General features: G+C 62.1%; 222 protein-coding genes, 1 tRNA gene and 1 pseudogene. 116 read left to right on the forward strand and 108 right to left on the reverse strand.

Annotated elements, in window-relative coordinates:
- On the forward strand, positions 1-834 hold an 834-nt coding region (locus D1223_RS10460; protein ID WP_147372788.1), incomplete at its 5' end, for an NAD(P)H-dependent flavin oxidoreductase.
- A gap of 22 nt (positions 835-856) precedes the next feature.
- On the opposite strand, the gene D1223_RS10465 is transcribed toward D1223_RS10460, so the two are convergent.
- Positions 857-1,465 carry a hypothetical protein gene (locus tag D1223_RS10465; protein WP_147372790.1) on the reverse strand — a complete coding sequence of 203 codons (609 nt, stop codon included), beginning with the start codon at positions 1,463-1,465 and terminating at the stop codon, positions 857-859.
- A gap of 195 nt (positions 1,466-1,660) precedes the next feature.
- On the opposite strand from D1223_RS10465, the gene D1223_RS10470 reads away from it, so the two are divergent.
- Together D1223_RS10470 and D1223_RS10475 are read left to right on the forward strand one after the other, a co-directional pair.
- Positions 1,661-2,098, forward strand: a complete 438-nt coding sequence (locus D1223_RS10470) for a MarR family winged helix-turn-helix transcriptional regulator (protein ID WP_158588453.1) — start codon at positions 1,661-1,663, stop codon at positions 2,096-2,098.
- Positions 2,099-2,145: 47 nt separating this feature from the next.
- Positions 2,146-3,078 (forward strand): NAD(P)-dependent oxidoreductase, encoded by a 933-nt coding sequence (locus tag D1223_RS10475; RefSeq protein ID WP_119376382.1) that lies wholly within the window; start codon positions 2,146-2,148, stop codon positions 3,076-3,078.
- Between the two features lie 9 nt (positions 3,079-3,087).
- Here the strand turns inward: D1223_RS10475 and D1223_RS10480 are convergent, their stop codons facing one another.
- From D1223_RS10480 to D1223_RS10490, 3 genes are all read right to left on the reverse strand, one after another.
- Positions 3,088-3,579: a MarR family winged helix-turn-helix transcriptional regulator gene (locus D1223_RS10480; protein ID WP_119376383.1), complete on the reverse strand. Its 492-nt coding sequence runs from the start codon at positions 3,577-3,579 to the stop codon at positions 3,088-3,090.
- Between the two features lie 3 nt (positions 3,580-3,582).
- The gene (locus D1223_RS10485; protein ID WP_119376384.1) at positions 3,583-5,583 is read right to left on the reverse strand and encodes a tetratricopeptide repeat-containing sulfotransferase family protein; all 2,001 of its coding nucleotides are present in this window, start codon (positions 5,581-5,583) and stop codon (positions 3,583-3,585) included.
- 77 nt (positions 5,584-5,660) lie between these two features.
- The gene (locus D1223_RS10490) at positions 5,661-8,273 is read right to left on the reverse strand and encodes a TonB-dependent receptor (protein ID WP_119376385.1); all 2,613 of its coding nucleotides are present in this window, start codon (positions 8,271-8,273) and stop codon (positions 5,661-5,663) included.
- Positions 8,274-8,622: 349 nt separating this feature from the next.
- Between D1223_RS10490 and D1223_RS10495 the strand changes: the two genes are divergently transcribed.
- Entirely contained in the window at positions 8,623-10,260 is a 1,638-nt protein-coding gene (locus tag D1223_RS10495; protein ID WP_119376386.1) for a BCCT family transporter, read from the forward strand.
- A 20-nt stretch (positions 10,261-10,280) separates the two neighbouring features.
- Here the strand turns inward: D1223_RS10495 and D1223_RS10500 are convergent, their stop codons facing one another.
- On the reverse strand, positions 10,281-11,039 hold the full coding sequence (locus D1223_RS10500; protein WP_119376387.1) for a prepilin peptidase: 759 nt from the start codon (positions 11,037-11,039) through the stop codon (positions 10,281-10,283).
- 317 nt (positions 11,040-11,356) lie between these two features.
- Between D1223_RS10500 and D1223_RS10505 the strand changes: the two genes are divergently transcribed.
- The 6 genes from D1223_RS10505 (at position 11,357) to D1223_RS10530 (ending at position 17,232) form a co-directional block, all read left to right on the forward strand.
- Entirely contained in the window at positions 11,357-11,935 is a 579-nt protein-coding gene (locus tag D1223_RS10505; RefSeq protein ID WP_119376388.1) for a curli assembly protein CsgF, read from the forward strand.
- A gap of 1 nt (position 11,936) precedes the next feature.
- Positions 11,937-13,253: a CsgG/HfaB family protein gene (locus D1223_RS10510; protein ID WP_119376389.1), complete on the forward strand. Its 1,317-nt coding sequence runs from the start codon at positions 11,937-11,939 to the stop codon at positions 13,251-13,253.
- Between the two features lie 107 nt (positions 13,254-13,360).
- Positions 13,361-14,881, forward strand: a complete 1,521-nt coding sequence (locus D1223_RS10515; protein ID WP_119376390.1) for a hypothetical protein — start codon at positions 13,361-13,363, stop codon at positions 14,879-14,881.
- A gap of 192 nt (positions 14,882-15,073) precedes the next feature.
- A complete protein-coding gene (locus tag D1223_RS10520; RefSeq protein ID WP_119376391.1) occupies positions 15,074-15,592 on the forward strand; it encodes a hypothetical protein in 519 nt (172 codons plus the stop codon).
- A 14-nt stretch (positions 15,593-15,606) separates the two neighbouring features.
- Positions 15,607-16,137, forward strand: coding sequence for a hypothetical protein (locus D1223_RS10525; RefSeq protein WP_119376392.1), 531 nt, complete (start codon positions 15,607-15,609; stop codon positions 16,135-16,137).
- Positions 16,138-16,233: 96 nt separating this feature from the next.
- Positions 16,234-17,232, forward strand: coding sequence for an NADPH:quinone oxidoreductase family protein (locus tag D1223_RS10530; protein ID WP_119376393.1), 999 nt, complete (start codon positions 16,234-16,236; stop codon positions 17,230-17,232).
- Here the strand turns inward: D1223_RS10530 and D1223_RS10535 are convergent.
- Positions 17,213-18,409 carry an FAD-dependent monooxygenase gene (locus D1223_RS10535; RefSeq protein WP_119376394.1) on the reverse strand — a complete coding sequence of 399 codons (1,197 nt, stop codon included), beginning with the start codon at positions 18,407-18,409 and terminating at the stop codon, positions 17,213-17,215. The two genes, D1223_RS10530 and D1223_RS10535, sit on opposite strands and share 20 nt — an antisense overlap.
- A gap of 107 nt (positions 18,410-18,516) precedes the next feature.
- On the opposite strand from D1223_RS10535, the gene D1223_RS10540 reads away from it, so the two are divergent.
- Positions 18,517-19,098, forward strand: coding sequence for an NnrU family protein (locus D1223_RS10540; RefSeq protein ID WP_119376395.1), 582 nt, complete (start codon positions 18,517-18,519; stop codon positions 19,096-19,098).
- Here D1223_RS10540 and D1223_RS10545 read toward each other — a convergent pair.
- Positions 19,095-19,499 carry a hypothetical protein gene (locus tag D1223_RS10545; RefSeq protein WP_119376396.1) on the reverse strand — a complete coding sequence of 135 codons (405 nt, stop codon included), beginning with the start codon at positions 19,497-19,499 and terminating at the stop codon, positions 19,095-19,097. The two genes, D1223_RS10540 and D1223_RS10545, sit on opposite strands and share 4 nt — an antisense overlap.
- A 61-nt stretch (positions 19,500-19,560) precedes the next feature.
- Here D1223_RS10545 and panB point away from each other — a divergent pair, with 61 nt between their 5' ends.
- From panB to der, 4 genes are all read left to right on the forward strand, one after another.
- Entirely contained in the window at positions 19,561-20,382 is an 822-nt protein-coding gene (gene panB / locus D1223_RS10550) for a 3-methyl-2-oxobutanoate hydroxymethyltransferase (RefSeq protein WP_119376397.1), read from the forward strand.
- A gap of 88 nt (positions 20,383-20,470) precedes the next feature.
- Positions 20,471-21,205 carry a tetratricopeptide repeat protein gene (locus D1223_RS10555; RefSeq protein WP_158586730.1) on the forward strand — a complete coding sequence of 245 codons (735 nt, stop codon included), beginning with the start codon at positions 20,471-20,473 and terminating at the stop codon, positions 21,203-21,205.
- Positions 21,202-22,548, forward strand: coding sequence for an outer membrane protein assembly factor BamB family protein (locus D1223_RS10560; RefSeq protein ID WP_119376399.1), 1,347 nt, complete (start codon positions 21,202-21,204; stop codon positions 22,546-22,548). The genes D1223_RS10555 and D1223_RS10560 overlap by 4 nt, the downstream gene beginning before the upstream one ends.
- Positions 22,549-22,602: 54 nt before the next feature.
- Entirely contained in the window at positions 22,603-24,141 is a 1,539-nt protein-coding gene (der, locus tag D1223_RS10565; protein ID WP_119376400.1) for a ribosome biogenesis GTPase Der, read from the forward strand.
- A 40-nt stretch (positions 24,142-24,181) separates the two neighbouring features.
- On the opposite strand, the gene D1223_RS10570 is transcribed toward der, so the two are convergent.
- The 4 genes from D1223_RS10570 to radA are packed head-to-tail and all read right to left on the reverse strand — an operon-like array spanning position 24,182 to position 28,306.
- A complete protein-coding gene (locus D1223_RS10570; protein WP_119376401.1) occupies positions 24,182-24,880 on the reverse strand; it encodes an SDR family NAD(P)-dependent oxidoreductase in 699 nt (232 codons plus the stop codon).
- A gap of 27 nt (positions 24,881-24,907) precedes the next feature.
- Positions 24,908-26,347, reverse strand: coding sequence for an amidophosphoribosyltransferase (purF, locus tag D1223_RS10575; protein ID WP_119376402.1), 1,440 nt, complete (start codon positions 26,345-26,347; stop codon positions 24,908-24,910).
- 34 nt (positions 26,348-26,381) lie between these two features.
- Positions 26,382-26,930 carry a CvpA family protein gene (locus D1223_RS10580; RefSeq protein WP_233353124.1) on the reverse strand — a complete coding sequence of 183 codons (549 nt, stop codon included), beginning with the start codon at positions 26,928-26,930 and terminating at the stop codon, positions 26,382-26,384.
- Positions 26,927-28,306, reverse strand: a complete 1,380-nt coding sequence (gene radA / locus D1223_RS10585) for a DNA repair protein RadA (RefSeq protein WP_119376403.1) — start codon at positions 28,304-28,306, stop codon at positions 26,927-26,929. Before radA ends, D1223_RS10580 begins: the two co-directional genes overlap by 4 nt.
- A 162-nt stretch (positions 28,307-28,468) precedes the next feature.
- Here radA and D1223_RS10590 point away from each other — a divergent pair, with 162 nt between their 5' ends.
- The 4 genes from D1223_RS10590 (at position 28,469) to D1223_RS10605 (ending at position 31,879) form a co-directional block, all read left to right on the forward strand.
- Positions 28,469-28,795, forward strand: a complete 327-nt coding sequence (locus D1223_RS10590) for a UrcA family protein (protein ID WP_119376404.1) — start codon at positions 28,469-28,471, stop codon at positions 28,793-28,795.
- Between the two features lie 458 nt (positions 28,796-29,253).
- Positions 29,254-30,315: an alanine racemase gene (alr, locus tag D1223_RS10595; RefSeq protein WP_119376405.1), complete on the forward strand. Its 1,062-nt coding sequence runs from the start codon at positions 29,254-29,256 to the stop codon at positions 30,313-30,315.
- Between the two features lie 22 nt (positions 30,316-30,337).
- Positions 30,338-31,108 (forward strand): MlaE family ABC transporter permease, encoded by a 771-nt coding sequence (locus D1223_RS10600; protein WP_119376406.1) that lies wholly within the window; start codon positions 30,338-30,340, stop codon positions 31,106-31,108.
- A 6-nt stretch (positions 31,109-31,114) separates the two neighbouring features.
- Positions 31,115-31,879, forward strand: a complete 765-nt coding sequence (locus tag D1223_RS10605; RefSeq protein ID WP_119376407.1) for an ABC transporter ATP-binding protein — start codon at positions 31,115-31,117, stop codon at positions 31,877-31,879.
- A 45-nt stretch (positions 31,880-31,924) separates the two neighbouring features.
- Here the strand turns inward: D1223_RS10605 and D1223_RS10610 are convergent, their stop codons facing one another.
- From D1223_RS10610 to rpsF, 4 genes are all read right to left on the reverse strand, one after another.
- Positions 31,925-33,415 (reverse strand): replicative DNA helicase, encoded by a 1,491-nt coding sequence (locus D1223_RS10610; protein ID WP_119376408.1) that lies wholly within the window; start codon positions 33,413-33,415, stop codon positions 31,925-31,927.
- Between the two features lie 217 nt (positions 33,416-33,632).
- On the reverse strand, positions 33,633-34,223 hold the full coding sequence (gene rplI / locus D1223_RS10615) for a 50S ribosomal protein L9 (RefSeq protein WP_119376409.1): 591 nt from the start codon (positions 34,221-34,223) through the stop codon (positions 33,633-33,635).
- A gap of 13 nt (positions 34,224-34,236) precedes the next feature.
- On the reverse strand, positions 34,237-34,509 hold the full coding sequence (gene rpsR, locus D1223_RS10620) for a 30S ribosomal protein S18 (protein ID WP_084393527.1): 273 nt from the start codon (positions 34,507-34,509) through the stop codon (positions 34,237-34,239).
- A 12-nt stretch (positions 34,510-34,521) separates the two neighbouring features.
- Complete coding sequence (gene rpsF, locus D1223_RS10625) at positions 34,522-34,857, reverse strand: 30S ribosomal protein S6 (protein ID WP_119376410.1); 336 nt, start codon at positions 34,855-34,857, stop codon at positions 34,522-34,524.
- A 231-nt stretch (positions 34,858-35,088) separates the two neighbouring features.
- Here rpsF and fabD point away from each other — a divergent pair, with 231 nt between their 5' ends.
- The 7 genes from fabD (at position 35,089) to gmk (ending at position 41,085) form a co-directional block, all read left to right on the forward strand.
- A complete protein-coding gene (gene fabD, locus D1223_RS10630) occupies positions 35,089-36,033 on the forward strand; it encodes an ACP S-malonyltransferase (protein ID WP_119376411.1) in 945 nt (314 codons plus the stop codon).
- Between the two features lie 54 nt (positions 36,034-36,087).
- Positions 36,088-36,825: a 3-oxoacyl-[acyl-carrier-protein] reductase gene (gene fabG, locus D1223_RS10635; protein WP_119376412.1), complete on the forward strand. Its 738-nt coding sequence runs from the start codon at positions 36,088-36,090 to the stop codon at positions 36,823-36,825.
- Positions 36,826-36,935: 110 nt separating this feature from the next.
- The gene (locus D1223_RS10640; RefSeq protein WP_018146954.1) at positions 36,936-37,172 is read left to right on the forward strand and encodes an acyl carrier protein; all 237 of its coding nucleotides are present in this window, start codon (positions 36,936-36,938) and stop codon (positions 37,170-37,172) included.
- 12 nt (positions 37,173-37,184) lie between these two features.
- On the forward strand, positions 37,185-38,468 hold the full coding sequence (gene fabF, locus D1223_RS10645; RefSeq protein ID WP_119376413.1) for a beta-ketoacyl-ACP synthase II: 1,284 nt from the start codon (positions 37,185-37,187) through the stop codon (positions 38,466-38,468).
- Between the two features lie 58 nt (positions 38,469-38,526).
- Positions 38,527-39,552: an endolytic transglycosylase MltG gene (gene mltG / locus D1223_RS10650; RefSeq protein ID WP_119376414.1), complete on the forward strand. Its 1,026-nt coding sequence runs from the start codon at positions 38,527-38,529 to the stop codon at positions 39,550-39,552.
- On the forward strand, positions 39,549-40,442 hold the full coding sequence (locus tag D1223_RS10655; RefSeq protein ID WP_119376415.1) for a YicC/YloC family endoribonuclease: 894 nt from the start codon (positions 39,549-39,551) through the stop codon (positions 40,440-40,442). Before mltG ends, D1223_RS10655 begins: the two co-directional genes overlap by 4 nt.
- Positions 40,432-41,085, forward strand: coding sequence for a guanylate kinase (gene gmk, locus D1223_RS10660; RefSeq protein ID WP_119376416.1), 654 nt, complete (start codon positions 40,432-40,434; stop codon positions 41,083-41,085). The genes D1223_RS10655 and gmk overlap by 11 nt, the downstream gene beginning before the upstream one ends.
- Here the strand turns inward: gmk and rsmA are convergent, their stop codons facing one another.
- The 6 genes from rsmA to plsY form a co-directional block, all read right to left on the reverse strand.
- The gene (rsmA, locus tag D1223_RS10665; protein WP_119376417.1) at positions 41,086-41,928 is read right to left on the reverse strand and encodes a 16S rRNA (adenine(1518)-N(6)/adenine(1519)-N(6))-dimethyltransferase RsmA; all 843 of its coding nucleotides are present in this window, start codon (positions 41,926-41,928) and stop codon (positions 41,086-41,088) included.
- The gene (pdxA, locus tag D1223_RS10670) at positions 41,921-42,928 is read right to left on the reverse strand and encodes a 4-hydroxythreonine-4-phosphate dehydrogenase PdxA (RefSeq protein WP_119376418.1); all 1,008 of its coding nucleotides are present in this window, start codon (positions 42,926-42,928) and stop codon (positions 41,921-41,923) included. The genes rsmA and pdxA overlap by 8 nt, the downstream gene beginning before the upstream one ends.
- A 68-nt stretch (positions 42,929-42,996) precedes the next feature.
- Positions 42,997-44,238 carry a peptidylprolyl isomerase gene (locus D1223_RS10675; RefSeq protein WP_119376419.1) on the reverse strand — a complete coding sequence of 414 codons (1,242 nt, stop codon included), beginning with the start codon at positions 44,236-44,238 and terminating at the stop codon, positions 42,997-42,999.
- Between the two features lie 115 nt (positions 44,239-44,353).
- On the reverse strand, positions 44,354-46,540 hold the full coding sequence (locus D1223_RS10680) for an LPS-assembly protein LptD (RefSeq protein ID WP_119376420.1): 2,187 nt from the start codon (positions 46,538-46,540) through the stop codon (positions 44,354-44,356).
- A 113-nt stretch (positions 46,541-46,653) separates the two neighbouring features.
- Positions 46,654-47,730, reverse strand: a complete 1,077-nt coding sequence (dprA, locus tag D1223_RS10685; protein ID WP_119376421.1) for a DNA-processing protein DprA — start codon at positions 47,728-47,730, stop codon at positions 46,654-46,656.
- A complete protein-coding gene (plsY, locus tag D1223_RS10690; protein WP_119376422.1) occupies positions 47,727-48,338 on the reverse strand; it encodes a glycerol-3-phosphate 1-O-acyltransferase PlsY in 612 nt (203 codons plus the stop codon). The genes dprA and plsY overlap by 4 nt, the downstream gene beginning before the upstream one ends.
- A 592-nt stretch (positions 48,339-48,930) precedes the next feature.
- Between plsY and D1223_RS10695 the strand changes: the two genes are divergently transcribed.
- Positions 48,931-49,512 carry a TetR/AcrR family transcriptional regulator gene (locus D1223_RS10695; RefSeq protein ID WP_119376423.1) on the forward strand — a complete coding sequence of 194 codons (582 nt, stop codon included), beginning with the start codon at positions 48,931-48,933 and terminating at the stop codon, positions 49,510-49,512.
- Here D1223_RS10695 and D1223_RS10700 read toward each other — a convergent pair.
- From D1223_RS10700 to ruvX, 4 genes are read right to left on the reverse strand one after another with little or no spacing between them, the layout of a single operon-like run.
- The gene (locus D1223_RS10700) at positions 49,509-50,783 is read right to left on the reverse strand and encodes a dihydroorotase (protein WP_119376424.1); all 1,275 of its coding nucleotides are present in this window, start codon (positions 50,781-50,783) and stop codon (positions 49,509-49,511) included. The genes D1223_RS10695 and D1223_RS10700 overlap by 4 nt on opposite strands.
- Positions 50,780-51,727, reverse strand: coding sequence for an aspartate carbamoyltransferase catalytic subunit (locus D1223_RS10705; RefSeq protein WP_119376425.1), 948 nt, complete (start codon positions 51,725-51,727; stop codon positions 50,780-50,782). Before D1223_RS10705 ends, D1223_RS10700 begins: the two co-directional genes overlap by 4 nt.
- 55 nt (positions 51,728-51,782) lie before the next feature.
- Positions 51,783-52,709, reverse strand: a complete 927-nt coding sequence (locus D1223_RS10710) for an AEC family transporter (protein ID WP_119376426.1) — start codon at positions 52,707-52,709, stop codon at positions 51,783-51,785.
- Positions 52,706-53,164 carry a Holliday junction resolvase RuvX gene (gene ruvX / locus D1223_RS10715; protein WP_119376427.1) on the reverse strand — a complete coding sequence of 153 codons (459 nt, stop codon included), beginning with the start codon at positions 53,162-53,164 and terminating at the stop codon, positions 52,706-52,708. The genes D1223_RS10710 and ruvX overlap by 4 nt, the downstream gene beginning before the upstream one ends.
- An 83-nt stretch (positions 53,165-53,247) precedes the next feature.
- Here ruvX and gatC point away from each other — a divergent pair, with 83 nt between their 5' ends.
- Positions 53,248-53,535, forward strand: coding sequence for an Asp-tRNA(Asn)/Glu-tRNA(Gln) amidotransferase subunit GatC (gatC, locus tag D1223_RS10720; protein WP_119376428.1), 288 nt, complete (start codon positions 53,248-53,250; stop codon positions 53,533-53,535).
- Between the two features lie 2 nt (positions 53,536-53,537).
- Here the strand turns inward: gatC and D1223_RS10725 are convergent, their stop codons facing one another.
- On the reverse strand, positions 53,538-54,002 hold the full coding sequence (locus tag D1223_RS10725; RefSeq protein ID WP_119405839.1) for a DUF6491 family protein: 465 nt from the start codon (positions 54,000-54,002) through the stop codon (positions 53,538-53,540).
- A 174-nt stretch (positions 54,003-54,176) separates the two neighbouring features.
- On the opposite strand from D1223_RS10725, the gene gatA reads away from it, so the two are divergent.
- The 3 genes from gatA to gatB all read left to right on the forward strand — a co-directional run bounded on the left by gatA (position 54,177) and on the right by gatB (position 57,590).
- Positions 54,177-55,649, forward strand: a complete 1,473-nt coding sequence (gatA, locus tag D1223_RS10730) for an Asp-tRNA(Asn)/Glu-tRNA(Gln) amidotransferase subunit GatA (protein WP_119376430.1) — start codon at positions 54,177-54,179, stop codon at positions 55,647-55,649.
- Between the two features lie 11 nt (positions 55,650-55,660).
- Positions 55,661-55,987, forward strand: coding sequence for a hypothetical protein (locus tag D1223_RS10735; protein ID WP_119376431.1), 327 nt, complete (start codon positions 55,661-55,663; stop codon positions 55,985-55,987).
- 91 nt (positions 55,988-56,078) lie between these two features.
- Positions 56,079-57,590, forward strand: a complete 1,512-nt coding sequence (gene gatB / locus D1223_RS10740) for an Asp-tRNA(Asn)/Glu-tRNA(Gln) amidotransferase subunit GatB (protein WP_119376432.1) — start codon at positions 56,079-56,081, stop codon at positions 57,588-57,590.
- Positions 57,591-57,598: 8 nt separating this feature from the next.
- Here gatB and D1223_RS10745 read toward each other — a convergent pair whose 3' ends face one another.
- The 6 genes from D1223_RS10745 to D1223_RS10770 all read right to left on the reverse strand — a co-directional run bounded on the left by D1223_RS10745 (position 57,599) and on the right by D1223_RS10770 (position 62,375).
- A complete protein-coding gene (locus D1223_RS10745) occupies positions 57,599-57,976 on the reverse strand; it encodes a hypothetical protein (RefSeq protein WP_119376433.1) in 378 nt (125 codons plus the stop codon).
- 216 nt (positions 57,977-58,192) lie between these two features.
- Positions 58,193-58,627, reverse strand: coding sequence for an HIT family protein (locus D1223_RS10750; protein WP_119376434.1), 435 nt, complete (start codon positions 58,625-58,627; stop codon positions 58,193-58,195).
- A gap of 14 nt (positions 58,628-58,641) precedes the next feature.
- Complete coding sequence (locus tag D1223_RS10755; protein WP_119376435.1) at positions 58,642-59,802, reverse strand: GNAT family N-acetyltransferase; 1,161 nt, start codon at positions 59,800-59,802, stop codon at positions 58,642-58,644.
- Positions 59,803-59,823: 21 nt separating this feature from the next.
- The gene (locus tag D1223_RS10760; RefSeq protein WP_119376436.1) at positions 59,824-60,543 is read right to left on the reverse strand and encodes a glycerophosphodiester phosphodiesterase family protein; all 720 of its coding nucleotides are present in this window, start codon (positions 60,541-60,543) and stop codon (positions 59,824-59,826) included.
- 9 nt (positions 60,544-60,552) lie between these two features.
- Positions 60,553-61,014 (reverse strand): RidA family protein, encoded by a 462-nt coding sequence (locus D1223_RS10765; RefSeq protein ID WP_119376437.1) that lies wholly within the window; start codon positions 61,012-61,014, stop codon positions 60,553-60,555.
- Positions 61,015-61,094: 80 nt separating this feature from the next.
- Positions 61,095-62,375 (reverse strand): DNA polymerase IV, encoded by a 1,281-nt coding sequence (locus tag D1223_RS10770; protein WP_119376438.1) that lies wholly within the window; start codon positions 62,373-62,375, stop codon positions 61,095-61,097.
- A 124-nt stretch (positions 62,376-62,499) separates the two neighbouring features.
- On the opposite strand from D1223_RS10770, the gene D1223_RS10775 reads away from it, so the two are divergent.
- Together D1223_RS10775 and D1223_RS10780 are read left to right on the forward strand one after the other, a co-directional pair.
- The gene (locus D1223_RS10775) at positions 62,500-62,892 is read left to right on the forward strand and encodes a response regulator (protein WP_119376439.1); all 393 of its coding nucleotides are present in this window, start codon (positions 62,500-62,502) and stop codon (positions 62,890-62,892) included.
- Positions 62,889-64,259, forward strand: a complete 1,371-nt coding sequence (locus tag D1223_RS10780; RefSeq protein WP_119376440.1) for a PleD family two-component system response regulator — start codon at positions 62,889-62,891, stop codon at positions 64,257-64,259. Before D1223_RS10775 ends, D1223_RS10780 begins: the two co-directional genes overlap by 4 nt.
- Positions 64,260-64,284: 25 nt before the next feature.
- Here D1223_RS10780 and D1223_RS10785 read toward each other — a convergent pair whose 3' ends face one another.
- The 9 genes from D1223_RS10785 to D1223_RS10820 all read right to left on the reverse strand — a co-directional run bounded on the left by D1223_RS10785 (position 64,285) and on the right by D1223_RS10820 (position 73,778).
- Positions 64,285-64,749 (reverse strand): universal stress protein, encoded by a 465-nt coding sequence (locus tag D1223_RS10785; protein ID WP_119376441.1) that lies wholly within the window; start codon positions 64,747-64,749, stop codon positions 64,285-64,287.
- Positions 64,750-64,881: 132 nt separating this feature from the next.
- Positions 64,882-65,049, reverse strand: coding sequence for a 50S ribosomal protein L33 (gene rpmG, locus D1223_RS10790; RefSeq protein ID WP_119376442.1), 168 nt, complete (start codon positions 65,047-65,049; stop codon positions 64,882-64,884).
- Between the two features lie 97 nt (positions 65,050-65,146).
- Positions 65,147-65,875 carry an NUDIX hydrolase gene (locus tag D1223_RS10795; protein ID WP_119376443.1) on the reverse strand — a complete coding sequence of 243 codons (729 nt, stop codon included), beginning with the start codon at positions 65,873-65,875 and terminating at the stop codon, positions 65,147-65,149.
- The gene (rnr, locus tag D1223_RS10800) at positions 65,875-68,121 is read right to left on the reverse strand and encodes a ribonuclease R (RefSeq protein ID WP_119376444.1); all 2,247 of its coding nucleotides are present in this window, start codon (positions 68,119-68,121) and stop codon (positions 65,875-65,877) included. The genes D1223_RS10795 and rnr overlap by 1 nt, the downstream gene beginning before the upstream one ends.
- 63 nt (positions 68,122-68,184) lie before the next feature.
- A complete protein-coding gene (locus D1223_RS19150; protein ID WP_267896312.1) occupies positions 68,185-68,316 on the reverse strand; it encodes a hypothetical protein in 132 nt (43 codons plus the stop codon).
- A gap of 113 nt (positions 68,317-68,429) precedes the next feature.
- Positions 68,430-68,894 (reverse strand): GNAT family N-acetyltransferase, encoded by a 465-nt coding sequence (locus D1223_RS10805; RefSeq protein ID WP_119376445.1) that lies wholly within the window; start codon positions 68,892-68,894, stop codon positions 68,430-68,432.
- A 23-nt stretch (positions 68,895-68,917) separates the two neighbouring features.
- Entirely contained in the window at positions 68,918-71,485 is a 2,568-nt protein-coding gene (gene topA / locus D1223_RS10810; protein ID WP_119376446.1) for a type I DNA topoisomerase, read from the reverse strand.
- A 68-nt stretch (positions 71,486-71,553) separates the two neighbouring features.
- On the reverse strand, positions 71,554-72,672 hold the full coding sequence (locus tag D1223_RS10815) for an LptF/LptG family permease (RefSeq protein ID WP_119376447.1): 1,119 nt from the start codon (positions 72,670-72,672) through the stop codon (positions 71,554-71,556).
- On the reverse strand, positions 72,672-73,778 hold the full coding sequence (locus D1223_RS10820; RefSeq protein ID WP_119376448.1) for an LptF/LptG family permease: 1,107 nt from the start codon (positions 73,776-73,778) through the stop codon (positions 72,672-72,674). Before D1223_RS10820 ends, D1223_RS10815 begins: the two co-directional genes overlap by 1 nt.
- A 95-nt stretch (positions 73,779-73,873) precedes the next feature.
- Here D1223_RS10820 and D1223_RS10825 point away from each other — a divergent pair, with 95 nt between their 5' ends.
- The gene (locus tag D1223_RS10825; RefSeq protein ID WP_119376449.1) at positions 73,874-75,340 is read left to right on the forward strand and encodes a leucyl aminopeptidase; all 1,467 of its coding nucleotides are present in this window, start codon (positions 73,874-73,876) and stop codon (positions 75,338-75,340) included.
- Positions 75,341-75,342: 2 nt separating this feature from the next.
- Positions 75,343-75,813, forward strand: coding sequence for a DNA polymerase III subunit chi (locus D1223_RS10830; RefSeq protein WP_119376450.1), 471 nt, complete (start codon positions 75,343-75,345; stop codon positions 75,811-75,813).
- Here the strand turns inward: D1223_RS10830 and D1223_RS10835 are convergent.
- On the reverse strand, positions 75,810-76,001 hold the full coding sequence (locus D1223_RS10835) for a hypothetical protein (protein ID WP_119376451.1): 192 nt from the start codon (positions 75,999-76,001) through the stop codon (positions 75,810-75,812). The two genes, D1223_RS10830 and D1223_RS10835, sit on opposite strands and share 4 nt — an antisense overlap.
- Before the next feature lie 143 nt (positions 76,002-76,144).
- Here D1223_RS10835 and ndk point away from each other — a divergent pair, with 143 nt between their 5' ends.
- On the forward strand, positions 76,145-76,567 hold the full coding sequence (ndk, locus tag D1223_RS10840) for a nucleoside-diphosphate kinase (RefSeq protein ID WP_119376452.1): 423 nt from the start codon (positions 76,145-76,147) through the stop codon (positions 76,565-76,567).
- Between the two features lie 40 nt (positions 76,568-76,607).
- On the opposite strand, the gene purN is transcribed toward ndk, so the two are convergent.
- Complete coding sequence (purN, locus tag D1223_RS10845) at positions 76,608-77,201, reverse strand: phosphoribosylglycinamide formyltransferase (RefSeq protein WP_119376453.1); 594 nt, start codon at positions 77,199-77,201, stop codon at positions 76,608-76,610.
- Positions 77,198-78,223, reverse strand: coding sequence for a phosphoribosylformylglycinamidine cyclo-ligase (gene purM, locus D1223_RS10850; protein WP_119376454.1), 1,026 nt, complete (start codon positions 78,221-78,223; stop codon positions 77,198-77,200). Before purM ends, purN begins: the two co-directional genes overlap by 4 nt.
- A 109-nt stretch (positions 78,224-78,332) precedes the next feature.
- On the opposite strand from purM, the gene D1223_RS10855 reads away from it, so the two are divergent.
- From D1223_RS10855 to D1223_RS10870, 4 genes are read left to right on the forward strand one after another with little or no spacing between them, the layout of a single operon-like run.
- Positions 78,333-79,361: a hypothetical protein gene (locus D1223_RS10855; protein WP_119376455.1), complete on the forward strand. Its 1,029-nt coding sequence runs from the start codon at positions 78,333-78,335 to the stop codon at positions 79,359-79,361.
- A complete protein-coding gene (locus D1223_RS10860) occupies positions 79,358-80,077 on the forward strand; it encodes an HdaA/DnaA family protein (protein ID WP_119376456.1) in 720 nt (239 codons plus the stop codon). The genes D1223_RS10855 and D1223_RS10860 overlap by 4 nt, the downstream gene beginning before the upstream one ends.
- Entirely contained in the window at positions 80,077-82,296 is a 2,220-nt protein-coding gene (locus D1223_RS10865) for an RNA degradosome polyphosphate kinase (protein ID WP_119376457.1), read from the forward strand. The genes D1223_RS10860 and D1223_RS10865 overlap by 1 nt, the downstream gene beginning before the upstream one ends.
- A 1-nt stretch (position 82,297) precedes the next feature.
- Positions 82,298-83,800, forward strand: a complete 1,503-nt coding sequence (locus D1223_RS10870) for a Ppx/GppA family phosphatase (RefSeq protein WP_119376458.1) — start codon at positions 82,298-82,300, stop codon at positions 83,798-83,800.
- A gap of 21 nt (positions 83,801-83,821) precedes the next feature.
- Here the strand turns inward: D1223_RS10870 and rnd are convergent, their stop codons facing one another.
- A complete protein-coding gene (rnd, locus tag D1223_RS10875) occupies positions 83,822-84,994 on the reverse strand; it encodes a ribonuclease D (RefSeq protein WP_119376459.1) in 1,173 nt (390 codons plus the stop codon).
- 90 nt (positions 84,995-85,084) lie between these two features.
- On the opposite strand from rnd, the gene aspS reads away from it, so the two are divergent.
- The 3 genes and pseudogenes from aspS to D1223_RS19285 form a co-directional block, all read left to right on the forward strand.
- Positions 85,085-86,920 carry an aspartate--tRNA ligase gene (aspS, locus tag D1223_RS10880; RefSeq protein ID WP_119376460.1) on the forward strand — a complete coding sequence of 612 codons (1,836 nt, stop codon included), beginning with the start codon at positions 85,085-85,087 and terminating at the stop codon, positions 86,918-86,920.
- 105 nt (positions 86,921-87,025) lie between these two features.
- Entirely contained in the window at positions 87,026-87,793 is a 768-nt protein-coding gene (locus D1223_RS10885) for an SDR family NAD(P)-dependent oxidoreductase (RefSeq protein ID WP_158588454.1), read from the forward strand.
- Between the two features lie 441 nt (positions 87,794-88,234).
- Positions 88,235-88,321, forward strand: a pseudogene (locus D1223_RS19285) (amino acid--tRNA ligase-related protein); the annotation flags it as partial.
- Between the two features lie 62 nt (positions 88,322-88,383).
- On the opposite strand, the gene D1223_RS10895 reads toward D1223_RS19285, so the two are convergent.
- From D1223_RS10895 to D1223_RS19060, 3 genes are all read right to left on the reverse strand, one after another.
- Positions 88,384-89,070, reverse strand: a complete 687-nt coding sequence (locus D1223_RS10895; RefSeq protein ID WP_158588455.1) for a pentapeptide repeat-containing protein — start codon at positions 89,068-89,070, stop codon at positions 88,384-88,386.
- A 169-nt stretch (positions 89,071-89,239) separates the two neighbouring features.
- Entirely contained in the window at positions 89,240-89,728 is a 489-nt protein-coding gene (locus D1223_RS10900) for a pentapeptide repeat-containing protein (protein WP_119376463.1), read from the reverse strand.
- 68 nt (positions 89,729-89,796) lie between these two features.
- Positions 89,797-92,064 carry a TSCPD domain-containing protein gene (locus D1223_RS19060; RefSeq protein ID WP_233353127.1) on the reverse strand — a complete coding sequence of 756 codons (2,268 nt, stop codon included), beginning with the start codon at positions 92,062-92,064 and terminating at the stop codon, positions 89,797-89,799.
- A gap of 174 nt (positions 92,065-92,238) precedes the next feature.
- Here D1223_RS19060 and D1223_RS10910 point away from each other — a divergent pair, with 174 nt between their 5' ends.
- The 3 genes from D1223_RS10910 to D1223_RS10920 are packed head-to-tail and all read left to right on the forward strand — an operon-like array spanning position 92,239 to position 93,846.
- Entirely contained in the window at positions 92,239-92,628 is a 390-nt protein-coding gene (locus D1223_RS10910; RefSeq protein WP_119376464.1) for an NADH:ubiquinone oxidoreductase subunit NDUFA12, read from the forward strand.
- On the forward strand, positions 92,621-93,193 hold the full coding sequence (locus D1223_RS10915; protein ID WP_119376465.1) for an MlaD family protein: 573 nt from the start codon (positions 92,621-92,623) through the stop codon (positions 93,191-93,193). Before D1223_RS10910 ends, D1223_RS10915 begins: the two co-directional genes overlap by 8 nt.
- 11 nt (positions 93,194-93,204) lie before the next feature.
- A complete protein-coding gene (locus tag D1223_RS10920) occupies positions 93,205-93,846 on the forward strand; it encodes a DUF2155 domain-containing protein (protein WP_119376466.1) in 642 nt (213 codons plus the stop codon).
- On the opposite strand, the gene aat is transcribed toward D1223_RS10920, so the two are convergent.
- Genes aat through D1223_RS10940 form a run of 4 tightly spaced genes read right to left on the reverse strand, consistent with a single transcriptional unit; the run spans position 93,771 to position 96,736 of the window.
- The gene (aat, locus tag D1223_RS10925) at positions 93,771-94,439 is read right to left on the reverse strand and encodes a leucyl/phenylalanyl-tRNA--protein transferase (RefSeq protein ID WP_119376467.1); all 669 of its coding nucleotides are present in this window, start codon (positions 94,437-94,439) and stop codon (positions 93,771-93,773) included. The two genes, D1223_RS10920 and aat, sit on opposite strands and share 76 nt — an antisense overlap.
- Positions 94,440-94,460: 21 nt before the next feature.
- Positions 94,461-95,801 carry an acetyl-CoA carboxylase biotin carboxylase subunit gene (gene accC / locus D1223_RS10930; RefSeq protein ID WP_119376468.1) on the reverse strand — a complete coding sequence of 447 codons (1,341 nt, stop codon included), beginning with the start codon at positions 95,799-95,801 and terminating at the stop codon, positions 94,461-94,463.
- A gap of 10 nt (positions 95,802-95,811) precedes the next feature.
- The gene (accB, locus tag D1223_RS10935) at positions 95,812-96,291 is read right to left on the reverse strand and encodes an acetyl-CoA carboxylase biotin carboxyl carrier protein (protein ID WP_119376469.1); all 480 of its coding nucleotides are present in this window, start codon (positions 96,289-96,291) and stop codon (positions 95,812-95,814) included.
- Between the two features lie 13 nt (positions 96,292-96,304).
- A complete protein-coding gene (locus tag D1223_RS10940; protein WP_119376470.1) occupies positions 96,305-96,736 on the reverse strand; it encodes a type II 3-dehydroquinate dehydratase in 432 nt (143 codons plus the stop codon).
- Between the two features lie 66 nt (positions 96,737-96,802).
- Between D1223_RS10940 and thiS the strand changes: the two genes are divergently transcribed.
- From thiS to D1223_RS10955, 3 genes are all read left to right on the forward strand, one after another.
- Positions 96,803-97,003, forward strand: a complete 201-nt coding sequence (thiS, locus tag D1223_RS10945; protein ID WP_119376471.1) for a sulfur carrier protein ThiS — start codon at positions 96,803-96,805, stop codon at positions 97,001-97,003.
- 92 nt (positions 97,004-97,095) lie between these two features.
- The gene (locus D1223_RS10950) at positions 97,096-97,593 is read left to right on the forward strand and encodes an SRPBCC family protein (RefSeq protein ID WP_119376472.1); all 498 of its coding nucleotides are present in this window, start codon (positions 97,096-97,098) and stop codon (positions 97,591-97,593) included.
- A gap of 65 nt (positions 97,594-97,658) precedes the next feature.
- Positions 97,659-98,432 carry a thiazole synthase gene (locus D1223_RS10955; protein WP_119376473.1) on the forward strand — a complete coding sequence of 258 codons (774 nt, stop codon included), beginning with the start codon at positions 97,659-97,661 and terminating at the stop codon, positions 98,430-98,432.
- 3 nt (positions 98,433-98,435) lie between these two features.
- Here the strand turns inward: D1223_RS10955 and D1223_RS10960 are convergent, their stop codons facing one another.
- The 5 genes from D1223_RS10960 to D1223_RS10980 form a co-directional block, all read right to left on the reverse strand.
- Entirely contained in the window at positions 98,436-99,185 is a 750-nt protein-coding gene (locus D1223_RS10960) for a DsbA family protein (RefSeq protein ID WP_119376474.1), read from the reverse strand.
- Positions 99,186-99,310: 125 nt separating this feature from the next.
- On the reverse strand, positions 99,311-100,672 hold the full coding sequence (locus D1223_RS10965) for a M48 family metalloprotease (RefSeq protein WP_119376475.1): 1,362 nt from the start codon (positions 100,670-100,672) through the stop codon (positions 99,311-99,313).
- Positions 100,673-100,756: 84 nt separating this feature from the next.
- Positions 100,757-101,776, reverse strand: a complete 1,020-nt coding sequence (locus tag D1223_RS10970) for an ABC transporter ATP-binding protein (protein ID WP_119376476.1) — start codon at positions 101,774-101,776, stop codon at positions 100,757-100,759.
- Positions 101,773-103,392 carry an ABC transporter permease gene (locus D1223_RS10975; RefSeq protein ID WP_119376477.1) on the reverse strand — a complete coding sequence of 540 codons (1,620 nt, stop codon included), beginning with the start codon at positions 103,390-103,392 and terminating at the stop codon, positions 101,773-101,775. The genes D1223_RS10970 and D1223_RS10975 overlap by 4 nt, the downstream gene beginning before the upstream one ends.
- A gap of 13 nt (positions 103,393-103,405) precedes the next feature.
- Positions 103,406-104,500 carry an extracellular solute-binding protein gene (locus D1223_RS10980; protein WP_119376478.1) on the reverse strand — a complete coding sequence of 365 codons (1,095 nt, stop codon included), beginning with the start codon at positions 104,498-104,500 and terminating at the stop codon, positions 103,406-103,408.
- Positions 104,501-104,630: 130 nt separating this feature from the next.
- Between D1223_RS10980 and D1223_RS10985 the strand changes: the two genes are divergently transcribed.
- Entirely contained in the window at positions 104,631-105,710 is a 1,080-nt protein-coding gene (locus D1223_RS10985; protein ID WP_119376479.1) for an FAD-dependent oxidoreductase, read from the forward strand.
- Positions 105,711-105,764: 54 nt separating this feature from the next.
- Positions 105,765-106,937, forward strand: a complete 1,173-nt coding sequence (locus D1223_RS10990; RefSeq protein ID WP_233353128.1) for an acyl-CoA dehydrogenase family protein — start codon at positions 105,765-105,767, stop codon at positions 106,935-106,937.
- Between the two features lie 15 nt (positions 106,938-106,952).
- Here the strand turns inward: D1223_RS10990 and D1223_RS10995 are convergent, their stop codons facing one another.
- On the reverse strand, positions 106,953-107,579 hold the full coding sequence (locus D1223_RS10995) for a sulfotransferase family protein (RefSeq protein ID WP_119376480.1): 627 nt from the start codon (positions 107,577-107,579) through the stop codon (positions 106,953-106,955).
- Positions 107,580-107,736: 157 nt separating this feature from the next.
- A complete protein-coding gene (locus D1223_RS11000; RefSeq protein ID WP_119376481.1) occupies positions 107,737-108,165 on the reverse strand; it encodes a PaaI family thioesterase in 429 nt (142 codons plus the stop codon).
- 133 nt (positions 108,166-108,298) lie between these two features.
- Between D1223_RS11000 and D1223_RS11005 the strand changes: the two genes are divergently transcribed.
- Both D1223_RS11005 and D1223_RS11010 read left to right on the forward strand, forming a co-directional pair.
- The gene (locus D1223_RS11005; RefSeq protein WP_119376482.1) at positions 108,299-109,459 is read left to right on the forward strand and encodes an acyl-CoA dehydrogenase family protein; all 1,161 of its coding nucleotides are present in this window, start codon (positions 108,299-108,301) and stop codon (positions 109,457-109,459) included.
- A 25-nt stretch (positions 109,460-109,484) separates the two neighbouring features.
- Positions 109,485-110,720, forward strand: coding sequence for a serine hydrolase domain-containing protein (locus D1223_RS11010; protein ID WP_119376483.1), 1,236 nt, complete (start codon positions 109,485-109,487; stop codon positions 110,718-110,720).
- Between the two features lie 59 nt (positions 110,721-110,779).
- Here the strand turns inward: D1223_RS11010 and D1223_RS11015 are convergent, their stop codons facing one another.
- On the reverse strand, positions 110,780-111,568 hold the full coding sequence (locus D1223_RS11015; protein ID WP_119376484.1) for an enoyl-CoA hydratase/isomerase: 789 nt from the start codon (positions 111,566-111,568) through the stop codon (positions 110,780-110,782).
- Between the two features lie 138 nt (positions 111,569-111,706).
- Between D1223_RS11015 and D1223_RS11020 the strand changes: the two genes are divergently transcribed.
- Entirely contained in the window at positions 111,707-113,143 is a 1,437-nt protein-coding gene (locus tag D1223_RS11020) for a coniferyl aldehyde dehydrogenase (protein WP_119376485.1), read from the forward strand.
- 6 nt (positions 113,144-113,149) lie between these two features.
- Here the strand turns inward: D1223_RS11020 and D1223_RS11025 are convergent, their stop codons facing one another.
- The 3 genes from D1223_RS11025 to D1223_RS11035 form a co-directional block, all read right to left on the reverse strand.
- A complete protein-coding gene (locus D1223_RS11025) occupies positions 113,150-115,135 on the reverse strand; it encodes an alpha/beta hydrolase family protein (protein ID WP_119376486.1) in 1,986 nt (661 codons plus the stop codon).
- Between the two features lie 107 nt (positions 115,136-115,242).
- Entirely contained in the window at positions 115,243-116,892 is a 1,650-nt protein-coding gene (locus tag D1223_RS11030; protein ID WP_119376487.1) for a DEAD/DEAH box helicase, read from the reverse strand.
- A 140-nt stretch (positions 116,893-117,032) separates the two neighbouring features.
- Positions 117,033-117,638, reverse strand: coding sequence for a superoxide dismutase (locus D1223_RS11035; RefSeq protein ID WP_119376488.1), 606 nt, complete (start codon positions 117,636-117,638; stop codon positions 117,033-117,035).
- Positions 117,639-117,703: 65 nt separating this feature from the next.
- Here D1223_RS11035 and D1223_RS11040 point away from each other — a divergent pair, with 65 nt between their 5' ends.
- A complete protein-coding gene (locus tag D1223_RS11040) occupies positions 117,704-118,354 on the forward strand; it encodes a squalene/phytoene synthase family protein (RefSeq protein WP_158588456.1) in 651 nt (216 codons plus the stop codon).
- 33 nt (positions 118,355-118,387) lie between these two features.
- Here D1223_RS11040 and D1223_RS11045 read toward each other — a convergent pair whose 3' ends face one another.
- The 4 genes from D1223_RS11045 to D1223_RS11060 all read right to left on the reverse strand — a co-directional run bounded on the left by D1223_RS11045 (position 118,388) and on the right by D1223_RS11060 (position 123,836).
- Positions 118,388-119,284 (reverse strand): CHAD domain-containing protein, encoded by an 897-nt coding sequence (locus D1223_RS11045; RefSeq protein WP_119376490.1) that lies wholly within the window; start codon positions 119,282-119,284, stop codon positions 118,388-118,390.
- Positions 119,285-119,294: 10 nt separating this feature from the next.
- Positions 119,295-120,977: a DHA2 family efflux MFS transporter permease subunit gene (locus D1223_RS11050; protein ID WP_119376491.1), complete on the reverse strand. Its 1,683-nt coding sequence runs from the start codon at positions 120,975-120,977 to the stop codon at positions 119,295-119,297.
- A gap of 10 nt (positions 120,978-120,987) precedes the next feature.
- The gene (locus tag D1223_RS11055) at positions 120,988-122,181 is read right to left on the reverse strand and encodes an HlyD family secretion protein (RefSeq protein ID WP_233353130.1); all 1,194 of its coding nucleotides are present in this window, start codon (positions 122,179-122,181) and stop codon (positions 120,988-120,990) included.
- 143 nt (positions 122,182-122,324) lie between these two features.
- The gene (locus D1223_RS11060) at positions 122,325-123,836 is read right to left on the reverse strand and encodes a putative bifunctional diguanylate cyclase/phosphodiesterase (RefSeq protein WP_119376492.1); all 1,512 of its coding nucleotides are present in this window, start codon (positions 123,834-123,836) and stop codon (positions 122,325-122,327) included.
- A 471-nt stretch (positions 123,837-124,307) separates the two neighbouring features.
- Between D1223_RS11060 and D1223_RS11065 the strand changes: the two genes are divergently transcribed.
- A complete protein-coding gene (locus tag D1223_RS11065; protein ID WP_119376493.1) occupies positions 124,308-124,700 on the forward strand; it encodes a DUF983 domain-containing protein in 393 nt (130 codons plus the stop codon).
- Here the strand turns inward: D1223_RS11065 and D1223_RS11070 are convergent.
- A complete protein-coding gene (locus D1223_RS11070; protein WP_119376494.1) occupies positions 124,697-125,374 on the reverse strand; it encodes a nitroreductase in 678 nt (225 codons plus the stop codon). The two genes, D1223_RS11065 and D1223_RS11070, sit on opposite strands and share 4 nt — an antisense overlap.
- 77 nt (positions 125,375-125,451) lie before the next feature.
- On the reverse strand, positions 125,452-125,649 hold the full coding sequence (locus D1223_RS11075) for a hypothetical protein (protein WP_119376495.1): 198 nt from the start codon (positions 125,647-125,649) through the stop codon (positions 125,452-125,454).
- 179 nt (positions 125,650-125,828) lie between these two features.
- On the opposite strand from D1223_RS11075, the gene D1223_RS11080 reads away from it, so the two are divergent.
- The gene (locus D1223_RS11080; RefSeq protein ID WP_119376496.1) at positions 125,829-126,230 is read left to right on the forward strand and encodes a DUF983 domain-containing protein; all 402 of its coding nucleotides are present in this window, start codon (positions 125,829-125,831) and stop codon (positions 126,228-126,230) included.
- 31 nt (positions 126,231-126,261) lie between these two features.
- On the opposite strand, the gene D1223_RS11085 is transcribed toward D1223_RS11080, so the two are convergent.
- The 4 genes from D1223_RS11085 to D1223_RS11100 all read right to left on the reverse strand — a co-directional run bounded on the left by D1223_RS11085 (position 126,262) and on the right by D1223_RS11100 (position 128,695).
- On the reverse strand, positions 126,262-126,639 hold the full coding sequence (locus D1223_RS11085; RefSeq protein WP_119376497.1) for a hypothetical protein: 378 nt from the start codon (positions 126,637-126,639) through the stop codon (positions 126,262-126,264).
- Positions 126,640-126,670: 31 nt separating this feature from the next.
- Positions 126,671-127,327 (reverse strand): hypothetical protein, encoded by a 657-nt coding sequence (locus D1223_RS11090; RefSeq protein ID WP_119376498.1) that lies wholly within the window; start codon positions 127,325-127,327, stop codon positions 126,671-126,673.
- A gap of 59 nt (positions 127,328-127,386) precedes the next feature.
- Positions 127,387-127,953 (reverse strand): DUF1287 domain-containing protein, encoded by a 567-nt coding sequence (locus D1223_RS11095; RefSeq protein WP_233353131.1) that lies wholly within the window; start codon positions 127,951-127,953, stop codon positions 127,387-127,389.
- A gap of 70 nt (positions 127,954-128,023) precedes the next feature.
- Positions 128,024-128,695 (reverse strand): nitroreductase, encoded by a 672-nt coding sequence (locus D1223_RS11100; RefSeq protein ID WP_119376500.1) that lies wholly within the window; start codon positions 128,693-128,695, stop codon positions 128,024-128,026.
- Positions 128,696-128,837: 142 nt separating this feature from the next.
- Between D1223_RS11100 and D1223_RS11105 the strand changes: the two genes are divergently transcribed.
- Complete coding sequence (locus D1223_RS11105) at positions 128,838-130,100, forward strand: SulP family inorganic anion transporter (protein ID WP_119376501.1); 1,263 nt, start codon at positions 128,838-128,840, stop codon at positions 130,098-130,100.
- Positions 130,101-130,109: 9 nt separating this feature from the next.
- Here the strand turns inward: D1223_RS11105 and erpA are convergent, their stop codons facing one another.
- A complete protein-coding gene (gene erpA, locus D1223_RS11110) occupies positions 130,110-130,436 on the reverse strand; it encodes an iron-sulfur cluster insertion protein ErpA (protein ID WP_119376502.1) in 327 nt (108 codons plus the stop codon).
- Between erpA and D1223_RS11115 the strand changes: the two genes are divergently transcribed.
- The 11 genes from D1223_RS11115 (at position 130,435) to D1223_RS11165 (ending at position 140,041) form a co-directional block, all read left to right on the forward strand.
- Complete coding sequence (locus tag D1223_RS11115) at positions 130,435-131,637, forward strand: deoxyguanosinetriphosphate triphosphohydrolase (RefSeq protein WP_119376503.1); 1,203 nt, start codon at positions 130,435-130,437, stop codon at positions 131,635-131,637. The genes erpA and D1223_RS11115 overlap by 2 nt on opposite strands.
- Before the next feature lie 98 nt (positions 131,638-131,735).
- On the forward strand, positions 131,736-132,587 hold the full coding sequence (locus tag D1223_RS11120; RefSeq protein ID WP_119376504.1) for an SPOR domain-containing protein: 852 nt from the start codon (positions 131,736-131,738) through the stop codon (positions 132,585-132,587).
- A complete protein-coding gene (nagZ, locus tag D1223_RS11125; protein ID WP_119376505.1) occupies positions 132,584-133,627 on the forward strand; it encodes a beta-N-acetylhexosaminidase in 1,044 nt (347 codons plus the stop codon). Before D1223_RS11120 ends, nagZ begins: the two co-directional genes overlap by 4 nt.
- On the forward strand, positions 133,624-134,442 hold the full coding sequence (locus tag D1223_RS11130; RefSeq protein ID WP_119376506.1) for a segregation and condensation protein A: 819 nt from the start codon (positions 133,624-133,626) through the stop codon (positions 134,440-134,442). The genes nagZ and D1223_RS11130 overlap by 4 nt, the downstream gene beginning before the upstream one ends.
- Positions 134,439-135,233, forward strand: a complete 795-nt coding sequence (scpB, locus tag D1223_RS11135; protein ID WP_119376507.1) for an SMC-Scp complex subunit ScpB — start codon at positions 134,439-134,441, stop codon at positions 135,231-135,233. Before D1223_RS11130 ends, scpB begins: the two co-directional genes overlap by 4 nt.
- Before the next feature lie 75 nt (positions 135,234-135,308).
- A complete protein-coding gene (gene tatA / locus D1223_RS11140; RefSeq protein ID WP_199288211.1) occupies positions 135,309-135,551 on the forward strand; it encodes a twin-arginine translocase TatA/TatE family subunit in 243 nt (80 codons plus the stop codon).
- A gap of 20 nt (positions 135,552-135,571) precedes the next feature.
- Positions 135,572-136,039 carry a Sec-independent protein translocase protein TatB gene (gene tatB / locus D1223_RS11145; RefSeq protein WP_119376508.1) on the forward strand — a complete coding sequence of 156 codons (468 nt, stop codon included), beginning with the start codon at positions 135,572-135,574 and terminating at the stop codon, positions 136,037-136,039.
- Positions 136,036-136,875: a twin-arginine translocase subunit TatC gene (tatC, locus tag D1223_RS11150; protein ID WP_119376509.1), complete on the forward strand. Its 840-nt coding sequence runs from the start codon at positions 136,036-136,038 to the stop codon at positions 136,873-136,875. Before tatB ends, tatC begins: the two co-directional genes overlap by 4 nt.
- Positions 136,876-136,956: 81 nt before the next feature.
- Positions 136,957-138,258: a serine--tRNA ligase gene (serS, locus tag D1223_RS11155; RefSeq protein ID WP_119376510.1), complete on the forward strand. Its 1,302-nt coding sequence runs from the start codon at positions 136,957-136,959 to the stop codon at positions 138,256-138,258.
- 380 nt (positions 138,259-138,638) lie between these two features.
- Positions 138,639-139,400, forward strand: coding sequence for a 5'/3'-nucleotidase SurE (gene surE / locus D1223_RS11160; protein ID WP_119376511.1), 762 nt, complete (start codon positions 138,639-138,641; stop codon positions 139,398-139,400).
- On the forward strand, positions 139,388-140,041 hold the full coding sequence (locus tag D1223_RS11165) for a protein-L-isoaspartate(D-aspartate) O-methyltransferase (RefSeq protein ID WP_119376512.1): 654 nt from the start codon (positions 139,388-139,390) through the stop codon (positions 140,039-140,041). The genes surE and D1223_RS11165 overlap by 13 nt, the downstream gene beginning before the upstream one ends.
- A gap of 18 nt (positions 140,042-140,059) precedes the next feature.
- On the opposite strand, the gene D1223_RS11170 is transcribed toward D1223_RS11165, so the two are convergent.
- On the reverse strand, positions 140,060-140,470 hold the full coding sequence (locus D1223_RS11170) for a Kazal-type serine protease inhibitor domain-containing protein (RefSeq protein ID WP_119376513.1): 411 nt from the start codon (positions 140,468-140,470) through the stop codon (positions 140,060-140,062).
- Between the two features lie 109 nt (positions 140,471-140,579).
- Positions 140,580-141,497: an SDR family NAD(P)-dependent oxidoreductase gene (locus D1223_RS11175; protein ID WP_119376514.1), complete on the reverse strand. Its 918-nt coding sequence runs from the start codon at positions 141,495-141,497 to the stop codon at positions 140,580-140,582.
- Positions 141,498-141,645: 148 nt separating this feature from the next.
- On the opposite strand from D1223_RS11175, the gene D1223_RS11180 reads away from it, so the two are divergent.
- On the forward strand, positions 141,646-142,014 hold the full coding sequence (locus D1223_RS11180; RefSeq protein ID WP_119376515.1) for a VOC family protein: 369 nt from the start codon (positions 141,646-141,648) through the stop codon (positions 142,012-142,014).
- Between the two features lie 81 nt (positions 142,015-142,095).
- On the opposite strand, the gene D1223_RS11185 is transcribed toward D1223_RS11180, so the two are convergent.
- Positions 142,096-142,362: a hypothetical protein gene (locus tag D1223_RS11185; RefSeq protein WP_119376516.1), complete on the reverse strand. Its 267-nt coding sequence runs from the start codon at positions 142,360-142,362 to the stop codon at positions 142,096-142,098.
- Positions 142,363-142,505: 143 nt separating this feature from the next.
- Between D1223_RS11185 and D1223_RS11190 the strand changes: the two genes are divergently transcribed.
- The 3 genes from D1223_RS11190 (at position 142,506) to D1223_RS11200 (ending at position 146,601) form a co-directional block, all read left to right on the forward strand.
- Positions 142,506-143,789: a NupC/NupG family nucleoside CNT transporter gene (locus D1223_RS11190; RefSeq protein WP_119376517.1), complete on the forward strand. Its 1,284-nt coding sequence runs from the start codon at positions 142,506-142,508 to the stop codon at positions 143,787-143,789.
- Between the two features lie 80 nt (positions 143,790-143,869).
- The gene (locus D1223_RS11195) at positions 143,870-145,918 is read left to right on the forward strand and encodes a TonB-dependent receptor (RefSeq protein ID WP_119376518.1); all 2,049 of its coding nucleotides are present in this window, start codon (positions 143,870-143,872) and stop codon (positions 145,916-145,918) included.
- A gap of 74 nt (positions 145,919-145,992) precedes the next feature.
- On the forward strand, positions 145,993-146,601 hold the full coding sequence (locus D1223_RS11200; RefSeq protein WP_119376519.1) for a glutathione S-transferase family protein: 609 nt from the start codon (positions 145,993-145,995) through the stop codon (positions 146,599-146,601).
- Here the strand turns inward: D1223_RS11200 and D1223_RS11205 are convergent.
- Genes D1223_RS11205 through trmFO form a run of 4 tightly spaced genes read right to left on the reverse strand, consistent with a single transcriptional unit; the run spans position 146,598 to position 150,092 of the window.
- Positions 146,598-146,864: a hypothetical protein gene (locus D1223_RS11205; protein ID WP_147372792.1), complete on the reverse strand. Its 267-nt coding sequence runs from the start codon at positions 146,862-146,864 to the stop codon at positions 146,598-146,600. The genes D1223_RS11200 and D1223_RS11205 overlap by 4 nt on opposite strands.
- A gap of 59 nt (positions 146,865-146,923) precedes the next feature.
- Positions 146,924-147,655, reverse strand: coding sequence for a class I SAM-dependent methyltransferase (locus tag D1223_RS11210; RefSeq protein ID WP_119376521.1), 732 nt, complete (start codon positions 147,653-147,655; stop codon positions 146,924-146,926).
- 28 nt (positions 147,656-147,683) lie between these two features.
- Positions 147,684-148,670 (reverse strand): NAD-dependent epimerase/dehydratase family protein, encoded by a 987-nt coding sequence (locus tag D1223_RS11215; protein WP_119376522.1) that lies wholly within the window; start codon positions 148,668-148,670, stop codon positions 147,684-147,686.
- Between the two features lie 9 nt (positions 148,671-148,679).
- A complete protein-coding gene (gene trmFO, locus D1223_RS11220; RefSeq protein WP_119376523.1) occupies positions 148,680-150,092 on the reverse strand; it encodes a methylenetetrahydrofolate--tRNA-(uracil(54)-C(5))-methyltransferase (FADH(2)-oxidizing) TrmFO in 1,413 nt (470 codons plus the stop codon).
- A 123-nt stretch (positions 150,093-150,215) separates the two neighbouring features.
- Here trmFO and D1223_RS11225 point away from each other — a divergent pair, with 123 nt between their 5' ends.
- The 7 genes from D1223_RS11225 (at position 150,216) to D1223_RS11255 (ending at position 158,915) form a co-directional block, all read left to right on the forward strand.
- Entirely contained in the window at positions 150,216-151,583 is a 1,368-nt protein-coding gene (locus tag D1223_RS11225; protein ID WP_147372794.1) for an MATE family efflux transporter, read from the forward strand.
- Positions 151,584-151,626: 43 nt separating this feature from the next.
- On the forward strand, positions 151,627-153,084 hold the full coding sequence (locus D1223_RS11230; protein ID WP_119376525.1) for a pyridoxal phosphate-dependent decarboxylase family protein: 1,458 nt from the start codon (positions 151,627-151,629) through the stop codon (positions 153,082-153,084).
- A gap of 111 nt (positions 153,085-153,195) precedes the next feature.
- Entirely contained in the window at positions 153,196-154,029 is an 834-nt protein-coding gene (locus D1223_RS11235) for a CheR family methyltransferase (RefSeq protein ID WP_119376526.1), read from the forward strand.
- A 78-nt stretch (positions 154,030-154,107) separates the two neighbouring features.
- A complete protein-coding gene (locus D1223_RS11240) occupies positions 154,108-155,457 on the forward strand; it encodes a TldD/PmbA family protein (RefSeq protein WP_119376527.1) in 1,350 nt (449 codons plus the stop codon).
- Positions 155,444-156,562 carry an inositol monophosphatase family protein gene (locus D1223_RS11245; protein ID WP_119376528.1) on the forward strand — a complete coding sequence of 373 codons (1,119 nt, stop codon included), beginning with the start codon at positions 155,444-155,446 and terminating at the stop codon, positions 156,560-156,562. Before D1223_RS11240 ends, D1223_RS11245 begins: the two co-directional genes overlap by 14 nt.
- Positions 156,513-158,324: an ABC transporter ATP-binding protein gene (locus tag D1223_RS11250; protein WP_119376529.1), complete on the forward strand. Its 1,812-nt coding sequence runs from the start codon at positions 156,513-156,515 to the stop codon at positions 158,322-158,324. The genes D1223_RS11245 and D1223_RS11250 overlap by 50 nt, the downstream gene beginning before the upstream one ends.
- Before the next feature lie 216 nt (positions 158,325-158,540).
- A complete protein-coding gene (locus tag D1223_RS11255) occupies positions 158,541-158,915 on the forward strand; it encodes a hypothetical protein (protein ID WP_119376530.1) in 375 nt (124 codons plus the stop codon).
- A 196-nt stretch (positions 158,916-159,111) separates the two neighbouring features.
- Here D1223_RS11255 and D1223_RS11260 read toward each other — a convergent pair whose 3' ends face one another.
- From D1223_RS11260 to D1223_RS11275, 4 genes are read right to left on the reverse strand one after another with little or no spacing between them, the layout of a single operon-like run.
- The gene (locus D1223_RS11260; RefSeq protein ID WP_119377121.1) at positions 159,112-159,780 is read right to left on the reverse strand and encodes a DsbA family oxidoreductase; all 669 of its coding nucleotides are present in this window, start codon (positions 159,778-159,780) and stop codon (positions 159,112-159,114) included.
- A gap of 45 nt (positions 159,781-159,825) precedes the next feature.
- The gene (locus D1223_RS11265) at positions 159,826-160,785 is read right to left on the reverse strand and encodes a fatty acid desaturase family protein (protein ID WP_119376531.1); all 960 of its coding nucleotides are present in this window, start codon (positions 160,783-160,785) and stop codon (positions 159,826-159,828) included.
- Positions 160,786-160,835: 50 nt separating this feature from the next.
- A complete protein-coding gene (locus tag D1223_RS11270) occupies positions 160,836-161,804 on the reverse strand; it encodes a 4-hydroxybenzoate octaprenyltransferase (protein WP_119376532.1) in 969 nt (322 codons plus the stop codon).
- 26 nt (positions 161,805-161,830) lie between these two features.
- Positions 161,831-163,195, reverse strand: a complete 1,365-nt coding sequence (locus D1223_RS11275; RefSeq protein ID WP_119376533.1) for an NAD-dependent succinate-semialdehyde dehydrogenase — start codon at positions 163,193-163,195, stop codon at positions 161,831-161,833.
- A 57-nt stretch (positions 163,196-163,252) separates the two neighbouring features.
- Here D1223_RS11275 and D1223_RS11280 point away from each other — a divergent pair, with 57 nt between their 5' ends.
- The 3 genes from D1223_RS11280 (at position 163,253) to D1223_RS11290 (ending at position 167,344) form a co-directional block, all read left to right on the forward strand.
- Complete coding sequence (locus D1223_RS11280; protein ID WP_119377122.1) at positions 163,253-164,014, forward strand: 16S rRNA (uracil(1498)-N(3))-methyltransferase; 762 nt, start codon at positions 163,253-163,255, stop codon at positions 164,012-164,014.
- Between the two features lie 15 nt (positions 164,015-164,029).
- Positions 164,030-165,409, forward strand: coding sequence for a glutamate--cysteine ligase (locus D1223_RS11285; protein WP_119376534.1), 1,380 nt, complete (start codon positions 164,030-164,032; stop codon positions 165,407-165,409).
- A gap of 126 nt (positions 165,410-165,535) precedes the next feature.
- Positions 165,536-167,344 carry a peptide MFS transporter gene (locus tag D1223_RS11290; RefSeq protein WP_119376535.1) on the forward strand — a complete coding sequence of 603 codons (1,809 nt, stop codon included), beginning with the start codon at positions 165,536-165,538 and terminating at the stop codon, positions 167,342-167,344.
- On the opposite strand, the gene D1223_RS11295 is transcribed toward D1223_RS11290, so the two are convergent.
- Complete coding sequence (locus D1223_RS11295) at positions 167,341-167,766, reverse strand: rhodanese-like domain-containing protein (RefSeq protein ID WP_119376536.1); 426 nt, start codon at positions 167,764-167,766, stop codon at positions 167,341-167,343. The two genes, D1223_RS11290 and D1223_RS11295, sit on opposite strands and share 4 nt — an antisense overlap.
- A gap of 299 nt (positions 167,767-168,065) precedes the next feature.
- Here D1223_RS11295 and D1223_RS19155 point away from each other — a divergent pair, with 299 nt between their 5' ends.
- A complete protein-coding gene (locus tag D1223_RS19155) occupies positions 168,066-168,200 on the forward strand; it encodes a hypothetical protein (RefSeq protein WP_267896313.1) in 135 nt (44 codons plus the stop codon).
- Here D1223_RS19155 and tldD read toward each other — a convergent pair.
- Positions 168,197-169,600 carry a metalloprotease TldD gene (gene tldD / locus D1223_RS11300; protein ID WP_119376537.1) on the reverse strand — a complete coding sequence of 468 codons (1,404 nt, stop codon included), beginning with the start codon at positions 169,598-169,600 and terminating at the stop codon, positions 168,197-168,199. The two genes, D1223_RS19155 and tldD, sit on opposite strands and share 4 nt — an antisense overlap.
- Before the next feature lie 55 nt (positions 169,601-169,655).
- Entirely contained in the window at positions 169,656-170,204 is a 549-nt protein-coding gene (locus tag D1223_RS11305) for a tetratricopeptide repeat protein (RefSeq protein WP_233349914.1), read from the reverse strand.
- 157 nt (positions 170,205-170,361) lie between these two features.
- Here D1223_RS11305 and coxB point away from each other — a divergent pair, with 157 nt between their 5' ends.
- The 10 genes from coxB (at position 170,362) to D1223_RS11350 (ending at position 179,306) form a co-directional block, all read left to right on the forward strand.
- The gene (gene coxB, locus D1223_RS11310) at positions 170,362-171,318 is read left to right on the forward strand and encodes a cytochrome c oxidase subunit II (protein WP_119376539.1); all 957 of its coding nucleotides are present in this window, start codon (positions 170,362-170,364) and stop codon (positions 171,316-171,318) included.
- A 26-nt stretch (positions 171,319-171,344) separates the two neighbouring features.
- Positions 171,345-173,018 carry a cytochrome c oxidase subunit I gene (gene ctaD, locus D1223_RS11315; RefSeq protein ID WP_119376540.1) on the forward strand — a complete coding sequence of 558 codons (1,674 nt, stop codon included), beginning with the start codon at positions 171,345-171,347 and terminating at the stop codon, positions 173,016-173,018.
- A 90-nt stretch (positions 173,019-173,108) separates the two neighbouring features.
- Positions 173,109-174,077 (forward strand): heme o synthase, encoded by a 969-nt coding sequence (cyoE, locus tag D1223_RS11320; protein ID WP_119377123.1) that lies wholly within the window; start codon positions 173,109-173,111, stop codon positions 174,075-174,077.
- Positions 174,074-174,235, forward strand: coding sequence for a hypothetical protein (locus D1223_RS18940; protein ID WP_199288212.1), 162 nt, complete (start codon positions 174,074-174,076; stop codon positions 174,233-174,235). Before cyoE ends, D1223_RS18940 begins: the two co-directional genes overlap by 4 nt.
- Positions 174,235-174,786, forward strand: coding sequence for a cytochrome c oxidase assembly protein (locus D1223_RS11325; RefSeq protein ID WP_119376541.1), 552 nt, complete (start codon positions 174,235-174,237; stop codon positions 174,784-174,786). The genes D1223_RS18940 and D1223_RS11325 overlap by 1 nt, the downstream gene beginning before the upstream one ends.
- A 73-nt stretch (positions 174,787-174,859) precedes the next feature.
- On the forward strand, positions 174,860-175,732 hold the full coding sequence (locus D1223_RS11330; protein WP_119376542.1) for a cytochrome c oxidase subunit 3: 873 nt from the start codon (positions 174,860-174,862) through the stop codon (positions 175,730-175,732).
- A gap of 6 nt (positions 175,733-175,738) precedes the next feature.
- Positions 175,739-176,125 carry a DUF983 domain-containing protein gene (locus D1223_RS11335; RefSeq protein ID WP_119376543.1) on the forward strand — a complete coding sequence of 129 codons (387 nt, stop codon included), beginning with the start codon at positions 175,739-175,741 and terminating at the stop codon, positions 176,123-176,125.
- A complete protein-coding gene (locus D1223_RS11340; protein ID WP_119376544.1) occupies positions 176,122-176,820 on the forward strand; it encodes an SURF1 family cytochrome oxidase biogenesis protein in 699 nt (232 codons plus the stop codon). Before D1223_RS11335 ends, D1223_RS11340 begins: the two co-directional genes overlap by 4 nt.
- A gap of 10 nt (positions 176,821-176,830) precedes the next feature.
- Complete coding sequence (thrC, locus tag D1223_RS11345; RefSeq protein WP_119376545.1) at positions 176,831-178,213, forward strand: threonine synthase; 1,383 nt, start codon at positions 176,831-176,833, stop codon at positions 178,211-178,213.
- Between the two features lie 40 nt (positions 178,214-178,253).
- Positions 178,254-179,306: an EAL domain-containing protein gene (locus D1223_RS11350; protein ID WP_119376546.1), complete on the forward strand. Its 1,053-nt coding sequence runs from the start codon at positions 178,254-178,256 to the stop codon at positions 179,304-179,306.
- On the opposite strand, the gene D1223_RS11355 is transcribed toward D1223_RS11350, so the two are convergent.
- The gene (locus D1223_RS11355) at positions 179,303-179,863 is read right to left on the reverse strand and encodes a YqgE/AlgH family protein (RefSeq protein WP_119376547.1); all 561 of its coding nucleotides are present in this window, start codon (positions 179,861-179,863) and stop codon (positions 179,303-179,305) included. The genes D1223_RS11350 and D1223_RS11355 overlap by 4 nt on opposite strands.
- A 115-nt stretch (positions 179,864-179,978) precedes the next feature.
- On the opposite strand from D1223_RS11355, the gene D1223_RS11360 reads away from it, so the two are divergent.
- From D1223_RS11360 to D1223_RS11370, 3 genes are all read left to right on the forward strand, one after another.
- Positions 179,979-180,461, forward strand: coding sequence for a peroxiredoxin (locus D1223_RS11360; RefSeq protein WP_119376548.1), 483 nt, complete (start codon positions 179,979-179,981; stop codon positions 180,459-180,461).
- Between the two features lie 134 nt (positions 180,462-180,595).
- On the forward strand, positions 180,596-181,558 hold the full coding sequence (locus D1223_RS11365) for an SPFH domain-containing protein (protein ID WP_119376549.1): 963 nt from the start codon (positions 180,596-180,598) through the stop codon (positions 181,556-181,558).
- Positions 181,558-182,034, forward strand: coding sequence for an NfeD family protein (locus D1223_RS11370; protein ID WP_119376550.1), 477 nt, complete (start codon positions 181,558-181,560; stop codon positions 182,032-182,034). The genes D1223_RS11365 and D1223_RS11370 overlap by 1 nt, the downstream gene beginning before the upstream one ends.
- A 131-nt stretch (positions 182,035-182,165) precedes the next feature.
- Here the strand turns inward: D1223_RS11370 and xseA are convergent, their stop codons facing one another.
- The gene (gene xseA / locus D1223_RS11375) at positions 182,166-183,641 is read right to left on the reverse strand and encodes an exodeoxyribonuclease VII large subunit (RefSeq protein ID WP_119376551.1); all 1,476 of its coding nucleotides are present in this window, start codon (positions 183,639-183,641) and stop codon (positions 182,166-182,168) included.
- An 8-nt stretch (positions 183,642-183,649) separates the two neighbouring features.
- Positions 183,650-184,099, reverse strand: coding sequence for a hypothetical protein (locus D1223_RS11380; protein ID WP_119376552.1), 450 nt, complete (start codon positions 184,097-184,099; stop codon positions 183,650-183,652).
- Positions 184,100-184,261: 162 nt separating this feature from the next.
- Between D1223_RS11380 and purD the strand changes: the two genes are divergently transcribed.
- The 3 genes from purD to D1223_RS11395 all read left to right on the forward strand — a co-directional run bounded on the left by purD (position 184,262) and on the right by D1223_RS11395 (position 187,643).
- The gene (gene purD, locus D1223_RS11385; protein WP_119376553.1) at positions 184,262-185,548 is read left to right on the forward strand and encodes a phosphoribosylamine--glycine ligase; all 1,287 of its coding nucleotides are present in this window, start codon (positions 184,262-184,264) and stop codon (positions 185,546-185,548) included.
- A 99-nt stretch (positions 185,549-185,647) separates the two neighbouring features.
- On the forward strand, positions 185,648-186,733 hold the full coding sequence (locus D1223_RS11390; RefSeq protein ID WP_119376554.1) for a phosphotransferase family protein: 1,086 nt from the start codon (positions 185,648-185,650) through the stop codon (positions 186,731-186,733).
- A gap of 4 nt (positions 186,734-186,737) precedes the next feature.
- Complete coding sequence (locus D1223_RS11395) at positions 186,738-187,643, forward strand: hypothetical protein (protein WP_119376555.1); 906 nt, start codon at positions 186,738-186,740, stop codon at positions 187,641-187,643.
- 4 nt (positions 187,644-187,647) lie between these two features.
- Here D1223_RS11395 and D1223_RS11400 read toward each other — a convergent pair whose 3' ends face one another.
- Complete coding sequence (locus D1223_RS11400) at positions 187,648-188,508, reverse strand: hypothetical protein (protein ID WP_119376556.1); 861 nt, start codon at positions 188,506-188,508, stop codon at positions 187,648-187,650.
- Positions 188,509-188,610: 102 nt separating this feature from the next.
- Here D1223_RS11400 and D1223_RS11405 point away from each other — a divergent pair, with 102 nt between their 5' ends.
- The gene (locus D1223_RS11405; RefSeq protein ID WP_158588457.1) at positions 188,611-189,471 is read left to right on the forward strand and encodes an OmpA family protein; all 861 of its coding nucleotides are present in this window, start codon (positions 188,611-188,613) and stop codon (positions 189,469-189,471) included.
- Between the two features lie 8 nt (positions 189,472-189,479).
- On the opposite strand, the gene D1223_RS11410 is transcribed toward D1223_RS11405, so the two are convergent.
- The 8 genes from D1223_RS11410 to D1223_RS11445 all read right to left on the reverse strand — a co-directional run bounded on the left by D1223_RS11410 (position 189,480) and on the right by D1223_RS11445 (position 196,412).
- Positions 189,480-190,814 carry a cytochrome P450 gene (locus tag D1223_RS11410; protein ID WP_119376558.1) on the reverse strand — a complete coding sequence of 445 codons (1,335 nt, stop codon included), beginning with the start codon at positions 190,812-190,814 and terminating at the stop codon, positions 189,480-189,482.
- A 27-nt stretch (positions 190,815-190,841) separates the two neighbouring features.
- Positions 190,842-191,756, reverse strand: a complete 915-nt coding sequence (locus tag D1223_RS11415; protein ID WP_119376559.1) for a pseudouridine synthase — start codon at positions 191,754-191,756, stop codon at positions 190,842-190,844.
- 11 nt (positions 191,757-191,767) lie between these two features.
- Positions 191,768-192,181, reverse strand: coding sequence for a DUF4345 family protein (locus D1223_RS11420; RefSeq protein WP_119376560.1), 414 nt, complete (start codon positions 192,179-192,181; stop codon positions 191,768-191,770).
- A gap of 57 nt (positions 192,182-192,238) precedes the next feature.
- Positions 192,239-193,204 carry a lysophospholipid acyltransferase family protein gene (locus D1223_RS11425; protein ID WP_119376561.1) on the reverse strand — a complete coding sequence of 322 codons (966 nt, stop codon included), beginning with the start codon at positions 193,202-193,204 and terminating at the stop codon, positions 192,239-192,241.
- On the reverse strand, positions 193,201-194,202 hold the full coding sequence (gene lpxK, locus D1223_RS11430) for a tetraacyldisaccharide 4'-kinase (RefSeq protein ID WP_119376562.1): 1,002 nt from the start codon (positions 194,200-194,202) through the stop codon (positions 193,201-193,203). Before lpxK ends, D1223_RS11425 begins: the two co-directional genes overlap by 4 nt.
- Positions 194,202-195,473, reverse strand: a complete 1,272-nt coding sequence (locus D1223_RS11435; RefSeq protein WP_119376563.1) for a 3-deoxy-D-manno-octulosonic acid transferase — start codon at positions 195,471-195,473, stop codon at positions 194,202-194,204. Before D1223_RS11435 ends, lpxK begins: the two co-directional genes overlap by 1 nt.
- 26 nt (positions 195,474-195,499) lie before the next feature.
- Positions 195,500-196,222: a lysophospholipid acyltransferase family protein gene (locus D1223_RS11440; RefSeq protein WP_119376564.1), complete on the reverse strand. Its 723-nt coding sequence runs from the start codon at positions 196,220-196,222 to the stop codon at positions 195,500-195,502.
- A gap of 115 nt (positions 196,223-196,337) precedes the next feature.
- Positions 196,338-196,412 (reverse strand) — tRNA-Val (locus tag D1223_RS11445).
- 499 nt (positions 196,413-196,911) lie between these two features.
- On the opposite strand from D1223_RS11445, the gene D1223_RS11450 reads away from it, so the two are divergent.
- Positions 196,912-197,160, forward strand: coding sequence for a hypothetical protein (locus tag D1223_RS11450; protein WP_119376565.1), 249 nt, complete (start codon positions 196,912-196,914; stop codon positions 197,158-197,160).
- Here the strand turns inward: D1223_RS11450 and D1223_RS11455 are convergent.
- Positions 197,157-197,837, reverse strand: coding sequence for an HAD hydrolase-like protein (locus tag D1223_RS11455; RefSeq protein ID WP_119376566.1), 681 nt, complete (start codon positions 197,835-197,837; stop codon positions 197,157-197,159). The genes D1223_RS11450 and D1223_RS11455 overlap by 4 nt on opposite strands.
- A 78-nt stretch (positions 197,838-197,915) precedes the next feature.
- Between D1223_RS11455 and glmU the strand changes: the two genes are divergently transcribed.
- From glmU to gor, 3 genes are read left to right on the forward strand one after another with little or no spacing between them, the layout of a single operon-like run.
- Complete coding sequence (gene glmU, locus D1223_RS11460) at positions 197,916-199,268, forward strand: bifunctional UDP-N-acetylglucosamine diphosphorylase/glucosamine-1-phosphate N-acetyltransferase GlmU (RefSeq protein ID WP_119376567.1); 1,353 nt, start codon at positions 197,916-197,918, stop codon at positions 199,266-199,268.
- 12 nt (positions 199,269-199,280) lie between these two features.
- Positions 199,281-199,979: a ribose-5-phosphate isomerase RpiA gene (gene rpiA, locus D1223_RS11465; protein WP_119376568.1), complete on the forward strand. Its 699-nt coding sequence runs from the start codon at positions 199,281-199,283 to the stop codon at positions 199,977-199,979.
- Between the two features lie 51 nt (positions 199,980-200,030).
- On the forward strand, positions 200,031-201,428 hold the full coding sequence (gor, locus tag D1223_RS11470; protein ID WP_119376569.1) for a glutathione-disulfide reductase: 1,398 nt from the start codon (positions 200,031-200,033) through the stop codon (positions 201,426-201,428).
- 19 nt (positions 201,429-201,447) lie between these two features.
- On the opposite strand, the gene D1223_RS11475 is transcribed toward gor, so the two are convergent.
- Positions 201,448-202,758, reverse strand: coding sequence for an AAA family ATPase (locus D1223_RS11475; RefSeq protein WP_119376570.1), 1,311 nt, complete (start codon positions 202,756-202,758; stop codon positions 201,448-201,450).
- 140 nt (positions 202,759-202,898) lie between these two features.
- Between D1223_RS11475 and D1223_RS11480 the strand changes: the two genes are divergently transcribed.
- Complete coding sequence (locus D1223_RS11480) at positions 202,899-204,278, forward strand: class II 3-deoxy-7-phosphoheptulonate synthase (RefSeq protein WP_119376571.1); 1,380 nt, start codon at positions 202,899-202,901, stop codon at positions 204,276-204,278.
- A 19-nt stretch (positions 204,279-204,297) separates the two neighbouring features.
- Positions 204,298-205,683 carry an MATE family efflux transporter gene (locus D1223_RS11485; RefSeq protein ID WP_119376572.1) on the forward strand — a complete coding sequence of 462 codons (1,386 nt, stop codon included), beginning with the start codon at positions 204,298-204,300 and terminating at the stop codon, positions 205,681-205,683.
- Between the two features lie 24 nt (positions 205,684-205,707).
- Here the strand turns inward: D1223_RS11485 and D1223_RS11490 are convergent, their stop codons facing one another.
- From D1223_RS11490 to D1223_RS11500, 3 genes are all read right to left on the reverse strand, one after another.
- Entirely contained in the window at positions 205,708-205,974 is a 267-nt protein-coding gene (locus tag D1223_RS11490; protein WP_084393670.1) for an HU family DNA-binding protein, read from the reverse strand.
- Between the two features lie 95 nt (positions 205,975-206,069).
- Positions 206,070-206,981 (reverse strand): hypothetical protein, encoded by a 912-nt coding sequence (locus D1223_RS11495; RefSeq protein WP_119376573.1) that lies wholly within the window; start codon positions 206,979-206,981, stop codon positions 206,070-206,072.
- Positions 206,982-207,009: 28 nt separating this feature from the next.
- Positions 207,010-208,032, reverse strand: coding sequence for an NADP-dependent oxidoreductase (locus D1223_RS11500; protein ID WP_119377124.1), 1,023 nt, complete (start codon positions 208,030-208,032; stop codon positions 207,010-207,012).
- Between the two features lie 164 nt (positions 208,033-208,196).
- Between D1223_RS11500 and D1223_RS11505 the strand changes: the two genes are divergently transcribed.
- From D1223_RS11505 to gltX, 4 genes are read left to right on the forward strand one after another with little or no spacing between them, the layout of a single operon-like run.
- A complete protein-coding gene (locus D1223_RS11505) occupies positions 208,197-209,117 on the forward strand; it encodes a Gfo/Idh/MocA family protein (protein WP_119376574.1) in 921 nt (306 codons plus the stop codon).
- Positions 209,118-209,120: 3 nt separating this feature from the next.
- Complete coding sequence (locus D1223_RS11510) at positions 209,121-210,281, forward strand: DegT/DnrJ/EryC1/StrS family aminotransferase (RefSeq protein ID WP_119376575.1); 1,161 nt, start codon at positions 209,121-209,123, stop codon at positions 210,279-210,281.
- Between the two features lie 22 nt (positions 210,282-210,303).
- On the forward strand, positions 210,304-211,959 hold the full coding sequence (locus D1223_RS11515; protein WP_119376576.1) for an NAD+ synthase: 1,656 nt from the start codon (positions 210,304-210,306) through the stop codon (positions 211,957-211,959).
- Positions 211,959-213,302: a glutamate--tRNA ligase gene (gltX, locus tag D1223_RS11520; protein ID WP_119376577.1), complete on the forward strand. Its 1,344-nt coding sequence runs from the start codon at positions 211,959-211,961 to the stop codon at positions 213,300-213,302. Before D1223_RS11515 ends, gltX begins: the two co-directional genes overlap by 1 nt.
- A gap of 4 nt (positions 213,303-213,306) precedes the next feature.
- Here the strand turns inward: gltX and D1223_RS11525 are convergent, their stop codons facing one another.
- On the reverse strand, positions 213,307-213,870 hold the full coding sequence (locus D1223_RS11525; RefSeq protein WP_119376578.1) for an LOG family protein: 564 nt from the start codon (positions 213,868-213,870) through the stop codon (positions 213,307-213,309).
- A 101-nt stretch (positions 213,871-213,971) separates the two neighbouring features.
- On the opposite strand from D1223_RS11525, the gene D1223_RS11530 reads away from it, so the two are divergent.
- The gene (locus D1223_RS11530; protein WP_233353133.1) at positions 213,972-215,810 is read left to right on the forward strand and encodes an ABCB family ABC transporter ATP-binding protein/permease; all 1,839 of its coding nucleotides are present in this window, start codon (positions 213,972-213,974) and stop codon (positions 215,808-215,810) included.
- A 17-nt stretch (positions 215,811-215,827) separates the two neighbouring features.
- Entirely contained in the window at positions 215,828-216,808 is a 981-nt protein-coding gene (locus D1223_RS11535) for a phosphatidylserine decarboxylase (protein WP_119376580.1), read from the forward strand.
- Here the strand turns inward: D1223_RS11535 and D1223_RS11540 are convergent, their stop codons facing one another.
- Positions 216,809-217,000, reverse strand: coding sequence for a DUF2842 domain-containing protein (locus D1223_RS11540; RefSeq protein WP_158586724.1), 192 nt, complete (start codon positions 216,998-217,000; stop codon positions 216,809-216,811).
- Between the two features lie 85 nt (positions 217,001-217,085).
- On the opposite strand from D1223_RS11540, the gene D1223_RS11545 reads away from it, so the two are divergent.
- Positions 217,086-218,135, forward strand: coding sequence for a COX15/CtaA family protein (locus D1223_RS11545; protein WP_119376582.1), 1,050 nt, complete (start codon positions 217,086-217,088; stop codon positions 218,133-218,135).
- Here the strand turns inward: D1223_RS11545 and D1223_RS11550 are convergent.
- Positions 218,095-219,126: a hypothetical protein gene (locus tag D1223_RS11550; protein ID WP_119376583.1), complete on the reverse strand. Its 1,032-nt coding sequence runs from the start codon at positions 219,124-219,126 to the stop codon at positions 218,095-218,097. The genes D1223_RS11545 and D1223_RS11550 overlap by 41 nt on opposite strands.
- A gap of 36 nt (positions 219,127-219,162) precedes the next feature.
- Between D1223_RS11550 and rplM the strand changes: the two genes are divergently transcribed.
- Together rplM and rpsI are read left to right on the forward strand one after the other, a co-directional pair.
- Entirely contained in the window at positions 219,163-219,627 is a 465-nt protein-coding gene (gene rplM / locus D1223_RS11555; protein WP_119376584.1) for a 50S ribosomal protein L13, read from the forward strand.
- 5 nt (positions 219,628-219,632) lie between these two features.
- Positions 219,633-220,118, forward strand: coding sequence for a 30S ribosomal protein S9 (rpsI, locus tag D1223_RS11560; protein WP_119376585.1), 486 nt, complete (start codon positions 219,633-219,635; stop codon positions 220,116-220,118).
- Positions 220,119-220,196 lie beyond the last annotated feature (78 nt).

The raw sequence follows: 220,196 nt of genomic DNA on the forward strand, positions 1-220,196 counted from the left end.
ACGCCTGAGGACCTCGCCAAGGAAATCGCGCGCACGAAGGAAATGACCGACAAGCCCTTCGGCGTGAACCTGACCATCCTGCCGGCCATCAAGCCGCCGCCCTATGCCGAATACCGCCAGGCCATCATCGAGGGCGGGATCAAGATCGTCGAGACGGCTGGCTACAAGCCGCAGGAGCATATCGACCATTTCAAGGAACATGGCATCAAGGTGATCCATAAATGCACCGCGGTTCGCCACGCGCTGTCGGCCGAACGCATGGGCGCCGATGCGATCTCCATCGATGGGTTCGAGTGCGCCGGCCACCCTGGCGAGGACGATATTCCCGGCCTGATCCTCATCCCGGCGGCTGCCGACAAGGTGAAAGTACCGATGCTGGCCTCCGGTGGCTTTGGCGATGGGCGCGGCCTCGTCGCGGCGCTCGCGCTCGGCGCGGACGGCATCAATATGGGCACCCGTTTCTGCGTCACGAAAGAGGCGCCGATTCATGAGAACTTCAAGAAGCAGATGGTCGAGAATGACGAGCGCGACACCAAGCTCATCTTCCGGACGCTCCACAACACAGCGCGTGTGATGAAGAATGCCGTGAGTGAGGAAGTCGTTGCCATCGAGGCCAAGGGCGGGGCGAAGTTCGAGGATATCCAGCACCTCGTTGCCGGTGTGCGCGGGCGTGCGGCGATGGAGAAGGGCGATGCCGACGACGGCATCTGGTCCGCCGGCATGATCCAGGGCCTCATCCACGATATTCCGACCGTCAAGGAGCTGATCGACCGGATTATCGCGGATGCCGAAAAGATCATGGATGAGCGGCTGGCGAGGATGCGCGTTTCCTGAGGCTTCGCTGCCGCCAGTTCAGCTAGTCATTCACTGAAGCTGCCTGATATTCAGGGGCGACCGTGAAATGGGCCAGTGCGTTCCGTGCCGGAGCGTAGCCGGGCATGATGGCCTGCGCTGTTTTGAAGTCAGCATAGGCCTCATAGACTTGGTCGAGGCGCCAATGGGCGAGACCCCGGTTGAAATAGGCGACATGCTGAAGGTGGTCTGGGAGCGCCTCGATGTCTTCGAGCGTCGCAAGGGCGTCTTCATTGGCGCCAGCACGAAGTTGCGCGGCAGCGATATTCAGGCTGAGGCCCGGCAGGTCATCGTGCAAGCTGGAAGCGCGATTGAACAGGGCGAGAGCGTCGCTGGTTTCGCCGCGCCGCATCAGCACGATCCCGGTGTTGACCATGGAGGCGGCCCGTACCGAGCGCTGCGACGTCGTTGCGTTCATCGCGTCCTCGCAGGTGTGAAGCAAAGCGATTGTCGCAGACTTGCCGGATGCGACGCCATCAGCGCACCGGACAGCCGGTGGTGCATCGGCATAAAGCGTTCTTGACTGAGCCGCTACTGGCTGGGCCATCGCAGCGATCACAGAAGCGGCAAGCATGGTGTGGCGGAAGTGGGAGGAAAGTTGTTGTATATACATTATCTCGTATCCATCAGGGAAAAGAGTGGTCTGGAACCACAGGGCCCCAGACCATGAGTTTCATACGGGAGTAAGCTCTCGTAAAATCAAAATGTATATGCACGATCAATGCGTCAAGTCTTTGATCAACGGGAAATAAAGCTTCCCATGCGTAACAGGTTTGAAATTGTAAGAGAAAAAATGCATATACACGGTATGGATAGAATTTCTCAAACGGCGAAACAAACGGCACAAAGATGCGCGGCTGTTTCGGTGCTGCGGGCGGGCCGGTCGGTCACACGCCTTTTCGACGATGCGCTGCGCCCAGTCGGCCTGACGATCGCGCAGTTCGGCCTGCTGAACGCGATCGCGTCCTACCGCCCAGACTCGATCTCCGCGATTGGCGAGATGCTCGATATCGACCGTACGACCTTGTCGCGCAATCTTGCGCTCCTCCAGCGCGAAGGGCTGATCATGCTCGGAACACCAGGGCCAGACCGCAAGCGCGAAGTGCTTCTCACAGTGAAGGGTGCGGAAAAGATAGAGGAGGCGCTTCCGCTCTGGGAAGCCGCCCAGCGCCGCATCGAGGCCCTGTTCGAGCCGGGTGAGTACGACATGCTGAAGAAGGCCCTTTCGCGAATCCGTCATGTCTGAGCGGGTGGGGCTTGCACGCTGCTGCCGGTACGCCCAAAACAAGCCGGATGAGCTGGACGACTGAAGCGGTATCCGTGCGCATCCTCGACAAGCATGAAGCCGTCATGCGTGATGTGCTGTCGGCGCGGTTTCCATCTGTCCGCTTTGTGGATAGCGCAGCAGAAGCGAGCGGCCTGAAAGTGCTGATGAGCTTTCGTCCGCCGACCGACGAACCGCTTGAAGCCTATGACTGGGTTCACTCGGTTGGGGCTGGTGTTGACCATCTGTGCGAAGCGCTGTCGGGAAGTGGGCCAGCGCCCGTCATCACCCGCACGACCGGTCATATGGGCCAGCAGATTGGCGAATACTGCCTGGGTTATGCGCTGGCACACTTTCAGAAAATGGCGGTCCGGCGCGCCCTTCAGGCAAAGGCCGCATGGGACAAGCAGGACGCCAGTCCGCATTACATGTTCGACGCCTCTGTCGCCGTGGTTGGCACAGGGAGCATTGGGTCGGGCATCGCACGGGCCTTCAAGGCGCTCGGCGCAGATGTGACGGGCTATTCGCGTAGCGGCACGGGCCGGGCCGACTTCGACCGTGTGCTGGCCCTGGATTCATTCGCCGCTGGGCGCTCTCCGGATGTCTTCATCCTTGCCCTCCCGGCGACGGCGGACACGGATGGGCTGATCGACGCTTCCATGTTGCAGGCGCTCGACGGCGCATTGCTGATCAATGTCGGGCGTGGTTCGACACTTGATCATGCAGCCTTGCGCGCGGCCCTGGGCGCCGGACATGTTTCCCACGCGGTCCTCGATGTCTTCGAGGCCGAGCCTTTGCCGCGCGATGACTGGCGCTGGGCGCATCCTCACGTCACGGTCACGCCGCATGTGTCCGGTCTCACCTTGCCCGATGATGCCGTGAACCGTTTCTGCGACCTGCTGGAAGCTTATCTGGATACCGGCGAACCGCCCGCCTCTGTCGATATCCAGCGCGGCTATTAGGGCGAGACTCTAGTCTTCGCCGGCGCGGTCGAATGCGCCGACATCGAGGATCGGCTCGGAATCGGTGACCTCGGAGCGGGAATCCACAATATCTGCAACACGCTCGAGCGCGGAAACGACCATCGAGCGCTCCCATTCCGGCAGGTTCGAAAAAAGCAGTTCGAAATGGTCCTGCAGCGTGTTTGGCGCTGTCTTCAGAACGTCCCGGCCCGTTTCGGTCAGGGCCAGCACGACTTTTCGTCTGTCCGCAGGGTCCTTCCGGCGGCCGACCATGCCGCGGGCTTCCAGCTTGTCGATCAGAGATGTGATCGATGCGTTGCTGAGGGCGGTCATGCGGACGAGTTCACTTGGCGTGGCGGCGTCATGGCTCGCCAGCAGCTGCATCACCTTCAGCTGCGACACGCTGAGATCGGCAGACTGGGCGAGCGAACGCGCATAAAGCTCCGTCCGCCTCTGTATGCGGCGCAGGGAAATTAGAGCGTCTGTCGTTTTCTGGTCCATCGTCTACTGACTGGAATAGGTTTCGAGGGCTGGCCCAAGCGCCTCCTTCAGTGGACCGAGGTGGTCTTCGAAGTGGCGCCACTGGTCGAGACCCGAGGCGCTGATCGGCTGGCGGACCTGTTCCGAGCTTGCCGTGCGCACGGCGCGCTTGGTCTTGTGAAAGTCGACGCAGGCCTGCTCGAAGGGCAGACCGCAATAGTCCAGCAGGCGGCGGACCTGGCCCTCAAGATCAGCGACGACATCCTCATGCTGGACCCGCAGCACCTTGCCCGGCAGCACGCGGTCCCAATGGGCCATCAGGTCGACATAGCCGCGATAATAGTTGCCGATGTCTTCCAGGCTGTAGCTGAACTCCTGGCCCTCGGCGAAAAGCTGCTTGAAGCCTGAAAAGCAGCAGGCCATCGGCTCACGGCGCGCATCGATGATCTTTGCATTGGGCAGGATCATGTGGATGAGGCCGATATGCCGGAAATTGTTGGGCATCTTGTCGGTAAAGAAGGGCGCGCCCTTCCGGTGGATCGCCGTATTCTCGATATAGTCGCGCCCGAGTTTCTCGAATTCTTCGTCCGGCAGTTCATGCAGCACGCGTGGATAGCGGTCGCGGTCGGAGACCTGCTTGCGCCCGCGCAGCCGGTGGGCGAGCGAGAGGATGTTCGGCAGCTCCAGCGTCCCGTCGACCTGGCTGTGGGAGGCGAGGATCTGCTCGATCAGCGTTGAGCCGGCGCGCGGCAGGCCGAGAATGAAGATCGGCGCGGGGTCGTCATGGCCGACACCGGCGCGGGTCTCAAACAGCTCAGCCGTGCAATGGCGTTTCTGCGCCTCGAATTCCTCGTGCATCTGCTCTGTTGTGTAGCGCGTCTGCAGCTTCTTCAGCTGGTTGCCCTCGGCATAGTGCTCGAAGGCGGCGTCATAATCGCCGCGATCTTCAAGCGCCTTGCCGAGCGCGAAGGACACATGGATGCGGCCCATATAGGAGAGGTTCGGATCCTTCTTTGCCCGCAGCATTGCGTCGATATCGGCGTCGGAGAAGGAGAACGTCTTGAGATTGGCGAGGGCATACCAGGCATCGCCATGCAGGGGCTCAACCTCGGTTGCCCGCTTGTAGGACGCGATCGCCTTGTCAGTTTCGCCCGCCGTCTTCAGCGCATGACCGCGCGAGGTCAGCGTGGCGAGATCGTCCGGCATGGTCTCCAGCACGTCGTCGAAGATGGCGAGGGCGGTGTCATAATCGCCGGCCTGCATGCTCTCAATTGCAAAAAGTGATTTGAAAACAGGGCTGTTCGGATCATGCTTCAGAAGCGCTTCAGCCTGGGCGAGGGCGGCTTCGTATTTCTGGCGCTTCCGCAGTACCTGGATGTAATCGATCTTGAGCTGCGGATTGTCCGGTGCGAGCTGGATGGCAGTTTCCAGCAGGAAGTCGGCATCTTCATGCACGCCAAGCCGTGTGCCGATATCGGCGAGCAGGCGCATGCCCTCAATGTGTTTCGGGTTCTGTTGCATGAAGGCGCGCGCAATGCGCTCGGCCTGCAGTAGCTTGCCCTCATGGATATAGTTCGTGACCGCCAGTAATTCGCGCGGCAGCGCTTTCAGCCTGTCGGCCTGGGCGCGTGCTTCGGCGGCGGCTTTCGGGTTGCCGAGACTGTCGTGCAGCTCGGCCATGGCTGTCCAGCTGGCATTTAGAGCGGGATTGTAGCGCACCGCCCGCTGATAAGCCGTCAACGCCGCAGCGGTATCGCCGCGCTTGCGATGGAGATGGCCTTCTTCCTGGAATGCCCTGCCGAAATCCGGCGCAACCCGTTTCAGCCGGCCCAGCAGATTGAAGGCGCGGTCATCCTGTCCGAGATAGCGCGCCGTGGCGGCGGCCATATAGAGCGCGTCCTGATTGTCGGGATGATCGGCAAGAAGCGCGTCAGCCTGTCGGGCAGCGTCATCGAACTGGCCAGCCTGCATGGCGGCTCGCATGGCCTTCAGGGCGTCGGCGATCGGAGTGGCTTGGGATGTCATCTGTTCAGAGGGGTAGAAAGTGCAACGCCCCGTTTAAACGGGGCGCTGCGGATTTGTGCAAGTGTTTCAGGCCAGACCTAGTAGTCGTAGCTGACCCGGATACCGATCGTACGCGGACGGATCGGGGTGATGCGCTCACGGTCATAGACGAAGCTGCCGCTCAGTTCGGCATATTCGTTCGTCAGGTTCGACGCGTAGATCTCGGCGCCCCAATTGTCGCCCGTCACACCGGCCGTGGCGCCAAGCGTCACATAGCCGTCGAGTTCCATCTTGTTGATCTCGATGACGTCGGAATAGGAGCTGTCGGAGAATACGATCTGCGGCATCACGTGGGCCACGAGATTCTGGCCGGCGATCTGCTTTTCGAGATCCCATTCATAGCGAACGCGCAGATTGCCCTGATAGGCAGGCGCGAAGGCCAGCTCGGAGCCTTCGACAACATCGTCGGTCGGCACGAGCACTTCAGTGATCTCGGTGTCGAGCAGCGAGAAGGCACCGGCAATTGTCAGGCCGTCGACACTGTCAGGCGCCCAGGTGAAGTCACCCTCGATGCCCTGCAGTTCTGCATTCGCGGCATTATCCGAGAAGAACAGGTTGACGATCGACGGATCGAAGATCGTCGTCTGCAGGCCTTCGATCTCGACGAAGAACGCTGCGCCGTTGAAGCGGAGCGAATTGTCGAACAGCTCGGTCTTCCAGCCGATCTCGTAGTTCTTGATGTCGTCAGTGTCGACTTCATACGGGACCGTGTAGCCGCCGGGGCCGCTTGCGCCGCCTGGACGGTTAAGCAGGCCAGCCCGGAAGCCTTCCGAGTAGGTGGCGTAGAACAGCGTGTCATCTGTCGGCGTCCACTCACCCGTGACCTTGTAGATCATGCCGTCGGTTGCCGCCTTGTCGGGGGCGTCCGCCGGGCCATCGGGGCCGTAGATGTAGGAGATGTTCGTACCGAAGACCTGCTGGTCGGTGTCGGCGAACAGGTTGAAGAAGGACGAGTTCGCGCTGCCCTTCAGGTCGACTTCGACATCATACCAGCGCGCGCCCAGCGTCAGGGCGAACTGGTCGGTGAGATCGAACGTCGTTTCACCGAACAGGCCAAGCTGTTCATCGGTGCGCAGGACGTCATTGCGGAAGATCACGCCGTCCGGGAACGGTCCTGCTTCACTGAAATAGCCAGGATAGGCGTCACCGATAGGGCCGGTCACATCCGTATTGGTCAGCGGATAGTTCGGGGCAAAGCCGACCGAGCCATCGGTATACTGGACCATGGTCGAGCCCGGATAGACGAAGTCATTCCGCTCAGCCAGTTCGAGGTCGCTGTAGAACGCACCGAACGTGGCGCGCCAGCGGTTCTCGGACGGCGTGTTGAACCGGATTTCGTGGGTCTGCACTTCGGTTTCCGAGTGCGAGTTCACGAACAGGTTCGGCGCGTAGCACGTGCCAGCCGGCGCAGCGCCGGTCGGATAGGTCACGTCATAGTCACAGATATAGTAGGGCAGGTACTGGCCGACGAAGAGATAGTCGGAATAGTCGACGATCTGGTCGGTGGTCCGCTCGGTATAGGCGCCGGTATAGATCGCCTCGAGCATGCCGATGCGGCCTTCCAGCGTCCACGAGGTGTTGTGGAACTTGTCCTCGATCTCTTCCGGCGTGAACCGGACGATATCGTAGTCGTCGAGCTCCGGATCGGCGGAGAAGACCCCATCGGCTTCAATCGACTGTTGCGAGTGCTGGATCAGCAGGTCCCAGTCATCATTGAAGCGATACATGCCGCTGAGGCGGAAGCCCTGATAGGTGACATCGTTGATGTCGTCTTCGGCGATGGTGCCGTTGTCGGCAGCAATGAAGTTCACGCCCGACAGGTCGGCGCCTGCCTGGAAGCCGGCGCGGTTGGAATTGACCGGGACGCCATTGGCGCGAACCGTGCCTTCTGGACGGAAGCGGGCCGATTCCTCAGCCGTGAGCGTGCCGCCGACATTGTCTATGTAGCCGCCCTGGGTGTCATTGTAGACAACGCCGCGAAGCGCGAAATTGTCCGTGACCGGCAGGTTGATCATGGCTTCGGCGCTGTTGCTCATCTCGCCGCCATCGGTGAAGGCGGTCGATGCCTTGAAGCCAGCGTCAAAGCCGGAGAAGTCCGGCTTGTTGGTGATCAAGCGGACCGTACCGGCCTGCGAGCTGGAGCCGAACAGCGTACCCTGCGGGCCTGAGAGAACCTCCACGCGCTCCATGTCGGCAGCGTAGACGTCCAGGTTACGGCCGGGCTGGGCCAGCGGCTGTTCGTCGAGATAGAAGCTGACATTCGGGGCGAGACCCGCAACACCGGCAACCGTGAGGTTTGGTGTCGTCGATGCGAGGCCGCGAATGTAGATGGTGTTCTGGCCGGGGCCCGAACCGCCGGCGGTGACGCCCGGCAGCTGGACGAGATAGTCGGTAAAGTTCTTGACGCCGAGCTGATCGAGTTCGACTTCGCCAAGAGCGTTCACTGTGACCGGAATGTCCTGAGCGGTTTCGGTCCGCTTCGTGGCCGTCACCGTGACCGCTTTCAGACGGCGCTTCTTGGCGGCCGGCTTGGCCGGCTGAGCGGCGCTGGCTTCCGGTTGATCAGCCTGTTGGGCAACGGCGATGGCCGGAGCGGCCGTCATAAGGGCGCCTATGGCGAGCAATGATGCTCCACCGCGAAGAGTGTTCATTTGTTTACCCCATCATTGGTTTCAACGAGCGCTCGCGACCCGGACGGACTCCGAGGCGAGCGGTGGCGCGACAACGGCCGAAAGGCCAGGCGCCGAACAGTTGTCCAACTAAGGTGATAGTTCGATTCGTAAAAGGTTTTTCGCAGTGCAGCATACGCAATCTGTGAGAGCTGACATTTTGATATGTATGAAAAGTCATTAAAAACAGTATATTAAGGGCGCGTGACACTTATGTCACATGCGAAGGGAATGTTTTGTTGGTTGGAGGGATCGCCGAAATGTGGTCGATAACGCTCAAAGGAATAGTTCAATGAACAAACCATCCGATCCGAGTGATAGTGACGAAGTAATGAGCGATACCGATCTTCAAAGTGACTTAGAGTATCAGTCCGAATACGAGACCGATTACGAAGTCGGCCAGGACAATGTCGAAATGCTCGGCCTCGATATCCACAATCCGGTTTTCTTCCTGAGTGCCGGGCTCGTCATCCTGTTCGCGCTGGTTTCACTGATCTTCCCGGGCGCAACTGCAGTCGGGCTGGAGACCGCGCGCGAATGGACGCTGCAGACCTTCGACTGGCTATTTGCGATGACGCCGGTCCTGCTCACGATCTTCTGCCTGGCGCTAGCGATATCGCCGCTTGGCAAGATCCGGCTGGGCGGCGTCGATGCCCGGCCGGAATTCGCAATTCACTCCTGGATTGCGATGCTGTTTGCGGCCGGTGTTGGCATCGGCTTCATGTTCTACGGGGCCGCGGAGCCGCTGGCTTACTATTCAGACTGGTTCGGAACGCCGTTCAATGTCGAACCGGGAACGCCGGAAGCACGCCGGCTTGCCTTCAGCGCGACGATCTTCCACTGGGGGATATCCCCCTGGGCCATCTACGCGATCGTCGGCCTCGCGCTCGGCTTCTTCACTTATAATAAGGGCCTGCCGCTGACGATCCGGTCGGCCTTCTACCCCATCCTCGGGGAACGAGTATGGGGTTTCTGGGGCCATGTCATCGACACGCTAGCGGTCATCTCGACTGTCTTCGGGCTCGCGACAACGATCGGTATCGGTGCGACACAGGCGAGCAGCGGCGTGGCCTATCTGCTCGACCAGCCCGTTACGCTCGGCATGCAGATCCTGCTGGTGCTCAGTATCACCGGCCTCGCCGTCATCTCGGTGCTTCGCGGCATGGATGGCGGGGTGAAGCTCCTTTCCAACATCAATATGAGCATCGCGCTCATCCTGATGATCTTTGTCTTCATTCTCGGTCCGACGCTCGCCATTGTCAGCGGCTTCGGTCAAAACCTTTTCACCTACCTGATCGACGCGCCGGCCTTGTCGAACTGGTTTGGTCGGGAGGATACCGCCTGGTTCCATGACTGGACGATCTTCTACTGGGCCTGGTGGATTTCATGGTCGCCCTTTGTTGGCATGTTCATCGCGCGGATATCAAAGGGCCGGACGGTGCGCGAATACCTGACGGTCGTGATCCTGGCGCCGGTTGTGATTGGCGTGATCTGGTTCACCACATTTGGCGAGACAGCCATCCAGCAGTTCGAAGCCGGGCAGGGCGATCTCGCGGACGGTATGTCCACCGCGTCGCTGACCCTGTTCGAGATGCTGAACAGCCTGCCCATCGCCGCTATCACGTCAACGGCGGCGATCTTCCTGCTGGTCGTTTTCATCGTGACGTCTGCAGACTCCGGCGCGCTGGTCGTCGATGCGATCACATCGGGCGGCAAGACGGATGCGCCGGTAACGCAGCGTGTCTTCTGGGCCTGCATGCTGGGCGTGACCGCGTCCATGCTGCTCTATGGTGGCGGGAGAGCGACGCTCCAGTCGCTTCAGGCAGGCACGATCACTGCGGCGTTGCCGTTCACCTCCATCGTCCTGGTCAGTTGCGTCAGCCTATTGCTCGGCATGCGCGACGAGCTGCGGGTGATGAAGGCCGCAGAAGAAAGCGAGCTGTCGGCCTCTGCCTCGGCGGGCGAATAGCCGCCTAGCGTTTTCGCAGGTTAGACTGACGGGACGAGGAGCGGACCGGCGAGCCAGGAAATCCATCCTGCCAGCGCCAGCCACGGGCCGAAGGCGACCGGCGTGCTCGCCGACAGTTCCTTTTTGAGAAGGCGGTTTGCGGTCAGCGCTGCAAGCAAGCCCGTGAGGGAAGCGAGCAGCAGGACATCCGGAAGGCGTGTCCAGCCGACCCACAGCCCGATCGCACCCAGCAGTTTCGCGTCGCCCCGCCCGAGCCCATCGCGCCCGCGCAGCCGCAGATAGACCGTCTCGACAAGAAACAGGACAAGGTAGCCGGCAACCCCGCCGATCAAATGCTCCAGCCAGTCATTGGGCCGCGTCGTTGCAACCATCAGCGCGCCGAGCAGGGCTGCGGCGAGGGTGAGCGGGTCTGGCAGGAGAAGGCTGCGAAAGTCGATTACGGCCAGTGCCAGCAGCACCCAGCCAAACAGGCATGACAGGATGACGGTGTCCACGGGCGCAAACAACCAGGCGCTGATCGGGATAATGATGGCGCATACGGCCAGGAGAAATCTGCTCAGAAGCACCAGGTTCAGCCTCATAAGGAGTGAGCGCTGCATGCCTTTACCGGCATGACCGGCCCAAGTCCAAGTCCCGTCTGTAGCAGATTGAGACACAGCGAGCCCATCAGCCCAGCGAATAGGGAAGGCGAATGCCGGAACATTCTCCGGATTGGCCGGCAGGCGCACAGCGCTGCAATCGTAGATAGAGCAGGCGAAGCCGCCATGGTGCCGTGCCATGCCGCATGCTTGCACAGCTCTGTGCGCAGTTAGAACAATTTCATGCAAATTTGCATGAAATTACCCTGTGCAGAACTGGGTCAATCTGAGAGGAGAACGAAATTATTAACGTTCGCCTCACAGGATTGTTGCAGCGCCGAAGAAAAAATAATTCAATAAAAACAGTGTATTAAAAAGACAAAAAAATCATTCATTAACCATACTTCTTAATTGACGAATGTTTAATGAGCTGTAACCTTTGGCATCAAACGTGCACCGGTGTGGGGACACTGCAGTCTAGATGGTCTGGACGCGCACGTTGAAAACGGGGACACCTAATGAAGGGACGCACCGCAGCCTGTGCGCTGCTAGCCGCCGCATTCTTGCCGGCCGGGCTCGCAGCAACCGCGCAGGAACTCGTATACAAGCCAGTCAATCCATCCTTCGGTGGCGACAGCTTCAACTCATCTCACCTGCTCGGCATTGCGAATGCGCAGAACGACTACAAGGACCCGGACGCCAATAACGGCCTGGACTCCCAGTCGGAACAATTCATTCGCCAATTGCAGAGCCGGCTTCTTTCGTCCCTCGCCGGTGAAGTGAACGAGGCCATCTTCGGGGAGAACCCGCAAGACTCCGGTACGATCACCTTTGGCGACCAGGTCATTGAATTCGTCCGCGGCATCGACTCGGTGCAGCTGACAATCACCGACCTGACGACGGGCACCGTCACCGAAATCGAAATTCCGCTTCTCAACGTTTCCGAATCGGCCAGCGCGGCTGGCGTGTCCGGGTTCAGCTCGCCGATGAGCACCACTCAGAGCCAGGGCGCCATTCCGGTGACACCGAACGGTTCAGGCGATCTTACCGGATCCTCTCTCTACGAGGATTTCGGCCCGACCGGGGAGATCTACTGAGATGTTGAACGTTCTTAAGCTTCCAGCAGCCATTGCCGCTGCCACCGCATTCGCCTCGGCCTGCACCACGACGTCCGGCGCCATGCTGGACCTCGCTGACAAGCCGGCCGTTTCCGAGACCGTGACCGAGACGCAGTCTTCACTGCGCTCACTGCCGCCGCCACGCGAGCGGGCCGCAGTAGCAGTCTATGATTTCCAGGACCAGACCGGCCAGTTCAAGCCGTCATCGGCTGGCGTGCAGACGCTGTCCAAGGCCGTGACGCAAGGCTCGACTTCGGTCCTGCTGAAAGCGCTGCAGGATGCCGGCAACCGCTCCTGGTTCACGGTCATCGAGCGCGAAAACCTCGATAACCTTCTCAAGGAACGCCAGATCATCCGCGAGATGCGCCGCCAGTATCTCGGCGAGGAAGATGTCAATGAAGCTGCCCTTCCGCCGCTTCTGTTCGCTGGCATCATCCTCGAGGGTGGTATCATTGGCTATGACACCAACACGATCACGGGTGGCGCCGGCGCGCGCTTCCTCGGCATCGGTGCCAAGACCGACTATCGTGAGGACAAGGTCACCGTCTATCTGCGCGCTGTCAGCGTGAAGACGGGCGAAGTGATCACCACGGTGGTTGCTTCCAAGAAGATCGCGTCCGTGGGCGTTGCCTCCAACGTGTTCCGCTTCGTCAGCTTCAAGGAGCTTCTCGAAGTCGACACCGGCATCACCACGAACGAGCCCGACCTGCTGGCGCTTCGCCAGGCCACCGAAAAGGCCGTCGAGCTGCTGATCATGGAAGGCGCAGACCTCGGGGTCTGGAGCTTCCGCGACCAGGTGGCCGGTGCCGAGCTTCTCGAACGCTACCGCGCTGAGCGCAACGGTGTGTACAACGATGTGGGCTCTGCCTATGCCGCTGCCGAGCGTCCTGTCCAGGAAGCCCGTCTGGCACAGCCGGAGATCACCGAAAACAAGCCGGAAAGCGCGCCTGCAAAGGATGAGCGCCCGGCTGAGGTCTCAATGAATTCAGTGCCTTCGGCCGACGGCAAGATGCAGCCGGCCAAGGCTTCCTACAATGCCGAGGCGGACGCTCATGCGGTCGCCAAGGCGCCAGAACATGTCGCGCAGACCATCTCCGCGGCATCAGCGGCCGTCCAGCCCGTAGCGCAAGGGGACGGCGAACTCGGGCTGACGGCCGCTGACACTTACACATCCGCGATTGGCGGCCTTCAGGCGCTGCGCGGACATGAGAATTCGATCGCCACACTGGACATGCAACGGGTGTCGCAAGATGCCCCGCGCACGGCCGGCATGGCGACGAACATGGAGGGCGCATAACGCGTCGTTCAGACCCGCCCTGGGGACATCGAGCAATCGATATGGGCGGTTGGTGAAGGGGGCTCGTCTTGAGGACGGGCTGAGCGAAGTCAAAGGAGTAAAAACTTATGCGCAAACACCTTCTAGTCGGGGCGGCTGTAGCCCTGGTTTTTGCGGCGCCAGCATACGCCAGTGAAAACGAAATCGAACAGTCCGGCGAGAACAACCTCGCTGTGATCACCCAGGAGGACGGTGCCGACGGTTACTCGTTCCTCGACCAGTCCGGCAGCGACAATGCCACCTTTGTCTACCAGGCAGACGGCTCGGTTGCTCCGACCGGTGTGCTGAACGACAGTAACATCGACCAGGACGGCTCAAACAACGTTGCCACCGTCACCCAGCTCAGCTCGGGTGGACCTGGCGACGATGCCAACACCTCGTCGATCGTTCAGTCGAACACCACCGACGTGGCATTCGTGTTCCAGGCTGGCACGGGCAACGACTCCGAAATCGTCCAGCACGATTCCGGCCTCGGCTTTGCCTCCGTGAACCAGTTTGGTAGTGCCAACAGCTCGGCAATCCTTCAGGATGGCGCCAATGCAGTGGCCACTGTCCTGCAGGATGGTTCCGGCAACGTGTCCGGCATCGAGCAGTCCGGTCTCGGCACCTTTGCTGCTGTTGGTCAACTCGGCCACAACAACACCTCTGCGATCACGCAGCATGGCGTTGGCGACTCGGTGTTCCTCGGCCAGACGGGCGACATGAACGAAGCCCTGATCGAGCAGAACTCGGTTGGCAGCATCATCACGGTCTCCCAGCTGTCTGCACCGGGTGGTCCGGGCAACTACGTCAACCTGCTTCAGGACTCGGCCACGGCTGCTGCCCTGGAAATCCTGCAGATTGGCGAAGGCAACTCCGTCGGTTCGACTGATGCACCGTTCGTGCAGTCGTCCACGCAGTGGTTCGTCGACATCGACCAGTTCGGCAAGAACAACAGCGTCGATGGCTTCCAGAAGGGTGAAAAGGTCAAGCTGACCTCGCTTCAGGACGGTGCCTGGAACAGCCTGGTGGTTGAGCAGGATGCCGAAGCTTCGCAAATCCGGTCCACTCAAGAAGGCACCGGCAACAATGCGATGATCTATCAGACCTCCTTCGAAGGAGCGATGAAGCTGAAGCAGATCGGTGACTACAACACCACGCTGATGATGCAGTCTGGTGACCAGCAGGTCATGAACCTGCACCAGCTGAGCGACCGCAACACTGCAAACCTCGACCAGTCGGGTGAAGGCAACCTGATGGAAGCCACGCAGAAAGGCGGCAACCTGAACTTCGCATCCCTGACGCAAACGGGCGTCGGCCACGACCTGCTCCTTCTGCAGGATGGTGGGGCGAACTTCACCTATGTTGATCAGCGCGGCAGCCACAACTCGACCGATGTCGAGCAGACCGGCGATCATGGCCGTACCTACATCTACCAGGATGGCAGCAACAATGAGATCGACGTCCTTCAGACGGCCGATAACACCGATGCGACCCTGGTTCAGATCGGTGGTCCGGGCAACGTCATCGACGTTTACCAGACGATGTCCGGTGCTGACTCCGATATCCATCAGAGCGGCTCGTACAACACCGCCCTGGTCTATCAGTAAGGCCTAACGCAGGCCCGGCGCCCCATGGCGCCGGGCCTCTTCGCCGACAGGGGCAGGTCTCCAGCCGGACGTCCGGCCCCTGTTGGTCCTTTTTTCCGGTCCGCACGCTCGCGGTCATGTTGATCCCGTCCAGCCATCTGGACGTCAGGATGCCACGCCGGATCCGGTTTTATTTGGTGGAGCTTGAAAGTCATGAAGACAGACCTGCAATCGCTTATTCGCGTCGCCTCCTATGCGGCAGCCGCCTGGGCCCTCACGGGGTCCGCAGCTTTCGCGCAAGGATCGGAATTCGACTCGCTGAACAGCGATCCGCTGGAAGCCATGTTTGGTGATGATGAGGACGTCAACGCCAACGAGCTGACCATCGGCGATCACAACACGGCGATCATCCGGCAGAAGGGCGACACCGGCAATGCCATCGAAGTCAACCAGTCGGGCGACGGCAATCTGGTGATTGCGTCCCAGACCTCGATTGGCGGCCAGAACCTGGCTGAAATCGTGCAGTCGGGAAACGACAATGGCGCCTTCATTCGCCAGTATGGCGACAATAATGAATACGAGCTGATGCAGACCGGCGACAATAATCTTTCCGCCGCCAAGCAGTTTGGCAGCAACAATGTTTTTGAGCATGTTCAGACCGGCAACAATCTCGGTTTCGCGGTGACGCAGTACGGCAACTCGACCGTCATCGTCACGCAAACCGGTAACTGAGGAGCTTGGTCGGAATGCGGGTTATCCTGTTTGCTTCCGCGCTTGCGGCGTTGCTGGCGCTCGCGGCCTATGCCGACCGTAGCGCGTCCATTGGCCAGCTCGGCAACAATTCGGACGACACCGGCAAACGCAGCAATGCGAGCTTCGACCAGATCGGCTCCTCGGCCGTCGAGGCCGGCGGCTTGGCCGACCAGATCGATCCCGACACGGTCGCCGACCGCTTCGACATCGATGAAAGCAAGGTCGGAGACGTCCTGCCGGCAAAGCTGAGCGGCGACTGCCCGCTAAGCCCGCCGCAGGAAGCCATTCTCGACTATCTGAAAGAAGAGGGGCGCGTCTTCGAGGACAATTGCGCCGTACTGGCCTGGCTGGAAGACAATCCGCTCGACAAGCCGAGCCAGCGTGACCTGTTCAATGTCCTGTTCGGGCCGGAAGCCGAGCGCAGGAAGAAGGCAGAACTCGACCGTCAGGCCGCCGAGCGCGCCAAGGCAGAAGAGCAGGCCCGCCTGATCGAGGAAGCCATACGCGAGGAGATGGGTCAGTAGGCCAGGCGATAGCCTTTGCCCCGGAGTAAAGATGGACTTCCAGCGTCCGTCTCGCCTAAATCGCGCCTGTCAGTTGGCAGCAGCGCAAAGGCGATCATGAGTCTCCCGGAAACGATGAGGGCCCTGAGGGTCGAAACGCTTGCCGAAGATTTCGAAGGCTGCGCACTGCGCGACATTCCCGTTCCCAAACCTGACAGCGGCGGCATCCTGCTGAAGATCCGGGCTGGCAGTCTCGGCTTTCCTGACCTGTTGATGACGCGCGGCGGCTACCAGCACAAGCCGGACCTTCCATTCACGCCAGGCGGCGATGTTTCCGGCGAGGTCGCTGCCATCGGACCTGATGTAACCGGCCTGTCTGTCGGCGACCGGGTGGTGACCGGCGGACTTGGCGGCGCTTTTGCCGAGTACGGGGTCTACAAGGCGTCGGCCGTCCGGCACATTCCCGATCATCTTGATTTTGCGAGCGCAGCTGCTGTCGGTTCGGCCTATCTGACGGCGTATGTCGCGCTCGTCCGGCGCGCTAATATCCAGCCAGGCGAGTGGCTGCTCGTTCATGGGGCCGCCGGGGGAGTCGGTCTCGCGGCTGTCGATCTTGGCAAGCATCTCGGCGCACGCGTCATCGCAACGGCATCGAGCGAGGAGAAGCTGGAGAAGATCCGGCAGGCCTACGATCCGGAGGTGCTGATCAACGTCAATGACGGCTTCCGCGAGAAGGTGAAAGAGGTGACCGGCGGCGGCGCTGATGTCATCTACGATCCGGTAGGCGGCGACGTTTTCGACGAGAGCGTGCGCTGCATCGGTTTTGATGGCCGGCTTCTCGTCATCGGCTTTGCCTCGGGGCGAATCCCGCAGATCGGGGTGAACATGCCGCTGATCAAAGGCTTTTCTGTCGTTGGTGTTCGCGCCGGCGAATATGGCCGCCGCTTTCCGGAACGGGGCCGCGAAAACATGGAAGCGGTCTGGGATCTTGTCGCACGCCAGGCGGTCCGCCCACATGTTCACGCGGTTTACGGCCTCGATGACTGGCGCAAGGCCTTTGCCGACATGGAAGAACGCCGCGTTGTCGGACGCGTGATCATCGATCCCTCGCAGTGACGTCCTCGCCATAGATCCAGTCCTGGCGTGACTGGACGAAGCCGGGGACGGCCCGGTTGGCAAGCCACATCGGCCCATATGTCGCCAGCCGCATGGCCGGCGAGCGCCGATGAAATGTCTTCATATTGGCGCGCGAGGCGGCCTGCACGCGCGAAGCGCGCGGCTTGCGGCGGGCTTCATAGAGGGCGAGGCCCTGCGCCACCGATGGTGCCGCCTCCAGCGCCTGCGCCATGACCCACGCATCCTCGATCGCCATGGCCGCGCCCTGCGCCATGAAGGGGAGCATCGGATGGCACGCGTCGCCGAGCAGCGCGACAGCACCGTCATGCCAGCCGGAGAGGGGCGCGCGGTCGAACAGGGCCCAGCGAAACAGCGAGTCCGCCTTTTCGATGATTTCGGTCACCTGCGGCACCCATCCGCTGAAATCGGAAAGCGCGTCGTCCCGCGTGCCGGATTCGGTCCAGCTTTCGCCTGTCCAGTCAGAGCGTTCGACGATGCCGACAAGGTTTGCCAGCGCGCCGCCGCGCAGGCGGTATGTCACGGCATGGCGTCCGCGCCCGGCCCAGACGCAGGCGGTCGGCGGCGGCGGCGCTTTCAGCCGGTCCAGGGGAACCGTCATCCGCCAGGCAAGATTCCCCGTGAAGCGGGGCTGATCAGGGCCGAGCATCTGGTCTCTGAGGGCTGAGCGTATGCCGTCGGCGCCGATGACGAGATCACCGGCCAGTGGCTCGCCCGAGGCCAGGTTCAGCTGTGCGCCATCCCCGGCGAGACTGTACGAGACGGCCTTCGCGCCAAGGCGGATGGCGGCATGCCGATGCTGCCGGACCGCCTGTTCGAGGACATCGAGCAGATCGGCGCGGTGGATATGGAGATAGGGCGCACCCCAGCGCTTGCGCGCGGCTTTGCCTGCCGCAATCTGGAACACCTGCTGGCCGGACCGGCCGAGCCTGAGCTCAAGCGCTTCTGGTTCGAAGGCCCGCGCCTCGACCGCCTGCGCCAGACCGAGTGCGTCCAGCACTTTCATTGCATTCGGGCTCAGTTGCAGCCCGGCGCCAACTTCCTCGATGGCTGGCGCAGCTTCAAGCACCTGAACACCCCAGCCGCGCTGCAACAGCGCGAGGGCCGCTGTCAGCCCGCCAATGCCGCCGCCGGCAATGAGTGCGATCCGCCTATCCATGCATGCGCTCTAGCAAGCGGCGGGCAGGCTGTCTTGCGGACGAATGCGCGCGGCTTGCAGACGGGGCCAAGTCAGGACATGCTCAGGAAAGTTTGGGAGGGCTGATCATGACATACTTACTGGCCGGGCTTGTCCTGTTCTTCGGACCGCACCTGTTCTCGGCATTCCGCTCGCGCGCGCCGGGCAGCGATCTGCGCACGAAGATGGGCTACGGCCCCTATATGGGCCTCTACAGCCTGCTCACGATCGCGGGTTTCGTGCTGATCATCTATGGCTATGGCGCCATGCGGCCATCCGCTGTGATCTGGGTGCCGCCGGTCTGGTTGAAGCATGTGAACATGCTGTTCCAGCTGCTCGCCTTGCCCATCCTCGTCGCCGCTTACATGCCGGCGGGCCATATCAAGAAGACGCTGAAGCATCCGATGCTGGTTGCGGTGAAGCTCTGGGCGCTTGGACACCTGCTAGCCAATGGCGAACTGAACTCGATCATCCTGTTCGGCAGCTTCCTGGCCTATGGCGTCATCGACAGGATTGCCGTCAAGAAGCGCGGCGACAACGGTCCGCCGGCAGACCTCAAGCCGAACGTCATGGGCGATGTGCTGTCGGTTGTGGTCGGGCTTGGTGTCTATGCTGCCATTGCCTTCTGGCTGCATCCGATCCTGTTCGGTGTCCCGGCAATGCCGGCCTAGCGGCTGAGGCGCGCTGCAACCCACGGTGCCAGTCCCATCAGGACGAGGCCGTAGGGAAAAAGGGCGCCTTCAATGATGTTGAAGGTCGACAGAAACGCCTCGACGCTCATGCCCATGAGGCCGAGGGCGAAGACGCTTTCGATCGCCAGCAGCGCGATCACCCCGCCGAAGCCGGTCAGCAGGGCCGTCGTTTCGCCAAGGCCTCGTCTGCGCGAGAGCCAGATGCCGAACGCCATGATGCTGGCGGTGACGAGAGGGAATTCGGCCCAATGCCCGGCCCGCTCGCCCAGCCAGGGGATGAGAACAAGCTGGCGGAGCGCGCCGAACACGAAGCCGATGGCAAAGGCGACCACGCCGTAGAGCGCTGCAGCAGCCAGAACAGTTCGTGTCGAATGGGTCATCTTGCCCGCCTGATTACATGCTTTCTTGAGGTTGCGAAGGGGGCGCGCTAAGGCACATCGCATGTCAAAGCAAACCCAGATTCGCCGCAAGACCGTTCGCGACATCGCCTCCGCCAAGGGCGGCGATCCGCTGGTCGTCCTGACGGCCTATGATGCGCCGACGGCCGAAATCCTCGATCCGCATTGCGACGTGCTGCTGGTCGGCGATTCCGTCGGCATGGTCGTGCACGGTCTCGATACGCCCGTGGCCGTCACGATGGATATGATGATCCTGCACGGGCAGGCCGTCATGCGCGGCTCCAGCCAGGCCTTCGTCGTCGTCGACATGCCGTTCGGGTCCTATGAGACGAATGCCGACCAGGCCTTCCTCAACGCGGCCCGGATCATGAAGGAAACCGGCTGCCAGGCGGTGAAACTGGAAAGCGGGGCCTATGCAGCCCACCAGATTTCCCACCTTGTCGAGCGCGGCGTGCCCGTCATGGGGCATGTCGGCCTTAGACCGCAGGCGGTCAATGTGACGGGCGGCTTCCGTGCGCAAGGCCGCAATGAGGATGAGCGCGCCCGCGTCATGAAGGAGGCCAAGGCCGCCGAAGAGGCCGGCGCATTCGCCATCGTGGTCGAAGGGGTCGCGGAAGATCTCGCCGAAGAGATCACGAAAGCGGTGTCCTGCCCGACGATCGGCATCGGGGCCTCGGCCGCCTGCGACGGTCAGGTGCTGGTGACGCAGGACATGCTGGGCGTGTTCGACTGGGTGCCGAAATTCGTGCGCAAATACGCCGATTTCAGAACGGATATCGGAAAAGCCGTGGAGGCCTATGCCGCCGACGTGCGGGCGCGGCGCTTTCCGGGCGCGGCAGAAACCTACAAGCTGACGAAACAATAGGCCGAACCGCTTTCGCGCGTTGCCGGGGACCAGCCCCGGGGTTAGGGTGCGCGAACGAATAGACTGGCCAGTAATTGGAGTGTCCCAAGTGGCTGATATCTTTGAGGAAGTCGAGGAAGGCCTCCGCCAGGACAGGGCCGAACGGCTGTGGAAAAAGTACGGTGTCTTCGCCTATATCGCGGCGGCCCTGCTGATCGGCGGCGTGGCCGCGAACGAGTATCTCCAGCACCGGACGACCCAGAGCGCCGAGCAGAATGCGCAGGCCTTCGAGACCGCGCGCAATGCTCTGGCTGATCAGGAGTTTCAGTCTGCGGCTGAGGGGTTCGAGGCACTGGCGGATAGCGACGCACGCATCGCGCCACTTGCCGCGAACTTCCTGGCCGAAGCGCGCCTGCAGGGAAATGCCGACAGGGCGGCTGCCATCGCTGCACTCGAGCAGGCCGCGGCTCAGGATACGCCGATCGGCAAGCTTTCACGTCTCAAGGCGGCCTATCTGAAATCCGAAACAGCGTCGCGCCAGGACGTCGAGGCCTATCTCGGCTCGCTGGCCAATGAAGATACGCAATTCGGCGCACTCGCACTGGAACTTCTCGCGTCGATGGCGGTGGCCGAAGGCGATTTTGACTATGCCAGGGAGCAGTTCGGTTTCCTGAGACTCGACAGTCCTTATGTGCCGCAAGGTGTCCGCCAGCGTGCGATTCGCGCGCTTGCTGCCTTGCCCGCAGCTGCGCCTGCGACGCAGCCGGCAGAAGGGCAGCCCGAAACAACGGCTGACGGGGGCGAAGGCCAGGCGCCGGCAACCGATGGAGATCAACAGGAATGAACAAGACTCAGTACGCGCGCCTCGCCATTGGTGGCATCCTTGTGCTTGCCCTTGGCGGCTGTTCGGTTTTCGGCAACCGCAAGGCTGAAAAGGAACGCCTTTCCGCAGAGGAAAAGGCCGGACGGATCGAGATGGTGCTCGGCGACGAGGTCATTGAGGCCAGCGCAGACCTGAGCGGTGCCGAAATCACCCTGCCGGCCGCCCAGCCGCTCGACAGCTGGCCGCAGGCCGGAGCCGGGCCGAGCAAGACCGCCGGCCATGTTGCCGCCGCGCAGGCATTGCAGATTGCCTGGAGTGTCGATGCTGGACGGGGGTCGACTCGCAAATCGGCCCTGACAACGCCGCCCGTTGCCAGCAATTCGGCGATTTTCGTGATCGATTCCCGCCAGACGGTTCGGGCATTCGACCTGGATACCGGTGACCGGCTCTGGACGCGCGAGCTCGACTCCGGCAACCGCCGCGACGATATCGGCGTTGGCTCAGGCCTCGCGCTGTCCGGCGACACGCTGATCGTTGCCAGCGGCTTCGGTTTCGTCAGTGCGCTTAGTGCCTCGAACGGCTCGGAAATCTGGCGCACCGATATGGAAGCGCCGATGACCGGCTCTCCGACGATCAAGGACGGCCGCGCCTATGTTTCGTCCAACAACAATGAAGTCTTCGCGCTCGACGTGAAGTCCGGCCGCATTCTCTGGTCCGACCAGGCGATTGCCGAATCTGCGCGCGTGCTCGGGTCGCCAAGTTCAGCGGCTGTCGAAGACATCGTGATCACGCCCTATTCGTCCGGGGAGATTATCGCCTATCTCGCCGCCAATGGTCGCCGGCTGTGGACCGAGGCCCTGTCGCGGCCGGGCCGTTTCACGCCGATCTCCTCGATCAACGACATTGCCTCGCGCCCCGTCATCGGCGGTGGCCTGGTCTTCGCGGCCAACCAGTCTGGCGTGATGGCGGCAATTGACGGTCGTACGGGCAACCGGGTCTGGGTCCAGCCGGTTGGTTCGACGTCTGCGCCTGCGCTTGCCGGAAATTACATTTTCATCAGCGGAACCGATGGCCGCGTCGCGGCGATTCAGGCCAATAGCGGTGAAGTCTACTGGGTGACCCAGCTGCGCCAGTACGAGAAACAGAAGAAGAAGAAGGGCCGCATCGCCTATGCCGGGCCGATCGTCGCGTCTAACCAGGTGATCGTCGTGAATTCGCTCGGCGGACTGATCGCGCTGTCCCCGCAGACCGGCGAACGGATCGGCTCGTTGGAGCTAAAGGACCCGGTCTATCTCGAACCGATTTCAGTTGGCGACAAGATTTTTGTGCTGACAGATGATGCGCGCCTGATCGCGATCCGTTAAACGGTCGCGCTTTGCCCCGCTTGGGTCGGGGCGTGCACTGGGAAGGGTCGGCTTATGCCGCTGAAGATCGCAATTGTCGGCCGGCCGAATGTCGGGAAGTCGACGCTGTTCAACCGGCTGGCGGGCAAGCAGCTTGCGCTTGTCGACAACCAGCCGGGCGTGACGCGCGACCGCAAGGAAGCGCCCGGCCGGCTTGCAGACCTTCCACTTATCCTGATCGACACGGCCGGGTTCGAGGACGTCCACGATGACAGCCTGGAATCCCGTATGCGCCATCAGACGGAGGTCGCGATCCGGGAGGCGGAACTCGCCCTGTTCCTGATCGATGCGCGCGATGGCGTCACGCCGACGGATGAGAGCTTCGCCGAAGTCCTTCGCAAGGCCGACATTCCGGTGGTGCTGGCGGCCAACAAGGCTGAGGGCAATCGCGGCGATATTGGTATCGCGGAAGCCTGGGGCCTCGGATTCGGCGAGCCGGTTGGCCTGTCGGGCGCGCATGGCGAGGGCATGGGTGAACTTTATGGTGCGATCCGCGCCGCGCTGGGCGAGGAAGCTTTCGAGGCCGCTTTCGTCGAGGACGACGCCGCCGAAGGCGAGGGCTTCAATGATGAGATCCTTGACCAGCTCGCCGAAATCGACGTCGACGATCCGAACCTGTCCGAGGAAGAGCTGACCGCCCGGCTAGAAGCCGCCGGCATCGATGATGCTGCCGAGGCCGAAGCCCAGCTTGCCGCGCGCGAGGAAGCCCGCAAGAAACCGATCCGGCTGGCCATTGTCGGGCGCCCGAATGCAGGCAAATCGACGCTGATCAATCAGCTGCTTGGCGAGCAACGCGTCCTCACCGGCCCGGAAGCCGGCATCACGCGCGATTCCATCTCTGTCGACTGGATGTATGAGGGCCGCAAGGTGAAGCTGGTCGACACGGCGGGCCTGCGCCGCAAGTCGAAGGTGCAGGAAAAGCTCGAGCGCATGTCGACGGGCGAAACGGTCCGCTCTCTGAAATATGCCGACATCATCGCCCTGGTCATGGATCCGGACGATGCCTTCGAGAAGCAGGACCTGCAGATCGCCGATCTCGCTATCCGCGAAGGCCGCGGCCTCGTCTTCGTCATTTCCAAATGGGATACGGTCGAGAACCACGCCCAGAAGATGCGCGAGCTCACCGAGCTTGCCAAACGCCTGCTGCCCAACGCAAAGGGCGCGCCGCTGGTGACGCTGTCGGGCCTGACCGGCAAGCGAGTCGAGCGGTTCATGCCAGCGGTGGCAAAGGTCTATGACGACTGGTGTGCACGCGTGAAGACGGGCGATCTCAATCGCTGGCTGCGCTACACGATCGAGCGCCATCCGCCGCCAGCCGTCCATGGCAAGCGGATCAAGCCGCGTTACATGGCGCAGATGAAGTCCCGCCCGCCGACCTTCGTGCTGATCGCCTCGCGCGGCGAGCACATGCCTGAGCAGTACAAGCGCTTCCTGGTCAACGGGATTCGCGAAGCCTTCGACATGCAGGGCGTGCCGATCCGCCTCTTTGTGCGCCAGGGCGCCAACCCTTATGCCGACAAGGCGCAAGGGCGTCGGCGCACGAAGAAGAAGTAGGCCTTGTTATGCGACGAGTTCCACCAGCAACAGGTGGAGCTTACTTTGCGAATAAGATCCGCTCGCCCGTGCGGGTCTCGCTTTCTTCCAGAAGCGGTACCAGCTGCTTCACCACGTCTTCAGGCGGGGGCAGGGTGTTCGGGTCCTCGCTCGGCATGGCTTCGGCGCGCATGCCGGTGCGCGTGGCACCCGGGTCGAAAATGTTGACGCGAAGCGGCAGGTTCTCGTTTTCATCCGCCCAGGCATAGGCGAGACCTTCCAGCCCCATCTTGGACGCCTGATAAGGCCCCCAGAAAGCGCGGGGACGTGGCACGACGCCTGAAGAGATGAACACCGCGCGCGGGGCTTCTGAGCGCTGCAGCAGCGGGGCCATGGCGCGGATCAGGCGCCAGTTCGCCGTCAGGTTCACCTCGATCGTTTCCTCGAAGCTGCGCGGACCAATCGCCTGCAGCGGCCCCAGCGTGCCGAGAACACCGGCATTGCCGAGCAGGCCGTCCAGCCGGCCGAACTTGGTTGCGAGTGCCTGGCCGAGCGTTTCGAAGGCGGTCTTGTCCTTGAGGTCCATCGGCACCAGCGTGGCTGTGCCGCCGAGCGCCTTGATCTCATCGTCGAGTTTCTCCAGCGCCAGCTTCGAGCGGGCGGTGGCAACGACATGATGGCCGCGCCGCGCGAGTTCGAGGGCGGCGGCCTTGCCGATGCCGCGTGAGGCGCCGGTAACGAGGGTGATGCGTTTGTCCATGCGGGCGGCGTAGCCGGGCCGGCGCGCCTAGTCCAGAAGGGAAAGCTGTCTTTCCTTCGAGCTTTCGTCGCGCATGTGATCGACCAGCCGTGTCGGGTAGCAACCGGTGAAGCAATGGTCGGAGAATTGCGGCATCTCGACATTCCGTTCGACGCCAATGGCCGCGTAAAGGCCTGGAACGGACAGGAAGCCGAGCGATTCCACGCCTAGGAAATCCCGCATCTCTTCCAGCGAGTGATTGGCTGCGATCAGTTCCGATTGGGCGGCCATGTCGATGCCATAGAAGTCCGGATGGACGATGGGCGGGCTGGCCGAGCGCAAGTGCACCTCGCGCGCGCCCGCATCGCGGACCATCTTGACGATCCGCTTGGACGTGTTGCCGCGAACGATGGAGTCGTCGACCAGCAGCACGCGCTTGCCTTCAAGCACGGCCTTGTTCGGCGAATGCTTGCGCGAGATCGATGTCTGACGGCCGGACTGGGTCGGCTGGATGAAGGTCCGCCCGACATAGTGGCTGCGGATGATGCCTAGCTGGAAGGGCACGCCGCTGGCTTCCGAAAAGCCGATGGCGGCCGGCACGCCGGAGTCGGGAACCGGGACAATCACATCAACATCGGCAGGGTTCTCGCGGGCCAGCTGGTTGCCCATGCGCCGGCGCACTTCATAGACGCTGCGGCCCTGAACGACGCTGTCGGGGCGGGCAAAGTAGACATACTCAAAAAGACAAGGCGCCTCTGGGCGCCTCGGGAAGGGGAAATAGCTTTCGACACCGTCCTTGCTGATAATGACGACTTCGCCATTCTCGATCTCGCGAACGAATTCTGCGCCGATGATGTCCAGGGCGCAGGTTTCCGAGGCGAGGACCCAGCCCTCACCGATCTTGCCAAGGACGAGCGGGCGCAGGCCGATCGGGTCGCGTGCGCCGATGAGCTTCTTGTTCGTCAGGCCAACCAGCGCATAACCGCCCTCGATATAGGTCAGCGCCTCCTGGAAGCGGTCGCGCATCAGCGGTTTGGGGCTGCGCGCGACAAGCTGCAGGACGACCTCGGTGTCCATCGTCGATTGGAAGATTGCGCCTTTCTCGATCAGGTCACGGCGCAGCGCCCGGGCATTGGTGATGTTGCCATTGTGGGCGACCGCGAAACCGGACGAGGCGAGGTCGGCAAAGATCGGCTGGATATTGCGCAGCGCCGGCTTTCCCTGGGTCGAGTAGCGATTGTGGCCAATGGCCGAGTGGCCGGGAAGGCGGGCATGCAGGTCGCCTCCGAAATTCTCGCCGACGAGGCCCATATGGCGTTCATTGTGGAACTTCTCGCCGTCGAAGGTGGCGATACCACAGGCTTCCTGTCCGCGATGCTGAAGGGCGTGAAGGCCGAGGGCTGTCAGAAGCGATGCTTCGGGGTGTCCGTAGACGCCTATGACGCCACACTCTTCGCGAGGCTTGTCGTCATCATGATCCCAGAACATCGCGACTCCGCTGTCATGAAAATATGACTGCGAGTTATTGGGCAGCAGGTGACTCGTCAAGTGGAAGGCGCTGTTGGACCCGCTCACCGACCTGCGGCGCGACATCTTTGACATACTCGGCGCCGCGCTCGAGGAGGGGGTAGGTCTGGGCGTCCCGGATCCATTCAGGGATGCGGTCCTGGTCGAGCGCCATGCGCATCAGGAAGACGAAAAAGACCAGCACGACCGCACCCCGCGCAAAGCCGAAAGCGGCCCCCGCGATCCGGTCGAAGGCGCTGACGCCCTCTGCCCCCTGAATCGATTTCGACAGGCTCGCGCCGAGCCAGGCGACGACCACATAGACCAGCAGGAAGAAGCCGATGAACAGGATGAGGTCTGGCAACCAGTCCGGTGAATCCTCCGGCATCACGCTGTTCAGGACGCCGCGCAGGAAGAGGCGGGCATAATAGGCGGCGGCCAGGGCAGCGATGAAAGCGCCGAGCGTCGCCAGTTCCCGCATGAAGCCGCGGGCCAGGGCCATGAGCGTCGATATGATCAGAAGGACGATCACAATCGCGTCAAAGGCTGTGAGGGCGTCCATCATGCGTCTGTTTCCGGACCGAGTAACTCTACGAGTTCAGATAGCCGTGCGAGGCCCGTCACGGTCAACCCTTCAATTGCCGAGAAGCTGCCTTCCGGGACGAATGCATGGCGAAAGCCCAGCCTCTGGGCCTCCTTAAGCCTTTGTTCCATACGGGCGACGGGCCGGATTGTGCCCGACAACGCGATTTCGCCAAAGAAGACAGATTTTTCTGGTGCAGGACGGTCTGCAAGCGATGTCAGCAACGCTGCAGCGGCGGCAAGGTCACCGGCCGGCTCGCTGATTCGGTAGCCGCCAGCCACTGAGAGATAGACGTCGCGCCCACCGAGTGAGATGCCGCAGCGGGCCTCGAGCACCGCCAGTACCATCGCCAGCCGGTTCGAGTCCCAGCCCACGATACTGCGCCTTGGCGTGCCATAGGCTGACGCCGAGACCAGCGCCTGCACTTCGGCGAGGACGGGACGCGATCCCTCCATGGCCGCATAGACCGCAGCGCCGCCGGATGTCTCACTGTCGCTGGAAAGGAAGAGCGCGGAGGGCTCGCGCGCCGGGGCAAGGCCATAAGTGTGCATTTCGAAAATGCCGATCTCGTCGGTCGGCCCGAACCGGTTCTTGACGGCCCGCAGGATGCGGAACTGGTGGCCGCGCTCACCTTCGAAGTAGAAGACTGTGTCGACCATGTGTTCGACCACGCGCGGACCGGCGATCTGGCCTTCCTTCGTGACATGGCCGACGAGGATAAGCGCGACGCCGGACTTCTTGGCCCAGCGTGTCAGCTCCTGTGCGCAGGCGCGAACCTGCGCGACCGAGCCGGGCGCCGCTTCCAGGCTGTCGGACCACATGGTCTGGATCGAGTCGATGACCACGAAATCGGGTTGCGCGGCCTTCAGCGTCGCCATGACTTTCCGGAGATCGGTTTCCGTGGCGAGGTCGACGGGGCTTTCGGCGACCTTCAGCCGGCGGGCCCGCTCCTGGATCTGCGCGGCGGCTTCCTCGCCCGAGACGTAGATTGTCTTCAGCCCATTGCGGGCGAGACGGGCGGCGACTTGCAGGAGCAGCGTCGACTTGCCGATGCCGGGGTCGCCGCCGATCAGTGTGGCAGAGGAGGGGACAAGCCCGCCGCCGAAGACGCGGTCGAGCTCCTCGACGCCGATCGTGTGTCTTTCCGGCGCTTCGCTCGTCGCGCTGAGGCTTGTCAGCTCAACCTTGCCCGCTTTCCGGGACAGCGTCTTGGGCGCCGCCAGACCACCCGGCGCGGCCGATACCGCTTCCTCTTCGACGAGTGTGTTCCACGCACCGCATGACTCGCAGCGCCCACCCCATTTGGGGTGAACGGCGCCGCAGGACTGGCAGACGAAGGTGGTTGTAGAGCGGGCCATGGCTCTTCGGGCTAATGTGATGCGCGCCAGAGGGGAAGAGACCAGTGTATAATTACAATTGTAACATTACAAGGAATTAATTATTGAAAAACGATAAGGTCTGATAGGAAGGTGGGGCTCGGGAAAATCAGGGTCGATAAAAATGAGAGAGAGGAATTACCCATGTCCCGTTCTGTTCTTGCTGGCCTTATCACTGCAACCCTGATGACCGTCACGGCGGCTCCAGCGCTTGCCGACCAGATCCAAACCCAACACCAGACCACTGTCGACTATTCCGGTATCGATGTCGAATCCCGCGCCGGCGCGAAGCTCGTGCTGAGCCGGATCGAGAGCGCCGCGGAAAAAGTCTGCGGTGTCCGCAATGGCATGAAGTCGCTCGAGGAAATCCGCATGGAGCGCCGTTGTGTCGATGATGCCGTTGAAAAGGCAATAGAATCAGTGGGCACGACCCAAGAGCGTCGCGCCGCACTTGATGCGGCCCGCGGTTGAACAAAGCCGCTCTGATCACCAGGCAGGCCGCCCGGCTCGAACCGAGTCCGGGCGGCGACTGCACGTCCGCATGCTAGACACGATCCCGCGCGGTGACGGCGGGCAGCGTGGGGCCGGGTTCCGACCAGGCGCGGTCTTCGTTGCGTTGAGCCGTTGCAAGTGGTTCGAACATCGCCAATAGGGCGGCAGGCTGAACAGGCCGACAGGCGGTAGTGGGCTTGGAGCCGGTGCGTGTCGTGGCGCCTTCCAATCTTCAATTTGCGCGAGTTACAAGCGTAATATAGTGGAAATCCGGGCTTACAGTTCAGTGGTGGAGAAATCCCGATTTCAGATGGGGTTGCATAGTCAGGAAACCGGGTGATGGTCATCCGGCAGCCGTGGAATAGCGCCCAGCAACCGTGGAAGGTGCGGACATTTGCGGTTTGCGCGCTGGACGACGCCCTTTAAACGCTTGAGGCATGAGCCTGTCTCCACGCGCCCGTATCCACCTCGATCATATCACCGCCAACTGGCGGACTATCGCGGCCTGTACGCCGGGCAGTGAACCGGGCGCTGTCGTGAAGGCGAACGCCTATGGCCATGGCGCCGGCCGGGTCGCACGGGCCCTGCGCGATGCGGGCTGCCGGACATTCTTTGTCGCCTATGTCGAAGAAGGCCTCGCCCTGCGCGAGGCAGTCGGCGCAGATCCTGACATTTTCGTTTTCAATGGCGCCGGCCGCGATGACAGGGCTGCGGTCGGCGCAGCGCGTCTGGTCCCGGTCATCAACTCGCTGCCCGCGCTGTCCGAATGGCTCGCAGGGGAGGAGCAAGCGCCCTATGCTGTCCATATCGATACGGGGATGAACCGTCTCGGCATCCGGCCGGACGACGTGCCGGCCCTTGTGGAAGCGGCAAGGCGCGCCCCGCCAGTCCACGTCATGTCGCACCTGGTCGACAGTGACCAGCCGGACCATCCGCTCAATGCCCGCCAGTGCGAGCAGTTCGCCAGGCTCAGCGCGCCATTCGAAGGCGCAAGGAAAAGTCTCGCGAATACGGGCGGCTGCTATCTTGGCGGGGCATACGGCATGGATGTGACGCGACCTGGCATTGGTCTTTATGGCGGCGGCCCGGTCCCGCCTGCGCATGTCACGCTCCTGCCGGGCATGACGCTCGAGGCGCCCATCCTGACGGTGCAGCACGTCCAGGCCGGTGAAGCGGCAGGCTATGGGGCGGAGTGGACATTCGACACGCCGCGCCGTCTGGCGACGGTCGCGCTGGGCTATGGCGACGGCTTTCCGCGCTCGGCATCGAATCGGGGCTATGCAAGCCTTGGCGGTCATCGCTGCCCGATTGTCGGGCGGGTCTCGATGGACCTCATTACAATTGACGTCACAACAGCTGGGCCACTTGCCAAACCGGGCGCATTCGCCCAATTCATCGGGCCTGAGGTTCCGCTTGAGGACCAGGCCAAACGCGCCGGCACCGTCGGCTATGAACTTGTAACGGGACTGGGACATCGTGTCAGACGCATCTACGAGTAAATCCGGCGGCATCCCCAATCCGATGGCCTGGATCGGCCGCGCCGCGCTCAGCCTGTTCGCAGAGGTGGGCCGGCTTGGCATCTATGCGGGGCAGGTGATCGGCGCGGCGCTGACGCCGCCCTGGAACCTGGCCCAGCTGTGGAAGCAGATGATCGCCATCGGCTTCTATTCGCTTCCCGTCGTGGGCCTTTCGGCGGTGTTCATCGGCGCGGCGCTGGCCCTCAACATCTATACGGGCGGCAACCGGTTTGGGGCCGAGCAGTTCGTGCCGAACATTGTCGTCCTCGGGATAACGCGCGAACTCGGCGCAACGATTACAGGCCTGATGCTGGCGGGCCGCGTCACCGCAGGCATCGCGGCCGAAATCGGCGCCATGAAGGTGACCGAGCAGATCGACGCGCTGAAGACACTCTCGGCCAATCCGTTCCGCTATCTTTATGCGCCGCGCTTCCTGGCGGCCTGCCTGACCTTGCCGATGCTGGTCCTGGTGGCTGACATTATCGGCGTGATGGGCGGCTGGCTGGTCAGCGTCTTCGCCCTCGACTTCGACTCGACGACCTATATCCGCAACACGATGGACTTCCTGACCATGGATGACGTCCTGGTCGGCCTGATCAAGGCGGTCGTCTTCGGCGCAGTGATTGCCATCATGGGATGCTATCAGGGCTCGAAGTCGAAGGCTGGCGCGACCGGCGTTGGCCGCGCGGCGACGCTTTCGATGGTCGGCGCGGCCGTCCTTGTCCTGGCGGCGAACTACATGATGTCGACGCTGTTTGTGAATATCGGATTGTAGAGCCTCATGACCCAGCCTATCCTCGAACTGAAAGACGTGAAGAAGAGCTTCGGCTCGAACCATGTCCTGCGCGGCGTGAACATCGATGTGTCGCCCGGCCAGTCGCTTGTCATCCTGGGCGGGTCGGGCTCGGGCAAGTCGGTCATGCTGAAGAACGCGCTCGGCCTGATGACCCCGGATTCGGGCAAGATCTTTTTCGATGGCGACGATGTCACCCATGAGCAGGGCAAGGAGCGCGAAGCGATGCGCGCGCGCATGGGCATGCTGTTCCAGTCCGGGGCGCTGTTTGACTCGCTGCCGGTCTGGGAGAATGTCGCCTTCCGTTTGCTCAATGCCGAGAAGATGAAGCGGGCCGAGGCGAAGGAGCGTGCCATCGACACGCTGAAGAAGGTCCGCCTTGGCGCCTCCATCGCTGATCTCTATCCGGCAGAACTGTCAGGCGGCATGCAAAAGCGCGTCGCGCTCGCCCGCGCAATTATTACCAAGCCGGAACTCATTTTCTTCGATGAGCCGACGACAGGCCTCGACCCGATCACGGCGGATGCCATCAACGATCTCATCATCGAGCAGGTCAAGGCGCTGGGGGCCGCCTCGATCTCCATCACCCATGATATGGCGTCCGCCCGCAAGATCGCCGACGAGATTGCCATGCTGTTTGAGGGTGAGATCATCTGGCGTGGACCGGCCGACATCATCGACAATTCCGGCAACGATTACGTTGACCAGTTCGTCCATGGCCGCGCCGAAGGCCCGATCCAGCCGGCGATTTAGCTATTTACTTCAGATGTGCCGCGCACGCCCGTGGTTCGTCGACCCCTACTCGTCGAAATCCCCTTCGGGCACGGCGCGTTCGAGGTTGCCAAACCGGGTCGTGTTCGCATCAAACGCCAGGACGACGCGGCCGATCGGGCCGTGGCGTTGCTTGCCGATGATGACCTCGGCCGTGCCGTAGACTTCGTCCATGCGCTGGCGCCACTTGGCCCATTTCTCCCCGGCATTCGGATCGTCCGGAGAGGCCTGCGGCTCTGTCCGTTCGAGATAGTAGGACTCCCGGTAGACGAACATGACGACGTCGGCATCCTGCTCAATCGAGCCGGACTCGCGAAGGTCGGAGAGCTGCGGGCGCTTGTCGTCGCGCTGCTCGACCTGGCGGGAGAGCTGCGACAGGGCGATCACCGGGACATTCAGGTCCTTGGCCAGCGCCTTGAGCGACATGGTGATCTGCGTGATTTCCTGCACCCGGTTCTCGTTGCTCTTGCCGCTCGAGCCGGTGAGAAGTTGCAGGTAGTCGATCACGATCATGTCGAGTCCGACCGTGCGTTTCAGGCGGCGGGCGCGGGCGGAAAGCTGGCTGACCGAGATACCGCCCTGGTCATCGATGTAGAGCGGCAGGTTCTGCAGCTCTTCGGTCGCTTCACGGATCTTCTCGAAATCATGCTTGTCGAGGTCGCCCTGCCGGATGCGGTGCGCGTTGATGCCGGTCCGTTCGGCGATAATCCGCGTGGCCAGCTGTTCGCATGACATTTCGAGCGAGAAGAAGGCCACGACCGCACCCTCGACCGTTTTCTTCGAGCCGTCATCCTGCGTCTCGCGCCGGCAGGCATGGGCGGCGTTGAAGGCGATATTGGTCGCCAGCGTCGTCTTCCCCATGGACGGGCGCCCGGCGAGGATAATGAGGTCGGAGCTGTGGAAGCCGCCAAGCTTCTGGTCGAGATCATCGAGGTGCGAGGCGATGCCCGCAATCTTGCCGTCCCGCTGATAGGCCGCTTCGGCCATCTGCAGCGACTCTTTCAAGGCCGACGCAAAGGTATGGAAGCCTCGGCCCGAAGAGCCCCGGTCGGCAAGGTCGAAAAGCGAACGTTCGGCCAGCTCCAGCTGGCGGTCGCCATTCTCGTCCGGCGCTGGCTTCAGGGCGCGCTGCTGCACGCTGGCGCCGATATCGATCAGCTCGCGGCGCATCGCGAAATCGCGGATCATGTGGGCGTAGTCGGAAATTTCCGGCCCGAACGCGGCGGATTTCAGCAGCTCGGCCAGATAGGCCGCCCCGCCAATATCCTGCAGCTTGTCACCCTTTTCGAAATGCTCGCGCAGCGTGATGCCGTCGGCCACACGGCCGGACTGGATCATGTTCGCGCAGACCTCGAAAATCTCCTGGTGCGGAAGCGAGTAGAAGTCGCCCGGCCGCAAGACGTCCGCAACGCGCTGGAACGCATTATTGTCATAGAGGATCGCGCCGATAACGGCGGCCTCTGCCGACAGGTTGTGCGGCGCCTCCATCGTGGAGGGCGGGTTTGACATGTCATTCATGAGCAATATTCCAGCCTAGCCTGATTCTGTCTTAACCAAGCCATGAACGAGATTGCAGGCTTGACTCGCAGATACCCGTGCACCTTTTCCACTCCGTCCACAGATCAATCATAGCTGTGGGATTCGCGTGACAGGCGAGTGGCTGGACAGGGCCAAAAAAAGAAAGGCCGCATTCTTTCGAACGCGGCCTTTCCGGTAGCTTTCGAGCGCTTAAGGACTAGTCCTCTTCGTGCTCGCGGGTTTCTTCATCGCGCTCGGCGCTGGCTTCAGCCAGTTCGGCAGCCTGCTCGGCAGATGCGCCTTGCTGTTCGGCCTGCAGCGTCTCGATGATGTTCTCGCCAGCGGCCTGACGTTCGGCTTCTTCCGTCGAGCGGGCGACGTTGACTGTAATGTCGACGATCACTTCGCCGTGCAGGCGAATGCCCATCTCGTAGATGCCAATCGTCTTGATCGGCTGGTCCAGCTTGATCTGGCCGCGCGTCACCTTGAAGCCTTTTTCAGCAAGGCCTTCGGAGATGTCACGGGTCGAGACCGAACCGTAGAGATTGCCGGTGTCGGACGACTGGCGGATGAGAACCAGATCGGTGCCCTCAAGGGCGTCACCGGTCTTCTGGGCTTCGGCCCGGGCGTCGGCATTGCGCTTTTCAATCGCGTCGCGTTCGGCCTGGAAGCGGGCGCGGTTACGATCATTCGCGATCAGGGCCTTGCCGCGGGGAAGCAGGAAGTTACGGGCAAAGCCGTTCTTCACGCTGACTTCTTCACCGAGTTCGCCAAGGTTCTCGACGCGTTCAAGAAGGATGATGTCCATGTCGGTCGTCCCCTTACTTCACGGTGAATGGCAGGAGCGCGAGCATGCGGGCGCGCTTGATGGCGCGGGCGAGCTTGCGCTGGTTCTTGACGTTCACTGCAGTGATCCGCGACGGGACGATCTTGCCCTTCTCGGAAATGTAGCGTTGCAGCAGTTTCACATCCTTGTAGTCGATCTCCGGGGCGCCTTCGCCCGAGAACGGATCGACCTTACGGCGGCGGTTGAAAGTGCGCCGGGCCGGGATGTTGGTGATGTTGATATCACCGGCGTTGTTTTCTGAAGACATGTGTTCGCTCCCTTAGTCCTTGCGGCCCTTGCGGCCCATCATGGCGGACGGCTCGTCGTCGAGCACATCGACCTTGACGGTCATGTAGCGGATGACGTCGTCGGAAATACGCTGACGGCGCTCCAGCTCTGCGATGGCCTCGGCCGGCCCGTCAATGTTCAGCAGGGAATAGTGGCCCTTGCGCTGCTTGTTGATCGGGTAGGAGAGGTTGCGAAGGCCCCAATATTCGGTCTTGCCGACCTTGGCGCCGTTCTTCTGAAGGAATTCTGTGAGTTCCTCGGTCAGGCTCTCGACCTGTGCAGGCGAGATGTCCGGCCGGGAAATCAGCACGTGTTCGTAATATGCCATTTCTGGTTCCCTGAGGTTCTGGGCAGCGGCGCCGGAAACGCGGGAAACGCTTCGACGATGGCCCCTGTCTGGTACGGCTCATTCCGCACCGCAGGACCGCAACCCGTTGTGAAGAGCGCGCTTAAACCCCAACTGGGCGAAAGAATCAACCGCTCTTGCGCGCTCCTGCGCAGCCGGATAGGCCCTGCGCCAGACCAAAACTTGATTCCGAACGTCAGAGGGCAGGACGCCATGACCAAATTCGCTTTCATCTTTCCCGGCCAGGGCAGCCAGTTCATCGGTATGGGAAAGGATCTCGCCGAGGCATTTCCGGAGGCGAGGGCCGTCTTCGACGAAGTCGATTACGCGCTTGGACAGAAGCTGTCGGAGCTGATCTGGTCCGGCGATGAAGACGAGCTGAAGCTGACATCGAACACCCAGCCAGCGCTGATGGCCGTCAGCGTCGCGGCGATGCGCGCGCTGGAAACGAAGGGGCTTTCGGCAGCGGACGCGGCCTTTGTGGCCGGCCACTCGCTCGGGGAGTATTCGGCCCTCGCGGCCGCCGGTTCGATCGCCGTCGGCGATGCGGCCCGCGTGCTGCGGATCCGGGGCAATGCCATGCAGGCCGCCGTTCCCGCGGGCAAGGGCGCCATGGCCGCCCTGCTGGGCGCCGATCCGGAACAGGCAAAATCACTCTGCGCAATCGGATCGTCCGAAGGCGGGGTCTGCGAGATCGCGAATGATAATGCGCCCGGACAGATTGTGATTTCCGGCGACAAGGCGGCGATCGAACTTGCGGCTTCGAAAGTCAGCGACGTCGGTGTAAAAAAGGCGATGCTGCTTCCGGTCAGCGCGCCGTTTCACTGCTCGATGATGCAGCCCGCCGCCGACCAGATGCTCAAGGCGCTGGCCGAAATCGAGATCAAGGCGCCATCGGCCCCGCTCGTCGCGAATGTCACCGCCGATGTGACGACCGATCCTGATGCGATCCGCCGACAGCTGGTCGAGCAGGTCACCGGGCAGGTCCGCTGGCGCGAAAGCGTGACGTTCATGGCGTCGCAGGGCGTCGAGCTGACGATCGAGGCGGGCGCAGGCAAGGTGTTGACCGTGATGAACCGCCGCACGGTCAAGGACCTCGAAGGGCTGACATTAGGCACGCCTGAAGAGGTCGAATCGGTTGCAGAACGTCTCCGCTGAGGCGACAACAGTCGCCAGCGAAAGAACAAATTCTCCGGGAGAAGGGTTTCAATCATGTTTGATCTGACCGGGCGCACGGCGCTCGTTACCGGCGCATCGGGCGGTATAGGCAGTGCGATTGCCAAGGCATTGTCGGAAGCGGGCGCCAAGGTTGCCCTGTCGGGAACCCGTGAAGGTGTGCTCGAAGAGGTGAAGGCAACGCTGCCCGGCGAGTCTGCCATTGTGACGGCGAACCTGTCGGACGCGGAATCTGTCGATGGGCTGGTCGGCCGCGCAGAAGAGGCGATCGGCCCGCTCGACATCCTGGTCGCCAATGCCGGGATCACGCGCGACGGCCTGCTGATGCGCATGAAGGATGAGGACTGGGACGCCGTCCTGAACGTCAACCTCGGTTCCTATTTTCGGCTGGCCAAGTCCTGCATGCGGGGCATGATGAAGCGCCGCCACGGGCGAATCATCGGCATCACCTCGATCGTGGGCGTCACCGGAAATCCGGGCCAGGCCAATTATTGCGCGTCGAAGGCGGGTATGATCGGCTTTACGAAATCACTCGCCCAGGAAGTCGCCAGCCGCGGTATTACAGCCAACTGCGTTGCGCCCGGTTTCATCCAGTCGCCGATGACGGACGTGCTGCCGGACGCACAGAAAGAGGCGCTGCTAGGCCAGATTCCAGCAGGAAAACTGGGTCAGGGTGGAGACATTGCCGGCGCAGTCGTCTACTTGTCTTCAGATGAAGCAGCATACGTCACGGGCCAGACCCTGCACGTCAATGGCGGCATGGCGATGATATAGAAGGATCGTCGCCAAACAGTCACAGCCCTTGGCGACGGATTAATCTTCGTGCTAACGGGCTTCCCAAGACCGGATAGGTCTTCCTATCAGACATTATGAGAGAGGTTTCCATGTCTGACGTTTTCGAGCGTGTTAAAAAGATCGTTGTCGAGAATCTCGATGTTGAAGCAGACAAGGTCGCTGAATCTGCGAGCTTTATCGATGACCTGGGCGCCGACTCGCTTGACCTGGTCGAGCTGGTCATGGCTTTCGAGGAAGAGTTCAACATCGAAATTCCCGACGATGTGCAGGAAAACATCCGCACCGTCGGTGACGCTGTCACCCACATCAAGGCTCACGTCTCCTAAGGAGGTCAGCTGATGCGTCGCGTCGTCATTACAGGGATCGGTCTCGTTTCTCCGCTTGCAAGCGGGACGGAGGCTACGTGGGAACGGCTTATTGCCGGCAAATCCGGAGCAGGTCCGATTGACCTGTTCGATACAAAGGACGTGCCCTGCAAAATTGCTTTCCAGGTCCCGTGGAATGACGGCCGCGGCGGCGGCAGCCCGGATGATCCCCATTCGTTTGATCCCGACAAGGCGGCCAGCGCGAAAGAGCGCCGCCGGATCGACGAGTTCATCCTCTATGCCCTGGCGGCGGCAGACGAATGTGTCGCCGACTCCGGCTGGACGCCTGAGACCGACCACGACAAGGAACGCACCGGCGTCCTGATCGGGTCGGGCATTGGCGGCCTGCAATCCATCTACGATACGGCGATCACGCTGCACACGCAGGGTGCGCGCCGTGTGAGCCCCTTCTTCATTCCATCGGCGCTGATCAACCTGGCTTCGGGCCAGGTCTCTATCCGTCATGGTTTCAAGGGGCCCAACCATTCCGTCGTCACGGCTTGCGCGACCGGCGCCCATGCCATTGGCGACTCCGCCCGCCTCATCAAGTATGGCGACGCGGACGTTATGCTGGCAGGCGGTGCCGAAGCGGTGATCTGCGAGATCGGCATTGCCGGTTTCTGTGCCGCCAAGGCGATGTCGACCAATTTCAATGATACGCCTGAGAAGGCATCCCGGCCTTATGACAGGGACCGCGACGGTTTCGTCATGGGCGAGGGCGCAGCCACGGTGATGCTCGAAGAGTATGAGCACGCCAAGGCGCGCGGCGCGAAGATATATGCCGAAGTGGTGGGCTATGGCCTGACGGGCGACGCGTATCACATCACGGCGCCCGCCGAAGGCTCGGAAGGTGGCTACCGCGCGATGAAAATGGCGCTTGGACATTCCGGGCTCGACGTGTCCGAAATCGATTACGTCAACACGCACGGCACCTCGACGCCGAAGGGCGATGAGGGAGAAATCGGAGCGGTTGAACGGTTGTTCGGCGATCATGCCAAGAACCTGTCGCTGTCATCGACAAAATCGGCTGTTGGCCACCTGCTCGGGGCAGCCGGCGCCATCGAATCCGCGTTTTGCGCCCTGGCGATCCGCGACCAGATCATGCCGCCGACGCTCAACCTCGACAATCCGAGCGTGGACACACCGATCGACCTCATCCCTCACAAGGCGAAGAAGGGTCAGGTGCGTGCTGCGATGTCGAACAGCTTCGGTTTCGGCGGCACGAATGCCTGCCTGATCATGAAGCAGGTCGACTAGTTTCCATACCGTCATTGCTGGGGCACAGTGGGGCGAGCCACAACGTCGAGTCGGACCCATGCGTCTCTTCAAATTCCTGTTTGCCCTCGTCTTTGTGGCTGCCGTTCTCGGCGTCGCTGCCATCGCTGGCGGCTGGCTCTGGCTGCAAAGCGAAGTCGCCAAGCCCGGCCCGTCACTCGAAGAAGCCGTTTTCGAGGTCGAGCCGGGAGAGCACCTTGGCAGCGTCGCCCAGCGGCTCGAAGAGCAGGGGCTCATATCGGATGAAAGAACGCTGCGGCTTCACGCCCGCCTGGAGGGCCAGCAGACGGCCATCAAGGTGGGCGAGTATGCCGTCCCGCCGCGGGCGAGCGTGGCAACGATCCTCAGCCTGCTGGTGGCCGGCGACGTCATCCAGTACCGCATCACCATTCCCGAAGGCCTGACAACGGCCCAGATCCTTCGCCTGGTGGAAGGTAACAGCGATCTTGAAGGCGACATGCCCGACCGGGAAATCGGCGAAGGCACTCTTCTGCCGGACACCTATATCTTCTCGGCTGACACCACACGGGTCCAGATGATCGAGCGCATGGAAAAGGCGCAGGACGACCTTCTCGCCGAGCTTTGGCCAGACCGCCAGGAAGACATACCGATCGATACGCCTGAGGAAGCCCTGATCCTGGCATCGGTCGTGGAAAAGGAGACCGGCATCGCGAGCGAGCGCGGCCTTGTCGCCGGCCTTTTTACCGAACGGCTGCGGCGCGGCATGCGGCTCGAGAGCGATCCGACGGTGATTTATGGTGTCTCGAAAGGCGAGCCGCTCTTCAACAATGTGGGTCAGCGCCGGACGCTGTATCGCTCCGAACTCAATCGGAAGACCGACTGGAACACCTACCAGATCGACGGCCTGCCGAAGACGCCGATCTGCAATCCGGGCCGGGACGCCATCGCGGCCGTGCTGAACCCGCCCGAGACGAATTACATTTTCTTCGTCGCCGACGGCAAAGGGGGGCACCTGTTTGCCGAGACGCTCGCTGAGCACAATCGCAATGTCGCGGCGTACAGGGCCTATGAGCGCGAAGAGATCGCCCGGGAGCGGAACAATTGACGTCAAACGTATCTTCAATGACCGGCTTTGCCCGCGTGGCGGGCGAAGCAGGCTGGGGCAGCTGGGCATGGGAAGCCAAGAGCGTGAATGGCCGCTCGCTGGATGTGCGGGTCAATACGCCGTCTGGCTTTGAAGCGCTCGAACAGGCGGTCAAGCAGGCGGCCAAGGCGCGTTTTGCGCGAGGCAACCTGCAGGTTGGCCTGCGGATAGACCTCAGCAGCGGGCCCGAAACGCTGAGCGTCAATTCCGATGCGCTCAACCTGCTGGTGCGCGCGTATGAGAATATTTCATCGAAGCCGATCGGCGATGGCGATGCGCTTGCGACACTGATGACCGTCAAGGGTGTGATCGAAACCGGCTCGTCCTCCACGCGGGATCTTGCAACCGACGAAGACGCGGTTGCGCTGCTGCAATCTGCCGGTGAGCAGGCATTGGATGAGCTGGCAAGTGCCCGCAAGGCTGAAGGTGAAGCCCTGTATGCGCTGATCCGTCAGCACCTCGATGAGATTGAGGCGGCTGTGGCGCGTGCGACAGACTATGCGGCGAGCCAGCCAGGACTGCTGAAGGCGCGGCTGGAAAAGCAGCTTGCCGAACTTGGGGCCGACAAATCCGTCGATGCGGACCGAATGGCGGCCGAGATTGCGCTTTCGGCGGCCAAGGCGGACGTCCGCGAAGAGCTGGACCGGCTGACGGCGCATATCGCGTCGGCCCGGCAGCTGCTGGAAAATGGCGGCGCTATCGGCCGAAAGCTCGATTTCCTCGCCCAGGAATTCAACCGCGAAGCCAATACGCTCTGCTCGAAATCGGCGAGCCTCGATTTGACGAATGAGGGACTCGCGCTCAAAGGGCTCGTGGACCAGGTCAAGGAGCAAGCCGCCAATGTCGAATAGCGGACACCCCAAGGATCGCGGCGAACGCCGTGGGCTGATGCTCGTCATCTCTTCGCCGTCAGGCGCGGGCAAGACGACGCTCGCCCGCAAGCTGATGGAAGAGTTCTCCGACATCCGGCTGTCTGTCTCGGCTACGACACGGCCGCCGCGTCCGGGTGAAAAGGATGGGATCGACTACCATTTCAAGACGGTCGAAGAGTTCCGCACCATGATCCGTAATCGGGAATTTCTCGAATGGGCGCTTGTCTTCGACAATCTGTACGGTACGCCGCGTGCCGATACCGAAGCGCTTCTCTCGGACGGACATGACGTCCTTTTTGACGTTGACTGGCAGGGCGCCGACGCGCTGCACGACCAGATGCCGCGCGACGTGGTTTCGGTGTTCATCCTGCCGCCGAGCATAGACGCCCTGCAGGCCCGGCTGGCGGCCCGCCCGGGATCCACCGATGAGGTTGTCGACCGGCGCATGCGCGACGCCAAGGCGGAGATGCGCCACTGGCGGCGCTACGACTATGCGATCGTGAATGATGACCTGGAAGTCGCCTATCAGCGCCTCAAGCGGATACTGCTGGTCGAACGGCTGAAGCGGCTGCGCCAGCTCAGCCTGGAAGACCATGTCCGCAAGCTGATGGGCGAGGCGTGATCAGGCCGCTGCGAAGGCCCCGGCCAGTTTCCGGAACTCCGCTTGTGTGAGCGTTTCGGCCCGCGCTGTCGGGTCAATGTCACAGCTTTCGAGCCACTGTATCGCATCGAGACCTTTCGTCTTCGCGAGTGCTTTCAGCGAGGCCCGCAACATCTTTCGCCGCTGACCAAACGCCGCGGCGGCGACCTTTTCCAGCGCGTCCAGATCCTCGAACCGCTTTTCGGCTGGCAGCGGCCTCAGAACGGCAACGGCGCTGTCGACTTTGGGCGGCGGGCGGAACGCGCCGGGCGGCAGCGTGAAGGCTATGTGCACGTCACAGACGGCATGGGCGAGCACGGCCAGCCTGCCATAATGATTGCTGCCGGGCTCCGCCGCCAGGCGCTCCGCCACTTCCTTCTGGAACATCAGTGCCATCTCGCCGCGCCAATCGCCGGCTTTCAGCCAGTCCACAGCCAGCGGTGTGCCGACATTGTAGGGCAGGTTGGCAATGATCATGGCGGGTGCTTCGCCGTCCGCGGTCGCGATGAGTGATGGCCAGTCTACCTTGCGCGCATCCCCCAGATGAACGTGCAGGCGGCCTTGCGCCGCTTCCGGCCACGCTTCCAGCCCTTCGGCAAAGCGCGGATCGGCTTCGACGGCAATAAGTTTCCCGGCGCCTTCCTTGAGCAGTGCCCGGGTCAGACCACCTGGTCCCGGCCCAACTTCGATCACGGTGCGGCCCTCGACGGGACCGGCCGCAAGTGCGGTTCGCCGGAGAATATCCGGGTCGAACAGGAAGTGCTGGCCCAGTGCCTTGCGGGCCCGGCCTTGCGTCAGTTCAGGATCATTGGCCGTCTCAGACATGAGCAAGCCGGTTGGATGCCATCTTGCGGGCGAGCCTGATAGCGCTGATCAGGCTGTCTGGCCTCGCGGCATTTTCGCGGGCGGCGTCATAGGCGGTGCCGTGGTCCGGGCTGGTGCGGACAATCGGGAGGCCGAGCGTTGTGTTCACGCCGCCCCAGAAATCCAGCGTCTTCACCGGAATAAGGCCCTGGTCATGTGTCATGGCGATGATGCCATCGAAGCGCCCGTCCAGCATCTCGGCAAACACCGTGTCACCGGGACGCGCATCGCTGATGTCGATGCCCTCGGCGCGCAGGCGCGCAGCGAGCGGGTTGATGATGTCGCGCTCCTCGGTGCCGATCGTTCCGCTTTCGCCTGCGTGCGGATTGAGCCCTGTGAAAGCAAGGCGAGGTGAGGCGATGCCGAAGTCACGGTGAAGGGCTTCCGCGGTAATCCGCGCCGTCTCCGAGAGATGTTCGGGCGTCAGGTGAAGCGGGACGCTGATCAGCGGTATGTGGATCGTGGCAAGCGCAACGCGCAAGCCGCCGCCGACGAGCATCATCACCGGCTTGCAGGGCTTGGTTGTAGCCTCTTCGCAGATGGCAGCGAGGTACTCGGTGTGGCCGGGATGCGCAAAGCCGGCCGAATACAGCACCGCTTTCGAGATCGGATTCGTCACGACGCCGCCGGCAAGTCCGTTCAGCGCGTGTTGCGTGGCGGTTTCGATACTCTCCAGAATGCCTTTCGCCGACGCGCTGTTTGGTCTGCCGGTCTCTACCGGTGGCAGGTCTGCCTTGAGCGGCAGGACAGGCAGGGCTGTCGGAAAGACGGAAGACGCGTCTGCAGGATTTGAAATGTCACGCGTTGCGCAGTCGAAAAGGTCCGCTTCGGCGATGACATAGAAGGGTGCCCCAGCATCCTCCCGCAGGGCCTGCCAGGCGCGTGCGGTGATTTGCGGGCCACAGCCCGCTGGGTCTCCCATGGTCACAGCCAGAGGAAGGGAGGAAGAATGCGACGTCATGCGTGGTCCATGTGCGCCATGAAGACGGCGCTGGCAACACCGCGGCGATGGTCAGCCGACCTTGGCTTCTAGCTGCCGCGCTGGATGATTGTGGCTTCCCGGCGCAGGTTCCGCAGCTCGCGTTGCGAGATCATGTTGAGCTGGCGGCCATAGAGCTGATCCTCAATCTGGTCGCGGGTTGGAAGGGTATCCCCCGACTGCTCCCGATTGCACAGATACATCACGCCGAGCGAACCACCCATTGCCATGATATCGGTATGACCGCCGATCTCGACGGCGTCGATCATCGCCTGCGCTTCAGGGCCCAGGTCACTCAGCCTCACATCCGAAAGGTCGCTGGCGTCGAGGTTCGGGTCGTTACTGGCCACTTCTCTTGCGGTTTCGCAGTCAGAGGCCGCGGCGGTTGCGGCGAGCAGGTCTTCCTCGGAATTGTTGCCCACCGCGAGGCGGACCATATCAACCACGGTGAACGTCTCGGAAGGATCGCGTTTGCCGCGGTATTCAATGATGTACACGCCGTTCTCGACAGCGATAGGCGCACTGAGGCCAGCCTCGTCCATTGAGCGGACAACCTCCGCGACAGCCGGATCAACATCCTCAAGCGAAACAAAGCCCATATCGCCGCCCGTCGCCGCCGTGGGCGCTGAAGAAAAGCGCTCGGCAGCCACTTCGAACGGGGCACCGTTCTGCAATTGCTCGATAATGGTGCTAGCGCCTTGCAGGGCCTGCTGCTTCTCTGTTTCATTGGCGGTGTAGAGGAAGATCTCGCCAAGACGGTACTGGGTCTCCTGCGAGGCAGCCTCCAGGCGCTTCAGCCGCTCATCGATCTGGTTGGACGAAATCCGGATGCGCGAGCCGTAAAGGCCGCCCATGATCCGCCGCCAGGCGATCTCCGCCCTCATCTGTGCTTCAAGGCTTTGCGGGTCGACATTGGCCTGGCGCAAGACGCCAATCAGCGTCTCCCGGTCGAGGCCCGATTGGCGCGCCATGTCCTCGATCGAGCGGTTGATGTCTTCCTGCGATATTTCCACTTCGTATTCGGCCGCTTCCTGAAGCTGGAGCTTCTCGTCGATCAACTCGTCCAGGGCTTGCGCTGCAATCTGTTGCTGCTGCTCCGGCGTTGGACGCTGCGCGCCGAGTGTCAGAAGCAGCAGGCTCGCGCGCTGGCGTACGTCGCTATAGGAAATGGGCTGATCGTTCACGATCGCGACAATGCCCTCGATTGTCTGGGCTTCCTGAGCGTGACTGGGCGCCATCGCGGCCGGTGCGGTCAGGGCCAGTGCGATGGCCGTGGCAGCTAATCTAATCATACGAACCTCCGCTTGCCGGTGTCGCACGGCAAGACGCTGAAATTATGGCGAACCATACCGTCACAGTTGCGAGAGGCAATGCAGCGATTCCAGTACGGTCTCATTCGTGCACGCATCAGTCGAAATTGGACGAGCCGACATTCCCGAGCGATTTCAGGGCGAACCTGAACAGGACGGAATCCGACGGTCCGAGCTGCCGGTCGATCTGTTCGGATCGCTCAAAAACCAGTTCGAATCGCGAACAGTCATCCTCGTAGCCAACACCCAGCGAGTGGCGGATGTCGCGATTGCCTTCGATGTCGCGCTGCAGCCCGTAGAGCAGGAAGTAATTGTCCGTGACGGAGACCTCTGACGTCAGGAGTACACCCTCCTGGCGCTGGCCGGACTGGGACACATCCTGCTTGATCTGGTAATAGAGGGCGTTCGCCTTGACCCGGTCGAGCGACAGGTTGAGGCCGGTATCGATCCGGTTCATTTCGAGAGTTTCGTCGTCAAGGCGGACTTTCGCCTGGATACTCAGCGGATTGCCGAGTTCGAGTGCGAAGGCGCCGACCCAGTCGCTCGACGTGCCGTCCAGGCCGCTGGGCTCGTCGAAGGCCGGGTCGTTGCGGTTGCGCCAGCGTTTGCCGGCAAGCGCCGAGAACTCGACCCCGGATTTCCAGCGCGCCACGGTAGAGATCCCTGCAGAAATCTTGCTGTCGCCCTCATAAAGGTCATAGCCCACCTGGGCGTTGCCTTCGAAAAGGGAGGACGTGTCGAGCTCGAAATAGTTGCCGTCCTCGATCGGGATGGCGTCTTCATTCGCACCGCTCGTGCCGACCGCGCCCATCACGATCGGTTCGATGGTGATATCGACGGACTTGCCCGGCCGGAAGAAAGGGTAGGACACTTCCAGACCCGCGGTCCCGAAGGCGCGCTCGACGGAGCTGCTGTCGCCAGCGGCAGGAAAATCATCGATCTGGTAATGGTCGAAGCGCGCTTCGGCGAAGGGCTCGGCGAGGATGCCGCCGGGCAGGACCTTGCGAACCGACCATTCCGACCCAACCGACGTTCGCAGGCTGTCGGCGCCGGCATCGCGCGTCAGGTAGGCGGTCGATACGTTCACGCTGGCATAGCCATACTTGTCCAGGTCGAAGACACGTTCGGCATAGCCGAGCGGCAGGACGTCGGCGATGGCGTCTTCGCGGGCATCGTCGAATCGCAAACTGTCGAAGGTGAGCAGCGATGCGTCGGCATACCAGTTGCTCGACTGGCCCTGCGCAAAGACCTGCGAAAGCAGCAGGCGAGGCTGGTTGGTATAGAGACCGCGTTGCTCGTTTTCGCCGTCGATGTCGTAGCGCCTTGTATAAAGGTCGTCGCTCGCCTTTTCGACACCGAAGCCCCACAGCCAGTTGTCCGTGATCTGAAACTTGCCGTTGCCGAAGATGTGGCCGCGCCACTCCTTCTCGCCGAATTTTTCGCCGTCACTGTCGAAGTTCTGCTCGTAGGTGAAGCTGCCATTGAAGTTCACCTGGCCGGACCAGAACCGCTTGCGGTAATCCAGCTCGATCAGCGGATTCACCTTCGTGTTCAGCATCGGCGAAACGGTCAGGTCCTGATAGGGCGAAATGGCCCAGAAATAGGGTTGCTGGTAGACGATCCCGCGCTTGGACGAGCTTCCGACCGTCGGAAACAGGAAACCTGAGCGGCGTTCAGCTTCCGGGTCGGGGTGCGCGAAATAGGGAAGGTAGATAACCGGTATGCCGGCCACTTCCAGTACCGCATCGCGATAGCTGTACATGCCCGACTCTTCGTTGAAGACCGCCTTGCGGGCGCGGATCGCCCATGTCGGTGTCGAGTCGCCTTCGCAAAGTGCGCATGCGGTGAAGATGGCGCGGTCGAGCGTGTTATAGGTCTCGTTCTCACGCGTGGCCAGATTGGCGGACGCCGTTGCGCCTTCTGGTGTGCGCATCGCGAAGTTTGCGGCGTAGCCATTGGCAAGATCCGCATCGGTCTCGATCTCGTCCGCGAAGCGCTGCGTGCCGTCGGGTTCGAGGACGACGACATTGCCCTGCGCGCGCACCTTTGCGGTCAGCCGGTTGTAGGTCAGCTTGTCGGCCGTCATCACCCGGCCTTCATATTCTGCCTGGACGTTGCCTTCAGCGACAACGAGGTTCTCTTCCTCGAGCACGTAGACATTGTCTGCGGTCAGCGAGACGCGGGATGCCTCGGCCGGGGCCTCCGGAGCCACGGCTTGCGCGAAAGCCACCGGGCCCAGCGAGCCAAGCAGACAGGCTGCAGACGCAGTTTTCCAGACGCCCATGGGGCCTCCCGATTTACTCTATTCCAACCAAACCGCATAAGCGGCACCGGCAATTGCGTCCAGCCATTGAGGCTCAAGCTTGCCGGGAATTCACCAAACCTGTTGCGTTCCGGTCAGGCCCTGGAGGCCAGACCACCCGCATGGGTCAGCGCTTTGCCCTCGATTTCAAGTTCCATCAACAGGGCGGCGCACTGGCGGGCTGAACATTGGCTGGCGCGTGCAATCTCGGAAATCGGCACCGGGGTGGGTGACAGGGCCTCGAGGATACGTGCTGCGAGATCGCCGCCGGGCGGCTCGTCTTCGAATGACGGATCGAGTGGCATCGGCGGGGAAAAGGAGAACGCATGCTGCTCGCCAATCTGTCCGGACACAGCTTCGAGTACGTCAGCACCGTGACGAACCAGCGTTGCGCCGTTGCGGATCAGTCGGTTTGTCCCCGCGGCGCGCGGATCGAGCGGCGAGCCGGGCACGGCCATCACTTCGCGGCCCTGTTCGCCAGCCATGCGGGCTGAAATCAGCGATCCGGACCGCTCGGCCGCCTCGACCACGACTGTTCCGACAGCAAGGCCTGTTACAATCCGGTTCCGGCGCGGAAAATCGCGCGCGGTTGCGCGGTGGCCGAAGGCGCGTTCGGAGACCGCAGCGCCCTGTTGGCAAATGGCCTCATAAAGGTCGCGGTGCTGCGGCGGGTAGACCTGGTCTGCCCCACCTGCAAGCACCGCGACGGTTCCCGTGTCGAGGCTGGCGGCGTGGACTTCGCCGTCGATACCGCGCGCCATGCCGGAGATGGTCACGAGACCGGCCTGACCGACGGCCGTGCTGAGCTGGCCCGCAATCTTCCGGCCGGCAGCTGACGCATCCCTTGCGCCCACAAGTGCTATTGCGGGCCGGTTGAGCAGGTCGAGCTTGCCAATCGCCGTGATCAGGGGCGGTGGGGGCGAAAGGTGCGACAGCGCTTTCGGAAAGCGCGGGTCAGCGGCTGTCAGGATCGTTGCACCGGCCTGCCGGACGTCATCGATTTCACGGCGCGCCGCATCCATGTCGGCATTTATGGAAGGCATGCCAGCGAGCGCGTCGCCCGGTGTGCCGAACCGGTCCAGAAGCTGGAAGAATGTCACTGGCCCGATGCGGGGTGCCCGGGCGAGGGCGACCCATTCAGCCAGGTCTGCCTCGCTCGCCGGCGGTGTCATCCGGCATCCTTTTTCTTCTGGCCGAATTTCGGTTCCGTACCTTTGACCAGCCGGGCGAGGTTGGCCCGGTGTGTCCAGAAGACGAGTACACTCAGGGCGGTAAGGACAGCGACAGCAAAATGCGTCTCACCCAGCAGGAAGGCGCCGACCGGAACAAGGGCGGCTGCTGTCAGGGCGGCCAGCGAAGAGATCCGGAAGACGAGGAACATGATCAGCCAGGCAGGTCCGCCAATCATCAATCCCTTCAGGGAGGCGAAGACCAGGAGGCCGGCATAGGTTGCGACACCTTTGCCACCCTTGAAGCCGAGCCACGCCGGATAGCAGTGCCCAAGGAAGGCGGCCGCGCCCGCGATCAATCCCGTATTCCTGTCCGAGAAGACGAGCGTGAAGATCAGGACAGCGAGACCGGCCTTGAAACTGTCGAGCAGCAGGGTCGCCAGGGCCAGATCCTTGCGGCCGGTTCGAAGGACATTCGTTGCCCCGATATTCCCGGAGCCGATCGTGCGGATGTCTCCGAGACCTGCGGCCCGGGTGATGAGCAAACCGAACGGAATGGAGCCGAGCAGGTAGCCGCCGAGGGCGGCGATCACGAATGGAAGATAGGTCATGGGCAGCCCTGTTTCGGTCGCCGGTCGAGGATGCGGCGGTTCATCTGTCTTGTCTGTCTGAAGCCGGAACCCGTCAAGCCGTGCTCAAGGGGTGAAGTGGCTCGACCAGCCATCAGGGTTGCCGGAGAAATTATCGTGCAATCGTACGATTGGGGTTGATTTCAAGTATGCCTGTACGAGCTGGCAAACCCGAAAACATTACAGGATGCGGAAGGCACTCTCCTGATAGGAGAATCTCAAGGCCGATTTTCGCCTGTGCCATTACCGCTTTATTTTTCGGCCTGGCGTGCGAGCGGGATTAGATGTGAAAAGCGCGAAATTGGAATTTTCGTGTTTTTGTACGATTGTGGTTTTGGGCTCCGCCTCTGCCTATTTCCGGCCTGGCAGGACGGAGATTCATGTGCGGCGGTTTGTACTCGAAATGCGTCGTTCAAAAGTACGAGGCAGTCATGCATTGGGTCTGGAAATCCCGGAAGAGATGCGTCCGGTGCGTTGAGCTTAAAGTCAGCGATCTAGCCGCCCAAATACAATGGCCGTGCATCGCGTACGGGGCTTGCAAGTGGCTGGACGTTCGTCGTAGGAATGTACGATAATGGCTCGAAAACGAAATCAGCCCGGTGCGCCAAACATCCAAGAGCGCATCCTGAGAGAGGTGATCGGCCTCATCGCAAGACACGGAGCAGACCGGGTCACCCATCGCCTTCTGGCATCGGCAATGAAGATGTCGCCGGGCACGCTGACCTATCATTTCAAGGGTCGTGAGTCGCTGATCGAGGGCGCATTCGATCTCTACATGTCCGACTATTCGCGAGGTCTGGACGAGGCCCTGGCGGCCCGCCCTTTGACGTCGTTCGAGGAGATCGCACGCTTCCTGGCAACGATGACGAGCCTTGGACCTGAACAGGCTGAGCTTGCCACCTTCGAGTGCGAGATGATCGCCAATGCGCAGCGTGATCCGAAGCTGAAGGATGCCGTCATGGCCTGGTCAGCGCAGCTGCCGCGCGCCATCGGATCGGCGCTCGAAGCGCTTGGTCACCCCGATGCCCACCGGACGGCCAACCTTCTGACCGCGATCTGCCGAGGGGCCGAACTCGATGTTCTCACCCGGGGAATTCGCATCGATGAGACCGCTTTCCGCGAACGCCTGATCAGCGTGTTGCGGGCCGGGATCTAGTCTTTCCGTTCGAATACCGTCTCGCCGGCGATGATGGTCCGCATGACACGCCCGACCATGCGCCGACCGTCAAAGGGCGAATTGAGCGATCGTGAACGAAGCTGCTCGCGCACGCACAGCCACGGTTTTTCCGGATCGAACAGGACCAGGTCGGCGGGAGCGCCTTCGGCAAGCTGGCCCTGCGGGAGCCCGATGATGCTGGCGGGGCTGGCCGTTACCGGCATCAGCGCGTCGAGCATGGACAACCGCTCGTCCTGCACCAGCGCCAGGAGTGCCGAGAGGACCGTCTCCAGTCCGGCCGCCCCGAAGCTGGCTTCGGCGAAGGGCAGGCGCTTTTCCTCCGGCGGCTGGGGGTCGTGGGCGGACACAACCGCATCGATTTCCCCGGCGGCCAGCGCTTCGATCAGGGCCTGGCGGTCGTCCTCGGAGCGGAAAGGCGGGTTCACCTTGCAATAGGTGAGATAGTCGCCGACATCGAGGTCATTGAAGAACAGATGGTGGGCCGCAACGCTGACCCACGCCTTCAAGCCGCGCGCCCGGGCCTCCTTGACGATGTCGATGCTACGCGCGGTCGAAACCTGGTCTATGAGCAGCGCGCATTTCGTTGCCTCGGCAAGCAGCAGGTCGCGTGAAAGCCCGAGCCACTCTGCCTCACGCGGCAGGCCCGAAAGGCCCATGCGGGCTGCAAGCGCGCCGGAATTCATCACGCCGCCTTTGGCAAGCGCATGATCGTCGGCCCGGCTTGAGACGAGAGCGCCGCAGCTGGCCGCATAGGCCATGGTCCGGCGCAGAACGGACGTATCGGCAATCGGGCGGTCGCCATTGGTAAACAGGACGGCGCCAGAGTCTGCCATCAACCCGATCTCGGCCATGGCTTCGCCATTGAGGCCCTTGGTCAGGGCGCCGGCAGGATAGATACGGACCTGCGAGGTCTCCTTGCCACGGTTCGTGATGAACTGGACGAGCGCCACATCGTCGATCACCGGATTGGTGTCGGGCATGACGACCATGCTGGTAACCCCGCCAGCAACGGCTGCGCGAGAGGCTGTGGCAAGCGTTTCCTTCTGTTCGGCGCCGGGCTCACCGGTCTTGACCCGCAGGTCGATCAGGCCGGGAGCCAAGCAGAGCCCGCCGGCATCAATGGTCTCGTCAGCGGTGCCTGATACTTTGCCGATGGCGGCGATCTGGCCGTCTTCGATCAGCAGGGAGCCGGTCTCGTCCCAGCCATTGGCGGGACAGAGCAGGCGGGCATTCTTGATATGGGTAATCATGCACGCCTCCCGGAAAGGAGTTTGAGGACGGCCTCGCGCACAGCAACGCCCATCTCGACCTGTTCGGTGATCACCGAGCGCTCGCCGTCGGCAATCGCGCTTTCGATCTCGATCCCGCGATTCATCGGGCCGGGGTGCATGACGGTGGCATCCGGGGCGGCCAGTTTCAGCCGGTCCGCCGTCAGGCCGAAATTGCGGAAGTATTCGCGCTGGCTCGGCAGGTAGGCGCCATTCATCCGCTCCAGCTGCAGGCGCAGCATCATCACCACGTCGGCATCCTTGATCGCGGCGTCGAAATCGTTGAGCGCGCGGGCCGCGCCCCAGCTGTCTGCGCCGGATGGCATCAGCGTGGCCGGGCCACAGAGCGTGACCTCGGCGCCCAGCAGGTGCAGGGCCATGGTCGTCGAGCGGGCGACCCTCGAATGCAGTATGTCGCCGCAGATCGTGACCTTGAGCCCCTCGATCCGGCCCTTGGCGCGACGGATGGTCAGCGTGTCGAGCAGGCCTTGTGTCGGATGCTGGTGGGTGCCGTCACCGGCGTTGATCACGGCACAATCGACTTTTCGGGACAGGAGCTTCACCCCGCCGGACGCCGAATGGCGGATCACGATGGCATCGGGCGCCATGGCATTCAGCGTCATGGCCGTGTCGATCAGCGTTTCGCCTTTCTTCACCGATGATTGGGCTACCGGCATTGCGATCACGTCGGCGCCGAGGCGCTTGGCGGCGATCTCGAAGCTGGACATGGTCCGCGTCGAATTCTCGAAGAACAGGTTGATCACCGTCATGTTCTTCAGGTGCGCTTCGGGCCGTTTGCCCGCACGGGTCGCCTCGGCAAACTCTTCAGCGAGATCGAGGATATGGTCTATGTCGAGACGGGAAAGGTCTTCAATGCTCAGCAGGTGAGTGTGATTGAATTCGTAGCTGTAGCCCGGAATGGCCATGCCTTACCTTTCGATTTTCGGCGGTTTATTCGCGATTCCGGTATGGGGCAAGAGGCTAGAACAATCCTGCGCGCAAGCAGGCGAACCAGATGATGGGCATGGTGATCATCGAGAGCACCGTCTGCATGGCAATCAGATTGGCCGCGAGCGGCGCGTCACCGCCGAGCTGGCGGGCCAGGATATAGGATGAGGTCGCGGTCGGAACCGACGCGCTGATTACAGCTATGGCCAGCGCCAGGCCGGAGAGACCGAACACTAGCGCAAAGCCTATTGCCAGGATGGGCAGGCCGAAGAGCCGGACAAGCGACCAGGCAAGCGTCTTGAGCCCGGCCCGCCCGAGGGCGGCCATGTCGACGCCAGCGCCGGCCGCCAGCAGGCCAAGCGCGATGGCGCCCCGACCGAGCAGGTCAATCGACAGGTCAAGTTGCTCGGGTATTTCCACGCTGAACGCCGCGAGCAGCCCGCCAATGGCGCAGGCGATCAAAAGCGGATTGCGAACCAGCTCCATCACGGGGTTTCGTTTCGCAACAGACTTGCGCTCCGCATGCGCGGTCAGGGCTGCAACGCTGAGGACATTGGCGGTCGGTATCATTGCCGCCGCCGAGATGGAAACCAGCGCAAGGCCCTCATCACCGAACAGGGCACTGCCGATGGACAGGGCGACAAATGTATTCCAGCGAACATTGGACTGGATGATCGAACCGACTTCCGGCCGTTCGATACCGGGCCAGAGACGCGCGAGCAGGCCGAAGGCGCCAAGGGCGAATTGTGCGGCAATGAGCACGAGGGCGAGCTTCCACGGTGCACTGTCAAAGGGCGCATTCGCAAGCGCCCTGATGATAAGGGCAGGTAGCAGCACGACATAGGCGAGCCGCTCAATCCCGCGCCAGCCTTCGTCGGCGATGACGTTTCGCCATCCGAGGAACCGGCCAAGCGCGACCAGCAGGATTACAGGTATGAGAGCGGAAAGAAACGCACTCATGACGCGTTGGCGAGCCGGTCGATGGCTGTCTGCAGGATGATGGCCGCGGCCGACGCGTCGATGAGTTCGGCACGCCGCGCGCGCGACAGGTCTCCAGCGATCATGGCGCGTTCCGCTTCGGCGCTGGAGAGACGTTCATCCTGGAAGGCGACCGGGATGTCGCGGCGGGCAATGATGTTGCGGGCCAGCGCTCGGGCGGACTGCGTCCGAGGACCTTCGCTGCCATCCATGTTCAGCGGCAGTCCGATCACGAGCCCCACGGTCTTGCGTTCGTCCATGATGGCAAACAGCCGATCGAGAGCCGGAGCGAGCTTTCGGCCTTTCTGGATCGTCTCAACAGGCGAGGCGATCAGGCGTCCTGCGTCGCAGGCAGCTATGCCGAGCGTCTTCGAGCCTGGATCAATGCCGATCAGCGGCCCGGCTGCGGGCAGGTCGAAAAGGTCGGTAACAGACATGGTTGCGGCGCGGCGGTGGGCTACTCTCTTGAATTCGGCCTGACTAGCGCGTATCCGGGCGGCTTGTCGATTGGAGAAAGCCGATGAGCGTTACCAAGGACGATGTCCGCAAGGTCGCCCGCCTCACGCGCATTGCCGTTCCGGAGGAGCGTATCGAACCGCTCGCCAACGAACTGTCAGCCATTCTCGGCTGGATCGAACAGCTGAACGAGGTCGACGTCGACGGCATCGAACCCATGACATCCGTCGTGGATGCCACGCTTCCGATGCGCGACGACGTCGTTACCGACGGGAATATCCAGGACCAGGTCCTCGCCAACGCGCCGAAGAGCGAGGATGGTTTCTTCGTGGTCCCCAAGTCCGTCGAATAGGATCAGGAACCGTCAGACGCGGCGTCTTCCGAGTCTTCCTCGGCTTCTGCGGCGTCTTCGTTCCATTCATAGATCGCCTTGATCGGACAGCGGACGGGGCCGATATCGGTCTTGTCCGGTCCAAAGACACTGTCATAGGCGAAGATCGCATCACCCTTGCTCAGGCAGCTTGAGCCGCCAAAAGTGTCGAGGCTGAGCGCTTGGGCATTGCGCAGATTGTAGCAGTTGCCGAAGGTCTGGATCAGGTATTCGTCGTTCACCCCTTTTTCGACGATGACAGTATCGCGCGACGGGGCGCGGAAATTGTCGATGCTGCTGCTGAAGCAGATGCGGTCGACCTGCTCGCCAAGGCGGGCGTCCGTCATCCAGTCTGCGTCGGCGGCCTGCTCGTCAGGCGCTGATGTGCAGGCGGCGACCATTGCAGTAACTGCGCCGCAGGCAAGGGCTGTGCGAATGAGATGTTTCATGGGGCTCCTCGTGGTGTTGGCGGTTCGGTTGCGAGCCGCTTCGCTGCTTTAGCACGTTCAACGATTTGGGAATGATGGAGTTTCAATCGGATGTCTTCAGTCATCGGGACTTGAACTTTTGCGTGCTGACTGCATACGAAGGCTCAAGTTTACTTCCGGACATCTGAACGCAACATGACCGAACTGACCAAGCTGACCCTCGCCTCCGCGCTTGACGGGCTGAAAACCAAGGCTTTTTCCGCGACCGAGATCACGCAGGCCTTCGTCGACTCCATTGAAGCCTCGAACGACACGCTGAATGCCTATGTCGTGAAGACGCCGGAGAAGGCGCTGGAGATGGCGGCCGCATCGGACAAGCGGATCGCAGCAGGCGAGGCCGGTCTGCTGGAAGGGGCGCCGATCGGCGTGAAGGATCTCTACTGCACCAAGGGCGTGCGCACGACGGCCTGCTCGAACATCCTCGGTGAATTCACCCCGACCTATGAGTCGACCGTCACCCAGCAGCTCTGGGATGCGGGCGCTGTGATGCTCGGCAAGCTCAACATGGATGAGTTCGCCATGGGCTCGTCGAACGAGACCTCGCGTTTTGGTCCGCCGGCCAATCCGTGGCGCCGCAACGGCTCCAATCAGAACCTGACCCCGGGGGGCTCGTCCGGTGGTTCGGCGGCAGCGGTTTCGGCTGACCTCTGTCTGGCTGCGACCGCCTCCGACACCGGCGGTTCGATTCGTCAGCCCGCCAGCTTTACCGGCACGGTCGGCATCAAGCCGACCTATGGGCGCGCAAGCCGCTACGGCATGGTCGCCTTCGCCTCCTCGCTGGACCAGGCCGGTCCGATTGCAAAGACGGTCGAGGATAGCGCCATCCTGCTTGAAGCGATGTGCGGGCATGACGCAAAGGACTCGACCTCGTTGCCAGAGCCCGTTCCTGAATGGCGCAATGCCGTGCGGCGCGGCGTACAGGGCATGAAGATCGGCATCCCGAAAGAGTATCGCGTCGACAACATGCCCGAGGATATCGAGGCGCTCTGGAGCCAGGGCATCGACTGGCTGAAGGAGCAGGGGGCCGAGATTGTCGATGTGTCCCTGCCGCATACCAAGTACGCCCTGCCAGCCTATTATATCGTGGCGCCCGCAGAAGCGTCTTCGAACCTCGCGCGCTATGATGGCATGCGCTACGGCACGCGCGTCTCCGGCGATAATCTGATCAGCACCTATGAGGGTACGCGCTCTGAAGGTTTCGGGGCCGAGGTCCAGCGGCGCCTGATGATTGGCACCTATGTGCTCTCGTCTGGTTATTACGACGCCTACTATCTTCGTGCTCAGAAAGTCCGGAAGAAGATTCTCAACGACTTTGTCGAGGCATTCGGGAGCTGCGATGCGCTGCTGACACCGACCTGTCCGTCAGCCGCCTTTGCCTATGGTGAAAAAGCTGATCCGGTGCAGATGTACCTCAATGACATTTTCACCGTGACCGCGAACCTCGCCGGCCTTCCCGGTATCTCGGTTCCGGCCGCACTCGACAAGCAGGGCCTGCCGCTCGGCCTCCAGGTGATCGGCAAGGCGCTCGACGAGACGACCTGCTTCCGGGTCGCCGGCGCGCTGGAAGAGGCCGCCGGCTTCGTGGCAAAGCCGGAAAAGTGGTGGTAGGCTGACGGCCCATGTCCAGAAGAGCCAGAACAGCCCTTTACGCTGGCGGCGCCTTTGCCGTCATGATCCTCATGATCTTTCTCATGGCCTGGCAGCAGGGGATCAACCCGCTGCATCCGCGCACGCGCATGTATTGGCTCGCGGCTGTCCTGGCCGCGCTCTACATCTCGATCCGGGGCGCCGTCTTCATCGAGCGCATCCAGTATCGCCGTGAACGCAAGCAGGCGGACGATGCCCCGCCGAGCCGCCTGAGCAACAACATCAATGACCGCATGGCGGCCCGAAAGGCCCGCGTTGAAGCCGCCCGAAAAAAGGCAGAGCAGCGGGGCGAGCGCTGAACGCTGCACCGGCCGCCATCTGGCCTATGGCGTGCCCGGAAGAGCTATGCTTAAACCCGCAACGAATGAACTGAATGCTGGATGATTCCGAATGACTGAGCGCCCGACCTATACGCTGAAAGGCGAAACCGGAGACTGGGAACTGGTGATGGGGCTCGAAGTCCATGCCCAGGTCGCCTCCGAAGCCAAGCTGTTCTCCGGCGCCTCCACGAAGTTTGGGGCCGATCCGAACTGCAATGTCTCCCTCGTGGACGCGGCGATGCCCGGCATGCTGCCAGTCATCAACCGCAAATGCGTCGAGCAGGCGGTACGCACCGGTCTCGGCCTGAAGGCCAAGATCAACAAATGGTCACGCTTTGATCGCAAGAACTATTTCTATCCGGACCTGCCGCAGGGCTACCAGATCTCGCAGTTCGACCACCCGATTGTCGGCGAAGGCGAAATCGAGGTCGATGTCGAGCCGGCCCATGGCGATCCGGCCTACAGCTTTCCTGTGCGCATCGAGCGCCTGCACCTGGAGCAGGATGCCGGCAAGTCGATCCACGACATGGACCCGACGGCGACCTATGTGGACCTCAACCGGTCCGGCGTCGCGCTAATGGAGATCGTCTCCAAGCCGGATGTCAGAACACCTCTGGAAGCAGCTGCTTACGTCAAGAAGTTGAAGTCGATTGTCGTGGCGCTGGGCACTTGCGATGGCGATATGGAGAAGGGCAACCTGCGCGCCGACGTGAACGTGTCCGTCTGCAAGCCGGGCGCCTATGAGAAGTTCCGCGAGACGGGCGACTTCTCCCATCTCGGCACGCGCTGCGAAATCAAGAACATGAACTCCTTCCGCTTCATCCAGGCGGCGATCGAGTATGAAGCGCGCCGGCAGATCGAGATTCTCGAATCCGGCGGCAAGGTCGACCAAGAAACGCGCCTCTTCGATCCGAACAAGGGCGAGACGCGGTCGATGCGGTCCAAGGAAGACGCGCACGACTATCGCTACTTCCCGGATCCGGACCTCCTGCCGCTGGAGATCGACGATCTCTTCATCGACAATATTCGCGAGAGCCTGCCGGAACTGCCGGACGAGAAGCGCCAGCGCTTCCAGGACGAGTATGGCTTGTCGCGTTACGATGCTGGTGTGCTGACGGCCGACAGTGAGCGGGCGGAGTTCTTCGAGGCCGTTGCGCATGGCCGCGATGCCAAGCTTGCTGCCAACTGGGTCAGTCAGGAACTGTTCGGCTATCTGAACCGTGAAGACCTGGAACTCGCTGACAGCCCGGTTTCGTCCGTGCAGCTTGGCGAGCTGATCGACCTCATCTCCAATGACACGATTTCCGGCAAGATCGCCAAGGATGTCTTCGCGCGTATGATCGACGGCGAGGGCGACCCGGCGGCCATTGTGGAGAAACACGGCCTGAAACAGGTCACCGATACCGGTGCGATCGAGGCGATTGTCGACGAGATCATCGCGGCCAATCCTGAGCAGGCTGAATCTGTCAAGGAAAAGCCGAAGGCGATGGGCTGGTTTGTCGGCCAGGTGATGAAGGCATCGGGTGGCAAGGCAAACCCGCAGGCCGTCAACCAGATCCTGCGACAGAAGCTCGGCCTGTAAGGGCGGGCCTACCCCGCCTTTTGCCGTTCGTCCGAAAATCGCTCGATCTTGATGTCGAGCCGCTCGATGTCCGCCCTGATGATCTGGCAAATGCCAGTGCACACGGTTTCGTCGTCGCACAGCGGGATAATTTGCTGCAGGACATAAATTTTTGCACCGACGTCGGCGGGCTGGACCGACTGCAGCTCCGTGAGCTCACGGCCGAGCCGAATCATCGTTTGGGCGACATCCGACGCGCGGTCTTCAAGCAAGCGGCTGAGGATCTGATCATCCAGAGTGCTGCGGATATGAACTGCCTGTTGCTTGAGCTGAGCGTGTTCGACTTCCAGGTCCAGCCAGCGGCGTAACGCGTCCAGCACGCGTGAATTCTCTGACTTTTCAAGCATGACCTCAACCTCAGGTCGAGACCGCGGCGCGCCGCTTCTTGCGGCTTTGTCCCGAAGGGACCTACCATTCTGGTGTTGCATGTGCCGCTCCTCTTGGAGTGAAGCAGCGGTAGTCCAATTGTTTCGAGGCGTCTGTCACGCGGATGCGCTTCAAACTGCTAAAACCGCTGCAATCCAATCAGCGTCAACGCAGGAGCTACGCGGGTGTTCCACCAATCACAGGTAGGCCGATATCCTGTCTGCGAGCCCCTGAAGCGTTTCCTGGTCTGCGGGCGCGCCGCCGCCATGGCGGCCGAGCGGCTCACCTTCCCGCCGGGGGATGATGTGGAAATGGAGGTGGTAGACGGTCTGTCCGGCAGGCGCGCCATTGAACTGCGTCACCACAATCCCGTCAGGTTTGAGGGCCTTCTCGACGGCCTTCGTGACTTTCTGCACGCGTTTCATATAGGGGCCGAGCTTGTCCTTCGGCATTTCCAGCAGGTTGCGCGCCTCGACATCCTTCGGAATGACCAGTGTGTGGCCTTCGGCCTGGGGAAAGATGTCCATGAAGGCGAGCGCGACGTCATCTTCGAAGACTTTCACGCAGGGCACTTCGCCGCGAAGCATCTTGGCGAAGATATTGTCGGGATCGTAGTCAGCATGCAGGGTCATGAAGGCTCCTTCGCTTACTCCTTCTTAAACGGCGTGCGGTCACGAAGAAAAGTGCTTTCCCGCTCTACAGCTGCGCGTTCACGCTCGAGATAGTCGTCAATGGCGAGCGCGAGGCCTTCATGCGCAATCCAGTGCGCCGAATAGGTGGTAACCGGCACATAGCCGCGCGCCAGCTTGTGACCGCCCTGCGCGCCTGCCTCGACCGTGCCAAGGCCGTGCGCAATCGCGAAATCGATGGCCTGGTAATAGCAGGTCTCGAAATGCAGCATCGGGCGCGGGTCGATCGTGCCCCAGTAGCGGCCAAGCAACCGGTCGCCTCCGATCACGTTGAGAGCGCCGGCAATCGGCGTGCCGTTGTCTTCTGCAAATACCAGAAGCAGCTTGTCGGCCATCCGCTCGCCGAGCAGGGAAAACGTTTCGCGATTGAGGTAGGGCGAGCCCCATTTTCGCGATCCGGTATCCATGTAGAACTCGAAGAAGGCGTCCCAGTCGGCTTCGGTGATGTCGTCGCCTGTAATATGCCGGAAAGCCAGTCCCTCCTGCGCCTTGCGCCGTTCCTTTCGCAAATTCTTTCGCTTGGCTGACGACAGTTCGGCGAGGAAATCGTCGAAAGTCTCATAGCCGTGATTGATCCAGTGGAATTGCTGGTCCGTGCGGATCATGAGGCCCGCATTTTCCATCGAGAAAGCTTCTGCTTCGCTGATGAAGTTCACATGCAATGAGGACAGGTCATTCGATTCTGCAATCTGCACGGCGCCCGCGAGCAGCGCATTGGCGATCCTTGTCTCGTCCGGGCCGGGCCTGACCAGCCGCCGGCGGCCTGTCACCGGCGTGAAGGGGACTGCGGAAAGCAGTTTCGGGTAATACCGCCCGCCCGCCCGTTCATACGCGTCGGCCCAGCTATGATCGAAGACGAATTCGCCCTGCGAATGGCCCTTCAGATAAAGCGGCATGGCGCCGATCAGCCCGCGGCCGGGCGCTTCCAGAAGGATGTGATGAGGTGCCCAGCCGCGTTCGGGAACGGCGCAGCCGGTGGCCTCCAGGGCTTCAAGGAATTCCCAGCTGAGAAACGGGTCGTCCGGCAGGCCCGCCGGGTTGGCTACCGCATTCCAGTCTTCTGCGGATACGCTGGACAGGCCGTGGATCAGTCGGATCTGGAAGCTGGTTTCATCCATGCAGCTAAAGCTAGTGCGAGATCATGGCCGCGCAAAGGCCGGATCAAAGCCTTCGAAAATCGGAGCGACCCGCAGGTGGCTGATTGTCCGTTTCATCTCGAGGCTGGAGATCGTCCATATGGCCAGCGGCAGGTCGAGCCGGGCCGCGAGGGCGGAGGCATGTCCGGCATCAAGGATGTTGCAGGCGAGGTAATCGGGCCGGTTCGCCATGGCCTTGGCGACTGCGGCCTCGAGTGTTGTTCCCGGCGCGAGGACACTTGGCATGATCAGCGCGCCTTTCATGATGTCCACCGGCACGGCACGGACGGCTGTCCGGCTGAAGCTCATCATGGCGGCGGGCCCGTCATGTTGCTGGACAAGGCTTGCAACGGTCCTGGTAAAGGCTTCGGCGTCGGTGTCGCCGTCGATCTTCAGCTCTATGAGAAGGGGGGCCTTGCCAGGCCAGGCCTCAAGGACCTCTTCGAGTGTCGGCAGCGTGCCGCCGCCATTCAGCGTGATCGCTGTAAGAGCCTCGGCCGGGTGCGCCGCGACTGGCCCGGCGGCGCCTGTCATCCGGTCGAGGAGCGGGTCGTGAAAGACGACTGGCGTGCCACACGCGGCCGGGCGGACATCCAGTTCGCAGCCGAGCCCCGCTTCAGCCGCTGCCAGGATCGCTTCGAGGCTGTTTTCGGGAAGCTTTTCGGCAGACCAGAGCCCCCGATGAGCGTAAGCAAAATCGAGGATCTGGAACCGTTCTGCCATCCGTCTCTGTCAGACCTCGATCTCGAAGATACCGTCGATTTCGACGGCGACCCCAAGGGGCAGGGTCGGGCAGGCGACGGCTGAACGGGCGTGGCGGCCCTTCTCACCAAACACTTCGACCATCAGGTCGGAGCAGCCATTGATGACCTGTGGGATATCCGTGAAGAGCGGGTGGGAATTCACGAAGCCGCCCAGCTTCACCACGCGCTTGACCCGCGACAGCTCGCCAAGCGCCGCCTTGCACTGGGCGATCAGGTTGATGCCGCACTGGCGCGCGGCGTTCTGGCCAGCCGGCAGGTCCATCGTTTCGCCGAGCCGGCCGGATATCCGGCCTTCGGCCGTGGCGCTGACCTGGCCGGACACGAAAAGCTGGTTTCCGCTGATCACGAAAGGGACGTAGTTCGCGACAGCTTTCATCGGTTCGGGTAGCGTGATGCCAAGTTCCGAGAGGCGTGTTTCCGGCGTGCTCATGCGGGTCTGGGCCTTCCTGGTCCGTTTGTATTCAATGAGAGTCTCTTAGACGCAGCGGGCGTCCGGCTGCAAGGCGGCGATCAGTTCCGTGAGCGCTTTTCGGCATCGGCGCGCACACCGCGGCCGGTCTGGACCGCGCCCAGCCCGAACTTCTCGCGGGCCCTGTCGGCTGCCCGCTCTGCGGCGGCGCGCTTGGCGACAGATGGGTCAACGAGATCGGACTGGTCGACGCCGGCGGGGCAAAGGTCGGAGATGCCAATGCCGATCAGCCTGTAGGGGGTGCCGCCCCGCGTTTCCTTGTGCAGCAGCGGGCGCGTTGTCCGAAAGAGCGTTTGCGCCAGTTGCGTCGGCTCATGCAGGGTGACGCTCCTGGTCAGGGTCCGGAAATCCTTTCGCTTCAGCTTCAGCGTCACGACATAACCTGCCAGGCCATGTTTCTTGGCGCGAGTGGCTGTCTCCTCGCAAACGGCCCAGAGCCGATCCTCAAGTGTGGCGTGATCGGCGATGTCCTCGCTGAACGTGCGCTCGGCGGAGACGGACTTGCGCTCATGATCTGGCGAAACGGTGCGGTGGTCGATGCCATGCGCCCGCTCCCACAGATGTTGGCCGCTTTCGCCATAGCGGACCAGCAGCGACTTCCGGTCTGCCCTTCGGACATCGTTGATGATGCGGTATCCGTCCGCTGCCAGGCGCCGTGCGAAAGCCGGGCCGACGCCGTGAATCGCAGTGACCGGCATCGGACCGAGAATGGCTTCAACCTCGTCAGGCGGCAGGATGGCAAAGCCCCGTGGCTTGTCCAGTTCGCTCGCCATCTTGGCGAGGAAGCGGTTGGAAGACAGGCCAATGGAAATGGTGATCCCGATCTCGGTTTCGATCTCACGGGCGAGATTTGCGAGCAGGGCGGCTGGCAGGCGGGCGTGCAGTCGGCTCGTGCCTAAGAGATCGACATAGCCTTCATCGATGGAAACCATCTGCACACGCGGCGTCAGGGCCTCAAGTTTTGATCTGATCTGGCGTGACACCTCGGAGTATTTCCTGAAATCAGGCCGAATCACCACAGCATTCGGGCAAGCTTTCAGCGCCTTGAACATGGGCATGGCCGAGCGAACACCATCCAGGCGGGCAATGTAGCAACAGGTTGCGACGACGCCGCGGGTCCCGCCGCCCACGATGACTGGTTTGTTGCGCAGTTCGGGATTGTCGCGCTTCTCGATCGCAGCGTAGAATGCGTCACAATCGATGTGAGCGATGCCAAGGTCCGGGAGCTGAGCATGGGAGATGAGGCGATCGCCCCCGCAGTCCGGGCATCTGGAATGCTGGCCGGCGCTTGTATGCGAGCAATCTCGGCAGAGCGTATGCATGGATGTTCTTCCCATGTTCTTGTTCCGGGGGCAAGTTCACAGGCGGGGTTCAAACAAAGATTAAGACTCTTGGTGATAGTCTTCGCGAGGCTGAGGGTTTGAGGGTGCAAACGAGACATCGGTAATGGCAGCAGGCGAAAAGAAAACCGTGCTTGTCGTCGAGGACAATGAGCTGAACATGCGACTGTTCTGCGATCTCCTCGATGCTTTCGGATTCCAGACGCTGCAATGCCGTGACGGCGCCAAGGCCGTCGAGCTGGCGCGCCAGCACAAGCCCGACCTCATCATCATGGACATCCAGCTGCCGGAGGTCTCCGGCCTGGATATCACGCGGTGGATCAAGGATGACGAATCGATTCGCGCCATCCCTGTCCTGGCGGTGACGGCTTTTGCCATGCGCGCGGACGAACAGCGTGTTCGCGAGGCAGGCTGTGAGGGCTATCTTTCGAAACCGATTCAGATGAAGTCTTTCCTGTCGACCGTTCAGGAACTCGTGGACGACAGGAAGGCAGCATGAGCGCAAGACTTCTGGTCGTCGATGATATCCTTGCCAACAGGCGCCTCATGCAGGCGAAGCTGGAGGCCAAGTACTATTCGGTGCTGCTGGCGGAAAACGGTGTCGAGGCGCTCAAGATCGCTGCTGAAGACCAGCCGGACATCATCCTGCTCGACGTCATGATGCCCGGCATGGATGGTTATGAGGTCTGCCGGCGTCTGAAAGCCGATCCGCAGACAGCGCACATCCCTGTGGTGATGCTGACCGCTCTCAATGAAACAGCCGATCGCGTTCGCGGGCTCGAGGCCGGCGCGGACGATTTCCTGACCAAGCCGGTCGATGATTTCTCGCTCATGGCGCGCATCGGTGCGCTCAATCGCTATAACGCCGTTGCCATGGAGCTTCGCAAGCGCGAAGCCAATGGCATGCGGGCAGGGGCGCTTGCAGAGGAAGAAATGCAGGGCCTCGAGCGCGGCGCCAACATCCTGCTGATCGATTCCTCGTCATCCTCCATGCAGTCGATCCGAGACCCGCTTCAGGATGCCGGACACCGCGTGCTTACGCTGGATGAGGCTGACAAGGCAGCCGACGGGCGCAACAGCAATCTCGATATCGTCCTGCTCGGCCTCAGCCATCAGGCCTTTGATCCATTGAGGCTATGCGCGCATTTCCGCACGACCGATGCCACGCGGGCGCTTTCCATTATCGTGATGGCGACCAGTGCAGACCGGGAGCTGGCGGCCCAGGCACTGGAACTCGGTGCGAGCGACATCATCCAGACGCCTGTCGTTGCCGAGGAATTGCTGGCGCGTGTTGCGACCCAGACGAAACGACGGCGATATGTCGATATCCTGCGTCGCCGTGTCGACCGCGGGCTGGAACTGTCTGTCGTCGACCAGCTGACGGGGCTCTACAATCGCCGCTACATGACTAACCAGCTCGCACTCTGGATGAAGCGCGCCTCGCTCGGCAGCCAGCCGCTGTCAGTCATTTCGGTTGATATCGACCACTTCAAGCAGGTGAACGACAAGTATGGTCACGATGCGGGCGACAGGGTCCTTGTCCAGTTCGCAGACCGCATCAGGACCAATGTGCGCCCGAAGGATATTGTCTGCCGTCCCGGCGGCGAGGAGTTCCTGGTGATCATGCCCGAGACGACGGGCGACCTTGCTGGCCGCGCGGCGGAACGGATCCGCAAGTCGGTTGCCGCAGAGCCGTTCGAGCTGGACGATCTTGGTCAGCAGAAGCTGGGCGTGACCGTGAGCGCTGGCGTGGCCGCCTATGCAGGCGAGGACGACACGGTGGCCGACATGCTCAGACGGGCCGATCTGGCCCTGTACGAAGCCAAGACGGCGGGCCGCAATCGCGTAACGAATATCGCCGCCTGAACAGGCGTTGCAGACAGCAGGCCCGCTAGCCGCTGACCTTTTTCTTGTGCGCGGTTGTGACCACAAAGACGGCACAGGGTGCCTCCCGGATCATGTCAGCGCTTTCGGAACCCTCGAGAAGGCGTTTTAGCCAGCCTTTCTGGTGTGACCCGATGACGATCAGATCGGCGTCGTTCTTCTTGGCGTAGCTCGCTGCGTCGCGCGATGGATTGCCTTCGAGAACCGCAAGTTTGGTAGCGCCGCCATGAGCTGCGGCGAGGTCATCCAGCATTTTCGTGCGCCGTTCAGCATCGGCGCGGTGAGCCTCTGCATCGGCTTCAAGAGCGCCGCTCGCATAGGGTGACTCGAAGGTGGTGATGAAAGGGTTGGAGTCGATGGCATGCAGTTCACCATCACTCGCCGTAATTCCCTTGGCGGTTTCGAAAACCAGATCTGCGAGGTCGTCATCGACATCCACGACCGCGACGACCTTTTTGAATTCAAGTGCCATGTGCCACCTCCTGTTGCTAAGACAATAACATACACAGCGGCGGAAGGCTCCATACGTGTCTTTACGGAGATCAAAAAAAACCGGGCACTAAGCCCGGTTCTTGATATTCTCTATGAAGTGAAGCGGTCTCGCTTACTTGATCTTGGCTTCCTTGAACTCGACATGCTTTTTCGCAATCGGGTCGTATTTGCGCATCACCATCTTCTCGGTGATGTTGCGCGGGTTTTTCTTCGTCACATAGAAGAAGCCCGTCCCGGCGGTCGAGTTCAGGCGAATCTTGATGGTTGTCGGCTTGGCCATGACAGGTGCTCGTTTCGGGTGTTTCTGAAATTCGAAGGGCGCTTAATGGAGGGGCAGGCCCTCAAAGTCAAGCGGCTGTGCGCACAGGCCCGGCAATTCAGATCCTGTCGCGGGAATGGCCGCTTGGCGTCCATCGCAGGAATGGCGGACGCACCGCTTCCGGATCCCTCTGCTTCAGCCGCTCGCCGATCTCGCCGATCATGAAACGCGTCACATTGGGCAGGTCCAGCGCCATCGCATCTGCCAGTGTCACCCATTGCAGGTCATGCAGTTCAGCGCCGTCGACAGGTGGGCGTTCATCAATTAGGACGTCCTCGGCTTCAGCCATGAAGAAGCGGGCATCGAAGCGCTTGGGTCGATAGGGCGGTGTGATGGCGCGGCCGATGAAGGTGAAGCCCTTCAGACACGGTGCAGCCCCCTGAGCGGCATACTTCTCCCAGTCGGCCGCCGGCGAACCTGGAAAGTCGGAAGGCCGGCCGACGATCAGCCCGGTTTCCTCGAAAGTCTCCCGAATGGCCGTCAGCCCGAAGGCGCGCGGCTTACGGCGGGTCTTGTGCGCGAGCTTGCTTTCCACCGACCGCCGAAGTTCCGACACGCTAGGCACACGGCCGTCGGCAGTGTCCACGCGCCCGCCTGGAAAGACATACTTGTCTGGCATGAAATCGTGGCCGCCGGACCGCTTGCCCATCAGCAGGCGCGGTTGGGCCTGGTCACGGCGGACCAGTATCAGCGTGGCAGCATCACGCGGCCTTGGCGTGGGACGGTCCGTCTGGATGACGTCGCCATCGCCTTCCTTGTCATAAGCGCTGCCCAGTTTGACGGTCATCAGCGCTTTCCTCCCTTTTTACGCCCCTTGTGGCGGGGCTTCCGGGCGACTTTGCCACGCCCGCGTCCGGGCGGACCAGACCTGCCGCCACGCGAGGCGGGAATTTTCTGGCCCGGCTTTTTGGGTTTGGGCGGCGAGAGGACCTCAAGCAAGAGGCCACCCTGAAGTGGCGTAACTTCCTCAAGGCGCACTTTCACGGTCTGACCCAGTTCGAATCTTTTACCCGATCCGCGTGCGATGAGCGCCATGCTGGGTTCGTCATAGACCCAGTAATCGTCTGAAAGGCGCGAGATCGGAGAAAAACCATCAGCGCCTGTGCCACCCATGCGGATAAACAGGCCGGCGGGCGTTACGCCTGTGATCCGGCCCTCGAACTCGGCGCCGACCTTGTCCTGCAGGTAGAGCGCCAGATAGCGGTCGGTCGCCTCGCGCTCGGCAGCCATGGAGCGGCGCTCGGTGTCAACGAGGTGGCTGGCAATATCGTGCAGCGAGGCGGCCATTTCCTGCGTAAGCCCGTCATCGCCCAGTTTGAGTGAACTGATCAGGGCCCGGTGGACGATAAGGTCGCTGTAGCGTCGGATTGGTGACGTGAAGTGTGCATAGCGTGCCAGGTTCAGGCCGAAATGGCCGACATTGTCCGGATCGTATATCGCCTGGGCCTGTGAGCGCAGGACGATTTCGGACACGGCTTCGGAATTGTCGGTGTTGCGCGTATCGGCGAGCAGCCGATTGAAACGATGGGTCTGCGGCCGCTCGCCCAAGGACCAGTTGATATCCAGCGTCTGCAGGAAATCGGCCAAAGCGGCGATCTTTGCATCTGTCGGCTGGTCGTGAACCCGGTAGAGCAGGGGCGCACCCAGCTTTTCCAGCGTCTCGGCGGCCGCAACATTCGCCTGGATCATGAACTCCTCGATCAGGCGGTGCGCGTCGAAACGCTCCTTTTCGGTGATGCCGGTCACTTTGCCGTCCTCGCCGATCTCGACGCGCTTCTCCGGCATGTCGAGTTCCAGAGGGCCACGCTTGGCGCGCGCCTTGCCGAGCGCCTCAAAGGCCCCCCAGAGCGGCTTCAGCACCGGTTCGAGCCATTTTTCACCGGGCCCGCCTGTCTTTCCGTCGATCGCAGCCTGCGCTTCCTCATAGGCCAGCTTGGCCTTTGAGCGCATGGTGCCACGGATAAACCGATGAGAGCGCTTGGTGCCGGACTGATCGAAGATCATTTCGACGGCCATGCAGGGCCGGTCTTCATTCTCGACAAGCGAACAGGCATCTGCCGACAGTTCGAACGGCAGCATCGGGACGACGCGGTCGGGGAAGTAGGTGGAGTTGCCACGCTTCTGCGCCTCGCGGTCGAGGGCAGTGCCCGGGCGGACATAGGCCGCGACATCGGCAATGGCCACGATGACCTTCCAGCCATCATCCAGTTTTTCGGCATAGACGGCGTCGTCATGGTCGCGCGCATCGGCCGGGTCGATGGTAATGAGGTCGAGACCGGTCAGGTCCTCGCGCGGGCTGTCGAGGGGCTTGATCGACTTCGCCTCGTTCAGCACGTCCTTGGGAAACTCGACCGGGATATCGTGAGCGTGGATCGCCAGCAGCGAGGCGGCGCGCGGATCGTCAATGCGGCCAAGGACGTCGGTCACGACACCGAAGGCCGGCCCGTTCGGCTTGCCGGGCTTGGGGATGGCACGCACGAGATCGCCATCCTCGGCGCCCTTGCGATCGCTTTCCGCGATGAGCAGCGTGCGCTTGTCCTTGCGGCTCGCCGGAACGATCCGGCCGCCGCGCGGCGTGCGCTCGAACCGCCCGGTCATGGGCGAATCTTCATCGCGTTTTTCGAATAGTTTCAGGAGCTTGGCGTGGTATTCGCCATTCGATTCATTGACCCGCGCGAGGCCCTTGTCGCCAACCCCAGGCGCCGGCCCGCGGGACTTGCCGCTATAACCGGCATAGCGGATTGGCGGACCGAATGTGCCGTCACGCCCGACGGCGCGGGCAATCAGCTCACCGTCACTATCGATCTCTTCAAAGGAGATGACACCGGTGGGAGGCGGCTGGTCAGCCTTGGCCCAGGCGCGCTTGCCGGTGCGTTCCAGCGTTCCGTCCGCCTCAAGCTCCTTGAGGATGGCCCGCAAATGCTGGCGCTCGCGACCTTTGACTTTAAGGCCGCGCGCAATCTCCTGCTTGGTCGTCAGCGAGGGATTTTTGTTGATGAAGTCGAGAACAGTCTCGCGATCGGGAAAACTCATACTCGCGATATAAGGGATTCTGGGCTGATATGCTTGGATTCATTCAGGCTTGCTTCGATCGGGTCAGATCATTGTCCCAACCAGAATCCCCATGGCGAAGATCGCCGCGATCGAGGAAATGATCAGGATCCAGCGCACGCCAAATCCGGTTTCGCCCTGACGGGCTTCATTGGTATCAAGTTGTGGTTCTGTCATGTCGTGTCCTTGTGTCGTCATTTGAAAAAGCCTTGTTTTAATTCAACAAAGCTATTCAACGTCTCCCCAGTGAACTGGTTCACTATAGCATGAAAACAAGGACAGTGCTGGGATCAGTCTTCCAGGCCGAGCCGCATCTCGGTGAGGTAGTTTTCAAAGCCTGCTTTCTCGTAGGCGCGGATGGCGGGCTCATTGCCGGGGTATACGGTGAGGCGGACTTCCGTGAGTCCGCGCTGGCGCGACCAGTCGAGCAGGGCATCCAGCAGGACCCGGTTGATGCCCTGGCCGCGATGGCTTTCCCGGACGAACATGAAGCCCAGAAACGCGTGCCAGTCCGGTGAGGTGTAATGGCGCGAACGCTTGACCTTGGCATAGCCGGAGGCGACGAGCTCGCCGTCCACTTCGACGACCATGACTTCGGCATCCTCGGCCTCGATCATCTCGCCAATATCGTAATAGCTGATCGGGTCTGGCTTCAGGAGATGGTCATGGGGACGCTCGGCCTTGATGATCCCCTGCTCGAAGTCGAGCAGGGTCGGCAGGTCGTCGAGTGAAGCGGGTCTGACTTTTATCGTCATCTTTCCCGTTTTCCCGGGTCAGCTCAGTCTTTCGCCTTGGCGGCCGACTTTTTCTTCGCCGGTGCCTTCTTTTTCGCGGCCGGCTTTTTCTTTGCCGGTTTCTTCTTGGCCTTGGCGTTGATGAGTTCGATGGCCTGTTCCAGCGTCACCGTTTCCGGAGTCGTCTCCTTCGGCAGGGTCGCATTGGTCTTGCCGTGTTTGACGTATGGACCGTAGCGGCCCTCATAGACATGGATCGGCTCGTCATCGCCCGGGTGCTTGCCAAGCTCCTTCAGCGGTTTCACAGCCGCACGGCCACCGCCGCGGCTCGCTTTCTTGTCGGCGATTAGCGTTGTGGCGCGGTTGAGGCCGATATCGAAAAGCTCCTCGATATTCGGAACGTTTGCAAAGGTGCGCTGGTGCTGCACATAAGGGCCATAGCGGCCAAGATTGGCGATGATCGGTTCGCCATCCTCAGGATGTTTGCCGACTTCGCGAGGAAGCGATAGCAGTTTCAGCGCGCGTTCGAGGTTGATTGATTGCGGTTCCCAGCCCTTTGGCAGGCTGGTGCGCCGCGGCTTCTCGTCTTCGCCTTGCGAGGTTTCTACAAACGGTCCGAAACGGCCGGTCTTGAGCAGTACCGGTTCACCCGTATCCGGATGGAGGCCAAGCTCCTCGCCTTCCGGATTGATCGCGCCGTCCTTTTCATTGTCGGCCGAGAAGGGGCGTGTGAACTTGCAGTCCGGGTAGCGCGAGCAGCCGACAAAAGCGCCATGGCGCCCGAGTTTAAGCGACAGTTCGCCCTCATTGCAGAGCGGGCAGAGGCGCGGGTTTTCCTTGACGTTTCCGTTCTCGTCGACCTTCGGAAAGACGTACGGGCCGAGCGCTTCATTCAGCGCATCCAGCACGTCGGAAACCCGCAGCTCCTTTGTATCGGCAATGGCCGCCTGGAACTGCACCCAGAAATCCCGCAGGAACGCTTTCCAGTCGAGCTTTCCGTCGGAGATCACATCGAGCTTCTCTTCCAGCTCCGCCGTGAAGTCATATTCGACATAGCGGGCGAAGAAGTTTTCCAGGAAGGCCGTAACCAGCCGGCCCTTGTCCTCCGGGATCAGCTTCTTCTGGTCGAGACGGACATATTCTCGGTCTTCCAGCGTCGACAGCGTCGACGCATAGGTCGATGGTCGGCCGATACCGAGCTCCTCGAGGCGCTTGACCAGCGAGGCTTCGGTATAACGTGGCGGTGGCTGGGTGAAGTGCTGCTCGGACTTGGCGTCCTTGAGGTCGGCATGCTCGCCTTCCTTCATCTTGGGCAGGCGGCCTTCGGAGTCCTCGTCATCGTCGCCATCATCCCGGCCCTCGGTGTAGAGCTTGATGAAACCGTCGAAGACGATGACCTGACCGGTTGCGCGCAGCTGGGCGCGCTTGTCCTTCGACAGGAAGTCGAGCGTGGTGCGCTCGAACTCGGCCGGTTCCATCTGCGAGGCAACGGCGCGGCGCCAGACGAGCGTGTAGAGCTTTTTCAGGTCGCCATCGCCGCGATAGGCTTCCGGGCGCAGGCTGAAATCGGTCGGGCGGATCGCTTCGTGCGCTTCCTGGGCGTTCTTGGCCTTTGATGAGTAGCGCCGCGGCTTTTCGGGCAGGTAGCGCGCGCCATAATCACCTTCGATCTGCTTGCGCGCAGCGTGATAGGCCTCCTCGGCCATGTTGACGCCGTCGGTCCGCATATAGGTGATGCGGCCTTCCTCATAGAGCTTCTGCGCGGCCTGCATCGTTCGCTTGGCGGTGAAGCCGAGCTTGCGGGAGGCTTCCTGCTGCAAGGTCGAGGTGATGAAAGGCGGTGGCGGGTTGCGGCGGACCGGCTTGGATTCGACGTAGCTGACGGAGTAACCGCCAGTTTTCACCGCCTCCAGCGCCGCCTTGGCGGCCGCTTCATCCGGCAGGTCGAATTTCTTGAGGGTCTTGCCATCGAGGGCATGCAGGCGGGCCTTGAAGTCGGTGCCATCCGTCGCGCGAAGGTCGGCCTCAATCGACCAGTATTCCTGCGCAACGAAGGTCTCGATTTCCAGCTCGCGCTGGCAGATCAGGCGCAGGGCAACAGACTGGACGCGGCCGGCAGAGCGTGAGCCCGGCAGCTTTCGCCAGAGCACCGGCGACAGGTTGAATCCGACGAGATAGTCCAGCGCCCGGCGAGCCAGGTAGGCATCGACAAGCTCCTGGTCGATCTCGCGCGGATGGTCCATCGCATTGGTGACGGCATTCTTGGTGATCGCGTTGAACACGACACGCTCGACCGGAATGCCCTTTAGCGCCCGGCGCTTCTCCAACGCTTCCAGCAGGTGCCAGGAAATCGCCTCGCCCTCGCGGTCGGGGTCGGTCGCAAGGATCAGCTTGTCGGCAGACTTGGTCGCCTCGGCAATCTCGCGGATACGGCTCGCCGACTTCGAATCGGCCTGCCAGACCATTTCGAAGTCATTGTCGGGATCGACTGATCCGTCCTTCGAGGGCAGATCGCGGACGTGGCCATACGAGGCCAGCACCTTGTAGTCTTTTCCGAGATACTTGTTGATCGTCTTGGCCTTGGCAGGCGATTCAACAACAACAACTTTCATATGGGGCATCCTCCGGACAGCGGCGGAACTTGGGATTCGTCGGCGTGGCTGTCAACCCGGCCTGAGCGTCAGCCATCCTCGCGATAGGCCAGAACGGTCAGGCTGGCGAACAGGGCGAACAGGGCAGGCGACCAGGCGGCGATGATCGGCGGCAGGGCGCCGGATGCGCCAAGGCTGGACGAAAACTGCATGATGAAAAAGACGCCGATGGCCGAGACGGAGCCGGTCGCGACCAGCCGGCTGGTGCCGCCCAGGCGCGACAGCCGCAGGCAAACGATCGCCCCGATAAGACCCATGGCGGTGTAGAAGACCGGTATGGCCGTCAGCCCATAAAGGCGAACGGCGAAACGGGATGAATCGAGGCCGGCCTGACGCGTCTGTTCAACAAAATGAGGCAGCGTCCAGAAGCCGATCGTATTTGGCGATGTGAACCGGTTGAGCAGCGTGTCGGGATCGAGGTCCGTCGGGATGGCGAGGCTCGGCATGGTCCGAGGAGGCTGGCCGGGTTCGTTTTCGATGAGATTATCGATCTGCCAGAAGCCCCCAACGATCCGCGCGCGCTCGGCATCGATCCGGCGGACGAACTCGAAGCGTTGCGTCGGCTGGCCGTTGACGTAGACGCGGCCCTCCTCGAGCATCTTCACGCCTTCGAAGACCTGGCCGGTTTCATCGACGCTGTCTGCATGAATGACGATCTGGGAGTTTCCGTCGCCCTGACGCAGCCAGACGTCATTCTTGCTGGAGTCGATGCGCACGCCGCCGCTTACGAGCAATTGGTTGCGCAGCGATTCAAACTGGTCTGACAGGCGCGCGCCGAGCGGGTTCAGCACCATCATCGAAAACAGGCCGAGACTGACGCACATCACCACAAGCGGTGTCAGGAATTGCCAGGCCGACACACCGGACGCGCGGATCACGGAGAGTTCCGAGCGCACATTGAGGCGGCTGTAAGCCATCATCGCGGCAACGAGGATGCCGAAGGGCAGGGTCTGCTCGATCAGGCCGGGCAGCTTCATCAGCGAGAGCTGCACAGCGATGAGAGGAGGCAGTTCGATATCGCCGCCAACCGTCCGCAACTGTTCGACGACGTCCACCAGCAGGATCGTCACGACGAATACCGTCATGACGAGCAGGAGGCCCATGATGCACTGCATCAGGATGTAGCGCTGGATGCGGTTCAGGAACATCAGCGATACGCCCCCTGTACGCGGGTGATTTTTGGCAGGCGCCACTTGAAGAAGATCAGCGAGATGAAGGCGATGGTCCCGATCGGTACCAGCCACTGCCCAATATTGGCCAGCACAGCGTCGGCGCTGGCCGATTGCACGGTCAGTTGCACCATGATGAGGAACAGCGCGCCAGCGGTGGCCAATGCGATCCGCCGGGAATAGCCCCGCCGGCTGAAATCACCGCCCAGCACCGCCATGATGGCGATCAGGGCCATGGCGATACTGACGAGGGGCGTTGTCAGGCGTGTATGGGCTTCAGCCAGGAATTTCTGCTCATCCTGCAATTCCTGGTAATTCGTCCGGTCGATGGAGAAGAGTTCGTGCAGGTAGCGGTCCGAGGCCTTCAGGACGACGGCATCGGAATCATTGATGAAAGGCGAGAGGTCGAAGGTCGACTGATCGAAATCGAGGATGGAGAGTGCGCCATTCGAGTCGGTCTGGTGAATTTGCCCTTCCCACATGACGATGCTGGGCACGCCGTCGACTTCCACAAAGCGGCCTCGCTGGGCGAGGTAGTCACGCGACTCGGCGCGGTTGTCAGAGATCAGCACACCGATCAGGTCCCCGCCGCGCGACTCGCGGGCGAAGACAGTGAGGTTTTCGCCAGCCGATGTGAACTGGCCGGGGCGAACCAGCGATGAGGCAAGGTCCGCACGCGCTGCGCTGACCGTTTCACGCAGCGTCCGCTGCGCCGTGGGCTGAACCCAGAGGTTCACCGCCAGGTGCGCCAGCCCAGCCAGCACGGCAAGCCGGATAATGGGCGAGGAAATCTGCCACCGGGTCATCCCCGCAGCGCCTGCGACCACGATCTCATTGTCGCGGTGCAGCTTGTTGAGTGACCAGACCGTTGCCACGAATATGGCAAGTGGCGTCAGCAGTGCGATGACTTGCGGAGCGCCCAGTGCAACGACATAGAAGAAGATAAGCGCCGACTGGCGATTCTCGACGATCAGGTCCGTCTGCGAAAGGCCTTGTGCCAGGATGGCAAGCAGGGTCAGCCCGCCGACAATGACCACGACAGAGCGGAAAACCTGTTTGAAGAGATAGCTCTGTATGCGTTTCATCACTGCTTCGGCTGAAGTTTTTGCCTGGCGCCACTGCCTAGCGAGTTGATTGGCGCGCGTCGATGCTTAGTTTCGGCCCCAAATGGAGTTTATTCATGAAAATCACTTTTGCTGAACAGGCGGACGCAGACATCGCTGCATTCGTCGTCGATGAAAATGGCAAACTTCCGGCAGCCGCCAAGGCGCTGGACGAAGCGTCGGGCGGTTTGCTTACCGAAGCGCTCGAACAGGACCGCTTTACCGGCAAGCATGGCCAGCAGGCCTATGTCGTGCTGCCGAAGGGCGCACCATCCCGCCGGGCCGTGCTGATTGGCGGCGGCAAGCCGAAAGAGCGCGATGCGCGTGCGCAGGAAAAGATCGGGGCGCTTCTCGTCAAAGGCCAGGCCAATAGCGGCTTTAAGACGCTGGCCCTGCATGTCGACGACGCCGAGTTTGCGGCCCGTGCGGCGATTGGCGCCGATCTGGCCGCTTACCGCTTCGACGACTACTTCACCAAGCTCAAGGCTGACCAGAAGCCGAGCCTCAAGACCTTCACACTCGTCTGCCCGGATGAGCGCGCGGCCAAGGCGGCCTGGAAGCCGCTGGGTGCGGCCGCTGAAGGCACGCGTCTGGCCCGTGACCTGATGAACCTTCCGCCGAACGATCTCTATCCGGCGACCTTTGCCGAACGGATCAAGGAACTCGAAAAGCATGGCATCGAGGTCGAGATTCTGGGCGAGAAGGAAATGGAAAAGCTCGGCATGGGCTCGCTCCTTGGCGTCGGGCAGGGCTCGGTCAAGGAATCCAAGCTCGGTATCATGAAGTGGATGGGCGGCAAGAAGGGTGACGATCCGGTCGCTCTCTGCGGCAAGGGCGTCTGCTTCGATACAGGCGGCATCTCGCTTAAACCCGGACCAGGCATGGAAGACATGCGCGGCGATATGGGCGGCGCGGCTGCCGTTACCGGTGCGATGCTGGCCCTGGCCAAGCGCAAGGCGAAGGCGAACGTCATCGGACTTGTCGGCCTCGTCGAGAACATGCCGGACGGAAACGCCATTCGCCCGGGCGATATCCTGAAGTCAGCCTCTGGCCAGACGATCGAGGTCCAGAATACCGATGCCGAAGGCCGCCTCGTGCTGGCCGACGTGCTTTGGTATGCGCAAGAGCATTTCAAGCCGAAATCCATTGTCGACCTGGCCACGCTGACGGGTGCGATCGTGATTTCGCTCGGCCACCATCATGCCGGCCTCTTTACCAATGATGACGACATGGCGGACGGCCTGACCAAGGCGGGCCTGGCCGAAGGCGAGCGGGTCTGGCGCCTGCCCATGGGCGAGGAATACGACTCGCTCCTGAAGTCGAAATTTGCCGACATGCGCAATATTGGCGGACGGGCGGCCGGATCGATCACGGCGGCGCAGTTCCTCAAGCGCTTCGTCAAGGACGGCCAGAAATGGGCGCACCTCGACATTGCCGGCGTGGCCTGGGTCGATGGCAAGAAGTCGCCGCTCGATCCGAGCTGGGCCTCCGGCTTCGGACCGCGCCTGCTGGATCGCTGGATCGCGGATAATTACGAGGGCTGATCTTGAGCGAGGCCGGCAAACCTGAATGGTGGTTCTACCACTTGAAGCGCACGACGCTGGAACAGGCTGCCGGTCCTCTGCTTGAAAAATGCCTGGAACGGGGCTGGCGCGTGCTCGCAGTCAGCCCCGATGTCCGCCGCCGGGGTGCGCTCGATGCCGCGCTCTGGACCTATGACGACCAGAGCTTCCTGCCGCATGGCCAGGCCGAGGCGGCCGGGCTTGATCCCTCCCGCCAGCCCATCCTGATTGCGGAGAAGGGCGACAACCTCAATTCTGCGGCCGTTGCTCTCCTGATGGATGGTGCGGAGCTGCCCGTGGATGCACCCTACGAACGGTGCATGGTGATGTTCGATGATGGCGATGCGCCGGTCCGCAGCAAGGCGCGCAGCCTGTTCAAGGCTGCCTCGGATGCCGGCCTGACGACACGATACTTCCAGCAGACCGAGCAGGGCGGCTGGAAGGAGGCTGGCTAGCTGTTCTTCGAACCGCTGGCCGGTTTCGACAGCACCATGATGGCGAGCGAGAGCACCGTCACGATGGCGACAGTGGCGAGCACTTTCAGCCCATGTTCCGGCAGGACACCGGTCCAGAGATAGATCACGCCGTAAACGGCGGCGATGATAAGGCTGAAGGCGATCATGAGCCTGAGGATTCCGAGCATCTCGTGCCTGCTTTCGCTTCCTGTTTGGGTCTCGCGATCATAACATGCCGTTCGCCCATGTCAGCAGCGGTTGCCCCGCGCTGCGTGCCCGGCTATAGGCGCGCCAGAACAATCCACACAAGACGTCTATCAAGGAGCCTTGCATGGCGACCCAACGTACCTTTTCGATCATCAAGCCCGACGCAACCGAGCGTAACCTGACCGGCGCCATCAATGCCGTCATCGAGAAGGCCGGCCTGCGGATCATCGGCCAGCGCCGCATCAAGATGACCCAGGAGCAGGCCGAGCGTTTCTACGCTGTCCACAAGGAGCGCCCGTTCTTTGGTGAACTCGTGGAATTCATGACCTCGGGTCCGGTCGTCGTTCAGGTGCTTGAAGGTGAGAACGCCGTGAAGGCCTATCGCGATGTCATGGGCGCGACCAATCCGGCAGACGCCGCAGACGGCACAATCCGGAAGCTCTACGCCAAGTCGATCGGCGAGAACTCCGTCCACGGCTCCGACAGCGAAGAGAATGCCGACCTGGAAATCCGCCAGTTCTTCTCCGAAGCCGACATTGCCGGCTAGAACGCTGTAAACCAGCCAAGCTTGAAACCCCGGCCGGTGCCTACCGCCGGGGTTTTTTCATGATCTCTTCGCAGGCGAGCGCCAGGGCACGCGGATAGAGCTTGTGCTCCTCGACGAGGACCCGGTCGGCCAGCGTGTCGGGTGTGTCGCCGGCCAGTATCGGTACCCGGGCCTGCGCGATCACGCCGCCTTCATCGACGCCTTTGCTGACCCAGTGGACCGAGCAGCCGGCTTCTGAGTCGCCTGTATCGATGGCGCGCTTGTGGGTATCGAGCCCTGGGTATTTCGGCAGCAGGGACGGATGGATGTTGATCATTCGGCCCGCCCAGCGAGAGACGAACCATGGCGTGAGCACCCGCATGAAACCCGCCAGGGCGATCACCTCGACGCGGTTGTCCCGCAGCACTTCATCCATGGCGCGCTCGAAGGCCTCGCGGTCTGCAAAGTCACTGTGCGGAATCGCCTGCCCGGGAACGCCGAACGCTGCGGCTGTCTCGAGGCCGGGGGCATTCGCCTTGTTCGACAGGACGAGAACGGCTTCGGCAGGATAGTCGGCGTCCTGCGCCGCCTTGAGAAGTTGCTCCATGTTCGAGCCGCGGCCCGAGATCAGGATGCCGAGGCGGAGCTTGCTCATTCGGGAACGATATCGCCGATCACGACCGGGTTTTCGCCCACCGCACGCAATTCAGCCAGGGCGGTCTCGGCCTGGTCAGGCGCGACGGCGAAGACGAGGCCGATCCCCATATTGAAGGTCCGGTGCATTTCGTCTTCGGCGACATTGCCTTCAGCCTGCAGCCAGCGGAAGACCTCCGGCAGCGGCCAGCTGGCGCGGTCGAAACGGGGGGCAAGCCCGTCCGGCAGCATGCGCGGCACGTTCTCGGTGAGCCCGCCACCGGTGATGTGTGCAAGCCCCTTGATTCGGCCTGACCGGATGAGCGGCAGGGCGGCTTTCGAATAGAGCCGCGTCGGCGTCAGCAGGGCCTCGCCGAGCGTCGTATTGGCGAAGGGCGCAGGCGATTCCCAGTTCAGGCCAGAGCGTTCGACGACCTTCCGGATCAACGAGTAGCCATTCGAATGCGGACCGGACGAGGCGATGCCGATCAGCAGGTCGCCAGCCTTCATGTCATCCATGCGTGGGAGGATCTGCTCGCGCTCGACGGCGCCGACGACAAAACCGGCAAGGTCGTAATGACCGGGCGGATACATGCCGGGCATTTCGGCCGTTTCGCCGCCGACAAGCGCGCACCCTGCCTGCTTGCAGCCTTCGGCAATCCCCGAAATCACGCTCTCGGCAATGCCTTCCTCAAGTTTCCCGCAGGCAAAATAGTCCAGGAAAAACAATGGCTCCGCGCCCTGGGCGAGTACATCGTTCGCGCACATGGCAACAAGATCGATCCCGACCGTATTGTGGATGCCTGTTTCGAAGGCGAGCATCAGCTTTGTGCCAACGCCATCGGTGCCCGACACGAGGACCGGGTCCTTCCAGCCTTCCTTCTTGAGGTCGAACAAGGCGCCGAAGCCGCCAAGGCCGCCCATGACGCCGGCACGCCGGGTCGCCTTGGCCATCGGCGAAATCGCATCGACCAGGCGTTCGCCTGCCTCAATATCGACACCAGCGTCCTTATAGGAAAGGGGAGTTTGATCTTTGGCACTCATGGATCAGCGCGTTAGCATGCCGAAACTGCTTCGACCAGCCGGTGAAGCGGTTCCAGATGATGCAAAGGCCTGATAGGAAGTGCGGCATGAAAGAGAGAAGGGTACGCCCATGATTCGATTCGTGATTGTCGCTGCGGCGATCTGGCTGGGATTCGCGGCACAGGCCGTCGGCCAGACCCGTGATATCTACACTATTCGCGACATTACGGTCGAAGAGGAAGCGGACTCCGTCATCGAAGCGCAGCAGCAGGCGTTCATGAGTGCGCGGATCGAAGGCGCATACCAGATCATAGACCGGCTGACCCTGCCGGAAGACCGGGCCGGCAAGCTGGAGCCGGGTGCCATCACGCCGGAGGTCGCTTCGCAGCTGGCGGCAGCGGTTGATGTCGAGCAGGAAACGCGCGGCGGCAATCGCTATGTGGGCAAGCTCGCTGTCGTCTATAATCCGGTCAATGTGCGCGATTTCCTGAAAGCGCGTGGCATTCCTTATATCGACCAGCCTGCGCCAAAGGCCGTGGTATTCCCCGTCTCAAACCGGTTCCCGGCATCCGTCTGGGCGGAAGCATGGCCCGATCAGTCGGTTGGTCAGCTCGCCCCTTATGCGGTTTCCCGTTCGCCGCTCGCATCAGCCTTTTCAGGCTGGCCGGAACTGGAAGCCGACGTCCAGGCGGCAGATGCCCGGCGCGCCATCAAGGCGGTGCTCGACGGATCGCGCGGCGCTTTCCGCGTCGACCTCTATTCGGTCACGGCCGCCGGTGAAACCCGCCTTGGATCGACGGGGTCCATGCCGACGCTCGAAGCGGCCGTCGACGCGGCATCCGGCGTGCTTGATTATGTCTGGAAGAGCCAGTCCATCATCCGCACGCACGAGCGCACGCCTGCGCGCTCGACAGTGTTCTTCACCTCGCTGGTGGAATGGAATTCCCTCCGGTCCGCCATGGCGCGCTCACCGCTGGTCGAGGATTTCGTCATCGAGGGCCTGTCGAGAACCGGCGCGGTGGTCGCTTTCGTTCATGCGGGCGACACCAACCGCCTCATCTCCAATCTGCGCGAAAGAGGCATCATGCTCGATCCCGATCCGAGTGGATGGGTGATGACGACGGCTGTTTCGCGAGGAGCTGACCTGGGTGTCGAGTGAGTGAAGACGTCGGAAAAACAGGTAGACAGCGCCAGCTCGCGCTAGATTTTCCCGCGCCCGGCCCCACGCTGGATGGACTGGCGGTGTCAGCGTCCAATCGCACCGCCATTTCGGTGCTGCGCCGGTGGCCCGACTGGCGCACACATACGCTGGCCGTTGTCGGGCAGGCGAAGTCCGGTCTGACTACAGTCGCGCGGGCCTGGGCCGCGCATGCCGAAGGCCAGGTCATCGACGTGAAGGCTTTTGACAAGCTGTCTCACAAGAAGGTGGACGCGCTGTCGTCGCAGCCTGTGGCGGTCGACGATGCCGACCTGATCCGGAACGAGGATAACCTGCTATCGCTCATCAACCTGTCGGCCCGGAACGGCGGATATGTGTTGCTCACCGCTCGAAAGGCGCCAGCTCTCTGGCGCGTGCGGCAGCCGGATCTTGCCTCGCGTCTCAAATCCATGACGCTGGTCGAACTTGGCCCGCCAGATGATGACATGGTAGTTGCGCGGCTGCGGGCCGCCATGCGCCGCCGCTTCCTGAAGCTGCCAAAGGATGTCGAGGCCTATCTGCTGCTCCGGATCGAACGGAACTATGAGGCGCTTGAGTCTTTTGTCGAAAGCCTGCACGAACAGGTTGAGGGGCGCGAGGTCACGGTTCCACTGGCGCGCGATGTATTGGACGGACAAAGCGGCACACGCCCTTTGTTCGATGATGGGGAAGACTGATGCCGCCAGAGGAACCAGAGTCGAAATCAGCGACCAGACAGAAGCCTGTTTCGGAGACGAAGCTGGATGCGGCGCTGATCAAGAGCCCAGACCGTTTCCTGAACCGTGAACTGTCCTGGCTGCGCTTCAATGAGCGGGTTCTTGAAGAGGCACATAATCTGAAGCATCCGCTGCTCGAACGGCTACGTTTCCTGTCGATCTCGGCCAACAATCTCGATGAATTTTTCATGGTCCGCTATGCTGGCTTGCGCGAGCAGTTCCGGGCCGGTGTCACCCGGATCAGCCAGGAGGGCATGACCCCCGGCCAACAGGTTGAGGCCATTGAGGCGCAATCGGCCAAGCTCATGGAAGCCCAGCAGGCTTGCTGGAAGGAATTGCGCGATCTCCTGTCCGAACAGAAGCTTGAAGTGCTTCGCATGCAGGATCTCGGCAAGGCGGATGTGGCCTGGCTTCGCGAACACTTCGAGTCGAACGTTTTTCCGATCCTGACCCCGCAGGCCGTCGATCCAGCGCATCCGTTCCCCTTCATTCCCAATCTCGGTTTTGCGGTTGCCTTCCAGCTCGTGCCGGAAAAGGCCGGCGGAGAAGCCATGGTTGGCCTCGTTCCCATGCCGGCCTTTTCACCGCGTTTCATCCGGCTGCCTGACCGCTCGAAAAAGGGGATTCGCTTCGTCCGCCTGGAAAGCGTCATCGCCCAATTCATGGACATGCTGTTTCCGGGCTTCAGCTCGTCCGGCCACTGCGTTTTCCGGATCGTGCGCGACAGTGATATCGAGATCGAGGAAGAGGCCGAGGACCTGATCCATGAGTTCGAGATCCTGCTGAAGCAGCGCCGCCGGGGCCGCATCGTTCGCATCCACATCGACGGCGACGCCCCGCAGCCGCTACAGGATTTCATCACCCGCGAGATCGGCGCCGAGCCGCGCGATATCATGGTGCTGCATGGTCTGCTCGGCATGAAGAGCCTGTCGGAGCTCATCGTGGAAGACCGCGCCGACCTGCAGTTCAAGCCTTATGAGCCGCGTTATCCCGAACGCATCCGGGAGATGGGTGGTGACGCTTTCACTGCAATCCGGGCGAAAGACTTCATTGTCCATCACCCTTACGAATCCTTCGATGTCGTCGTGCAGTTCATCCGGCAGGCCGCCATTGATCCGGATGTCATTGCGATCAAGCAGACGCTTTACCGGACGACCCTGAATTCACCGATCGTGTCTGCGCTGATGGAAGCAGCGGAGATGGGCAAGAACGTCACCGCGCTTGTCGAAATCAAGGCCCGCTTCGATGAGGAGACGAACCTGCGGCTGGCCCGCGACCTGGAACGCGCTGGCGTGCAGGTTGTCTATGGCTTCATTGACTACAAGACCCACGCCAAGGTCTCGCTCGTGGTGCGCCGGGAAGGTCAGAAGCTGCAGTCCTATACGCACTTCGGCACAGGCAATTACCACCCCGTGACCGCGCGAATCTACACTGATCTGTCACTCTTCACAGCGGACCCGGCACTGGGCCGCGATGCGAACAAGCTGTTCAACTACATCACCGCTTATCGCGAACCGCCCGACCTTGCGCCGGACTTCGAGAAAATTGCGATGTCGCCACGCACGCTGGAGCCGCGCCTGATCGAGCTGATCGAGGCAGAGGCGAAGGCCGCCCGGGCGGGCAAGCCCTGTGGGATCTGGGCGAAAATGAATTCGCTTGTCGATGGCGACGTGATCGATGCGCTCTACAGGGCAAGCCAGGCGGGCGTTCCGATCATCCTGGTCGTGCGCGGCATTTGCTGTCTGCGTCCGGGCGTTGAAGGGCTTTCGGAGAATATCCAGGTCAAAAGCCTGATTGGCCGCTTTCTCGAACATTCGCGTATCGTCTGCTTTGCCAATGGCGAGACGCTCCCGTCACCCAAGGCGAAAGTCTTCATTTCGTCCGCGGACTGGATGCAGCGCAATCTGAAACGCCGTGTCGAAGCCCTGGTGCCGATCGAGAATCCAACGGTTCACAGGCAGGTGCTCAACCAGATCATGATCGCCAATCTCAACGATGATGAGCAGAGCTGGGAGATGGACGGCGATGGCGGGTTTCACAGGTTGCGTCCGCCAGACCGGGGAGAGGGCTTCAGCGCGCACCGCTACTTCATGGAAAACCCAAGTCTTTCCGGACGGGGAAATGCCCTCGTCGTGAGCTTGCCGCCACGCCTGGCGCCAAGGAAGCGGGGCAAGTCCTGACATGCAGCCTGCGCTCGAGCCGCAAAAATCCGCTGTCGTCGACATTGGTTCGAACTCGGTCCGCCTGGTGATCTACGAAGTGACGGGTGCGGCCGCGCTGCCTTACTTCAATGAAAAAGTACTCGCCGGCCTGGGACGTGGGCTGCCGGAAACGGGTAAACTCTCCCCGGAGGGTGTCACCCAGGCGCTGGCGGCGCTTCGCCGGTATCGGGCGATCCTCAAAGGGCTGGATGTCACCGAAGTCATCGCGGTTGCCACGGCGGCCGTTCGTGAGGCAGAGGACGGCCAGGACTTTGCCCGTCTCGCGGCCGCCGAACTTGGCTCGCCCTTGCGCATCCTGTCGGGCGCGGACGAGGGGCGCCTGTCATCGCTCGGGGTCCAGGTCGGATTTGACCAGGCCGATGGCATTGTTGGTGACCTCGGCGGATCGAGCCTGGAATTCCATTCCATTTCGCCTGGTGGGTCTCACAGCGAAGGCGAAACCCATCCGCTCGGCCCGTTCTCCCTGTCCTTTACGTCGGATCAGAAACCGGCAGACCGCCGCAAGGCCATCCGGAAAGTGCTGAAATCCTCGGCCCTGCTGCAGGCGGGAGCGCGACGGCTTTACGCAGTGGGAGGATCGTGGCGCGCCATCGCCAGCGTGCATATCGAGCTGACGGCTTATCCGCTCGGCGTGCTGCACGGCTACCGGATGAACGGGCAGGCTGTCCGTTATGTCGTGCGCGAGATCCTGTCGACGCTGCGCGACAAGGATATGGCCCAGCGCATCTCCTCGATTGTCGGCCGGCGCTATGACACGCTGGTGCACGCTGCGCTTGTGCTCGACGAGACGTTCGACATGGGCGGCTTCAAGGAAGTCGTCATTTCGGCTAACGGCCTGCGGGACGGCGTACTGTTCGATCAGCAGGGCGAGTCGCTGTTCGGGGCCATGGAGAAGCCGACGGGTGACCCCATGCGCGACGGTCTGGTTGCCTATCTCAGGCTGGATCAGGGGCAGTTCGACTTCAGTCAGGCTTTGTATCGTTTCATAAGGCCAATCCTGCCGAAGACGGCAGCGCGTGAGCGCATTTTCAGGGCCGCCTGTCTCGCCGCCGATTGTGGCGGGCGCTATCATCCCGACCACCGTGCCGACATGGCCTACTTCCTGCTGCTGCGGGCACCCGTGCCCTGTCTCAGCCATGAGGACCGGGTCCTCCTCGCCCACGCCACGGGGCTTCGCTACACACACAAATTCCAGCGTCCGAAGCAGTTTGCGCGTCTCGGCCGGGAGTCTGACGAGCAGGTTGCCCGCGTCCTCGGCGCGGCAATGCGGCTTGGCGCGGTCTATTCCGGCCGTTCAGCAGTACTGCTCTCCAAGGCGAGCCTGAAGACGACGAAATCGAAGCTCGTCATGGAAGTTGCGTCCGATTGCGAGGATATGGTCTCGGCGACGGTGCAGAAGCGGTTCTCGCAGCTGGCGACCTTCATGGATCTCGACGGGCAGATCATCATCGGCGAGGCATAGACCCCGCCGCCAAATGAGCCATCAGGTCTTTGGCTCGAACAGGCGGACCTGGCCACTCTCGAAGGACAGGGCGAGTTTTCCGGTCAGAAGCGCGCGCGCCTTCCTGCCGAAAACATCGTGTCGCCATCCAGTCAGCGCCGGAATGTCATCCGAAGTCTCGCCACGCGCGATCCGCTCGATGTCGGCAGCATTCGCGATCAGCCGCGGGACAACATTCACCTCGTCGCTGACAGCCTTCAGCAGGACCTTCAGCATTTCCGGTGCGCCGGCCGGCGTCTGCGGGTTCTGCTGGCGCTTGGGTAGCCTGGGCGCATGCGCATCCGGATCGGCGAGCGCCGCCGCAACGGTTTCGATCAGCCCCTCTGCAGTGCGTGAGCGGATGAAGCCATTTGGGACAGCGCGCAGCCGGTCGAACTGGTCCGGTGCCGTCGGCTTCTGGTCGGCAATCTCCTGGATCGCCTCATCCTTCAGGATTCGGCGGCGCGGCCGGTCGATTGTCTGGGCCTGGCGCTCGCGCCACTCGGCGACAGCAGCAAAGACCGCCAGGTAATCCTTGTGCGTCTTGCGGAATTTAAGGCGCTGCCAGGCATTCCTGGGGTCGGTATCATAGACCGCCGGATTGGAAATTTCGGCCAGTTCGGCAGCGATCCAGTCCATCCGGTCCAGCTTTTCCAGTTCGTCCCGCATCCACAGATAGGCATCGCGCAGATGGGTCACGTCGCCGAGTGCGTAGTTGAGCTGCTTTTCGGAAAGCGGACGGCGCTTCCAGTCAGTAAACTGGCTGGACTTGTCGATATGGCGGCGCAGGACACGCTGGATCAGATTGTCATAGGAAATCGAATCACCCAGCCCCAGCGCCATGGATGCGACCTGGGTATCGAAGACCGGGGCGGGCGGCGTTCCGATCAGCCGGTTGAAGATTTCCATGTCCTGCCGGGCGGCATGCATGACCTTGACCCGGCTGGTGTCGGCCATGAGGTCGAGGAAGGGCGCAAGGTCGATTCCCTTGGCCATCGGGTCGATGACGCCTTCAACGCCAGGCGCTGAGGCCTGGATCAGGCAGAGCTCCGGCCAGAAGGTGGTTTCCCGGTGAAATTCCGTGTCCACGCAAATAAAGTCGCCAGAAGTCAGGTTTTCGCAGAACTTTTGCAGTTCTTCCTGCTGTGTAATCGGCGTCAACGTCTTGTCAGTCATGGCGCGCACGCGTATCGCATCCGCACAACAAAGGCGAGAGGCGGCTTGCTAAAAGCTGGTCTGTCGTCAAACAATCCTCGGAGCGAGAGAATGCACGCATACCGCTCGCATACTTGCGGCGAACTTACGAAGGCACAGGTTGGCGAAACCGTCAAACTGTCGGGCTGGCTGCACAGGCGCCGCGACCATGGCGGGGTCATGTTCATCGACCTGCGCGATCACTATGGCCTGACCCAGTGCGTTTTCAATCCCGGCGCGCCCGGCTTTGAAACGGTGGAATACCTGCGGGCCGAAAGCGTCCTCACGATTGAGGGCAAGGTCGTTGCGCGCGATGATTCGCTGGTCAATCCGAACCTGTCGACCGGCGAGATCGAAGTCGTCGTGAGCGCGGTCGAAGTGCAGTCGCGGGCGGCTGAGCTGCCGCTGCCGGTTTTCGGCGAACCCGACTATCCCGAAGATATCCGCCTGAAGCACCGTTATCTCGATCTTCGCCGTGAGACGCTGCATGCGAACATGGTCCTGCGCAGTCAGGTCATCACCTCTCTGCGCCGCCGCATGGTCGAACAGGGCTTTACCGAATACCAGACGCCGATCCTGACGGCCTCATCGCCGGAAGGGGCACGCGACTTCCTCGTGCCGTCGCGTCTGCACCCCGGGGAATTCTACGCCCTGCCGCAGGCCCCGCAGCAGTTCAAGCAGCTGCTCATGGTGTCGGGCTTCGACCGCTACTTCCAGATCGCCCCGTGTTTCCGCGACGAGGATGCCCGCGCTGACCGGAGCCCCGGTGAGTTCTACCAGCTCGATATCGAGATGAGCTTCGTCACGCAGGATGACGTCTTCGGTGCCATCGAGCCGGTGATGCGCGGCGTGTTCGAAGAATTTGCCGACTGGCAGGGCAAGGGCCGCACCATGCCCGAAGGCCCGTTCCCGCAGATCCCGTATGCGGAAGCCATGGCGAAATATGGCTCGGACAAGCCGGACCTTCGCAACCCGATCGAACTGGCTGACGTTACTGAGTTCTTTGCCGATGAGGGCAAGACCGGTTTCTCGATCTTTGCCAAGATCATCGGCGGCGGTGGCAAGGTGATCGCCATTCCGGCGCCGAAGGCCGCGGCCGAGAAATCCCGCAAGTTCTTCGACGACCTGGACAAGTGGGCGAAGAAGGAAATGCAGGCGCCGGGCCTTGGCTATGCCCGCCTGAAGGAAGCCGATGGCGGCGGTGTCGACAGCCAGGATCCGGTGCTGAAGAATTTCGAACCGGCGCACCTCAAGGGTCTGCTGGATCAACTCGGCCTCGGCGCCGGCGACGGCATCTTCTTCTCGGCAGGAAAGCATGATGCGGCCTACAAACTCGCTGGCGCGGCGCGCACCAAAGTCGGTGAAGAGCTGGACCTGATCGAGCAGGGCGTCTTCCGCTTCTGCTGGATTGTCGATTTCCCCATGTATGAGTGGGATGAGGACAACAAGAAGATCGACTTCTCGCACAACCCGTTCTCGATGCCTCAAGGAGGGCTCGAGGCGCTGGAAGCGGCCGACACGGTCGAGAAGCAGCTCGACCTCAAGGCCTTCCAGTACGACATCGTCTGCAACGGTATCGAGCTGTCGTCCGGGGCGATCCGGAACCACCGCCCCGATATCATGCTCAAGGCCTTCGAGCTGGCCGGTTATGGCGCCGACGTCGTCGAGGCCGAGTTCGGCGGCATGCTGAACGCTTTCCGCTTTGGCGCCCCGCCGCATGGCGGTATTGCACCGGGTGTGGACCGCATCGTGATGCTGCTTGCAGAAGTCGACAATCTTCGCGACGTGACGCTGTTCCCGATGAACCAGCAGGCGCGTGACCTGATGATGGGCGCGCCGAGCCCGGTCGATCCCAAACAGTTGAAGGAACTGCACCTCAAGATCGTCGAGCCGCTGAAGAAGGGCTAGGGCTAGGAGACAGTGTGTTTCTGTCGAGGCACCAACCGCTTTCTTGCGGGCCCGTCACTCCGTGTATAGTAGCCTCCGTCTCACGCAATGAGAGAGGGGGTGAACATGTCAGACACAAATAATGGCGCCGGTCGCCGGATCGCAGTTGTCACAGGTGGTGGAAACGGGATCGGCGAAGCGATATCGACCTCGCTCGCCGAGGCCGGTCACGCGGTTGCGATCCTGGATTATGATGGCGAGGGCGGAAAAGCGCTGGCTTCCCGCCTGAATGCGGCCGGCTTGACGGCGCGGTTCTGGCAGCTCGACTGTACTGAACTGGACGCGGTTGAAGGCACCTTCGCTGAGATCAGGGAGGAGCTGGGCGACCCGGCCTATCTGGTGAACAATGTAGGGGGACATGCGCGAACGAAGGCTACCGATTTCCTCGATAGCGATGTGCGCACCCTCGATCACATGGTCGCCCTGAACCTCAAATCCACCGTGTATTGTAGTCGGCAAGTCGTGAAAGCGATGAGTGAGGCGCGGTTCGGGCGTATCGTGAGTATAGCCTCCGAAGCGGCACTCACTGGCGGGCCGAAATGCTGGGACTATTCGGCCGTGAAGGCCGGGGTTATCGGGTTTTCCCGCGCTATCGCCTATGAACTCGCCCCGCACGGCATCAACGTGAATGTGGTGGCACCCGGAGCGACGAGGACGGCGGCCTTGGCGGCTTGGAGCGAGGAGCAGAAAGCGGCAGTGGCGAGGGCCATCCCTCTCGGGCGCCTGGGGCAGCCCGGCGAAATTGCCGGGACCGTCGCCTTCCTGCTTTCCGAAGAAGCGTCTTTCATCACGGGCCAGACGATCCTGGCGAATGGTGGACGCTGGATGGTTTAGGGGCGCAGAAAGGGTAAGATCTCGAAAGCATTTCCGACCGGATTGCCGTCGGTGGCATGCTTCCCGCCAATTCCCGTGACGAGGTTTCAGAACTCCGCGCCCTTGCGCATCCGCTGTTCTGGCCAGTGCTGTGATGGAAACTCGTCTGCCTTCATGCTTGGGCGGAACGCCATGTCGAGCGCAGCCAGGCCCCGATCTCGGTGAGCTGGTGCGGTGTCATCCGCGTGCGCTACGTCTCGGATGCGCAGGCTCCGGACTGGCGGGCGGAGCTGATCCCGCCTCCAACGTTGAGGCAAGCGCTCATCCTGAGCCTGTCGACGCGTCCGTTGCTGGTTTGCGTCGGCGCCCAGGGCGACGCGTTGGCGTTGCCCGACACGTCCGGAACGCGCAGCTTTCCTGGTCGAAGAGCGGCAGTCTGATCCCGTCGGGCAGGCGCATGAGCTGATGATGCAGGCACCGTCTCCGGTCGACGAAAAACAGCTGCGCGAGCTTCACATCCGGCTTGCGCCTCAGGTCAAGAAAGACTAGCCGGATTGAAAAAGGGCGCCTTGCGGGCGCCCTTTCTACATTCTTGAACGGGCTTGCGCCGGTTATTGTAGCTCGACGACCATCGCGCCTTCCAGAGGCGCGCAGGGCCCAATCTCAAGGCCTTCAGGCAACCGGCTGAGCGGATCGGTGCATGCGCCGCTGAAATCGATCGAATCCGTTCCGGTTGCGCCGGTGAAATCGACGTCCAGCAGGCGGACATTCGCGAAACTGGCCTGGTCCAGCGCGGTGTCCTTGAAGGATGTGCCGATCATGATCGTGTTGTTGAACTGTGCGCCAGCAAGCCGCGCACTGTCGAATATCGCGCCGGAGACGTTGGCGCCTGAAAAGTCAGCGCCCTCGGCAAAACTGTTGCTCAGGTCTGTGCGGCGCAGGTTGGCCCCGTTGAGCTTGCTCTTGCGCAGCTTCGCGCCGTTCAGCATGGCGTCGGCGAGATTCGTGTTGAGCAGGCTGGCATTGTCGAAGCGGGCCTGGAGAAGCTCGGCGTCGTTGAAGCTTGCGCCATCCAGGACAGCTTGCCGGAAGTCGGTGCGCTCGGCCACGGCGCCGGCGAAATTCACATTCATGGCGCGCGTTGCCCGTAGCAGGGCGCCGGACAGGTCAGCGCGCGGATAGTGAGCGTTGGAAATGTCCCAGCCGGACAGGTTGCGTTCGCGAAGGTCGCAGTCGGCACAGGCGCCGCCATAGGAAGGCGCCCACGCCACACGGGTGGAGTTCTCCTGCGCGACCATTTGGCCTGCTGGAAACATCAATGCGCCGATTAAAGCCGCCAGTGTGAGTTTATGCCGTCTATCGAACATGTTCCAACATTATTACCCTGAACCGGTTGGCTTAACTGAATTCCGTGTAATCACTGTACTGCACAACAAGGTGTGGCGGTTTCGCCTCACCCGTCTTCCGCTATCGGCATGCCCGGACAGACAGCCCGGCCGGCAGGCGGGTTGATGGATCCCCGCAGGCGGTATCCAGCTGCTGCTGGGTCAGGCCCTTCGCGATCGACAGGTCTGCACCTGAAAGGTTTGCACCCGAGAGATTTGCCTTCGTGAAGGTCGAGCTGCCGAAATAGGCGCCGACCAGGGTCGCGCGTTCGAGACTGGCGCTTGTGAAATCGGCGCGGTTGAAACGGGCGCCGAAGAGGTTGGCGACGGAGATGTTGGCCCCGGACAGGTTCCAGTCATCGAAGGTCGACAGTTGCATGTCGGACTGGCGCAGGCGCGCGCCGGAGACATCGATATCGCTGAGATCCATATAGGCCAGGTCCGCCTGGAACAGGTTGCAGCGCGGGCACGAGTCGCCTGACTGGACCCGCGCGATCTCTGACGCATCCTGGGCAAAAGCAGGGCCCGCTGCGGCCGCAAGGGCGATGGTGGCGATAATCTGTTTCAGCATGGCACAATCCCGTGGCGAGAAAACTCTCCTGCGACGGGAACTCGCAATCGGCTTGCCATCCTGAGAGGCTAGTTGAGCACGCTTCCGCTGCTGGTTTCCTCGCCGCAGGTTTCACAATGCAGCGTGTCCTCTCCAGGCAATGCGATCAGCGTGAAGCTCGAACAGCCCGGACAGGGTTGCGGCAGGTATTCGGGATCGCCATCAACGGCCGCATCGGCTGCGACATGCGCAGCTTCGTCGCGTTCGGCGCGCTTGCGATCGAGGATAACGATATTGTCGGGCAGCTGCCCGCGCGAAAAACCCCGGGAGATGAACTGCACGGCCTCTTCGGGAAGGGGCTGCGGCTCCTGGCGCGTACCGTCCTTGAGGCCGCGGCCGAGCCCATCATGGCTGACATCGTCGCCAAGCTCGGCAAGGTCCTCGCGCGCGAGATATGAGATGGCCAGTTCGCGGAAGATATAGTCGAGGATGGATGTCGCCTTCGTAATCCGGTCGTTGCCGGTCACTTCGCCCGCAGGCTCGAAGCGTGTGAACACGAAAGCGTCGACATATTCGTCGAGTGGAACGCCGTATTGCAGGCCGAGCGAAACAGCGATGGCGAAATTGTTCATCAGCGAGCGGAAGGCGGCACCTTCCTTGTGCATGTCGAGAAAGATCTCGCCCAGCGAGCCGTCGTCGAATTCGCCAGTGTGCAGGTAGACCTTGTGGCCGCCGACCGTGGCTTTCTGGATGTAGCCCTTGCGCCGGTCCGGCAGGCGCGTGCGATGGGCGCCGAAATTGGGCGCCGGGGCGTTGTTGCCGTCAGAGGAAACGGGCTGTTCGGCTTCCGCGCTCAGATCTTCGGCCAGCGAGTGGATCGACGCCATCCGCCGCGCGACAAGATCATCGATCTCGGCGGCTTCACCCGTGATCAGGACCGACAGGCCGGCGTCGAGGCCGGTCGATATGTCCATCGGGCTCCAGTCGCTTGCGTCGGCCAGCAGGCCGGTCGTCATCTTTCGGACACCGCGCGCCACGTCGATGGCGAAAGCGGCGCCTTCCGGCAGGGCGATGCCAAGGTCTTGAAGGGCTGCGCGGGCGGCGTTTTCCGCAAGGCCCGTCAGCGCCGTGTCGAGCGAGGCAACAGCGTCGGCCGAAAAGCCAATCGCCCGCAGCAGGGACAGCCCATCGGTATCGAAGGCTTCGGGGGCAAGCTGCAGGTCCTTGATGATGACGTCATCGCCGAGCACCCAGCGCGAGAAAGCCGCTGACAGTGGCAGGCCCTCGCGCAACGCGTTTTTCACCCGCAGCAGCGCTTCGTCGGAAAAACCACGGCTGCGCAGCACATCGCTGCCGAGGCCGGGAACGGCGTCGATTTCACTGGCTTGGTCAATGGCTTCTTCAACGCTGGACAGGTCGTCCGGCCGGTCGGCCAGCATGGCCTGGATCTGCGGATTGAGGCGAACGGCACCATCGTCTTCGGTGACCGTCACACCCCGGAGGCCCGAAACCCCCTCGCTGGAGGGTGAGAAAGGCAGGGAGGCATCTGCGCGCAGGGGCGCGATCATGAGGTCAATCCCACTCAAGGGCTCGACTTGGGTATCCGCCGGCAGGCCAAGCCGTCCGGCATCGGCTTTGGTCAGCGCCTTCCCGCCCGCCATTGCCGAGACGGCTGAGACAATCGCTGTTCCTCGCTTTACCAGGTCCGCCTCGCCTTGTGCGGTGAGCGCCAGTGCGCCGGCGGCGATGCCATGAAGCAGCAGCGTCAGCGGCCCCTCGCCATCGAGCTGGGCCAGCGCGGCTTCGGCCGTTTCTCGCACAAGGTCGAGCTCCAGCGCATTTTCAGAAACGAAGGCGGCCAGGTCGATCGCCATGGCCGGGCTGCGCGCGTCCGCGGCAAAGTCGCCGATGCTGAGCGAAACGCCGAGCGCGCGGGCCGCTTTGACCTGGCTGCTGGCGCTGGCATAGGCCTCTGTCGAAAGCGCGACCGGTGCGGGTGCCGATAGCGACATCGCATTCTGGCGCAACTGGCGTTCCAGGCCAGGAAAACCGTCAGGATGGCGCAGACCCGCCTCGATGAGCGGTTCGGGCAGGCCGGAAACCATCGCCTCGGCGAGATCGGCATTACGCGGGGCTTCTCCCAACTGCTCGACGAGATCGGCAAGGCCGAGGCTTGTGCGTTGGGCGAGGTCCAGGCTGCGTTTCATCTCGATGGCCAGGGCCAGCTTGTCTGCGCCGTCGCCCGAGCCGTCTTCTCCGGGAACCGGGGCAAGGCGTCCGAGCGGGAGCAGGGGGCTGATACGGCCGGCCTCGATGGCGGCGGAGAGAAGGTCTGAGGTTTTTGTCTGACGGCTCATTGGCCCATCCTTCGCAGCTTGGCATTCTTTTGTGCCGGACCTGGCAAGCGCCTGACTTAATTGGTGTCGCGCAGACTTGACGGGCCGGTTCAGATATTGTGAGCCGTAGCCTAACTGGATTCGCGGCGCAGCCTGCCCCATATTCCAGTCCACAGGAAGGTTCAGGATTCGGCCATGCTCAAGCTATTTACCTGGTGGAATGGTGCCACGCTCGGTGCCCTGTTCGACATCAAGCGGCGCAGCACGCTCGTTGGGACGGACGAATATGGGAACAAGTATTATGAAGACCGCAAGAAGTCGGTCGAACACCGCAATCGCCGTTATGTCGTGTATCGCGGACTCGCCGAACCGTCGAAAGTCCCGGCCGACTGGTTTGGCTGGCTGCACTACACGCTGGAAAAGCCGCCGACCGAAGCACCGCTTAATCGCCGCGCCTGGGAAACAGATCACAAGCCGAACATGACCGGTACGCTGTTTGCCTATCGCCCGGACGGCTCCCTGAAGGAGTCTGGCAAGCGCCAGAAGTCCGACGCTGACTACGAGGCCTGGACACCCGATGCGTGAATCGATTTTTGAAACCCTGATCGGCGCAGCGGTCGTCGTTGTGGCTGGCGTCTTTCTCTGGTTTGCGCTGGCGCGCGGCGGAGAGGCTGCGTCTGCCCCGTCCGGCAGCGTCGAGATCGGCGCGCGCTTCAGCAGCGTCAGCGGTGTCGACCGCGGAACGGACGTCCGCATGGCCGGCGTGAAGGTCGGTACGGTGCGGGCGATCAAGCTTGATGTCGACCGGGCCGAAGCCCTGGTCACCATGGCGTTGTCGAAAGATCTCTTCCCGCTGGAAGATGGTGCCTCGGCCCGCATTCAGGCCGAGGGCCTCTTGGGTGGCAATTATATCAGCCTCGAGCCGGGCCCTGGCTTCGGCGAAATTGAGCCGTGCGGGGAAAACCAGAAGCTTTTCGGCGACTCCGGCTGCGGTGAAATCCTTTACACGCAAGGCAGTGTCGACCTGCTCACCCTGTTTGCGTCCTTCGCCAATGGCAGCGGTTCTGGTTCGGGTGGTGCAGCCAGCGACACAGAATCGTCCGATTCATCGGGTTCAGATGAGGGTGCTTATCCTGACCCGGCTGAATAGGGAGTCGTCTTTTGAAACTTGTCCCGATTGTCTGCGCGACAGCTGCCCTGGCTTTGTCGGTCGGTCTCAGCGCGGCGCAACAAGGCCCCGATGAACCTGCTGCTGAGGAGCAGGGCGCTGAGTCAGACGGCCTGCTCGAAGAAGCGGAAGACGATCAGCGCGCTGTGCGCCAGCCCAGCTACGTCAAGCTCCAGACAGCCACGCTGCGGGCGCTGGACAAGATTACAGGCCGTTCCACAGACTTCGAGATAAAGGTCGGCGAACCGGTGATCTACGGATCGCTGAAGATTGATCTGTCGGTCTGCTATCAGACCCCGCCGGAGGAGCCGCCGGAAAGCGTGGCGTTCCTGAAGATCGAAACCACGCAGGCCATCCGAATGCGGTCCATGGCCGTGCCGCGCCTTGCCAGCGAGGTTGAAGGTGTCGACGATAGCGAAATCGACGCCGAGGCGATCGCGCAGAACGACGAGGCAGAACCGCGCGGCGACGATGAGCAGGAGGCGGCGGATGAAGAGCTGCTGTTTTCCGGCTGGATGTTCGCGTCCTCACCCGGCCTCAGTGCGCTGGAACACCCCGTCTACGATGTCTGGGTGATCAGGTGTACCGACCGCTCACCGGTCAGCCCGTCCGGCCCGGGTAATCCGGCCGAGTAGAAATCCGCATCTACAGAGAGCGCATGCTGCAGGCGGCGCATGAACTCTGCCTTCGGAACTTCTTCAAGGCCGAACTGCTCAAGATGCGGATTGTGGAATTGGGCGTCCAGCAATTCAAAACCGCCAGCAATCAGTCTCGCAACGAGGTGGACCAGCGCCACCTTCGATGCGTCGGTCTTGCGGGAAAACATGCTCTCGCCAAAGAACGCCCCGCCAAGCGCAACGCCATAGAGGCCGCCCACGAGCCAGCCATCCTCATCCCAGCACTCGACCGAATGGGCATAACCCTGCCGGTGCAGTGCGCTGTAGAGGTTGAGGATAGGGGTGTTGATCCATGTGGTGGGGCGATTGGGAACTTCCGCCGCACACGCTTCCATGACCCGGTTAAAGGCAAGGTCGACCGTCACGCGGAACGGCTCCCGGCGAACGGTCTTCTTCAGGCGCTTGGGAATGTGGAATCCCTTGAGCGGCAGGACCCCGCGAATTTCCGGAGCAATCAGGAACAGATTCATGTCATGGCGCGAATCCGCCATGGGAAACACGCCCTGCCGGTAGCAGTCGAGCAATCTTTCCGTATCGAACCGGTCTGACATGGCGGCCTCCGCCCGGCCAGTCTAGCTGTTGGCGAGGAAACGCTCCAGCCAGTGGATGTCGTAATTGCCATCGACGACATCCTTGGCTTCGACCAGACGCTGATGCAGCGGTAGCGTCGTCTGGATGCCGCCGATCACCATTTCGTCGAGCGCGCGGCGCAGGCGCATGACGCACTCATTGCGGGTCCGGCCATGGACGATGAGCTTGCCGATCATGCTGTCATAGTGCGGCGGGATCTTGTAGCCGGCATAGGCGGCGCTGTCGACGCGGACATCGGGGCCGCCCGGCGCATGGAATTCAGTGATCGTGCCGGGTGAGGGCATGAAGGTTTCCGGATGCTCGGCATTGATCCGGCACTCGATGGCGTGGCCGACGAGGATCACGTCTTCCTGGCTGAAAGACAGCTTCTTTCCGTCGGCTATGCGGATCTGTTCGCGTACAAGATCAATACCGGTGATCATCTCGGTGACCGGGTGTTCGACCTGGATGCGGGTATTCATTTCGATGAAATAGAAGTTCCCGTCCTCATAGAGGAATTCCATCGTGCCGGCCCCGCGATAGCCGATCTTCGCAACCGCCTTGGCGACGATGGAGCCGATTTCTTCGCGCTGGGCCTGATTGAGGGCCGGCGAAGGGGCTTCCTCGAACACCTTCTGGTGGCGGCGCTGCAGCGAGCAGTCGCGTTCCCAGAGATGGGCGGTGTTGCCATGTGTGTCGGCGATCACCTGGACTTCGATATGCCGCGGCTTTCCGAGATACTTCTCGAGATAGACCGCATCGTCGCCGAAAGCGGCCTTGGCCTCGGTCTTTGCCGTCTTGATCGCGTTTTCCAGTTCCTTTTCGGTCTTGGCGACCTTCATGCCCCGGCCACCGCCGCCGGCAGCTGCCTTGACCAGGACCGGATAACCGATCTTCTTCGCGATCTTCTTGGCTTCACCCGTGCTCGTCACGCCGCCATCGGAACCGGGGACAACGGGCACGCCCGCGTCGATCATTGCCTGTTTCGCGGCGATCTTGTCGCCCATGACCCGAATATGCTCAGCCGTCGGGCCGATAAACTTGATGCCGTGCGCTTCGACCATTTCGGCGAACTGCGCATTCTCCGACAGGAAGCCGTAGCCAGGATGGATGGCATCGGCATTGGTGATCTCGGCGGCAGCCAGGATGCGGGATTTTTTCAGATAGCTCTCCGAAGACGGCGCCGGTCCGATGCAGACGCTCTCATCGGCCAGCCGGACAGCCATGGCGTCCCGGTCGGCTTCGGAGTGCACGACCACGGTCGATATGCCCATTTCCTTGCAGGCGCGGTGGATGCGCAGGGCAATCTCGCCGCGATTGGCGATGAGGACTTTTTCAATCATGTGATCGGCCTCACTCGATGACGATCAGGGGTTCGCCGAACTCTACGGGCTGTCCATCCTCGACGATGATTTCCTTCACTGTACCGGCAGTGGGCGATTCGACGGGGTTGAAGGTCTTCATGGCCTCGACCAGCATCAGCGTGTCGCCTTTCTTGACCTTGTCGCCAACGCTCACGAATGGCTTTGCGCCCGGTTCGGGGGAAAGATAGACGGTGCCGACCATCGGACTGGTGATGGCGTTCTTGGCCGCAGCGGCTGGTGCCGCGTCTGCGGCCGCAGGGGCGGCGGCTGGCGCTGCAGCTGGCGCGGGCGCTGCAGCCGCAGGTGGTGCAGCATACTGGATCGGCGCCGGGGCATTCGCGCCGGCCTTGCTGACCCGTATGCGCAGGCCTTCGTGTTCGACTTCGACCTCGCCCAGATCGGCATCCCTGAGGATGGAAGCGAGTTCCCTGACGAGACCTGTATCTAGGCCGTTCTTTGCCGTGCTCATGAAATCGGTGTCCTCAAGCTGTCATTTTTATCGCGGCTTCAAGAGCGAAGTGATAACCGCGTGCCCCTAGTCCTGCAATCGTTGCTGTAGCAGTTGGGGCTACATAGTTGGTCAGGCGGAAGGCTTCCCTCGCCGCCGGATTAGACAGGTGAACCTCAATGATCGGCACGGTGCAAGCGCGCAGTGCATCGTGCAGTGCAACCGAGGTGTGCGTATATGCACCGGCATTGATAATCAGCGCGGATGCGCTGCGCGAGGCTTCCTGGACCCAGGTCACCAGTTCACCTTCGCCGTTCGTCTGACGGAACTCAATCGCGCGCCCATTCGCTGCTTCAACGAGCGAGTCGCGAATGTCGTCCAGCGTCTGCGAGCCGTAGATCTCCGGTTCGCGTGTGCCAAGGAGGTTGAGATTGGGTCCGTTCAGGACGTACACCGGCTTTGTCATGGTGAGGGTTCTTGCGCTGCTTCTTCTGGCAAGGCAAGCCATTCGCGAACAAGGGAGCGAGATGAAATGCAGGTTTTCGTCAATGGCGACCCGTTTGAAATCGATGCTGGCGCCAGCGTGAGCGACCTGGTCGCGAAACTGACCGACGACCCGCGCGGCATCGCTATCGAGCTCAACCGGGAGATCGTCCCCAAATCGAAACACGCCGAGACATCGCTCAAGGATGGCGACCGGCTCGAAGTCGTGCAGTTCGTCGGCGGCGGCTGAGGCGGAGCGTCTGGCTTCCGTTACGGTCTGTCTTTTGCGCTGCCGCGCATGGTGTTAGGCCGGTGACACCTTTGGGCAACGGGAGCGGGAAGATGGCAAAAGAACCGAAGAAGCTTGATGAGGTGGGCGAAGCCTACCTGGCGGACGATGCCAAGGTGCAGTCCGTATCGCATGAGTTTTCCCTGCCGCCGCAGGTGGTCTGGAATGCGCTGCTGGATGGCGAGACCTGGACGAAATGGCTTCCGATCACAAAAGTTGAATGGACATCGCCGAAGCCGTTCGGTGTCGGCACCACACGCACGGTCTGGATTGGAAAGCAGGTGGTGGAAGAAGTCTTCTTCGCCTGGGACGAAGGCCGGCGCATGGCCTTCCGCTTTGATCGCACCACGCTGCCGCTGAAAGCCGGAGTCGAGGATTACCAGGTTCACCCCACCGCTGACGGGTGCAGGATGGACTGGTATTTCCGCGCGAAGGCGCCGCTCTTTCTCGGTCCTCTCATCTCGGGCCAGATGAAATCGGGACTTCGCAAAGGCCTGCCGAAGCTTGAGGCCTACATCCGGGAGAATCCGGAAAAGTTCGGCCTGGCCTGATCTGCATGTCAGTTCTGACGTCCCGGGGCCTAGCCTTGGCAGGCATTGTTTTCTAACTAGCCCTGATGACAGACGATACGCTCAAGATTGCCGGACGCGAGTACACCTCGCGTCTCATCATCGGGACTGGAAAGTACAAGTCCTACGCGCAGAATGCCGAAGCCGCCCGCGCGGCCGGTGCTGAAATGGTGACGGTAGCGCTGCGCCGGGTGAACCTGTCCAATCCGGATGAGGACCGTCTGCAGGATCATGTCTCGCCGGACAAATACACCTACCTGCCGAACACGGCCGGTTGCTTTACCGCTGACGATGCGGTGCGCACGCTGCGCCTGGCGCGGGAAGCGGGCGGCTGGGATCTCGTCAAGCTCGAAGTCCTGTCGGACCAGAAGACGCTTTACCCGGACATGGAAGAGACGCTGTCAGCGGCCAAGGCGCTGATCGCCGACGGCTTCCAGGTCATGGTCTACTGCTCCGACGATCCGGTCTATGCCAAGAAACTGGAAGATGTGGGCTGCTGCGCCATCATGCCGCTCGGCAGCCTGATCGGCTCAGGCCTTGGTATCCAGAACCCGCTCAACATCCGGCTCATCGTGGAGAATGCGCGTGTGCCGGTCATTGTCGATGCCGGCGTTGGAACGGCCTCCGATGCGGCCATCGCCATGGAACTCGGCTGCGACGGGGTGCTGATGAACACGGCCATCGCCGAAGCGAAAGACCCTGTCCGCATGGCGCGCGCGATGAAGCATGCCGTCCTTGCCGGCCGTGAGGCCTATCTGGCCGGCCGCATGGGCCGCAAGCGCTATGCAGACCCAAGTTCGCCCCTGGCCGGGCTGATCTAGACCTCAGCTGTCCTTCGACAGCTCGTCGCGGATCAGATTGTTGACCATCTCGCGGTTCGCACCCGGGACGACGGCTTCGCCGATAAAGAAGGCCGGTGTGCCATCCACGTTCAGCTTGCGCGCCAGGCTCTTATTGTCCGCGATGATCTTCTTCAGCCGAACCGAATCCATGTCCTCGCGCATCTGAGCGACATCGACACCTGCGCGCTCTGCGGCGGCATCGATGTCTTCCGGGTCAAAGCCGGTAGAATTGTCCAGTTCCATGAGCTCGAGGTGCATCTCGGTATACTTGCCCTGCTGGCCGGCTGCGAGCGCGGCGAGGGCGGCCTTTTCACTTTCGGGGCTGAGAATCGGCAAGTCCTTGAACACCACCCGGACCTTGCCCTCATAGTCTTCAGGCAGAGCCATCGTCCAGTCGAGCGAACGCTTGCAGAAGCTGCAGCGATAATCGAAGAACTCGACGACCGTCACCGGTGCATCCTCCGGCCCGATCGCGTAGTCGTCATCGCTATTGTAGATGGCGTCGTAATTGGCGCGGATGTTTTCACGGACAGCTTCGGCCTCGCGGGCATCGGCTTGTTGCGAAAGACGGATCAGGGCTTCCTCGATTATTTCGGGATTCTCCAGAATGTATTCGTGTACGATCTCTTCGATCTCGGCCCGGTTCAATGAGGTTTCGCCGCCCCCTTGTGCGCAGGCAGATGCTGCAAATACGGCAGTGGCGAGAAGGCCGGATTTCATTCTGGTAGCCATGATTACTCCTGAGCTGGGGCGGAACAGCCCGCGTCTCCTAGACAACAAAACTTTCAATTACATCAATGCGGTCTGCAATGCAGGTTCACAATGGGGTGAAGTACCCAAAGGCCTGAGGATACGGTCTAGCCCCGGCGGCGCCAGTAACCCTCATTCTCGGGAAGGGCCGGGTCTGTGACATTGCGGATGTCATTGGCGCGGCGGGCATCTGGCGTGTTCGGCTCGAGATCCTGCGCAGCGCGCCCGGCAAAGATATAAGCCCGCTGGTAGTCCCCGATATTGTAAGCCGACTCAGCCGTCGCGAGTTCGGCCTCGGCCCGGCGGCCCTGCTTTTCGAGCGCAATGGCGAGCTGCGACCAGGCGAAGGAGTTCTGCGGCTCCTTGATCAGCGCGTCGCGCAGCGCGTTCTCGCCGGCTTTCACGTCGCCTTCCTCACCGCGCGCAATGAGCGAGCGGGCATAGTTGATCAGCAGCAGCGGATGACCGGGAAGGTATTCCAGCGACTTCGCATGCGGCGCGACCGATTCGGCGGGCTTGCCCATTTCGAACAGGGCCTGGCCCTTCAGCTCCCAATAGTACGGGTTCTCGGGAAACTCCTCGAGAAGGGAATCGACTTCAGACAAGGTTCCCGCCAGGTCCGACGACTGCATCGACGCAATGGCCCGGGCATAGCGGGCCGCTTCGCTTTTGTCCGAGCGCGGATACTTCTGATAAACGCGCGCCAGCGGTTCCAGGAAGCCGATCAGCTTGGCTTGCATCAGGTCGAACTCGCGTTGCGTCTTCGGGTCCGGCGGCACATCCATGAGGCCGGTTTCCTGGGCCAGCTGCCGGGTTGTTCGGATTCGGTCGGAGGCCAGTGGGTGAGACCGGAAATAGGGGTAACGGCGCGCTTCGGACAGCACTTCCTGGTAACGATAATTCTCGAAGAATTCGACCATGCCGCGCGGCGACTGGCCGAGTGCGGCGAGATAGGAAACCGCAGCCGCATCGGCGGTCGCTTCCTCCGCGCGCGTGTGCACGAAGAAGTTCAGGGCAGCAAATTGCTGGGAGCTGGCAATCAGGGCCGCGCCAGCATCACCGGCGCCCGCCGCAATGGCCAGCACGCCGAGCCCGATCGAGACCAGGGCCGGGCGCGAGGCGACCTGCGCAGCCCGGGTCCGGGAAATCGAGTGCCCGCACGCAATATGGCAGGTCTCATGCGCGATGACGCCCTTCACCTGTCCCGGTGTCTCCGCCGCGATCAGCAGGCCGGTATGAAGGTGGATCTTCTGGCCGTTGGCGACGAAGGCATTCAGGCTGGGGTCATTGATGATGTAGAGGTCGACATCCGACGGGTTGAGGCCGGCGACCTCGAGGATCGGGTCTGTCCATTCGCGCAGTGTCGTCTCGATTTCCGCATCGCGGATCAGGCTCTGCGCCGATGCTGTTGCGACGAAGGCGAGCGCCCCGACAGCGGCGATGATGGGTCTCAGGAAGGAGAATTTCATGATCTGCCTGATTGGTTGCTGGCTTCGAACCTAGTGAAAGAATACGGCGAAGGCGAGACATCGCTGCATGCCTTCAACGAATTGTCAGGCCGATTCCGGCGGCAGGCAGAACACGAATTCGGGCGATAGCGTCACCTTGACCGTTTCGCCGGGCGACGGCCGGCGCGCCCCGATACCAATCCCGCGAAGCGTGTCGTGGCCGTTGTATTTCAGTTTGAGTTCCATCAGGGCGGAGGTGCGCTGCGCGGAGACTACCTCCATCGGGACCCCGCTCTCATCGCCTGACAGCCGGATCGCTTCAGGACGGAGGCAATAGGAATCAGCCTCGGGAAGCTTCGTCGCCCATGCTTCCGGCAGGTCTGCCCGGGCGACAGGGAACAGGGGGCCAAGTGCCCGCGCCACAGGCAGGGATGTCGGATTGAGGTAGAGCGCTTCGGGTGTGTCTTCCTGCAGGATGACGCCCTTGCGCATGACTGCGATCCGGTCCGCATCCCGCATGGCTTCGGCGGCATCGTGACTGACGAGCAGGGCGGGAATGCCGGCCTCGGAAACCGCGGCAAGGGCAATGCGCCGGACTTCGGATTTCAGCGTCACATCGAGACCGGAGAATGGTTCATCCATCAGGATGGCGACGGGCTTGGCAGCCAGCGCCCGCGCAATCGAGACGCGCTGCTGTTCGCCGCCGGAAAGCTGGTGCGGATAGGCTTTCGCCCGGTGAGACAGGCCGAGGCGCTCCAGCCACTCGCCCGATTCCCTGCGCCGGGCCTCTTTCGTCATTCCCTTCAGGCCAAAACCGACATTGTCGAGCGCATTGAGGTGCGGAAAGAGCGCAAAGTCCTGGAAGATCAGGCCGATCGAGCGGCTCTCGGCCGGGACGTGGGTCGATGTCGAGGACAGGACCTTGTCGCCCAGCAGGATTTCGCCGGCATCGACCGGCTCCAGCCCGGCAAAGAGCCGAAGCAAAGTCGATTTGCCCGCGCCGGACTGGCCGAGCAGGGCGGTGATCTTGCCCGGCTCCAGCGTCAGTGAGGCGTCATTGACGACCGGCGTGCCTTCATAGAAACGGCTGACGCCAACCGCCTTCAATGGGAGAAGTTCATTCATCCAGCTGCCCTCGACTCACCAGCTTTGGTGAGCTGCACTGACAGCAGGATGACCGGCCCGAGTCCAGCCAGCGTAATGAGAAGTGATGGCAGGGTTGCCGCCGCGAGCCGCTCATCGCTCGCATAGGCGTGGGCCTGGACGGCCAGCGTGTCCCAGTTGAAGGGACGCAGCATCAGCGTCGCCGGCAGCTCCTTCAGCATCTCGACAAAGAGGATGATGGACGCGGCCGCTGCGCCGGACATTGCGACCGGCAGGTCAACCCGGACAAGGCGCTGGAAACGGTTGGCGCCGAGGCTGCGGGCGGCATTGCCGAGGCTGGCCGGGGCGCGGGAGAAGGCCGCACTCAGGGGTTCGGCCCCAGCTGCCGTGAAACGGCTGGCATAGATCCAGACCAGGAAGACCAGCGCAGCCGGGCCGGCCACCGAAAAGCCGGTCCAGGACAGGATGAACAGCGCGCCCAGCGCCAGAACGATACCGGGGGCGGCGTATCCCGCGCCGGCAGCGATCCGCCCGATCAGTTGGCTGAACCGGTTCTGGCGCGCGCCGACAACCACGGTGACGGCCAGCACGAAGGCGAGCGCGGAGCCCGCAGCGGCCAGGACCAACGAATTGAGGAAAGGCCGCAGGATGGCTTTCTGGCCGATACCTGTCTCGACGCTGACCCAGACGAGGCGCGTGACCGGCAGGATGAAGGCCATGAGCAGGATCGCGAAGCAGCTGGCTGCAACCATAAGACCCGCCTGGCGGCTGAGCTTGCGCCGTTTCGGTGTGCGCCAGCGTGTTGCCGTCTGCTGCACGCTGCCGCGCCCGCGTGAGCGCCGTTCGATCAGCTGCAGGCCGAAAGCGATCAGGATAAGAAGGAAGGCAAGACGCGCGGCGACGGCGGGTTCGCTGAAGCTGTGCCAGGCGCGGAAGATGCCGACGCTCAGCGTCTGTACGCCAAGATAGCTCGCCGCGCCATAGTCTGCGGCGGTTTCCATCAGCGCGAGCGCCAGTCCTGCGAAGATGGCGGGGCGGGCAGACGGGAGGACGACATTGATGAAGATACGCGCCGGAGACGCGCCAAGGCTCCTGGCGGCTTCTATCGTACACAGCGACAGGTTGGAGAAAGCAGCCCGCGCGGTGAGATAGACATAGGGGAAAAGCGCGCACGCCATGACGAAGGACAGGCCGGGGGCGCTGTAGAGATTTGGAAACCAGTAATCGCGGGCCGAAAGGCCAGTCACATCACGCAGGACAGACTGCAGCGGTCCGCCCACCTCCATGATATCGGCCCAGGCATAGGCGAGGACATAACCGGGCGCTGCCAGCGGGAGGATTAGCGCCCACTCGAAGATGCCGCGGCCCGGAAAGTCAAACAAGCTGACGAACCATGCCGCCGGCACGGCCAGCAGCAGGATGAACACGGTTGTCAGCAGCAGCACGCCAAGCGTCGTGAAAGTGTAGCCGAAGAGCTGGGTCGAGACGATATGCGACCAGGCCTCACCGCCGCCGCCGAAAAGACCGGTTAGCAGCGCAGCGATGACCGGTGCGCCGATCAGCAGCGCCGCCACCAGCGTCGTCAGCGCCGAGGCGCTGAGCCGGAAGGCTGGGAGGTGGCGGGCTGTCGGTTGCATCAATGGTGGTGCTCTAGTTCCACCCTGCTTCGTCGAAAATGCGCTGGGCTTCGGCCTGGTGCTCGCCAAACGCACTGAGGCGCATGTCACTCTCGCCGACCTGCGGAATGCGCTCGAGCCCGGCCGGGCGCTCGGCCTCATCGATTACCGGGATTTCCTTGGTCTCGGTGGTCAGGCGAGCCTGGCCGTCGGGGGTAAGCAGGAACTCGATGAACTGCACGGCGAGCTCCTGCTGCTTACTCGTCGCCGACAGCGCCGCGCCGGTGATGTTGATGTGGTGGCTGGTGCCTTCCCCGAATGTCGGGAAGGTCAGCTGGGTCGACAGGGCGGCGTCGCGTGTCGAATCAGACCGGCTTTCGGTCATGCGGACCCAGTAATAGTGATTGGTGATCGCAACGCCGCAAAGCCCGGCAGCGACCGCCTCGATCTGGTCGGTGTCGCCACCCTGCGGGGCGCGCGCCATGTTCGCCACGACACCTTCCGCCCAGGCCTGCGCCTCATCGGCGCCCCATCGTTCGATCATCTCGCCCATCAGGGACAGGTTGTAGATGTTCGTGGACGAGCGCACGCAGATCTCGCCCTCAAGCGACGGGTCGGCAAGATCCTGCCACTCATCGACCTGATCCGGCGAAATGCGCTCAGGGTCGTAAGCGACGCCCCGGACGCGGCGGGCAAGGCCAACCCATTGGCGCTTGTCGTCCAGCAGGCGCGCCGGAATGCGGCTTTCAAACTCGCCTTCGGGCAGGGCCTGGGTCAGGCCGGCATCCTCGAACCGCCAGAGCGCACCGGCGTCCGAAGCAATGATGAGATCGGCGGGGCTGTTGGCGCCCTCGGCCTTCATCGTCTCCAGCAACTGGTTGGCGCCCGCCTCGCGATACAGGACCCGAATGCCGGTCTGGTTCTCGAACGCTTGATACATCAGCCGGTCGGAATCATAGTGCCGTGCCGAATAGATGCGCAGCGTCCCGTTCGAGCCGGGCTCCACGGCCGCGGTTTCGGCGGACTCTCCGCTTTCGGGGGATGCTGGTGCATCGGGGCTGGACGGGGAACAGGCCGCGATCAGGCTGGCGGCTGCGAAACAGGTCAGAGACTGGATGAAATTCGACATAGGCAGGCTAAATCACAAATGAGAAGCAATCGCAACTAGGGCGAGGCAGAGTGTCTCAGCCTGCTCCACCGCGCCAGTTTTGCCGTCGTGAAAACTGTTCAAGGCTGGAGGCTTCCCCTAACTAGCCTTCATGAGTGGAACAGAGGCATCAGCAAAGAGCAGCCGTGCCTGTATCGCCGTTGTCGGTGGCGGCATCATTGGCCTGTCGGTCGCCTGGGAATTGTCTCGCCGCGGGCACATGGTCACCGTGTTCGACCCGGCCAGCCCGGACCGTTCCACCAGTTGGGCGGCAGCGGGCATGATCGCGCCGGCCTATGAAGTCATGATCCATGGCGGCGGTGCCGGCACGCCGCTCGCGCGGCTTTGTTATGAGTCCGCCGCGCGCTGGGCCGGGTTCGCACGCGACCTGGCTTTTGAAAGCGGCATGCCGGTCGGTTATCGTTCAGCGCCGACATTCGCGCTGGCGCGAACCATAGACGAAAAGGAACGTCTGGCAGGCCTGGCCGCCACGCTTGCAGATGCCGGGCACCGTTTCGCCTGGCACGGCACAGCCGAGGTGAGAGACCGGCTAGGTGTTTCGGCCAAAGTGCAGTCGGTGCTCGAGTTGCCGGATGACCACCAGGTCGACAATCGGCGGGTGCTCCAGGCGTTTCGGCGGTATGGCGAACAGGGCGGGTTCCGGATGGAGCGGCGTGCTGTTTCGTCGAGAGACGAACTCGGGGACCGTTTCGATGCGGTCGTCTGGTCGCGCGGCACCCGGGAGACAGGCGTCGAGGCACTGGTGAAAGGGCAGGCGCTTGCGCTGCAGCCCGTGCCGGGTTTGCCAGCTGAGGTCTTGCGATTCGGATCAGGCTACATCGTGCCGAAGGCGGACCGGGTCGTGATTGGTGCGACCAGCGAGGAAACATTTGCCCATTCCGGTGTCAGGGCGGACACCACACAGGCGCTGCGGGATGCTGCCATAGCCGTGCTGCCCGAGCTCAGGCATGCACCGGTCCTGGAGACATGGGCAGGCCTGCGACCGAAACGGGCCGGCGGGCTGCCGGTCATCGGTGAATTGGCGCCCGGTGAATTTGTCGCCGCCGCGCATTATCGCAATGGCATCCTGCTTGCGCCGGCAACGGCTTCGCGCATCGCCGACATGGTCGAAGGCGATGCAGAAGCTGAGGGCGCTTTTTCGCCGCACCGCCTGCAGGCGAGCTATAACTGACTGGATTTGACAGGCAGCTGCACATAGTTGTCTGCGCAACGGAGGATTTTTGACATGCATTCAATCGGTCAGATGACAGAAGACCAACTTGCCATTCAGAGCGCCGTCGAGCGGACATGCTCCCAGTTTGGCGAAGACTACTGGGCAAAGACTGATGAAACGGGCGATTGGCCGGAAGCCTTTTGCGACGCCATGGCGGAAGGCGGCTGGCTGGGCGTTGCTTTCCCGGAAGAGTATGGCGGTGCCGGGCTCGGGCTGACGGAAGCCGCGCTTGTCATGCAGACCGTCACGCGTTCGGGGGCTGGCTATTCCGGTGCATCGGCAATTCACCTCAACATCTTCGGGCCCAAGCCGCTCGAGAAATTCGGTAATGCCGAACAGAAACAGGAAAACCTGCCGAAGATCATCTCGGGCGAGGAAAAGATGTGCTTTGCCGTGACCGAGCCGAATTCCGGCCTCGACACGTCCAGCCTTGAGACGCGCGCCGAGCGCACCAATGCAGGCTACACGATCAATGGCCGGAAAATCTGGACGACCGGCGCCCAGCGGGCCGACAAGATCCTCATCATCGCGCGCACCACGCCGAAAGAGGAGTGTTCCAAGCCCTATCTCGGCCTGTCGCTTTTCTACACCGATTTCAATCGGGACAAGATCGACGCCAAGCCGATCCCGAAAATGGGCCGCAAGGCGGTCGAATGTAACATGCTCTATATCGACGGCCTCGAAGTGCCGAAGGAGCACCTGATCGGTGAAGAGGGCGCTGGCTTCAAATACCTGCTGCAGGGGCTGAACCCGGAACGCGTCCTATTCGCTGTGGAATCGGTGGGTCTCGGCTTTGCCGCGCTAGAGCGTGCAGCCCAGTATGCGCGCGAGCGCGTCGTCTTTGGCCGGCCCATCGGCCAGAACCAGGGCATCCAGCACCCGCTTGCGAAAAGCTGGGCAGAGCTCAAGGCGGCCGAACTTCTCGCCTATAAGGCGGCTGGTCTTTATGATGCCGGCCAGGAATGCGGAGCCGAGGCCAACGCTGCTAAATATCTCGGGACCGAGGCCGGCTTCAAGGCGTGCGAGAATGCCGTGCTGACCCATGGCGGCATGGGCTACGCCAAGGAGTACCATGTCGAGCGCTACATGCGCGAAGCCATGCTCGCCCGGATCGCGCCCGTCAGCCGTGAGATGATCCTGAATTTCATCGCCGAGCGCGTGCTGGACTTGCCGAAGAGCTACTAGAGCGAAGGCTCCGGCTTACATGTCGTCGGCGCCCTTCATCAGCTCGAAGAACTCTTCGCGGTTGTTCGTGCGGGGGTAGGGCGTTTCCGGCACCGGGACGCCAAGGTGCGCGCACAGCGGTGCCCAGCCGTCCTTTGCCGAGTGGACCAGCAGGCGCTCTTTCGGGAAGGCCGCCTTCACCGCCGCTTCATGGGCATTGAACACCGCGATCAGGCTCTCGCGGTCCCATGCCTCGCCAAGGCTGCGCTTCAGGATTTTCATCACCATGGTCATCCATGGCACGGCGGGCGGCGGCCATTTCTCGGGCGCCTGCGCCACGGCAAGGATGGTCTGGGAGATGCTGTCATACCAGCTCTCTGCGGAGCGTGATGACAGGATCATCTTTGCGTCGGGATAATAGTCGGCGAGTTCCTTCCAATAGGCCGCGGTCGGCCAGTCCACAGCCGAATGGTAGCCTGCATAGACTGTCTCCCAGTCCGGCTTGCCGTCTACCACATCATTCCAGAGCGGCACAAAGGCCTGTCCGTTCTTCAGGACTTCATCCATATGGTAGCACGGCCCGAAGCCGAGCTGATCGAGCGCCAGCTTGAGCGACATCGTCCCTGTCCGGCCAAAGCCTGCGCTGATGACTTTCAGTGCCATGTGTCCATTCCCCCTTCAGATAAACTCCCAGCTTGAAACTGGCCTAGCATGGGCGCGGGGCCTTCAACAGCATTTTCGAAACAGGGGGCTGGCGGAGCGGTGGTCAGTCCGTTGTCCTATCGCCTGGAATGGAAGCGGCCTGCTTCTATGCTGGCTGCTAGCGTTTGGGACGCCGCATGATCGTGCCGGAGAAATTCAGCGACGGCTTGCCGTCGCCTGTAATGATGCCCCGAACGAAGGTCAGGTTCTTGCCTGAACGCAGCACTTCGCCGCGCGCCTCGATATAGGCGCCCTCTGCGGGGCCCGACAGGAATTCGGAGGTGAAGGCGACCGTCACGCCATACTCGCCTTCGATCTGTTCATGCGCGATCGCGAAGAGCGAGAAGTCGGCAAACGCCATCAGGCAGCCGCCGTGCACGCTGCCGCCGGCATTCATGTGTTTGCGTTCGGCGCGGAAAGCGGCAACCGGGCCCTGCTCATCCACGCGGAAGTAGAACGGCCCGGCCGATTCGTACTCGAAAGGCTCTTCCGGCCAGGTGTACCAGCCTTCGAACTCTCCACTCTCCACGCGATTTGCCGGTACCATGATGCCTCCCTTTTGCAGTCTTCGGCCCCGTCTAACGCGGCGAGAAGGATGGCGCTACCTCCTCGCAGCCTTGCGCTTGGCGTTCGATGCGATCAAAGCATATTGTGAAAAGAGAATTCGACAGGAGGATTGCATGGCTTTCGATGCTGAAATTCGTCAGGCGCTGATAGAGCAGGTGCGCCGGTTCGTGACGGAGCGGTGCATCCCGATAGAGGCCAAGGTCGGCGAAGAGGATGAAGTGCCTCAGGATGTCGTCGACGAGATGAAGTCGCTCGGCCTGTTCGGCCTGGCCGTCCCGGAAGAGTATGGCGGGCTTGGTCTGGACATGGAGACCGAATGCCTTGTCGCGCTGGAGCTGGGACGCACATCGCCAGCCTTCCGCTCGGTTGCCGGCACGAATATCGGCATTGGCAGCCAGGCGCTGGTCCTGTTCGGCACCGAAGCGCAAAAAGAGAAATGGCTGCCGGGTATCGCCTCCGGTGACCTGATCGCCTCCTTTGCACTGACCGAACCGGGCGCCGGGTCCGATGCTGGCGGCCTCAAGACAAAGGCCGTGCGCGACGGTGACCACTACGTCCTGAACGGTACGAAGCGCTACATCACCAATGCCAACAAGGCGAACCTCTTCACGGTGATGGCGCGGACCGATCAGGACGAACCGGGCGCCAAGGGCGTCTCTTCCTTCGTCGTCGAGCGCGACACGCCGGGCGTCAGTGTCGGCGTGCCGGAAAAGAAGATGGGCCAGCAGGGCGCCCATGTCTGTGATGTGATCTTCGACGACGCCCGCGTGCCAGCAAAGAACATGATCGGCAAGGAAGGCGAGGGCTTCAAGGTCGCAATGAGCGTGCTCGACAAGGGCCGCCTGCATATCTCCGCGGTCGCGACGGGTGCGTCGGAACGGCTGATCAAGGAAATGGTCGGCTACGCCATGGAGCGCGAGCAGTTCGGCAAGCCGATCGCCCAGCATCAGATGATCCAGGCGATGATGGCCGACAGCCAGGCCGAGGCCTATGCCGCCCGCTGCATGATCCTCGACGCCGCCCGCAGGCGCGATGCCGGCGAGAGTATCACCATGCTCGCCTCATCGACGAAGCTCTTCGCGACCGAAGCGTGTGGCCGCATCGCCGACCGGGCCGTGCAGGTCTTCGGCGGGGCAGGCTATATCACCGATTACGGCATCGAGCGTTTCTACCGCGATGTCCGCCTCTTCCGCCTGTACGAAGGCACCTCGCAAATTCAGCAGATCGTGATCGCGCGGGAATTGATGAAAGCGGCAAATGCTGGTGAGCTGTAGCTAGAAATCGATCCGGGGCAGGGACATGACAATTCAGGATGAGATTAGCGCTGGCGATGTCGGCATGAACGAGGAGCGGCTGGCCGCAATTCCAACCTATTTCGGCAAGGCCTATCTCGACAGCGGCAAGCTGCCCTGCATGGCGACCATAGTGTCGCGCAATGGGCAGATCATCCATGAAGCCTATCGCGGCCGGACCCGTCTGGATGGCGGGCAGCCGATCAATCCGGAAACGATTTTCCGCATCTATTCGATGACCAAGCCGATCACCTCGGTCGCGGCGATGATGCTGTTCGAGGAAGCGAAGATCCGCCTCGATCATGAGGTCGCCCGCTACATCCCGGAATTCGAGCACACGCAGGTCTGGGTGAAGGGCACGATCGACGATTATGAAACGCGCAAGCCGAACCGGCCGATGCAGGTGCGCGACCTCTTCACGCATACGTCGGGGCTGACCTATGGCTTCCTGATGCAGCATGAGGTCGACGCGATCTATCGCCGCGAGAAGATCGCCCGGCCAGACGAAACGCTTGAGGAAATGTGCGCACGGCTGGCGGGCATTCCGCTGCTCTTTTCACCCGGCACGCGCTGGAACTACAGCCATTCGACGGATGTGCTCGGCCGCGTGGTCGAGGTTGCGTCCGGACAGACGCTCGACGCGTTCTTCAAGGAGCGCATCTTCGAGCCGCTGGGCATGGAAGACACCGATTTCTACGTGCCGGAAGACAAGCTGCACCGCCTCATGGCCTGCTATTCGCGCGACCCTGTCAGCGGCAAGGTCACGCTTAGCGACGGCGATGGAGAAGAGTCAAAGCTCTACCGCTCCAAGCCGCCGCTGTTGAACGCGGGCGGCGGGCTGGTATCGACCCTGCGCGACTATCACAAGTTCTGCCTGATGCTGCTGCATGGCGGGCGGCTTGGCGGGACGCAGCTGCTCAGCCCCAAGACGGTCGAGTTCATGCGCAAGAACCACCTGCCCGAGGGCAAGACGATCAAGCAAATGGGCGACAAGACCTTCTCCGAAGCCCGGATGGAGGGCAATGGGTTTGGCCTTGGCGGTTCGGTTGTTGTCGATGTTGCCGAGACCATGCAGCCCGGATCGCTCGGCACGTTCAGCTGGGGCGGCCTCGCCAACACCTTCTTCTGGATCGACTATGAGGAAGAACTCATCGCCATCCAGGCGACCCAGATGATCCCGTCGGGCTGCTACCCGATCCGCCCGCAACTCCAGCAGCTGGTCTATGCGGCGATTGACTGGTGAGTGAAACGGGCCGTCATCCCGGACCTTGATGTGTCGGGGACGACGGCCAGCAACTTAGATCAGGCTTTCTTGAAGTTCGCCGGGCGTTTCTCGAGGAAGGCTTTCACGCCTTCGGCAAAATCCGGAGAGCGGCCGGCGGTGCGCTGGGCGAAGCGCTCGGCCTGTAGCTGGCTGTCGAGGTCATTGTCCTCGGCCTGCCAGACAAGGTCGCGGATCATGGACAGGGCCGTTGTCGGGCCGCTGGCAAGCTGCTGGGCATAGCTCTTGGCTTCGTCCATGAGCTTGTCGTCGGCGACCACGCGATTGACCAGCCCCCAGTCGAGCGCCTGAGCCGCCGGGATCTTTTCGCCGAAGAGGGTCATCTCCATGGCACGGGCCCGGCCGATCGTCCGGGTCAGCAGGAAGGTGGAGCCGCCATCCGGCACCAGGCCGATGCGACGGAACGCCTGCAGGAAGTAGGCGCTTTCAGCCGCCACGATGAAGTCGCCCATCAGCGCGATGGAGCAGCCAACGCCCGCCGCCGCGCCATTCACAGCCGTGATGACGGGGTGAGGATGGGTACGGATCGCCTTGATGAAGGGGTTGTAGAGCCGGTCCAGCTCGCGCCCCGCATCCGGCTTGCGTTTGGATTCGCCGCCGCCCATGTTTCCGGAAAGGTTCGCGCCTGAGCAGAAGCCACGCCCATTGCCAGTAATGATGGTGCAGCGCGCCTCATCGCCGGCCCGCTCCAGGGCAAGGCTCATCTCGTCGACTGTGTCGACACCGGCAGCATTCATCGTTTTCGGATCGTTGAACGCGATGATGGCTATGTCGTCTTCTACCTTGTATTCGATTTTTTCGAAGCTCATGGGGCGTTTCCTCGTTGCAATTTCTCGGTGAATGTACCCGCTTCTCGTGGGCAGAAAACCGTGACGTGGCGACAATCTTTGGATTGGAGGGTATATCCGGTAGATTGGAACCCTTTACAAATTTTTGGGAGGACCCGCATGGCCCTGGATACTTCAAGCCCCGATCAGATGAGTTCTGTTCTCGCCCGGCAGAAAGCGGCGCATATCCGTGACGGAATTCCCTCTGCCGAACGGCGCGAGGAATGGCTGGACAAGGCGATCGACCTCCTGGTGACGCACCGCAAGGCGCTCAGCGAGGCGATGAGTGCCGATTTCGGTCACCGCTCCATGGACCAGTCCGACTTCACCGACATTGCCGGATCCATCGGCGCGCTGAAGCATGCGAAGAAGCATCTGCGCAAATGGATGAAGCCGGAAAAGCGTTCGACAGACTTTCCGCTCGGCCTGATGGGCGCCAAGGCGCGCATTCAGTACCAGCCCAAGGGCGTCGTGGGCGTCATCAGCCCATGGAACTTTCCGGTGAACCTCACCTTCACGCCGCTGGCCGGTGTTTTCGCCGCTGGCAACCGGACGATGATCAAGCCGTCGGAATTTACCGAGCAGACATCCGAGCTGATGAAGAAGCTGTTCGCCGAATACTATACCGAGGAAGAGGTTGCCGTGGTCACCGGCGGGCCGGACGTAGGCGCGGCCTTCTCCAAGCTGCCCTTCGACCACATGATCTTCACTGGCGCGACGTCGATCGCCCATCACGTGATGCGGGCCGCAGCGGATAATCTTGTCCCGCTGACGCTCGAACTCGGTGGCAAGTCACCGGTGATCCTCGGCGAATCCGCCGACCTCGAAAAGGCCGCCAAGCGTATCATGGCAGGCAAGACGCTGAATGCGGGTCAGATTTGCCTCGCACCGGATTACGCGTTTGTACCGAAAGAGAAGACGAAGGATTTCGTCCAGGCGGCGACCAGCGCCGTTGAAACCATGTATCCGTCCGGCCTCAAGGATAATGTCGACTACACGTCAGTGGTAAACCAGCGCCACTATGACCGGCTGCAATCCTATCTTGAGGATGCAAAGTCGAAGGGCGCGGAGATCGTCGAGATCAATCCGGCTGGCGAGAACTTCTCGCAGCAGCCCTACCACAAGATGCCACCGCATATCATCATCGATCCGACGGACGACATGAAGGTCATGCAGGACGAGATTTTCGGCCCGATCCTGCCGATAAAGTCCTATTCCGGCGCGCAGGAAGCGGTGGCCTATGTCAACGCCCACCCGCGCCCGCTCGGCCTCTATTACTTCGGTGAGGATGCCGACGAGCGTGACTATGTCCTCAACAATACGACCTCTGGCGGGGTGACGGTGAACGATGTCATCTTCCATGTCGCCCAGGAGGACCTGCCTTTTGGCGGCGTTGGTCCGTCCGGCATGGGCTCGTATCATGGGGTCGACGGTTTCCGGGAATTCAGCCACCGCAAGTCGGTCTACACGCAGATCGGTTCGGAGCTGCTTGCCATGGTTCGTCCGCCCTATGGCGACAAATACCGCAAGCAGGTCGAAAGCCGCATCAAGAAGTAGGCGCGCCTATGGCGTCGGCGCGGTGGTCGGGTTCGAACCGGCCGCCTGCGCCAGGTGTTCCGATACGAAGGCATCCAGCGCCTGCAGCGTGGCCAGGCGTGTTTCGCTATCGCTGAGCCAGTGGTCGCCGCCTTTCAGCTTGACGAGGTCCACATCCTTTCCGGCGCGATCGAGCGCCCGCTTCATTATGCGGCTCTGGTCATATTCGACGACGGTGTCGTCGATGCCATGGATGAGCAGGACAGGCGCCTTGAAACTGTCGGCAAATTCGCTGGGCGAGATTGAGCGGAGCTTTTCGCGGCGCGCATCGCCATCTGCCATGATCCGTTCCCAATATGTAACGCTCCAGCTGTCACGGCCGTGATCGCGGCTTTCAGTGCGGAGCATCTTTTCGAGATCGGCCACCGGTGCAATCGCGGCCACGCATCTGTAAAGGTCGGGCGTAAACGCTCCACCAGCGAGAGCGGCATAGCCGCCATAGCTCGCACCGATAATGCAGACCCTGTCAGGATCCGCATATCCGCTGCTGGTCATGGCATTGACGCCATCCGTGATATCGTCCTGCATCTTGCCCGCCCATTCGCCCTGTCCAGCATCCTCGAAGGCCTGCCCGAAACCGGTCGAGCCCCGAAAATTCGGCTGCAGGACAAAATAGCCGCGATTGGCGAAGAACTGGGCGAGCCAATCGAAATCATAGGTGTCGTGAGCCGCAGGGCCGCCATGCGGCATGACAATCATCGGCAGCTTCATTCCGGCCTCCAGGTTTGTGCCGGGCGGAATTGTGAGGATGGCGGGGATCTCGAGCCCATCCCGGGCAAGATACTTCGCAGCAAAGACCTGGCCCACGGCCTCTGGCGGAATGTCTGTCCGCGAATAGGCAAGGATGGTCAGCTTGTCCGGATTTCGCTGGTGCAGCAGCCAGAAATCCACCTTGAACCCGTCAAAGACGCGATAGAGCATGCTGGACCGGTCGTCGGCCCACGAGTCGAGCTCGATCATGGTGTTAGGGAAGGTTGAGGAGACAAACGTATAGCTCTCCTGCAGGACGTCGTCGGCAAAATCGTAGGCTGGCAGCGTGCCGGTGTATTTCACGCCTACAAAGCGCCTGTTGATATCGGTCAGGACAGCGCCGATGTCGGCACCCTCCCGCGCATAGGTCGACTCTTGCGTGCTGCCATCAAAATTGATCCGCGACAGCGCGCTGAAGCCCTCTTCATCGTCACGAACACTGACGAAGAAGGCACCCTTTTCGTCATTGGTGAGGGCAACGATACTGACCGGAAGTTCTGCGCTGTCTATGTCCAAAAGCGCGTTCCAGTTTTTACCATCATGATACTCGGCAACGTATTTGTCTTTGTCGTCGTCGTAAGACTCGCGCACCAACGCCTCGCCTTCGGTTGAGACGAACCAGTCGATCGTGTCATGAAAACCGCGCGTGTGCTTGCGGCCATGGCCGCTATCGGGATCAGCCTTCAGAATGTCGTAGTGTGGCTGAGACCTGGAAGACCCTACCCACGCTGGCATCAGCAGGTCACCTGATGCGAGCCGACCGATGACCCTCCCGATGCCACTTTGGGCTGGATACAGGCTTCCTTCGCGAGAGAGCAGCTGTTTCGACTTGCCGTTCTCCAGGTTGATCGAAATGGCGGCGGAATACTCGTACTTTCCTCGAAATCCCCAGGTCTGGGTGGTCTCCGAGGCCTGCAGGATCACATGCTTGTCGTCACTGAAGAAAAGGCCCCGGACCTTCATCGGTTCGACGCCGAACTGATGCGTGATCGCTCTCTCCTTCGCGTCATAGATTCGCAGGACGAAACTGGCGTTCTTCTGCAGAAGAAGGGCAATCCTGTTGCCACTGGGAGAGACTTCAGCTTCGACGAGGGAGGGCAGCTCGCCATATGCTTCGATTGGTGGCTGTGGTGCCTGGGCTGAAGCGGCAAGAGACATACAAATGGCCGCCATCGCATTGATGACGATACTGAAAAGCTTCATGAATGACCTCTCACGCCCTGATGCAAAGCATCACGCTAAGGTTTCATGAGGTCATGTCAATTAAAGCTGCGTGACAATTGCATGGCAGTCCACGGCCAGGCGGTCCACTAGCGCTTCAGGAAATCCGGGACGTTGTTGCCGAAACCACGAACGGCGTCGCTGGCGGGTTCGAGTTCGTCCTTGCCGCGCTTGCGGTCCTTGCCGCCATCCTTCTTGCCGCCGCCGCGTGAGCGTTTTGGCTTTTCGGCTTTGGCCGCGGGTTTGTTGTCAGCGGATTTCTGGGGCTTTGAAGCCGGCTTGCTTTCGGACTTGGCCTTGGCTTCTTTCGCTTCCGCGGGCGCCTGGCTATCGGCCTTTGCCTCGTCCTTCGGCTTGCTGCGGCTACGGCCGCCGCGGGAGCGTCCGCCCGAGCTTCTGTCGTCCCGCCCGCTGCGGCTCCGGCCCTTGCCGCGCCGGCCGCCAGTGTCTTCAGGCAGGTTCTCGATCTCCTCAAGAAGGCCTTCCGGCATCAGCTCCTCGACATCGGTCTGGATCATCTTCATGACCCCGGCCCAGGACTTCTCGTCGAATGGCCCGACGATTGTCACGCTCTCGCCCTTGCGGCCTGCGCGGCCAGTCCGGCCGATGCGGTGGACATAGTCCTCGTCCTTGGGTGGCGGCGCGTAGTTGAAGACGTGGCTGACATCCGGAACATCGAGACCGCGCGCGGCCACATCTGAGGCAACCAGAAGCTTGAGGTCCCCATCACGGAAGCGGTCCAGCGTCTGCGTGCGGTAGGCCTGCGGCAGGTCGCCATGGATCGCGGCGGCATCAAAACCGTGCTTGTTCAGCGACTTGGTCACGACATCGACTTCGCGCTTGCGGTTGCAGAAGACGATGCCGTTCTTGACCTGGCGGTTCTCGATCACGCGGCGCAGCGCCGTGCGCTTGGCCTTGTCGTCATCGCGCGGGATTTTCACCACGAACTGCTTGATCGTCTCGGCCGTCTGCGCCTGGCGGGCGACCTCGATCTTTTTGGGATCCTTCTGGAAGCGCTGGGCGAGCTTGTTGATCTCCGGCGGCATGGTCGCGGAGAAGAGCAGCGTCTGGCGGCGCGGCGGCAGCAGGGCGCAGATCTTCTCGATGTCCGGGATGAAGCCCATGTCGAGCATGCGGTCGGCTTCATCGATGACGAGGATTTCGACACCGGTCAGCAGGATCTTGCCGCGCTCGAACTGGTCGATCAGGCGGCCGGGCGTCGCGATGAGGACGTCGACGCCGCGCATCAGCTTGTCTTCCTGCTCCTTGAAGGAGACCCCGCCAATCAGCAGCGCCATGTTGAGCTTCAGGTGCTTTCCATATTTCTCGAAGTTCTCGGCCACCTGGGCAGCAAGCTCACGGGTCGGCGCGAGGATCAGCGTGCGCGGCATGCGGGCGCGGGCGCGGCCCTGTTCGAGGCGATGGATCATCGGCAGCACGAAGGCCGCCGTCTTGCCGGTGCCCGTCTGGGCGATGCCTGTCACGTCACCGCCGAGCAGAATATGCGGAACGGCCTGCGCCTGGATCGGTGTCGGCGAATCGTAGCCGGCCTCTTCGATGGCTTGCAGGATTTTCGGTCCGAGCCCCAGCGCAGCAAACGTGGTTTTCGGTTGTTCGTCTTGTTTTTCGGTCAAAAAAGTCTCTTTCGGGTTATGGATTCTGTATCGCTCGGAGAACTGCCCGGATGGCAGCAGGCCCGGGCGCTTCCATGCCCGGAAAGAACATACTGGCGTCGCCATACCTGAATTGTTGCGGTTGCGAAAGGGGGCGCGGCAGTCTGCCAGCGCGCTGTGGCGGCACAACAACACTGAAAAAGGCCCGCTTCCATAACCGGAAACGGGCCTCGTTCATTCAGTCGCCTGGCAAGGCGTTAGGTGACCTAGCTCGCGTCAGACAGATTCTGGTTCGCGAAGTCCCAGTTCACCAGGTCTTCGAGGAAGGCCTGCATGTAGTTCGGGCGCGAATTCTGGTAGTCGAGATAATAGGCATGCTCCCAGACATCCATGGTCAGGAGGGGCGTTGCGCCGTCTTCCGTCAGCGGGGTCTCGGCGTTCGGCGTCTTGCGGATGGCAAGCTTGCCGTCCTTCAGCACGAGCCAGGCCCAGCCCGACCCGAACTGGCCGCCGCCGGCTGCCTTGAACTCTTCAGCGAACTTTTCGTAGGACCCGAAATCCGCGTCGATCTTGGCAGCAATCGCGCCCGTCGGCTTGCCGCCGCCGCCCGGCTTCATCGAATGCCAGTAGAAGGTGTGGTTCCAGACCTGGGCGGCATTGTTGAACAGGCCGGCCTTTGAGCTGTCCTTTGCTGCGTCAGCAATGATCGTCTCGAGAGCGGCACCTTCATGCGCCGTGCCCTCGATCAGCTTGTTGAGATTGTTCACATAGGCCTGATGGTGCTTTCCATAGTGGAAATTCAGCGTCTCTTCTGAGATGGCTGGTGCCAGCGCATCGCGGGAGTAGGGCAGAGGGGGAAGTTCGAAAGCCATTAAAGGTCGCTCCTTGCGTTGAAGTGATTTAAATTTTTTGGCGCGTCGCACGTCATATGGGGTCCATGCCACACTCTTCTACCCTCACAAGCCCTGAAATTTGGGCAAGCCTCGATGAAAAGGTCCGCGCCGGCGACGAGGATCGCTGGCTGTCATCGCGTTATGCGTCGAAACCGGAGCGCCGCGCGCTGACTGCACTTTATGCATTTGCCTATGAACTTGCGCGTGTCCGGCTCGTCGTGACCGAGCCGGGGCTGGGCGCCATCCGCTTCCAGTGGTGGCGTGAGGCGCTGGAGGAAATCGAACAGGGAAAGACGCCCCGCGCCCACGATGTTGTCGGCGCGCTGGCCGACATGCTGGCCGAGAACCGCTATGACATCGGCGCGCTGAAGCGGCTGGTCGACCAGTTCGAGGACGCCTTTGAGGATTCAGACCGAGCGCTTCAGCCAGAAGCCTTGCTGACGGCAACGGCGGCTCGTGTCCTGGCCAACGCGCATGGTTGGGGAACGCACATCACCTCGCTTGCGCCGCATGTCGCCGCCCTGCGCCGGGGTGAGCGCGTTGGATACGGCCCTGTCGTTGCGCGGGTGCCCAAGTCGATCCGTCCGGCAATCGCCCATCTGCGGCTGCGCCGGCTTTATGGCCGCCCGACGCCGCCCGGCAAACTGTCGCGGCGGATGTGCGTGCTGCGCGGAATCATTACCGGCCAGGTCTAGCCATGACAAGGCCAGGACGCGTATTCTGGCCGTCTAGGGCACCGGCTGGCGCGCACTGTCCCACCATTTCGCCCAGCGCCTTGCCATGTCGTCCGGCGGTTCGGCGAGCAGTTTCTTGCCGCGCTTGATGCAGGTTTTCTCAAGCTCGTGCTGGCGCCCGATGGCCAGGCCTTCGACCAGCTCTGTCGTGTCGGAGGATGCGCCGAGCAGCGTCTTTGCTGTCGCCCGCAAGACGGCAAGGTCGTGATGCTCGCCAAGATCGCTACAAAGCTGTTCGGCCTGTTCGCCATAGCCGCTCATCACCGGCGGCCAGACCTTCTTCATCAGGCGGATCTGGTACCAGTGATACTTCATCGGCTTGCGCCACTCATGAAAGTCTTCCGCGATCCGGCTTTTGCGGGCCTTCTGCATCGCCTTGCGGGCGCGCTTGTAGGTTTTCCGTGCGCCGGGCGTAAAGGCGTCGGCGCCATTGGCATTGAGTGACCAGTCCGGCACGCGGTCGAGGGCTTCACGGAAGACCAGCCTGAGATCGGACAGGCGCTCTTCAATCTCCGCCTCATCGAGGCCTTTGCGCTGCGCTTCCAGGGCCTGCCTCAATGGCGCCAGGGCAGCTTTCTTCAGCTGCGCTGAAAAATGGTGTTCGAGGGCGTCGACGGACTCCAGCACGGCAGACGCATCGCGCAAGGGTGACAGGGTCCGTGCTGCGTCACGGAAGGCCGCATTCTCGGTCTCGAAACCGGGAAAGACGGGGCGGACCAGGCGGACGAGGCCGCGCATCTTCTTGCAGCGCTTGCGGGCCTGACGCACGCGCTGGTGCTGGCTCAGCGTTTCATCGCGCAGCTCCGACAGTCCCGTTTCGAGCTGGCTGATGGCGATGCGGCGTATGCCGGCATCCACACTCTCGTCGCTCATGCGCAGCGAATAGGCCAAAATCAGTCCCTCAACTCGTCCCCGATACCTCCGCCGGTGTAGGTGCGGGCGGCGGCGATTGTCCCTCAAGCCTTGGTTTGGGCATCAGGCCGAGGGCAAAGAATACAAATACAAACCAGAGCGCAGCAACAAGAAAGCAGTCCCTGAAGGCCAGGACGCTGGCTTCGGCTGAGATCTGGCGCCCAAACTCGCTGAAGGCCGTCTGGAAAGCCTGCAATTGCGGCATGCCGGCGGCCTGGTTTTCGAGCGCTTGCATGGCATGGCTGTAAGTCATCTGCGGATTTGCCTCGGTTAGCCCGGCTGACAGATGGTCGCCATGGAAGAGAAGGCGGCGCTGCAGCAGGATCGCCAAGAGGTTGACCCCGAAGGCGCCGCCGATCTGCATCAGGAAGGACGCCCCGCCCGTTGCCGACGCAAGCAGGTCCGGCGGCACAGCGCGAACCGCCGTCGTATTGGCGGGAGGCATGCAGAAGCTGAGGCCGATCCGGCTCAGCACGACCCAGAAAACAAGGGTCCAATAAGGTGTCAGCGCGCTGACATGCGAGAGCAGGTAGGCCGAAATGGCGAAGACGACGATCCCGAAGGCGAGCAGGAAGCGGACATCCACCTGGTCGGTCAGCCGCCCGGCCAGCGGAAAGCAGACCACCATGGCGAGACCAGCCGGGATCATCATGATGCCGGCGGCCGTGGGCGAGTAGTGCTGCACGAGCTGTACAAAGAGCGGGATGAGGTAAGTCGATCCGTAGATCGCGACTCCCGTGGCCGCGATGATCAGGCCGGCGGACCAGAACTGGCGGTAGGCGAAGATTGCAGGATTGAGGGCCGGAAACGGGTGTCGCTTTTCCCAGAAATAGAAGGCCGCCGCCGCCGAAAGGCCGATCGTGATTTTCAGGAGCGTGATGTCGGAATCCCAGCCATCCCGGTTGCCGCCTGCGAAGGCCGAGAGGAGCGAAACGAGGGCGACGGTCAGCAGGCCAAGCCCACACCAGTCAAGCGGACGGCGGCCGGCTCCCCTGTCCGGGTCGACGCCGGGCATCAGGAAGGAGGTGGCCGCCAGCGCAGCAATCGCCAGCGGAACGGTCGCCACGAAGACCAGCCGCCAGCTGGCGAGATCGACGGCGATACCACCGAGCGCCGGTCCGAATGCTGGCGCCAGCACCACGCCAATCGAGAAGATGCCGATGGCCGTTCCGCGTTGCTTGTCTGGAAAGGTCTGGAAGATCAGGAACATGGACATGGGCTGGATCAGCCCGGCGGCGACACCCTGCATCGCTCGCGCCAGAATGAGCAGGCCAAGCGAACTGCTGACGGCGCCCAGAAGCGATCCCGCCACGAACATCGACATGGCAACGAAATAGGTCGCGCGCGGCCCGTAATTCGTCATCGCCCAGGCATTGGCGAGCATGGCGATCGTCGAGGAGGCGAGGAAGGCGGTGGACATCCATTGCGCCTGGTCCTGTCCAAGACCAAAGGCCCCGATGATGGCCGGAAGGGCAACATTGATGGTGGTCGCGGCGAGCAGCGTCCCCATCGATCCGGTCAGCATCGCAAAGAGAAGCAGCCACCTGTAGGCCGGGCCAAACTGGGCGAACCGATCGCGCACCGCCTTGTTGGCCGTTGGGGGGATGTCATCCGGCAGCGGCTTTGGCTGTCTCGCCCGTGACGTCTGGCTGTTTGCGCGGCTGGCCGTCATCGCATCGCCGTCAGCCCCGCGCGCTGTTGCCCGATGCCTTGCGGATACGCACCCGCACCATCGTCCCCGGACGCAGCTGGACGTTAGCCGGCTCGACATCGATCCGGACGGCTATGCGCTGCGTGATCTTGGTGAAAACGCCGCTCGCATTGGGGTTGGGCATCAGTGCGGCCTCGCCAATCGTCGCATCGTGAATGCTCGACACATGGCCTTTCAGTTCGACACCGGGATAGGCATCGGCCTTGATGATGACGTCGGCACCCGGGCGCACGTGCCGGATATTGGTTTCCTTGATGTTGGCCGAAACCCATACGGTGTCAGGGTCATGCAGCAGGGCCATGCGGAATCCATGCAGTGAATGTTCGCCCGCATCGAAGAAGACTTCATCGACAACTCCATCGATGGGGCTGCGGATCGTATGCTGGTCGACGACGACCTTCTGGGCGTCGAGGCGCGCCTCCGCCTTCTGGAGAGCCGCTTTCAGGACGGCCAGTTCGTAGTCGATAAGGCGGACTTCCTCACCGGATATACTCGCTGTGCGTTGTTCGGCGGCGGCTCTTTCCCGTTCAGCCTCGGCCCGGTGAACCGCTTGTTCCGCCGTGTCCAGGACATTGCGGGCCTGGTCGAGCGCGGCCTGTGAGACGCGGCCCTTGTCGAACAGGTCCTGCGTGCGGTCGAAGTCGCGCTGGGCGGTTTCATAGTCGGAGCGGGCCGCGACCAGGGCTGCAGCGGCCGACTGCGTACCAGCGGTTCGCGCGGCAACTTCGCTGCCGGCCTTGGACGAAGCCAGCAAGACACGCATTTCCTCTCTGGCGATCTCTGCGCGAAGCCGTTCGGCTTCTGCCTCAAGTTCGGCCAGCGCATAGACCGCTTCGCGATCATCGATCGTAAACAGGACATCGCCAGCCGACACGCGATCGCCCTCGCCGACGGCGACATTGGTGATGCGTCCGGAAACATCAGCCGAAACGGCAATCATGTCAGAGGCGATCCGTGCATCGGCGGTCGAGACGTAGGCCGCGCGGTCGATCAGGAACTGAACCGCGAAACCGATCAGGACGAGAGCAGCAAGCAGGCCGCCCGCCAGCCGGGCATGCTTGACCCGGAGCAGGGCGCCGGCCCTGCCGAAACGGCTTGGAGCTGTCGTTTCGGCCTCCATCGAGGCCTGTGGAATGTTCCCGTCCATTTTGTCAGGCCAGCGCATGGCGCGCGTAAGCCGTCCTCCCTTGGGATCTTTTCTTTGGTGTCACTCTGACAAAGTTAGAATGATTGTTCGAGCCCTGACGTAAAGGCAGGGGCCAGAGCGGCGGTTATCGGGTGCCGGTGGACGGGCTGCAGGCGGCGGATTCAGGCCCTGAGCGCTTCCTTGTCGCCTTGCCGTCCATAGCGGGCCCAAACTTCCTGGGCAGGCAGGGCGTGGCCGAAATAGTAGCCCTGCAAATTGCTGCAGCCCAATGCCTTCAGCACGGTGAACTGCGCCTCGTTCTCAACGCCTTCAGCCACAAGCCCGATATTCACCGCGCGCGCCCATTGGGTGACGGCGCTGACAAGCATTGTGACGCGGTCATTCGATTCCAGTTCGGCAATCAGCGAACGGTCGAGTTTTATCTTGCTGAAGGGCAGGGCGATCATCGAGCGCAGGTTCGAATAGCCCGTCCCGAAATCGTCGAGCGCGATGCGCACGCCTCTTGCCTTGATCGCTTCGAGCTTTTCACGGGCCGCTTCTAGATCCTCGATGAAGACAGCCTCGGTAATTTCCATGACGATGCGGTCATTGGGTATCGGGGACTCTTCGAGCAGGGCGTCGAGATCGCTGAGAAAGCTGGGCAGGAAGAGGTCGGATGGAGGAACATTGAAACTCAGATCCTTCAGCCAGCCTTCTTCGATCCAGGGCAGGGCCAGTTCGCTCGCTGTAAGGAACAGGTCAGCATCGAGCCGGCGGCGAAAGCCGAGCTTCGTGGCCAGGGGGATGAATGTTCCGGGGGAGATCATGCCGTCCGGGCGGCTCCAGCGCGCGAGGACCTCAAACGAGACCCGGTCTGGCCTTGAAGAATCGACAATCGGTTGGAACCAGGGCTCGATCTGCTTGTCTCGAATGGCCTGGCGCAACCGGACTTCCAGGTCGAGTTTCTCGACGATCTCATCCTGCATCGACGGGTCGAACAGACACACGCGGCTACTGCCTGTCTTGCGGCATTTCAGCAGGGCGAAGTCGGCGGCGCCGCGCAGGGACTCAACGGTTGCCTCTGCTATATTGGTGCCCGCGGCGCCGATGTTCACATCCATGATGACCCGGCGGCCAAGAATGTTCATGGACGCTTCGAGGATCGAACGCAGGAAGTCTGCGAAATTGGCGGCATCGCGGGTACTGAGCACGGTCGATATGGCAAATTCATTGCCGCCCAGCCGCGCTGCGAGACTATTGCTCGCAAAGGCCGCTTCCTGAAGGCGCCGGCCGACCTCCTTCAGCACAAGATCGCCGCCATGCTGGCCAACCAGGCTGTTGATCTTCTTGAACCCGCGCAGGTCGATCAGGAATAGCCAGTGATAATAGCCGTCATGCGGATTGGTTTTGAGGACCTCTTCCAGGTGGCTGACAAAGGTCGCGCGATTGATCAGGCGGGTGAGCAGGTCGAGACGCGAGAGTGTAAGGACCCGGTCGCGCTCGGATCGGAGGGTCTCCATCTGCTGGTCCAGCTCGTACTTTGTTTCTTCGAGCTGGCGGCTGGCCTCGAGAAGTTCGCGCGATTTATCCTCCAGCGCGCGCTCGGCACTGAGGCGGGCATTTCGTTCTTGCTCGATCTTTTTCAGGAGCAGGCGAGCGTCATCTGAATTGTCTTTGGAGATGTCAGCTTTCATGCACACTCCAGTGCAGACAGGACGGGTCGGGGTGCGCCATAGGGTGGGGACGTCATGCCGGGGCCGGAACAGGTTTCAAAGCTTGAGCAGGCTCGTGCCGACCGAAGCGCGTGCGAAACCGGCATGCTTTCGATTTCAAGCCATCGGAGCCCGATTATCTCGTGGTTGAGAAACTTATTGAAACCATTCCCATTCATCTTGCCCCCCCTCGGACAGTCTGCTTTCCCGTCAATATTCGGCCATCCGCTTTCAGACTGCTGAATCCGATCGATGAAAATTTGCTGCTTTTTGCATCAATGCGCCCTACGGTTGAGGGGGCACCTTGCAAAACTGTAATAAAATATACGAAAGAGCGTATTTCTGGCCTGCACCGTCCGTCCTCAGCGGGATGGCCGGTTTTTGCAGTCAGGCGGCCTACTGCGTCGCCGTAGCACATTGGATGGACTGCCCAGCCGGGCAACAAGCGTGCCGATGGAGACGACAACCCTGTCCGAGCCGACCTTGTTCCAGGCGCTTTTGCGTGGGCTGTCGCTACGCTGTCCGCGCTGCGGCGAGGGCCACCTCCTGTCAGGCTATCTGCGCCAGTATGATGCCTGTTCGCATTGCGGACTGGAAACCGGCGCCATCCGCGCTGACGACGGCCCGCCCTGGCTGACGCTGCTGGTTGTCGGGCACCTGCTCGCGCCATTCATGGTGATAACGCTGATGAACGATGCGCTGCCGAGCTGGCTGTCGACGCTGATCATGGCCGTTGTCGCGGCGGCGCTGTGCCTTGGCCTGCTGCCGCGGGCCAAGGGGCTGTTCATTGCTGCCATCTGGAAGCTCGGTGCGCAGTCTCCGACCGATCCTTCCGATCAGGCCTAGTCGTCGAACCCGACAAAGGTCGCAGCCTCGTCGACCGATTTGCGCTTCGAGACCACGGCATTTGCCGGGAAACTGTCATCCGGCCAGCCCATGGCGACGCAGGTCTGGATGACCTGGTCATCCGGTATCTTCGCATGTTCGCGCACGACGGGGCTCTGCATGATGCCCTGCGAGTTGATCACGCAGCCGAGGCCCCGGTTCCATGCGGTATTGACCAGGCAGTTGACCACCCCGCCACAGTCGAACGGTGCGATATCGCTGCCCTGGATCGACTTGTCATAGGTGATAACGATGGAGACGGGCGCATCGAACTGACGAAAGCCGCGCAACACCCAGTCCATGCGCGCCTCCTTGTCATGGCGCTCGATACCCATGACGGCGAAGAGCTGCTTGGCGATCTCGATCTGGCGTTCGCGATGGACGCCCTCATAGCCCGGTCCCATGCGGAATTCGCGCGAGTCCGGCACGCCGGCGAGGTTGCGCTCGACATTGCCTTCCCGGATGCGGTCGAGGACCTCGCCGGTCACGACGTAGAAGTTCCAGGGCTGCGTATTGAGCGACGTCGGCGCACGCATGGCGATTTCGAGGATTTCGCGGATGAGCGCCTTGGGCACCGGCTTGTCCAGATAGCCGCGGATGCTGCGGCGGCCCTTGATGACCTCGTCGAATTCCATGCGCTCTTCCTCCCGAGTCTGCGTCTGGCGATGAAACTAGGGCGATGCCGCTAGGGCAGCCAAGAGGCTTGCGCCAGTCAATCGAACCCGCCGCCTTCGGAATGGACCAGGACGAGGATGGCGCCCCAGCCGAATCCCGTCAGCGCCGTTATGCCGCCGGCCCAGAGCAGGAAATTCACCTCCAGTTCCAGGCCTAGCCAGACAAGCCCGGCGCCAGCTGCGATGAGGATGAACGGCGCGAAGGTCCAGAAAAGCCAGCGAAAGAACTTTGCCATGGGCGCCTCCAAAGAGCGACACCCAGCATGGCCCTTATTCTTTTGACGGCTTGCTAATGAAAAGCGCGAAAATTGACAGCCGCGTCGCCAGCGATGCTCTGGTATCCGGGTGATATTCCGGCCCCATGCGCCCACCCGCCGCACTTCAATGCGCAAAGGGACGTCCCCATCTGCCCGGCATGTTTGAAGATCCGATTCGCCGGGGGCTGAAGCTCCGCTGCGCCCGCTGTGGCGAGGGCAAGCTGTTTCGCAGCTATCTCAAATTCAAGGATGAATGCGCGGTTTGCGGGCAGGATTTCAGCGTTGCCGACACCGCCGACGGGCCGGCCTTCTTTGTCGGCTTCCTGGTGATGATCCTGTTTGCACCCTTCTACTTCATCCTGCCGATGCTGCCCTTGCCCTTGCCTTTGATGATTGGGGCTTGGGTGGTGCTTCTGTCGATGATGATCGGCCTGGCGCTTTTCCTGCTGCCGCCTTTCAAGGCGGTCCTGTTCAATCTTCAGGTCCGCAACCGGGCCGAGGAAGCAAAATGGGAAAGCACCGGCAAGCATGGCACCCCGCCGAACAACTGGAAGCCATAGTCCGCCCACCGGTTGAGACTGAAGGGGATATCTACCAGCGCCGCTTGGGGCCCATCATGTCCTTGAAGGCTTCGAAGGTCCCGCGCGCGATCTGCGTGATTGTGGGCGAGCGGCCATGGGCGTGACGAACGAAGTGGACGCAGTTGGAACCGGTCAGGTGATAGTCATGACCGACGCGGCGATGGGCCCGCGATGCCGCGAGATAGTCGCCGCTGCTTTCGCCGGGGCCGTGATTGGTGATCTCGCGCCCGCGTGCGAACGCTGACAATGACTGGGTGACGACGCCGCCGTAACGCCCATTGTTGGACACGATACGGCCGTCCCAGGTGACCACGCCATAATGGCGCAGTACGCCGCCAAACCGCACTGAGACCACGTCGCCGGGCCGGTAATCGTATTTATCGTTCATCGATAAACGATAGGCTGGATTCCGGCGCGGGTCAAGCTCGTTCGCGGGATGTCGCGTTCGCCTCGGTTTTGTCTTCTGCGTCTTCACGTTCGCCATAGCCCTGGTCGAATGTGACCCGCGCCAGCGTCTGCAGCCGGGTGATCAGCTCTGACGAGCGTTCGCGCCGGTAGATCACCGCTTCAAGCGACAGGTCCCGGTCCCGGATTTCCTGGGCAAGGTCCGCCTCGAGCGCCGCGCGCGCCGCGCCGGTCAGCGTCTCGTCGGCGAGCTGGCGTTCTGCGGCTTCGATCGCGTCGGTCTGCTCGAGTACGGCCGTGATCGGTACTGTCTCTCGCAGGAAGTGGGCATGGACGTCGAAGCGCAGCTGCATGTCCCGGATTTCGAACAACCGCTCGCGATTGCGCTCATAGATCGCTGCTTCGCGCAGGGCCGTCTGAAAAAAGCGCTGCGTGACGCGTCCCCAGGGCTTGCCGATTTTCTGGGATGAGAGCGCAAGGTCGACCAGCGCGTCGATTGAAGTCAGCACCTCTCCGAAAAAGCGTGCCGCATCGCGTTCCTTGCGCTTGCGCCAGAGCCGTTCCTGGATGATTTCGGCGAGCAGGGCGCCGCCTGTCGCCAGCACCGCGCCGAGGATGACGGCCAGCAGCGTGTCCAGATTGCCCATGAAGTCGAAGGATGATGCGCGCATTCATGAGCCCTCCCAGCCAGCCCGGCGGTGAGGATTGCATAAAGTGGATCAGGCGCAAATCAGGCGGGATAGTATCGGAAGCGGCGCTCATGGTCGAAGCGGCCGATGAGGCGCTCCTCACGCGTGCCGAGCCCGATATTGTGGAGCACCAGCGGTTCGCCCCAGGCGGTCGTCTTGTCCGAAATGATGGCGATGTGCGGCAGGCTCGCATCGACGCGGCAGGTCAGGAGGTCGCCCGGCTGCCAGTTTTCCGCCGGCAGTTCTTCTGCATGGCGCGTCAGCCAGGTTTCGAGATTGGGCACGCGGCGATGGTCGATATTGCGGTCCGGTCGCGATAGGCCCCATGTCCGCGGATAGGCCGAGAAGTTCGCACGCATGTCCTCGTGGATGGCTTTCTGGAAGTCGAACTCGAATGCATCGCGATAGGCGCGCACGACGACGTCTATGCACACGCCCGTCTCACGCGCGACGTCGCCGCCCGGATAGGCGAGGCGGACATAGGCTGGATCATAGTCAATGGTGACGCCGACCTGCCGGCGGGCCGCCGAGATGAGCTGGGTCGCCTCCGGGAAGACCTGCCAGCCGGTATTGGTCGCTGCGAGCGGAAGCGCGGTCAGGCCTGCCATCATCTCTCTCCGGTTCATGGAGATGAGACTGAGTGGCACCTGGGGCGTGATTGTGGCGGCTCCGCGGCCTTTAGAAGCCTTTCAGCTCGGCGATCTCATCGACGCTGGCGCGTTCGGCGCGAAGCTGGTTGACCGGATGGTCGGGGTCCGGCCAGCCGACGGCCATGCCGCAATAGAGCATTTCGGTCTCGCCGAGTTGGAAGTGGTCGTGCAGCGTGTCGCGCAGGATCCCCCAGCACTCCTGGAAGCAACTGCCCCAGCCGCGCTCCTCAGCAAGCAGGGCGAGCGTCTGCATGTACATGCCCGTATGGGCCCACTGGCCATGGCCCATGCGCTTGTCGATGACGAAGAATACAGCGATGGGGGCGTCGAAGAAGCGGAAGTTGCGTGAGAACCACTGGATGCGCCCGGCCTTGTCCTCACGCGGGATGCCGAGTTTCTCATACATCATCTCGCCAACCCTGCGACGGCGTGATTCGTGCGGCTCCCAAAGGTCCGGCGGATAGATCGGGCGGTCTGTGGGCTCGCCGCGCGGATTTCCGGCGAGTTTCTTCTGCGCAAGATCGATAACGGCCTGCTTTTCATCGCCCGTCACGACAATCGTCCGCCAGGGCTGAAGATTACCGCCTGAGGGGGCGCGCTGTGCCGTCTCGAGCCAGTCGCGGACCTCGGCTTCGCTGATCGGCTTGTCCAGAAAGGCGCGCGTTGAGATGCGTTGATTGACGGCCTGTTTGACGTCCATTTTGCTCACTCCCTGACTGTTGGAGCGAATTAGGACAGCGACGCAAGGGAAGGGCAAGCCCTCTGCGGCGCCTGGCCAGGGCCGTCATGAGTAGTCAAGTCGCAGTGCGCGAAGCATGGCATGGTGATAAAGACCGGTTGCCATGCGCAAGCCCAAAATCCTGACGACGATCCGGGACTATTCGGCCCGGCTGTTCCTGTCCGACCTCATGGCCGGGATCACCGTCGCCATGGTGGCCATGCCGCTCAGCCTTGCCATCGCGATCGCCTCTGGCGCGGACCCGGCGGCGGGCCTTGTGACCGCCATCGTGGCGGGTTTCATGATCTCCCTTCTGGGTGGCTCGCGTGTGCAGATTGGCGGGCCCACCGGCGCCTTTATCGTGGTCGTCTTCGGGGTGATTGCCGATCATGGCTATGACGGCCTGGTGCTGGCGACCTTCATGGCAGGTTTCATCCTGCTGGTCGCGGGCTATTTCCGGGCCGGGCGGTTGATTGCCTTCATCCCCGAGGCGGTCGTCAACGGCTTCACAATCGGTATCGCCATCATCATCGCAACGAGCCAGATCAGCGACTTCTTCGGTCTGACGGCGGGTTCCGTTCCGGCCGATTTCGTCGAGAAACTGCCAGCGCTCTGGGACGCGCGTGAGACGGCCAACCTGCAGGCGCTGGCGATTGCGCTGGTGACGCTGGTGCTGATTATCGGCCTGCGCAAGGCGGCGCCGAAATATCCGGGCCTGATCGTTGCGGTCGGGATCGGGTCGGCGGCTGTCGCTCTTTTGAACCTGCCGGTGGATACGCTCTATTCGCGCTTCGGCGCGCTTCCGAACCATTTGCCCATGCCGCACCTGCCGGAGATCAGCTGGGCGCGGTTTGTCGAGCTTATTCCGTCGGCCATCACGATTGCCTTCCTGGCGGGGGTCGAGTCGTTGCTCTCGGCCATGGTCGCCGACCGGATGATCGGCGGCCAACACCGCCCGAATGCCGAACTGACGGCGCAGGGGGCGGCGAACATCGCATCTTCTCTCTTTGGAGGCCTGCCAGCCACGGGGGCGATTGCCCGCACGGCGACCAATGTCCGCGCTGGCGGCAAGACGCCCGTGGCGGGGCTGGTCCATGCGCTGGTGATCCTGCTGATCATGCTGGTTGCGGCGCCGCTGGCTGGCTATCTCGCCATGCCGGCGCTGGCCGCCCTGCTGGTGATGACCGCCTGGAATATGAGCGAGCCGCATAAATGGGGCGAGTATGCGCGCGCCCGCCCGAGTGACCGGGCCTTGCTGGTTCTGACGATGGTGCTGACGGTTCTTGTCGACCTGACCGTTGCCATCGGCGTCGGCGTTGCCATCGGCCTCGCTCTGCGCCTCGGCCGTCGCGATACCGAAACCGACTGGAAGACGCCGAAGCGCTGACTGGCCGATCTAGAGCGAGAAACTCGTGCCGCAGCCGCAGGCGGCCGTGGCGTTCGGATTGTTGATCTTGAAGGCGGCGCCGATCAGTTCGGTTGAGAAATCGATCTCCGAACCGCGCATGAATTCCAGGCTCATCTCGTCGATCAGCACGCGGGCGCCGTCGCGCTCGACCACGATATCGTCATCATTCTTCGTATCGTCGAGATCGAACTTGTAGGAAAACCCCGAGCAGCCGCCGCCTTCGACGGACACTCTAAGGAAGTCCTTGCCGGACTGCTTTGCCAGAATCGCATTAATGCGCTTGGCAGCCGAAGGAGAAAGGGTGACATCGCTCATGTCCACCAAGATAGGAAAGCCTGCGCTTCCAGAAAAGCCCGCCGTGTACACGACGCGCTGGCAGGAGAGCCGCGGGCGGTTTCACGAAGAGCATGAATCGGCGACACGCACGCCGTTCCAGCGCGACCGCGACCGGATCATTCACTCGTCCGGATTTCGCCGCCTGAAGCAGAAGACGCAGGTTTTCGTCGCCCATGAAGGCGATCATTACCGCACACGCCTGACCCATTCGCTGGAAGTCTCGCAGATCGCCCGCTCGGTCGCGCGGCGCCTGGGCGTGGACGAGGATCTCGCCGAAGCCATGGCGCTGGCGCACGATCTCGGCCATCCGCCTTTCGGGCATGCCGGGGAAGACCAGCTCGACGCCTGCATGGAAGCCTATGAGGGCTTCGATCACAATGCGCAGACGCTTCGGGTCGTGACCCGGCTGGAACAGCGCTATCCGACCTTTGACGGGCTGAACCTCACCTGGGAAATGCTCGAAGGCCTGGTCAAGCATAACGGCCCGCTGGTTACCGCCGATACGCCCATGCCCGCGCTTCCGGCGGCGTTCCGCGACTTCCCGCACCTCGAAAAGCTGGAGCTCGACCAGTTCGCCGGCCCGGAAGCCCAGATTGCCGCGCTCGCGGACGATATCGCCTACAACAATCATGACATTGATGACGGCATCGCGGCCGGGCTGTTCTCCATCGATGACATGCTGCACCTGCCGGTCGTTGGCGATGTCTTCCGGTCGGTGCGGCTGGAATACCCTGTGCTCGATCAGCAGCGCACGGTCTATGAGGCGGTGCGCCGGCTGATCGGCCTGTGGATCGACGATCTCGTGCAGGAAACCGAGCGCCGCGTGCAGCAATACCAGCCCGGCTCAGCCGCGGATGTGCGCGCCATGCCCGAGCCGCTGGTGGCGTTTTCCGAGGATTTCGACCTGCAGCAGCGCGCGCTGAGGGCGTTTCTCTATGAGCGCATGTACAAGCACTACAAGGTCAACCGCATGCGCAGCCAGGCCAAGCGCGTCCTGAAGGAGCTGTTCGACCTTTTCCTCGAGGAGCCGGACATCCTGCCGCCGCCGCTTCGCCAGGACGCCGAACAGGCGCCGCTGGACCGCCGGGCGCGGCTGGTCTGCGACTATATTGCCGGGATGACCGACAATTACGCGATCGACCTTCACCGCAAGGTGTTCAATCTCGAAAGCATGATCTGACGGCAGCGCGGTACTGAATCCCGCCGGATTCAACGATCGTTAACGAACCAGCCCCTAATTTTAACCAGTAAACACCTCCATCACGGGCAGATGACTTAATGACCTATCGTAACCATGACGCTGACTTCGGACCGTATGAGGAAGAATACCGCGGTTTCGAAATCCGGGATGACGAGACGGCGCGCGGTCCGCTCATCCTGACACTCGCCATTGGCGTTCTGATCGTGTTCGCCGCCGTGGTCTGGAATACTTACCGGCAGGGCGTTCGCCCGCAGGACGGGGCGCTGCCCATGGTTGTTGCAGAAGCACAGCCTTACAAGCGCGTGCCCGACGACCGGGGCGGGGTGCAGATCGATGACCTCGACCGGATGCTGTACGATGTGATCGACGGCTCCAGCCGTGAAACCGCGACAACCGCGCAGCAGGTCGCAAGCCGTACCGATGGCTATCTCAAGGGTGGCCCACCGCTCGACCTGCGGCCTTCCTCGGATGAAACCGAAAAGCCTGTTAGCAACGCGTCCAGCCAGCCACCCGTGCAGGAACCGGCTGCTGATACCAGGCCTGCGGATGTAAAGAGCGAGTCGCTGGCTCCGATCGCAACGCCGGAACCCGAGCGTACGGCGCGTGCGGAACCGCTGCCTCAGCCGCAAGTCCAGCCGTCGACGCCTGCATCGCGTTTTGCATTTGCCGCAGGCGGGGAGTATCTTGTCCAGATATCGGCGCTGCGCAGCGAAGCGGCTGCCACAGATGCCTGGCAGCGTGCGCGCCGGTCCCACCCCGACATCTTTTCAGGAGCAAGCATGTCCATCGAACGGGCCGATCTGGGAGCAAGGGGGGTCTTCTACCGCCTGCGCGCCGGTGCGTTCGGCTCACGTGAGGGCGCATCGGACTTCTGCGACGCCTACAAGTCCGCCGGGGGTGACTGTATCGTGGTGCGCGAGACGGCATGACGAACAAGGCCTGCATCCTCAGCGTGGCAGGGCCGAACCTGCTACGCGACGAGGCGGCCCTGTTCGCCGAGCACAAGCCTTGGGGCGTGATTCTCATGGGCCGCTCCTGCATCTCGAAAATGCAGGTCAGCCAGCTGGTCGAAGACATCTGGAATGCGGTTGGGCGTGAAATCCTGATCTTTATCGACCAGGAAGGCGGGCGTGTCGCCCGGCTGAAAGCGCCCGAATGGCCGCTGTTTCCAAAGGGGATCGTCTATGGCGATCTCTACGATGCCGATCCTGACAAAGGCCTTGAAGCCGTCTGGCTCGGCCACCGGTTGATCGCGCATGAGCTGGCCGCGATGGGCATCCATGCCGACTGTGCGCCCGTCTGCGACCTGCCTCAGCCCGGCGCCCATGACGTGATCGGCGACCGTGCCTTTGGCACCGATCCGGACAAGGTCGGGGCGCTAGCAAAGGCCGCGCTGAAAGGGCTGGAAGACGGCGGCGTTGCCGGTGTCATCAAGCATATACCGGGGCACGGCCGGTCCATGGCTGACAGCCACCTGGAGCTGCCCCGCGTCACGGCGGGCAGCAATGAACTGGCCTCCGACTTTGCGGCGTTCATCCATGTGAAGGACGCGCCAATGGCGATGACGGCCCACATTGCCTATGACCATTTCGATGCTGGCAAGGCCGCAACAGTTTCCCACAAGATGATTCAGGAAGTCATCCGGGGCCGAATCGGGTTTGATGGCCTTCTGATGACGGATGATCTCGGCATGAAGGCCCTGGGGGGCTCCCTGACAGATCGCGCCAGTGCTTCCATCGAAGCGGGCTGCGATGTGCTGCTGCATTGCTCGGGTTTCCTGAAGGAAGCCGATGCGATCCTCGCTGAGATGACGGAAGTCGCCGAAGCGGCGCCGGTTCTCGAAGGCAAGGCCCTTGAGCGTGCAAAGAATGCCGAGGCCGCCTCAATGCGCGCATCCGCCTTCGACGCCGAGGCCGGATGGGAGCAGTTCAAGGCGCTCATCCCCGATATCGGAGTGACGCACGCATGAGCCTCGAACTCGTCTCCAACGACCTCATCGAGCGCGAGGATATCGAAGCCGAAGACATGTTCGCCGTCGATATCGATGGCTATGAGGGCCCGCTGCACCTGTTGCTGGACCTTGCCCGCAAGCAGAAGGTGGACCTGCTCAAGGTCTCCATGCTGGAACTGGCGACGCAGTACCTCACCTTCATCGAGGATGCCCGCAAGAAACGGATCGATCTTGCCGCCGATTATCTGCTGATGGCGGCCTGGCTGACCTTCCTGAAGTCGCGCCTCCTGCTGCCAAAGCCCGAAAAGGCCGCCAATGACGAGATCGACGGCGAGGAGATGGCTGCCCGGCTCGCCTTCCGCCTCAAGCGCCTCGATGCCATGCGCGAGGCCGGTGACCAGCTGATGGAGCTGGCGCAGCTTGGCCAGGACGTGTTTGTCCGGGGCGCGCCGGAAAAGCCGCGCGTCATCAAGCAGACCGAATACGACACAACGCTCTGGCACCTGATGCAGGCCTTCGGGTCGATCCGCCAGCGCCGCGAGGAAGCCGCGCCGCACCGCGTCGAGCACCAGTTCGTCCTGCCGCTCGAACATGCGCGCGACTCGCTGAAAAGCCTGTCGAAACTCATCGATGACTGGGCGAGCCTCGACGACCTGCGCGCCCGGATGAAGGATATTGCCGGCGATGTGCCGCCGCGCTCCGTAACTGCCAGCGTATTTTCCGCCGCGCTCGAACTCGCCCGCGATGGCGATGTCGAACTGCGCCAGGACCAGCATTTTTCGCCGCTCTATCTGCGCGGCAACAGGGAAGACAGGGGAGGGCTGACCGCATGAACGCGATACCCCAGATGAAAGACCAGACTGTGGACGACGAACCGGATGATATCCGCAAGGCCGTACGCCAGCTCTCCTTTGCCTATCGCCGCTCCGCAGAAGCCCTGTCGGAATCGGGCGGTGCGGATGTTGACGAAAGCGCCGAGGCATTGCGCCGGGCCGAGGCGGTGCTGTTTGCCGCGGGCGAGCCGCTTTCGGCCGAGCAGGTCGCAGAAACGCTGCCGCAAGGCGCCGATGCGGCTCAGGTTTTGATGTCGCTCAAGGCGGCTTATGCCCATCGCGGCGTGAACCTCGTCGAGGTGGCTGGAAAGTGGCGGTTCCAGACCGCCGAGGACCTGTCCTACCTCTTCGTGGAGGAGCGCCATGAGCAGAAGAAGCTGTCGCAGGCTGCGCTGGAGACGCTCGCCATCATCGCCTATGGCCAGCCGGTCACGCGCGCCGAGATCGAGGCTGTGCGCGGTGTAGCGGTCTCCAAGGGCACGATCGACCAGCTGATGGAAGCGGGCTGGGTGCGCATCAAGGGCCGCCGCAAGACGCCGGGCCGGCCGGTCACCTACGGCACGACCGATGACTTCCTGGAGCATTTCGGGCTGGAAAGCCTCGAGCTGCTGCCCGGGCGGTCTGAGCTGGAAGCCGGCGGGCTGCTCTCGGATGTCGTCCCCGATGACTTTGATGCCAGCCAGGTCGAGCTTCCATTCCGTGATCTGGACGACTCTCCGGCAGGCGGAGACAGCGGTGAAGACGCCGCATTCGTGACAGATTTCATGGACTCCGAGGCCGAGGAAGACTAGGGCAAACTCAGACGCGCCCATTGAGCCGGGACCGGCTCAGCGCTATCTGTGCTAGTATAAACGCGGAGTACGGCCATGGCCCCCAGCTGGATGCAGCTTCTCATTGTCCTGATCGTCGCCCTGTTGCTGTTCGGCGGGCGCGGACGGATTTCCTCGATCATGGGTGACATGGCCAAGGGCATGCGGTCCTTCCGCAAGGGCCTGAATGACGATGATGACGAGGAGGAAAAGACCTCGTCTGCGTCTGGCAAGTCGCTCAAAGACGACAAGATGGTCAACGTCACCCCTGAAAAGGACAAGACGAAGTCGTCCAGCTGACGCCCGGGGAAGGCTGATCCATGCTTCCTCAATTTGGAATGACAGAATTCCTGCTGATTGCGGTCATCGCCCTGATCGTTGTCGGCCCCAAGGACTTGCCCATGATGATGCGCAAGCTCGGCCAGTTTGTGTCCAAGGGCCGCTCCATGGCGCGCGAATTCCAGTCGGCCTTCGATGATATTGCCCGTCAGGCCGAGCTTGATGAGCTGCGCAAGGAAATCGAGGATCTGCGCCGCGACAATCAGCTTACCCAGGCCGTCGATGACCTGAAGAAGACCGAGGCGGACATCAACCGCAAGGTCATGATGGAAAACCCGCTGCCGGATTCCGACGCCGACAGCCGGGGGCCGGGCGCCATGCCGGAGACGGAAGAGACCGAACAGGCCGCATCGCCGGACGAGGCCGAGGCGCCCGCCAGCCCCGCTGAAACCGAAAAAGCCGGGGATGCCGCGCCTGACGATACCGGCAAGAAAGCCTCCTCTACATGAGCCAGGACATGCGCGAGGACGAACGCCCCGACATCACTGATGATGACGAGATGGAAGCTTCGCGCGCGCCTCTGCTCGATCACCTGATCGAGCTTCGCTCGCGACTAATCTGGTCAATCGTCGCGCTGGCGCTGGGGACGATTGGCTGCTTTTTCATCGCACGCCCGCTCTACAACATCCTGCTCGGGCCCCTGGTCGCCGTCGCGGAACTCACCCGCCAGGATGCCAATTTCGAGCTGATTTATACCGCGCCGCTGGAAGTCTTCTTCGTGCAGCTCAAGCTCGCGCTCTTTGCCGGCGTCTTCGTCGCCTTTCCGATCATTGGCTGGCAGATGTACAGCTTCGTCGCGCCGGGGCTTTACCGCAAGGAAAAGGGGGCGGTGCTGCCCTTCCTGATTGCTGCGCCGGTCCTGTTCGTGATCGGGGCGGTGTTCGTCTATTTCGTGATGCTGCCGCTGATCTCCCGCTTTGCGCTGTCCTTCGAGCAGCTGGGCGGGGATGGCATCGCTGCCATCACGCCGCAGATCAAGGTGTCGGAATACCTCTCGCTGGTCATGGCGCTGATGCTCGCTTTCGGCCTGTCCTTCCAGCTGCCGGTTGTGCTCAGCCTAATGGGGCGCGCCGGCATTATCGGGTCGGACACGCTGCGGTCTGGGCGCAAGTATGCGGTCGTGGCCATTCTGGTCGCCGCCGCCTTCTTCACCCCGCCCGACCTCATCTCGCAGGTCATGCTCGCCGTGCCGGTCTACGGCCTCTACGAAATCTCGATCTGGTGCGTGCGCATGATGGAGAAGAAGGCCGAAGAGGAAGAGGCCGCGCGAGAGGCTGAGACCTGATCTCACATCTCACCGGTTCCGCTCGCGCGCCAATTCCTCTACAGGGGGCCGGTCTTCAAGTTTAGCAGTGAGTCTCGCACCATGTTCGACATCCGCGCGATCCGCGAAAATCCCGAGGCCTTCCGCGCCGCCTGGAACCGCCGCAAGCCGGGACTCGGCGATGCTGTGGACGATATCCTCGCCCATGATGGCGCCCTGCGGAAGGCTGTTACCGACAAGCAGGAAGCCGAGAGTGCGCGCAATGCCAACTCCAAGCTGATCGGCCAGGCCAAGGCCAAGGGCGACGAGGCCGAGTTCGAGCGCCTGCGCGCGGTCGTGGCCGAAGCGAAAGACACGATCGAGGCAGCCGGCGAGCAGGAAGCCGCCGCCCGCGAGGCGCTGGACGAGATCCTGCTCGGCCTGCCGAACCTGCCGCTGGACGATGTGCCGGTCGGCGAAGACGAGGACGGCAATGTCGAGCAGAAAGCGGTCGGCACGCCCACCGCGCTCAGCTTTGCGCCCAAGGACCATGCCGACCTTGGCGAGGCGCTCGGCATGATGGATTTCGAGACAGCGGCCAAGATGTCCGGCTCGCGCTTCGTGCTGCTGCGCGGGCAGCTGTCGCGGCTTGAGCGCGCGCTGGCGAACTTCATGCTGGATGTCCAGACCGGCGAGCATGGCTACACCGAAACCACGCCGCCCGTCCTGGTTCGAGATGAGGCGCTGGTCGGCACCGGACAGCTACCGAAATTCGGCGAGGACTCCTTCCAGACAACGGATGGTCTCTGGCTGATCGCGACGTCGGAGATCTCGCTCACAAACAGCGTCCGCGAATCCATCCTCGACGCTGACGTCCTGCCCAAACGCATGACCGCGCACACGCCATGCTTCCGCTCCGAAGCAGGCAGTGCGGGGCGAGACACGAAGGGTATGATCCGACTGCACCAGTTCAACAAGGTCGAGCTTGTCTCCATCGTCCGTGACGAGGAAGAGGGCCTTGAGGAGCTGGAGCGGATGACGCGCTGCGCCGAGACCATCCTCGAGCGCCTTGAGCTGCCTTACCGCCGCATGCTGCTATGCACGGGCGACATGGGCGCGGGCGCGCGGAAAACCTATGACCTCGAAGTCTGGCTGCCGAGCCAGGACACCTATCGCGAGATCAGCTCCTGCTCCTATTGCGGGGACTTCCAGGCCCGGCGCATGGATGCCCGCTGGCGTCCCAAGCCGACCGAGGACAACCCGAAACCGAAGCCCGAATTCGTTCACACGCTGAACGGCTCCGGCCTCGCGGTCGGGCGCGCGCTGGTCGCCGTTCTGGAGAACTATCAGCGCGAGGACGGCACCATCGCCGTGCCGGACGCCCTGAAGCCGTATATGGGCGGGCTGGAAGTGATCGGGGCGTAGTGGTTCGACAAATATTGCTTCAGAGTTCCGTATGTGACGGATTTGTCACGTCACAAAAACGTAGAAAATGTGTCGCCGTTCTGATGCCAAACTGTCACATCGCGCTCACATAGCGGTCCTAATGGTATAACTGGAAATCGAGATGACCTTCATCGTTTTTGGTGAAAGGAGCATCTGATGACCACCACTCAAAAAGTCGATCAGCCAGGCAAAGGACCAGGACCACTTGCAAAGTGGGCTGCCTTGATCATTGGGGTTGCTGCATCTGTTTGGCGGGCAATGAAGCAATAGGTGCAAACAAATTCATACACTTGTTGTGACGAGAAGTTGGCTAGTTTATCGCCAATGGATTGGAATAACTTGTGCACTGAAACTGACGAATGAAAATCCTCCTCACCAATGATGACGGTATCCACGCGCCGGGGCTTTCCATTCTCGAAAGCATTGCGCGCGAGCTGTCCGACGATATCTGGATCGCCGCCCCCGAGGTCGAGCAGTCCGGCCAGTCGCGCTCCATCACGCTGACCCAGCCAGTGCGCACGCGGAAGGTGCGCGAACAGTGCTGGGCGGTCATGGGCACGCCGACCGATTGCGTCCTGCTGGCCGTTCTCGACCTGATGGACGAAAAGCCGGACCTCATTCTCTCCGGCGTCAATCGCGGGCAGAACATCGCCGAGGATACGAGCCTTTCCGGGACGATTGCGGGCGCCATGTTCGGCATGCATCTCGGTATTCCCTCCGTCGCGCTAAGCCAGGCCCAGAGCTTCCGCGAGCGCGGCTCGCTGCCCTGGGAAACCTCGAAGCAATGGGGCGCGAAGGTGCTGAAGCCGCTGATCGATAAAGGCTGGCCCGATGATGTGGTGATGAACATCAACTTCCCCGACCGCGAGCCCGACGATGTCGCCGGCATCGAGATCACCCGCCAGGGCTTCCGCGATGAGCAGATCATCCACACTGAGCGGCGCGAGGATCTGCGCGGCAACGATTATTACTGGATCGGCTTCAAGGGGCGTCTGTCGAAGCCCGACGAAGGCACCGACCTGCGGGCCATTTATGAAGGCCGCATCTCTGTCACGCCGCTGCATGTCGACCTGACGCACAATCGCTATCTCGAGGAGCTGAAAGCCTCATGGCGGACCTGATCGCCGATCCGTTTCGCGCAGCCCGCCTCGTGCTGCTGCTGCGCCGCCAGGGCATTCGCGACGACGCTGTCCTGTCGGCGATGGAAACGATCGACCGGTCCGTCTTTGTCGAGCCGGCGCTGGCCGAGCTTGCCTATGAAGATACCGCCCTGCCGATTCCGTGCGGCCAGATGATCCCGAAACCGGTGGTCGTGGCGCAGCTGCTCGGAGCGCTGCAGGCAACGCCGGGCAAGGAAGACCGCATCCTCCTCATTGGGGCGGGCAGCGGTTACATGCTCTCCCTGCTGGCACAGATCGGACGCCATGTCTGGGCGCTCGACCGCTACCAGAAGCTGGTCACCGACGCGCGCGCCCGGATGCTTGAGCTGAAAGTCGACAATGTCACGCTGAAGCATGCCGACGGTCTCAATGGCTGGCCGGAGCACAAGCCTTATGATCGCATCTTGCTGACCGGCGCGGTCAGCGGCATTCCCGATGCGCTCCTGTCACAGCTTTCGCGCAGCGGCGCGCTGGTCACGCCGTTCAACCAGACGGGCAAGGACCAGGTGATCCGGCGGGTGACCGCGACCGGCGAGGAAACCGATTTCCCGATTCTCGAGCCGCTCCCGCTCCTGAGAGCCGGGAAATCAGCCGCGCTTTAGGCGTTCGGCTCGCCTGGTTTATTCAATGTCTGCGCCGGCGCATTCGCCTTCGGCCGCAACGCTTGCGCCAGAAGCAGCCGCTTCGCAGGCATTGCCATAGGTCTGGCCGTCACAGCCACAGACCGGCATGTATTCCTGCGTGCAGACCTCCGGAATGGGCTGGCACGTGCCGCTTCCATCCATGATTTCAAGGCACTGGCCGTCGGGCTGCTGGCAGTAAAGGCCGGCCGGGCAGGAAATGCCGGCAACGCCGCCACACATGGCGCCTTCAGCATCGGGGGCCGGGGCAGGGGCCGCAGGCGTTGCGTCGGCTGGCGTGGTGTCCTCGATGGGCGCCGGATCGGCAGCATCGGCCGGTTCGGCCGGCGTCTCGCCCGGCTGGCAGGCAGCGGCCAGAAGAGCCGCGAATGATACGATCAGCAAGCGCATGGTCAGACCCCCGTCTGTGATTCCAGACCGCAATACGCGCATGGCCGGGCCGGAAAGGCAATACGCTGCCTCGCCCGCCCGGCCATGTTGTTACAGGATTGACCGGTCTTTAGCCCTTCTTGCCCGCCGCCAGCAGGGCGAAGATGTTCTGGCCGTGCTCACCGCCCGCATTGAAATGGGTCTGCACGGAGGTGTCGGTGATCTTGTCCCAGGCCGCTTCGACGGCCTCGGCCGTCAGCGCGTCGCCCTGGCCGACATAGGCGCCCCTGGTTTCGACGATTTCGGCCATGGAGAAGGCACCGGCGCCGGCCGACAGGATCATGCCCGTCGGGGCATCCTGCTTGACGAGGTTCATCACGCCCGGCGTGACATATTCCGGCTTCAGCTGGGCCAGCACCTCTTCCGGCATCAGGCCTTCGGTCATGCGGGTCGCAGCCACCGGGCAGACAGCGTTGATCTTGATGTTGTTCTTGGCGCCTTCGATCTTCAGCGTGTTCATCATGCCAACGAGGCCTAGCTTGGCCGCGCCATAGTTTGCCTGGCCAAAGTTGCCATACAGACCGGTCGAGGAGGTCGTCACGACGATGCGGCCGAAATTCTGCTCCTTCATGATGTCCCAGGCGGCCTTGATCGGCTTGAACGAGCCCATCAGGTGAACGTCAACGACGAGCTGGATGTCTTCCATCGTCATCTTGGAGAAGGACTTGTCGCGCAGGATGCCGGCATTGGCGATCAGGATGTCGATGCGCCCCCACTTGTCCATGGCGTCGGCGATCATCTTCTTGACGCCGGCATCATCGGTCACCGACGAGCCATTCGCGATGGCCTCGCCGCCGAGCGCCTCGATTTCCTTGACGACATTGTTGGCTGCTTCCGAGCTGCCGCCCGAGCCGTCCATGGAGGCGCCGAGATCGTTGACCACGACCTTGGCCCCGCGGCGGGCCAGCTCCAGCGCGTGACAGCGGCCAAGGCCGCCACCGGCGCCCGTGACAATCGCGACCTGGCCATCAAAACGGATGTTCGACATGAAAAGACTCCTCAGAACAGTATGAAATTCGAATGGCGAGCCTTGCAGCACCCGCTCACGTAAACGTCAAGCATTGGCGCAGGGTTAGCGCTTGCGGGCGCGGTTGCTGCGTGATGAAACACGCCCACCAGAAAACAGGAGGAACGACATGCTGGCTTATGTGACGCTCGGATCGAACAATATCGAGAAGGCACTGGCTTTCTATGATGCGCTGATGCCGGAGCTTGGCGCCCAGCGCTTCTTCGACAACGACCGGCTCTATTTCTACGGCACGGGCCCGGGCCAGCCGATGCTGGCGATTGGCGGCACCTATGACGGCGAGCCGGCCACGGTCGGCAATGGCGTGATGCCGGCCCTGGCGTGCAAGGACAACGAAACCGTCGACCGCGCCTACAAGAAGGCCATCGAACTCGGCGCCAAGGATGAAGGCGAGCCGGGCAATCGCATGCCGACCTTCTACGGCGCCTATTTCCGCGATCCGGACGGCAACAAGATCTGCGTCTGCAAGCTGGGCTAGGCCTGCGCTTCAGACCAGGAAACAAAAAAAGACCGCTGGCTTTCTGCCGGCGGTCTTTTCTTATCATCAGACGGGTAGCGCTTACGCGGCTTCGACCTCGCTGAGGTCGCCTTGCCGCAGCAGGCGCAGCATGCCGTCGTCGATATAGCGCATCAGCGGACGGCCGTCGGTTTCTGGCTGGCGGTTGACCCAGTCGGCATGTTTCTGGCGCAGGTCGCGCAGCTTCTCCATGCGCTCATCAAGGGCGCCCGAAGCGTTCAGGACCGCGTCGACCTGGTCTGTCGTGACCGGGCGCGGCTCCATATTGACCGTCTGTTCGCGCAGGGGGACGAAAGTCTTGCGTTTCATATCTCACTCCTTTCAGTCATTGCTCACAGTGTGATCAACGCGCGGGCCCCGGACGTGTTCCAGCATCAATCCTGAAGAAGAGGGGTAGAGCGCGACCCGCTCGCAGGCTAAGGCTGAATCATCCGGGTCAGGAGGAGATCGGTATGGAATGGGGCTGGGACAATGCGCGCGCGCTGATTGGCATCGCGCTGATTTTCGGAATCGGCTGGATCCTGTCAGAACGGCGCAAGGCATTTCCCTGGCGGATCGTGCTCGGCGCCGTGGCCATCCAGTTCGCCTTCGCGCTCGTCCTGTTCGGCCTGCCGCCCGTGCGCAACATCTTGTTCAAGGCCAATGTGATCGTAGATGGCTTGCAGGAAGCGACCCGCAACGGCACCAGCTTCGTGTTCGGCTATGTCGGTGACAATGTCGCGGCCAGCAACATCATGGCGGGCGATGCACCGCCGCTCTTTTTCTTCCAGATCCTCCCCGTCGTGATCGTTGTCGCGGCCCTGTCAGCAATCCTCTGGCACTGGCATATCCTGCGCTGGATCACCAAGGGGTTCGCCTTCGTCTTCCGCAAGGCCATGGGCCTTGGCGGGGCCACATCGCTCGCTGTGTCAGCCAACGTCTTCATGGGCATGACCGAGGCGCCGGTCCTCGTCAAACCGTACATCAAGGGCATGACGCGTTCGGAAATCTTCATCCTGATGACAGCCGGTTTCGCGACCATCGCCGGCTCCGTGCTCGTCATCTATACGACCTTCCTCGACGGGGTGATGTCCAACCCGCTGGCCCAGCTTCTCACGGCCTCGATCATTGCGGCGCCGGCTGCCGTGGCCATGGCCCTGACCATGGTGCCGGAAACGGCTGAGGAAACCGAACGCGCCCACGAGCCGGATTTCGAATACAACTCGACCATGGACGCCTTCGCGACCGGCGCGGCCGATGGCCTGCAGATCGTGCTCAACATCGCAACCATGCTGATTGCGGCGCTGGCACTGCTCTGGCTGGTCAATGCCGGGCTTGGCGTTTTCCCGGATGTGGCGGGAGAGCCGCTCTCGATCCAGCGCATCCTCGGCTGGATCTTCGCCCCGCTGATGTACATGATCGGCGTGCCCTGGCAGGAAGCTTCGCTGTCCGGCTCCCTGATGGGCATCAAGACGGTGCTGACCGAATTCGTCGCCTTCATCGAACTTGGCAATATCCCGGAAGACGGCATGGATCCGCGCACGCGGATCATCACGGCCCACGCCATTTGCGGCTTTGCCAATTTCGGCTCCATCGGCATCCTGATCGGCGGGCTCAACATCATTTCGCCTGAGAGGCGAGCCACCTTCCTCGAACTCGCCTGGAAGACGCTGATCGCCGGGACGCTGGCGACCTGCCTGTCGGGCGCGGTTGTCGGCGCGCTGCCGGTGCAACTGTTTACCGGTGGGGCAGGCTAACGCAGCGGTGGGGCTCGTCAGGGTGGGGTGAGCGACCTAGTACTCTTGGTGACAGTGTCCCCAATGAATGAGTTCTCCCCATGCCGCTCCGCCACCTGCTCGCGACATCTGCCAGCTTTGCCATTGTATCCGCCTTTGCGGCCCATGCGCAGCAGGTTCAGACCGGTGAGCGCCTACAACCGGTAATGGTCTATGGCGACCGTTCACCTGAGCAGCCCGGCAGCGTGGCAACCCTCGATACCGAAACCATCGCCACCATCGATGCCGACCACCCGGCTGAAATCCTGAATCAGCTGCCCGGCGTGAACATCCAGATGAACTCCGGCCAGGAGCACCTCATCGCGCTGCGCTCGCCCGTGCTGACCGGCGGGGCGGGGCAGGGGAGTTTCCTCATCCTGCAAAATGGTGTGCCGACCCGCTCGCCTGCCTTCGGTAATGTGAACTCGCTGTTCGAGATCCACCACGAAACGGCAGAGGCCATCGAGATCGTGCGCGGGCCGGGCTCGGCCAAGTATGGTTCGAACGCGGTGCACGGGCTGATTAACATCATCCAGGGTGAGCCGACCTTCGGCGATTCCCTCGATACGCGAACTTCGGGCTCAACGCTGGGCCGCTACAAGGCAGACCTCACGGGCAATCTGTCCTCCGGGCTGCGCGCCTCATTGTCCCTGCAGGACGATACCGGCTGGCGGGACAATACTGGTGTCGAGCAGCAGAAGCTGTCGGTAGCCTATGCCTTCGACGCCGCGGGCTGGGACGGCCTGGCCTGGGTCAGCGCGTCGAACCTCAATCAGGAGACCGCCGGTTTCATCGAGGGCTACAAGGCTTATCGCGATGATGACATTGCCAGCTCCAATCCGAACCCCGAAGCCTATCGCGATGCGCAGTGGGCAATGGGCGCTGTTCGCCTGTCACGCGAAATCGGTCCGGGCGAGCTGACGCTGACGCCCTTCTATCGCTGGCAGGAGATGGCGTTTGCCCAGCACTTCCTGCCGAATGGCGGTGTGGAGGAGAACGGTCACGACGCGTTTGGCCTGCAATCGAAATACGAGGTCGAGGCCTCTGACGCGCTCACCCTCCGCATTGGCGCCGATGCCGACATCGCTTCCGGCTGGCTCAAGGAAACCCAGCTTGAGCCGTTCGGCTTCTTTCCCGGCGATACGCGTTTTCCGGTGGGTGTCCACTATGACTATGAGGTCGACACCACCGTGCTGGCGCTCTGGAGCGAGCTGGAATGGGCGGTCTCGGACACGGTGACCGTGCTTGCAGGCCTGCGCGGTGAAACGCATGATTATGACTACTCGACCGCCGCCCCGCCGGGGCCGAACGGTCGCTTCCTCGTGCCCGATGACCGTGAGGACAGTTTCGACCTGCTGACACCGAAGCTTGGCGCAATCTGGACGCCCGAGGGCAGCGCGGTCAGCTACTACGCGAACTATGCCCGCGGCGAACGCGCCCCGCAGGCCTCAGACCTTTACCGCCTGCAGTCGCAGCAAGGCATTGCCGAGGCCGACGTAGAGACCATGGACAGTTTCGAGATCGGCGCGCGCGGGACGGCCTTGGGTGACCGGCTTGCATTTGATGTCGCCGCCTATCATGCCGAGAAGGAGAATTTCTTCTTCCGCGACTCCGATGGCCTGAACGTCACCGACGGCTCGACCCGCCATCAGGGCATCGAGGCGCAGGCGAGCTGGGACGTGCTGGGCGACGGGGTCTTCACCGTGTCGGGCACAGCGACCTATGGCGACCACACCTACACGTTTGACCGCATCGTCGCCTCCGGTTCGGAAGTCATCCGTTCTGGCAATGAAGTCGATACCGCGCCGGACTGGCTGGGCGACCTGCGCCTGACCTGGCGGCCGACTGAAGCCTTCGAGGCGAGCCTGTCGGCAGAATATATCGGTGAGTATTTTACCGATCCCGGCAACACGCGGACCTATCCCGGCCACACGGTCACATCGGCGCGAGCCTCATATGCGTTCACCGACGATCTCGAAGCCTTCGTCATCGTGCGTAACCTGTTCGACCTCAACTATGCCGACCGGGCCGACTTTGCCTTCGGCGGCAACCGCTATTTCCCGGGCGAGCCGCTGAATGCGACCTTCGGTGTGCGCAAGCGGTTCGACTGAGCTGGGCCTCCCCAACGTCAGTCTTCGCTCATATTGCTGAATGCGTTAAACCTCCCGCCAAACAGGAGGATCCCATGAAGCTCTATCACAGCCCGCAGGCGCCGAACCCCGAGCGCGTCACGAAATTCCTGAAGGCGAAGGGCAAGCTTGATGCGGTCGAGATCGAGGAGATCTCGATCATGAAGCAGGAGCACAAATCCGAGGCCTACCGCGAAGTCTCGCCCTTCTCGCAGGTCCCGGCGCTTGTCCTCGACGACGGCACGAAGATCACAGAGAGCCGCGCGATCTGTACCTATTTCGAGGGCGTCTTTCCCGAGCCGAACCTGATGGGGACCGACCCGAAGGAGAAGGCGCTCATCGAGATGTGGGACCGGCGCATCGAGCTGATGCTGTTCATCCAGTTCGCGACCTGGTTCCGCAATGCCCATCCGATGATGGCGCCGCTCGAAAATCCGCAGGTTCCCGAGGCTGCCGCCAAGGCCGAGAAAAGTGCCCGCGCCATGGCCAAGCGCGTTAATGCGCATCTCGCCGAAAACGATTTCCTCGCCTGCGGCCGCTTCTCGATTGCCGACATTACGCTCTACTGTTTCACCGGCTTTGCTGGCGTCATGAAATGGAAGCCGCATGAAGAGTTCGAGAATATCGGCAAATGGATGCCGCGCGTGGTGGAGAAGATCGGTTAGAGGCGCGAACGGGCAGAGAAGGTCACGAGCAAGATTGTCAGACCAAGGCCGGTGAGCGTCAGGCCGAACAGCGCGTTGCTGAGAACCGACGTCCAGAAGATGCCCGGTTCCTCTGTCCTTTTAATGAGGCCAACCCGTTCTTCCGTCATGCCGCTCGCGAGCGAGAGACCGACTTTCTCGTAGAGCAGGTATCCGCCGAAGGCGGCCAGCAACAGCCCGCCCATTGCGCCGGCGAGTCTTGTCCATATTTTCCGAGGTCTCATCGCCGCGCTCCGGTGCAGGGTGTTCTGAGTTTACAGGCGCGGCGGATGGGCAAACCGGGTCAGATCGTCCGCACTAACCTGTATCCACAATCGAGCGTTTCGCGCTCCATCAAGTGCCCATACTTCCGCTCCCAGGTGCCATCCTTCAGGTCGCGCTCCAGCCGTGCAAGCGGCTCCGATATGTCACCGATCTTCCAGAAAGATGAGCTGCCCCGGCGGATACGTTCGTCGAGATAAGCGGCGGGCCGCTTCCAGTAGGCGGCGAGGAAGCCGTCGGTGCAGTCCTGCGGAATGGGAATGGGCGAAATCTCGACGGGGCCGAGCCATTCGGCATATTTTTCAATCGGCGGCATGATGGCTTCATCCAGCCGGATCAGGCCGGGCAGATAGTCGGTCAGCCAGAAGGCCGGGGCCGCTACGTCAAAGGTCATGAAGACAATTGGCCCGCGCGTGACGCGCCGCATCTCCGCGCAGCCCTTGGCCGGGTCGGACCAGTGATGGATGGTGAGGCTCGCCATGGCGGCATCGAAAGACTTGTCCGGGAAGGGCAGGGCCTCGGCGACCGCCTGAACGACCTTGGCCGTACCCGGCTTGCGCTGCGCGCTCATTTCCGCTGACGGCTCGACCGCTATGACCTCGCGGTCCTCGGGCTCATACGACCCGGTGCCCGCCCCCACATTCAGGACGCTTCTCGCATCGCCCAGTTCGGCATGGATCTGACGCGCAATCCGCGCATCCGGCTTGCGAAGCTCAGCGTATTTCAGACCGATTGTGTCATAGAGCGCGCTCATCAGCTGGCTGATAGCACCGTATCGCCAGTCAGTCGCGTCGATTGTCCGGCCAGATCAGACCGGCGCCCGCTACGCTGGGCGAGGGATAGCCGGCGTCATGCGCAAAGGGCAGGTCACCACCGGACCGGAGCGCGTCCAGGATCACGGAAAAATCCGTCTGAAAGCTGAAGCCGAGATCACGCTGAAAGGCGGACGCATCGTAAACACGCCCGATACTTGCCGGAAGGGCCCAGCCGCGCTTCGCATACAGCTCTGGCGCGTCCGGGAAATAGCGGGCAATGACGCTGGCAGCGTCTGTCATGAGGGTGGCGCAATCTTCTTGCTGGAAGGGAGTCGGCGCAGAGACGAGATAGACGCCAAAGCCGAGCGCTGGCGCCTTGTCCAGCGCTGCAATATGGGCGCGGGCCGCATCTTCAACCGTCATTCGCCGGTTCAGGAACTCGTTGGCCTTGAGGTTTTCGGGCGGCGGGTCGGTTAGCGTGTCATCGTCTTCGGGAAAGAAGCGCGAAGTCCGCAGGACGAGACAGGAAAGGCCTGTCTGCTGGTGCACCTCGCGGCAGAGATTTTCAGCAGCGAGCTTGGAGACGCCGTAGATGTTGCGTGGCGCGAGTGGTGCATGCTCCTCGTCCAGCCAGGTGGCTTCGTCGCTGTCTTCAGCCCGGATTGCTTTCGAGATCATCAGCGATGTCGTCGAGGTGAAGACAAACCGGTTGTGACCGGCGGCAACCGCCGCTTCGAGAAGGTTCAGCGTGCCGGTCACATTGACGTCGATGAAGGCTTGCCTTGGGAACCGGGCTATGTCCGGCTTGTGCAGCGCACCCGCGTGGATAATTGCCTCGATCCCATGGTGCGCAACCACACGGCCGACAAAGGCCCGGTCGGCAATTGTGCCGATCTCCCGTGTGAAAGGCCCGGGGGCCACATCGACGCCGGTGACCTCATGACCCAGAGATTCAAGCATGGGTGCGAGATGGCGCCCGAGCCAACCAGCCGAGCCTGTCAGAAGAACATGCATCAGACCTGTCTATTCCGCCGCAACGGCCTCGCGCTGCGCTGCCAGCCAGGCGTCGATATCCACCAGCGCCCGTTTCGCCTGAACGCCCTTCTTCGCGCGGCCCTTGGCCTTGCCGCGCAGGCGCCGGCCCTCTTCATCCTTGTTGGGGATGGTGCCGGGCTCGGGATCCGGGAAAAGGCCGAAATTGATGTTCATCGGCTGGAAGCTCTGCTTGCCTTCGAGGTGACCGCCCGTGATGTGGCCGATCAGGGCACCGAGCGCTGTGGTCGGCGGTGGCGGTGTGAGGTCCCGGCCCAGCCGCTCAGCCGCTGCAAAGCGCCCGGCGAGCAGGCCCATGGCCGCGCTCTCGACATAGCCCTCAACCCCCGTCACCTGGCCGGCAAAACGCAGCCGCGGCATGGATTTCATCCGCAGCTGACTGTCGAGCAGCTTCGGCGAGTTGAGGAAGGTGTTGCGGTGAATGCCGCCGAGCCGGGCGAACTGGGCATTCTCCAGCCCCGGTATCATCCGGAAGATGTCGGCCTGCGCGCCGTATTTCAGCTTGGTCTGGAAGCCGACCATGTTCCACAGCGTGCCGAGTGCATTGTCCTGCCTCAGCTGTACGACCGCATGCGGCTTCACATCCGGCTGATGAGGATTGGTCAGGCCCACCGGCTTCATCGGCCCGAAACGCAGCGTCTCGCGCCCGCGCTCGGCCATGACCTCGATGGGCAGGCAGCCCTCGAAATAGGGCGTGTCCTTTTCCCAGTCCTTGAACTCGGTCTTTTCGCCGGCAATCAGCGCATCGATGAAGGCGTTGTACTGGGCCTCGCTCATGCCGCAATTGATGTAGGCCGCTGTGTCGCCGCCGGGGCCTGGCTTGTCATAGCGGCTCTGTTTCCACGCCTTGTCCATGTCAATGCTGTCGAAATAGACGATCGGCGCGATGGCATCGAAGAAGGCGAGGTCCTCTTCGCCGGTATGGGCGCGGATGGCGTCTGCCAGCTTCATCGAGGTGAGCGGCCCGGTCGCGATGATGACGCTGTCCCAGTCTTCCGGCGGGATACCCTCGATTTCCTCGCGCACAATGGTGACGTTCGGATGGGCTTCCAGCGTCGCGGTGACGTCCTCGGAAAAGCCTTCGCGGTCGACCGCCAGCGCGCTGCCGGCGGGCACCTGGTGCTTGCCGCCCTTCGTGATGATCAACCCGTTGGCCCGCCGCATCTCCTCATGCAGGACGCCCACGGCATTCGATGTGTGGTCGTCGGAGCGGAAGGAGTTCGAGCAGACCAGCTCGGCCAGCTTGTCGGTCTGGTGGGCCTCGGTGCCGCGCACGCCGCGCATTTCATGAATAATGACGGGCACGCCCATTTCAGCGGCCTGCCAAGCCGCTTCGGACCCGGCCATGCCGCCGCCAATGATGTGGATCGGTTTGATGCTCATGACCCGCGATGTGCGCTCTCAGGCGCTCGCGGTCAAGGAAGCCCGGCACCCGGCGCTGGACGCGCGCAGTGCTCGACCTAGCTCCGCTTCCGGTCAGCATGGTCGGCCAGGGAGTGTCTCAACGTGCAACTGACAGAAGGTCCAGTCCGTCAAAGTTTCTCGAATGTCTGGATTCCGATGATCAGTGGCGTGCTCGCTGTAAAGGCGATCGGCGTTTCGGATGCGTATTTTGTCGGGCAGCTTGGTGAGGCCAGGCTTGCAGCGATTTCCTACACGTTTCCGGTCGTCATGACGCTGATCAGCCTTGCGATCGGGCTAAGTGCGGGGGCCTCATCGGTTCTTTCACGCGCGATTGGCGCAGACGCTTCGGCAGAAAAACAAGCAGAAATCGTGACGGGTGCGGCCGGCATGGCGGTTCTTGTCTCCATCGCGATGTCTGTTCTCGGCTTCCTTTTCATCGGACCGGTCCTTTCGCTGATGGGCGCTGAAGGCGATATCCTCAAGGATGCGACCTGGTTCATGCAGATCTGGTTTTGCGGCGTGATCTTTCTTGTCCTGCCAGTGGCAACGAACGGAATGCTCCGGGCGACCGGAGACGGTGTCAGCCCGGCAATCCTGATGAGCGGGACCGCCATATTGAACATCGCGATCAATCCGGTGTTTATCTTCGGACTGGGCCCCATCCCGGAACTCGGCATGCAGGGGGCTGCCGTCGCAACCATTACGGCGCGCGCCGTAGCCACTGTCGGGGCCTTCTACCTGCTGTGGCGAAAGAACCTGCTTGCACTGAGCACCGCATCGCTCGTCCGCGGGCTTCGCAGGTGGCAGGAAGTCGCGCGAATTGGCCTGCCTGCATCGCTGTCCACGTCCGTCAATCCGATTGCGCTGAGCATCGCCACGGCGGCGGTTTCCACGCTCGGTTCAGCGGAGGTTGCCGCATTTGGCCTTGTGACCAAAATCCAGTCCTTTGCCGTCGTTCCCCTGCTTGCCCTGTCAGCGGCGTCAGCGCCGTTCGTCGGGCAGAATAGCGGGGCCGGGAATACGGGCCGCTCGCGTGACAGTTTGTGGTTCTGCGCGCGGGTCTCCCTTGTCTGGGCTCTTGTTCTGGCAGTGGCTTTCTATTTCGGGGGCCGGTGGCTCGTATCCTTCTTCACCGAGTCCGCCCGGACGCAGGAAATCGCTGCCCTGTACCTCGCCATCGTCCCTGCGTCTTACGCTGGATATGGCCTGATCGTATCGCTGACCGCTGCCATGAACGGTCTCGGCCGGTCCGTTTCGGGCCTGATGATCGGTGCCGGCCGGGCGATCGGCCTGCTCGCGCCCGGCGCGTGGATCGGCGTGCTGACCGGCGGCTTCCTCGGTCTGGCCATTGCGACGTTTCTCGCAAACACGGTTTCAGGTGTGATCGCTGCCCTGATCGTCATGCGGCACAGCCTGAAGGACATTGATCAGAAAAGCGCCTATCAGCCCGACTGTTACGACAGTGAATAGCCGCCCGCTTTGATTTCGTGACAACAGTCTGTACGACGCGCGCATGACGATTTCCGACGACTCATTTCTCGATCCCGATGACTGGGATGCCTTCCGCAAGCGCGCGCACGACATGCTCGATCACGCGATCGACAAGATGGCGAGCGCGCGGGACGGGCGGGTCTGGACGCCGGTCGCCGAAGCGTTGAAGGCGCAGTTCAAAGCGCCGCTGCCGGACGATGGCACACCAGCCGAACAGGTGGATGAGGCCATCCTCGCGCTGTTGCCGTACGGTCCCGGCAATACGCATCCGCGCTTTTTCGGCTGGGTGCATGGGTCGGGCACGCCCTCGGGAATCCTGGCCGACATGGCCGCTGCCGCCATGAATGTGAACGCCGGTGGGCGGGACCATATTGCCCTGCATGTCGAGCGCCAGCTGGCCGACTGGATACGTGGCCTGTTTGGCTTCCCGCCGGAAGCCAGCGGCCTGACCGTCTCCGGGACATCCATGGCCACCATTATCGCGATGAAGACGGCGCGCGATGCCGCGCTCGACTTCAGGTCACGGGAGGCAGGGATCGATGGCGCGCAACTTGTCGCCTATACCTCGTCGCAGGCCCATTCCTGTGTCGCGCGCGCCTTCGACATGCTGGGCCTCGGAAGCGACGCGCTCCGCATCATTCCATCCGATGAGACCTTCCACTTCGCGACCGCTGCGCTGGATGATGCCATCGAAGAAGACCGCGCAGCGGGCCGGCAGCCCTTTGCCCTCATCGGCACGGCCGGCACCGTGAATACGGGGGCCATCGACCCGCTGAACGAGCTCGCCGACATCGCCGCCCGGCATGGGCTGTGGTTCCATGTCGATGCCGCCTTCGGCGCGAGCGGCATGCTGTCTGATGCCCTGCGGGGCAAGCTCAGGGGGATCGAGCGCGCCCAGTCTGTGGCGTTCGATTTCCACAAATGGATGCATGTCAATTACGATGCCGGCTACGTGCTGGTGCGCGATGAAGCGCTGCAGCGCCGGGCCTTCTCCAATCGTCCGGATTATCTCCAGCACAATGAAAAGGGCCTCGCCGCTGGTTTCCCGTGGCCGGTGGATTATGGCCCCGAACTGTCGCGCAGTTTCCGGGCGCTGAAGGTCTGGGCCCACCTGATGGAGCACGGGCCCGCAAGGATCGGGGCGGCTGTGGCCCGCAATTGCGAACAGGTTCGCTATCTGGCCGGCCGGATCGATGATGCAGCCGAGCTTGAGAGGCTGGCGCCGGTCGAGACAAGCATATGCTGCTTCCGCTACCGGCCGCATGACGTGGTGGCCGAAGAGGTGCTGGATCGGCTCAATCAGGCCATCGTCGTCGATCTTCAGGAATCGGGCGTTGCCGCGCCGTCGACGACCCGTCTGAACGGCAAGCTGGCCATTCGCGTGAACATCACGAATCATCGCACCCGCTTTGAGGACATCGACTGTCTTGTCTCGTCGATTCTGGAAGCGGGAGCGCGTATCCGGAATATTGCCGAATAGAATCAGAGACTAGCGTGTTCACCCTCGCTTCATCATCAATTTGGATGATTGCGACGTGTTAGGGTTAACCTAAAACGACCCTCGGGCGCGCTGACAGACTGGTGGGTGGAAATGGCGACCGGGACTGACAATTCTCGCTATGAGCAACTCTTGGTGCTTGCCCGGTCACTGTCCGGGCAGGTCCAGGATGCGCGCAAGGTATACTTGCTGGAGGTGCGCCTGAAGCCGGTCATGGACATGCTTGGCGTTTCCAGCCTCGAGCATTTGCTGCGGGAAGTTGGCCGCCAGGTGCCGTCCAATCTCGCCAGCTATTTCGCGGACGCGCTTGTCGATGACGAGACCTGGTTCTTCCGTGAGCGCCACCGCCTCCAGATTGTCGCAGAGGACATTGCCCGGCGGGCCAGCCAGTCGAGCGAGGCCGCGCCCGTCCGCGTCTGGTGCGCGGGCGGTTCGACAGGGCAGGAGGCCTATTCGCTGGCCATCCTGCTCGACGAGCTGATACCCGGCGGGCGCGCGCAGCAACGCGTCAGCATCGTCACGAGCGATATCGGTTACCGGGCGACCAACCGGGCGCGGGCCGGCACCTTCTCCCACTTCGAGATCCAGCATGGCCTGTCGACGCCTCGCATGCTCAGGCACTTCTCGCGGACAGGCGAACGCGACTGGCTTGCGCGCGCGGCCCTGCGCGAGCAGGTTCAGGCCTGTCATCACAACCTTCTGGATGGTCCACTTGGCCCGGCGAGTTTCGATGCGGTCATCTGCCGGAATGTCCTTAGCGGTATGGAAGCGCCGGAACTGGGGGCCGCGATTGGCAATCTCGTGGCCTCGATCAAGCCGGGCGGCTGCCTGTCGATTGGACGCGAAGACACCATTGAATCGCCTCAGGACGTCCGCCTCATGGCCGATACCGAGGTTGGCAGCGGCATGTACCGGCTTCTTAGCTGAGACTGTTTTCACCATTCGCTGCTGAAGCTGATACCAGGGCCGTTGCCGGTTCGACCGGCAGGGGTTACCTCCTGCTGCATGACAAGAACATTCAAGACACCTCCAGCCGAGATTCTGGAGACACTCATCGACCGCTGCCTGAAGGAAGGCGCGACGGCCGCAGATTGCAGTCTGGGCATCTCTGAAGGCGTCAGCGTCGATGTGCGGGACGGCAAGCTCGAGAATGTCGAGCGCTCTGAATCGCAGGGCATTGCCCTTCGCGTCCTGTTCGGCCAGCGCCAGGCGCATGTGTCGGGCTCCGACCTTTCCGACGACGCGATCACGGCCATGGCGGAACGCTGCGTGGCCATGGCGAAGGCCGTCCCCGAGGACAAGTTTGCCGGGCTGGCGCCGGAAGAGCTGCTCGCCAAGGATCCGCCTGTGCTGGACCTTGAAGGCGACGGCGAAATCCCGATCGACCGGCTGGAATCCGATGCCATCGCAGCCGAAGCGGCCGCGCTCGCTGTCGATGGGGTGAAGACGGTATCCGGCTGCGGCAATGGCTGGAGCCGGACCGAGCGCTGGGTGGCCGCATCGAACGGCTTCTCGTCTTATCTGTCGGGTGGCTCGACCGGGCTTGGCCTGGCCGCCGTCGCCGAACGCGATGGCGCGATGGAGCGTGACTATGACAGCTGGAGCGTGCGCAAGATGGCGCACCGGCCGTCACCCGAAGAGATCGGCCGCACTGCCGGTGAGCGGGCCGTCGCCCGGCTCGGCCCGAAGAAGGTGAAGACGCAGAAGGGCGTGGTCATTTACGACAAGCGCGTCGCGCCGAGCCTGATCGGTGCCTTCCTCGGCGCGATCTCCGGCCCGTCCGTGGCGCGCGGTGTCAGCTTCCTGAAGGACCGGCTGGGCGAGAAAGTGTTCGCCGGCGGCGTGAACATCGTAGACGACCCTTTCCTCGAAAAGGCGCTTGGCTGCCGCAACCATGATGGCGAAGGCCTGCCGGTCGAGCGCAAGCTGCTGATCGAGGACGGCGTGCTGACCCGCTGGCTGCTGAACATGTCGTCGGCCCGCCAGCTCGGCCTGGAGCCGAACGGCTTCGCCAGCGGCGGCTTTGGCAGCATTCCGGGCGTCGGCACCTCCAATGTCCACATCGAGGCCGGGGAGAAGTCGGCGGAGATGCTCATGAAGGAGGCAGGCAAGGGCCTTCTTGTCACCGACATGTTCGGCCCGTCCATCAATCCCAATACGGGCGACTATTCGGTTGGCGTGGCTGGTTTCTGGTTCGAGGATGGGGCTGTGCAGTACCCGGTGTCGGAAGTCACCATCGCCGGCGACCTGCCATCCATGTTTGCCCGGCTCGTCCCGGCGTCGGACCTCGAATTCCGCGGTCGCCGCAACGCACCGAGCGTGATGATCGAGGACATGTCGATTGCAGGCAACTGAACGCCGCTTTTCCGACCGGACACAGCTGCTGCGAGAGGTGGCGTTAGAGGCAGGCAGCCTGGCGCTGGCCTATTTCGAAAAGGGCACGGTGCCGTCCTGGGAGAAATATCCCGGCCATCCGGTGACCGAGGCCGACATTGCCGTCAACAAGCTTGTTCACGACCGGCTGATGGGGGCCTATGGCGACTATGGCTGGCTGTCGGAGGAGACGGCCCTGTCGCGCCATACGCAGCGGCTGGAGACCGTCTGGTGCGTCGACCCGATCGACGGTACGCGCGCCTTCATGAGCGGGCAGCCCTACTGGTGCATCGGCCTCAGCGTGATCGAGCACGGCCAGCCGGTTGCCGGTGTGGTGCATGCCCCGGTTCTCGGCGAGACCTATTGCGCCGAGCGGGGCAAGGGCGCGACCCTGAATGGCGACCCCATCCAGACCAGCACGCGCGAGCAGGAAGACGGCTGCCGCATGATCGCGGCCGAATCCATGCTTAACCATCCGGCCTGGAAAGTTCCCTGGCCGGACATGCATCTCGCCAATCCCAAGCCGAATGCCACCCTGCTGCGGATGTGCTGGGTCGCCAGCGGCACCTGGGACGCGACCCTGGTGCTGTGGCGCAAGTCCGACTGGGACCTTGCTGCGGGCACGGTGATCGTCAATGAGGCAGGCGGCATTGCCTCGACGCATCTGGGTGAACCCTTTATCTTCAATCGCAGCGAACCTGCACAGAGAAGCCTGATTGCAGCTGGAAAGGCTCTGCATCCTCTGTTAGTGGAGCGCGTCAAAGGGGTGCGGCTTCCCGATCCGAACTGGACGGTGCGGCCCTATGACAAGACTGAGACTACGGAGCAAAAGCCCATGGCCGACATGCCGGAAGCCAAACAATTGCTGCATATCGTCATCGGCGGCGAATTGAAGGACGTCAAAGGCGTCGAGTTCGAGGATCTCTCGAAGATCGATTTCGTCGGCGCCTTCCCGAGCTACAAGGCGGCTTATGACGCCTGGAAGTCGGCAGCCCAGCGGACGGTCGACAATGCCGAGATGAGATATTTCATCCTGCATGCGCACCGGCTGCTCGATCCGGAAACGGGGTCGCACCATCACGTCTGATAAAGCTGGCGGGCGCGGGGGCGCACGCAGCCTCTGGCGGCTGATCCGGGAGCGGTACCTGCCGCACTGGAAGTGGTTCGCGCTGGGTACGGCCTGCGCCGCCATCACTTCGGTGGCCGCCGCGTCCTACGGCTATCTCCTGAAACTCGTCGTCGAGGGGCTGGAAGACCTTGCGGGCCCCGAGACAACAGGCGTGCCCGCCTATCTCTGGTGGCTGGTCGGTATCATCGGCGCGGCGGCGGCTATCCGCTCCCTCTCGCTTTATGGCATGACCCTGGCCAACAATACCGGCGTCCAGCGCGCCATTGTCGATATCCAGGCCGACCAGTTCGATTCGCTGACCGATGGCGACTTCGCGCGCCTCTCGGCAGACCGCACAGGTGGTTTCGTCTCGCGTTTCATCAATGATGTGAACGCGCTTCGCGAAGCGGGACTGAGGCTCGCCAACAATCTGACCAAGGGCGTCCTGACGGTGATTGGCGTGCTCATCACCATGCTGATCATGGACTGGAAGCTGACGCTCGTTCTGCTGGTGATCTATCCGATTGCCTTTGCGCCGGTGATCGCGCTCGGCAACAGCGTGCGCAAGCGGTCCAAGAAAGCGCAGAACCAGATCGGGGAGGTGACCTCCCTCCTGTCAGAGAGCTTCCAGTCGGCCCGCGTGGTCAAGGCCTACGGACTGGAGGACTATCAGAAGGCGCGCGCCCGCAAGGGCTTCGTCGAACGCTCGCGTCTGTTCCTGAAAGTCCTGACGGACAAGGCGGCGGTCGATCCGATCCTCGAGATTACGGGTGGCCTGGCGCTGGTGGGTATTCTCGGCCTCACCGCCTGGCGGATTGCCGAGGGCGACACATCGCTCGGCAATTTTGTCGGCGTGATCGGGGCCGTTGCTGTCGCGGCGCCGGAGCTGCGCGCGCTCGGTACGCTGAATGCGGTCGCCCAGGAGGGCGGGGCGGCGGCAGACCGGGTTTTCGAAATCCTCGACGCCGATCCGGCCATCAAGGACCGGGATGATGCCATCGCCCTCACAGCGCCCAAGGGCGGGCTCGAGTTTCGCGATGTGCACTTTGTCTATCCGGATGGGTCCATCGCCCTGAAGGGGCTGAATTTCTCGGCCAATCCGGGTGAGACTGTCGCGCTGGTTGGGCCGTCGGGCTCGGGAAAATCCACGATATTCAACCTGTTACTGCGGTTATATGATCCGCTTTCAGGGTCGGTCTGTGTCGATGGCAACGATATTCGCGGCTTTACAGGTGCGAGTCTTCGCCGGGCGACCGCACTGGTGGCCCAGGAAGCGCTGCTCTTCGACGATACGATTGCCGCCAATATTGCGCTCGGCCGAATGGGGGCGAGCCGGGACGAGATCAAGCAGGCCGCCAAGGCGGCCAATGCGCATGACTTCATCCTCTCCCTGCCGGGCGGCTATGACGCCATGGCTGGTGAAATGGGCCGCAACCTCTCAGGCGGCCAGCGCCAGCGTATCGCGCTTGCCCGGGCCATCCTGCGCAATGCGCCGATCTTGATGCTGGACGAGGCGACCTCCGCGCTCGATGCCGAGAGTGAGGCCAAGGTGCAGGCGGCGCTGAACGCGTTCTCGAAGGACCGCACGACGCTGGTCATCGCCCACCGCCTTTCCACAGTCCGTTCGGCCGACCGGATTGTCGTGATCGAGGATGGCAAGGCGGTCGAAGAGGGCACCCACCTTGAGCTCATGTCCGCGGCGGGCGCCTATAAGCGGCTTGTGGAGCTGCAGCTGAGCTGAAGGCGATTGGCACCATGCCCCTCTCCCCGGGGAGAGGGGTTGGGGTGAGGGGATGCAGACCTGTCTGCCGGGCGCGATCCTTTCCAAGCCAGTTCCCCTCATCCCCGTGCTCCGGCGCATCGACATGCGATGCTTCTCCCTGCGCCCTCTCCCGAGGGAGAAGGGGGAGAGACCAATCCATCCCACCCCTCTGAAACCCGTGCTCCAATTCGGGCCATGCTGACCCGCGCCTGGATTCTTGAAACGCTGGCCCTGCTGCCGCTCTACTATTGGCCGGTCTTCTTCCTCGAAGTCTGGCGGTTCGAGCGGTATTACCGCGCTTACCGGGCTGCGAACCCGGTCGGCATGCTGGGTGTCGCCGTGCTGCCAAACGGGCGGCTGGTGGTCACGCTGCAAGTGGCCGGCGACCGGCCGGACCCGGATGACTGGACCCATTTCGCACCGCGTGCGCCCTGGCTGCGGCTCGAACCGGGCGGGTTTCTGGCGGCTTTGGGCGCCGGACTGGAATCATACCGGAATTGGACTGTTCTCGTACCGGAATCGGACCCGAATTGTACCGCCGCTGGACCGGCCTTTCTGGATTCGAGCTGACCTTCCGTCCGCGTGGTTCGACTTCGCTCACCATGCAGACTGATGTTTCAAACAGCCCTGAGCGCGATCCATCGCGAAGCGGGGATCAAAACAAACAGCCCTGAGCCCGATCCATGTGAGGCGCGCCAGCGCCGAAACGGGATCAAGACAGACAAGCCGCCGCAGCCCGCCCGGGTTTGCGGGCGCTGGTGCTGGCTCAGCCGTAACTGCGCTGCTGGGGGAGCTGGTCGGCGGAAGCCTTGATGAATTTCGCAAGCTTTTCAGCACTTTCGGCGCCCTGAACGGCGATCCGGCGCATCGCAATATAGGTTGGCACGCCGCCAATACCCATCTGCCGGAAGAGCTCTTCTTCCTTGCGGACCGCTTCCACGTCGGCATCCGAAAGCAGCAGCTTCTCGACGATATCCCGCTCCAGCCCGATCTCTTCGGCAATATCGCAGAGCACGTCATGATCGCCAATATCGCGGGCGTGTTCGAAATAAGCGGAAAAGAGCGCTTCCTTTGCCTCCGCGCCCTTGCCTTGTCCCTGCGCCCAGCGAACGAGGCGATGGGCATCGAAACTGTTGGGGCGGTGGCGCAATTCGCTGAAATTATAAGGGATATCCTCTTCCTGTCCGTACTGGACGAGGGCTTCGCGCATTGCCGCCCAGCGGCTGTCTTCGGTTTCCGGGCCGAACTTGCTGGCCATGTAGTCGCGATAGTTCACCCCGCCTTCGGGAATGGTCGGATCGAGTTCGAAGGGCCGGAAGAGAAGTTCGACCTCTATCTCCGGCACCAGCGCAATCGCGCTCTGTATCCGGCGAAGGCCAAGCCAGCACCAGGGGCAGACAAGGTCGGACACCATTTCGATGGTCAGTTTGGTCATGAGGCTGGCTCCTGGCTGGTTGGCCAGCATTCCCGGCTGGCAGGTTCAGACGGCCACGGCGGGCCTTGCTGGCTTGGAAGAGGCCTCCTTGAGGACGCCCCAATAGCCTTGCTTGACTTCCATCTGGGCGGTCACGCCCTTCTTCGCAAGCAGCTTGTGAGCGCGCGGAAGCCGGTAGCAGGGCAGGTGCATGAACATGTGATGCTCGCAGTGATAGTTCACCCAGTAAGGCGCGATCAGCAGCTTCTCCCACCAGCTGGCAAGCGTCGTGCGGGCATGGCGCATCGGGTCTTCATGATCCGGCACGACGGCATGCTCGGCAATATTCCGCAGCCGGGTCACAAGCTGGTTCCACGTCGCCATGGGGAGCAGCCAGAGCACGAAGTAAGCCCACCAGTATCCGGCAATTGTCAGGCCTGCGAGCAGGATCAGATTGGTCGCAAGGAAAGGAATCACGGCCTCGCGCGCCGATTGAGCCCTGTTGGTCTGGCCTTTCGACTTGCGGATGCCGAGCCCCATCGCATTGGCGAACTGGTTGCGGCGCTGCTTGAAGAAAGTCTGGCCCGTGAGGTCCCGGATGATCTTGCGGCGAAGGGACTGGCGGGTCACGGGGAAGGGCGCCGAGAGGCCGAGATCGGGGTCTTCAGGCTGCTGGGCGTATTTGTGATGGGTGAGGTGGTAATTGCGGTAATTGCCGAGGTGCGCGCCCACCGGCGCGGCGCAGATCCACTGGCCGAGAAAGTCGTTGATCCTGCGGTTGGAATGAAGCCCCCCATGGGCCGCTTCATGCATCAGGATCGCAAGGCCGAGCTGGCGCGCGCCAATCACGGGAATGGCTATGATCGCAAGCCAAGGCTGCCAGATCGCTGCGGCCATGGCGAGCGCTATGACGGCCCAGGCATGAACAACTGTGCCCGTTCCCAGAAGGTTGGACCGCTGGCTCACATGCGCCCACTCCTCGCGGGTGAACAGGTCCAGAGGGCGGATGCGTTTTGCAGCAGGCATATGATCAATCTACCCGATTGGCGCAGCGTCAGCCAAGAGGTTGTTGCGGCTTACAGCGCGGCGGCAACTGTGAAGCCCGCCACCAGGATGAGCCCCGCCCAGGCATTCGACCTGAAAACCTTCAGGGCCGTGCCCTTGTCTCGGTCGAGCGTGTGCACCTGCCAGATCGCGTGGACGAGGAAAGCAATCACGGTCAGCGCACCGATCCGGGTTGCGCCTGTGCCTGCTGCCGCCACAGCGAAGCAGGCGGCTGCGATGAGGAAAAACGAGAAAGCGCCGAGGATGACCCGCTCGCCCATCAGCCGGGCTGTGGATTTCACGCCGATCAGCGCATCGTCTTCTTCGTCCTGGATGGCGTAGATCGTGTCATAGGCGATGGTCCAGGCCGCAAAGCCGAAGAACAGGATAAGCGTCCCGAACGAGACATGCATGGCGGTGGCGGCGGCCACCAGCGCGCCCCAGTTAATGGTCGCCCCGAGCCAGGCCTGCGGCCACCAGGTGATCCGCTTCATGAAAGGATAGGCCCCGATCAGCGGGATAGCGAGTAACGCGACAATCTTGGCGTCCAGCGGTAGGCAAAGCCAAGCGAGAAAACCGATTACGAGCTGAACGCCGAGGAAGATGTATGCGTCCCGAAGGCTGACCTGGCCCGATGGCAATGGCCGGCAGGCTGTGCGCTCGACCTTCGCATCAAAATCCCGGTCGGTGATGTCGTTCCAGGTGCAGGCAGCCCCACGCATGACAATAGCGCCGATGGCGAACAGCAACTGCCACCAGATGTCGGTCCAGTAGAAGCCGGTCGAGATGCGCGTATAAGCGAACGACGCGAGCGTCGGGAGTATCACGAGCCATGTGCCGATCGGGCGGTCGAGCCGGGCCAGCGCCGCAAAAGGAACCAGCTTTTCCGGCAGGGAAACGAGCCATTCCGGGAGGGCGCTGTCAGCTGGCGCCTGCGGCTTTTTCTCGATGTCCGCATCGACCGGATCAGTATCCCGGGAATCGTCTTTCGTTTCAGTCATGCCGCCCCTATAGCGAATTTTGCCCCTCAAGCGATAGAGATTGTCTTGCGATTCACAAACGCCAGAATGCCGTCGCGCGAGAGTTCCCTGCCAAAACCGGACTGCTTGATGCCGCCAAAGGGCAGGCGCGGATCGCTGGCGACCTTCGCGTTTACAAAGGTCGATCCGGCCTCCAGGTCGCGAATGGCGATGTCGATGTCCGCTTCGTCCTGCGTGAAGATCGCCGAGCCCAAGCCGAAATCGCTGCGATTGGCACGTTCGATGGCTTGGGTCAGCGAGGTAACCTTCCACAGCCCGGCCACTGGACCGAACATTTCCTCATGGGCTGCAGGCGCCATGTCGGGAATGTCTTCCAGGATCTGCGGCGCAAACCACCAGCCCTTCTCGGGCAGCGACCGAGGTTCAAGAAGTGGCTTCGCGCCGGCCTCTATGGATGCTCTGGTTTGCTTCTGCAGATCATCGCGAATGGCTTTCATGGCAAGCGGCCCGAGCTTTACGCCGTCTTCCAGCGGGTTGCCAATTGTTATCGCTTGCATGCCGGCGATGAACTTGTCGCGGAACTCGTCGTATATGTCCGCGTGAACCAGGAAGCGCTTGGCGGCGATGCAGGACTGACCGGAGTTCTGAATCCGGCCGTCTATGGCCGTTTCAACGGCGGAATCGAGATCGGCTGAGGGCATGACGATGAAGGCATCAGTGCCGCCCAGCTCCAGGACAGACGGTTTGATCTCGCCCCCAGCGGTTGACGCAACGGCACCGCCGGCTGGTCCGGATCCAGTCAGGGTGGCGGCTTTCACGCGTTTGTCCCTGAGAATACCTTCGACCTTCTCGGAACCGACCAGCAGTGTCTGGAAACAGCCTTCCGGGAAGCCTGCCTTGAGGAAAATCTCCTCGATATCGATCGCGCACCGCCAGACATTTGAAGCATGCTTCAGCAGTCCGACATTACCAGCCATCAGGGCAGGCGCCGCGAATCGGAAAACCTGCCAGAACGGGAAATTCCATGGCATCACCGCGAGCACCGGCCCGATTGGGAGGTGCCTGACATAGGCTTTGCTCGCATCGGTCTTGATGCGCTCATCGGCGAGGTAGGCTTCGCCATGTTCGGCATAGTGCCGGCAGACCCAGGCGCACTTGTCGATCTCGCCGAGCGCCTGGGACAGCGGTTTGCCCATTTCGAGCGTCATGTGGCGAGCAAGGCGCTCGCGGTCTTCTTCCATGATGCTGGCAGCCGCTTCGAGCAATTCGGCTCTTTTTCCGAGGCTTGTCAGGCGCCAGTGCGTGAAGGTCTCAGCGGCAGCGGCAAGCCTGTGCTCGATCTCGACATCGTTGTGGGCTTCGAAAGTCTCGATGATCTCTTCGCTGGCGGGATTGATCGACTGGACGCTCATGGAAATTGCCTCGTTTGATGGCTTAACTCTTATCCGACACAAGACTATATGGGCGCGATGAGTTCCCCGCCCCGGATATACATTGATGCGCCTCTCGATGAGGGACAGGCTGTTTCCCTGGACGAGAAGCAGTCGAAGTACCTTACTCGTGTCATGCGCCTTGAGGATGGCGCGGATCTGCGCGTCTTCAATGGCCGGAACGGTGAATGGCGTGCCCGTCTGGTCCAGGAGAGTGCCAAGAAGGTGCAGGTGGAGCCGGTGGCCTGCACGCGCGAGCAGTATGCGGCGCCTGACCTTACGCTTCTGTTTGCGCCGCTAAAGAAGGCCCGCACCGATTTCGTCGTCGAAAAGGCCTGCGAGCTTGGTGTTCGGCGCATTCAGCCCGTGATGACAGAGTTTACGCAGTCCAGCCGGGTAAGAAGCGACCGGCTGCAGGCGGTCGTTATTGAAGCGGCAGAGCAGACCGAGCGAATGGATATTCCGACCGTTGAGGATGATGTTTCGCTATGGAAAGCGCTCGATCACTGGAACCCGACCCTCCCCCTCTACTATTGCGATGAGGCCGGTGAGGCTTTGCCCATGGCCGAGGTCTTAAGCCATGCGAAGGAGACGGCGGCCGGCCTGTTGATCGGTCCGGAAGGCGGTTTCTCCGCGGCTGAGCGCGAACGGCTGAGGTCGCTATCCTTTGTCAGGCCGGTGACGCTTGGTCCGCGAATCCTTCGTGCCGAGACGGCGGTCGTGTCGGCGCTCACACTTTGGCAGTCGCTGGTTGGCGACTGGCGCAATGATCCCTATCTGCCAAAAACATCCAACGGCTAGAGGGCAGCCTGCGCAATGACAACGCCGACTTCCGACATCGACGAATCCGCCCCGCGTATCGAGTCCAAGGCCGAAATGGTCGAATGGATGGAGGCAGGCTGCACGCCCAAGGCGGACTGGAAGATCGGGACCGAACACGAGAAATTCGGGTTTATCCGCGACGGGCTTCGTCCGCTTCCCTATGAAGGCGACGTTTCTGTGCGCGCGATGCTGGAAGGGCTCCGGGACCAGTTTGGCTGGGAGCCGATCATCGAAGGCGGACATCTGATCGGATTGAAAAAGGACGGCGCCAGCGTCAGCCTCGAGCCGGGCGGCCAGTTCGAACTGTCCGGCGCGCCGCTGGAGCATATCCATCAGACCTGCAATGAGGTGGGTGATCACCTGCGGGAGGTTCGCGAGATCGCAGACCCGCTGGGAATTGGCTTCCTGGGCATGGGCTCTTCGCCGCTCTGGTCGATGGACGAAACACCGATGATGCCGAAGGGCCGCTACAAGATCATGCGGGACTACATGCTCAAGGTCGGCCGGCTGGGCCGCGAGATGATGTTCCGGACCTGTACCGTGCAGGCGAACATGGATTTCTCCTCCGAAGCCGACATGGTCAAGAAGCTTCGGGTCTCGCTCGCGCTGCAGCCGCTCGGGACCGCCCTTTTTGCCAATTCGCCATTCACCGAGGGACGGACGAATGGCTACCTGTCCTATCGCTCACACATCTGGACAGACACAGACCCGGACCGGTCCGGCATGCTACCCTTCATGTTCGAGGATGGGGCCGGGTTCGAGCGCTATGTCGACTACGCCCTTGATGTGCCGATGTATTTTGTTCGCCGCGGCGGCAAGTACCTTGATGCGTCTGGCAAAAGCTTCCGTGACTTCATGGACGGAAAACTCGACATCCTTCCGGGAGAGAAACCGGCGATTGATGATTTTGTCGATCACCTGTCGACCATTTTCCCGGAAGTGCGCCTGAAACGCTTCCTTGAAATGCGCGGGTCTGATTCAGGCCCGTGGAGCCGGCTCTGTGCCTTTTCCGCCTTCTGGACCGGCGTTCTCTATGATCAGGATTCGCTTGATGCGGCCTGGGACCTTGTCAAAGACTGGAGCGCGCCGGAGCGCGAAGCCGTGCGCCTGTCGGTTGGAACGCTCGGCCTGAAGACGCCGGTACCGGGTGGACGGTCGATGCGGGACTTGGCTCTCGACGTCCTCGCTATCAGCCGGAACGGGCTGAAGGCGCGCAAGAAATACAATACGGCAGGCGACGACGAATCCGGCTTCCTGTCTGAGCTGGATGAGATCGCATCCTCGGGCCTCACGCCAGCCGACCGCTTGCTGGAACTCTATTACGGTGAGTGGGGCAGGCGGGTCGAACCAGCCTTCGATACACTGGCCTACTAGGGCGCATCTTGCGCCCTTCCCGGAACAAATGGCACATCCTTGCTTGAGCCGCGCGGGAACGCGTGGTGTTAGTAGCGTCACTTAGGGCAGATTTTGAGTCTCTGTAGAGAGGCTTGGGGAGTGAAAATGAGTGACGCAACCGCCGATGGCGTCTCGGTAGAGTCGGACCGTCCAACCATTCTTGGCCATCCTCGCGGCCTAGTAATCCTGTTTTTTGCGGAGATGTGGGAGCGCTTTTCCTATTACGGGATGCGCGGCCTGCTCATTCTCTATCTCACTTGGCATTTCCTGTTCGAAAGCGACTTCTCGCTGACGCTTTACGGCGCCTATGTGGCGCTTGTGTATCTGGGGCCGCTCCTCGGTGGCTATCTGGCGGACAAATACATCGGATTTCGGAAGGCAGTGACTTTCGGCGCGATCTTGCTCGTGATTGGCCACGGTCTGATGGGCTTTCATGGCCCGAAAGCGAGCGAGGCCATCGTCATTGACGGGACGAGCTATGAGCTCACCCGCATGGAGTACGACGAGTCCCAGAGCCGGAACATTGTTGTCGATGGCGCAGAGGTGCCAATCCTGACGTTCGAGCAGCCTGAGAAGGGCTCCGATATTCGTAATATTTCCTACGAAACAGACGGCGGGACTGTTACGGCGACCGGTACGATCGAACGCGTTCAAAGCCCGCTTTACAGCACGATCCTTTTTCTCGCACTCGCCTTTATCGTGGCGGGTGTCGGTTTCCTGAAGCCGAACATCTCGACATGCGTTGGCGCGCTTTACGAAGAAGGTGACCGGCGCCGCGATGCGGGGTTCACCATCTACTACATGGGTATCAATCTGGGCTCTTTCCTGGCCGGTATCTTCTGCGCGATTGCGGCTGCGACGCTCGGCTGGTGGGCGGGCTTCGGTCTCGCCGCGGTCGGCATGCTGGCCGGCCTCATCGTTTTTGTGATTGGCCAGGACTGGCTGGAAGGACGTGCAGAACCGCCCGCAGACGTCGATCTGAAAACGCCGGTCGTTGCCGGCATCAACCGTGAATGGCTAGTCTATCTTTCTGGATTTGCCTTCGTCATCGTCGCCTTTTTCCTGCTTCAGATCGCCGGGATCATGTCGCTGGCCATGCATGGGGTGTTCGCTGTCGTCACGACAGGCATTGTCATCTACATGCTTGCCAAGCTGGAGCCGGTCGCGCGCGACAAGATGATCGGCCTGCTAATCCTGATCGTTTCGTCGGTTCTGTTCTGGGCGCTGTTCGACCAGGGGCCGAGTTCGCTGAATCTGTTTGCGGCCGCACACGTCACCAATGAAATTGGCGGCTGGGAGTTCCCGGCGCCGGTGCTGCAATCGGCCAATCCGTTGTTCATTATTATCTTCGCACCGATCATCGCGGCGCTGTGGACGTTCCTTGGCAAGCGCGGGAAGGAGCCGAACGCCTTCTTCAAGTTTGGCTTGGCCATGGTTCAGATCGGGGCCGGCTTCTATGTGCTGAATCTCGGTATTGCCGGGGCGTCTGAAGGGGCAGATGGCACGATCAAGATCAGTGTCATCTTCATCGTCCTCATGTATCTCCTGCACACGACTGGTGAAGTCTTCCTTTCCCCGGTCGGCCTGTCGGCTGTTACCAAACTGTCCGTGAAGACGATTGTCGGCTTCATGATGGGCTTCTGGTTCCTGGCGTCGTCTTACGCCAACGTTATCGCGGCCCAGGTGGCCCGCGCGACGCAGGTGCCGGAAGGGGCGCCGGCGCAGCAGAGCATTGATGCATACAGTGCTGTTTATGCCCAGCTCGGTACGGCTGCCGTGGCGCTTGGCATCGTCCTGCTTGTGGCGAGCCCGTGGCTACGCAAGCTGACCCACGGCGCTGACGGCAGCGGCCCGAAAGAACGTCGCGGTGAGGTGGATGCGGCTGGCGTGACCCTGGATCGGAGCCCGGACTAGCGGTAGGGCCGCACCGGCAGGTCGGCGTCGATCCAGCCGTCGGGGCCCATGACCCCGCCGGCAACGCTGGTGACGTTCTGATAGCCGGCAGCCAACAATTTGTCGCGCGCCTCAGCAGAACGGTTTCCCGAACGGCAGATGAGCGCGATACGCTGGCTCTTGTTGCCGCCGGTCACCCTGTCAACCTGGCTGATGAAATTGTCATCCGCGACAGAAACGGTATGCGCCGTGACCGGGACACCGGTCTGGGCCCACTCATCCGGGCGCCGTACATCAATCAGGATGCCGCCAGCCTTGCGGACCATGAGGTCAGCCCGGTTGACCGGCATTTCTGGTGGCAGGCCCTGGGCGAGGGCGGATGAGGCTAGCGGTCCGGCGGCCAGGACCGCGACAAAGACGGAAGCGATCAGTCGTTTCATCATATGAGTTTAGCATATTTCGATGGGAAGCGTCGTCACTCATCGGCACCGGCTTGCGCGGCACAGTGCGTTTACGTAAAGGTTGAGAAGAAAAACCGTGAGGGGGGATGAATGCGGTTACTTCTGTGCGGCCTGTTGAGCCTCTGCGTGCCGGTCCTGTCAGGCTACGCGCAGGAAGTCGATTCCGACAGGGACACCCATTCGGCCTGGTCACTTTCTGCACCGAGCCGATATTCTGCTACGAATCTAAACGCGCGGTCTCCCGGGTCGAGTTCGAACCCAAATATGAGAGTGGCGTCCCTGTGATACGGACCGATGTCGTTTATCCGCTCGAATACACGCTGTCGGACTACGATCCGGCGACCGGCGAACACGTCGCCAAGCCGTTCCGGACCGACAAGCCACAGCGGCCCTGCCGGGAAGTGCCCGTCTCCTAACCGGCGCCGCCGACGGTCAACGAATCGACCTTGAGCGTAGGTTGGCCGACGCCGACCGGCACGGATTGGCCTGCCTTGCCACAGGTGCCGATACCGTCATCCATGGCGAAGTCATTGCCGATCATCGACACCTTGTTGAGTGCGGTCGGGCCGTGGCCAATCAGCGTCGCATTCTTCACCGGCGCGACGATCTTGCCGTTCTCGACCAGGTAGGCCTCGGTGCACTGGAAGACGAAATTACCGGATGTGATATCGACCTGGCCGCCACCGAAATCGACGGCCCAGATGCCGCGCTTGATCGACTTCACGATTTCGTCCGGATCGTCCTGGCCGCCGAGCATAACCGTATTTGTCATGCGCGGCATGATGCCGGCGTCGTAGGATTCGCGGCGGCCATTGCCCGTCGGCGACATACCCATGAGGCGGGCATTCTGGCGATCCTGCATATAGCCCTTCAGGATGCCGTCCTCGATCAGCACCGTCCGCTGTGTCGGTGTGCCCTCATCATCGAAGGACAGCGAGCCCCGGCGCGCATCAATCGTGCCGTCATCGATCACGGTGACGCCCTTGGCGGCGACCTGCTCACCGATCCGGCCTGAATAGACAGAGGTCTGCTTGCGGTTGAAGTCACCCTCGAGGCCGTGGCCAACCGCTTCGTGAAGCAGGACGGCGGGCCAGCCCGGGCCCAGCACCACTTCCATTTCACCGGCGGGGGCAGGGATGGACTCGAGGTTGATCTCCGCCTTGCGAATCGCGCGCTCGGCGAGCGCTTTCCAGCGCGAGGGGGCGATCCATTCATCATAGGCGGCCCGGCCACCCGCGCCTGCGCTCGCCGATTCGCGCCGCCCGTCCTTTTCCAGGGTCACGGACACATTCAGCCGGACCAGCGGGCGCACATCGTGGAAGGCGTCGCCGCCCGGGCGCAGAACATCGATTTCCTCGCGGCTGCCGGCGAGCGACACTGACACCTGGACGACTCTCGGATCCTTGGCGCGGACCCATGCGTCGATCTCGGCCATCAGGTCGGTCTTGACCCCGAAGCCCGGGGCTTCAGTGGGGTCAATCGGGGCGTAGAGCCGCCGATTGGTGGGTTGAGGACTGACATCGAGCGAGCCCTTGTAGCCGCGTTTCGCGGCGGATGCGGTCTCTGCGGCGCGGCGGATCGCTTCGATTGTCAATTCGCCGGCATGTGCGTTGCCGCTGGCCTCTCCTGCAATCACCCGAAGGCCGAAGCCCTGACTGGTGTCGTATGAGGCCGACTTCAGCCGGCCGTCATCGAACAGGAAATGCTCCGAGCGCGCACGCTGGACAAAGATATCGCCATCGTCGGCGCCATCGCAGGCGTCCGCCAGAATGCTGGTTGCGGCCTGGCGGTCAAAGGGGAGGTCATTTTCTAGCATGCGCCGAGAATGGGGCCTTGCGCGCCGGGGTGCAAGAAGGCTTTCGCTGTTGTGCCTATTGGCGGACGGTGAAGCGGTCGAGTTGCTTCTCAGCCAGCTCCCAGCCCGGTTTCAGTTCCAGCGCTTTCTGGAAATCATTATAGGCACCGGGAAGGTCACCGGTATTTTCCCGCGCGATCGCCCGATTGTAATAGGCTGCGAAGATATCGATGGTTTCCAGTTCGATTGCCTTGTTGAGCGGTTCCAGCGCGAGGTCGAAATCCTTCTGGTAAATATGCGCGGCTCCCATATTCAGATAGGCCGCGCCGAGCTCCGGTTGCAGCTCTATCGCCTTTGCATAATCGTCCAGAGCATCCTCATGATCGCCTTCGCGCATGCGGATGACGCCGCGATTGACGTAAGTCGCTGCGCGATTGGGGCGTGTCATGGTTTCTTCCTGCAAGGCCCGCGTACAGGTCTGATCGGCTGAGCGGAAAAGATAGTTGCCGCTCTTGGCGAGGTCGAAGCACTCCCTGGCCAGTCCGCCACCAACAACAAACACCTGCGCAGACGCGGTGGATACCGCAACAGACAACACAGCGCCCAGCATCAAAGCACGGTTCATGTTCATTCTCCCGAGTTCACAACCAATATAATATAGCGCCTTTTGTTGAGCGCGGCGAACTGGCTGCGACAAATTTGAAAACACTGAGCGCTTGGGTGGACGCCTCGAAAGAGTGTAGTTATGGCAATGCTCGAACAAATCCTAGGGAGTCGGGTCTGTGCGTTTCCTTGTCACTCTTCTGAGCTTTTTCGGCTTCAGCGCGGCTGCGTTTGCCGCCGAACCTGTAAATGGTGCTCTGAATTTCCAGCCTGCTGCGACGCGTATCATGGAGCGTCTGCACGGCTTTCATACCTATCTTCTCGTGATCATCACTCTGATTACGATTTTCGTCCTTGCGCTGCTCATCGTCGTGATGGTGCGCTATAACAAGCGGGCCAACCCGGTTCCGCGCAAGTTCAGCCACAATACGGCGATCGAGATCATCTGGACGGTCGTTCCGGTCCTGATTCTCGTCGCGATTGCCGGCCCGTCCTTCTCGAACCTGTTCTATCAGGAAAATGAGCCGGACCTGGAAGTGATCGCCCAATCAAGTGACGATAATCCGAACATCTATCCTGACGCCGCGGCTGAAGGCTGGGTGACCGTGAAGGCGCAAGGCAACCAGTGGAACTGGACCTATTCCTTCCCGGACGAGCTGGACGATGGCGGTTACCCCGTTGAGTTCGTGTCCAACCCGCTCCAGCGCGGTCTCAGCAGCGACCAGGATCTGGAAGGCGCACGCGGCCCGCGTAATCTCACGGTCGACTATCCGCTCGTGCTGCCGGTAAATCGCTATATTCGCTACCAGACGGCTGCGTCCGACGTCATTCACTCCTTCGCCATGCCGGCCTTCGGTATCAAAACCGATGCCGTGCCGGGCCGCCTGAACGAAGGTTGGTTTCTGGTTGAGGAGGAGGGCACCTATTATGGCCAGTGCTCCGAGCTTTGCGGCAAGGACCACGCCTTCATGCCAATCGAGATTCGCGTTGTCAGCGCAGATGTTTATGACGCCTGGATCTCGTCGCTCAAGGCGGGCGAATTCGATGCGGCTTTCGAAGCCCTTCCGGCCCGCCAGCAAACCGTTTCAACCGATGTGCCGACGGACGCTTCCATGCGCCTCGCCCAGGCCCAGTAGTTTCAGAGGAATTTTCTGACATGGCTATGGATCAAGTCTCGACAGCCCACGACGATCATGCACACGATCACAAGCCGGGCTTTTTTACACGCTGGTTCCTTTCAACGAACCACAAGGACATCGGTACGCTGTACCTGGTGTTCGCGCTGGTCGCGGGGATCGTCGGCTACACGCTGTCAGGCCTCATCCGGCTTGAGCTTGCGCAGCCGGGCATCGGGCCGCTTACCGGCCTGATGGAGTTCTTCGGTTACTCGGGCGATCAGGCGATCGAACACGCCAAGCACTTCTACAACGTCGTGATCACCTATCACGGCCTGATCATGATCTTTTTCATGGTTATGCCCGCCCTGATCGGTGGTTTCGGCAACTGGTTCGTCCCGCTGATGATCGGTGCACCCGACATGGCGTTCCCGCGGATGAACAATATTTCGTTCTGGCTGACGGTTGCCGCCTTCATCATGGCGTGCATCTCGATGCTCATCCCGGGCACCGGTCAGTTCCTCGGTTTCGGCGGCGGCTGGGTGCTCTATCCGCCTCTGTCGAGTGCAACTGGTCACCCTGGACCGTCCATGGACCTGTTGATCCTGTCGCTGCACACGGCCGGTATCGCTTCTATCCTTGGCGCCATCAACTTCATCGTGACGATCCTCAACATGCGTGCGCCGGGCATGACGCTGCACAAGATGCCGCTGTTTGCCTGGTCGGTGCTCGTGACGGCTGTCCTGCTGCTGCTCGCGCTGCCGGTCCTCGCCGGTGCCCTGACCATGCTGCTGACAGACCGGAACTTCGGATCTCAGTTCTTTGATCCATCCGGCGGCGGCGACCCGATCATGTTCCAGCACCTGTTCTGGTTCTTTGGTCACCCGGAAGTCTACATCATGATCCTGCCGGCCTTCGGCATCATCTCGCACATTGTGTCGACCTTCTCGAAGAAGCCGGTCTTCGGCTATCTCGGTATGGCTTACGCCATGGTGTCCATCGGCGCGATCGGCTTCATCGTGTGGGCCCACCACATGTACACCGTCGGCATGCCGTCCGACATGAAGGCCTATTTCGTTGCGGCGACCATGGTCATTGCGGTGCCGACCGGCATCAAGATCTTCTCGTGGATCGCGACCATGTGGGGCGGTTCGATCGACTTCGAAGTGCCTATGGTCTGGGCGATCGGGTTCATCTTCCTGTTCACCGTTGGCGGTGTGACGGGCGTCGTTCTGGCCAATGCCGGTATCGACCATGCCCTGCACGACACCTACTACGTCGTCGCGCACTTCCACTACGTGCTCTCTCTCGGCGCGGTGTTCGGCCTGTTTGCGGGCTGGTACTACTGGTTCGAGAAAATGTTCGGCGTGAAGTACAACAAGACGATCGGCTATGCCCACTTCTGGACGATGTTCATCGGCTCCAACCTGCTTTTCTTCCCGCAGCACTTCCTCGGGCTGAATGGCATGCCGCGCCGCTACATCGACTATGCGGACGGGTTCACCACCTGGCACTTCTGGTCATCGATCGGCTATGCCGTGACGTTGGTTGCCACCGCCATCTTCTTCATTGGCCTGATCGAAGCGGCTATCCGTCGCCGCAAGGGGGCAGCCAATCCGTGGGGCGAAGGTGCTACGACGCTTGAGTGGACGCTGCCTTCGCCGCCGCCATTCCACCAGTTCAACGAGCTTCCAGAAGTGAAGCCCGACAGCCATCACTAATGGCTTGAACGCGGGTACAATTCGAGGGGCGGCCCTTTGCGACTGATGCGCGAAGGGCCGTTTCCACTCCAGACGACAGGACCTGAAACCATGTCTTCGACCGACGCATCCGACCTGCAACTGCCGCGCACCCGGCCGGCCACCGCGGTTGACTATGTGCAGCTGATGAAGCCGCGCATCATGATGCTTGTGGTCTTTACGGCGCTGGCCGGTCTTGTCGCTGCGCAGAGCGTGACCGGTGTTTCGATCAATCCTGTCATGGCCGGCATTGCGACCCTGGCAGTCGCGCTAGGCTCCGGGGCCGCCGGGGCCATAAACATGTGGTATGACGCCGACATCGACAGCGTCATGAAGCGCACGTCGACGCGGCCCATTCCATCTGGCGCCGTGCCGCGTGACGAAGCCCTTGCCATGGGGCTGATCATGTCCGGCGTCTCGGTCCTGTTGATGTGGCTGGCCTCGAATGCTTTAGCCGCGGGCCTGCTTGCCCTGTCGATTGCCTATTATGGCTGGTTCTACACCATGCTCCTGAAACGACGCACGCCACAGAACATCGTTGTTGGAGGGGCTGCCGGGGCTTTCCCGCCAGTCATCGGGTGGGCGGCTGTGACAGGGTCGACGACACTCGACGCCTGGCTGCTGTTTGCCATCATTTTCTTCTGGACCCCGCCGCACTTCTGGGCGCTGTCGCTTCTCGCCCACAAGGAATACGAGAAAGCGGGCGTGCCCATGCTGCCGGTGACGCACGGCGCCGCGGCCACGCGAAACCAGATCCTCGCCTACACCATCTTTCTGGCACCGCTTGGCGCGCTGCCGGTGTTTACCGGATTGGGCGGTGTCGTTTACGCCGTCGTCTCTGTCATTCTGGGCGTAGCGTTCCTGTATCTCGCCGCGCGCGTTTGGCGTAGCGATGCCGGAGATGCCGGCGCAGCGCCTGCAAGCCTGAAAAAGGCGAAGGGACTGTTCGGCTTCTCGATCCTATATCTCTTCCTGCTGTTTGCCGCACTCATCGCAGAGCATGGGTTCGGCGCCTATATCGCCGTCCCGGGGCTGGCATGAGCGACGATCGCCCAACCCCTCCTGATCTGGATGACGAAGCGCGCAAGGCGCAGAAACGGCGCAATTTGTGGCTGGCGTTGGCCCTTGTCGCATTTGTCGTGCTCGTGATCGTTACCACGATGGTGCGGCTTGGCGGAGGCGTACCGGAGCGGATGTGATGACCAACTCGACCAAGACTCTTCTTATCACCGTGGTTGCCGCGCTTGGCATGCTTGGCCTCGCCTTCGCGTCCAAGCCGCTTTACGACACGTTTTGCCGCGTGACCGGTTTTGGTGGAACGACACAAATTGCCGAGGCCGCGCCGGAAGACATCCTGGATCGTCACCTCAATATCCGGTTCGACGCGAACGTCATTGATGCGCCGGTCCTGTTCCGGCCGCTCCAGACCAGCATGGACATCAAGGTCGGCGAACACGGCCTTGCGTTTTACGAAGTATCCAACACGTCGAAGAATGATGTTAGCCTTATGGCTTCCTACAATGTGACGCCTCACAAGGCTGGGCTCTATTTCAATAAACTGGAGTGCTTCTGCTTCACAGAGCGAATTGTGAAGGCGGGGGAGACGAAAAAACTGCCCGTGGTTTTCTTCATCTCGCCGGACCTGGACAGGGAGCGTAACATGGATGATGTCCGCACCATCACGCTCTCCTATACCTTCTATCAGACGGACAGTTTCGAGGGTGCGGCGAATTCGGCTGCACTCAACTGAGGTGTTGCGACTCTTTGGCGGCGCACGCTAAAAGGCGCCAGAATTATTGGGACTATGCGAGGGATGCCGGCCGATGGCTCATGATGAAGTAAAACACGACTACCACCTGGTAAATCCGTCGCCCTGGCCGCTGTTCGGCTCGATGGGCATGATCGTTCTGGCGCTTGGCGCCGTGACCTACATGAAGGGCCTGTTCGGCATGCCGGAAGGCACCTGGTGGTTGTTGGCGGTCGGTTTTGCCAGCATTATCTGGGTCATGGTCGGCTGGTGGCGCGAAGTCATCAAGGAAGGCCGCCAAGGCGACCATACACCCGTCGTGCAGATCGGCCTGCGCTACGGCATGATCCTTTTTATCGCTTCGGAAGTCATGTTCTTCGTGGCCTGGTTCTGGAGCTTCTTCGAGTTCGCGATCTTCCATGGCGCCCGCGTCGGCGAGACGTTCGATGTCTCAAACCCGATCTACCAGGAAGGCCTGAGCCGCTTCGCAGAATGGCCGCCGGCCGGTGTCGAGGTGTTCGACCCGTTCCACCTGCCGCTGATGAACACGCTGGTCCTGCTGCTCTCGGGCACGACCGTGACCGCAGCCCACCACGCCCTGCAGCATGATAACCGCAAGACCGCGATCCTGATGCTCTTCATCACGATCGTGCTCGGTGTCAGCTTCACCGGCCTGCAGGTGCTCGAATACACCCATGCTGGCTTCACCTATGACGGCACGCTCTATGGCTCCGCCTTCTTCATGGCGACGGGCTTCCACGGCGCGCACGTGGTGATCGGCACGATCTTCCTGATCGTCTGCCTGATCCGCCTGATGAGCGGCGGCATGTCTGCCAAGAAGCATCTCGGTTTCGAATTCGCCGCCTGGTACTGGCACTTCGTGGACGTCGTCTGGCTGTTCCTGTTCGCCTTCGTCTACGTCATCCCGTACCTGGTGATGGGCCACTAGTTTACCGTGGCACGCGAGGTCTCTCCCATATCGGCCGGGCTGCGCTGTCGCTGCCCGGCCTGCGGGGAAGGCCCGGTATTCAGATCATATCTGGAGTTTGCCCCGTCCTGCACGGCTTGCGGGGCAGACTTCTCGAAAGCCGACTCGGGTGACGGGCCGGCTTTTTTCGTCATGTTCCTGCTCGGCATCCTGATCATGCCGCCTGTGCTGCTGGTGCAGGCGTTGTTCTCGCCGCCCTTCTGGGTGCACCTCATCCTCTGGACGCCGGTCATCGTGGTCCTTGCCGTTATGCTTCTGCGGCCGTTCAAGTCGCTGATGTTCGCCCTGCAATGGAAGAACAAGGCAGAAGAAGCGCAATGGTCTGACGGGGGCCCCGGCGGAGACGCACAATGAGCTTCCGTCCCCTTCCGCTGATGAGCGTCCTGACCATTGTCAGCCTCGCCATCCTGATCTGGCTGGGAAACTGGCAATACGGCCGATACTCGGAAAAACTGGGCAAGGCGCCAGAAGAGGCGGCCCAGTTCGGGCCTGTGCTGGTCGACGTCGACACGGCCAATCCCGGCAATGCGCAACAGGTCTACGGCATTGTCGACGGCGAAGCGGTTTGGCGGCGTTACCTGCCGGGCCGGATCGACGGACAGGGCGAGCTGGTGCTCGTGCTCTGGGACGCAACGTCTGGCACAAGGCCGGTGCCGATGGCCATCTCGGATGCCGGTCCGGTTGCCTATGAAGCGAACGTCTTCATCCGTGAACCCGGCAAGCAGAGCTTCGGCGGCAAGAACGATCCCGCCAACGATTCCTGGTATCATTTTGATGGCCGTGCGATGCTCTCCAATCTCGGATACGAGATGGATACACAGCCCCGCGTGGTCGAACCGGATATCCTGACGGTTCGGCTGGCTGAAGAGCTTTCGCGCTCGCGCCAGACCGAGAATCCCTATGCGACCCCTGTCGTCCGCGACCCGCTGCCGCCAGAGCGCCATTTCGGATACGCGCTGACATGGTGGGGGCTGGCCATCGCGCTCATTGGCGTGTACGCCGCCTTCCATCATTCCAGAGGGCGGCTGCGCTTCAAGAAGCAGGACTAGAGCTAGAGCCATGAAATTCATCTCGACCCGCGGCCAGGCCAGCCCGGCCAGTTTTGTCGATGCGTGCCTGTCAGGGCTGGCCCCGGACGGCGGCCTTTTCGTTCCAGAGACATGGCCCCGGATTGAACCGGCTGGACCGAACGAAACCTATGTCGACGTAGCCGTTCGCGTACTCGCGGCCTTCGCCGAGGATGAACTCGATGAGGCGACCCTGCGGGGCATCTGCGAGCGGGCCTATGCGAGTTTCGCGCACCAGTCCGTCGCGCCACTCGTACAGTGGGGGCCGAATGCCTTCCTGATGGAGTTGCATCACGGGCCGACACTGGCCTTCAAGGATGTGGCGATGCAACTCATCGCGCAATTCTTCGATACGGTTCTTTCCCGCCGGGGTGAGCGGATGAGCGTAACCTGCGCGACCTCCGGCGATACGGGCGGCGCAGCCGCGGCGGCTTTCGCCGGGGCGAGCAATGTCGATCTCTTCATCCTGCATCCATTTGAGCGTATTTCGCCCGTCCAGCGCCTCTTCATGACGACGACGGGAGCGAGCAACGTCCACAATATTGCGATCGACGAGGACTTCGATGCCTGCCAGGCCATCGTGAAGGCCCTCTTTGCCGACCGCGACTTTGTCGTGCGGTCGGGCCTGTCGGGCGTGAACTCGATCAACTGGGCCCGGATCGCCGCGCAGGCCGTATACTATGCCACAGCGCAGGCCGCGCTTGGCACGGACCGTCCGCTGCGCATCGTCGTGCCGAGCGGCAATATGGGCGATGCTTTGGCCGGCTATGTTGCGGCCCGCTGTGGCCTGCTGCATGGATTCGAAGCCGTCTGCGCCGTGAATGAGAACGATGCGCTGCGCGTCCTCCTCGGGGAAGGGCGCATGGCGCGGGCGAGTGCCGTCTCGACGCCGAGTCCAGCCATGGATATCTCCATCCCGAGCAATTTCGAGAGGATCGCATTCGAAGCATCTGGCCGCGATGCGGACCTGATCCGTCAGATCTACAACCAGTTCGCACAAGGTGGCGACGTGGACCTGCCGGAAAAAATCAAGGGCCCGCTGGCTTGCACGGGCCTCAGCGCGAAGCGCGTCTCGAACACCAATACGCTGGAAGAAATGAAGCGCGTGCATGACGAGACAGGCTGGCTCATCTGCCCGCATACCGCTGTCGGCACCTCGGTTGCGCGCAGCCTGCCCGAGAGTGACGCCATGACCGTTGTCCTGGCCACGGCACATGCGGCGAAGTTTCCCGAAACCGTTGAAAAGGCGACGGGTCTGACACCAGACCTGCCGCACCGGGTACAGGGCGTGATTGCGCGCGACGAAGAATTCGACCGCGTCGCAAACGATCTTGCTGTGGTCAGGACCTTTATTCGCGACCATCAGCGCCTCTAGACCTCTCGCCAGCGAAGCTGGAAAGAACTAGGCTGCCATCATGCAAAACGAAACCGCCACCACTGTTGGCCATTGGTCCTGGGATCCGGACCTGAAACGTTTGCGCATCGATCCGGACCGGAGTGCGGCGCTCGACGATATCAGCGGTTCCTGGTCACTGAACGCGCTCGGCGTCCTGCTGGATGGGTTCAGCCGGAGCCGGCTTGAGCGCGCGCTCGACCCAGCCTCCGGAGCCCGCAGGGACATCGCATGTGCGGTCGGCCTGTCGAGCGGGGGCGCCATTCGTCTGGTCGGCCGGTTTGATGCGCGTGGCGGCGCCTCTGGCGACCTCGTCCGCGATGATACGTCTCTTGATGGCGGCATCATCCCTGCGCCCGGGCCGGGGCTGGATGCCGCGTTTCAGCCGATCGTGTCTTTGACGACAGGCCGCATTGCCGGTTTTGAAGCACTGGCGCGCTGGGACGGTGCACCGCCCTCGCACCAGGCTGGCGGACAGGCGCTGAGCGATGATGCCCTGGCGCCAAACATGCTGATCCGGGCTAGCGAGGCGCTGGCATCATGGCAGAAAGCTGGGCACCACGGCCTGTTCGTGAATGTCAATCTGACGGGGCGCGATCTTGCCAGTGAGGATCTGCCCAGCCTTGTTGAAGCGCTGGTATCAGGTCATGGTTTTTCGCGGGGCCAGCTTCGTATCGAGCTGACCGAGCAGGCGGCCCTGCGCGATGACGTTGAAGCCGTCCGTGTTGCAACGGCCCTTAAAGAGGTGGGCGCCGGCGTCATCCTTGATGATTTCGGGTCGGGGCATTCGTCGTTTTCCTGGCTCGCCTCTCTGCCTGCCGATGGCCTGAAGATCGATCCCGATCTCATTCGCCAGACCGGTTCGGAAAAGGTTCGCGTAATCCTCGAAACGATCACGTTGCTCGCCTCGCGCCTGAAGATGAGCACGACGGCGGAGGGTATCGAGAATCTGGAACAGATCGGCCTGCTACGCACGCTCGGCTTCCAGTATGCGCAGGGCTTTGCCTTTTCCCATCCGGTTTCTGCGACCGAGGCAGCGAGGCTCCTGGTCTCGGCCGGGGAGCAGGGCGGCTAGGCAGTCCCGCCGCCGAAATGGAGCCGCGAGGCGTCTATGCCGATCAGCTCCAGTGCGCGGGCCCACTTGTCTTCATGGCGGGTGCCATAGACGAGGTCGGGGTCGACAGTACCGATTAGCCAGGCATTTTCAGCAATCTCGCTTTCGAGCTGTCCAGGCCCCCAACCGGAATAGCCCAGCGCCATCATCGATTCGCGGGGCGCTTCGCCGGTTGCGATGGCCACAAGGATGTCGCGCGTGGCGGTCAGGCAGCAATTATCGCCGATATCCATGGTCGCGCCATCGGAGTAAAAGTCGTCAGTATGGACAACGAAGCCGCGGTCTGTGCCAACCGGTCCGCCGCTCAAAACGGCCGTGTCGGGAACGCGGATATCCTGCTCGATGCCCAATTGGGTCAACAGTTGTGGCAGGGTGAGGTCATCGATCGGCTTGTTGAGGGTGATGCCCATGGCGTAATCGGGCTCATGCGCGCAGACCATCACGAGGGATCGGGAAAAGCGGCTGTCACCAATCCCGGGCATGGCGATAAGGAGTTTGCCGGTCAGGTCCTCAATCATGGCCTGTGCCCTTTCTTCACCAGACAGGCTGACTCAGGGGCCATGGATTGGCAAGCGTTCATTGATCATCTCGCCGGTCGTGCCTAAGTAGCGATCAGCTGAAGAGGAGCTTTCAATGACGATCAAGACTGGCGACAAACTGCCCGAAGCCGTGTTCATGGAAATGACCGCCAACGGTCCCGAACCGCGCAAGACCGACGATATCTTCGCCGGCAAGACAGTGGCCCTGTTTGCCGTGCCCGGCGCGTTCACGCCGACCTGTTCGGCCAAGCACCTGCCTGGTTTCATCGAGAAAGCCGAGGCGCTGCACGGCAAAGGCGTGGACGATATCGTGTGCACCTCGGTGAATGATGTCTTCGTCATGAATGCATGGGGCGAGCAGGCCGAGACCGGCGGCAAGGTCCGCATGCTGGCCGATGGCAACGGCGCCTTCGCCAAGGCGTGTGGCCTGGAGATGGATGCCAGTGGCTTCGGCATGGGCGACCGCTCCAAGCGCTACTCGATGCTCGTCAAGGACGGCGTCGTCGAGCAGCTGAACGTCGAGGATGGCGGCGAGTTCAAGGTATCCAGCGCCGACTATCTTCTCGGCCAGATTTAAGCCTCCCGGAATCATCCGATACGGGCTAGAACGGCGCATACCGATATCGGTGTGCGCCGTTTTTGAGTCCGATTTTATTGAAAAACGGCAAATCGCACCCGATCTTAGGTACAGGTCATAAGGAGGGAACCTGTATGGAGCCATCATTTGTCGTCGCCATTATCCTGGCGGTTGCGGGTCTTGTGCTGCTGACATCTGCGGTCACTGTGGTGCCGCAGGGCTACAATTACACCGTCGAGAATTTCGGGCGATACACGAAGACGCTGAACCCCGGGCTTCATTTCATCGTGCCGTTCTACCAGCGCGTCGGGCGCAAGATGAACATGATGGAGAGTGTTCTGGACATCCCGACGCAGGAAGTGATCACCAAGGACAATGCCATGGTGTCCTGCGATGCGGTTGTTTTCATTCAGGTTATCGACCCAGTGTCGGCCGCCTATGAGGTCAACAACCTCCAGAATGCCATCCAGAACCTTTCGCTGACCAATATCCGGACGGTGGTCGGCTCGATGGACCTCGATGAAGTGCTCTCCAATCGTGACGAGATCAATGCGCGCCTTCTCAACGTCGTGGATGCGGCGACCAATCCCTGGGGCGTGAAGGTCACCCGGATCGAGATCGCCGACCTCACCCCGCCGGCGGATATTACAGAAGCCATGGCGCGCCAGATGAAGGCCGAGCGCCTGAAGCGGGCGGAGATCCTGACGGCGGAAGGCGACAAGCAGTCGGCCATTCTGAAAGCCGAAGGCGCCAAGCAGTCCCAGATCCTCGAGGCAGAGGGCCGCCGCGAAGCCGCGTTTCGTGACGCCGAAGCCCGCGAACGCGAGGCAGAAGCCGAAGCAAAGGCAACGGCCATGGTGTCGGAAGCCATCGCGAAGGGCGATGTCAACGCGATCAATTACTTCCTGGGCCAGCAATATGTGACGGCGTTCGAGAAGCTTGCGACCGCGCAGAACCAGAAGACGGTGATCATTCCGGCCGAGTTCAGTTCTATTCTTGGCACGATTGAAGGCATTCGCGGTCTCGCGGAGTCAGCGACCTCAAATCGCAATGGTGGCGGGGCCGTTCCCTCGTCGCGCCGTCGGGAGGACACGTGATGGAGTGGGCGAATGAGCTGATGTGGCCGCTGACCGCCTGGCACTGGCTGGCCCTTGGCCTGATCCTGCTGTCGATCGAGATGGCCGTTGGCACGTTCGACCTGCTATGGATTGCAATAGCGGCGGGCGTGACGGCGATCTTTGCCGCCATCGCGCCGGCTGGCCTTTCTGACTGGCAGGGCCAGCTCATCTTCTTCGCCGCCGCTGCGACGGGCCTTCTGATCCTAGGGCGGACGGTGTTTGCTGGCATGCGGCGCCTGGTGAGTGATCACCCGACGCTGAACCAGCGGATGAACCGCACTATCGGCCAGCGAGCCCTTGTTGTTTCAGGGTTTTCCGGCGGCATGGGCCGGGTGAAGCTGGGCGACACCGAATGGTCTGCCGAGACGATGGATGGCAGCAATCCGGGCGAGGGCACATCGGTCGTCGTGGAGGAGACCAACGGAAACATCCTTCGGATCCGCATCGCGGGCTGAGGGGGAAACTTGCGGGAAAGACCGTCGGTCGGCCAGGCCGGGAGTGAGTCTGATTTCCATACAATTCCAGTATGATTCCAGTACGAAAACAGTCTGATTCCGGTCTGGCCGGATGGCAGGCGCGTCCCGGCCTAGAAGAGTGACCCTTGGGGCGGCGCATCCGGGTCTTTCGAGGTCTTCGGGCTGGCAGCCGGCTTGTCCGGTTCTGACCTCTCCGGTTTTGGCTTCTCCGGTTTTGACTTGCCCGGTTTCGACGCCTTGCCGCCCGCTCCGGCGCCGGTCACGTCTGCCGCGATGCGTCCATCGGCCAGAGCTATATCGAGCGAGTCGCCTGCCTTCACCGCGCCGGCACTTTTCAAGACCCGGCCGCTTGCATCTTTCACAATGGCGAAGCCGCGGTCGAGAGTCGCCTGATAGGAGAGCGTCTCGAGCAGTTTCGCCTGAGAGGCGAGCGCTGTGCGATTTTCGCCTATCACGCGAGTCACGGCTGGACGGGCGCGGACCGCGACATCGATCAGCTGCTGGCGTTTGCGCCGGGCATCCATTTGCAGCGGCTCAGGGCGGAGCCGCGCCTCGGTGCGAGTCAGCTCGATCCGCTTCGACTTGATCGCGCCGGACAGGCCCGAACGCAGGCCCGCCTCAAGATAGTCGACCGTCTGGCGCTTCTGGGCGATCAGCGTTTCGAGCTTCGGCAGGCGCGCGGCCCGCAGCCGGTCGCGGTCATGCCGCACGAGCCGCGAAAGCGCGTGGGTGAGGCTCTGGCCATATTCGCTGATCGTGATCATCAGGTCCTGACGAACCGGAACCGCAATCTCGGCGGCGCCGGTCGGCGTCGGGGCCCGCGCATCGGAAACATAGTCGATCAGCGTCGTATCGGTTTCGTGGCCAACCGCCGAGATGAGCGGGATCTGGCTTTCAAAAGCGGCGCGGACGACATTCTCCTCGTTGAACGGCCAGAGGTCTTCAATCGAGCCGCCGCCGCGCCCGACGATCAGCACGTCCGGTCGGTCCTCGCCGGTCATCGCGTTGAAGCCGCGAATACCGGATTCGATCTGGGCAGCGGCCGCATCGCCCTGGACCAGGGCCGGCCACACGATCACACGAACCGGAAAGCGTTCCCGGATGCGATGCAGGATATCGCGGATGACGGCGCCCGTCGGGCTGGTCACGACCCCGACTGTGCGCGGCAGGTAGGGCAGGGCTTTCTTGTGCCGCTCGTCGAACAGACCTTCGGCGGCAAACTTCTTCTTGCGTTCTTCCAGCAGCGCCATCAGCGCACCCGCACCGGCCGGACGCATGAAGTCGGCGATCATCTGGTAATTGGAGCGGCTGGCATAGATGGACAGCTTGCCCTCGGCCACGACTTCGAGCCCTTCTTCAGGCTTGAAAGGCAGGCGCTGGACCGAGCCTTTCCACATCACCGTGTTGAGAACGGCCTTCTCATCCTTGATGTCGGCATACATGTGGCCGGAGCGCGCAATCGTCACGCGGCCGAGCTCGCCGCGCACGCGCACATGATCGTAATTGGTCTCGATGGTCCGTTTCAGGCTCGCGGCGAGTTCTGAAACCGAGAGTTCGGCAATGTTGGAGGCGCTTTCCTCTGACACGGCCAGCCTTACCCTTCGTCCGATCCGTCTTTGTCAGACTGCGAAGCGCCAACCGTCACGCGGGCCTTCATGTCGCCGGAGATGCGGGTCATCATGAAAGTGCCCGTCCAGTCGGATGGGTCGTCGAAGAACCAGACCCCCGAGATCAGGCAGCAGTCGGCATCGGTGTCGCCATGATAGCGCAGCATGATGGGATCGCCGGTTTCGTCATCGATGACGATCTTGGTGAAACGGACATCCAGCCCGTGCCGGAAGCCGTGAATGGTCGACTCATATTCATCGTCCATCGCTTCGGGACTGAAGTTTTCTTCAAGGACCGTGCCGGTGATCTTGCCGCCGTCTTCCTTGATCCAGGCGGTGAACATGATGGCGTCGTCTGTCAGGTCGTAAGCGTAGTAGCCTGTCCACAACCCGCTGAGGTCTCGGGAGAAGCGGCGTCTCTGGGAATTGTCTGCCATTGGCTCACTCTGCCTTCTCTGCATCTGCATCTTCAAGTGAATTTGCCAGCCATGTCTACCGGCCGATTCTCAGACCAACCCGTTCACAAGGCATGAACAAGGCAGGAATGGTGCTTCATTCGGGGCTTGATTGCGGCGGCTAGCAGGGCCATCACCCGCTCCATGAAAATTCTCATTCTTGGTTCCGGTGGGCGCGAGCATGCGCTGGCCTGGAAAATCGCGCAGTCCCCGCTTGTCGACGAAGTCTTCTCGGCGCCCGGCAATCCCGGCACGGACAAGATCGGGCCGTGCTTCGATCTCGATATCACCGACCTGAAGGCGGTGCAGGAGCTGGCGCTGCAGCTCAATCCCGACCTGATCATCATCGGGCCGGAAGCGCCGCTGGCGGCTGGGGCTTCCGATGCGTTGCGCGCGCGCGGCTTCGATGTCTTCGGGCCGAGCCAGCAGGCCGCCAGGCTCGAGTCGTCCAAGGGCTTCGCCAAGGATCTGATGCAGAAATACGGCGTGCCGACGGCTCGCTATGGCCGCTTCGATGACCTGACCGAGGCGCTCGACTTCCTTGAGACGATGGAGGCGCCCTATGTCATCAAGGCCGATGGGCTGGCTGCGGGCAAGGGCGTGGTGATCGCCGAAACGCTGGAAGATGCCGAGAATACGGTCGAGGAATTCATGACTGGCAAGTTCGGCGAAGCCTCCTCCGAAATCGTCATCGAGGAGTTCATGCAGGGCGAGGAAGCCTCCGTCTTCGTCATGACTGATGGCGAGGGCGCGATCTACCTGCCGGTCGCCCAGGACCATAAGCGGGTCGGCGATGGCGATACCGGGCCGAATACCGGCGGCATGGGCGCCTATGCGCCAGCCCCGGTCGTCGATGCGCGGACGCTGGAACTGGTGCAGACGATGATTGTCGAGCCGATGCTCTCAGGCATGGCTGAAGACGGCATGCCGTATCAGGGCGTGCTTTATGTCGGCATCATGGTGACCGAGGCCGGGCCGAAAGTGGTCGAGTTCAATGCCCGCTTCGGGGACCCGGAATGCCAGGTGCTGATGGCGGGCCTGCCGGGCGATATCGTCCCGGCGCTGCTTGTCTGCGCAACAGGCGGCCTTGCCGGGGCGCATGCCCAGCTCTGCGAGATGATGGGCCTCTCGGACTTCCGGCCGAGCGCAGTCGTCGTCATGGCGGCGAACGGCTATCCTGGCACGGTCGAGAAGGGCTCGGTGATCGAGGGCGTGGAGGCTGCCGATGCGATTGACGGCGTGACCGTCTTCCATGCCGGCACCGATGTGAACGCCGACAAAAAGCTCATCGCCGCCGGCGGACGCGTCCTTGGCGTCACTGCGACGGCTGAAGACCTCAGGACGGCGATTGCGAAAGCCTATGAAGGCGTTGACGCGATCGACTGGCCGGGCGGTTTCTGCCGGCGGGATATCGGCCGCCGGGTGCTCTGAGCCAGCGATTTTGAGCGCCATTTAACCCTGCGATATGCTTGTCCGTCTGCGTGTCCGCGCTAGGGTGCGCGGCAACCAGATCAAACAGGGAGAAGACCCATGGCGGAAGCCGCTGCACAGGAAATGTTCTCCGGAACCAAGGACGTTGCCGAGTCGCACAAGTTCAACGAGCAGAACCTCGCCGACTGGATGGAAAAGAACGTCGAGGGCTATGAAGGCCCGCTGACGGTCAAGCAGTTCAAGGGCGGCCAGTCCAATCCGACCTACAAGCTGTTCACGCCGAACAAGAAATACGTCATGCGCCGCAAGCCGCCAGGCAAGCTGCTGCCTTCGGCGCACGCCGTGGACCGCGAATTCAAGGTCATCAATGCGCTCTACCCGACGGGCTTTCCGGTCGCGCGGCCCTATGGCCTGTGCATGGACGAGGATGTCATCGGCACGATCTTCTACGTCATGGACAATGTCGATGGCCGCATCCTGTGGGACCAGACGCTGCCGGACTATGAGCCCGCCGAGCGCCGCAAGATCTACGAGGCCAAGGTGAAGACCTTCGCCGACCTGCACAATACGGACTACAAGGCCGTCGGCCTGCAGGACTTCGGCAAGGAGGGCGACTATTGCGCCCGCCAGATTCACCGCTGGACCAAGCAGTACAAGGCATCGGAGACGATGCATATTCCGGAGATGGAACAGCTCATCGACTGGCTGCCGAAAAACCTTCCGGCCAAGGAAGATGTGACCATCGTGCACGGCGATTATCGTCTCGACAATATGGTCCTGCACCCGACCGAGCCGAAAGTCATTGCCGTGCTTGACTGGGAGCTGTCGACGCTGGGTGATCCGCTTGCGGACTTTTCCTACCACCTGATGAACTGGGTGATGCCGGGCAATGACGAGTCGCGCGGCTCGATCGCCAATATCAAGGACCTGAAGGCCTGGGGCATCCCGACGCTGGAGGAATATGTCGACCTCTACTGCCAGCATACCGGCCGCGATGGCATGCCGGACCTCAACTATTATTTCGCCTACAACGCGTTCCGCCTCGCCGGCATCCTGCAGGGTATTGTCGGGCGAGTGCGCGACGGGACGGCGTCCAATGCCAACGCGGCTGCGAATGCCGAGCGCGTCGTGCCGCTGGCGAAGTTCGCCGCCGATCGTGCCCGCATGGCCGGTATGGAAGGCTAGGGCGATGGCAGAGGTGATCGAAGGCCCGCTGCGCAAGCCGGCGCAGATGCTCGCCGACCAGTCCTATGACGGTCACAGCTCAATCCATGATGACAGCGAGGCCGAAAAGCTGGGCATCAAGGCCGGGCCGATCGAGGGGCCGACCCATTTCAGCCAGTTCTCGCCATACCTTGTCGACCTGTTCGGCAAGGCATGGTTTGAGAGAGGGTGTTTCTCGGCGCACTTCCAGAACATGGTCGTCGAAGGCGAGGCGGTTCGCGTCTTCATCGAGCCGAAATCGGATACCTACGCCTTTTGCCGGGCCGAGAAGGAAGACGGCACGCCCGTGCTGGAAGCGAGTGCGACGCTCGGGCCCGACCATGGCGAGACCTTGCTTGAGGCCCGTATGGCGAAGCTGCGCCCGGCGGGCGAGCTGGTCATCCTGGCCGACATGAAGGTTGGCATGAAGGGCAAGCAGGAAGAAATCGTCCGTATGGATCCCGATCAGCATATGGGTAATCTCTATCCCTTCTCGCTGAACGAAAAGCTCGCCAAGATCACCGAACCGATGGACTGGTACAGCGACGCAGCCGGCTCGCCCTGGGGGCGGGCGATCGTGCCGACCGAAATGGTCTCGGTGCTCGGCAACTATACCGGCGGAATGATTGGCTGGCCGGTCAAGCGTCCCTCGATCGGCCTCTTTGCCGACCTCCAGATCAAGATGGTCGACGGTCCGCTATTCGTCGGTGAGACCTACCGGCTGGATCGTGAGATTGTGGCCCTGTCACAGTCCCGGCGTGTCGAGAATTACTGGGTGCTGACGAAGTTTCTCGAACCGGAGAGCGGTGACGTCAAAGCTGAAATGCTGCTGAACCACGGCGTGATGAAAGCGAGCTATCCGGACTATCCGAAAGAACTGCTGCCCGCCTGATTTATCAGTCTGCGGCGCAATCGGCGTCTTCGTAGTCCTCTGAGAAGATGTAGGTCTGTTCCGCAATCGGCACCGTAATGTCGCGGTAGAGCGTGCGACCGGGCTCGTCCCAAGACTGGTCGAAATCCTCCATATGGACGATACGGCCACCGAGAAAGCGTTGCAGGTGCTCCGCGTCGATCATGCCCCAATAGTTGTTCGGGTCTACCCGGCAGGGGTGCGCCTCCGCTTCGGTCTCCATCCGCTCACTGATGAGGTCGATATAGGCCTGGTCGACATGCTGGCCAGCGAGGTGGCCCTGCATGTGGTCCTGCCCGCTCTTGTGCGTGGTATAGCCGAGATTGTAGCCAAGACTTGCCATCATGAAGTCTGTCTGGGATGGCGCCGCCCCCTGCTTCAGCCAGCCAAACCAGCTCTTGAAGCCCATCATCGCTATTCCGTGTACGGCAATATGTGCGGAGCGGTGGATATACAGTTGGTCCGCCCCGGGAAGAATGACCATGGCGCAGGCGGACATGCATGGGCCGGCAATCACGACGGGCTCGCTTCGCTGGTCGATAATGCGGCTCATCATCCGTGCCGTCGCGACATTGCCGCCAGGACTGGTGATGATGATGCGGCGCGTCTCCGGCAGGTTGGCCAGCTTCAGGAACTGCTCTGGATAGATGGCTGAATTGTAGCAGATTGAATCATGCTCGCTAAGAACGGTCACGCCTTCTGTTTCGAGGCACGTCTCAACAGCGGCGTCGAGCAACGGGTCAGGTTCGTCGTAGCGGGAAGGGCTCTCCTGTGCCTGTGCGGCGGCCGTGGCAGGAAGGAGAAGCCAGGCGAGAAAAACAAGTGTGCGGTGAAACATGTTGCGCATCGGCAAGTTTAGTGGCGTTGCTGGTCACAGATATGGTTGGGAAAATTTACGATTGCCCAAAGACAGGCTAAGAACAAGTACAGAATGTCTGGAGTGGAGTACATGAAAGGGACAATGCGGATGGCCGGCTGGGGGCTGGTCCCGCTTCTGGTTGCCGGCCTGCAGGCCTGCGGCAATGGCGGCGCGACACCTCAGGATACGTCGGGCCCGGTCCAGTGTGTCGAAATTCCGGACGGATACTATCTGTTCGCCAACGGAAAGTTCACGCCGACGACGGAGGATATGGCCATTGAGCTCCCCGCCGAAGTCACCCAACGGGACGTCGTCTGGATCAACGAGTTCGAGGACCTCTTGCGCCAGACCGGGCCGGAATGGATCCGCCTGAAAGCCGTCGATGAGGTGCTGTTCGTAAGTGGCGAAGCCGACTCCGAGGAGGCCCGCGAGGATGCGCTGAGCGCGGTCCGCGCCGCGATTGTCGCCGACCGTCAGTTGCTGCAGCGCAACCTCTTTATGGTGGATGCCGTTTCAACGCCAGACGAGCCGCGGCCGCCTGGCGCGCTGTTCATGTCGATGCCGCACAATCCGCCGCTCGAGGCCTGCCGCACCCGCGGTGACCAGCTCGCGCGCAGCGAACAGATCACCTATGAGGAAGACGACACGGTTGTCAGCGAGGACAATCACAGGCTGCTGGACGCGCTGGCCGGTCTCACCATGATCTGCCGCGACTACCGTCTCGAAATCGGTGTTCACACGGATGCCCGCGGGGCGGAGTCCTTTAACCGGGTCCGCTCGCAGGCCCGCGCCGATGCCATCGCGGCCTATCTCCAGCAACAGGGCATTCCGGCCAGCCAGCTCGTGCCGTTCGGCTATGGGGAGACCCGGCCGATTGACCCGGCACAGACCAGTGAAGCCTATGCGCTCAACCGCCGGGTCGAGTTCCATTTTCTCGACAAGGGCGAGTAGATCCAGCCCTAGAACTTGTACCGTACAGGGACCGATTTTGGTCCGCCCACGAAGTTGGCGCGGATGAAGGTCGGATCGCCCGCGAGTTCGATCGATTTGAGGCGCGAGAACAGCTCCTCGTAGATCGCCTGCATTTCCAGCCGCGCGAGGTGCATGCCGAGACACATATGCCCGCCGTGACCGAATGAGATGAGCTTGTTCGGGCTGCGATCGACGCGGAAGTCGAACGGGTCGTCGAACACCTCTTCATCGCGGTTGCCCGACGGGTAGCAGAGCAGCAGGCTTTCGCCCTTGAGGATCTTCTGTCCCCGCAGCTCATAATCGTCCTGGGCAGTGCGCATGAAGTGCTTCACCGGCGTCGTCCAGCGGATCGCCTCATCGACGGCCATCCGGGACATGCCGGCCGGATCGTCCATCATCTTCTTCAGCTGCTCGGGATGGCGCAGCATGCCAAGCACGCCGCCGCCGGTTGATGCGCTGGTCGTGTCGTGGCCGGCCGCGGCGACGATGATGTAATAGCTCATCGCTTCCAGCTGGCCGATCGGCTCGCCGTCCACCTCGCCATTCGCGATCACCGTCGAGACATCGTCCTTCGGGTGGGCCCGCCGGTCGGCCGTGATGTTCGTGAAGTACATGAAGAACTGGGCGAGCGTCTCCTGGATGGAGGCGAGGCCCTTCTCGGAATCGCCGCCCTCGGCGAGCTCCTTGTTGCGCATCAGGTCCGGGTCCTGCGCACCGAAGATCTCCTGTGTGAGCTTCAGCATCATCGGCTCGTCTGCCTCGGGCACGCCGAGGATCTGCATGATGACGCGCAGCGGATAGTAGAGTGCGATATCCTGCTGGAAGTCGCACTCGCCGCCCATATCCTCCATCCGGTCGACGAATTCCTTCGCGATCTTGCGGATGGCCTCCTCGCGGGTCTTCACCTTGTGCGGCATGAACCAGTCCTGGGTCAGGTGGCGCAGCTTGTAGTGCATCGGGTCGTCGAGCTGGACCAGGGTCTTGAGAAGGTGCGGGCCGCCCGTCTGGGCGTAGACGCGTTCCTCGGCTTCGGCATAGCTCAGCATCTCGCGCTCGCCATTCGTGAACAGCTTGTTCTGGCGGCTGATCTCCATGATGTCGGCATGCTTGGTGACCGCCCAGAAGGGACGGAAGTTTTCCGGCTCGCACCAGGCGACGGGGTCTTCGGCGCGAAGGCGCGCAAAGGCGGCATCGAGCGCTTCGGGCTGGGCATAGATGTCGGGGCTGACGATCTTGTCAGCCGTGGCGGCAGCGGCCGCACTCATCTGGCGCGAGGGGTCTTTCTTGGTGCTGGGCGGGGTAGCAAGCGCGGCGTCGGACATTGGAACCTCCGGAAAATGACGTCAGTCTCATTTTTTCCGGATCGTACGATTCCGCTTCGGTTTGTGAAGTCCTGTCTCGACGTCAGGGCGCGGCGGCTTCGGCTTGCGTGCGCCTCTGGACGGCCTGGCGCTCGATGGTTTGATCATGCTGCCCAGCTTTGCCTTCAGTTCGGAGGCCAGCACTTCCTCGACGGCGCCGGGATGCAGGTCGTCCAGCGTGAACGGACCATAAGCGACGCGGATCAGCCGGTTCACGTCGAGGCCGACGGATTCCAGTGCGCGGCGCACTTCCCGCTTCTTGCCTTCCGACAGTTCGACCCGGATCCAGTTATTGGTGCCCGTCTCGCGTTCCAGTTCGGCCTTGATCGGCGCATAGCGCACGCCGTCGACTTCGATGCCATCGGCGAGCGCCTGAAGCTTTTCGGGCGTGACCTTGCCATGCGCGCGGGCGCGATAGATGCGGGGGAACTCGTTCGAGGGCAGCTCGAGCGCGCGGGCCAGTTCGCCATCATTTGTCAGCAGCAGCAGGCCTTCGGTAGTCAGGTCGAGCCGGCCAACCGTGACAACGCGCGGCAGATGCTTCGGCATCTCATCGAAGATGGTACGTCGGCCGGCCGGGTCATTGGTGGTCGTGATCAGGCCGGAGGGCTTGTGATAGCGCCACAGGCGGGTGGCTTCGGGCGCACTGACGCGCTTGCCTTTCACCGTGATGGTCTCGCTGCCGGTGACCTTGAAGGCCGGTGAGGTGAGCTTGCGGCCGTTCACGGCGATCTCGCCATTCTCGATCATTGTCTCGCAGGCCCGGCGTGAGGCCACGCCGGCACGGGCGAGCCATTTGGCGATGCGCTCGCCATCGCTCCAGTCCTTGGGAGGCTTCTCGCTCTGGGGTTTGGGTTTGCTGGTCCGTCTTGCGGGCCGGGGCGTCTCTCGACGATCCGTCATAGGGCTATCCTCTAGGGGTTCGCTCCTATCTGCAGAACGGGTGAGGCAATTGCAAGGCCGAGGACGAGTTCCAGCGGGATCCAGACCGGGATCATGCCGGGTGCACGGTTCTCCTTGGTGTCGAGCAGGAAAGAGAGCGCGCGTCCGAATCCTGCGCCGAGCCAGCCAGCCGCGATCGGCAGGATGGCGAGCATCGCGATCGGTCCGCCGACCCGCAGGAGGATCACCAGCGCCGTCATGTGCAGGAGGAATAAGAGGCCGCCATAGGTCGCCCGGAACTCGGAGAAGCCGCCCGGCCTGGCAGGATCGGGATCGGGCACAAGCCGCACGACGCCTGCGGCCCATTTCGGCGCGATGAGCGCGCCAAGGCCGATCAGGGCGCAGAAGGTGAGGGCGATGGCGCAGATGATGGTGAAGACAGACATGGAGCCTCCTGAAGTCTCGCCTGAACAAGATGGCGCGTTTGGCGCCGGCGGCCAGCGTCAGACGCCGGCATTCTTCCAGGCCGGTTTCGGCCAGCGCCTGTGCTGCCAGAACCACTGGCCGGGATTGGCGCGCACTTCGGTCTCTATAAAGGCGGTTATCTTCCGGACGCAGTCAAGCACGGCCTCGTCGCCGGTCAGCCCTTCAGCGGGATAGATTGCCTCGTGAATGGTAACGCGGAACCGGGCTGGCCCTGTGCGCACGGTCGAGACCGGCACGATGGGCACGCCATACTTTACCGCCAGCCGCGACGGGCCGGGCGCTGTCATCGCGTCGTGGCCGAAGAAGGGGACGGGAACGCCCTGGTTGAACTTCTGGTCGTTCATCAGCGCGACCGAGCGGCCTGCCGACAGGGCCCGCATCAGCTCACGCGTGCCAAGGCCCTTGGGGGCGAGCACGCCGATGCCATACTCATGTCTCACGTCATTGATGCGCCGGTCGATGTGCGGATTGTTGAGCGCGCGATAGGTCACGAGGCAGTCGACCGGGCGCCGGCAGATCACGGCCGCCATGACTTCCCAGTTTGCGAAATGCCCGGAGATGAAGACCGCGCCCTTGCCGGAGGCTTCGACCGCGTCCAGGCGTTCGGCATTCACGACCTCGACCCGGTCGCCGTCATAAGGGTCGATCTTCGGCAGGTGCGGCAGCTCGCCCGCCGTGCGTCCGACGCTTTCCCAGGCTTCCTGCGCGACGCGGTCGACGGTTTCTTCATCCCAGTCCGGAAACGCCATGCGCAGATTGCGTTTGACCGTCTGGTTCTGGCTGAGGAGCGGCGCGATGCGCTTGATGATCCAGCCCGCCGTGTCGGACGCCCGGTCCGGTCCGAGCGCCTTCATCGGCCCCCAATAGACAAGGTCCCAGGCAATGGCTTCCAGCCGCCAGACGACGCGCTGCCAGAAGGTCGAGCGGTCGTCGATGTCCTTCGGGCGGATGTATTGCGGCGCTTCTGTCTTGGTCTTGGTCATCGAGCCATGCGGTCTGCCACAGGTGCGAGCACCCGGTCCAGCGCGCTCCTATCCCCGAATTCCGCCCGGATGGGAAGGGTCACGATGCCACTGCGCTGATCCTCGCGCAGGCGGACAAAGTCCTTTTCCGTGGTGATCAGCTGCGCATCATACTGTTTCGCCAGCTCGTTCAGGTAGCGCACATCACTGTCGGAATAGGTGTGGTGGTCGGGGAAGGGCACAGCGTCGAGGGGCTTTGATCCGCAAGCCTCCAGCGTGTCGAAGAACTTCTCCGGCCGGCCAATCCCGGCAAAGGCGACATAAGCCTGCTTCTGCAAAGGTGCGGTCGGCTGGATCGTGGCCCGGATGACCGGCAAGGCCGTTCCAGAAAGCTCTTCCGGAATGCCGCCTGGCCCCGTGACGATAACAGCGTCGGCCCGCGCGAGGCCTGCGGCCACGGGCTCCCGCAGCGGACCCTTCGGGATCACGTATCCGTTCCCGAAACCGGCCTCGCTGTCGACGACGATGAGCGAGACGTCTTTATGAAGCGACGGGTTCTGATGGCCGTCATCCATGATGATGAGGTCGACCCCATCGGCCTCCATCGCCTGTCCGGCGGCTGCGCGGTAGGCGCCGATCCAGGCTTCGCCGCTGCAGGCCAGCATCAGCGGTTCGTCGCCGACATCCGAAGCCGTGTGCGTGGAGACGTCCACCTTGAGCGGGCCCTTCAGCGCGCCGCCATAGCCGCGCGACAGCGTTGCGATGCGTGTTCCCGGATAGCGTGCCTTCAGCATGTCACGAAGACCTGCGGCGACGGGGCTCTTGCCGGTGCCGCCAGCGGTGAGGTTGCCGACACAGATCACCGGGATCGACAGGCGCAGCGGTTGCGTCTTCGCGATCCGGCGTTCCGTCACGCCAGCATAGAGCATGGCGAGCGGCGTCAGCAGCAGACGGGTGAGCGGCGCGGCCTCGCGTGAGCGCGGATCGACATCCCGGTCCCAGAAACGTGGTGGCCTCATTAGCGGGGCTCCTCGGGCAGCAGGGGCAGGAGGGCATCGACCGTGGCATCCATGGGGGCGCGCGCCGTGCTTTCCATTCTGGCGATGAGCTCGGTCTCAGGCGCGGGAAAGGGGAAGCCGCCGGCAAGGTCGGCCGGTGTCTCGACAATATTATAGCCAGGCTGGCCCAGCAGGTCGCGCTTGGCATCGTCAAAATTGAAGACGTCAGGCCCTGTCGCCAGCGCCCGGCCGAGCCGGATGATCTCGATAGGATTGTGACCGCCCACACCGGGAGCGTGACCGCCGCCGAGATAGACCGTGTCCGCAAGCCGCGCGAACAGGCCGACCTCGCCCAGCGTGTCAGCCAGCAGGACGTCTGTCATGGCAGTGGCGGTGTCCCCGGTCGAGCGGCGGGCGTGGCTCATCCCCCGCGACTCAATCAGCCTTATAATGTCCGGTGCGCGTTCAGGATGGCGGGGTACGATAATGCAGGCGGGCCTCGGGCTCATCAGCGCCAGCGCGTCGAGAACAAAGGCTTCTTCGCCGTCATGCGTGGACACCGCGACAAGGCATGGCCTGCCGCCGACAAAGTCCTTGCGGAGGGCCGCTTCCTCGTCCGCATCATGTCCGGGCGGGGGCAAGGCGGCTTTGAGATTGCCCGGCGATGTGACCGTCCGCCCGGCAAGCGCGCTGAGCCCGTCCGCCGTGCGCCGGTCGGCGGCCAGGATCACATCGAAACCGCCGAACAGGTCACGGCTGAGTCCGGACCAGCGGGACCAACCCTGCAGGCTCTTTTCCGTCATCCGTGCATTAACCAGCGCGGTCGGCGTATCGGTCCGGCGCAGCGTCTTGAGGAGATTCGGCCAGATCTCGCCTTCCGCGAAAATGGCCGCGTCCGGTTTCCAGTAGAGTATGAAGCGACGGGCGATGGCGGGCGAATCCAGCGGGGCAAACTGGTGCAAGGCCCGGCCTTTCAGCGCCGGATCCTGCGCGATCGCCCGGTCGAGAAGTTCGGCAGCCGTCACGGTCTGGCTGGTCAGGAGGAAGTGCAGGCCCGGCCGGTGGGCGTGGAGGGTCCGGGCGAGTTCCAGCAACAGACGGGTTTCGCCGATACTTGCACCGTGCAGCCAGACCAAAGGGCCAGCCGGGCGCGCGACGTTCGGGCGCGCGAAGCGTTCGCCGACGCGCCCTTCAACTTCCTTGCCGCGGCGCAGCCGCCGGCGCATCACCAGCCCGAACAGGGGCTCTGCGGCGCTTGTTGCGACTTCGTAGGCGGTTCGGGCCAGACTCATGAGCGTTCCTTAGCCGGACTGGCCGGTTACGTCATGTCCTCGCGGCCAGTTGCGCCGACCAGCGTCTGCGCGCGCTCATAGGTGGCATCCATGGCTGCCTGCGTGGCCGCGCGGCCGGCGTCCGCATCGCCGCCCTTTTCGATCAGCACTGGATCGCCGATGACCATCGCCCCCTTGGAGAAGGGGATCGGGATCATGAACCGGTCCCATGTGTCGAGACGCCAGACGGGTTTGACCGCCAGCGCATAGGGAATGATCGCCGCGCCTGTGCGCTGGGCCAGCAGCACCGGGCCGGGCTGGACCTGTTCGGCGGGGCCGCGGGGGCCATCGGGCGTGATGCAGACCACGCTCGCGCTTCGCAGGCGCCGGCTGGTTTCGGCAATGGCGGCGACACCACCCTTGTCCTTGCGCTTGCGCTTGTGCGTGGATGAACCGCGCACCGAGTCGAGGCCGAGATGCTCAATGGCCTTGGCAACCGCTTCGCCGTCTCGCGATAGCGAGATCAGCATGGATGTCGGATAGGCTTTTTCCGGCAGCTTGCGGGCCACCCGGCTCCAGATGGTCGGCAGCAGCAGGACGCGTGAATGCCAGGCGGCGACGATCAGGCCGTGATCCGCGTTCCAGGCGTCGCGGAATCCGGCCTCGCCCTCCACGGTCCAGCGGATCGTGCGCGCGCAGAGCACCATATAGCTCCAGATGACGTAGCCGAGCAGGGAAGATACGATGGGATGGCGAAGGAGCGATTTCATGAAGGGGCGGGTTTAGGCTGCGCGCGGCTAATTCGCAAAGGGCTATTGCCAGTGAGCGGCGCAAGCCAGCAGCGGCAGCTTTTGCAAAAACGTGCAAGTCTGGTAGGAAAGCGCATGGTGGGCGATACTGGGATCGAACCAGTGACCCCTGCCGTGTGAAGGCAGTGCTCTACCGCTGAGCTAATCGCCCATGCGCGAATCGAAGCGTCTTAGATCGCCGTCGAGAGCAGGTCAATTGCGTGGGATCAGGTGGCGGTTCAAGTCCGAAACTGCTTGCTAAAACGCATAGCTCAAAATCTAAAATGCATGCCAAAACTTCGCGGGACGCCGCCCTCCACGGTTTTGCGTCAATCTGTCGCCCGTTCGCGCGACACGTCCTGAATATCGCCACAATTGGATTATTTCATATGAAACCAATGGCGTAAACGGTCCCGAACAGTGTTAGGCGCGAAGCCGCCTGTAAATTGTCTCGAAGATGAATGGATATTCAGAATGAACAGCTGTTCATCTAAAAGCATTACTCGAATTTCATCGAGAATAATCCTTGAGGTTTGGACCGAGAAGCGTCATTTAACCTTCACGAACGGCGGCGGGCTCGCCTGCCTCGTACAAAAAACAGCAAATAGAAGGACAGGCTCAAACTGGAGGCCAAACCTCCCAGTGGACCCCAATTGCCTGGAGAGATTGAAATGAAAGACTGGTGTAATGCTGAAGGCGCGAAACGCCTTCGTGAAAAAATTCGTGAGTACTGGGCCGAGCGCGGCTACGAGGTCGATGTCGATCTCGTCGACGCCGGCTTCGTACCCGCCATGCGCAGCGCTCGCACTGACCTGCGTTCGAACATGGTAAACGGTATGCCGCGTCGGCGCATCGCAAAAACGCAGGAAGAACTGCGCACGAGCTATCGCCCGAACGACGCAACGGCTGAGGTAGCCTAGGCTGCCAGGCTGTTGATGGCTGACCTGACGTCGCAATAAGACGACGCAGCAGCGTTTCCCGGGTCCGTTTCAGGATCCGGCCCATAGCCAAACGTTACGAATACGAAGGGCAGTCCGGCATTCCGGGCTGCCCTTTCGTCTGTCTGGCTGTCACCAATCATGATCGACCGTCCGGCCGCTCCGCCCGCCGCCTGGATGGTGCGAAGGATATGGTCGCCATCGGGCTTCTTCGATGGAACGCTGTCGGCGCCGACGATGGCCGCGAACCGGCCGGAAAGATTCAGCCCGTCCAGCACAGCTTCCGCAAGGATCTGGGTCTTGTTGGTGCAGACCGCGCAGGTCGCGCCATCGCCGATCAACCCGTCCAGAACTGACACCGCATCCGGGAACGGACGGCTGAGGCGGCAGATGTTCTGCCGGTAGTGGGTGAGGAATGTCTCCCACAGCACATCGATATCATGCGCTTCATGCGGCGCCTCGTTCCATGACAAGCCCTTGCGGATCATCGCCTTGGCGCCTTCACCGATCATGCCGCGCACCGCATCGAAAGGAACCGGCGTGAGCCCGGCCGTCTCAAGGCAGTGATTGAGCGAGGCATGCAGGTCGGGCGCCGTGTCCACCAGCGTGCCATCGAGGTCGAAAACGACGGTCCATCCGGTCAGATCCGTTGCAGGCATGGCATTTCCCTTTTAGCACTCGCATCGACTCGGCAGATGATTTAGGCGAGTTTGCATCAGATAACGAGACTTGGATTCATGACCGAAAGAGCCGCAATCATCCTGGCTGCCGGCCAGGGCACCCGGATGAAGTCCTCCCTGCCGAAAGTGCTGCACAGGATCGGCGGACGGGCCATGCTGGACTGGTCGATCGACCTTGCCCGCAAAGTCGGCTGTTCCAGGATCATCACGGTCATCTCGCCATCGCAGCCAGACCTGCGTGCCCATGTCGAGGCCGAACTCGGCGCCGATGCCATCGCGATACAGGATCCGCCGCTGGGAACCGGTCATGCCGTTCGCTCGGCGGAGGCCGCCCTGAAGGGCTTTGTCGGGGACGTCATCGTTCTCTACGGCGACACGCCGCTCATCCCGGCGAGCGCTGTGCAGTCGCTGTTCGAAGCGCTGGAAGAGGGCGGTGCAGTTGGCGTGCTCGGTTTCCGCGCGGCCAATCCAGGCGCCTATGGACGCCTCGTCACGAGCGCTGGCGGCGATCTGGAAGCGATTGTCGAAGCCAAGGATGCGAGCCCAGAACAGCTCGCCATCGACCTCTGCAATTCCGGCGTCATGGCGGTGCGGGCCGAGCGGCTGTTCCGCCTCCTGTCGAAAGTGAACAACAACAACCAGAAAGGTGAGTACTATCTCACCGACATTGTCGCGCTGGCGCGCAAGGAAGGCTCGACCTGCAAGACGGTCACCTGCGAGGAGCGGGACGTTCAGGGCGTCAATTCCCGGCTCGAACTGGCCAAGGCGGAAGCCGACTTTCAGGACCGGCGGCGCGAGGAGCTGATGACGGACGGGGTGACCCTCGTCGCGCCGCAGACCGTCTTCCTCTCATACGACACCATCATAGAGCCGGATGTGACCGTCGAGCAGAACGTCGTCTTCGGTCCAGGGGTCCATATTCGCACGGGTGCCACGATCCGGGCCTTTTCGCACCTGGAAGGCGCGAATGTGGAAGAGGGCGCCGAAATCGGCCCTTATGCCCGCCTGCGGCCCGGTGCCTTCATCGGCAAGAAAGCGAAGATCGGCAATTTCGTGGAAGTGAAGAAGACCCGCGTCGGGCCAGGCGCCAAGGCCAATCACCTATCCTATCTTGGCGACGGCGATATCGGCGCAAATGCGAATATCGGCGCCGGCACGATTTTCTGCAATTATGATGGCTTCCTCAAATACCAGACGAAGATCGGCGAGAATGCCTTCATCGGATCGAACAGCGCTCTCGTCGCGCCGGTGCGGATCGGCAATGGGGCCATTGTCGGCTCGGGGTCTGTGATCGTGGAGAATGTCTCCGATGATGCGCTTGCGCTGGGACGGGGCCGCCAGGTCGAGAAGCCCGGGCAGGCGAAGGCATTCAGGGAGAAGAAGGCGGCCGAAAAGGCTGCCCGGAAATAGGAGCGGCCAGCCATGGCAAACGAGCGGGAAAAGGAAAACGCGGCCATTGCGGCGATCGAGTTCGTCGAGGATGGCATGACCATCGGCCTCGGGACCGGGTCCACGGCGAAGTACTTCGTCGAGAACCTGGCTGAAGAGATCGCTGACGGCCTGATGGTTCGCGGCGTTCCGACCAGCGAGGAAACGCGCCGGCTGGCGGAATCGCTTGGCGTGCCGCTTGTGCCGATCGAGCATGTCGACCGCATCCACCTCACCGTCGATGGCGCTGACGAAGTCGATGGGCACGCACAACTCATCAAGGGTGGCGGTGCGGCGCTGCTGCGGGAAAAGATCATCGCCAATGCGAGCGACCTGATGATCGTCATCGCGGACCCCTCAAAGCAGGTCGAGATGCTCGGCCAGTTCCCGCTGCCGGTCGAGGTGACGCCCTTTGGCTACACGATCACCGCCAAGAAGGTCTATGACGCTCTCAAGGCCGCTGGTGTCGCCAAGCCGCGTATCGATGTGCGCAATGGGCCGGGCAACAAGCCGATCATTACCGATGGCGGAAATTACATACTCGATTGTCACTGTTCCGTGATCCCGGATGCCCCGCGTGCCGCCTTCGAACTGGCGTCTGTCCCCGGAGTTGTTGAGCATGGCCTGTTCATCGGGCTGGCCCGTACCGTCATCATTGGACAGGATGATGGTGCATCGGTGTTTGAATACTAGGCAAGCCTTCTCCATATCCCGCCGGGAACGCGAAACCGGAAGGATTTTTTCATGGCTGACCTCGGATACGACTACGACCTCTTTGTCATCGGAGCTGGCTCCGGCGGCGTGCGGGCCGCCCGCATCGCGGCCCAGTCCGGGGCGAAGGTCGCCATTGCCGAGGAGTACCGGATCGGGGGCACCTGCGTGATCCGCGGCTGCGTCCCCAAGAAGTTCATGGTCTATGCGAGCGACTATGGCCGCAAGGTCGAGGAAGCGCGCAATTATGGCTGGGATGTCGAGATGAAAGGGTTCGATTTCCCGAAATTCATGTCGAACCTGCACGCCGAGGTGGACCGGCTCTCGGGAATTTACCTTCGCAACCTCGCCAATGCCGGCGTTGATGTCTTCGAAGAGCGTGCCGAGATGAAAGACGCCAATACGGTGGTCCTTAAGGAGAGCGGCAAGACTTTCACCGTCGACAAGATCCTGATCGCAACGGGCGGGGCACCCTGGCGCCCGTCACCGGAAGACCTGCCAGGTGTCGAACACACCATCACCTCGAACGAGATCTTCCACCTGGAAAAACTCCCCAGGCACATCGTCATCGCCGGGGGCGGATACATCGCCTGCGAGTTTGCGCATGTCTTCGCCGGCCTCGGTGTCGAGACGTGCCTGGTCTATCGCGGGGACACGGTGCTCAACGGTTTTGACTGGGATGTGCGCACCGCGGTGCATGAAGGGCTGAAAGAAGCTGGCGTCCGGGTCATCACCCAGACGGTCTTCGACAGGATCGAGAAGATCGACGGGGAATGCCCCTACGAGGTGCATCTTACCAATGATACCCGGCTCAAGGCTGATGTCGTGATGATGGCGGTCGGGCGCCGGGCGGCGACGGACGGTCTCGGCTGTGAGGCGGCCGGTGTGAAGCTCGACGAGAAGGGATCTGTGATCGTCGATGATGCCTCGCGCACCAGCGTGCCGAACATCTTCGCAGTCGGCGACGTCACCGACCGCATTCAGCTGACGCCGGTTGCGATCCGCGAAGGTCATGCCTTTGCTGACACCGTCTTTGGCGACAAGGACTGGTCCTTCGAACATGACAGTGTCGCGTCAGGCGTCTTCACCCAGCCCGAGGTCGGCACGGTCGGCATGACCGAAGCCGAAGCCCGCAAGGCGTTCAAGCACGTCGATATCTACAAGACGCAATTCCGCCCGATGAAGGTCGCCATGCTCGAGCGCAAGGAGCGGGTGCTGATGAAACTCGTTGTGAAAGCTGACGACCAGCGCGTGGTCGGTGTCCACATCGTCAGCCCGGAAGCGGCCGAGATGATCCAGATGATCGCCATCGCCGTGAAGATGGGCGTCACCAAGCAGCAATTCGATGCGACCTGCGCGGTGCATCCGACCATCGCCGAAGAGATCGTCACCATGCGCCAGAAATGGGTGCCTGAGACCGAACCGGCCTGATGGGGTGGGCGCGGGTGGCTCAGGCCGCCTGCAGGCGCTCGCGGATTTCGGAGGCGGCAGAGGTCAGCGACTCGCGGATCTTCTTCAGCCCGCCGCCGCGGCCATTATGAATGACCAGCGATTTCCACGGTGCCTGGTCCGGCTCTGGTGAGCGCACATCGAGGTGGCCGCTGCGGGGAAGGGCCGTCTGCAGCAGGGCGCCCGCGAGATCAAACCCGGCACGCTGGTCGTGGGCGCCGTTGCGGGCATCGGCCTCGAAGGTCGACTGCTCGTTGCGCGAGACCTTGTTGAACAGCACCGACAGCTCGGGCCGGTTATCGGGCCGGATATGCTCGTTCAGCACCTGGTTGAGCAGCTTCACGCCGCGCAGCGAGTACATGTCCGGATGCATCGGCGCGATGACCCGGTCGGAGGCTTCCAGCGCGCAGCGCGTCAGGAAAGTCGCATTCGGATTGGTGTCGAAGACGATCAGGTCATAGCTGCTGCGCAGGTGATCGATCGTGCGCTGGAAGTTTGTGTCGATGGCGGACAGGGCTGCCGAGTCCGTCGCAAAGGCGTATTTCGAGATCTCGAACTGCCCGGAAATCAGGTCGAGCACGCCGCCCGGGCCGTCGCCGCCGAGCAGTGGATGAACGATGTCCTCCGCCGCTGGCGTCGGGAAGGGATCGGCCGACAGGTGGTTCCAGCGTTCAGCCGGCGAGGGCGCATCGACGGCATGCAGCCGGCTCTTCTCGAACAGGGAGATGACGGACTTGTCCTTCGCCGCGCTCTGGTCGGCCGCTTCCATGTCGAAGAAAGTCTGCGTGAGGTTGTATTGCGGGTCGAGATCGATCAGCAGGACGCGTCCGCCGAGCGCGGCCTGCCAGGCGCCGAAGACCTGGGCGGCGATCGTCGTCTTGCCGACACCGCCCTTGAGGTTCATGACCGACAGGACCGGGCATTTGCGCCGGTAGCGGCCGCGCACTTCGGCCACCAGTTTCTCAAGCCCGCCGTCGTCCATCATCGCCAGGCGGAGGTTCTCCGCCAGCTGCTTCTTGAACGTGCCCGAAAGGCGGGCATTGTCAATCCGGAAGGGAATGATGGTCATGCCGCGGGCGATACCGCGCTCGATCTGCGCCTGGGCCTCGCGGGAGCGGATGCTGCTGGCGGATACCAGGACGATCATCGCGAAGGACTTGTCGATAGCCTCGGCTGTCGATGCCTGGCTCTCGCGCGTATCGGCGCCCGGCGGCTCGTACCATGTGGCGATACCGGCCTGTCGCAGCGCTTCATGCACCTTCAAGAGGCTGTCGACATCTTTTGGACCGTGGACAATGAACGCGTGTGACATGAGGGAGGCTCGCTTCGTCTTTTATACCGCTGCGTAAGGCAAGCGCAGTGATTCCGCCACCAACTGTGCCTCAAAATGTGGTAAAACTTGTGTCGGCAAGCCCGATGTGATTGATACGCGCGCTTGGAAGGAAAGTAGAGATGACCTGGACACCGAACAGCTGGAGAAGCAAGCCGGCAAAGCACATTCCGGAGGACTATCCGGACGCCGCCGCCCTCGCCGAAGTCGAAACCCGACTGAAGGGATTTCCACCGCTGGTGTTTGCAGGTGAAGTGCGCCATCTGAAGAAGGATCTCGGCAAGGTTGCCGCGGGCGAAGCCTTCCTGCTGCAGGGCGGCGATTGCGCCGAAAGCTTCAAGGAATTCAGCGCCGACAACATCCGCGACACGCTGCGCGTCATGCTGCAGATGGCAGTCGTGCTGACCTTCGCCGCGTCGAAGCCCGTGGTGAAAGTCGGCCGTCTGGCAGGCCAGTTTGGCAAGCCGCGCTCCTCTCCGACGGAAACGGTGGATGGCGAAACGCTGCCCTCCTATCGCGGCGACAATATCAACGGCATGGATTTCACGCCGGAAGCGCGTGTTCCCAATCCGGAGCGTCTCATCCAGGGCTATTCCCAGGCTGCATCGACGCTGAACCTTGTGCGCGCCTTCACCCAGGGCGGCTATGCGGACCTCGCCAATGTGCACCAGTGGATGCTGGGCTTCGTCGACCGCTCGCCGCAGGGCCAGCGTTATGAGGCCCTGGCCGATCGTATCAGCGACGCGCTGTCCTTCATGAATGCATGCGGGGTCAATTCGCAGAGCGTGCCGCAGATGGCGAAGGTCGATGTCTACACCTCGCATGAGGCGTTGCTGCTCGGCTTCGAGGAAGCGATGACACGCATCGATTCCACGTCGGGCGACTGGTACGACACCTCGGCTCACATGCTTTGGATCGGTCACCGGACCCGGCAGATCGACCATGCGCATGTCGAGTTCTGCAAGGGCGTCCGCAATCCGATCGGCATCAAGTGCGGACCGGGCATGGAAACCGACGAGCTGGTTCGCCTGATCGACACGCTGAACCCGAATGATGAGCCGGGCCGGATCACGCTGATCTCCCGTTTCGGATCGGACGGTGTGAAGAAGGGCCTGCCGCCGCTTGTCCGCGCCGTGAAGAAGAGCGGGCGTAGCGTGGTCTGGTCCTGCGATCCGATGCACGGCAACACGCTGAAGACGGAAAGCGGCTTCAAGACCCGTCCGGTCGACCGCATCCTGTCCGAGGTCAGCCAGTTCATCGACATCGTGTCGTCTGAAGGCTGCTACCCGGGCGGGGTCCACTTCGAGATGACCGGCCAGGATGTCACCGAATGTATCGGCGGCGCCCAGGCGATTTCCGAAGCTGACCTGTCATCGCGATACCACACTCATTGCGATCCTCGTCTGAATGGCGAACAAGCCCTTGAACTGGCCTTCCTGATCGCAGAGAAGCTCCAGCTCATGAAAGAAGCCGTCAACGCAGAAACTCGCGCAGCGAGCTAAGACGTAGGGAGACAGCGCCATGCACCGCAGGCGGGTCTGGCCCGCCTGGGCGCGGCCGTCCGACATTGCAGATCTGTTGCGGCTGTCAGGGCCGATTGCCGTCTCGCGTGCTGCGATGATGCTGATGGGCCTGACCGACGTGATCGTGCTCGGCCAGAATGCGCCGGGTGAGCTGCCCTTTGTTCTGAACTCCTGGCTGCCCATCGGCGTCTCGCTCGGGCTGACCATTGGCCTGCTCATGGGTGTCTCGGTGCTTACCGCTGAGCTTGCCGGCGTCGGCAAGGCCGAAGAGAGCGGGCGCATCTTCCGGCGCGGCATACGGTTTTCGTTGTGGTTCGGCGGCGTCCTGACCCTCGCCATCTTCTTCCTCGTCGGGCCGATGTTCCGCGGGTTCGGCTTTGAGGAAAGCGTCGCGAGCGGCACAGCGTCGGTATCGAAAATCCTCGGCTTCGGCCTGATCGGGCACATGCTCACCCATGTTGCCGGCTCTTACCTTGAGGCGCTACGCCGTCCGCTGGTCGTGACCGCCATCATGTATGCCGGCGTGCTGATCAATCTCGTCATCGACCTTGCCGTCGTGGCGGGCTGGTGGGGCATGCCGAAGCTTGGTGCGGACGGCGTCGCGATTGCGACGACTGGAACGCGCTGGTTCCTGGTCCTCCTCTTCCTGCCCGCCGTCTGGTGGTTCACGCCCGGCTTCAAGCCTTCGCCGGAAGGCCCGCCCGAGGAAAACCGGCGGCAGTTCTCGGTCGGCTACGGCATGGCTGTGTCGAACATCGCCGAATGGGGCGGGTTCAATTTCACCTTTGTGATCGCGACCTGGATCAGCACGGCCGCAACGACGGTCTACGGCATGTCGATCCACGTCATCGGCTTCTGCTTCATGGCCTTTCTTGGCCTTGGCACCGCAACGAGCGTGCGGGTGGCTGAAGCCTATGGCCGCAAGAATGCAGATGAGGTGCGTGAAGCTTCGCGCCTCGGCATCGTGGCCGGGGTCATCATTGGCGTGGTGCTGGGTATCATTGTCTACACCTTCCAGGCACCGCTCGCCGGCTTGCTGGTGAAGTCCGAAGCGGAGGTGGCGGGCGTCTCGATCCGGCCGGAGCTCATTCCGCTGGTCGGCTTCACCGCCTTCGTCATTGTTTTCGACGGGTTGCAGAACGTCGCCTCGATGGCGCTGCGGGCGCAGAACGTCATCTGGACGCCGACCTTTATCCATCTTGGCTCGTACTTCCTGATCATGATTCCGGCGACCTGGTATTTTGGGCTCTATCAGGGCGGCGGCGCGATGGGCATGATGCAGGGCGTGCTGATCGCCTCGATGATTGCCGGGCTGCTGCAAACCGGCCTGCTTGAAATGAAAGCGGCGCGCCGGTTGAGACCAGCGCGCCGCCAAACAGTCTAAAGTCCCCTCACGGGAGAGTTTAGTTTAGATGTCCTTCAGGGCCGATGCCGGCTTGAAGGCGCCTGAGGTCTTCTCAGGAATCTGAATGGTTTCACCCGTTGCCGGGTTACGGCCTTCACGAGCACCACGGGTCTTGGCGTGGAAGGTGCCGAAGCCAGCGATGGCCACCTGCTTGCGGCTTTTCACGGCGCCAGAGATGGTGTCGAAAACAGCGTCGACCGCCTTGCCGGCGTCTGCTTGAGACATGCCAGCCGATTCTGCGACGGCCTTGGTAAGTTCACCCTTGTTCATTGGGCTCTCCTTTTAGCTTACGGCGATATCTTGCCGCGCTCGTCTTCTACACGATTCGGAGGGGGTAAATAGCCCGAAAACCCAATAACCACGGGCTATTTCAACAGAATCCAGCCTTCTTCCCCGACAATTTTGGGGATAAGTGTGCTGTCAAGCCCTTCCGGAGGGCCGAAAAGCGCACCGAGTTTTCCGGATTCGTCCAATCCGTAATAGTGGTGGGCGAGTGCGCGGACCTGCGCCTGATCGGCGACTTCGCCGGTTTCGGGCTTCGCGGAAACGAGCGACGGATAAACTTCCGCAAAGACGATGTCGGTGTCCGTGAGCGCCTCCGCATCGAAGGCCTCGAAGCCGGTCTCGAACGGCCAGATGGCCGATTTCGGCAGCGTCTTTCTCAGCGCCTGGACGGTCGGAATGCCGAGCAGCGCCTGGCTGCCGACGGAGCCCGCGCCGTAAAGCTGCCAGCTCGATTTCGGCTTCGATCGTTGAGTTTTTCTGACCCATTCCTCGCAGATCCGGTACTCGGCAACGGGTGATTTCGCAAAGTCGCCCTTGGTGCCGGAAAGCGTCTGGATCTGATCGCGGGCAGGTGCGCCCCAGAAGGGAAGCGGCCCCTTGGTCATGGCATAGTTCAGGCCCGCGGCGATGGCGAACCGGGTGTTCGAATTGTCGGCCTTTTCCTTCACCTTGGACGACAGATGCTCGTGCATGGCCAGCCAGGCCGGCGTGCCGTCGGTTTTAAGGCCGATCGCCTCGGCGGTCCCGGCCGGATAGCCGAGGCTGAAATCGAAACCGATCAGCACCTTGTCACCGCGCGAGATAAAGCGTTCGGCGAGGCCGGCGATCATGTCGCGGGCGGCAAGGCGCGTGGATGGATTGGCGGCCTGAAACTGGAATTTCAGGCGCGCATCCCGGGCGAGGGCGCCAATCCAGACGGAATTGGCTCCCTGCGCCGGTTTGCTCGCCGCGCTCCAGTCAACAATGATATAGGCGTCGAACAGGCGCGCCATGGCCAGGCTCCATCAAGGTACTGGACAGTCAGGTGAGCTTGACGAGCATCTTGCCCTTGTTGCGCCCCTGGAACAGGCCGAGGAACGCCTCGGGCGCCGTCTCGATCCCTTCCATGACCGTCTCTTCGAACTTCATCTTGCCGGACTGAATCCAGCCGGCCATGTCCTGAAGGAATTGCGGCTGCAGATCAACATGCGACGACACGATGAAGCCGCGCAGGGTGAGCTGCTTGCCGACGACCTGGATGATGTTGTTCGGGCCGGGCCGGGGTTCGGTGTCATTGTACTGGCTGATCATGCCGCAGATCGCGAACCGGCCCATCGGTCGGGCGCATTCGATCGCGGCCTGCAGGTGATCGCCGCCGACATTGTCGAAGTAGACATCGATGCCTTTCGGGGCGGCGGCCCTGAGCGCGCCCAGCAGGGAGTCGTAGGTGTCATGCTGCTTGTAGTCGATCACATGATCGGCGCCCAACTCCTTGACAAGTTTGCATTTTTCAGTGCCGCCCGCGGACCCGATCACGGTGCAGCCCTTGATCTTGGCGATCTGGACCACCGTCGAGCCGACCGCGCCGGCCGCGCCCGATACGAAGACCGTGTCGCCTTCCTTCAGTTCAGCAACGCGGAGAATGCCGGCATAGGCTGTCAGGCCCGGCATGCCGGCCACGCCGAGCAGGGCGGAATCGGGCAGACCTGTCTTTGGAACCTTGTTCGCCATCACGCTCTCGGGCGCTGCCGTCCAGGCTTCGCGCCAGCCTGCCATCGAGACGACAAGGTCGCCCTCGGCATAGTCGGGATGCTTAGACGCGACGACGGTGCCGACAGCGCCGCCCTGGAGCGTTTCGCCGATCTGGAAGGGCGGGACGTAGCTTTCGCGGTCATACATCCGGCCGCGCATGTATGGGTCGACCGACATCCAGGAATTGCGCACCTGTATCTCGCCATTGCCGGGTTCGGGGGCGTCTGTTTCCCGCATCCCGAAATCGGAGAGCTTCGGCATTCCGACGGGGCGGTTTGCGAGCGACCATTCCTTTGATTTGATTGACGGCATCATTGTTCCTCCTGCTTATGTTTGACAACACAGATGGAGGAGAGGGCGGCCCCTGTGAAGGCGAACCGGTAAGATTTCGCAAGACTCTTTGATGAACGCGGCTGAAGACGCCAGTTGCGTGCACCACCAAAGCGGTGTGATGGGGAGCCAAACTGGAGTGTAGAATGGCGTATCTGAAAGTCGGGCTGGTCGGGGCAGGTGTATTTGGCGGTTATCACGCCAACAAGATTGCCGCGTCGGCGAAAACCCGGTTCACCGGCATTTTCGATCCCGACCAGGCGCGGGCAGAAGCGCTGGCCGAAAAACACGGGACGTCCACGTTCAAGAGCGAGGCCGACCTGCACGCAAGCTGCGATGCCGTTCTGGTGGCGTGTCCGGCCACCTATCATGAAGCGGTTGTCGAAGGCGCACTCCAGGCCGGGCTTCACGTGCTCGTGGAAAAGCCGCTGGCCCTGCACGGCGCCGGTGCCAAGGCGCTTGCTGCACTGGCCGACAGCAACCGCCTCGTCCTCCAGGTGGGCCATCAGGAGCGCCTCGTGCTCGAGGCGATGGGGTTCTACGAGATCGATGAATCGCCGATTGCGATCGAGTCCGTTCGCGAAGGGCCGCCATCGCCGGAAGGCCGGGCCGGTGACGTCTCCGTCATCTGGGACCTGATGATCCACGACATCGACATTGCGGTCACGCTCGCCGGTACGGACGCGAAGGCCCACGGCGAAGGGCGGCGCCATCACACTCCGCATATCGATGAAGCGGTGGCCGATCTCGAATTTCCCTCCGGCGCCAGCGCCGTGATCAAGGCGAGCCGCGCGGCGCCCGAGCGCCGGCGCGCGATGACAGTGACCTATCCCTCGGGCACGATTTCGGTCGATTTCCTGACCCGGAAGGTCGAGAACTCCACGCCCTATACGATCCGGGCCGATGTCTCCGAGGTGCTGCCCGATTCGCTTGGCGCTGCCGACGAAGCCTTCTTTGCCGCCTGCCTCGGCGAGCGGCCAACCCCCATTCCCGGCCGGGAAGCTGCCGAAGCGGTGCGGCTTGCCGAGCTCATTGAACAGACCGCTCTTCAGACGATTGGAGCCTGAGCCATGGCCGCTGCCGAAAAGATGATCGACCTTCCCGCCGATGCGCCGATCCAGTTCTTTGACCTGAAGGCCCAGCAGGCGACGATCCGGCCTGCGCTTGAGCAGCGCTGGACGACGATCCTCGACCACGGCCGCTATATTGGCGGACCGGAAGTCGATGAATGCGAGGCCAAGCTCTGCGAATTCACCGGCGCGGCCGATGCCGTTGCCGTTGGTTCCGGTACGCAGGCGCTTGTCATGCCGCTGATCGCGCTCGGCTATGGCCATGGCGACGCGGTCTTCATTCCGGGCTTTACCTATAATGCGACGGCAAACGCCGTGCTCCTCGCCGGGGCGACGCCAGTCCTGGTCGACATCGATCCGGGCACCTTCAACATGGATCCCGAAGACCTGGAGCGGAAGATCCAGCGCGTAAAAGGGACCCGCAATCTCAGGGCGCGAGCGGTCATCCCGGTCGACCTTTACGGCCTTCCCGCCAATTACACCGCAATCCAGGAGGTTGCCGACGCGCATGGCCTGAGGATCGTCGCTGACGCTGCGCAGTCGTTTGGCGGCAAGCAGGAGGGCAAGTGGATCGGCACGCTGGCGGAGATTTCGGCCACCAGCTTCTATCCGACAAAGACGCTCGGCGGCTATGGCGATGGCGGCGCGATCCTGGTGCGCGACAAGGAGATGGGCGACTTGCTGCGCTCCATCCGCTGGCATGGGACGGGCGACAATCGCAAGGAATCGATCCGCGTAGGCATCAATGGCCGGTGCGATTCGATCCAGTGCGCCGTGGTGTCGGAAAAGCTCGACATTTTCGAAGCCGAGCGCCAGCGCCGGATCGTGGCTGCGAGTGTCTACGACCAGCGCCTTGCCGGGAAAGTCGAAACGCAGAGCGTGAAGCAGGGCGACGAGCCGGCCTACGGCCTCTATACGGTGCGCGTACCGGACCGCGATGCGGTTCGTGCCAAGCTCTCCGAAGCAGGCATTCCGACGGCGATCTATTACGACACGCCGATCCACCAGATGCCGGCCTTCGAGCAGTTCGCGCCGGCCCGCGGCCTGCCCGAATGTGAGCGTGCGTCGCGCGAAGTTCTCAGCCTGCCAATGCACCCCTATCTCTCCGAAGATCAGGTGCATCGTGTCTGTGACACCCTTCTAGGGGCTTTGCAGCGCTGACAACGCTCTTTAAGTGAGCGGAATGACGAAGACGCTGAAGATTCTGACCGCCCAGCTAAACCCGATTGTCGGCGACATTGACGGCAACCTCGAACTGGCACGTGCGGCCCTGAAGGAAGGCGCTGAAAAAGGCGCTGACCTCGTCGTATTCGCGGAAATGCTGATCCTCGGCTATCCGCCGGAAGATCTCGTCCTGAAGCCAAGCGCCGTCGAAGACTGCATGGAAGCGGTCCGCAAGCTGGCCAGCGAAACCGCAGAGCGGCCCGCCTGTATCATCGGGTCGCCCTGGCAGGATGATGGCCTGTTCAATTCCATCATCTATTGCGAAGGCGGCCGGATCTCTGCGCGCTATGACAAGCAGGAACTGCCCAATTATGGCGTATTCGACGAGCAGCGCCTGTTCGAAAAGGGCCGCTCGCCGGCGTGCGTCGTCGAGCTGAAAGGCGTGAAGATCGGTCTCGCCATCTGCGAGGATGTTTGGTTCGAACGCGTGCCGAAGGCGGCGAAAGAGGCGGGCGCGGACCTTCTGATCGTTCCGAACGGCTCGCCATGGCGGCGCAGCATCCATGCTGAACGCGCCGAAGCCTTCGACCGCTGGAGCGGGCTCGGCCTGCCATACCTCTTCGTCAACCAGGTCGGCGGACAGGATGAGCTGGTTTTCGACGGCGGTTCCTATGCCACCAACTCCACCCATGGCGAGCGCTGCGGCCTCATCGGACAGTTCGAAGCCGGCACGGAGCTGACCGAGTTCGATATCGAGGCCAAACGCTTCATCCTGAAGGATCGCGGCTGCCGGCTCGATCATGATGGCTGGCACATGGAATACCGCGCAGCGACGCTGGCGCTTGGAGACTACGTCAACAAGAACCGGTTTCCGGGCGTTGTGATCGGCTTATCAGGCGGCATCGACAGCGCGCTGACGGCGGCCATCGCCGTCGATGCGCTCGGCCCTGAGCGGGTCTGGTGCGTGATGATGCCGTCGAAATACACCTCGTCCGAAAGCCTTGAGGACGCCAAGCTCTGCGCGGGAATGCTGGGTGTGCGCTATGACATCATCAATATCGCCCCGGGCGTCAGCGCGATGGATGAGATGCTGGGCGATGCCTTTGCCGAAACCCAGCCGGACACGACGGAGGAAAACATCCAGTCGCGCCTGCGCGGCGTGACGCTGATGGCGCTGTCGAACAAGTTCGGCCACATGGTGGTCACCACCGGCAACAAGTCCGAAATGGCGGTCGGCTATGCGACGCTCTATGGCGACATGTGCGGCGGCTACAACCCGCTGAAGGACTTCTACAAGACGGAAGTCTTCGCCCTGTCGCGCTGGCGCAACGAGCATCATCCGAAAGGCGCGCTCGGTCCGGCCGGCGAGGTCATCCCAGAGCGCATCATCACCAAGCCGCCATCCGCCGAGTTGCGGGCGGACCAGAAGGACGAGGATTCGCTGCCGCCTTACGACACGCTCGACGACATCCTGCGCGGTCTTGTCGATAATGAAGAGGACATTCGCGACATCATGGCTCGCGGTCATGACGAGGCGACTGTCAAACGGATCGAGCATCTCTTGTATCTTGCCGAATACAAGCGTAGGCAGGCGCCGCCCGGCGCGAAGGTCGGCGGCAAGAATTTCGGCCGCGACCGCCGATATCCGATCACGAACCGTTTCAGGGACGATTGATGTCTTCACCCATAGTCCGTTTCGCGCCGTCTCCGACCGGCAAGCTCCATGTCGGCAATGTCCGCACCGCACTGATCAACTGGCTGTTCGCCAAGGGGCAGGGCGGGACGTTCATCCTGCGGATCGACGACACCGATACCGAACGCTCGACGCAAGCCTATGAAGACGGGCTGAAGGCGGACCTGACCTGGCTCGGCCTCGTCTGGGACGACACGTTCAACCAGTCTAAGCGCTTCGGCATGTATGACGCCGCAGCCGACAAGCTGCGCGACATGGGCCTGCTCTATGCCTGCTACGAGACCGCAGACGAGCTCGACCGCAAGCGCAAGATAGCGCTCTCGCGCGGGCGCCCGCCGGTCTATGACCGCGCGGCGCTGAACCTCACCGATGAGGACAAGGCGAAATACGAAGCCGAAGGCCGCAAGCCGCACTGGCGTTTCAAATTGTCTGGCGAGCGCGTCGAATGGAACGACCTGGTGCGCGGCCCGCAAAGCATTGATACAGCCAGCGTGTCGGACCCGGTTCTGATCCGCGAGGACGGCTCCTATCTCTATACGCTGCCGTCGGTGGTCGATGATATCGATGCGAAGATCACGCATGTCGTGCGCGGCGAGGACCACGTCACCAATTCCGGCGCCCAGATTGAAATCTTCAAGGCGCTTGGCGGGACAGCGCCCGACATGGCGCACACGCCGCTCCTGGTCGATGCCGAGGGCGGGGCGTTTTCCAAGCGGCTCGGTTCGCTCAGCATGGACACGCTCGAAGCGCGCGGCATCTTCCCGATGGCGATCCTCTCGCATCTCGCCAAGCTCGGCACGAGCGACAATATCGAGGCGCGCGACTCGCTTGACGTGCTTGCATCGGAGTTTGCCTTCTCGAAGATCGGCCGGGCGCCGGCAAAGTTCGACGAGCGGGACCTGCTGGCGCTGAACGCGACGCTTGTTCACGCCATGCCATTCGAAGCGGTGAAGGCGCAGCTGGAGGCGATCTCGCCGGAAGCGGCCAATGAGCGCTTCTGGCTTGCCGTGCGTGAGAACTGCCAGACGGTGAACGATGCGAAGGATTTCGCGGATATCGCCTATGGCCAGATCGAGCCCATCGTCGATGCCGAGGACCAGGACTTCATCAAGCAGGCATCTGATCTGCTGCCGGAGGGCGAGATCAATTCCGAGACGTGGAAAAACTGGACGGGCGCGCTGAAAGAGGCCTCGGGCCGCAAGGGGCGCGGCCTGTTCATGCCGCTGCGCAAGGCGCTCACCGGCCAGGAGCATGGCCCGGACATGGGCGTCATCCTGCCGCTGATCGGGCGTGAGGCCGTGGTCCGGCGTCTGTCGAAAGCCTGAAGGCCTAGCTGTCCATCACGATGACGCGGTCCCGAAGGGCTGAGAGCGCGCCTTCGGGCGTTTTCTCGTGGACGAGACAGGCCCGGAACTCTTCCGGTGTGAACTTGCCGTCGATGATGTGATCCATCAGTTCGAAGAAGGGCGACCAGAAGCCGTCCTCGTCGAGAAAGGCCATTGGCTTGGCATGCAGGCCGAGGCGCGCCCAGCTCAGCATTTCAACAGCTTCCTCAAGCGTGCCGATGCCGCCGGGCAGGACAATGAAGGCATCGCTCTCATCGAACATCATCTGCTTGCGGGTGTGCATGTCGTCGACGATGCGATGCTCGACATCCTCGAAGATGCGTTCCTTCTGGAGCAGGAATTTCGGCATGATTCCAAGGACTTCGCCGCCAGCCTCGTGAACGGCCCGGGCGCACGCCCCCATCAGGCCGACGCCGCCGCCGCCATAGACGAGCTTGAGATCCTGCTGCGCGAGGCTGCGTCCAAGCGCCCGCGCCAGCTCGATATAGGCCGGCTTCACCTCGTTCGAGGAACCGCAATAGACACAGATGGATTTCAGCTTCGGCATTCTGTCTTCCTCAAGATCGACGGCAGGGCATGTATCGTGATGCAGGGATTCGTGCCAGTAATCCTCTGTTCCTAAGCTGCATTTGGCCCCATATGGCGCCCATGAAGACGATGGCTGGTGAACCCGACAATGACAAGATCGACAGCGCGGATGGCGGCCTGGGGCAGTCCATAGCGCGCATTCTGAAGCTGCTCTGGCGGCCGGAACTGTCGAAATGGCGCCCCGTCATGGGGATTGCCATCGTGCTGACGCTGGCCGCCGCTGTGCTGGAAGTCATCTCGCCCATCATCCTTGGCGATGCGATCAACAAGGTGGCCGGGCGGGAAGGCGCCGAGGCGCAGCCGCTCATGGTGGCGCTGGCCTGGATCGCATTGGCTATCGGCCTTCGCTTTCTCGCCGCCGCCTTGCCGCAGGCGCGCGACGCGCTGTTCAGCCCGGTCAGCCAGGATGCGCAGCGGATCGCCTGCGTCGATGCGTTCGGCCATGCCCAGTCCCTGTCGCTGGCCTTTCACCAGACGCGCCGGTCCGGCGCGCTGAACCGTGTCATCGAGCGGGCGGCCTCGGCGGTGGACTATCTGATCCGGTTCCTCGCCTTCAATATCGGTCCGACCTTCGTGCGGCTGACGCTGGCCGCCATCGCGCTCGGCGTCGCCTACGATATCCGTCTCTCCCTGATCGCCGTCGGCACCGTGGCCATCTATATCGTTGCCACGGTGATCATCACCGAATGGCGCGTGCGCCAGCGCCGCCGGATGAACCGGGCCGACACGGAGTTGCGGGCGGTCTCCATCGACACGCTGACCAATTTCGAAACCGTCAAGGCTTTCGCCGCCGAAGAGCGCGAGACCAGCCGTTATGACGATGCGATGCGGCGCTACAATGAGCGCTATGTCGAGGCGATGCGCAGCATGTACCTGCTGAACGGGGTCCAGGCTTTCATCATGAATGCCGGCCTGCTGGCCGTGCTCGCGCTGTCAGCCTGGAACTACAAGCAGGGCACAATGGAGGTCGGGGACCTGACGGCAGTCATGCTGGTCCTGTTGAGCCTTTATGCGCCGCTGAACATTCTCGGGTTTGCCTGGCGCGAGATCAAGCAAGGCGCGGTCGACCTTGAAAAACTGCACGGGCTGCTCGGCATGGTGCCGGAAGTCGCCGACAAGCCGGACGCGCATGCGCTCACCGATCCGGAGGGCCGTGTCGAGTTCCGCAATGTGGCCTTTACCCATGATGCGAGAGCGGTCGGCGTCCGCGACATCTCCTTCGAGGTCGAGCCAGGCAAGAAGGTCGCCTTTGTCGGCACGTCCGGGGCTGGCAAGTCCACGCTGCTGAAGCTTTTGTTCCGGTTCTACGATGTGGATGACGGCGCGGTGCTGGTCGATGGACAGGATGTGCGGGACCTGACCCAGGCCTCCCTGCGCGGCGCGCTCGGCCTGGTGCCGCAGGATGTCGTCCTGTTCAATGACACGATCCGCGCGAACATTGCGTATGCGCGTCCCGATGCGAGCCTTGAGGATCTCGAGAATGCCGCCCGGCGCGCCCAGCTGCTTCCGTTTATTCAGTCCCTGCCGGATGGCTGGGAAACGCGAGTCGGCGAACGCGGTCTGAAGCTGTCGGGTGGCGAGAAGCAGCGTGTCGGAATTGCGCGCGTCATTCTGGCCGATCCGGCGGTCCTCGTCCTTGATGAAGCGACATCAGCGCTCGACAGCGCAACTGAGGCGGCCGTGCAGGACGCGCTCGACGAGGCCGCGAAGGGGCGGACGACGCTGACGGTCGCGCACCGCCTCTCAACCGTGCAGAACTCGGACGAAATTATCGTTCTTGAAGAAGGCCGTATCGTGGAACGCGGGTCTCATGCTAGGCTTTTAGCTCAAGATGGCACCTATGCCCGCATGTGGGAGCGCCAGGCCGCGAGGGACAAACTCGCTGCTGTCGCCGAATAGGATTACGGAAGGACAAGATGGCCAAGAAGAGCAAGTCAGTCGCAGACAGGACATTTCCCTGGTTCCAGAGCGGGTTCGACCTGGAAGGCATTGTCGGCTTTCTCGCGGCATGGTTGCTCGGCATCCTGCTCGGCATGCTGTGGGGCCCGCTTTTCTGGCTGGCCTTCATTCCTGGCCTTGTCCTGCTTTTCGCAACCCGCACAGCCGAACGCGTCAGCCCTGACGAGCCCGGCCTCGTGATCGCACCCTGCGATGGGGTCGTCGTCTCGATCGAGGAAGCCGATCCGCCAGAGGAGCTTCGCATGAGCGAGCCGGCCATGCGGGTGCGGATTTCATCCTCGCCTTTCTCCTCGAACAACATCCACGCCCCGGTCGAGGGCACCATCGATCACCTCGTTCGTGAGGAAGGCGCCGCCGAAGCCTTCGCAGCGATGCAGCCAGATTCCGCCGGCCTGGAAGTGCTGTACTTCGCGATAGAAGGCGATTCCGTTCCGGTCGGCCTGCGTGTCGCGACAGGCGGTCTCGGGCCGCGCCTTGAAACGCGCGCGGACGCGGGAGACCGGGTTACCGCCGGCAAGACCATCGGCACGCGCCGGCTGGGTGGCTGGTGTGATGTCTTTGTGCCGCTGGAAGGCAAGATCCTGGTTGAGCCGGGCCGGACGCTGATTGGCGGCGAGACGGCGCTGATCGACCTGACTGGCGTAACTGCCGATGGGTTCAGGCCGCCTGCGCCGGAATATGAAGATGAGGAACCGGTCGCCGATACGCTTCCGCCGGAAGTGGCTGAAGCCTTCAAGGGGGACGAGGATAAGGACGACGCGAAACCAGGCAGCAGCGAGACCGAAGCTGAGGCGACAGTCGAGGCTGACGACGAAACCGGTACCGATGATCTCGACCCGGACGATCCGCGCCGCAATGACCCGGCCGAGATGTTTGCGCGTCTCAGGCGGAAGGCGAGCAGCCTGTCCGACGATCCCGACAAGCCCAAGGACAGCTGATCAGGACGGGCGCGAATTCATCCAGCGCATCAGCGGGCGCAGCGGGATGACCCAGGCGACCCCGGCAATGACATAGAAGACCAGCTGCAGCCAATCCGGCGCGCCTGTGATGCGCGTGCCGATGGTGGCCGCGAGGAATATCCACAGTGCGATGAAGGCAAGCAGGGTGATTCCGGCGACGATCTTGCGCAATGTCTTCTCCTTCAACTGCAACAAACTGCGGGATGCGACGCCTTGGCCGCTTGCAGATGCGGTGGTTCACGTCAGATAGGGGCGCATGAGGCAAGCTGCAAAAAGTGATATCGCCGCACTCTGGATTCGCCGCTGGCTGATCCTGATTGCCGTCATGGTCTACGCCATGATCCTGATTGGCGGGATGACACGCCTGACCGATTCCGGCCTGTCGATTACCGAGTGGGACCCGATCAGCGGCGCCCTGCCACCCATCGGCGCGGACGCCTGGGCGAGCGAATTTGCGAAGTACCAGCAGACCACCGAATTCCAGCAGCAGAATTTCAACATGACGATGGCCGAGTTCCAGTACATCTACTGGTGGGAATGGGGCCATCGACTGTTCGGCCGGCTGATCGGCCTCGTCGCCATTGGTGGCTTTGCCTGGTTCTGGCTGAAGGGCTGGCTGACGAAGCCGCTCGCGGGCCACCTTCTGGGCCTGATCGCGCTGGGTGGCCTGCAAGGTGCGATTGGCTGGTGGATGGTGTCCAGCGGGATAGGGGAGACCGACCGGCTGGATGTCGCGCCCTACAGGCTGGCGACCCATTTCGTCCTCGCGCTGGTGATCATCGGGTATACGGTCTGGCTGTGGCTTGACCTTGGCAGACGGGAAGGGCTCGCCGTCTCATCGCGGCTGAAGCTGGTGTCGGTGCTGATGCTCGGCCTGATCTTCCTGCAGATGGCGAGCGGCGCGCTGGTCGCCGGGCTCGATGCCGGGCGGACCTATACCGACTGGCCGCTCATGGCTGGCGAACTTGTGCCGTCTCACTATTTCCATGCCGAGCTTGGTCTGCGCAGCCTGTTCGAAGGGCGCGAAGCGACGCAATTCAATCACCGCCTTCTGGCTTATGTCATATGGGGCCTGTCACTGGCCGTCCTGGTCATGCGGTATGGCAAGCCGGGCGCACGGGAGTTCGCGACGCTTGCAACGCTGGTCACGCTGCAAGCGGCATGGGGAATCATTACGCTGGTGAACGGCGCGCCGCTGAAACTCGCCATCCTGCACCAGGCGCTAGGCGTCGCCGTGTTCGTGGCGTCCGTAAGGCTGGTCTGGCTTACTGCCCGACAGCAGCCTCAGTCAGCGGCGTCAGCGTAACCTTGCTCGGGTCGACCATGACGACCCGGTGGTCGCCCGGCTCAATATCGCCGCCCAGTACGATCAGCCCGCCGGGATAGCCTCCGCTGCGGGCATCGCCGGTCGCGGCAATGGCTTTCGGCTGGTCGGGCACCACGACGGTGATCCCGTCGATGACGTCATAGCGGGTCACATCGCCGCCATCGACGCTGACATCGAGCCGGCCATCGGCGCCGAGTGTCACGAGCGTCTCACGGCCGAGGCGTTTGAGCCCGGAAGCCCCGGCCACCGGCTCGGCGAAGGTCTGCGGCTGGTCTGCAATAAAGGTGCAGGCTTCGATGGGTTCGCTGACTGAGACATCACTGCTCTTCTGCCACTCAAGCTCGCCACCGCTTTCGACGAGATCACCAATTTCGAGCACCGCCGGGGATGCTTCGGTCCAGTAGGCGATGCGCAGCAGGGCTGAGTCGCGGTCGGCTGGCTCGGCGGCGCAGATGCCGGCGAGCGAAGAGCCTTCGGCGCCGCGAAGGTCATACTCTATGGCCGGTTGGATGCCCCCGCCATGCAGCCAGACTTTCAGCTCGCCCTCGGCATCGATGCCGGGATAGAGCGTGACCGGAGTGCCGGACAGCATCATGTAGCGGCCCTGGGCGAGCGCGGCGACGTCGTGGTCGGATACTTCGGAAATGCGCTCGCCGTCGAAGTTGAAGACCTGGAGGCCGGCGCCATCATAAGCGACGGCGAATGTCGAGCCGGCGCCGCCGGCAAGGCCAATGCTTCTGACCGGGAAGTCGAGCTCCCGCGTCATCCAGACGGCGGGCAGCGTATCGGGTTCTGTGGCGGCCTGATCTGTCGTTTCAGCCGTGCCGGGCGCTTCTGTAACGCCAGACTCCGGCGCCGGTTGTTCGGGCTCTTGCGGACCTGAGCAAGACGCGGCATAGAAAAGCAGGAAACCGGCGATCCCTGCGTTGACAGGGAAGGTCTGCGCGCTTAAACGCGGGCGCTTGAACATATTCCAACACTCCGAATGAGAGGCTCCCGAGGAGCAATGAAGACTTATAACGCACCAGCTGACGTGGAGAACAAGTGGATCGTCATCGATGCGACAGATGTCGTTGTCGGTCGTCTTGCTTCATATGTCGCCAAGCGGCTGCGGGGCAAGCATCGCGCTGACTTTACGCCGCACATCGATACCGGCGATCACATCGTCATCATCAATGCGGAGAAGGCCCGTTTCACCGGCAACAAGCTTCGCGACAAAACCTATTATCGCCACACCGGATATCCGGGTGGAATCAAGGAAACGACGGCCGGCAAGATCCTGTCTGGCCGTTTCCCGGAGCGGGCCATCGAGCTCGCCGTCAAGCGGATGATGCCGGGTGAAAGCCCGCTGGCCCGCCAGCAGCTGTCGAAGCTGCGCGTCTATGCCGGCGCCGAGCATCCGCATGAAGCCCAGAAACCAGAATCCGTCGACTTCGCGTCGATGAATGAAAAGAATCAGAGAGTCGACTGATCACCATGTCCGATACAGCCAATTCGCTTGAAGACCTGAAATCCGTCACCGGTGGTGAAGCTGCGGCCGAAGAGGCTGTGGTTGTTGAGCCGAAGATCGACGAGCTTGGCCGCGCCTATGGTACCGGCCGCCGCAAGTCGGCCACCGCCCGCGTCTGGATCAAGCCGGGCACCGGCAAGATCACCGTCAACGGCAAGGACCAGGAGCAGTATTTCGCTCGCCCGGTGCTGCGCATGGTGATTGAACAGCCGCTGGTTGAAGCGGACCGCCGCACCCAGTTCGACGTCATCTGCACGGTGAAGGGCTCGGGCCTTTCGGGTCAGGCTGGCGCCGTTCGTCACGGGATTGCCCGCGCTCTGGTCAATTATGAGCCGGGCCTGCGTGCCGTCCTGAAGCCGTTCGGCTTCATGACCCGCGACCCGCGGACGGTCGAGCGCAAGAAGTATGGCCGTGCGAAAGCACGCCGCAGCTTCCAGTTCTCGAAGCGCTAGGCCGTACGGGCAACCAGATTGTTCGAAAGGGCGCTTCTTTCCGGGAGCGCCCTTTTTCTTTGCCTGAAAGCATGAGAG

It is taken from the genome of Henriciella mobilis, from assembly GCF_003576285.1.
Classification (GTDB): domain Bacteria; phylum Pseudomonadota; class Alphaproteobacteria; order Caulobacterales; family Hyphomonadaceae; genus Henriciella; species Henriciella mobilis.

What these genes read in the sequence shown, in the direction of transcription:
- D1223_RS10465 (WP_147372790.1), bottom strand. Translation starts at nt 1,465, where the DNA reads ATGTATATACAACAACTTTCCTCCCACTTCCGCCACACCATGCTTGCC.
- D1223_RS10470 (WP_158588453.1), top strand. Translation starts at nt 1,661, where the DNA reads ATGGATAGAATTTCTCAAACGGCGAAACAAACGGCACAAAGATGCGCG.
- D1223_RS10475 (WP_119376382.1), top strand. Translation starts at nt 2,146, where the DNA reads ATGAGCTGGACGACTGAAGCGGTATCCGTGCGCATCCTCGACAAGCAT.
- D1223_RS10480 (WP_119376383.1), bottom strand. Translation starts at nt 3,579, where the DNA reads ATGGACCAGAAAACGACAGACGCTCTAATTTCCCTGCGCCGCATACAG.
- D1223_RS10485 (WP_119376384.1), bottom strand. Translation starts at nt 5,583, where the DNA reads ATGACATCCCAAGCCACTCCGATCGCCGACGCCCTGAAGGCCATGCGA.
- D1223_RS10490 (WP_119376385.1), bottom strand. Translation starts at nt 8,273, where the DNA reads ATGAACACTCTTCGCGGTGGAGCATCATTGCTCGCCATAGGCGCCCTT.
- D1223_RS10495 (WP_119376386.1), top strand. Translation starts at nt 8,623, where the DNA reads ATGAGCGATACCGATCTTCAAAGTGACTTAGAGTATCAGTCCGAATAC.
- D1223_RS10500 (WP_119376387.1), bottom strand. Translation starts at nt 11,039, where the DNA reads ATGGCACGGCACCATGGCGGCTTCGCCTGCTCTATCTACGATTGCAGC.
- D1223_RS10505 (WP_119376388.1), top strand. Translation starts at nt 11,357, where the DNA reads ATGAAGGGACGCACCGCAGCCTGTGCGCTGCTAGCCGCCGCATTCTTG.
- D1223_RS10510 (WP_119376389.1), top strand. Translation starts at nt 11,937, where the DNA reads ATGTTGAACGTTCTTAAGCTTCCAGCAGCCATTGCCGCTGCCACCGCA.
- D1223_RS10515 (WP_119376390.1), top strand. Translation starts at nt 13,361, where the DNA reads ATGCGCAAACACCTTCTAGTCGGGGCGGCTGTAGCCCTGGTTTTTGCG.
- D1223_RS10520 (WP_119376391.1), top strand. Translation starts at nt 15,074, where the DNA reads ATGAAGACAGACCTGCAATCGCTTATTCGCGTCGCCTCCTATGCGGCA.
- D1223_RS10525 (WP_119376392.1), top strand. Translation starts at nt 15,607, where the DNA reads ATGCGGGTTATCCTGTTTGCTTCCGCGCTTGCGGCGTTGCTGGCGCTC.
- D1223_RS10530 (WP_119376393.1), top strand. Translation starts at nt 16,234, where the DNA reads ATGAGTCTCCCGGAAACGATGAGGGCCCTGAGGGTCGAAACGCTTGCC.
- D1223_RS10535 (WP_119376394.1), bottom strand. Translation starts at nt 18,409, where the DNA reads ATGGATAGGCGGATCGCACTCATTGCCGGCGGCGGCATTGGCGGGCTG.
- D1223_RS10540 (WP_119376395.1), top strand. Translation starts at nt 18,517, where the DNA reads ATGACATACTTACTGGCCGGGCTTGTCCTGTTCTTCGGACCGCACCTG.
- D1223_RS10545 (WP_119376396.1), bottom strand. Translation starts at nt 19,499, where the DNA reads ATGACCCATTCGACACGAACTGTTCTGGCTGCTGCAGCGCTCTACGGC.
- panB (WP_119376397.1), top strand. Translation starts at nt 19,561, where the DNA reads ATGTCAAAGCAAACCCAGATTCGCCGCAAGACCGTTCGCGACATCGCC.
- D1223_RS10560 (WP_119376399.1), top strand. Translation starts at nt 21,202, where the DNA reads ATGAACAAGACTCAGTACGCGCGCCTCGCCATTGGTGGCATCCTTGTG.
- der (WP_119376400.1), top strand. Translation starts at nt 22,603, where the DNA reads ATGCCGCTGAAGATCGCAATTGTCGGCCGGCCGAATGTCGGGAAGTCG.
- D1223_RS10570 (WP_119376401.1), bottom strand. Translation starts at nt 24,880, where the DNA reads ATGGACAAACGCATCACCCTCGTTACCGGCGCCTCACGCGGCATCGGC.
- purF (WP_119376402.1), bottom strand. Translation starts at nt 26,347, where the DNA reads ATGTTCTGGGATCATGATGACGACAAGCCTCGCGAAGAGTGTGGCGTC.
- D1223_RS10580 (WP_233353124.1), bottom strand. Translation starts at nt 26,930, where the DNA reads ATGATGGACGCCCTCACAGCCTTTGACGCGATTGTGATCGTCCTTCTG.
- radA (WP_119376403.1), bottom strand. Translation starts at nt 28,306, where the DNA reads ATGGCCCGCTCTACAACCACCTTCGTCTGCCAGTCCTGCGGCGCCGTT.
- D1223_RS10590 (WP_119376404.1), top strand. Translation starts at nt 28,469, where the DNA reads ATGTCCCGTTCTGTTCTTGCTGGCCTTATCACTGCAACCCTGATGACC.
- alr (WP_119376405.1), top strand. Translation starts at nt 29,254, where the DNA reads ATGAGCCTGTCTCCACGCGCCCGTATCCACCTCGATCATATCACCGCC.
- D1223_RS10600 (WP_119376406.1), top strand. Translation starts at nt 30,338, where the DNA reads ATGGCCTGGATCGGCCGCGCCGCGCTCAGCCTGTTCGCAGAGGTGGGC.
- D1223_RS10605 (WP_119376407.1), top strand. Translation starts at nt 31,115, where the DNA reads ATGACCCAGCCTATCCTCGAACTGAAAGACGTGAAGAAGAGCTTCGGC.
- D1223_RS10610 (WP_119376408.1), bottom strand. Translation starts at nt 33,415, where the DNA reads ATGAATGACATGTCAAACCCGCCCTCCACGATGGAGGCGCCGCACAAC.
- rplI (WP_119376409.1), bottom strand. Translation starts at nt 34,223, where the DNA reads ATGGACATCATCCTTCTTGAACGCGTCGAGAACCTTGGCGAACTCGGT.
- rpsR (WP_084393527.1), bottom strand. Translation starts at nt 34,509, where the DNA reads ATGTCTTCAGAAAACAACGCCGGTGATATCAACATCACCAACATCCCG.
- rpsF (WP_119376410.1), bottom strand. Translation starts at nt 34,857, where the DNA reads ATGGCATATTACGAACACGTGCTGATTTCCCGGCCGGACATCTCGCCT.
- fabD (WP_119376411.1), top strand. Translation starts at nt 35,089, where the DNA reads ATGACCAAATTCGCTTTCATCTTTCCCGGCCAGGGCAGCCAGTTCATC.
- fabG (WP_119376412.1), top strand. Translation starts at nt 36,088, where the DNA reads ATGTTTGATCTGACCGGGCGCACGGCGCTCGTTACCGGCGCATCGGGC.
- D1223_RS10640 (WP_018146954.1), top strand. Translation starts at nt 36,936, where the DNA reads ATGTCTGACGTTTTCGAGCGTGTTAAAAAGATCGTTGTCGAGAATCTC.
- fabF (WP_119376413.1), top strand. Translation starts at nt 37,185, where the DNA reads ATGCGTCGCGTCGTCATTACAGGGATCGGTCTCGTTTCTCCGCTTGCA.
- mltG (WP_119376414.1), top strand. Translation starts at nt 38,527, where the DNA reads ATGCGTCTCTTCAAATTCCTGTTTGCCCTCGTCTTTGTGGCTGCCGTT.
- gmk (WP_119376416.1), top strand. Translation starts at nt 40,432, where the DNA reads ATGTCGAATAGCGGACACCCCAAGGATCGCGGCGAACGCCGTGGGCTG.
- rsmA (WP_119376417.1), bottom strand. Translation starts at nt 41,928, where the DNA reads ATGTCTGAGACGGCCAATGATCCTGAACTGACGCAAGGCCGGGCCCGC.
- pdxA (WP_119376418.1), bottom strand. Translation starts at nt 42,928, where the DNA reads ATGACGTCGCATTCTTCCTCCCTTCCTCTGGCTGTGACCATGGGAGAC.
- D1223_RS10675 (WP_119376419.1), bottom strand. Translation starts at nt 44,238, where the DNA reads ATGATTAGATTAGCTGCCACGGCCATCGCACTGGCCCTGACCGCACCG.
- D1223_RS10680 (WP_119376420.1), bottom strand. Translation starts at nt 46,540, where the DNA reads ATGGGCGTCTGGAAAACTGCGTCTGCAGCCTGTCTGCTTGGCTCGCTG.
- dprA (WP_119376421.1), bottom strand. Translation starts at nt 47,730, where the DNA reads ATGACACCGCCGGCGAGCGAGGCAGACCTGGCTGAATGGGTCGCCCTC.
- plsY (WP_119376422.1), bottom strand. Translation starts at nt 48,338, where the DNA reads ATGACCTATCTTCCATTCGTGATCGCCGCCCTCGGCGGCTACCTGCTC.
- D1223_RS10695 (WP_119376423.1), top strand. Translation starts at nt 48,931, where the DNA reads ATGGCTCGAAAACGAAATCAGCCCGGTGCGCCAAACATCCAAGAGCGC.
- D1223_RS10700 (WP_119376424.1), bottom strand. Translation starts at nt 50,783, where the DNA reads ATGATTACCCATATCAAGAATGCCCGCCTGCTCTGTCCCGCCAATGGC.
- D1223_RS10705 (WP_119376425.1), bottom strand. Translation starts at nt 51,727, where the DNA reads ATGGCCATTCCGGGCTACAGCTACGAATTCAATCACACTCACCTGCTG.
- D1223_RS10710 (WP_119376426.1), bottom strand. Translation starts at nt 52,709, where the DNA reads ATGAGTGCGTTTCTTTCCGCTCTCATACCTGTAATCCTGCTGGTCGCG.
- ruvX (WP_119376427.1), bottom strand. Translation starts at nt 53,164, where the DNA reads ATGTCTGTTACCGACCTTTTCGACCTGCCCGCAGCCGGGCCGCTGATC.
- gatC (WP_119376428.1), top strand. Translation starts at nt 53,248, where the DNA reads ATGAGCGTTACCAAGGACGATGTCCGCAAGGTCGCCCGCCTCACGCGC.
- D1223_RS10725 (WP_119405839.1), bottom strand. Translation starts at nt 54,002, where the DNA reads ATGAAACATCTCATTCGCACAGCCCTTGCCTGCGGCGCAGTTACTGCA.
- gatA (WP_119376430.1), top strand. Translation starts at nt 54,177, where the DNA reads ATGACCGAACTGACCAAGCTGACCCTCGCCTCCGCGCTTGACGGGCTG.
- D1223_RS10735 (WP_119376431.1), top strand. Translation starts at nt 55,661, where the DNA reads ATGTCCAGAAGAGCCAGAACAGCCCTTTACGCTGGCGGCGCCTTTGCC.
- gatB (WP_119376432.1), top strand. Translation starts at nt 56,079, where the DNA reads ATGACTGAGCGCCCGACCTATACGCTGAAAGGCGAAACCGGAGACTGG.
- D1223_RS10745 (WP_119376433.1), bottom strand. Translation starts at nt 57,976, where the DNA reads ATGCTTGAAAAGTCAGAGAATTCACGCGTGCTGGACGCGTTACGCCGC.
- D1223_RS10750 (WP_119376434.1), bottom strand. Translation starts at nt 58,627, where the DNA reads ATGACCCTGCATGCTGACTACGATCCCGACAATATCTTCGCCAAGATG.
- D1223_RS10755 (WP_119376435.1), bottom strand. Translation starts at nt 59,802, where the DNA reads ATGGATGAAACCAGCTTCCAGATCCGACTGATCCACGGCCTGTCCAGC.
- D1223_RS10760 (WP_119376436.1), bottom strand. Translation starts at nt 60,543, where the DNA reads ATGGCAGAACGGTTCCAGATCCTCGATTTTGCTTACGCTCATCGGGGG.
- D1223_RS10765 (WP_119376437.1), bottom strand. Translation starts at nt 61,014, where the DNA reads ATGAGCACGCCGGAAACACGCCTCTCGGAACTTGGCATCACGCTACCC.
- D1223_RS10770 (WP_119376438.1), bottom strand. Translation starts at nt 62,375, where the DNA reads ATGCATACGCTCTGCCGAGATTGCTCGCATACAAGCGCCGGCCAGCAT.
- D1223_RS10775 (WP_119376439.1), top strand. Translation starts at nt 62,500, where the DNA reads ATGGCAGCAGGCGAAAAGAAAACCGTGCTTGTCGTCGAGGACAATGAG.
- D1223_RS10780 (WP_119376440.1), top strand. Translation starts at nt 62,889, where the DNA reads ATGAGCGCAAGACTTCTGGTCGTCGATGATATCCTTGCCAACAGGCGC.
- D1223_RS10785 (WP_119376441.1), bottom strand. Translation starts at nt 64,749, where the DNA reads ATGGCACTTGAATTCAAAAAGGTCGTCGCGGTCGTGGATGTCGATGAC.
- rpmG (WP_119376442.1), bottom strand. Translation starts at nt 65,049, where the DNA reads ATGGCCAAGCCGACAACCATCAAGATTCGCCTGAACTCGACCGCCGGG.
- D1223_RS10795 (WP_119376443.1), bottom strand. Translation starts at nt 65,875, where the DNA reads ATGACCGTCAAACTGGGCAGCGCTTATGACAAGGAAGGCGATGGCGAC.
- rnr (WP_119376444.1), bottom strand. Translation starts at nt 68,121, where the DNA reads ATGAGTTTTCCCGATCGCGAGACTGTTCTCGACTTCATCAACAAAAAT.
- D1223_RS19150 (WP_267896312.1), bottom strand. Translation starts at nt 68,316, where the DNA reads ATGACAGAACCACAACTTGATACCAATGAAGCCCGTCAGGGCGAAACC.
- D1223_RS10805 (WP_119376445.1), bottom strand. Translation starts at nt 68,894, where the DNA reads ATGACGATAAAAGTCAGACCCGCTTCACTCGACGACCTGCCGACCCTG.
- topA (WP_119376446.1), bottom strand. Translation starts at nt 71,485, where the DNA reads ATGAAAGTTGTTGTTGTTGAATCGCCTGCCAAGGCCAAGACGATCAAC.
- D1223_RS10815 (WP_119376447.1), bottom strand. Translation starts at nt 72,672, where the DNA reads ATGTTCCTGAACCGCATCCAGCGCTACATCCTGATGCAGTGCATCATG.
- D1223_RS10820 (WP_119376448.1), bottom strand. Translation starts at nt 73,778, where the DNA reads ATGAAACGCATACAGAGCTATCTCTTCAAACAGGTTTTCCGCTCTGTC.
- D1223_RS10825 (WP_119376449.1), top strand. Translation starts at nt 73,874, where the DNA reads ATGAAAATCACTTTTGCTGAACAGGCGGACGCAGACATCGCTGCATTC.
- D1223_RS10835 (WP_119376451.1), bottom strand. Translation starts at nt 76,001, where the DNA reads ATGCTCGGAATCCTCAGGCTCATGATCGCCTTCAGCCTTATCATCGCC.
- ndk (WP_119376452.1), top strand. Translation starts at nt 76,145, where the DNA reads ATGGCGACCCAACGTACCTTTTCGATCATCAAGCCCGACGCAACCGAG.
- purN (WP_119376453.1), bottom strand. Translation starts at nt 77,201, where the DNA reads ATGAGCAAGCTCCGCCTCGGCATCCTGATCTCGGGCCGCGGCTCGAAC.
- purM (WP_119376454.1), bottom strand. Translation starts at nt 78,223, where the DNA reads ATGAGTGCCAAAGATCAAACTCCCCTTTCCTATAAGGACGCTGGTGTC.
- D1223_RS10855 (WP_119376455.1), top strand. Translation starts at nt 78,333, where the DNA reads ATGATTCGATTCGTGATTGTCGCTGCGGCGATCTGGCTGGGATTCGCG.
- D1223_RS10865 (WP_119376457.1), top strand. Translation starts at nt 80,077, where the DNA reads ATGCCGCCAGAGGAACCAGAGTCGAAATCAGCGACCAGACAGAAGCCT.
- D1223_RS10870 (WP_119376458.1), top strand. Translation starts at nt 82,298, where the DNA reads ATGCAGCCTGCGCTCGAGCCGCAAAAATCCGCTGTCGTCGACATTGGT.
- rnd (WP_119376459.1), bottom strand. Translation starts at nt 84,994, where the DNA reads ATGACTGACAAGACGTTGACGCCGATTACACAGCAGGAAGAACTGCAA.
- aspS (WP_119376460.1), top strand. Translation starts at nt 85,085, where the DNA reads ATGCACGCATACCGCTCGCATACTTGCGGCGAACTTACGAAGGCACAG.
- D1223_RS10885 (WP_158588454.1), top strand. Translation starts at nt 87,026, where the DNA reads ATGTCAGACACAAATAATGGCGCCGGTCGCCGGATCGCAGTTGTCACA.
- D1223_RS10895 (WP_158588455.1), bottom strand. Translation starts at nt 89,070, where the DNA reads ATGGTCGCGCAGGAGAACTCCACCCGTGTGGCGTGGGCGCCTTCCTAT.
- D1223_RS10900 (WP_119376463.1), bottom strand. Translation starts at nt 89,728, where the DNA reads ATGCTGAAACAGATTATCGCCACCATCGCCCTTGCGGCCGCAGCGGGC.
- D1223_RS19060 (WP_233353127.1), bottom strand. Translation starts at nt 92,064, where the DNA reads ATGAGCCGTCAGACAAAAACCTCAGACCTTCTCTCCGCCGCCATCGAG.
- D1223_RS10910 (WP_119376464.1), top strand. Translation starts at nt 92,239, where the DNA reads ATGCTCAAGCTATTTACCTGGTGGAATGGTGCCACGCTCGGTGCCCTG.
- D1223_RS10915 (WP_119376465.1), top strand. Translation starts at nt 92,621, where the DNA reads ATGCGTGAATCGATTTTTGAAACCCTGATCGGCGCAGCGGTCGTCGTT.
- aat (WP_119376467.1), bottom strand. Translation starts at nt 94,439, where the DNA reads ATGTCAGACCGGTTCGATACGGAAAGATTGCTCGACTGCTACCGGCAG.
- accC (WP_119376468.1), bottom strand. Translation starts at nt 95,801, where the DNA reads ATGATTGAAAAAGTCCTCATCGCCAATCGCGGCGAGATTGCCCTGCGC.
- accB (WP_119376469.1), bottom strand. Translation starts at nt 96,291, where the DNA reads ATGAGCACGGCAAAGAACGGCCTAGATACAGGTCTCGTCAGGGAACTC.
- D1223_RS10940 (WP_119376470.1), bottom strand. Translation starts at nt 96,736, where the DNA reads ATGACAAAGCCGGTGTACGTCCTGAACGGACCCAATCTCAACCTCCTT.
- thiS (WP_119376471.1), top strand. Translation starts at nt 96,803, where the DNA reads ATGCAGGTTTTCGTCAATGGCGACCCGTTTGAAATCGATGCTGGCGCC.
- D1223_RS10950 (WP_119376472.1), top strand. Translation starts at nt 97,096, where the DNA reads ATGGCAAAAGAACCGAAGAAGCTTGATGAGGTGGGCGAAGCCTACCTG.
- D1223_RS10955 (WP_119376473.1), top strand. Translation starts at nt 97,659, where the DNA reads ATGACAGACGATACGCTCAAGATTGCCGGACGCGAGTACACCTCGCGT.
- D1223_RS10960 (WP_119376474.1), bottom strand. Translation starts at nt 99,185, where the DNA reads ATGGCTACCAGAATGAAATCCGGCCTTCTCGCCACTGCCGTATTTGCA.
- D1223_RS10965 (WP_119376475.1), bottom strand. Translation starts at nt 100,672, where the DNA reads ATGAAATTCTCCTTCCTGAGACCCATCATCGCCGCTGTCGGGGCGCTC.
- D1223_RS10970 (WP_119376476.1), bottom strand. Translation starts at nt 101,776, where the DNA reads ATGAATGAACTTCTCCCATTGAAGGCGGTTGGCGTCAGCCGTTTCTAT.
- D1223_RS10975 (WP_119376477.1), bottom strand. Translation starts at nt 103,392, where the DNA reads ATGCAACCGACAGCCCGCCACCTCCCAGCCTTCCGGCTCAGCGCCTCG.
- D1223_RS10980 (WP_119376478.1), bottom strand. Translation starts at nt 104,500, where the DNA reads ATGTCGAATTTCATCCAGTCTCTGACCTGTTTCGCAGCCGCCAGCCTG.
- D1223_RS10985 (WP_119376479.1), top strand. Translation starts at nt 104,631, where the DNA reads ATGAGTGGAACAGAGGCATCAGCAAAGAGCAGCCGTGCCTGTATCGCC.
- D1223_RS10990 (WP_233353128.1), top strand. Translation starts at nt 105,765, where the DNA reads ATGCATTCAATCGGTCAGATGACAGAAGACCAACTTGCCATTCAGAGC.
- D1223_RS10995 (WP_119376480.1), bottom strand. Translation starts at nt 107,579, where the DNA reads ATGGCACTGAAAGTCATCAGCGCAGGCTTTGGCCGGACAGGGACGATG.
- D1223_RS11000 (WP_119376481.1), bottom strand. Translation starts at nt 108,165, where the DNA reads ATGGTACCGGCAAATCGCGTGGAGAGTGGAGAGTTCGAAGGCTGGTAC.
- D1223_RS11005 (WP_119376482.1), top strand. Translation starts at nt 108,299, where the DNA reads ATGGCTTTCGATGCTGAAATTCGTCAGGCGCTGATAGAGCAGGTGCGC.
- D1223_RS11010 (WP_119376483.1), top strand. Translation starts at nt 109,485, where the DNA reads ATGACAATTCAGGATGAGATTAGCGCTGGCGATGTCGGCATGAACGAG.
- D1223_RS11015 (WP_119376484.1), bottom strand. Translation starts at nt 111,568, where the DNA reads ATGAGCTTCGAAAAAATCGAATACAAGGTAGAAGACGACATAGCCATC.
- D1223_RS11020 (WP_119376485.1), top strand. Translation starts at nt 111,707, where the DNA reads ATGGCCCTGGATACTTCAAGCCCCGATCAGATGAGTTCTGTTCTCGCC.
- D1223_RS11025 (WP_119376486.1), bottom strand. Translation starts at nt 115,135, where the DNA reads ATGAAGCTTTTCAGTATCGTCATCAATGCGATGGCGGCCATTTGTATG.
- D1223_RS11030 (WP_119376487.1), bottom strand. Translation starts at nt 116,892, where the DNA reads ATGGCGACGCCAGTATGTTCTTTCCGGGCATGGAAGCGCCCGGGCCTG.
- D1223_RS11035 (WP_119376488.1), bottom strand. Translation starts at nt 117,638, where the DNA reads ATGGCTTTCGAACTTCCCCCTCTGCCCTACTCCCGCGATGCGCTGGCA.
- D1223_RS11040 (WP_158588456.1), top strand. Translation starts at nt 117,704, where the DNA reads ATGCCACACTCTTCTACCCTCACAAGCCCTGAAATTTGGGCAAGCCTC.
- D1223_RS11050 (WP_119376491.1), bottom strand. Translation starts at nt 120,977, where the DNA reads ATGACGGCCAGCCGCGCAAACAGCCAGACGTCACGGGCGAGACAGCCA.
- D1223_RS11055 (WP_233353130.1), bottom strand. Translation starts at nt 122,181, where the DNA reads ATGCGCTGGCCTGACAAAATGGACGGGAACATTCCACAGGCCTCGATG.
- D1223_RS11060 (WP_119376492.1), bottom strand. Translation starts at nt 123,836, where the DNA reads ATGAAAGCTGACATCTCCAAAGACAATTCAGATGACGCTCGCCTGCTC.
- D1223_RS11065 (WP_119376493.1), top strand. Translation starts at nt 124,308, where the DNA reads ATGGAGACGACAACCCTGTCCGAGCCGACCTTGTTCCAGGCGCTTTTG.
- D1223_RS11070 (WP_119376494.1), bottom strand. Translation starts at nt 125,374, where the DNA reads ATGGAATTCGACGAGGTCATCAAGGGCCGCCGCAGCATCCGCGGCTAT.
- D1223_RS11075 (WP_119376495.1), bottom strand. Translation starts at nt 125,649, where the DNA reads ATGGCAAAGTTCTTTCGCTGGCTTTTCTGGACCTTCGCGCCGTTCATC.
- D1223_RS11080 (WP_119376496.1), top strand. Translation starts at nt 125,829, where the DNA reads ATGTTTGAAGATCCGATTCGCCGGGGGCTGAAGCTCCGCTGCGCCCGC.
- D1223_RS11085 (WP_119376497.1), bottom strand. Translation starts at nt 126,639, where the DNA reads ATGAACGATAAATACGATTACCGGCCCGGCGACGTGGTCTCAGTGCGG.
- D1223_RS11090 (WP_119376498.1), bottom strand. Translation starts at nt 127,327, where the DNA reads ATGCGCGCATCATCCTTCGACTTCATGGGCAATCTGGACACGCTGCTG.
- D1223_RS11095 (WP_233353131.1), bottom strand. Translation starts at nt 127,953, where the DNA reads ATGGCAGGCCTGACCGCGCTTCCGCTCGCAGCGACCAATACCGGCTGG.
- D1223_RS11100 (WP_119376500.1), bottom strand. Translation starts at nt 128,695, where the DNA reads ATGGACGTCAAACAGGCCGTCAATCAACGCATCTCAACGCGCGCCTTT.
- D1223_RS11105 (WP_119376501.1), top strand. Translation starts at nt 128,838, where the DNA reads ATGCGCAAGCCCAAAATCCTGACGACGATCCGGGACTATTCGGCCCGG.
- D1223_RS11115 (WP_119376503.1), top strand. Translation starts at nt 130,435, where the DNA reads ATGTCCACCAAGATAGGAAAGCCTGCGCTTCCAGAAAAGCCCGCCGTG.
- erpA (WP_119376502.1), bottom strand. Translation starts at nt 130,436, where the DNA reads ATGAGCGATGTCACCCTTTCTCCTTCGGCTGCCAAGCGCATTAATGCG.
- D1223_RS11120 (WP_119376504.1), top strand. Translation starts at nt 131,736, where the DNA reads ATGACCTATCGTAACCATGACGCTGACTTCGGACCGTATGAGGAAGAA.
- nagZ (WP_119376505.1), top strand. Translation starts at nt 132,584, where the DNA reads ATGACGAACAAGGCCTGCATCCTCAGCGTGGCAGGGCCGAACCTGCTA.
- D1223_RS11130 (WP_119376506.1), top strand. Translation starts at nt 133,624, where the DNA reads ATGAGCCTCGAACTCGTCTCCAACGACCTCATCGAGCGCGAGGATATC.
- scpB (WP_119376507.1), top strand. Translation starts at nt 134,439, where the DNA reads ATGAACGCGATACCCCAGATGAAAGACCAGACTGTGGACGACGAACCG.
- tatA (WP_199288211.1), top strand. Translation starts at nt 135,309, where the DNA reads ATGGCCCCCAGCTGGATGCAGCTTCTCATTGTCCTGATCGTCGCCCTG.
- tatB (WP_119376508.1), top strand. Translation starts at nt 135,572, where the DNA reads ATGCTTCCTCAATTTGGAATGACAGAATTCCTGCTGATTGCGGTCATC.
- tatC (WP_119376509.1), top strand. Translation starts at nt 136,036, where the DNA reads ATGAGCCAGGACATGCGCGAGGACGAACGCCCCGACATCACTGATGAT.
- serS (WP_119376510.1), top strand. Translation starts at nt 136,957, where the DNA reads ATGTTCGACATCCGCGCGATCCGCGAAAATCCCGAGGCCTTCCGCGCC.
- surE (WP_119376511.1), top strand. Translation starts at nt 138,639, where the DNA reads ATGAAAATCCTCCTCACCAATGATGACGGTATCCACGCGCCGGGGCTT.
- D1223_RS11165 (WP_119376512.1), top strand. Translation starts at nt 139,388, where the DNA reads ATGGCGGACCTGATCGCCGATCCGTTTCGCGCAGCCCGCCTCGTGCTG.
- D1223_RS11170 (WP_119376513.1), bottom strand. Translation starts at nt 140,470, where the DNA reads ATGCGCTTGCTGATCGTATCATTCGCGGCTCTTCTGGCCGCTGCCTGC.
- D1223_RS11175 (WP_119376514.1), bottom strand. Translation starts at nt 141,497, where the DNA reads ATGTCGAACATCCGTTTTGATGGCCAGGTCGCGATTGTCACGGGCGCC.
- D1223_RS11180 (WP_119376515.1), top strand. Translation starts at nt 141,646, where the DNA reads ATGCTGGCTTATGTGACGCTCGGATCGAACAATATCGAGAAGGCACTG.
- D1223_RS11185 (WP_119376516.1), bottom strand. Translation starts at nt 142,362, where the DNA reads ATGAAACGCAAGACTTTCGTCCCCCTGCGCGAACAGACGGTCAATATG.
- D1223_RS11190 (WP_119376517.1), top strand. Translation starts at nt 142,506, where the DNA reads ATGGAATGGGGCTGGGACAATGCGCGCGCGCTGATTGGCATCGCGCTG.
- D1223_RS11195 (WP_119376518.1), top strand. Translation starts at nt 143,870, where the DNA reads ATGCCGCTCCGCCACCTGCTCGCGACATCTGCCAGCTTTGCCATTGTA.
- D1223_RS11200 (WP_119376519.1), top strand. Translation starts at nt 145,993, where the DNA reads ATGAAGCTCTATCACAGCCCGCAGGCGCCGAACCCCGAGCGCGTCACG.
- D1223_RS11205 (WP_147372792.1), bottom strand. Translation starts at nt 146,864, where the DNA reads ATGAGACCTCGGAAAATATGGACAAGACTCGCCGGCGCAATGGGCGGG.
- D1223_RS11210 (WP_119376521.1), bottom strand. Translation starts at nt 147,655, where the DNA reads ATGAGCGCGCTCTATGACACAATCGGTCTGAAATACGCTGAGCTTCGC.
- D1223_RS11215 (WP_119376522.1), bottom strand. Translation starts at nt 148,670, where the DNA reads ATGCATGTTCTTCTGACAGGCTCGGCTGGTTGGCTCGGGCGCCATCTC.
- trmFO (WP_119376523.1), bottom strand. Translation starts at nt 150,092, where the DNA reads ATGAGCATCAAACCGATCCACATCATTGGCGGCGGCATGGCCGGGTCC.
- D1223_RS11230 (WP_119376525.1), top strand. Translation starts at nt 151,627, where the DNA reads ATGACGATTTCCGACGACTCATTTCTCGATCCCGATGACTGGGATGCC.
- D1223_RS11235 (WP_119376526.1), top strand. Translation starts at nt 153,196, where the DNA reads ATGGCGACCGGGACTGACAATTCTCGCTATGAGCAACTCTTGGTGCTT.
- D1223_RS11240 (WP_119376527.1), top strand. Translation starts at nt 154,108, where the DNA reads ATGACAAGAACATTCAAGACACCTCCAGCCGAGATTCTGGAGACACTC.
- D1223_RS11250 (WP_119376529.1), top strand. Translation starts at nt 156,513, where the DNA reads ATGCGCACCGGCTGCTCGATCCGGAAACGGGGTCGCACCATCACGTCT.
- D1223_RS11255 (WP_119376530.1), top strand. Translation starts at nt 158,541, where the DNA reads ATGCTGACCCGCGCCTGGATTCTTGAAACGCTGGCCCTGCTGCCGCTC.
- D1223_RS11260 (WP_119377121.1), bottom strand. Translation starts at nt 159,780, where the DNA reads ATGACCAAACTGACCATCGAAATGGTGTCCGACCTTGTCTGCCCCTGG.
- D1223_RS11265 (WP_119376531.1), bottom strand. Translation starts at nt 160,785, where the DNA reads ATGCCTGCTGCAAAACGCATCCGCCCTCTGGACCTGTTCACCCGCGAG.
- D1223_RS11270 (WP_119376532.1), bottom strand. Translation starts at nt 161,804, where the DNA reads ATGACTGAAACGAAAGACGATTCCCGGGATACTGATCCGGTCGATGCG.
- D1223_RS11275 (WP_119376533.1), bottom strand. Translation starts at nt 163,195, where the DNA reads ATGAGCGTCCAGTCGATCAATCCCGCCAGCGAAGAGATCATCGAGACT.
- D1223_RS11280 (WP_119377122.1), top strand. Translation starts at nt 163,253, where the DNA reads ATGAGTTCCCCGCCCCGGATATACATTGATGCGCCTCTCGATGAGGGA.
- D1223_RS11285 (WP_119376534.1), top strand. Translation starts at nt 164,030, where the DNA reads ATGACAACGCCGACTTCCGACATCGACGAATCCGCCCCGCGTATCGAG.
- D1223_RS11290 (WP_119376535.1), top strand. Translation starts at nt 165,536, where the DNA reads ATGAGTGACGCAACCGCCGATGGCGTCTCGGTAGAGTCGGACCGTCCA.
- D1223_RS11295 (WP_119376536.1), bottom strand. Translation starts at nt 167,766, where the DNA reads ATGATGAAACGACTGATCGCTTCCGTCTTTGTCGCGGTCCTGGCCGCC.
- tldD (WP_119376537.1), bottom strand. Translation starts at nt 169,600, where the DNA reads ATGCTAGAAAATGACCTCCCCTTTGACCGCCAGGCCGCAACCAGCATT.
- D1223_RS11305 (WP_233349914.1), bottom strand. Translation starts at nt 170,204, where the DNA reads ATGAACCGTGCTTTGATGCTGGGCGCTGTGTTGTCTGTTGCGGTATCC.
- ctaD (WP_119376540.1), top strand. Translation starts at nt 171,345, where the DNA reads ATGGATCAAGTCTCGACAGCCCACGACGATCATGCACACGATCACAAG.
- cyoE (WP_119377123.1), top strand. Translation starts at nt 173,109, where the DNA reads ATGTCTTCGACCGACGCATCCGACCTGCAACTGCCGCGCACCCGGCCG.
- D1223_RS18940 (WP_199288212.1), top strand. Translation starts at nt 174,074, where the DNA reads ATGAGCGACGATCGCCCAACCCCTCCTGATCTGGATGACGAAGCGCGC.
- D1223_RS11325 (WP_119376541.1), top strand. Translation starts at nt 174,235, where the DNA reads ATGACCAACTCGACCAAGACTCTTCTTATCACCGTGGTTGCCGCGCTT.
- D1223_RS11330 (WP_119376542.1), top strand. Translation starts at nt 174,860, where the DNA reads ATGGCTCATGATGAAGTAAAACACGACTACCACCTGGTAAATCCGTCG.
- D1223_RS11340 (WP_119376544.1), top strand. Translation starts at nt 176,122, where the DNA reads ATGAGCTTCCGTCCCCTTCCGCTGATGAGCGTCCTGACCATTGTCAGC.
- thrC (WP_119376545.1), top strand. Translation starts at nt 176,831, where the DNA reads ATGAAATTCATCTCGACCCGCGGCCAGGCCAGCCCGGCCAGTTTTGTC.
- D1223_RS11350 (WP_119376546.1), top strand. Translation starts at nt 178,254, where the DNA reads ATGCAAAACGAAACCGCCACCACTGTTGGCCATTGGTCCTGGGATCCG.
- D1223_RS11355 (WP_119376547.1), bottom strand. Translation starts at nt 179,863, where the DNA reads ATGATTGAGGACCTGACCGGCAAACTCCTTATCGCCATGCCCGGGATT.
- D1223_RS11360 (WP_119376548.1), top strand. Translation starts at nt 179,979, where the DNA reads ATGACGATCAAGACTGGCGACAAACTGCCCGAAGCCGTGTTCATGGAA.
- D1223_RS11365 (WP_119376549.1), top strand. Translation starts at nt 180,596, where the DNA reads ATGGAGCCATCATTTGTCGTCGCCATTATCCTGGCGGTTGCGGGTCTT.
- D1223_RS11370 (WP_119376550.1), top strand. Translation starts at nt 181,558, where the DNA reads ATGGAGTGGGCGAATGAGCTGATGTGGCCGCTGACCGCCTGGCACTGG.
- D1223_RS11380 (WP_119376552.1), bottom strand. Translation starts at nt 184,099, where the DNA reads ATGGCAGACAATTCCCAGAGACGCCGCTTCTCCCGAGACCTCAGCGGG.
- purD (WP_119376553.1), top strand. Translation starts at nt 184,262, where the DNA reads ATGAAAATTCTCATTCTTGGTTCCGGTGGGCGCGAGCATGCGCTGGCC.
- D1223_RS11390 (WP_119376554.1), top strand. Translation starts at nt 185,648, where the DNA reads ATGGCGGAAGCCGCTGCACAGGAAATGTTCTCCGGAACCAAGGACGTT.
- D1223_RS11395 (WP_119376555.1), top strand. Translation starts at nt 186,738, where the DNA reads ATGGCAGAGGTGATCGAAGGCCCGCTGCGCAAGCCGGCGCAGATGCTC.
- D1223_RS11400 (WP_119376556.1), bottom strand. Translation starts at nt 188,508, where the DNA reads ATGCGCAACATGTTTCACCGCACACTTGTTTTTCTCGCCTGGCTTCTC.
- D1223_RS11405 (WP_158588457.1), top strand. Translation starts at nt 188,611, where the DNA reads ATGAAAGGGACAATGCGGATGGCCGGCTGGGGGCTGGTCCCGCTTCTG.
- D1223_RS11410 (WP_119376558.1), bottom strand. Translation starts at nt 190,814, where the DNA reads ATGTCCGACGCCGCGCTTGCTACCCCGCCCAGCACCAAGAAAGACCCC.
- D1223_RS11415 (WP_119376559.1), bottom strand. Translation starts at nt 191,756, where the DNA reads ATGACGGATCGTCGAGAGACGCCCCGGCCCGCAAGACGGACCAGCAAA.
- D1223_RS11420 (WP_119376560.1), bottom strand. Translation starts at nt 192,181, where the DNA reads ATGTCTGTCTTCACCATCATCTGCGCCATCGCCCTCACCTTCTGCGCC.
- D1223_RS11425 (WP_119376561.1), bottom strand. Translation starts at nt 193,204, where the DNA reads ATGACCAAGACCAAGACAGAAGCGCCGCAATACATCCGCCCGAAGGAC.
- lpxK (WP_119376562.1), bottom strand. Translation starts at nt 194,202, where the DNA reads ATGAGGCCACCACGTTTCTGGGACCGGGATGTCGATCCGCGCTCACGC.
- D1223_RS11435 (WP_119376563.1), bottom strand. Translation starts at nt 195,473, where the DNA reads ATGAGTCTGGCCCGAACCGCCTACGAAGTCGCAACAAGCGCCGCAGAG.
- D1223_RS11440 (WP_119376564.1), bottom strand. Translation starts at nt 196,222, where the DNA reads ATGAAATCGCTCCTTCGCCATCCCATCGTATCTTCCCTGCTCGGCTAC.
- D1223_RS11450 (WP_119376565.1), top strand. Translation starts at nt 196,912, where the DNA reads ATGAAAGACTGGTGTAATGCTGAAGGCGCGAAACGCCTTCGTGAAAAA.
- D1223_RS11455 (WP_119376566.1), bottom strand. Translation starts at nt 197,837, where the DNA reads ATGCCTGCAACGGATCTGACCGGATGGACCGTCGTTTTCGACCTCGAT.
- glmU (WP_119376567.1), top strand. Translation starts at nt 197,916, where the DNA reads ATGACCGAAAGAGCCGCAATCATCCTGGCTGCCGGCCAGGGCACCCGG.
- rpiA (WP_119376568.1), top strand. Translation starts at nt 199,281, where the DNA reads ATGGCAAACGAGCGGGAAAAGGAAAACGCGGCCATTGCGGCGATCGAG.
- gor (WP_119376569.1), top strand. Translation starts at nt 200,031, where the DNA reads ATGGCTGACCTCGGATACGACTACGACCTCTTTGTCATCGGAGCTGGC.
- D1223_RS11475 (WP_119376570.1), bottom strand. Translation starts at nt 202,758, where the DNA reads ATGTCACACGCGTTCATTGTCCACGGTCCAAAAGATGTCGACAGCCTC.
- D1223_RS11480 (WP_119376571.1), top strand. Translation starts at nt 202,899, where the DNA reads ATGACCTGGACACCGAACAGCTGGAGAAGCAAGCCGGCAAAGCACATT.
- D1223_RS11485 (WP_119376572.1), top strand. Translation starts at nt 204,298, where the DNA reads ATGCACCGCAGGCGGGTCTGGCCCGCCTGGGCGCGGCCGTCCGACATT.
- D1223_RS11490 (WP_084393670.1), bottom strand. Translation starts at nt 205,974, where the DNA reads ATGAACAAGGGTGAACTTACCAAGGCCGTCGCAGAATCGGCTGGCATG.
- D1223_RS11495 (WP_119376573.1), bottom strand. Translation starts at nt 206,981, where the DNA reads ATGGCGCGCCTGTTCGACGCCTATATCATTGTTGACTGGAGCGCGGCG.
- D1223_RS11500 (WP_119377124.1), bottom strand. Translation starts at nt 208,032, where the DNA reads ATGCCGTCAATCAAATCAAAGGAATGGTCGCTCGCAAACCGCCCCGTC.
- D1223_RS11505 (WP_119376574.1), top strand. Translation starts at nt 208,197, where the DNA reads ATGGCGTATCTGAAAGTCGGGCTGGTCGGGGCAGGTGTATTTGGCGGT.
- D1223_RS11510 (WP_119376575.1), top strand. Translation starts at nt 209,121, where the DNA reads ATGGCCGCTGCCGAAAAGATGATCGACCTTCCCGCCGATGCGCCGATC.
- D1223_RS11515 (WP_119376576.1), top strand. Translation starts at nt 210,304, where the DNA reads ATGACGAAGACGCTGAAGATTCTGACCGCCCAGCTAAACCCGATTGTC.
- gltX (WP_119376577.1), top strand. Translation starts at nt 211,959, where the DNA reads ATGTCTTCACCCATAGTCCGTTTCGCGCCGTCTCCGACCGGCAAGCTC.
- D1223_RS11525 (WP_119376578.1), bottom strand. Translation starts at nt 213,870, where the DNA reads ATGCCGAAGCTGAAATCCATCTGTGTCTATTGCGGTTCCTCGAACGAG.
- D1223_RS11530 (WP_233353133.1), top strand. Translation starts at nt 213,972, where the DNA reads ATGAAGACGATGGCTGGTGAACCCGACAATGACAAGATCGACAGCGCG.
- D1223_RS11535 (WP_119376580.1), top strand. Translation starts at nt 215,828, where the DNA reads ATGGCCAAGAAGAGCAAGTCAGTCGCAGACAGGACATTTCCCTGGTTC.
- D1223_RS11545 (WP_119376582.1), top strand. Translation starts at nt 217,086, where the DNA reads ATGAGGCAAGCTGCAAAAAGTGATATCGCCGCACTCTGGATTCGCCGC.
- D1223_RS11550 (WP_119376583.1), bottom strand. Translation starts at nt 219,126, where the DNA reads ATGTTCAAGCGCCCGCGTTTAAGCGCGCAGACCTTCCCTGTCAACGCA.
- rplM (WP_119376584.1), top strand. Translation starts at nt 219,163, where the DNA reads ATGAAGACTTATAACGCACCAGCTGACGTGGAGAACAAGTGGATCGTC.
- rpsI (WP_119376585.1), top strand. Translation starts at nt 219,633, where the DNA reads ATGTCCGATACAGCCAATTCGCTTGAAGACCTGAAATCCGTCACCGGT.